At 40.6% G+C, this 230,686-nt stretch carries 198 protein-coding genes, 3 tRNA genes, 1 rRNA gene and 2 pseudogenes (2 of these 204 running past the window's edge); 60 read left to right on the forward strand and 144 right to left on the reverse strand.

All coding sequences use genetic code 11. From position 1 onward, the window contains the following. Positions 1-111, reverse strand: a 16S ribosomal RNA gene (locus KAN5_RS11835); it reaches 1,429 nt to the left of the window's first position. Between the two features lie 667 nt (positions 112-778). Here KAN5_RS11835 and KAN5_RS11840 point away from each other — a divergent pair. The 9 genes from KAN5_RS11840 to KAN5_RS11880 all read left to right on the forward strand — a co-directional run bounded on the left by KAN5_RS11840 (position 779) and on the right by KAN5_RS11880 (position 9,122). Next, positions 779-1,618, forward strand: a complete 840-nt coding sequence (locus KAN5_RS11840) for a metalloregulator ArsR/SmtB family transcription factor (protein ID WP_244389767.1) — start codon at positions 779-781, stop codon at positions 1,616-1,618. 14 nt (positions 1,619-1,632) lie between these two features. Further along, the gene (gene arsB, locus KAN5_RS11845; RefSeq protein ID WP_244389768.1) at positions 1,633-2,649 is read left to right on the forward strand and encodes an ACR3 family arsenite efflux transporter; all 1,017 of its coding nucleotides are present in this window, start codon (positions 1,633-1,635) and stop codon (positions 2,647-2,649) included. A gap of 20 nt (positions 2,650-2,669) precedes the next feature. After that, positions 2,670-3,161: a dual specificity protein phosphatase family protein gene (locus KAN5_RS11850; RefSeq protein ID WP_244389769.1), complete on the forward strand. Its 492-nt coding sequence runs from the start codon at positions 2,670-2,672 to the stop codon at positions 3,159-3,161. Positions 3,162-3,181: 20 nt separating this feature from the next. Then, on the forward strand, positions 3,182-4,192 hold the full coding sequence (locus tag KAN5_RS11855) for an ArsJ-associated glyceraldehyde-3-phosphate dehydrogenase (protein ID WP_244389770.1): 1,011 nt from the start codon (positions 3,182-3,184) through the stop codon (positions 4,190-4,192). A gap of 6 nt (positions 4,193-4,198) precedes the next feature. Further along, on the forward strand, positions 4,199-5,422 hold the full coding sequence (gene arsJ / locus KAN5_RS11860) for an organoarsenical effux MFS transporter ArsJ (protein ID WP_016710032.1): 1,224 nt from the start codon (positions 4,199-4,201) through the stop codon (positions 5,420-5,422). A 126-nt stretch (positions 5,423-5,548) separates the two neighbouring features. Then, positions 5,549-5,974 (forward strand): hypothetical protein, encoded by a 426-nt coding sequence (locus KAN5_RS11865; RefSeq protein ID WP_016710033.1) that lies wholly within the window; start codon positions 5,549-5,551, stop codon positions 5,972-5,974. A gap of 253 nt (positions 5,975-6,227) precedes the next feature. Beyond that, entirely contained in the window at positions 6,228-6,485 is a 258-nt protein-coding gene (locus KAN5_RS11870) for a type II toxin-antitoxin system ParD family antitoxin (protein WP_016710034.1), read from the forward strand. Between the two features lie 898 nt (positions 6,486-7,383). Next, positions 7,384-8,163, forward strand: a complete 780-nt coding sequence (locus tag KAN5_RS11875; protein ID WP_244389771.1) for a hypothetical protein — start codon at positions 7,384-7,386, stop codon at positions 8,161-8,163. A gap of 44 nt (positions 8,164-8,207) precedes the next feature. Continuing rightward, positions 8,208-9,122 (forward strand): DEAD/DEAH box helicase family protein, encoded by a 915-nt coding sequence (locus KAN5_RS11880; RefSeq protein ID WP_244390949.1) that lies wholly within the window; start codon positions 8,208-8,210, stop codon positions 9,120-9,122. Positions 9,123-9,324: 202 nt separating this feature from the next. Here KAN5_RS11880 and KAN5_RS11885 read toward each other — a convergent pair. Both KAN5_RS11885 and KAN5_RS11890 read right to left on the reverse strand, forming a co-directional pair. Further along, a tRNA-Ile gene (locus KAN5_RS11885) sits at positions 9,325-9,401 on the reverse strand. 260 nt (positions 9,402-9,661) lie between these two features. Next, positions 9,662-10,846 carry an NAD(P)/FAD-dependent oxidoreductase gene (locus tag KAN5_RS11890; protein ID WP_244389772.1) on the reverse strand — a complete coding sequence of 395 codons (1,185 nt, stop codon included), beginning with the start codon at positions 10,844-10,846 and terminating at the stop codon, positions 9,662-9,664. 326 nt (positions 10,847-11,172) lie between these two features. Here KAN5_RS11890 and KAN5_RS11895 point away from each other — a divergent pair, with 326 nt between their 5' ends. Continuing rightward, positions 11,173-13,296, forward strand: a complete 2,124-nt coding sequence (locus KAN5_RS11895; protein ID WP_244389773.1) for a S8 family peptidase — start codon at positions 11,173-11,175, stop codon at positions 13,294-13,296. A gap of 96 nt (positions 13,297-13,392) precedes the next feature. Here the strand turns inward: KAN5_RS11895 and KAN5_RS11900 are convergent, their stop codons facing one another. Further along, on the reverse strand, positions 13,393-13,866 hold the full coding sequence (locus tag KAN5_RS11900; protein WP_244389774.1) for a peroxiredoxin: 474 nt from the start codon (positions 13,864-13,866) through the stop codon (positions 13,393-13,395). Between the two features lie 96 nt (positions 13,867-13,962). Here KAN5_RS11900 and KAN5_RS11905 point away from each other — a divergent pair, with 96 nt between their 5' ends. Together KAN5_RS11905 and KAN5_RS11910 are read left to right on the forward strand one after the other, a co-directional pair. Continuing rightward, positions 13,963-14,613 carry a sigma factor gene (locus KAN5_RS11905; RefSeq protein WP_244389775.1) on the forward strand — a complete coding sequence of 217 codons (651 nt, stop codon included), beginning with the start codon at positions 13,963-13,965 and terminating at the stop codon, positions 14,611-14,613. After that, entirely contained in the window at positions 14,597-14,980 is a 384-nt protein-coding gene (locus KAN5_RS11910) for a VOC family protein (RefSeq protein ID WP_244389776.1), read from the forward strand. Before KAN5_RS11905 ends, KAN5_RS11910 begins: the two co-directional genes overlap by 17 nt. A gap of 82 nt (positions 14,981-15,062) precedes the next feature. Here the strand turns inward: KAN5_RS11910 and KAN5_RS11915 are convergent, their stop codons facing one another. The 4 genes from KAN5_RS11915 to prlC form a co-directional block, all read right to left on the reverse strand. Next, the gene (locus tag KAN5_RS11915; RefSeq protein ID WP_016710082.1) at positions 15,063-16,988 is read right to left on the reverse strand and encodes a methyl-accepting chemotaxis protein; all 1,926 of its coding nucleotides are present in this window, start codon (positions 16,986-16,988) and stop codon (positions 15,063-15,065) included. Positions 16,989-17,108: 120 nt separating this feature from the next. After that, the gene (locus KAN5_RS11920; RefSeq protein ID WP_244389777.1) at positions 17,109-17,864 is read right to left on the reverse strand and encodes a class I SAM-dependent methyltransferase; all 756 of its coding nucleotides are present in this window, start codon (positions 17,862-17,864) and stop codon (positions 17,109-17,111) included. Between the two features lie 57 nt (positions 17,865-17,921). Continuing rightward, positions 17,922-19,100 (reverse strand): response regulator, encoded by a 1,179-nt coding sequence (locus tag KAN5_RS11925; protein WP_138554985.1) that lies wholly within the window; start codon positions 19,098-19,100, stop codon positions 17,922-17,924. A 149-nt stretch (positions 19,101-19,249) separates the two neighbouring features. Then, positions 19,250-21,301: an oligopeptidase A gene (prlC, locus tag KAN5_RS11930; protein WP_244389778.1), complete on the reverse strand. Its 2,052-nt coding sequence runs from the start codon at positions 21,299-21,301 to the stop codon at positions 19,250-19,252. Positions 21,302-21,427: 126 nt separating this feature from the next. Here prlC and gorA point away from each other — a divergent pair, with 126 nt between their 5' ends. From gorA to KAN5_RS11950, 4 genes are all read left to right on the forward strand, one after another. After that, positions 21,428-22,789 (forward strand): glutathione-disulfide reductase, encoded by a 1,362-nt coding sequence (gene gorA / locus KAN5_RS11935; protein ID WP_016710086.1) that lies wholly within the window; start codon positions 21,428-21,430, stop codon positions 22,787-22,789. 779 nt (positions 22,790-23,568) lie between these two features. Beyond that, a complete protein-coding gene (locus tag KAN5_RS11940; protein WP_244389779.1) occupies positions 23,569-25,635 on the forward strand; it encodes a hypothetical protein in 2,067 nt (688 codons plus the stop codon). 455 nt (positions 25,636-26,090) lie between these two features. Next, a complete protein-coding gene (locus KAN5_RS11945; RefSeq protein ID WP_244389780.1) occupies positions 26,091-26,822 on the forward strand; it encodes a glutaredoxin family protein in 732 nt (243 codons plus the stop codon). A 115-nt stretch (positions 26,823-26,937) separates the two neighbouring features. After that, positions 26,938-27,786 carry a mechanosensitive ion channel domain-containing protein gene (locus KAN5_RS11950; RefSeq protein WP_016709496.1) on the forward strand — a complete coding sequence of 283 codons (849 nt, stop codon included), beginning with the start codon at positions 26,938-26,940 and terminating at the stop codon, positions 27,784-27,786. Between the two features lie 77 nt (positions 27,787-27,863). Here the strand turns inward: KAN5_RS11950 and KAN5_RS11955 are convergent, their stop codons facing one another. The 11 genes and pseudogenes from KAN5_RS11955 to KAN5_RS12005 form a co-directional block, all read right to left on the reverse strand. After that, positions 27,864-28,112, reverse strand: coding sequence for a hypothetical protein (locus tag KAN5_RS11955; protein WP_016709497.1), 249 nt, complete (start codon positions 28,110-28,112; stop codon positions 27,864-27,866). Positions 28,113-28,141: 29 nt separating this feature from the next. Then, on the reverse strand, positions 28,142-28,711 hold the full coding sequence (locus KAN5_RS11960) for a DUF2799 domain-containing protein (RefSeq protein WP_244389781.1): 570 nt from the start codon (positions 28,709-28,711) through the stop codon (positions 28,142-28,144). Between the two features lie 274 nt (positions 28,712-28,985). Further along, positions 28,986-30,425, reverse strand: coding sequence for a metalloprotease TldD (gene tldD, locus KAN5_RS11965; RefSeq protein ID WP_244389782.1), 1,440 nt, complete (start codon positions 30,423-30,425; stop codon positions 28,986-28,988). After that, positions 30,422-31,231 carry a carbon-nitrogen hydrolase family protein gene (locus tag KAN5_RS11970; protein WP_244389783.1) on the reverse strand — a complete coding sequence of 270 codons (810 nt, stop codon included), beginning with the start codon at positions 31,229-31,231 and terminating at the stop codon, positions 30,422-30,424. The genes tldD and KAN5_RS11970 overlap by 4 nt, the downstream gene beginning before the upstream one ends. Positions 31,232-31,241: 10 nt before the next feature. Next, positions 31,242-35,088: pseudogene (locus KAN5_RS11975) on the reverse strand (YhdP family protein). Then, entirely contained in the window at positions 35,088-36,560 is a 1,473-nt protein-coding gene (rng, locus tag KAN5_RS11980) for a ribonuclease G (protein ID WP_016709502.1), read from the reverse strand. Before rng ends, KAN5_RS11975 begins: the two are co-directional and overlap by 1 nt. Position 36,561: 1 nt before the next feature. Next, complete coding sequence (locus tag KAN5_RS11985) at positions 36,562-37,131, reverse strand: Maf family protein (protein WP_016709503.1); 570 nt, start codon at positions 37,129-37,131, stop codon at positions 36,562-36,564. After that, the gene (gene mreD / locus KAN5_RS11990; protein ID WP_016709504.1) at positions 37,131-37,610 is read right to left on the reverse strand and encodes a rod shape-determining protein MreD; all 480 of its coding nucleotides are present in this window, start codon (positions 37,608-37,610) and stop codon (positions 37,131-37,133) included. The genes KAN5_RS11985 and mreD overlap by 1 nt, the downstream gene beginning before the upstream one ends. Next, the gene (gene mreC / locus KAN5_RS11995) at positions 37,603-38,445 is read right to left on the reverse strand and encodes a rod shape-determining protein MreC (protein ID WP_016709505.1); all 843 of its coding nucleotides are present in this window, start codon (positions 38,443-38,445) and stop codon (positions 37,603-37,605) included. Before mreC ends, mreD begins: the two co-directional genes overlap by 8 nt. Then, positions 38,445-39,488, reverse strand: a complete 1,044-nt coding sequence (locus KAN5_RS12000) for a rod shape-determining protein (protein WP_016709506.1) — start codon at positions 39,486-39,488, stop codon at positions 38,445-38,447. The genes mreC and KAN5_RS12000 overlap by 1 nt, the downstream gene beginning before the upstream one ends. A gap of 139 nt (positions 39,489-39,627) precedes the next feature. Further along, positions 39,628-41,652, reverse strand: coding sequence for a formylglycine-generating enzyme family protein (locus KAN5_RS12005; RefSeq protein WP_244389784.1), 2,025 nt, complete (start codon positions 41,650-41,652; stop codon positions 39,628-39,630). 300 nt (positions 41,653-41,952) lie between these two features. On the opposite strand from KAN5_RS12005, the gene KAN5_RS12010 reads away from it, so the two are divergent. Beyond that, complete coding sequence (locus KAN5_RS12010) at positions 41,953-42,798, forward strand: pyridoxal-phosphate dependent enzyme (RefSeq protein ID WP_244389785.1); 846 nt, start codon at positions 41,953-41,955, stop codon at positions 42,796-42,798. Positions 42,799-42,802: 4 nt separating this feature from the next. Here the strand turns inward: KAN5_RS12010 and KAN5_RS12015 are convergent, their stop codons facing one another. From KAN5_RS12015 to KAN5_RS12035, 5 genes are all read right to left on the reverse strand, one after another. Continuing rightward, the gene (locus tag KAN5_RS12015; protein ID WP_016709509.1) at positions 42,803-44,605 is read right to left on the reverse strand and encodes an EAL domain-containing protein; all 1,803 of its coding nucleotides are present in this window, start codon (positions 44,603-44,605) and stop codon (positions 42,803-42,805) included. Between the two features lie 153 nt (positions 44,606-44,758). Beyond that, complete coding sequence (gene arsC, locus KAN5_RS12020) at positions 44,759-45,184, reverse strand: arsenate reductase (glutaredoxin) (protein ID WP_244389786.1); 426 nt, start codon at positions 45,182-45,184, stop codon at positions 44,759-44,761. Between the two features lie 29 nt (positions 45,185-45,213). Further along, positions 45,214-45,930: an arsenical resistance protein ArsH gene (arsH, locus tag KAN5_RS12025; RefSeq protein WP_138554298.1), complete on the reverse strand. Its 717-nt coding sequence runs from the start codon at positions 45,928-45,930 to the stop codon at positions 45,214-45,216. 201 nt (positions 45,931-46,131) lie between these two features. Then, positions 46,132-46,830, reverse strand: coding sequence for a single-stranded DNA-binding protein (gene ssb / locus KAN5_RS12030; RefSeq protein ID WP_016709517.1), 699 nt, complete (start codon positions 46,828-46,830; stop codon positions 46,132-46,134). Between the two features lie 20 nt (positions 46,831-46,850). Further along, positions 46,851-48,218 carry an MFS transporter gene (locus tag KAN5_RS12035; protein WP_244389787.1) on the reverse strand — a complete coding sequence of 456 codons (1,368 nt, stop codon included), beginning with the start codon at positions 48,216-48,218 and terminating at the stop codon, positions 46,851-46,853. Positions 48,219-48,383: 165 nt separating this feature from the next. On the opposite strand from KAN5_RS12035, the gene uvrA reads away from it, so the two are divergent. Together uvrA and KAN5_RS12045 are read left to right on the forward strand one after the other, a co-directional pair. Beyond that, positions 48,384-51,203, forward strand: a complete 2,820-nt coding sequence (gene uvrA, locus KAN5_RS12040) for an excinuclease ABC subunit UvrA (RefSeq protein ID WP_244389788.1) — start codon at positions 48,384-48,386, stop codon at positions 51,201-51,203. Positions 51,204-51,215: 12 nt separating this feature from the next. Then, the gene (locus KAN5_RS12045; protein WP_244389789.1) at positions 51,216-52,277 is read left to right on the forward strand and encodes a hypothetical protein; all 1,062 of its coding nucleotides are present in this window, start codon (positions 51,216-51,218) and stop codon (positions 52,275-52,277) included. A gap of 85 nt (positions 52,278-52,362) precedes the next feature. Here the strand turns inward: KAN5_RS12045 and KAN5_RS12050 are convergent, their stop codons facing one another. Continuing rightward, a complete protein-coding gene (locus tag KAN5_RS12050) occupies positions 52,363-54,558 on the reverse strand; it encodes a winged helix-turn-helix domain-containing protein (protein ID WP_244389790.1) in 2,196 nt (731 codons plus the stop codon). A gap of 287 nt (positions 54,559-54,845) precedes the next feature. On the opposite strand from KAN5_RS12050, the gene KAN5_RS12055 reads away from it, so the two are divergent. Beyond that, positions 54,846-55,118, forward strand: coding sequence for a hypothetical protein (locus KAN5_RS12055; RefSeq protein WP_016709522.1), 273 nt, complete (start codon positions 54,846-54,848; stop codon positions 55,116-55,118). Positions 55,119-55,395: 277 nt separating this feature from the next. Here the strand turns inward: KAN5_RS12055 and trpS are convergent, their stop codons facing one another. Genes trpS through rpe form a run of 3 tightly spaced genes read right to left on the reverse strand, consistent with a single transcriptional unit; the run spans position 55,396 to position 57,803 of the window. Continuing rightward, complete coding sequence (gene trpS / locus KAN5_RS12060; RefSeq protein WP_016709523.1) at positions 55,396-56,400, reverse strand: tryptophan--tRNA ligase; 1,005 nt, start codon at positions 56,398-56,400, stop codon at positions 55,396-55,398. Positions 56,401-56,454: 54 nt separating this feature from the next. Then, the gene (locus KAN5_RS12065; RefSeq protein WP_016709524.1) at positions 56,455-57,120 is read right to left on the reverse strand and encodes an HAD-IA family hydrolase; all 666 of its coding nucleotides are present in this window, start codon (positions 57,118-57,120) and stop codon (positions 56,455-56,457) included. After that, positions 57,120-57,803: a ribulose-phosphate 3-epimerase gene (rpe, locus tag KAN5_RS12070; protein WP_016709525.1), complete on the reverse strand. Its 684-nt coding sequence runs from the start codon at positions 57,801-57,803 to the stop codon at positions 57,120-57,122. Before rpe ends, KAN5_RS12065 begins: the two co-directional genes overlap by 1 nt. 332 nt (positions 57,804-58,135) lie before the next feature. Between rpe and KAN5_RS12075 the strand changes: the two genes are divergently transcribed. Beyond that, positions 58,136-58,429 (forward strand): hypothetical protein, encoded by a 294-nt coding sequence (locus KAN5_RS12075; RefSeq protein ID WP_016709526.1) that lies wholly within the window; start codon positions 58,136-58,138, stop codon positions 58,427-58,429. A 4-nt stretch (positions 58,430-58,433) separates the two neighbouring features. Then, on the forward strand, positions 58,434-58,619 hold the full coding sequence (locus KAN5_RS12080; protein WP_016709527.1) for a DUF2970 domain-containing protein: 186 nt from the start codon (positions 58,434-58,436) through the stop codon (positions 58,617-58,619). On the opposite strand, the gene KAN5_RS12085 is transcribed toward KAN5_RS12080, so the two are convergent. The 9 genes from KAN5_RS12085 to KAN5_RS12125 all read right to left on the reverse strand — a co-directional run bounded on the left by KAN5_RS12085 (position 58,582) and on the right by KAN5_RS12125 (position 67,531). After that, entirely contained in the window at positions 58,582-59,433 is an 852-nt protein-coding gene (locus tag KAN5_RS12085) for a Dam family site-specific DNA-(adenine-N6)-methyltransferase (protein ID WP_016709528.1), read from the reverse strand. The genes KAN5_RS12080 and KAN5_RS12085 overlap by 38 nt on opposite strands. Before the next feature lie 53 nt (positions 59,434-59,486). Continuing rightward, a complete protein-coding gene (locus KAN5_RS12090; RefSeq protein WP_138555578.1) occupies positions 59,487-60,878 on the reverse strand; it encodes an AAA family ATPase in 1,392 nt (463 codons plus the stop codon). After that, positions 60,878-61,948, reverse strand: a complete 1,071-nt coding sequence (aroB, locus tag KAN5_RS12095) for a 3-dehydroquinate synthase (RefSeq protein WP_138555579.1) — start codon at positions 61,946-61,948, stop codon at positions 60,878-60,880. Before aroB ends, KAN5_RS12090 begins: the two co-directional genes overlap by 1 nt. A 25-nt stretch (positions 61,949-61,973) precedes the next feature. Further along, complete coding sequence (gene aroK, locus KAN5_RS12100; RefSeq protein WP_016709531.1) at positions 61,974-62,492, reverse strand: shikimate kinase AroK; 519 nt, start codon at positions 62,490-62,492, stop codon at positions 61,974-61,976. 184 nt (positions 62,493-62,676) lie between these two features. Then, complete coding sequence (locus KAN5_RS12105; RefSeq protein ID WP_244389791.1) at positions 62,677-64,761, reverse strand: type IV pilus secretin PilQ family protein; 2,085 nt, start codon at positions 64,759-64,761, stop codon at positions 62,677-62,679. After that, entirely contained in the window at positions 64,748-65,284 is a 537-nt protein-coding gene (locus KAN5_RS12110) for a pilus assembly protein PilP (RefSeq protein ID WP_016709533.1), read from the reverse strand. The genes KAN5_RS12105 and KAN5_RS12110 overlap by 14 nt, the downstream gene beginning before the upstream one ends. Beyond that, the gene (locus KAN5_RS12115; protein ID WP_016709534.1) at positions 65,281-65,901 is read right to left on the reverse strand and encodes a type 4a pilus biogenesis protein PilO; all 621 of its coding nucleotides are present in this window, start codon (positions 65,899-65,901) and stop codon (positions 65,281-65,283) included. The genes KAN5_RS12110 and KAN5_RS12115 overlap by 4 nt, the downstream gene beginning before the upstream one ends. Beyond that, complete coding sequence (locus KAN5_RS12120) at positions 65,898-66,464, reverse strand: PilN domain-containing protein (protein ID WP_016709535.1); 567 nt, start codon at positions 66,462-66,464, stop codon at positions 65,898-65,900. Before KAN5_RS12120 ends, KAN5_RS12115 begins: the two co-directional genes overlap by 4 nt. Beyond that, positions 66,452-67,531, reverse strand: coding sequence for a pilus assembly protein PilM (locus tag KAN5_RS12125; RefSeq protein WP_016709536.1), 1,080 nt, complete (start codon positions 67,529-67,531; stop codon positions 66,452-66,454). The genes KAN5_RS12120 and KAN5_RS12125 overlap by 13 nt, the downstream gene beginning before the upstream one ends. 132 nt (positions 67,532-67,663) lie before the next feature. Between KAN5_RS12125 and KAN5_RS12130 the strand changes: the two genes are divergently transcribed. Beyond that, positions 67,664-70,165 (forward strand): PBP1A family penicillin-binding protein, encoded by a 2,502-nt coding sequence (locus KAN5_RS12130; RefSeq protein ID WP_244389792.1) that lies wholly within the window; start codon positions 67,664-67,666, stop codon positions 70,163-70,165. Between the two features lie 71 nt (positions 70,166-70,236). On the opposite strand, the gene metL is transcribed toward KAN5_RS12130, so the two are convergent. Both metL and metB read right to left on the reverse strand, forming a co-directional pair. After that, complete coding sequence (metL, locus tag KAN5_RS12135) at positions 70,237-72,582, reverse strand: bifunctional aspartate kinase/homoserine dehydrogenase II (protein ID WP_244389793.1); 2,346 nt, start codon at positions 72,580-72,582, stop codon at positions 70,237-70,239. A gap of 5 nt (positions 72,583-72,587) precedes the next feature. Further along, positions 72,588-73,850, reverse strand: coding sequence for a cystathionine gamma-synthase (metB, locus tag KAN5_RS12140; protein WP_244389794.1), 1,263 nt, complete (start codon positions 73,848-73,850; stop codon positions 72,588-72,590). Positions 73,851-74,084: 234 nt separating this feature from the next. Between metB and metJ the strand changes: the two genes are divergently transcribed. Beyond that, a complete protein-coding gene (gene metJ, locus KAN5_RS12145; RefSeq protein WP_016709540.1) occupies positions 74,085-74,405 on the forward strand; it encodes a met regulon transcriptional regulator MetJ in 321 nt (106 codons plus the stop codon). An 80-nt stretch (positions 74,406-74,485) separates the two neighbouring features. Here metJ and KAN5_RS12150 read toward each other — a convergent pair whose 3' ends face one another. Further along, positions 74,486-75,727, reverse strand: a complete 1,242-nt coding sequence (locus tag KAN5_RS12150) for a malic enzyme-like NAD(P)-binding protein (protein ID WP_138555584.1) — start codon at positions 75,725-75,727, stop codon at positions 74,486-74,488. Between the two features lie 574 nt (positions 75,728-76,301). Next, positions 76,302-76,514, reverse strand: coding sequence for a 50S ribosomal protein L31 (gene rpmE, locus KAN5_RS12155; protein WP_016709542.1), 213 nt, complete (start codon positions 76,512-76,514; stop codon positions 76,302-76,304). A gap of 233 nt (positions 76,515-76,747) precedes the next feature. On the opposite strand from rpmE, the gene priA reads away from it, so the two are divergent. From priA to KAN5_RS12180, 5 genes are all read left to right on the forward strand, one after another. Then, on the forward strand, positions 76,748-78,934 hold the full coding sequence (gene priA / locus KAN5_RS12160) for a primosomal protein N' (protein WP_244389795.1): 2,187 nt from the start codon (positions 76,748-76,750) through the stop codon (positions 78,932-78,934). A gap of 20 nt (positions 78,935-78,954) precedes the next feature. After that, the gene (locus KAN5_RS12165; protein ID WP_244389796.1) at positions 78,955-79,479 is read left to right on the forward strand and encodes an SPOR domain-containing protein; all 525 of its coding nucleotides are present in this window, start codon (positions 78,955-78,957) and stop codon (positions 79,477-79,479) included. Positions 79,480-79,559: 80 nt separating this feature from the next. Continuing rightward, positions 79,560-80,078 carry an ATP-dependent protease subunit HslV gene (gene hslV / locus KAN5_RS12170; protein ID WP_016709545.1) on the forward strand — a complete coding sequence of 173 codons (519 nt, stop codon included), beginning with the start codon at positions 79,560-79,562 and terminating at the stop codon, positions 80,076-80,078. Between the two features lie 11 nt (positions 80,079-80,089). Next, positions 80,090-81,418 carry an HslU--HslV peptidase ATPase subunit gene (gene hslU, locus KAN5_RS12175; protein WP_016709546.1) on the forward strand — a complete coding sequence of 443 codons (1,329 nt, stop codon included), beginning with the start codon at positions 80,090-80,092 and terminating at the stop codon, positions 81,416-81,418. 75 nt (positions 81,419-81,493) lie between these two features. Then, positions 81,494-81,868, forward strand: a complete 375-nt coding sequence (locus KAN5_RS12180) for a gamma-butyrobetaine hydroxylase-like domain-containing protein (protein WP_244389797.1) — start codon at positions 81,494-81,496, stop codon at positions 81,866-81,868. A 292-nt stretch (positions 81,869-82,160) separates the two neighbouring features. Here the strand turns inward: KAN5_RS12180 and KAN5_RS12185 are convergent, their stop codons facing one another. The 5 genes from KAN5_RS12185 to KAN5_RS12205 all read right to left on the reverse strand — a co-directional run bounded on the left by KAN5_RS12185 (position 82,161) and on the right by KAN5_RS12205 (position 89,033). Next, positions 82,161-82,646: a hypothetical protein gene (locus KAN5_RS12185; RefSeq protein ID WP_016709548.1), complete on the reverse strand. Its 486-nt coding sequence runs from the start codon at positions 82,644-82,646 to the stop codon at positions 82,161-82,163. An 849-nt stretch (positions 82,647-83,495) separates the two neighbouring features. Then, positions 83,496-83,774, reverse strand: coding sequence for a type II toxin-antitoxin system Phd/YefM family antitoxin (locus KAN5_RS12190; protein WP_244389798.1), 279 nt, complete (start codon positions 83,772-83,774; stop codon positions 83,496-83,498). 191 nt (positions 83,775-83,965) lie between these two features. After that, positions 83,966-85,039 (reverse strand): aminoglycoside phosphotransferase family protein, encoded by a 1,074-nt coding sequence (locus KAN5_RS12195; protein ID WP_029216254.1) that lies wholly within the window; start codon positions 85,037-85,039, stop codon positions 83,966-83,968. A 49-nt stretch (positions 85,040-85,088) separates the two neighbouring features. Then, a complete protein-coding gene (locus KAN5_RS12200) occupies positions 85,089-85,970 on the reverse strand; it encodes an NTP transferase domain-containing protein (protein ID WP_244389799.1) in 882 nt (293 codons plus the stop codon). Between the two features lie 990 nt (positions 85,971-86,960). Beyond that, positions 86,961-89,033, reverse strand: coding sequence for a M13-type metalloendopeptidase (locus KAN5_RS12205; protein WP_244389800.1), 2,073 nt, complete (start codon positions 89,031-89,033; stop codon positions 86,961-86,963). 227 nt (positions 89,034-89,260) lie between these two features. Here KAN5_RS12205 and KAN5_RS12210 point away from each other — a divergent pair, with 227 nt between their 5' ends. Continuing rightward, positions 89,261-90,637 carry an MBL fold metallo-hydrolase gene (locus KAN5_RS12210; RefSeq protein ID WP_244389801.1) on the forward strand — a complete coding sequence of 459 codons (1,377 nt, stop codon included), beginning with the start codon at positions 89,261-89,263 and terminating at the stop codon, positions 90,635-90,637. A 294-nt stretch (positions 90,638-90,931) separates the two neighbouring features. Here KAN5_RS12210 and KAN5_RS12215 read toward each other — a convergent pair whose 3' ends face one another. The 34 genes from KAN5_RS12215 to KAN5_RS12380 all read right to left on the reverse strand — a co-directional run bounded on the left by KAN5_RS12215 (position 90,932) and on the right by KAN5_RS12380 (position 130,917). Beyond that, positions 90,932-91,276 (reverse strand): four helix bundle protein, encoded by a 345-nt coding sequence (locus KAN5_RS12215; RefSeq protein ID WP_029216255.1) that lies wholly within the window; start codon positions 91,274-91,276, stop codon positions 90,932-90,934. Positions 91,277-91,428: 152 nt separating this feature from the next. Next, positions 91,429-92,340: a UTP--glucose-1-phosphate uridylyltransferase GalU gene (galU, locus tag KAN5_RS12220; RefSeq protein ID WP_016710104.1), complete on the reverse strand. Its 912-nt coding sequence runs from the start codon at positions 92,338-92,340 to the stop codon at positions 91,429-91,431. A 406-nt stretch (positions 92,341-92,746) separates the two neighbouring features. Beyond that, entirely contained in the window at positions 92,747-93,913 is a 1,167-nt protein-coding gene (locus KAN5_RS12225) for a nucleotide sugar dehydrogenase (RefSeq protein WP_244389802.1), read from the reverse strand. A 343-nt stretch (positions 93,914-94,256) separates the two neighbouring features. Beyond that, entirely contained in the window at positions 94,257-96,212 is a 1,956-nt protein-coding gene (locus tag KAN5_RS12230; RefSeq protein ID WP_244389803.1) for a nucleoside-diphosphate sugar epimerase/dehydratase, read from the reverse strand. A 258-nt stretch (positions 96,213-96,470) separates the two neighbouring features. Further along, positions 96,471-96,818 (reverse strand): four helix bundle protein, encoded by a 348-nt coding sequence (locus KAN5_RS12235; protein WP_244389804.1) that lies wholly within the window; start codon positions 96,816-96,818, stop codon positions 96,471-96,473. An 88-nt stretch (positions 96,819-96,906) separates the two neighbouring features. Then, positions 96,907-97,455: a sugar transferase gene (locus KAN5_RS12240; RefSeq protein WP_244389805.1), complete on the reverse strand. Its 549-nt coding sequence runs from the start codon at positions 97,453-97,455 to the stop codon at positions 96,907-96,909. Between the two features lie 25 nt (positions 97,456-97,480). Further along, a complete protein-coding gene (locus tag KAN5_RS12245; RefSeq protein WP_244389806.1) occupies positions 97,481-98,410 on the reverse strand; it encodes an SDR family oxidoreductase in 930 nt (309 codons plus the stop codon). Positions 98,411-98,433: 23 nt separating this feature from the next. Further along, positions 98,434-99,207, reverse strand: coding sequence for a glycosyltransferase family 2 protein (locus tag KAN5_RS12250; RefSeq protein ID WP_244389807.1), 774 nt, complete (start codon positions 99,205-99,207; stop codon positions 98,434-98,436). A 19-nt stretch (positions 99,208-99,226) separates the two neighbouring features. Then, positions 99,227-100,648, reverse strand: coding sequence for a phosphomannomutase (locus tag KAN5_RS12255; protein WP_244389808.1), 1,422 nt, complete (start codon positions 100,646-100,648; stop codon positions 99,227-99,229). 90 nt (positions 100,649-100,738) lie between these two features. After that, positions 100,739-102,145, reverse strand: a complete 1,407-nt coding sequence (locus KAN5_RS12260; protein WP_244389809.1) for a mannose-1-phosphate guanylyltransferase/mannose-6-phosphate isomerase — start codon at positions 102,143-102,145, stop codon at positions 100,739-100,741. 508 nt (positions 102,146-102,653) lie between these two features. After that, a complete protein-coding gene (locus KAN5_RS12265; RefSeq protein ID WP_244389810.1) occupies positions 102,654-103,484 on the reverse strand; it encodes a hypothetical protein in 831 nt (276 codons plus the stop codon). Positions 103,485-103,493: 9 nt separating this feature from the next. Further along, positions 103,494-104,456, reverse strand: a complete 963-nt coding sequence (locus KAN5_RS12270) for a polysaccharide pyruvyl transferase family protein (protein ID WP_244389811.1) — start codon at positions 104,454-104,456, stop codon at positions 103,494-103,496. Continuing rightward, positions 104,456-104,950, reverse strand: a complete 495-nt coding sequence (locus KAN5_RS12275; protein WP_244389812.1) for an acyltransferase — start codon at positions 104,948-104,950, stop codon at positions 104,456-104,458. The genes KAN5_RS12270 and KAN5_RS12275 overlap by 1 nt, the downstream gene beginning before the upstream one ends. An 8-nt stretch (positions 104,951-104,958) precedes the next feature. After that, positions 104,959-106,020: a hypothetical protein gene (locus KAN5_RS12280; protein ID WP_244389813.1), complete on the reverse strand. Its 1,062-nt coding sequence runs from the start codon at positions 106,018-106,020 to the stop codon at positions 104,959-104,961. Continuing rightward, positions 106,004-107,104: a hypothetical protein gene (locus KAN5_RS12285; RefSeq protein WP_244389814.1), complete on the reverse strand. Its 1,101-nt coding sequence runs from the start codon at positions 107,102-107,104 to the stop codon at positions 106,004-106,006. Before KAN5_RS12285 ends, KAN5_RS12280 begins: the two co-directional genes overlap by 17 nt. Before the next feature lie 43 nt (positions 107,105-107,147). Then, positions 107,148-109,388, reverse strand: a complete 2,241-nt coding sequence (locus KAN5_RS12290; RefSeq protein WP_244389815.1) for a polysaccharide biosynthesis tyrosine autokinase — start codon at positions 109,386-109,388, stop codon at positions 107,148-107,150. A gap of 14 nt (positions 109,389-109,402) precedes the next feature. Continuing rightward, positions 109,403-109,837 (reverse strand): low molecular weight protein-tyrosine-phosphatase, encoded by a 435-nt coding sequence (locus KAN5_RS12295; protein WP_244389816.1) that lies wholly within the window; start codon positions 109,835-109,837, stop codon positions 109,403-109,405. An 8-nt stretch (positions 109,838-109,845) separates the two neighbouring features. After that, complete coding sequence (locus KAN5_RS12300) at positions 109,846-110,964, reverse strand: polysaccharide export protein (RefSeq protein ID WP_244389817.1); 1,119 nt, start codon at positions 110,962-110,964, stop codon at positions 109,846-109,848. 2,006 nt (positions 110,965-112,970) lie between these two features. After that, positions 112,971-113,459 carry a transcription/translation regulatory transformer protein RfaH gene (gene rfaH, locus KAN5_RS12305; protein ID WP_138555912.1) on the reverse strand — a complete coding sequence of 163 codons (489 nt, stop codon included), beginning with the start codon at positions 113,457-113,459 and terminating at the stop codon, positions 112,971-112,973. Between the two features lie 245 nt (positions 113,460-113,704). After that, complete coding sequence (locus KAN5_RS12310) at positions 113,705-115,111, reverse strand: oligosaccharide flippase family protein (RefSeq protein ID WP_244389818.1); 1,407 nt, start codon at positions 115,109-115,111, stop codon at positions 113,705-113,707. A gap of 79 nt (positions 115,112-115,190) precedes the next feature. Beyond that, entirely contained in the window at positions 115,191-116,234 is a 1,044-nt protein-coding gene (locus tag KAN5_RS12315) for a TDP-N-acetylfucosamine:lipid II N-acetylfucosaminyltransferase (RefSeq protein ID WP_244389819.1), read from the reverse strand. Continuing rightward, on the reverse strand, positions 116,224-117,354 hold the full coding sequence (gene rffA, locus KAN5_RS12320) for a dTDP-4-amino-4,6-dideoxygalactose transaminase (RefSeq protein ID WP_244389820.1): 1,131 nt from the start codon (positions 117,352-117,354) through the stop codon (positions 116,224-116,226). Before rffA ends, KAN5_RS12315 begins: the two co-directional genes overlap by 11 nt. A 2-nt stretch (positions 117,355-117,356) precedes the next feature. Beyond that, positions 117,357-118,055, reverse strand: coding sequence for a GNAT family N-acetyltransferase (locus tag KAN5_RS12325; RefSeq protein WP_244389821.1), 699 nt, complete (start codon positions 118,053-118,055; stop codon positions 117,357-117,359). After that, positions 118,055-118,930, reverse strand: coding sequence for a glucose-1-phosphate thymidylyltransferase RfbA (rfbA, locus tag KAN5_RS12330; RefSeq protein ID WP_244389822.1), 876 nt, complete (start codon positions 118,928-118,930; stop codon positions 118,055-118,057). The genes KAN5_RS12325 and rfbA overlap by 1 nt, the downstream gene beginning before the upstream one ends. Position 118,931: 1 nt before the next feature. After that, positions 118,932-120,032 carry a dTDP-glucose 4,6-dehydratase gene (rfbB, locus tag KAN5_RS12335; protein ID WP_244389823.1) on the reverse strand — a complete coding sequence of 367 codons (1,101 nt, stop codon included), beginning with the start codon at positions 120,030-120,032 and terminating at the stop codon, positions 118,932-118,934. A gap of 274 nt (positions 120,033-120,306) precedes the next feature. Then, entirely contained in the window at positions 120,307-121,338 is a 1,032-nt protein-coding gene (locus tag KAN5_RS12340; protein WP_244389824.1) for a glycosyltransferase, read from the reverse strand. Next, the gene (locus KAN5_RS12345) at positions 121,335-122,444 is read right to left on the reverse strand and encodes a glycosyltransferase family 4 protein (protein ID WP_244389825.1); all 1,110 of its coding nucleotides are present in this window, start codon (positions 122,442-122,444) and stop codon (positions 121,335-121,337) included. The genes KAN5_RS12340 and KAN5_RS12345 overlap by 4 nt, the downstream gene beginning before the upstream one ends. Beyond that, complete coding sequence (locus tag KAN5_RS12350; protein ID WP_244389826.1) at positions 122,441-123,337, reverse strand: glycosyltransferase; 897 nt, start codon at positions 123,335-123,337, stop codon at positions 122,441-122,443. The genes KAN5_RS12345 and KAN5_RS12350 overlap by 4 nt, the downstream gene beginning before the upstream one ends. Further along, positions 123,330-124,496, reverse strand: a complete 1,167-nt coding sequence (locus KAN5_RS12355; protein ID WP_244389827.1) for an O-antigen ligase family protein — start codon at positions 124,494-124,496, stop codon at positions 123,330-123,332. The genes KAN5_RS12350 and KAN5_RS12355 overlap by 8 nt, the downstream gene beginning before the upstream one ends. 24 nt (positions 124,497-124,520) lie before the next feature. After that, entirely contained in the window at positions 124,521-125,510 is a 990-nt protein-coding gene (locus KAN5_RS12360) for a sugar transferase (protein WP_244389828.1), read from the reverse strand. Further along, entirely contained in the window at positions 125,507-126,475 is a 969-nt protein-coding gene (locus tag KAN5_RS12365) for a Wzz/FepE/Etk N-terminal domain-containing protein (RefSeq protein ID WP_244389829.1), read from the reverse strand. Before KAN5_RS12365 ends, KAN5_RS12360 begins: the two co-directional genes overlap by 4 nt. Positions 126,476-126,497: 22 nt before the next feature. Next, positions 126,498-129,173: an SLBB domain-containing protein gene (locus KAN5_RS12370; RefSeq protein WP_244390950.1), complete on the reverse strand. Its 2,676-nt coding sequence runs from the start codon at positions 129,171-129,173 to the stop codon at positions 126,498-126,500. A gap of 125 nt (positions 129,174-129,298) precedes the next feature. Further along, on the reverse strand, positions 129,299-130,069 hold the full coding sequence (locus KAN5_RS12375; RefSeq protein ID WP_016710647.1) for a DUF481 domain-containing protein: 771 nt from the start codon (positions 130,067-130,069) through the stop codon (positions 129,299-129,301). A gap of 29 nt (positions 130,070-130,098) precedes the next feature. Then, positions 130,099-130,917 (reverse strand): mechanosensitive ion channel domain-containing protein, encoded by an 819-nt coding sequence (locus tag KAN5_RS12380; protein WP_244389830.1) that lies wholly within the window; start codon positions 130,915-130,917, stop codon positions 130,099-130,101. A gap of 282 nt (positions 130,918-131,199) precedes the next feature. Between KAN5_RS12380 and KAN5_RS12385 the strand changes: the two genes are divergently transcribed. Both KAN5_RS12385 and KAN5_RS12390 read left to right on the forward strand, forming a co-directional pair. After that, positions 131,200-131,275, forward strand: a tRNA-His gene (locus KAN5_RS12385). 530 nt (positions 131,276-131,805) lie between these two features. After that, positions 131,806-132,258 (forward strand): transposase, encoded by a 453-nt coding sequence (locus KAN5_RS12390; protein ID WP_138556009.1) that lies wholly within the window; start codon positions 131,806-131,808, stop codon positions 132,256-132,258. 771 nt (positions 132,259-133,029) lie between these two features. Here the strand turns inward: KAN5_RS12390 and KAN5_RS12395 are convergent. Beyond that, a complete protein-coding gene (locus KAN5_RS12395; protein ID WP_244389831.1) occupies positions 133,030-134,325 on the reverse strand; it encodes a sugar MFS transporter in 1,296 nt (431 codons plus the stop codon). 256 nt (positions 134,326-134,581) lie between these two features. Further along, positions 134,582-137,230: a family 20 glycosylhydrolase gene (locus KAN5_RS12400; RefSeq protein WP_244389832.1), complete on the reverse strand. Its 2,649-nt coding sequence runs from the start codon at positions 137,228-137,230 to the stop codon at positions 134,582-134,584. Between the two features lie 97 nt (positions 137,231-137,327). Between KAN5_RS12400 and KAN5_RS12405 the strand changes: the two genes are divergently transcribed. After that, entirely contained in the window at positions 137,328-137,864 is a 537-nt protein-coding gene (locus KAN5_RS12405; RefSeq protein ID WP_244389833.1) for a hypothetical protein, read from the forward strand. Positions 137,865-137,930: 66 nt separating this feature from the next. Here KAN5_RS12405 and KAN5_RS12410 read toward each other — a convergent pair whose 3' ends face one another. Then, positions 137,931-139,358, reverse strand: a complete 1,428-nt coding sequence (locus tag KAN5_RS12410; RefSeq protein WP_244389834.1) for an NAD-dependent succinate-semialdehyde dehydrogenase — start codon at positions 139,356-139,358, stop codon at positions 137,931-137,933. Here KAN5_RS12410 and KAN5_RS12415 point away from each other — a divergent pair. Next, on the forward strand, positions 139,327-139,575 hold the full coding sequence (locus tag KAN5_RS12415; RefSeq protein WP_244389835.1) for a hypothetical protein: 249 nt from the start codon (positions 139,327-139,329) through the stop codon (positions 139,573-139,575). The genes KAN5_RS12410 and KAN5_RS12415 overlap by 32 nt on opposite strands. Before the next feature lie 45 nt (positions 139,576-139,620). Here the strand turns inward: KAN5_RS12415 and fdx are convergent, their stop codons facing one another. The 8 genes from fdx to trmJ all read right to left on the reverse strand — a co-directional run bounded on the left by fdx (position 139,621) and on the right by trmJ (position 145,976). After that, positions 139,621-139,959: an ISC system 2Fe-2S type ferredoxin gene (gene fdx, locus KAN5_RS12420; protein WP_016710654.1), complete on the reverse strand. Its 339-nt coding sequence runs from the start codon at positions 139,957-139,959 to the stop codon at positions 139,621-139,623. 11 nt (positions 139,960-139,970) lie between these two features. Further along, a complete protein-coding gene (hscA, locus tag KAN5_RS12425) occupies positions 139,971-141,833 on the reverse strand; it encodes a Fe-S protein assembly chaperone HscA (protein ID WP_016710655.1) in 1,863 nt (620 codons plus the stop codon). Between the two features lie 51 nt (positions 141,834-141,884). Continuing rightward, positions 141,885-142,412, reverse strand: a complete 528-nt coding sequence (hscB, locus tag KAN5_RS12430; RefSeq protein ID WP_029216299.1) for a co-chaperone HscB — start codon at positions 142,410-142,412, stop codon at positions 141,885-141,887. A gap of 95 nt (positions 142,413-142,507) precedes the next feature. Further along, entirely contained in the window at positions 142,508-142,831 is a 324-nt protein-coding gene (gene iscA, locus KAN5_RS12435; RefSeq protein WP_016710657.1) for an iron-sulfur cluster assembly protein IscA, read from the reverse strand. A 9-nt stretch (positions 142,832-142,840) separates the two neighbouring features. Next, a complete protein-coding gene (iscU, locus tag KAN5_RS12440) occupies positions 142,841-143,224 on the reverse strand; it encodes a Fe-S cluster assembly scaffold IscU (protein WP_016710658.1) in 384 nt (127 codons plus the stop codon). A gap of 41 nt (positions 143,225-143,265) precedes the next feature. Continuing rightward, positions 143,266-144,483, reverse strand: coding sequence for an IscS subfamily cysteine desulfurase (locus KAN5_RS12445; protein ID WP_016710659.1), 1,218 nt, complete (start codon positions 144,481-144,483; stop codon positions 143,266-143,268). Positions 144,484-144,506: 23 nt separating this feature from the next. Beyond that, complete coding sequence (gene iscR, locus KAN5_RS12450) at positions 144,507-144,998, reverse strand: Fe-S cluster assembly transcriptional regulator IscR (protein ID WP_016710660.1); 492 nt, start codon at positions 144,996-144,998, stop codon at positions 144,507-144,509. 255 nt (positions 144,999-145,253) lie between these two features. Beyond that, complete coding sequence (trmJ, locus tag KAN5_RS12455) at positions 145,254-145,976, reverse strand: tRNA (cytosine(32)/uridine(32)-2'-O)-methyltransferase TrmJ (RefSeq protein ID WP_016710661.1); 723 nt, start codon at positions 145,974-145,976, stop codon at positions 145,254-145,256. Positions 145,977-146,330: 354 nt separating this feature from the next. Here trmJ and suhB point away from each other — a divergent pair, with 354 nt between their 5' ends. After that, a complete protein-coding gene (gene suhB / locus KAN5_RS12460; protein ID WP_016709189.1) occupies positions 146,331-147,134 on the forward strand; it encodes an inositol-1-monophosphatase in 804 nt (267 codons plus the stop codon). Between the two features lie 162 nt (positions 147,135-147,296). Here the strand turns inward: suhB and KAN5_RS12465 are convergent, their stop codons facing one another. From KAN5_RS12465 to queA, 7 genes are all read right to left on the reverse strand, one after another. Beyond that, entirely contained in the window at positions 147,297-149,069 is a 1,773-nt protein-coding gene (locus KAN5_RS12465; protein ID WP_138555901.1) for a GGDEF domain-containing protein, read from the reverse strand. An 88-nt stretch (positions 149,070-149,157) separates the two neighbouring features. Continuing rightward, positions 149,158-149,688, reverse strand: coding sequence for a hypothetical protein (locus tag KAN5_RS12470; RefSeq protein WP_016709187.1), 531 nt, complete (start codon positions 149,686-149,688; stop codon positions 149,158-149,160). 551 nt (positions 149,689-150,239) lie between these two features. After that, the gene (secF, locus tag KAN5_RS12475) at positions 150,240-151,187 is read right to left on the reverse strand and encodes a protein translocase subunit SecF (RefSeq protein ID WP_016709186.1); all 948 of its coding nucleotides are present in this window, start codon (positions 151,185-151,187) and stop codon (positions 150,240-150,242) included. A 9-nt stretch (positions 151,188-151,196) separates the two neighbouring features. Next, complete coding sequence (gene secD / locus KAN5_RS12480) at positions 151,197-153,056, reverse strand: protein translocase subunit SecD (protein WP_016709185.1); 1,860 nt, start codon at positions 153,054-153,056, stop codon at positions 151,197-151,199. A 21-nt stretch (positions 153,057-153,077) separates the two neighbouring features. Beyond that, positions 153,078-153,416, reverse strand: coding sequence for a preprotein translocase subunit YajC (gene yajC, locus KAN5_RS12485; RefSeq protein WP_016709184.1), 339 nt, complete (start codon positions 153,414-153,416; stop codon positions 153,078-153,080). Between the two features lie 26 nt (positions 153,417-153,442). Further along, entirely contained in the window at positions 153,443-154,570 is a 1,128-nt protein-coding gene (gene tgt / locus KAN5_RS12490) for a tRNA guanosine(34) transglycosylase Tgt (protein WP_016709183.1), read from the reverse strand. A gap of 161 nt (positions 154,571-154,731) precedes the next feature. Further along, positions 154,732-155,763 (reverse strand): tRNA preQ1(34) S-adenosylmethionine ribosyltransferase-isomerase QueA, encoded by a 1,032-nt coding sequence (queA, locus tag KAN5_RS12495; protein WP_244389836.1) that lies wholly within the window; start codon positions 155,761-155,763, stop codon positions 154,732-154,734. 167 nt (positions 155,764-155,930) lie between these two features. On the opposite strand from queA, the gene KAN5_RS12500 reads away from it, so the two are divergent. Both KAN5_RS12500 and KAN5_RS12505 read left to right on the forward strand, forming a co-directional pair. Next, complete coding sequence (locus KAN5_RS12500; RefSeq protein WP_244389837.1) at positions 155,931-158,456, forward strand: EAL domain-containing protein; 2,526 nt, start codon at positions 155,931-155,933, stop codon at positions 158,454-158,456. Positions 158,457-158,659: 203 nt separating this feature from the next. Next, entirely contained in the window at positions 158,660-158,884 is a 225-nt protein-coding gene (locus KAN5_RS12505) for a hypothetical protein (RefSeq protein ID WP_016709180.1), read from the forward strand. Between the two features lie 40 nt (positions 158,885-158,924). On the opposite strand, the gene KAN5_RS12510 is transcribed toward KAN5_RS12505, so the two are convergent. From KAN5_RS12510 to KAN5_RS12555, 10 genes are all read right to left on the reverse strand, one after another. Beyond that, the gene (locus tag KAN5_RS12510; protein WP_244389838.1) at positions 158,925-159,836 is read right to left on the reverse strand and encodes a hypothetical protein; all 912 of its coding nucleotides are present in this window, start codon (positions 159,834-159,836) and stop codon (positions 158,925-158,927) included. 11 nt (positions 159,837-159,847) lie between these two features. After that, positions 159,848-160,438: a hypothetical protein gene (locus KAN5_RS12515; protein WP_016709178.1), complete on the reverse strand. Its 591-nt coding sequence runs from the start codon at positions 160,436-160,438 to the stop codon at positions 159,848-159,850. Beyond that, positions 160,431-160,973 carry an RNA polymerase sigma factor gene (locus KAN5_RS12520; RefSeq protein ID WP_016709177.1) on the reverse strand — a complete coding sequence of 181 codons (543 nt, stop codon included), beginning with the start codon at positions 160,971-160,973 and terminating at the stop codon, positions 160,431-160,433. Before KAN5_RS12520 ends, KAN5_RS12515 begins: the two co-directional genes overlap by 8 nt. A 108-nt stretch (positions 160,974-161,081) precedes the next feature. Beyond that, entirely contained in the window at positions 161,082-162,005 is a 924-nt protein-coding gene (locus tag KAN5_RS12525; RefSeq protein WP_016709176.1) for a hydrogen peroxide-inducible genes activator, read from the reverse strand. Positions 162,006-162,097: 92 nt separating this feature from the next. After that, positions 162,098-163,366 (reverse strand): inorganic phosphate transporter, encoded by a 1,269-nt coding sequence (locus tag KAN5_RS12530; RefSeq protein ID WP_016709175.1) that lies wholly within the window; start codon positions 163,364-163,366, stop codon positions 162,098-162,100. A gap of 39 nt (positions 163,367-163,405) precedes the next feature. Then, complete coding sequence (locus KAN5_RS12535; RefSeq protein ID WP_016709174.1) at positions 163,406-164,083, reverse strand: TIGR00153 family protein; 678 nt, start codon at positions 164,081-164,083, stop codon at positions 163,406-163,408. Between the two features lie 172 nt (positions 164,084-164,255). Beyond that, positions 164,256-164,957 (reverse strand): phosphate signaling complex protein PhoU, encoded by a 702-nt coding sequence (gene phoU / locus KAN5_RS12540; RefSeq protein WP_016709173.1) that lies wholly within the window; start codon positions 164,955-164,957, stop codon positions 164,256-164,258. A 56-nt stretch (positions 164,958-165,013) separates the two neighbouring features. Continuing rightward, positions 165,014-165,841, reverse strand: a complete 828-nt coding sequence (gene pstB, locus KAN5_RS12545; RefSeq protein WP_016709172.1) for a phosphate ABC transporter ATP-binding protein PstB — start codon at positions 165,839-165,841, stop codon at positions 165,014-165,016. Between the two features lie 27 nt (positions 165,842-165,868). Then, on the reverse strand, positions 165,869-167,518 hold the full coding sequence (gene pstA / locus KAN5_RS12550; protein WP_016709171.1) for a phosphate ABC transporter permease PstA: 1,650 nt from the start codon (positions 167,516-167,518) through the stop codon (positions 165,869-165,871). 14 nt (positions 167,519-167,532) lie between these two features. Beyond that, positions 167,533-169,770, reverse strand: a complete 2,238-nt coding sequence (locus tag KAN5_RS12555; protein ID WP_016709170.1) for an ABC transporter permease subunit — start codon at positions 169,768-169,770, stop codon at positions 167,533-167,535. Positions 169,771-170,146: 376 nt separating this feature from the next. Between KAN5_RS12555 and KAN5_RS12560 the strand changes: the two genes are divergently transcribed. The 3 genes from KAN5_RS12560 (at position 170,147) to KAN5_RS12570 (ending at position 174,339) form a co-directional block, all read left to right on the forward strand. Next, complete coding sequence (locus tag KAN5_RS12560) at positions 170,147-170,653, forward strand: ACT domain-containing protein (RefSeq protein ID WP_244389840.1); 507 nt, start codon at positions 170,147-170,149, stop codon at positions 170,651-170,653. A gap of 118 nt (positions 170,654-170,771) precedes the next feature. Next, the gene (gene ppk1, locus KAN5_RS12565; protein ID WP_138555895.1) at positions 170,772-172,859 is read left to right on the forward strand and encodes a polyphosphate kinase 1; all 2,088 of its coding nucleotides are present in this window, start codon (positions 170,772-170,774) and stop codon (positions 172,857-172,859) included. Next, positions 172,852-174,339, forward strand: a complete 1,488-nt coding sequence (locus KAN5_RS12570) for a hypothetical protein (RefSeq protein WP_016709167.1) — start codon at positions 172,852-172,854, stop codon at positions 174,337-174,339. The genes ppk1 and KAN5_RS12570 overlap by 8 nt, the downstream gene beginning before the upstream one ends. Before the next feature lie 64 nt (positions 174,340-174,403). Here KAN5_RS12570 and KAN5_RS12575 read toward each other — a convergent pair whose 3' ends face one another. The 8 genes from KAN5_RS12575 to KAN5_RS12610 form a co-directional block, all read right to left on the reverse strand. Then, positions 174,404-174,859, reverse strand: coding sequence for a hypothetical protein (locus tag KAN5_RS12575; protein WP_016709166.1), 456 nt, complete (start codon positions 174,857-174,859; stop codon positions 174,404-174,406). Between the two features lie 530 nt (positions 174,860-175,389). Then, on the reverse strand, positions 175,390-176,394 hold the full coding sequence (locus KAN5_RS12580; RefSeq protein ID WP_016709165.1) for an alpha-amylase family glycosyl hydrolase: 1,005 nt from the start codon (positions 176,392-176,394) through the stop codon (positions 175,390-175,392). Between the two features lie 191 nt (positions 176,395-176,585). Next, entirely contained in the window at positions 176,586-179,708 is a 3,123-nt protein-coding gene (locus tag KAN5_RS12585; RefSeq protein WP_244389841.1) for an efflux RND transporter permease subunit, read from the reverse strand. An 8-nt stretch (positions 179,709-179,716) separates the two neighbouring features. After that, entirely contained in the window at positions 179,717-181,438 is a 1,722-nt protein-coding gene (locus tag KAN5_RS12590) for an efflux RND transporter periplasmic adaptor subunit (protein ID WP_244390951.1), read from the reverse strand. After that, positions 181,428-182,753 (reverse strand): TolC family protein, encoded by a 1,326-nt coding sequence (locus tag KAN5_RS12595; RefSeq protein ID WP_244389842.1) that lies wholly within the window; start codon positions 182,751-182,753, stop codon positions 181,428-181,430. The genes KAN5_RS12590 and KAN5_RS12595 overlap by 11 nt, the downstream gene beginning before the upstream one ends. A gap of 87 nt (positions 182,754-182,840) precedes the next feature. After that, a complete protein-coding gene (locus KAN5_RS12600; RefSeq protein ID WP_138555893.1) occupies positions 182,841-183,209 on the reverse strand; it encodes a hypothetical protein in 369 nt (122 codons plus the stop codon). Between the two features lie 169 nt (positions 183,210-183,378). Further along, positions 183,379-183,987: a paraquat-inducible protein A gene (locus KAN5_RS12605; protein WP_016709160.1), complete on the reverse strand. Its 609-nt coding sequence runs from the start codon at positions 183,985-183,987 to the stop codon at positions 183,379-183,381. A gap of 49 nt (positions 183,988-184,036) precedes the next feature. Further along, positions 184,037-185,311, reverse strand: coding sequence for an EAL domain-containing protein (locus tag KAN5_RS12610; RefSeq protein ID WP_016709159.1), 1,275 nt, complete (start codon positions 185,309-185,311; stop codon positions 184,037-184,039). A 259-nt stretch (positions 185,312-185,570) separates the two neighbouring features. Between KAN5_RS12610 and KAN5_RS12615 the strand changes: the two genes are divergently transcribed. After that, entirely contained in the window at positions 185,571-186,137 is a 567-nt protein-coding gene (locus KAN5_RS12615) for an alkylphosphonate utilization protein (RefSeq protein WP_016709158.1), read from the forward strand. On the opposite strand, the gene KAN5_RS12620 is transcribed toward KAN5_RS12615, so the two are convergent. Together KAN5_RS12620 and KAN5_RS12625 are read right to left on the reverse strand one after the other, a co-directional pair. Then, on the reverse strand, positions 186,127-186,402 hold the full coding sequence (locus tag KAN5_RS12620; RefSeq protein WP_244390971.1) for a hypothetical protein: 276 nt from the start codon (positions 186,400-186,402) through the stop codon (positions 186,127-186,129). The two genes, KAN5_RS12615 and KAN5_RS12620, sit on opposite strands and share 11 nt — an antisense overlap. Then, positions 186,342-187,688, reverse strand: a complete 1,347-nt coding sequence (locus KAN5_RS12625; RefSeq protein ID WP_244389844.1) for an IS1182 family transposase — start codon at positions 187,686-187,688, stop codon at positions 186,342-186,344. Before KAN5_RS12625 ends, KAN5_RS12620 begins: the two co-directional genes overlap by 61 nt. Positions 187,689-187,880: 192 nt before the next feature. On the opposite strand from KAN5_RS12625, the gene KAN5_RS12630 reads away from it, so the two are divergent. Further along, a complete protein-coding gene (locus KAN5_RS12630; RefSeq protein ID WP_016709157.1) occupies positions 187,881-188,693 on the forward strand; it encodes an META domain-containing protein in 813 nt (270 codons plus the stop codon). A 47-nt stretch (positions 188,694-188,740) separates the two neighbouring features. Here the strand turns inward: KAN5_RS12630 and rlmJ are convergent, their stop codons facing one another. Then, the gene (gene rlmJ, locus KAN5_RS12635) at positions 188,741-189,580 is read right to left on the reverse strand and encodes a 23S rRNA (adenine(2030)-N(6))-methyltransferase RlmJ (RefSeq protein WP_016709156.1); all 840 of its coding nucleotides are present in this window, start codon (positions 189,578-189,580) and stop codon (positions 188,741-188,743) included. 260 nt (positions 189,581-189,840) lie between these two features. Here rlmJ and zapB point away from each other — a divergent pair, with 260 nt between their 5' ends. The 9 genes from zapB to KAN5_RS12680 all read left to right on the forward strand — a co-directional run bounded on the left by zapB (position 189,841) and on the right by KAN5_RS12680 (position 197,192). After that, positions 189,841-190,071: a cell division protein ZapB gene (gene zapB / locus KAN5_RS12640; protein ID WP_029216176.1), complete on the forward strand. Its 231-nt coding sequence runs from the start codon at positions 189,841-189,843 to the stop codon at positions 190,069-190,071. Continuing rightward, a complete protein-coding gene (locus tag KAN5_RS12645) occupies positions 190,071-190,370 on the forward strand; it encodes a cell division protein ZapA (RefSeq protein ID WP_016709154.1) in 300 nt (99 codons plus the stop codon). Before zapB ends, KAN5_RS12645 begins: the two co-directional genes overlap by 1 nt. A 103-nt stretch (positions 190,371-190,473) precedes the next feature. Continuing rightward, entirely contained in the window at positions 190,474-191,493 is a 1,020-nt protein-coding gene (locus KAN5_RS12650) for an MBL fold metallo-hydrolase (RefSeq protein ID WP_244389846.1), read from the forward strand. A 54-nt stretch (positions 191,494-191,547) separates the two neighbouring features. Then, entirely contained in the window at positions 191,548-193,035 is a 1,488-nt protein-coding gene (locus tag KAN5_RS12655) for a LysM peptidoglycan-binding domain-containing protein (protein ID WP_244389848.1), read from the forward strand. Positions 193,036-193,106: 71 nt separating this feature from the next. Next, positions 193,107-193,595, forward strand: a complete 489-nt coding sequence (locus KAN5_RS12660) for a peptidylprolyl isomerase (RefSeq protein WP_138555890.1) — start codon at positions 193,107-193,109, stop codon at positions 193,593-193,595. A gap of 9 nt (positions 193,596-193,604) precedes the next feature. Continuing rightward, entirely contained in the window at positions 193,605-194,333 is a 729-nt protein-coding gene (locus tag KAN5_RS12665) for an SDR family oxidoreductase (protein WP_016709150.1), read from the forward strand. Beyond that, positions 194,330-195,172, forward strand: a complete 843-nt coding sequence (locus tag KAN5_RS12670; protein ID WP_244389850.1) for an amidohydrolase family protein — start codon at positions 194,330-194,332, stop codon at positions 195,170-195,172. Before KAN5_RS12665 ends, KAN5_RS12670 begins: the two co-directional genes overlap by 4 nt. Before the next feature lie 49 nt (positions 195,173-195,221). Further along, positions 195,222-196,796 carry a S41 family peptidase gene (locus KAN5_RS12675; protein ID WP_244389851.1) on the forward strand — a complete coding sequence of 525 codons (1,575 nt, stop codon included), beginning with the start codon at positions 195,222-195,224 and terminating at the stop codon, positions 196,794-196,796. An 18-nt stretch (positions 196,797-196,814) separates the two neighbouring features. Then, positions 196,815-197,192 carry a hypothetical protein gene (locus KAN5_RS12680; protein ID WP_016709147.1) on the forward strand — a complete coding sequence of 126 codons (378 nt, stop codon included), beginning with the start codon at positions 196,815-196,817 and terminating at the stop codon, positions 197,190-197,192. Positions 197,193-197,395: 203 nt separating this feature from the next. Here the strand turns inward: KAN5_RS12680 and KAN5_RS12685 are convergent, their stop codons facing one another. The 4 genes from KAN5_RS12685 to KAN5_RS12700 form a co-directional block, all read right to left on the reverse strand. After that, complete coding sequence (locus tag KAN5_RS12685) at positions 197,396-198,571, reverse strand: mandelate racemase/muconate lactonizing enzyme family protein (RefSeq protein WP_016709146.1); 1,176 nt, start codon at positions 198,569-198,571, stop codon at positions 197,396-197,398. Positions 198,572-198,595: 24 nt separating this feature from the next. Then, positions 198,596-199,363, reverse strand: a complete 768-nt coding sequence (locus KAN5_RS12690; RefSeq protein ID WP_016709145.1) for a class II aldolase/adducin family protein — start codon at positions 199,361-199,363, stop codon at positions 198,596-198,598. A gap of 159 nt (positions 199,364-199,522) precedes the next feature. Then, on the reverse strand, positions 199,523-199,846 hold the full coding sequence (locus tag KAN5_RS12695) for a c-type cytochrome (RefSeq protein WP_016709144.1): 324 nt from the start codon (positions 199,844-199,846) through the stop codon (positions 199,523-199,525). 142 nt (positions 199,847-199,988) lie between these two features. Next, positions 199,989-200,528 carry a DUF2058 domain-containing protein gene (locus tag KAN5_RS12700; protein ID WP_016709143.1) on the reverse strand — a complete coding sequence of 180 codons (540 nt, stop codon included), beginning with the start codon at positions 200,526-200,528 and terminating at the stop codon, positions 199,989-199,991. A gap of 208 nt (positions 200,529-200,736) precedes the next feature. Between KAN5_RS12700 and KAN5_RS12705 the strand changes: the two genes are divergently transcribed. Beyond that, positions 200,737-201,879 (forward strand): MFS transporter, encoded by a 1,143-nt coding sequence (locus KAN5_RS12705; RefSeq protein WP_016709142.1) that lies wholly within the window; start codon positions 200,737-200,739, stop codon positions 201,877-201,879. On the opposite strand, the gene KAN5_RS12710 is transcribed toward KAN5_RS12705, so the two are convergent. Together KAN5_RS12710 and KAN5_RS12715 are read right to left on the reverse strand one after the other, a co-directional pair. After that, the gene (locus KAN5_RS12710; protein WP_016709141.1) at positions 201,846-202,346 is read right to left on the reverse strand and encodes a prolyl-tRNA synthetase associated domain-containing protein; all 501 of its coding nucleotides are present in this window, start codon (positions 202,344-202,346) and stop codon (positions 201,846-201,848) included. The two genes, KAN5_RS12705 and KAN5_RS12710, sit on opposite strands and share 34 nt — an antisense overlap. Next, positions 202,347-202,733 (reverse strand): hypothetical protein, encoded by a 387-nt coding sequence (locus tag KAN5_RS12715; protein WP_016709140.1) that lies wholly within the window; start codon positions 202,731-202,733, stop codon positions 202,347-202,349. Between the two features lie 174 nt (positions 202,734-202,907). Here KAN5_RS12715 and KAN5_RS12720 point away from each other — a divergent pair. Beyond that, positions 202,908-202,983, forward strand: a tRNA-Ala gene (locus KAN5_RS12720). A 372-nt stretch (positions 202,984-203,355) separates the two neighbouring features. Here the strand turns inward: KAN5_RS12720 and KAN5_RS12725 are convergent. Both KAN5_RS12725 and proB read right to left on the reverse strand, forming a co-directional pair. Continuing rightward, entirely contained in the window at positions 203,356-204,603 is a 1,248-nt protein-coding gene (locus tag KAN5_RS12725; RefSeq protein ID WP_016709136.1) for a glutamate-5-semialdehyde dehydrogenase, read from the reverse strand. Then, on the reverse strand, positions 204,600-205,706 hold the full coding sequence (gene proB / locus KAN5_RS12730) for a glutamate 5-kinase (RefSeq protein ID WP_016709135.1): 1,107 nt from the start codon (positions 205,704-205,706) through the stop codon (positions 204,600-204,602). Before proB ends, KAN5_RS12725 begins: the two co-directional genes overlap by 4 nt. A gap of 915 nt (positions 205,707-206,621) precedes the next feature. Here proB and KAN5_RS12735 point away from each other — a divergent pair. Continuing rightward, positions 206,622-208,493, forward strand: a complete 1,872-nt coding sequence (locus KAN5_RS12735) for a sodium:proton antiporter (RefSeq protein WP_138555426.1) — start codon at positions 206,622-206,624, stop codon at positions 208,491-208,493. 88 nt (positions 208,494-208,581) lie between these two features. Here KAN5_RS12735 and KAN5_RS12740 read toward each other — a convergent pair whose 3' ends face one another. From KAN5_RS12740 to cutA, 15 genes and pseudogenes are all read right to left on the reverse strand, one after another. After that, positions 208,582-209,205, reverse strand: a complete 624-nt coding sequence (locus tag KAN5_RS12740; protein ID WP_016709133.1) for an SEL1-like repeat protein — start codon at positions 209,203-209,205, stop codon at positions 208,582-208,584. 145 nt (positions 209,206-209,350) lie between these two features. Beyond that, a complete protein-coding gene (locus KAN5_RS12745) occupies positions 209,351-210,664 on the reverse strand; it encodes an adenylosuccinate synthase (protein ID WP_016709132.1) in 1,314 nt (437 codons plus the stop codon). Between the two features lie 216 nt (positions 210,665-210,880). After that, positions 210,881-211,759 carry a protease modulator HflC gene (gene hflC, locus KAN5_RS12750; RefSeq protein WP_016709131.1) on the reverse strand — a complete coding sequence of 293 codons (879 nt, stop codon included), beginning with the start codon at positions 211,757-211,759 and terminating at the stop codon, positions 210,881-210,883. A 5-nt stretch (positions 211,760-211,764) separates the two neighbouring features. Continuing rightward, complete coding sequence (gene hflK, locus KAN5_RS12755) at positions 211,765-212,931, reverse strand: FtsH protease activity modulator HflK (RefSeq protein ID WP_016709130.1); 1,167 nt, start codon at positions 212,929-212,931, stop codon at positions 211,765-211,767. Positions 212,932-213,037: 106 nt separating this feature from the next. Then, the gene (gene hflX / locus KAN5_RS12760) at positions 213,038-214,321 is read right to left on the reverse strand and encodes a ribosome rescue GTPase HflX (RefSeq protein ID WP_016709129.1); all 1,284 of its coding nucleotides are present in this window, start codon (positions 214,319-214,321) and stop codon (positions 213,038-213,040) included. A 16-nt stretch (positions 214,322-214,337) separates the two neighbouring features. Continuing rightward, positions 214,338-214,601 carry an RNA chaperone Hfq gene (hfq, locus tag KAN5_RS12765; protein WP_016709128.1) on the reverse strand — a complete coding sequence of 88 codons (264 nt, stop codon included), beginning with the start codon at positions 214,599-214,601 and terminating at the stop codon, positions 214,338-214,340. Between the two features lie 79 nt (positions 214,602-214,680). Further along, positions 214,681-215,571: a tRNA (adenosine(37)-N6)-dimethylallyltransferase MiaA gene (gene miaA, locus KAN5_RS12770; RefSeq protein WP_050901589.1), complete on the reverse strand. Its 891-nt coding sequence runs from the start codon at positions 215,569-215,571 to the stop codon at positions 214,681-214,683. A gap of 37 nt (positions 215,572-215,608) precedes the next feature. Next, positions 215,609-217,444 carry a DNA mismatch repair endonuclease MutL gene (gene mutL, locus KAN5_RS12775; RefSeq protein ID WP_244389852.1) on the reverse strand — a complete coding sequence of 612 codons (1,836 nt, stop codon included), beginning with the start codon at positions 217,442-217,444 and terminating at the stop codon, positions 215,609-215,611. Positions 217,445-217,460: 16 nt separating this feature from the next. Next, positions 217,461-218,804: an N-acetylmuramoyl-L-alanine amidase gene (locus KAN5_RS12780; protein WP_244389853.1), complete on the reverse strand. Its 1,344-nt coding sequence runs from the start codon at positions 218,802-218,804 to the stop codon at positions 217,461-217,463. Positions 218,805-218,838: 34 nt separating this feature from the next. Then, entirely contained in the window at positions 218,839-219,306 is a 468-nt protein-coding gene (gene tsaE / locus KAN5_RS12785; protein ID WP_029216173.1) for a tRNA (adenosine(37)-N6)-threonylcarbamoyltransferase complex ATPase subunit type 1 TsaE, read from the reverse strand. 128 nt (positions 219,307-219,434) lie between these two features. After that, positions 219,435-220,775 carry an acetyl-CoA carboxylase biotin carboxylase subunit gene (gene accC, locus KAN5_RS12790; RefSeq protein ID WP_016709124.1) on the reverse strand — a complete coding sequence of 447 codons (1,341 nt, stop codon included), beginning with the start codon at positions 220,773-220,775 and terminating at the stop codon, positions 219,435-219,437. Positions 220,776-220,802: 27 nt separating this feature from the next. Next, positions 220,803-221,270, reverse strand: a complete 468-nt coding sequence (gene accB, locus KAN5_RS12795) for an acetyl-CoA carboxylase biotin carboxyl carrier protein (RefSeq protein ID WP_016709123.1) — start codon at positions 221,268-221,270, stop codon at positions 220,803-220,805. A 33-nt stretch (positions 221,271-221,303) separates the two neighbouring features. Then, positions 221,304-221,756 carry a type II 3-dehydroquinate dehydratase gene (gene aroQ, locus KAN5_RS12800; RefSeq protein WP_138555424.1) on the reverse strand — a complete coding sequence of 151 codons (453 nt, stop codon included), beginning with the start codon at positions 221,754-221,756 and terminating at the stop codon, positions 221,304-221,306. A gap of 227 nt (positions 221,757-221,983) precedes the next feature. Then, positions 221,984-223,827 (reverse strand): annotated as a pseudogene (locus KAN5_RS12805) (protein-disulfide reductase DsbD). Further along, entirely contained in the window at positions 223,827-224,147 is a 321-nt protein-coding gene (cutA, locus tag KAN5_RS12810) for a divalent-cation tolerance protein CutA (protein WP_016709120.1), read from the reverse strand. The pseudogene KAN5_RS12805 and the gene cutA overlap by 1 nt, the downstream one beginning before the upstream one ends. A gap of 162 nt (positions 224,148-224,309) precedes the next feature. Here cutA and KAN5_RS12815 point away from each other — a divergent pair, with 162 nt between their 5' ends. The 4 genes from KAN5_RS12815 to rnk all read left to right on the forward strand — a co-directional run bounded on the left by KAN5_RS12815 (position 224,310) and on the right by rnk (position 227,511). Beyond that, a complete protein-coding gene (locus KAN5_RS12815; RefSeq protein WP_244389854.1) occupies positions 224,310-224,786 on the forward strand; it encodes an FxsA family protein in 477 nt (158 codons plus the stop codon). A gap of 152 nt (positions 224,787-224,938) precedes the next feature. Beyond that, positions 224,939-225,226, forward strand: a complete 288-nt coding sequence (locus KAN5_RS12820; protein WP_016709118.1) for a co-chaperone GroES — start codon at positions 224,939-224,941, stop codon at positions 225,224-225,226. A gap of 47 nt (positions 225,227-225,273) precedes the next feature. Further along, positions 225,274-226,920, forward strand: a complete 1,647-nt coding sequence (gene groL, locus KAN5_RS12825) for a chaperonin GroEL (protein ID WP_016709117.1) — start codon at positions 225,274-225,276, stop codon at positions 226,918-226,920. 177 nt (positions 226,921-227,097) lie between these two features. Then, positions 227,098-227,511, forward strand: coding sequence for a nucleoside diphosphate kinase regulator (rnk, locus tag KAN5_RS12830; protein ID WP_016709116.1), 414 nt, complete (start codon positions 227,098-227,100; stop codon positions 227,509-227,511). A 90-nt stretch (positions 227,512-227,601) separates the two neighbouring features. Here the strand turns inward: rnk and KAN5_RS12835 are convergent, their stop codons facing one another. Beyond that, positions 227,602-229,083: an NAD(P)H-hydrate dehydratase gene (locus tag KAN5_RS12835; RefSeq protein ID WP_244389856.1), complete on the reverse strand. Its 1,482-nt coding sequence runs from the start codon at positions 229,081-229,083 to the stop codon at positions 227,602-227,604. A gap of 187 nt (positions 229,084-229,270) precedes the next feature. On the opposite strand from KAN5_RS12835, the gene KAN5_RS12840 reads away from it, so the two are divergent. Together KAN5_RS12840 and KAN5_RS12845 are read left to right on the forward strand one after the other, a co-directional pair. Further along, complete coding sequence (locus tag KAN5_RS12840; RefSeq protein ID WP_016709114.1) at positions 229,271-229,678, forward strand: VOC family protein; 408 nt, start codon at positions 229,271-229,273, stop codon at positions 229,676-229,678. A gap of 34 nt (positions 229,679-229,712) precedes the next feature. Then, positions 229,713-229,880, forward strand: a complete 168-nt coding sequence (locus KAN5_RS12845) for a hypothetical protein (protein WP_016709113.1) — start codon at positions 229,713-229,715, stop codon at positions 229,878-229,880. A 21-nt stretch (positions 229,881-229,901) separates the two neighbouring features. Here KAN5_RS12845 and speD read toward each other — a convergent pair whose 3' ends face one another. After that, positions 229,902-230,686, reverse strand: partial view of an adenosylmethionine decarboxylase gene (gene speD, locus KAN5_RS12850; RefSeq protein ID WP_016709112.1) — the 3' portion only. Its footprint extends 28 nt past the window's final position; only the last 785 of its 813 coding nucleotides appear in the window; the start codon falls outside the window, past its right edge; the stop codon is at positions 229,902-229,904.

A 230,686-nucleotide genomic window follows, 5' to 3' on the forward strand; every position in this document is an offset into this window, starting at 1 on the left:
CCCGTCCGCCGCTCGTCATCTTCTAGCAAGCTAGAAATGTTACCGCTCGACTTGCATGTGTTAGGCCTGCCGCCAGCGTTCAATCTGAGCCATGATCAAACTCTTCAATTAAAAGTTTTTATGTTCCGTAGAACAGCTCAATGAATTCTGAATTTATTTAATATCTTTCGATATTGAATTGACTGTGCTGCAATAAATAAATTTATTGCTGTTGGTCACTCAGTTTCAATTGAGACTCTAAATTTGTTTGCGTCATCTAGTGAACTAGAATCTGCTGTTAGAACTCAATCTGTACGAGTGCCCACACAGATGATTGCTTTATATTGTTAAAGAACGTTGCGATTAAAGCACTTGGCTTTATCTCGCTAGGGCTGCGCATGTTACGCTTTCCTATTTTTTTTGTCAACACTTAATTTTAAACTTTATTAAAAATCTAAACTCAAGTTTTACTCGACTTACTAAGTGACTTACTTGGCTCGCTATGCGTTGCCTGCTCTGCCGTCTCAGTGGGGTCGCATTATAGGGCGCCGCGAATTTTACGCAAGCGTTTTTTAACGTTTTTTATGATTTATTGGTGTTTGGTTTAATTTTCAAACGAACAGCTTAAAAACAAACCTAAACTCATCTGTAAATAACGAATAAAAGTAATTTAACACTAACTTTGGATAAAAATACGTCATATAGAACTGCAGTAGTTAAAATTAAAATAGACATCGCACTTGAATATATACAAAAACGAATATACACTTTATTGTATATTCTATGTAAGGTGTGATTTATGAATAATCAAACTTCAACTAAGCGTTCAGTTTTATTTTTATGTACTGGTAATTCTGCCCGCTCACAAATGGCTGAGGCATTGCTACGCCATAAAGCAGGTGATCGATTTGAAATTTCGAGTGCAGGTACGTCACCTGAAGAAATAGATTCACGCACTTTAGACGCACTTAAAAAATTTGGTTTAACCATTGATGAATTAAAATCTCAAAGCATTGAGGAATTCTCAGGACAAGAGTTCGACTTTGTAATTACCCTGTGTGATAAAGCAAATCAAGAATGCCGAAACTTCCCCGGCGCTAAAGCACAACTTGCTTGGGATTTTCCAGATCCAAAAGAGCGCACCTGCAATAATCCATTTGCTACCACATTAAGTGAACTGAATAATCGTCTATCGATGTTTATACTTTTAGAGTCAAAAAACCAACCTAGCAATAAAACACAACCTACCCTACGTATTGATGAGCAAATATCAGCGCTTGATAATATATCGATTGATCCAATCTCATTTTATAAATGTCTCACCGATGACATTCGTTTAAAAACACTAATGCTAACTAATTATCATGGTGAGCTATGTGTTTGCGAAATCATGGAGGCCTTACAAGAAGACAGCCAACCAAAAGTCTCTCGTAACTTAGCTGTTCTAAAACGAGCTAATATTATTACTGACAGAAAACATGGCCAATGGGTGTTTTATAAAATAAATCCAGAATTACCTCTTTGGATAAAAAAAGTGATCAGCGAAACCACCGAAAATAACCTTCCGCTGATAGCTAAAAATTTAGAAAATCTTACTAACATGTGTAACCGCCCAAGCAAAACTGACTTTTGTCGGTAATAGAGGAGAATAAAATGGGAATTTTCGAACGTTATTTATCTCTATGGGTTGGCTTAGCCATTATTACCGGTGTTTTACTTGGTCAATGGCAACCTGATGTATTTCAAATGATTGCTGATTTTGAGATTGCTCATGTAAATATTGCCGTCGCTGTTTTTATTTGGGTGATGATCTTCCCTATGATGGCGCAAATCGATTTTTCATCGATTAAAGATGTCGGTAAAAACCCTAAAGGGCTAATACTGACACTAATAATAAACTGGTTAATTAAACCGTTCACTATGGCAGCGCTTGGTTGGTTATTCTTTAACTTTATATTTGCAGATTTAGTCGACCCGCAATCTGCACAAGAGTATATAGCCGGTATGATCTTACTAGGCGTTGCCCCTTGTACTGCGATGGTGTTTGTTTGGTCACAACTCACTAAAGGTGATGCTAATTACACACTAATCCAAGTATCTGTGAACGATGTGATCATGATTTTTGCCTTTGCCCCGATTTCAGCATTGTTATTAGGCGTAAGCGATATTCAAGTACCATGGGAAACATTACTGATCTCAGTAGTTTTATATGTATTACTACCTTTAACTGCAGGCGTATTAACCCGTAGAGCACTGAATAAAAGTAAAGATGAGCAAGCACTTGAACACTTTTTAGCAAAGCTAAAACCATGGTCTATGGTGGGTTTAATCGCAACGGTGGTTTTACTGTTTGGTTTTCAAGCTAATACAATTAGCTCTGAACCGCAGACTATTGTATTTATTGCTATTCCTCTGATCATTCAAACCTACGGCATTTTTATCATTGCTTACGCTGCCGCTATTTGGATGAAGCTACCACAAAAAATAGCAGCGCCGTCATGCCTAATCGGTACTTCAAACTTTTTTGAACTTGCTGTCGCGGTCGCTATTTCATTATTTGGTTTACATTCTGGCGCTGCACTTGCCACTGTTGTAGGTGTATTAGTAGAAGTCCCCGTGATGCTATCGTTAGTTGCCATCATTAATCGCACCCAACATTGGTTTAAATAATTATAGAAAAGGATTTAACAATGCCACTTCACCCATTTGATTCGTTAAATTTAGAAAATGGCGCAAAACTTATTTTTACGCCTTGCCCTGGAAGCAAAGAAGCATCTTTAGAAGAGTCTGTACTAACTCTAAAACAAGCCGGCACCAGCATGCTACTTACGCTTATGTATGATCATGAAATTGCTAAAAATGATATACAACGGTTACCAAACCTATGCGCAGAGCATGATATTACTTGGTTGCAGCTACCAATATTAGATGATGGGGCACCCTCTCAGGAGTTTGAAGCACAGTGGGCGTTACATAAAGATGCGATCATAAACGCTATCAATAACCAACAGACGATTGCCGTTCATTGTAAAGGTGGTACAGGCAGAACTGGCTTAGTGATTGCGCTTATTTTACTTACTCATGGTTGGCCTAGCGACAAAATCATGCAGCAAGTACAACACATAAGACCTAAAGCACTGAAGAATACACTTCAACTTAATTATTTTAATTCGCAGTTATAACGAGTATTAAGGAATAAACAATGACAATTAAAGTAGGTATTAATGGTTTTGGCCGTATGGGCCGCTTATCAATGCGTGCAGCATTTGATTGGGATGATGTAGAAATCGTTCATATTAATGACCCTGCAGGTAACGCTGAAACATTTGCCCATTTAATGACATTTGACTCAGTACACGGAAAATGGCATCACGAAGCAAGCCATACTGATAATGCAATTGTAATCAATGGTAAAGAAATCAGCTTTAGCCAAAACACAAAAACGCAAGAGACTGACTGGTCAAAATGTGACGTAGTAATTGAAGCCTCTGGTAAAATAAAAACCAAAGCATTGTTACAAGCTTACCTTGATCAAGGCGTAAAACGCGTTGTGGTAACAGCTCCGGTAAAAGAAGAGGGTATTTTAAATATTGTTATGGGTGTCAACGATCACCTTTATAATAAAGATGCTCACCCTATTGTTACTGCTGCTTCATGTACAACCAACTGCTTGGCACCTGTCGTTAAAGTGATTCATGAAAAAATCGGTATCAAACATGGTTCAATCACGACCATTCACGATATCACTAATACCCAAACAATTATTGATGCCCCCCATAAAGACTTACGTCGTGCCCGTTCATGTGGCACAAGTTTAATTCCAACCACCACAGGATCGGCGACCGCTATTACGCATATTTTCCCTGAATTAAAAGGGAAATTAAACGGCCACGCTATTCGTGTTCCTTTAACAAATGCCTCTATTACTGACTGTGTATTTGAGCTTGAACGCGGCACAACGATTGATGAAGTAAATAAACTGCTAAAAGACGCTGCTGCTAACGAACTTAAAGACATTATGGGTTATGAAGAACGACCGCTTGTATCTATCGATTACAAAACCGATCCTCGTTCAAGTGTTATTGATGCCCTTTCAACTATGGTGATCAACGACACTCAAGTAAAACTCTACGTGTGGTATGACAATGAGTGGGGCTATGCGAACCGAACTGCAGAGCTTATGCGCAAAGTTGGCCTAGCCGATAAAGGATAATTAACCGTGGATCGATTAAAAGCACTGCCGCCACAGATAAAACAATACTTAATAATTACCGGTAATTATTGGGCGTTTACCTTAACTGACGGTGCCCTGCGTATGCTTGTGGTACTGTATTTTCATCAACTTGGTTACAGCCCTTTAAGTATTGCCATGTTGTTTTTGTTTTATGAAATCTTTGGTGTGATCACTAACTTAGTGGGCGGATGGCTAGGTGCTCGATTCGGTCTCAATAAAACCATGAACATTGGCTTGGGCTTACAAATAGTTTCTTTAGCTATGCTCATGGTGCCTGTAGATGCACTCACTGTTATTTATGTTATGGCTGCACAAGCGTTATCGGGAATAGCCAAAGATCTCAATAAAATGAGTGCAAAAAGTGCCATTAAGCTTTTAGTACCAAAAGATGCACAAGGCCAACTCTATAAGTGGGTGGCTATATTAACCGGCTCTAAAAATGCACTCAAAGGGGTTGGCTTCTTTTTAGGTGGCTTATTACTCACCTTGCTAGACTTCCACGGTGCGATACTAAGCATGATTTGCATGCTAACAGCTGTATGGCTATTTAGTATCTTTGCTTTAAAACAAGACTTAGGTAAAGCCAAGCACAAAGCCAAATTTAGTGAGCTATTCTCAAAGAGTAAAGCCATTAATGTGCTCTCCGCCGCACGGATGTTTTTATTTGGTGCTAGAGATGTATGGTTTGTTGTTGCCTTACCCGTATTTTTAGCAGCAACCTTTGGCTGGGATCATTGGTGGGTTGGTGGCTTTATGGCAAGCTGGGTGATTGGCTATGGCATAGTGCAATCTTTTGCCCCCTCTTTTACCGGTAAAAAGTCAGGGCAAGTTCCAAGCGGCCGCAGCGCATTTTTATGGGCTAGTTACCTAACGGCAATACCAGTACTGATTGCTTTAGCACTACATTATGATTTTTATATTCAGGCATCGATTATTGGTGGCTTACTTATATTTGGCGCTGTATTTGCTATTAATTCGTCATTACATAGCTATTTAATCGTCAGCCTAGCCGACAGTGATGGCGTATCGTTAGATGTTGGCTTTTATTATATGGCTAACGCCATGGGCCGATTAATTGGCACCGTGTTATCTGGTTGGGTATATCAGCAATACGGACTTGAAGCATGCTTATGGATTTCAAGCGCATTTATAGCCTTCGCCGCCCTACTGTCATTGGCATTACCACAAAAAACCACCGTACCTGCGTAATCCCCCCTCCCCTGCATAGTACGCTAGCTATGCAGGGCTTATGCCTCTTGAGCCCAAATGTGGAACAATTAATGCATCGCTTTTGACAATAAAAGCATGTCAATTTTTAGTCGCACGGGACGCATAATGAACTTAACCAACATACCTACATCACTACTTACTGATCCAAATTTTTTAAAGCACACCCAAACAGGCACCCAACAAACAACGGGCCAAGCCGAAGAGACCGGCTCAAACACAAACAAAATTAAAAGTACTGATGAAAAATCCCGCCCAGATGAAGTGACCCCTGATGAAGCGGCAGACACCACTCAACAGCAGATGATAAAAAATATTAAAGAGCTACAACAGAAGTTGCGCGCACTTGAAGCAGACAACAGCCTCACAAAAGCAGATCAACAAACACAAATTTCTGAATTACAGCAAGAGTTAGATGAAGAACTAGTTGCAATACAATTAAGCGTTAAAAAGAATGTGTCAACGTTGATGGGAAGTTTATTTTCGTCAGCAGGGAATACTAACTCTGGTTTATTGTTTAAGTACAACGCTTAGACTTAATTAAATAGAGGGAAAGTTTGAAAAGTGGCACCCCTCGTAAACTTAAATTGGGGGTTCTAATGATTATGAAGCCCCAATAGCAAGCTTGTAACCCCTTTAATGTTACGGTCGTTTATCGATATTGTTACCATCTATAAATCGTATGATGTAACTCAAATTGATTTTTACCAGTTCTGAACTAAACTTCATTATGGTAGGATTAAGTAGGATTATATCCTTACAAAGTTTCTTTCATTGGAGGTAAATTATGGCAATGGTCAAGAAAAGTATCACAGTAACTGATCAGCAAGAACAATGGATGCAAGCTCAACTTGCAACTGGTCATTATGCTAGTGACAGCGAGTTATTGCGAGATTTAATTAGAAAAGAGCAAATGCGAACTAGCGAAGTTGAAGTTATTAGACAAGAACTTATCAAAGCAGAGAAAAGCGGTTTTAGCTCTCGTTCTCCTGAGGATATTGTTAATGCGGTGATTGCTAGAAAGCAAACTAATGACGAAATTTAGATTAAGTACAGCTGCCGTTCAGGACTTCGAGCAGCTATTTGATATGGTATAGACAGCTTTGGTTTAGTTCAGGCTGAATCATACATTGATGGGTTGATTATACAGTTTCAAAGCATTGCAGAAAACCCATTGCATTATCAGACAGTTGACCATATTCGTAAAGGATATAGACGCAGTGTCTACGGAACTCATGCTATTTACTACGTCGTTTCTAATGACTGTGTTGATATTATGCGAATACTAAGATCAGAAAACCTTAAAACTGCTTTTGAGTAATGACTGTGTCTAGCTCGTTATCTGATAGGCTTTTAGATATTGATAATCGACTTCAGCGACTCGCTGAAGAAAAGAGTCATTATTAAATGAACGTAATAATATTCTTGCACAGCAAGAAGTCGAGCTAGCCAAACACTTTAACCAACACGTTTCACCTGAAGCTAAAGTCAATTTATTCATCTCTTATTTTAAAGGTCGCAATGACGTTTACCCGTTTCGTTGGCAATCGAAAAATGGGCGAAGTGGTTATTCGCCTGCATGTTGGAATGAATGGAAACCTAAAATCTGTAATAAACCAAAGATTAGTTGCACTGAATGTTCAAATCAACACTTTAAGCATTATGATGGTCAGGCAATATTTGATCACCTTAAAGGCAATCAAACGATTGGGATTTACCCACTTCTAGAGAACAATAGAACTCACATTCTTGCCACTGATTTCGATAAAGAAGATTGGATTCACTGCGTTAAAGCTTTTGCTGAAGCCTGTGATTTTTATAAAGTACCACACATTATAGAACGCTCTAGAAGCGGTAACGGTGGACATGTATGGATTTTCTTTTCGCAAGCTGTTGAAGCGACCAAAGCTAGAAAGTTAGGTAATGGTTTATTAACCAAAGCCATGGAAATGTATCCAGCGCTCTCATTTACTTGTTTCGATCGCCTATTTCCGAATCAAGATGTAATGCCGGAAGGTGGTTTTGGTAATTTGATTGCATTACCACTTCAACTAGAACCAAGAAAGCAAGGTAATAGTGTATTTATAGATTCGTCAGGAGTACCTTTTAAAGACCAATGGGCCAAGCTTGCTTCTATTCAAAAAATTGATACTACGACACTTGATAGCTTACTTGGCAAAATAACACTAATAGATAACAAAACTAATGATGACTTGGCAAATACGCCTTGGAAGAAGCTATCCACTATTGAGAATGATGTGATAGCCCATTGCCCTGAAGAAGTAACCTTGGTTATTGCAGATCAAATTTATATTCCAATCGATAAGCTTCCTGGCAAATTAACATCAAGGCTTAAGCAATTAGCTGTGTTTTCTAACCCTGAGTTTTACAAAAGGCAAAGTCTTCGATTATCTACGATTGGAGTCCCTAGATACATTTGTGCCGCTCGTGTTGAGGGTAATTTCTTAATTATACCGCGTGGCTGCCTATCATCTGTAAAAGAAAAATTAACCGAGCAAAAAATTAAAGTGAATTTCGATGATAAGCGTTTTTCAGGTGACAAGCTTGCTAAGGTTAAATTTACAGGAAAATTGAAAAGTCAGCAGAATAAAGCGGTTAATGCATTATTAGATTCATCGGTTGGGATACTAGAAGCTTCTACTGGCTTTGGTAAAACAGTTACTGCATTAGCACTGATTGCTAAGCGCAAGGTGAACCACTGATATTAGTTCACAGTCGGCAACTTGCAGAGCAGTGGCTGGAACGTATTAATGTTTTTCTCAAAGACACCGAAGTTGGTTCATTACTTGGTGGTAAAGAAAAACTGTCGTATCAAGTTGATGTAGCAACATATCAAAGTTTAGTGGGCCGAAATGGCATGGATATTAAGCCATACATTGAAAAGTATGGCCAGGTTATTGTTGATGAATGCCACCATTTACCTGCTTCAAACTATGAAAGCCTGATTAAGTCCAGCCATGCCAAATTCATTCATGGATTTACCGCAACACCAAAACGCCAAGATGGTTTAGAAAAACTGATGATGCTACAACTAGGAGATATTGTTTATAAAGGCGTTAAATCAGGTTCACTGCTTAATCAGCAAGTTAAAGCACATGAAACCAATACAGCGTTTCCGAATGAGTGGTTAGATCCTGATACAAAGCCCCATATCGCACAAATTTATAAGCACCTAGTTAACAGTGATGACAGGAACCAAAAGATTGTCGATGATATTGTCTGTTGTATCGATGAAAAACGTGCAGTGATGGTGTTAACCGAGAGAAAAGAACACATCGAGCTTCTATCAGCTTTACTCACACAAAAAAACCTAATGGTTGTAGAACTGCATGGTGGAATATCAACGAAGCAGCGCCAAGAACGCATTGCTTTACTCGAAGAAAACAAAGATTTAAGTAACGCTAAACAGGTTATACTTGCAACGGGTAAATACGTTGGAGAAGGATTTGATTTACCTTATTTAGATACGTTGTTCATCACCTTACCTATAGCGTGGAAGGGCATATTAGCTCAATATGCAGGTCGAATCGGGCGAGAGTGGAGTAACAAAAACTCGGTGCTGATTTATGATTACATTGATACTTTCCCAACACTTAAGCGAATGTTTTCAAAACGAGAAAAGGGATACAGAGCGCTGGGTTATGAAATCACTTATCGCTAACCAATATACTTGAGTATTTTTCCCAATAGCTCGATTTCAGATATTTCATTACTATGGTCGTTCCCCAATCAAAAGCGCCTACTTTTTAAAATGAAATTTAGGGAAGTTATAGGTAGTCCAAGATAACCATGCTTGAGATTGGCGACTTATCTAGTAAAACAGGAAGTAGTGAGTTTCCATCTAGCCACATATTGAGTGGAGATGGTGGCCCCTCCCAGACTTGAACTGGGGACCTAACGATTATGAGTCGTGTGCTCTAACCAACTGAGCTAAGGGGCCATTTTGTATTAGCATGTGTTTTGAACAAGGCTAAATTTTTGAAGCGTTTAACCACCACAGCGATTAAAGCGGGTTGCAGTATAAAAAGTTTTTACTGGCTTGTCACTAGCAAAAACCTTTATTTTAACAATCAACAAGCTAACTGCTTAAATAGTAATCGTAAACGCTCTCTATTCATGGTTAAAGCCATTTCCTACGAACGCTTGTATCACGTAAGAAGGGGCTTTTATCGCGAAGCTTTTTACTGTAAATCGAGTAAATTAACAATACTGCCCCGCTGCGAAGCCGCAGCTCCACGCGTACTGAAAATTGTACCCTCCTAACCAACCTGTTACGTCGGTTACTTCACCAATAAAGTACAGGCCTTGGGATTTTTTTGCTTCAAATGTTTTTGAGCTGAGTTCGTCGGTGTCTACCCCGCCAAGTGTAACCTCGGCGGTGCGATAACCTTCTGTGCCATTTGGTTTAATTTGCCAGTTATGAATGTAATTAGCTAGCTCGTCAATTTGACTATGGGTAAGCTGGTTTACATTGCAGTCTGGGATGGCTTTGCTCTCGTGTAGTATTTCAATAAAGCGTTTAGGTAAAATAGTGGCAAGGCTATTTTTTAATGATTTTTGCGCTTGAGTTTCTCGCCATGTGGCTAATTGCGCTTTTAAATCAAGTTCTGGTAACAGGTTAATAGTCACCGCCTGCCCTGCTCGCCAAAATGAACTGATCTGTAAAATAGCGGGGCCTGATAAACCACGGTGAGTAAACAAGATATTTTCTTTAAAGCGGGTGCCGTCTTCACTGCTGACAATGCATGGAATACTAATACCTGATAGCCCTTCAAAGCGGTCTTTGTCATGTTGATGCAAAGTAAAAGGCACCAGTGCTGCCATGGTCGGTAATACTTTTAAGCCAAATTGCTCTGCAATTTTATAGCCTATTGGTGTTGCGCCGAGTTTTGGCATAGTTAAACCACCCGCTGCAACTACGAGGGATTCACAACAGAATGCCCCTTGCTCGGTGCTCACAAGGTAACCTGTATCCATTTTTTCAACACGCAACACCTCATTACGCAGCGCAATGTTAACGCCGGCCCATTCGCATTCAGTAAGTAAAATATCAACAATATCTTGCGCGCTGTTGTCGCAAAATAATTGCCCGAGGGTTTTATGGTGATATGCCAAACCGTGTCTGTCCACCAGCTCAATAAAATCATGCTGGGTATAACGGCTCAAACAAGATTTAACAAAATGTGGATTACCACATAAGTAGTTTTCTGGGCTGGCATTTTCGTTAGTAAAATTACAACGCCCGCCGCCACTAATAAGAATTTTACGACCTGGCTTTTTGCCCATATCAAGCACTGTAACACTGCGGCCACGGTAACCTGCTTGCGCTGCACACATTAAACCTGCGGCACCGGCACCGATCACTATTACATCTACTTGGGTCATTTGTTCGTCTCATTAGAAAATTTTTGCAATTGTAGCAAATTTAAAAGTACAAACTGAGCGGTATTTCACTATTTAATTATTAACAATAAAGTGTGGAAAAATAAATACACCTTCTATCACCTTACAAATAAATTAATACTTTATAACCAATAAACCTGCATTATAAAAACCATAAATGCGTATTTAGCCATATAAACATCCTGATATAACTAAAATAGAGACAGTAATAGTAAAACGTTATTTTAACTATTTTAACAGATCATTTACCTTTGTTCCCCTTCTCGATAATCAATCGCGAAGCAAACCATAACAATCTAGGGATCATTATGACAACAACAAAATTTAAAAAATGTGCGATAGCACTAACATTAGGCACGCTGTTTGGTGCCACTACGAGTATGGCAAATCCAAGCCAAGCGTTTATGCCATCAATGGCTGAAACGGCAGCAAAACTGCAAGGCCAAGACCCACTAGGTACTCGCTTTATTATCAAATATAAAAATAATAGCAGCGAAATGGCAACGCTTTCGGCAGCAGAGACTAGCCCACTAATGATGAACAAAAAAGCACAGGGCTTTGTGAAAAACTTTACCAGTAAAAAAGGTAAAGTGAAGGCACAATACGTTCGTGCCATGGCTTTAAGCAACCACCATGTAATGCGTGCAGATAAAAAATTAAGCCCAGATGAAGCGCAAGAATATATGCAGGAAGTCATTGCATCTGGCAATGTTGAATACATTGAAATTGACCAAATGTTAAAGCCATTCGCCACCCCAAATGATCCTATGTATGCGGATCAATGGCATTACTATGAGCAAGCTGGCGGTTTAAACCTGCCAACAGCATGGGATACTGCTACTGGTAGCGGTGTAACCGTTGCGGTGCTCGATACGGGTTACCGTCCACATATTGATCTTAACGCCAATATTTTACCAGGCTACGATATGATCTCTGACACCTTTGTTGCTAATGATGGTGGCGCACGCGATAGTGATGCTCGCGATCCAGGTGATGCGATCAGTGCTAACGAATGTGGTTATACTCATGGCGCACAAAGCTCTAGCTGGCACGGCACTCACGTGGCAGGTACAGTTGCTGCAGTAACAAATAATGGCGAAGGTGTTGCGGGTGTTGCTTACGATGCGAAAGTAGTACCAGTGCGGGTACTTGGTAAATGCGGTGGTTTAACATCAGATATTGCTGACGGGATTATTTGGGCATCAGGCGGCTCTGTATCTGGTGTACCTGCAAATGCGAACCCTGCTGATGTTATCAACATGAGTTTAGGCGGTAGCGGTTCGTGTAGCTCAACCACGCAATCTGCTATTAACCAAGCGCGTAATAACGGCACAGTGATTGTAATTGCCGCAGGTAACGATAACGACAACGCTAACAACTACAACCCTGGTAACTGTAGTGGCGTAGTCAATGTTGCTTCGGTTGGTCGTAATGGCGGTCGTGCTTATTATTCTAACTATGGAACATCTATCGATGTTGCAGCACCGGGTGGCGCACAAAGCTTTGCGAATGACTCGGAGGGTGTGCTTTCAACTCATAACTCAGGCTCATCAAGCCCTTCAAGTGATAGCTACCACTACTCACAAGGCACATCAATGGCAGCGCCGCACGTTGCAGGTGTTGCTGCATTAATTAAACAGGCTAAGCCAAATGCAACGCCTGACGAAATTGAGAGCATTTTAAAATCAACCACACGTTCGTTTGCCGCATCATGTAATAACTGTGGTACTGGTATTGTTGATGCCGCCGCCGCTGTTGCTGCTGCTGGAGGAACAACACCGCCACCACCAACAGGTAATGAATTAGTTGATGGCCAAGCACTAACCAACCTAAGTGGTAGTGCAAGCAGTACTACATTCTATACGATGACCGTACCAAGTGGCGCTGCAAATGTTACTTTCACTATGAGTGGCGGTAGTGGCGATGCAGATATGTATGTACGTGCAGGCAGCGCACCAACAACATCAACCTATGATTGTCGCCCATATAAAAATGGCAATAACGAAGAGTGCTCTATCGATAACCCAACAGCAGGAACATATCATGTCATGCTCAATGGTTACTCAGCTTACGCAAATGTGAGTTTAGTCGGTAATTTAACAACCTCTGGTGGTACAGGTAACCCACAAGCAGGTGGTGGCACGGTTGAAAACGTATCTGCAAGTGCCGGTCAGTGGAAACACTACACTTTAGATGTCCCAGCAGGTATGGCAAGCTTTACCGTTACGACCTCTGGTGGCTCGGGTGATGCTGATTTATTCGTTAAATTTGGCAGTCAACCAACCAGCTCTAGCTATGATTGCCGCCCATATAAAAATGGTAACGCTGAAACATGTACATTCAGTAATCCACAAGCGGGCACTTGGCATCTGAGTGTAAATGCATATAAAACCTTTGCCGGTTTAACGCTTGACGCGCAATACCAACCTTAAGAACTAAAAACGCGAGTGTCTGTATAACTGGCACTCGCGCTTTGGTAAACCAGTTTCCCCTGGTGATTTTTAGCCGAGCTTTGCTCGGCTTTTTTATTACAGCTTTTCTAACACGGCTTCTGCACGGCTGACTACAAATTCTTTGTCTTTTTCAACAAACAAACCAGTAACAGTTTGATCTTCAACAATCATCGCATAACGGGTTGAACGAACACCACCAAAACCAGCAGTGTCTTTGTCTAAACCAAGTGCTTTGGTAAAACTTGCATCACCATCTGCTAGCATTTGAATATGCTCGGCATTGTGTGCTTCACCCCACGCCTTCATAACAAATGCATCGTTCACTGATACGCAGTAAATAGCGTCGACACCTTTCGCTTTTATTTTATCTGCAAGCGTAATAAATTCAGGCAAATGTGCATTTGAACAGGTTGGTGTAAATGCCCCTGGAACGGCAAATAGCACCACTTTTTTAGCAGCGAATAAGTCGTCATTAGTCAGTGTTTGCATGCCGTCTTCGGCTAATTGTGTAAGACTAATTGCTGGTAATACTTGGCCTTGTGAAATCATAATAATTCTTCGAAAGTGAATATGAGTTAGCAGTATAATAGAGTAAGGTTAAAGTTAAAGGCGAAACAATAAAAATATCACTATCGGTACACTGCTATGAAAAAAAGTAATTACTACACAAACCTGCTTCACTATGCGTATAAAGTTACTTTGCATAAAGAAGAAGCTGAGGACTTACTACAAACTGCGCTCCTTGCAGCAATTGAAGCTAAGCGTTCAGATTTAAGCTGTGTTAATAACCGTCGATGGATAATTGGTGTACTTCGAAATCAGTCAGCTTTTAATGCTCGCTCTGCCGCAAGGCGAAAAACACGTGAAGCTTCTGTCGCCTATTTACGTAATATGCAAACACAGAGTGAAGTATCACCCCACCATTTTGTTGATACATTACCACCAAGCCTTAAAACAACTGCACTTTTAGCCTTAACTGGGCATACCAAAAAAGAAATATCTTGGCTACTGCGAGCATCAGACACGGCGCTACGACAACGCATTGTGCAAATCAAGCGCCGCTGGCGACTATATGATGGAAGAGATGTCTTTGAACTTAAAGGTTTAACTGATGAGCTGCCGTTTGGACAGATACGAAAAGCATTACTAAAAGCTCCTTGTCGTAATGATGACACTGTAGCCAGTCACGACCCAGATGGACATCTTTTTATGGTGACCTCACAAAACCCACTGTCACGGCAACATAGGGTGAAATCAATCAAAAAAGAGGAAAATGTTCATGTTAAGCAACAGTAAGATTGGCGCAATTTGTTATTACATCAGCGATCTTGATAAAACAGAGGCTTTTTACCGTGATACGCTTGGAATAGATATTCAAAGGATGGAAGACGAAGGTGAAGGTTGGCTACTAGCTAAAACAGTAAATGCGGTGGAATTGCTCTTTTTTAAGCAAGAGTCACGTCCCGGAAACTCACCGATTATTGTTTTCGAACTCGCTGATGGGGGGATCGACGATGTAATCGAGGCTCTTGCTGAAAAAGGTACGACCATTGTTACACCAGTCAGTCATGCTCCAGGTGGCTGGTCAGCCGAAATTGCTGACCCTGACAATCATCAAATTTCAATGTATCAATCCGATGAAGTTCCACGCAGCAGAAAGTGACTGCAGCAACACTAACTCTGTATAAGCCAAGTTAAATGTAAGCTAAAACACATTCGCCTATAACGTGTTTTAGCTTTATCCACTACAATCCCAAACTACTACGAATGGTGTGCATTTGCTGCTGTAAACGTTGGTGAATATCAGCCACTAGTAGGCTTGACTCACTCACTTGGCCTTTCATGCTTTGCATTGACTGGCTAAAATTATCCAACAATGCATTTTGTTGTTTTGCTAACTCCATTGCTTCAAACGCGACTTTATTAGCGTCTTGGGCGTTATCGGCGACCCCTTCTGAATTACGTTTTAGTTCTTGCGCATTCTTAGTCTGTAATTGAGCGTCATCGGCCAGTGCTGATATTTGCGTTGATACCATGGTTGAATTTTCACTCAAGAGGTTTAGCTGGCTATTAATATCACTCAGTGAACCTTGGGTTTGACGAGCCAACTTACGTACTTCATCCGCTACCACAGCAAAACCACGGCCATGCTCTCCAGCACGAGCAGATTCAATTGCCGCATTGAGCGCCAATAAATTGGTTTGATCAGCAATATTGCGGATCATCTCAATAACTTGTCCAACATCTTGTACGCCGCTGAGTAGTTCTTGTAGGCTATGTAAACCTTGATCGACACGTTGTTGCGTATTCGAACTAGCACTTAACATATTCTGTGCAAAGCCTAAGCTTTGCTCCATTGCTGAAAAGGTGTGCTTCGCGTTATCTGCTACTTTGCCGTTTATATCATTAACTTGTTCACCAATATGTTGAATATCCGTTAGTAACCCTTGGTTTTGCTCCACTTGATGGTGACTAGCATCAGTTTGCTCACTTATTGTTTGTAAGTGCTCGCTCATCTCTTGCATAAAGTCATTAATCACCTTTAGCATTTGTGCCCGCTCATCTGCCTCGAGGCGCTGGCGCTCAATTAACTGATTGAAGTAATGAGCAATTTCACCCACTTCCGTTTTTGGGTTTTTACTTTCTATATTTTTTAACTCATTACTTTCAATTAAAAATGCAAACCCATCCCGTAACTGGCGAAGTGGTGCTAATACTTGATTTCGCTGTACAAAATAAACCCCAATAGCTAATACCACTAACATGCTAATAGCAATACAAAACACCACTAGCACTTGCTGTTTTAACGTACCTTGTTGAATTTTAAGTTGTTGCTCGGCGTTAATAACCGTCTCAGAAAGCGTGCTAATTTGTTTGCGCATGGCTTGCATACCAATTTGACGTTGCTGAGCTTGTGCAATGGTATTTTCTAAATCACGTGGATAACGGTTTGGCCAACTGCTTAGTTCGGCTTTAATTTCGTCAGCTAAATCTTCGGCTTCTTCATCAAAAAATAAACTATCTTCTTCAACTTCACTCATCACGCCTAAGTTTTCAAGCTCATCTATCTGCTGCGCTAATCGATTTAAGTTAGTAATACTTTGCTGCAAATTAGCTTGCGTATCTTGATCAAAGCTCAGCAATAATTGATATGTAAATAACGACAAGTTAGTCACTTCACGATAGTAATCACTAGCAAGCTGATAATAATCAAGCGCATGTATATTTTGTTGCGCAGCTTTATTGGCATAACCAATTAAAGAAGACGCGGAGCCCGCCATTTGCCTAAGCGCGTTATCCAGTAATGCAGTTTCATTACCGGAAAGTTTACCCAACGCACGATATTTACCGTTTATTTCCGTATCTAGCTGGGTTAATTGCGTATCCAACTGCTGCTTTAAATCACTAGGTAAAATAGCCAGCTGAGTGCTTTTTACTTGGCTAATTAAATCTGACGCTTGCCCTAAATACAGACTATCGCCCTGAGCTAAATAATCTTCAAGTAAGCCTTTTAAATCGACGAGTATTTTATTTTTTAATTGATTATAAGAATGGTCTTGCTGTTCAAGTTTAACTAATGTTTGACTTGCCCAGAACAGAGTGCCGCCTAATAGCAGGCTGGCTAATGCCAACAATATAGCTAATAGCCGAGTAAATGATGACACGCGCATGAAATTCAATTCCTCTAAATAACTGCGCGTACACTATTAACTATTTATGACAATTTAATGAAAAGCCGCATTAAACACTGATGGTTAATGAGATTAAATTTAAAATATACGAATAAAGGACTACACCATTGCCGCTTTTACGTATACATCGAATCTGTTTTTCTTGGTTTTGATTTGCATGCTTGGAGTTTTATTATTTAAAAACGGTGCGTAGTCGGGGCGCTTAACAACAACTCGTTTACTGGCAAGTGGATAGGCAAATTCAAGTAAATCATCGGCATCGTTATCTGCGCCGACTAAATCCTGGAACACCCGCATTTCTTTTTTAACCAGTGCTGATTTTTCACGATGGGGGAACATAGGGTCAAGGTAAACCACATCTGGCATACTCTCACATTGTGCAAGTAAGGTATGACTAGAGCCAAATACTAAGCTCATGTTTTGCTTCATCCACGAGCCAATTTCAATATCGTTATAAGCACGTTGTAAGCCATCATAAAGCAATGCGGCAACAACAGGATGGCGTTCATGTAAAATCACCTTACAACCCAGTGATGCCAAAACAAAGCCATCACGGCCAAGGCCAGCTGTGGCATCGAGCACAACCGGCGTTGCGCCTTTATTTAAACCTACCGCTTTGGCGATAGATTGCCCTTTACCGCCCCCAAATTTACGACGATGAGCAACAGCCCCCGTCACAAAATCAACACTGATAGCGCCAAGCTTTGGTTCATCGGTTTTACGCAGGCTGAGCCCTTGATCATCATAATGTAATGAAAAGCCAGCCGTGTTTGCCGCCCATTCAGCCAGCCCAAAACGCTGCTCGATTTCATTGAGATAAGGACGTACTTCTTTAAAAGGACACTGTATAACCAAAATAAACTCCGACCGTAAATAGCCCGCGAAGTATATCAACTGCTCAGCGTCATAGCACTAAAATAGCTCAATATCGGTTTGTGATGTAACGTCTTGAGTGTGTTCGGGGCTAGCAATTTTACTTAAACTGTCGATCAACTCACTACGCGAATCAATAATATGATTAAGCTGATGTTCAATAAAAGTTAAATCATCATTCAAGGTAGCTAACTGTAACTGCGTTTGCTCTAACTGCGCTATGTGTGATGTTAATGCCTGATCATCGGCAGCGCAGCTTTGTTGCAACAGTATGCGTAACTCTGCCAGCTGGGTTGCCAATACTGCGACTGTGCTTTCACGCGCTTCACTGCTGCCAAACAGTTGCGAGGCAAGCTCATTAAAGGCATTACCCACAGTGTGCGCTTGGGCTAGCGCTTTTTCGTTTACTTCCATATCTTGAATTTTCGCGTTAGTGACTTCCAAAATATGCGGGAATAAATCTTTATAACGGCCATACAGTGCCACATCATCAAGGGGCATGTTTTTAATTAAAATAGACACTTTAGGGTAATTAATTATCGTGCGGCTGCTAAAGTCAACAAACCGGTTTGAATAACGGTGCTTTTCTAACAGCTCTTGCTCTAATGGGCAAACGCCGCCATCATCAGTACACACCACTCCCACATCTTGATACCAAAAAGCCACCACCACATCGAGGTTTAACGGCCGGAAAAACTCAAAAAAATAGCTCGATAATGATTGCAGATCATGCGCGTGATACGTTTGCCCAACATATCGCATGATACGGCCCATATCGCCTGAATCTGTCATAGCTATTTCAGCGGTGATCTGCGCTCGCTCAACATCATTTTTTAACTTTATTGAATGCTGGCGGTACTGGTATAACACCCTAATGCGTGCCATTAATTCTTCGGCATTAAAGGGTTTAACAATGTAATCTGCGGCCCCTGCGTTATAGCCTTTAACGCGCTCTGGTAACTCACTCTTGCCAGATAAAAACATTACGGGGATATCTTTAGTCTGCTCATTATTTTTTAGTTCAGTACATACTTGATAACCGCTTTTCCCGGGCATTTCTACATCCAGTAAAATAATGTCGGGATTATATTTTAGTGCTTGTCTGAGTCCATCATCACCATTTTTAGCATGTATTAGCTGACAAAAACCTGCTAATGATTCTTCAATTACATGGTGAACGTACTTATCGTCATCAATCGCCAGTACCAGTTTTGTCATGCCCCATTCCTTTTTATTAATTACTTAAAAAGCATAGTACGGAGCTATTATTTTGCGACAATTTATTAGAATTCATCACCACACAGGCTAAATTAAACAATAAAAAAGCGCCAAATGGCGCTTTTAAAACAACTTAATGTACATAGTGCTTATGCTGCTATACCACTGTGGCGCAGTAATGCCTCAACACTTGGCTCGCGGCCACGGAAGTTCTTAAATAATTCCATTGGCTCTTCACTGCCGCCTTTTTCTAAAATATGTTGCATAAAGGCTTGGCCCGTTTCTGGATTAAAAATGCCCTCTTCTTCAAATTTAGAAAACGCATCAGCAGAAAGCACTTCAGCCCATTTATACGAGTAATAACCAGCGCTATAGCCACCAGCAAAAATATGGCTAAAACCATGTTGAAAACGGTTAAATTCAGGTGGCTTAACAACAGAGGTGTGGCTACGCACTTCGTCTAAGCGCGCTTGAATTTGGCATTCTTCACCCGCTTGGTAATCATTATGAATTCTAAAATCAAACAATGAGAATTCAATTTGACGTAACATTTGCATGCCTGAATTATAGTTTTTAGCTGCTAATAGCTTATCCAATAACTCTTTAGGTAATGGCTCGCCCGTCTCAAAATGACCGGAAATAAAATTAAGTGCTTCTTCTTCATAACACCAGTTTTCTAAAAATTGACTTGGTAGCTCAACAGCATCCCAGGCAACACCATTAATACCAGCAACCGGTGCCGCTTCAACTTGCGTTAGCATGTGATGAATACCATGGCCAAACTCATGGAATAAGGTTGTTACTTCGTTATGCGTAAACAATGCAGGCTTATCGCCAACCGCTTTATTAAAGTTACACACTAAATAGGCTACAGGAGTTTGCAACTCGCCGTTCGCACGAACTTTGCGGCCCATACAATCATCCATCCACGCACCACCACGCTTGTGATCGCGTGCATATAAGTCGAGGTAAAAACGACCACGCAAGGTATTGCTGTTATCGTAGATTTCAAAGAAGCGTACATCTTTATGATAACTGTCAAAGTCTTTTACTTCTTTTACGGTAATACCAAATAAACGATTTACTGTTTCAAACAAGCCGCTTAGCACTTTATCTGCTGGGAAATACGGACGCAGTACTTCGTCTGATATTGAGTATTTCTCTTGCTTTAGCTTTTCGCCATAATAGCCATAGTCCCACGCAGCAAGCTCGTCAATACCATGCTTATCTTTAGCATAAGCTTGTAACTCAGCGAGTTCTTGCTCTGCTTGCGGCTTAGATTTAGCGGCTAAGTCTTCTAAGAATGAGAATACCTGCTCAGGTGTTTCAGCCATTTTAGTTGCCAGTGATTTTTCAGCGTAGCTGGCAAAACCTAACAATTGAGCTAACTCATGGCGTAGCGCCAGTTCTTCACTCATAATTGCTGAGTTATCAAATTCACCCGCGTTAGGACCTTGATCAGACGCACGGGTGACAAATGCCGTATACGTTTCTTCCCGTAACTCGCGGTTATCTGCATAAGTCATAATTGGCAAGTACGATGGGAAATCTAACGTGAACACCCAACCATCTAATTCTTTACTTGCAGCGGTATCTGCCGCCAGCGCTAATGCCGATTCAGGTAAACCCGCAAGTTCACTTTCATTGGTAATGTGTTTTTGCCAAGCCAAGGTGGCATCCATTACATTATTACCAAACTTTGCAGCCAGCTCAGATAAACGCGCACTAATTTCGCCATAACGTTTTTGCTGCTCTGGTGCCAAGGCAATACCTGAAAGCTCAAAATCGCGCAGTGCATTAGTTATCGTTTTTTGCTCTGCTGTGCTTAGCGTTTTAAATTCATCACTGTTATGCAGTGCGTTGTAAGCTTCATACAAACCTTGATGCTGACCAACATAAGTTGAATACTCAGAGATAAGCGGTAAACACTGTTCATAGGCTTCGCGTAGCTCATCAGAGTTTACCACTGAGTTCATGTGCGATACGGGTGAGAACATACGTGATAACTTATCATCCACTTCTTCAAGCGGTAACACTAAGTCTTGCCAAGTGAACGATTTATTAGCCAACACTTCATCTATTTTTGCACGGCACTCATTGATGCCCGCTTTAAGCGCTGGCACAACATGCTCAGGCTTGATTTTAGAAAATGGCGGTAAGCCTTCAAGGCCTATTAGTGGGTTATTTTGTAAATCGCTCATGTTAGCTCTCAAGTCGTTTCGAATATGATTTTTAAGTTGGGGCGTATCTGTTGAAATACAAGGGGCTTTTAACAGGTCTTGCTTATGCTATTATCAAACCAATTGATTTATTTTTGAGGAATAACTATGGCTCAGCATTTTGACTACATTGCAATTGGCGGCGGCAGCGGCGGTATAGGGTCGGCTAACCGAGCAGCAATGCGCGGCGCAAAAGTAGCGTTAATTGAAGCAAAACATATGGGCGGTACCTGTGTGAACGTAGGTTGTGTACCAAAAAAAGTAATGTGGCATGGCGCTCAAGTTGCTGAAGCAATTAACTTATATGCCCCTGATTACGGCTTTAATGTTGAAGTAAAAGACTTTAACTGGAGCAAATTAGTTGAAAGTCGTGAAGCATACATAGGTCGCATTCATAAAGGCTATGATAATGGTCTTGCCAAAAACGGCGTTACCGTTATTAAAGGCTTCGCTAAATTTGTTGACAGTAAAACCGTTGAAGTAGACGGTGAGCTATACACAGCTGATCATATTTTAATTGCCGTAGGCGGTCGTCCTAGCATTCCAAACATTCCAGGTGCTGAACACGGTATTGATTCAAATGGCTTTTTTGAGCTGAATGAGCAGCCAAAACGCGTAGCCGTTGTTGGTGCAGGTTATATCGCGGTAGAAATTGCTGGTGTACTACATAGCTTAGGCACAGAAACCCACTTATTTGTTCGTAAAAATAAGCCACTGCGCACCTTTGACCCATACATCATCGACACCCTAGTTGATATTATGGCTAAAGAAGGGCCTACGTTACATACAGAATGTTCACCAAAAGAAGTAGTGAAAGAAAGCGATGGTAGCTTAACCATTCACTTTGAAAACGGTTACAGCCAAAACGTTGACCAAGTAATTTGGGCAATTGGCCGCACGCCAACGACTGATAAAATTAACCTTGAAGCCGCAGGCGTAGAAGTTAACGAAAGCGGTTATGTGAAAGTTGATGAGTACCAAAATACCACTGCTAAAAATGTCTACGCTGTGGGCGACATCATCGAAGGCGGTATTGAACTTACCCCGGTAGCGGTAAAAGCCGGTCGTACTTTATCAGAGCGCTTGTTTAATAAAGAGCTGCCAGATGATTTAAAAATGGATTACAGCCTAGTACCAACAGTGGTATTTAGTCATCCGCCAATTGGTACTATTGGTTTAACTGAGCAAGAAGCGATTTCACAGTACGGCAACGAAAACGTAAAAGTGTATAAATCAACGTTTGCAGCTATGTACACCGCCGTTACTCAGCACCGTCAACCTTGTAACATGATGTTAGTGTGTGCAGGTGATGATGAAAAAGTAGTTGGCTTACACGGCTTAGGCTTTGCTGTTGATGAAATGATCCAAGGTTTTGCAGTAGCCATGAAAATGGGCGCCACCAAAGCAGACTTTGATGCCGTTGTAGCGATTCACCCAACTGGCTCAGAAGAGTTTGTTACTATGAGATAGCTTCGGGCTTCGGGCTTCGGGCTTCGGGCTTCGGGCTTCGGGCTTCGGGCTTCGGGCTTCGGGCTTCGGGCTTCGGGCTTCGGGCAAATATTTAAAAACCTTGCTGTTCATGCTGCAAGGTTTTTTATTCAAACTAGACCTTCCAACTGCCCTAATCAGCTTCTAACGCCGAATAGTTTCTTCAAGCTTATTGGTTAAACACAAACTGTACGCGTATAGCGAATTTTAAGCGTGATATAACAGTTATCGGCTACTGCACAACTTCCTATGTAGCTCATATAAAGTGCAAATTGTGTTAGCGAATGATTTTCGTAACGCGATTTACACTAAGCTGCTCACCTGTCTCATGTAAATCTACGTGTATCCAAGGACAAGCTCGCTGCCGCCACACTGACCATGTAAACATTTAATCAACATTAACAAGCGATCTGTCGCCATTAGTAGAGTAGGAAGGTTTAAAAAAGTGCCTTGCTAGCGCTAGCTTGTCCAACACCAACTTTAGCAAATTGTTAACAGTTGACACAATGAAAAAAGGTACTATATTGTATAGCCAAGGCCAATAATGAACCAGAATCACCTAGTTTGATTGATTAAGTTAACGAGTCTGTGCTCATAAATAATGACGACATGGATATTTTACTTCAGAACATCATTTAAACCTTTTTACTCAATGCCGATTGGTGCTGAGTGCTAAACGCTATATTTGATGTTGTTCTAACACAAAAAGATAAACACTACGTTTGAAATATTTTTAACAAAAATGGTAGGTTAATTTTATAATGATAAATAAATATAGTAAGAAATTGTCTCAACAAAAAGCAGCTGCAATAGTGTTGCTTGCAGCGAGTTCCAGTAGTTTTTATACGGCTCATGCTGCAGAAAATAAAGTTTTTGTTGACGTTAATTTAGACACTAAACACCGTATTGGTAATATTGAAAACTTTGACCGTCAAAAATTTATTTCATTGCATTCCGCTCCAACAGAAAATGAGTGGGGTCATGATAATAGAGGAAATAACGCCAATCCCGACTTAATTGCTAGCTTTATTAATGGCTATGATGTGTATTTTGGACGTGATACGGGATACATGAAAAATCAATTATTTGCTCAAAAGCAGGATAGTAATCGTTTAGGTTTCGTTGATGAATCTGTTGTAACGGCCAAGGGCAACGCTGCAATTAACTTATTTAAAAATAGCAATGCAGATCAATTCGTTAATGCCCGACGTTTTAAAAATAGATCTAAAGATATGATTGTTGGTGGACAAGTTCATCCTTACTACCCTGACGGAACCAATATAGGTAATAGTAACTGGTCATTTTCGCAAAAAAATACTCAACAAGAGCCAATTGGTACCGCAACGGGCCACTACATGGGACAATTTTTACAAAAATATTTTGCACAAACAAATACAGCCCCAGGAGCGCCAAAACCAGCTTATTTAGAAGTTGTTAATGAACCTCTGTATGATTTAAATATTGCGCCTAAAAACGGACGAGATAAAGCTCCGATAGCTGATATTTTCAAATATCATAAAAGTGTCGCAAAAGAAGTTCGCAAAACTAATAATCAAACATTAAACAAAAATGTCAAAGTTGCAGGCTATACCGTTGCCTTCCCTAATTATGATTGGAATAATTTCGAACGCTGGGAAAATAATGACAAGTTATTCATTGATACGGCTGGTGCCGATATGGACGTATTTTCTATTCACTTGTATGACTTCCCTACTCATCCTCGTGGAGAAGAATATCGGCGCGGTAGTAACGTTGAAGCAACATTAGATATGTTGGAGCAATACTCAAACATTAAGTTTGGTCGAACGAAACCATTGTTAATTTCAGAATACGGTGCGTCAGTACATGCTTTGCGAAACAAACCTTGGACACATGTCAGAGATGCCGAAAAGCTACGTGGTTATAACGCACTATTAACTCAGTTTTTAGAACGTCCGGATGTAATAGCGAAAGCAATTCCATTCATCCCAGTTAAAGCTGAGTGGGGTCGCCACACTGACACGGGCTACCCTTATGAAAATCGATTAATGAGACAAGAGTTTGAGAAATATGGGCAGACGGGAACCGACTGGGTTTACACTGATTTAGTAAAATTCTTCCAATTGTGGTCTGATGTAAAAGGTGTGCATGTTGATAGTTGGGCATCTGATCTTGATATTATGGTCGATGCGTATGTAAGCAATAATAAAGCACATATCATTATGACGAGCTTGGAATTTCAAGATACTGATGTCTCATTAAAAGCGCTGGGCGTCGACGAAAATTCGGTTAAATCCGTTAAAATAAAAACATTGCTTTATGACAATAATAACCATGCGCTATTAGATACTAAAACGCTTTCATCGGTACCTGGAACCGTATTTTTACCAAAAGAAAGCACCAAGGTCATGACGATTACCTATCACAATAAAATTAATATTGATAAATTTAATCAACAACATAAGTACTATGCCACATCTTATAAGCAGCCAATAAGGGCGAATGTTGATATGTTTTTTAATATTCAAGATGTAGAAGTAGGTGCACAAGGTGAAGCAGTCTTACGCTTAGGTATCGGTCGCGCTCACGGTAAATCGCTAACTCCGATAGTAAAAGTGAATAGCGTGCCAGTGCAAGTACCAACCGATTTTAGAGGATATGACCAAAAACAAGGTAAAACTCGCAACGGACGTGCTAGCTTCTTTGGTGTAATAGAGATCCCAGTACCCCACAACTTACTGCAAAAAAGCAATTGGATACGTATTAACTTTAATGATGCTGGTGGATTTGTAACAAGCGCAGCTTTGCAAGTGGTCAATAGTAGTGATGAAATTATACGCTCACTTTAAAAGCAAAGGGTCAACCTAAGGGTTTCCCATTGTTTTTAATAGCGTTATTTAAAGAGATCGTTTTGCTCAAGCGATCTCTAAACCTCTTTTATAATTACCACCTTGAGTGTACTTTTTCGATAAGTAGCGTCCCTTTTAAACTTTACCTGAAAACGAAGTTCCTCCTCTTCAGCGCTAAATGTACCAGCATCTAATTAGAATAGTATTGCCACGAGGTTTTTTACATCCATGATTACGAAATGATGGTGAGTTGCTAAACTCGGTCAAAAGAATAAAAACGTTAGCTACTTTGCAGGTGCGACCCGGTGATGAATGCAGTTTTAACAATAACTAAGTTATAAACAGTGCTGGCACAGACCTTGTAAGTATTCAGTTATCGCAACAATTTGCCCTTGCTTGCTGTGTAATTAAGCAATTATTACGCAGTAAACAAGGCATTTTTACAAGGAGGCACTGTGTCTAAGTCTGCAATTTTATATCGCATGGTAACCGATGAGCATATTTGCCCGTTCGGCTTAAAATCAAAAGATTTACTAGCGCGTAATGGTTACGATGTTGATGATCGCCACCTTACCAGCCGCGAGCAAACTAATGACTTCAAACAGCAGCATGATGTAAAAACTACGCCACAAACCTTTATTGATGATAAACGTATTGGCGGGTACGATGACTTGCGTGATTTTTTCAACCTTTCTGATGCGGGTCAACAGGGCACAAGTTACACGCCGGTGTTAGCCATTTTTGCAGTCACTCTATTACTCAGCTGCGGGTTTAGTTTTGCCAGCGGCGACGCTTTATTATCAATGCAAAATCTAATGTTGTTTGTTGCACTATCGATGGCTGTTTTAGCCATTCAAAAGCTGCAAGACTTATATAGTTTTTCAAACTCATTTATTACCTATGACTTACTTGCCATGCGCGTGGTGCCTTATGCGTATGTTTATCCTTTTATAGAAGCCTATGTTGCCATTGGTATGGTAGCCAAATTACCAGCCTTAGCTGTGGCGCCGTTCTCGTTATTTATTGGCGGTATTGGCGCAGTGTCAGTATTTAAAGCGGTGTATATTGATAAGCGAGATCTTAAATGTGCCTGTGTGGGGGGCGACAGTAATGTACCACTAGGTTTTATCTCATTAACCGAAAACCTATTTATGATAACCGCAGGTATTTGGATGCTAGCTAGTTGATAAAACATAAAATAGTTTTGCCACTTTATTGCAGCTCTATCATGGTTAAAGCAGCAAAATTTCGCTAGTATGGCGTGGTGTTATTTTTTATTAACGCTTCATCAATTAGGAATTTATGAACAAAGATCTACTGCTCCACCCGGTACTTATTTCATTAGTCGTGATCACCATTGCCTTTAGCCTTAAAGCACTGGTTGATAGGTTTGCACGACATAAAGCACAGAAAAAAGAAAAAGATATTCGCTATATTTCGCACAATATTAAGCACTTTATTAACTTAGTAACTGTGCTTTTACTGTTATTCGTTTGGTCTACTGAAATTCAGAACTTTGCGCTGTCGATCGCGGCATTTGCGGTGGCTATTGTATTTGCAACCCGAGAGTTTATTCAGTGTGTAATTGGCTTTATCTATTTAGTTACCACGCGCCCATTTCGGGTTGGCGATTGGGTGCAGGTTGGTGAATATTATGGTGAAATAGCAGAAACCGATTGGATCAAAACCACTATGCATGAAATTGATATGCATACCTATCAGTTTTCCCGTAAGACTATTTATATCCCTAATAATAAGCTGATCACTAGCCCAATTAAAAACCTAAACTTTGTAAAACGTTTTACCACACACCACTTTAGTATTGTGCGTAAGGAAAGCTTTAATCCTTACCCTATCTATACCACTTTAAGTGATAAGGCAAAGCAATGCTGTGAAGAGTTCCAAGATGTAGCAGGACGCTATAACTCGATTATTGAAAGAAAGTTAGATGCTAAAATTTCCGGTCCAGAGCCAGAGATACACTTTAGTACCACTGATTTAGGTGAGTTTAAAGCCAGCTTTACGTTATTCTGCCCAACTGAAAAAGCGCTTGAAATAGAACATAAGCTAACCGAGTATTTTATGCAGCTTTGGTACAGCGAAGCTGCAAAACAAGAAAGCAGTAACACCTCACATAACAAAACGACTTAAGCTAATAGTTTAAGCTTACCACTATACGGTACAGCTTGACTCACTTGATTAAAAGTAAGTGAGCCAAGCTGTTAATGTTAGCCACCTGTTCTAAGATCTCGTTCAAACTCAGTTTCAGTTTTCACTGGCTGACAATGGGTTTGCACTGTACTTTTATTTGCCTCATCTTTGTCGGTGCTAAAAATGGTGTAGTTATAATCTGTTTCGACTTCACCACCTAGGCACTCATGCTCTGCATACACCTCATTGCTATGGCCATCTTTTATTTCTTGTGATGCACACCCAGCTAAGAGTAAAAACACCGTTAAAACGGATAAAAATTTCATAACATCCCCTGTAAAGCTACTTTAGTAAATTATAGTTCATATTCAAAATGCACTGAGGGAAGCTTGTTAAGTAATGGCAACAGCGATCTTTCTCTTATTAAATCATCACGCTCATCATCTAACATTCCTCGCTCCCTGTGCAGCTCTTTACGTTTATTACTGCCAACTGTTTCGGCACTTAACTCATCCCTAATGGTATTAAGACGCCAATTTATTTCATCAAGCCGCTGCTCTATTTCAGTTTTTCTTTCCTCAAGTTGATAACGATCATTCCCCTCTTGCCATGCTTTTCTAAACTGCGAGCTGTTACAAACACCATTATATGATTCGCCGCGTATGCCCAATGTGAAGCCGTTCTCAGGCTCACAATACACCGCAAGGCCTTGCTGATAACTAGCTTGATACTCATTTAACTGTGCAGTTATACCAAATTCACGGCAAGCGGATATAATTTCCTTTCCCCGCTCATATGTGTAGCCTTGTTGTCCATGGCTATAACCAAGCTCTCGCCAATTAGCTTGTGCACACTCTTGTTGAGATAAAGAAGTACACCCTGATAGCAAAATAAACAACAACAAAAGTAAAAACCGATAAGGCATTTTATTTCCTAATATATCAGGGGGTTAATAGAGTACCCATTTTGTATTAGCATTTAGGTAAAGTGAACAATAAAAATGTAACTAGATATTTTATGGTTTCACCATCGCTCTTCACCTTTACAACTTAAAAGCCAACGTCTGGAAGTACAATAAATAGTCGCATTTATAGACTTCTCAGCAGCAAATTTAACTTTGAGGTAAATAGAGTTCAATAAAAAACCTTGAGAGTGTGCACTTTCAAGGTTTTATTTATCGCGTTTGGCCGTTATAAAAATTAAGCTGTGCCACCCACTGTTAGGTTATCTATTTTCAGGCTTGGCTGACCAACGCCTACAGGGACGCTTTGGCCATCTTTACCACATACGCCTACGCCTTTATCAAGCGTTAAATCATTACCTACCATAGAGATTTGCTGCATAACCTCAGGACCGTTACCAATTAAGGTGGCACCTTTGATTGGCTGCGTAATTTTGCCATTTTCGATTAAATAAGCTTCAGAGGCACTGAATACAAATTTACCTGAAGTGATATCCACTTGGCCGCCACCAAAGTTAGGCGCAAAAATACCTTTTTTAACGGTGCTGATAATATCGGCTTGGCTGTGCTCACCGCCTAACATATAAGTGTTGGTCATTCGCGGCATCGGTAAATGGGCGTATGATTCACGGCGTGCGTTACCTGTTGGGTTAACGCCCATCAAACGGGCATTCATTTTATCTTGCATGTAGCCTTTTAAAATACCGTTTTCGATTAGAACGTTATAGGCTGCTGGCGTGCCTTCATCATCAACATTTAATGAACCACGACGATCGGCAATAGTGCCATCATCAACCACTGTACATAGCTCAGATGCCACTTTTTCGCCCACCTTACCACTAAACGCAGAGGCACCTTTGCGGTTAAAGTCACCTTCAAGACCGTGGCCTACGGCCTCATGCAGTAATACCCCCGGCCAGCCTGCACCAAGTACGACTTCCATCGTCCCAGCCGGTGCATCAACCGCCTCAAGGTTTACTTTAGCTTGGCGTACCGCCTCTTCAGCGTATTCCATCCAACGTGGTTTGCCATCAACTAACTCTTTAAAATAACCATAATCTAAACGCGCGCCACCACCTGCACCACCGCGTTCGCGACGGCCATTTTTCTCTAGTAATACCGAGCAGTTTAAGCGAATTAACGGACGGATATCGGTGGCAAATGTACCATCACTGGCCGCTATTAATACTTCTTCATAGACCGCTGACATTGAACTGATCACTTGCTCTGCATCAGGGGCTAGTTCGCGAATATAGTTCTCAAGCTCGCGCAATAAACTTACTTTGTCGGTATCGCTCATACTTTGAATAGGTTGTAACGGGGCAAATTGTTGTTTTGCTGCTACATCACTAAATACTTGAATCGCTTTGCTTTCGCCTGCTTCGGCAATGCTACGTGCTGCGGTTGCCGCCTTATTTAGGGCTTCGAGGTTAATTGCGTCAGAGTATGAAAAACCGGTTTTTTCACCGCTAACGGCGCGTACTCCAACACCGCGCTCAACGTTGTAAGAGCCTTCTTTAACTAAACCGTCTTCAAGCACCCATGATTCGTGGTGACTTGATTGAAAATAAAGATCTGCGTAATCAACGTTATGTTGATGAATAAAACCGAGCGTTTTTTCGAGTTCTTCTCGATTTAGCTGGCTGTCGTGTAGTAAATGCTGTTCAACCGAATTCATAATAAATGCTCTCTAAATCGTTGGTGAGATTGCACTGGCATATCTCGACGAATGGCGTGCAAGCGGTTTAAATCTGGCTGACAGCCAATAAACCCTGTGCCATTTGCAAGCTCGCTGAGGACATCGCCCCAAGGAGAAATAATAATACTATGGCCATACGTTGCACGACCATTTTCATGCAGCCCCGCTTGGGCAGCGGCAATCACATAACTTTGGGTCTCTATTGCCCGCGCTGTGAGTAACGGCTGCCAATGAGCGGCGCCGGTTACCGTAGTAAAAGCGCTGGGCACTAAAATGATTTCAGCCCCTGCACGTTGCAAGGCACTAAATAGGCCACTAAAGCGCAGATCATAACATACTGTTAAGCCTATTTTACCAAACGGCGAATCCACTACAACGATATCATTGCCCGCTTGCGTATAGTTAGACTCACGATACGCCCCCGTACCGTCCGCCACATCTACATCAAATAAATGCATCTTGTTGTATTGGGCGACTACGTCACCTTGATTATTAAAAAGCAAAGAGGCAGCAAAATATTTGTCGTGCTCAGTGGCTATAGGTATAGTGCCTGCAGCAAGCCAAATATCGTACTGACGACATAAGTTACTTAATTGCTGAAGATACATATCAATTTGCTTAGCAATGGCAAGCGTTTGTTGACCACTTTTACTAAATACTAAAAAGCTTTCAGGTAAACAAACAAGTAATGGTCTGGTTGCTGGCAGTTGTTGTAGCTGCTGCGTAAACTGCTCGATATTGGCATCAGCAGACAACCCTGAGCACATTTGTAATGCAACTATCATGGCTTACTCCTTACTGCGTGGCTGTAACAGCGGCATCTTTGAGTGTTAACTCATCTGATGTAGATGCTTGAGGTTGATTTTGTGCAGCTTGTGGAATAGTCACTTCGCGACTTTTACGATCAACTTCTTGTACAACAGGATCGTTCATACTGCCCGTCACTTTAAAGTTTATTTCTGAAATAACCCGCGCGGAATGAATCACCTTATCAATCGCCAGCGCAGCTAACCCCGTCACAGGATTAACCATCCAAGCAACAATCACAGGAATACTTGAGGTCACTTGCGGCGCCACAGCTAAGTCGTAATCAATTTCCATAGTATTGAGGTTAGTGTGGCCTTTAATCGTTAAATCCGCCGGTACGCCATCCATTTTGGTGTCTTGCGTGTACGCTATCCCTTTATCTAACTGCATTGTTCCTTGTAGGCTGTTATAGAAAAAACCTTTTGAAAACACATCCCTAAAATCGAGTTTTAGTTTTCGCACTAGAGAGTCAAGGCTAAGTAACGAAAACACCCGTGCCCCACCGTCGCTGATCTCAGCTAAATGCCCTTCACCTAAACGCCAATCTAACTCCCCTGACAAGCTAGCTATATCAAATAAATAAGGCGCGTCTTGCCACGCAAGGTTAAATTTAATGTCAGCAGTCGAATCTTTTACAGTGGTGGTGATATCAAATTCATCAAATAGCTCGCCAATATCGTCGCTTTGCATATTGCCATTAAACTGGCTCGTGCCTTTTTGCCATTGCCCTCTTGCTCGCAATATATGCTCACCTTTATCAACCACTAATTCGGACACGGTGAGTTTATGGCCGTCACCATAAAGTGATGCACTCACTTTATCGAGTTGGTAAGTGGCAACTTTACAGTCAGCACATTCAAACTCAATGGCGGGTAAGTCACTTAGCCAGCTGTAATCTTGCTCTGTGTCTGATAGGGGTAATTCATCCGTGGTGGGCATAAAATTAACCCGTAAATAATCACTAGCAATATGAATTGGTCGACTTGATTTATCTAGTGGTATCAGCACTTGCGAGCGAAGCTCTTTAGCGTTAAGGCGCAAGCTTAAATCACTAGCAATAGGTGCTAAACGCATTTCAAAGTCATGAAAGGCAATATCGGCTACAGTTAATTGCTGTATCGTGCCCACAACCTCTTTCAGTGGTGGCAATACACCTTGTGTATCCGATTCTACTTGGCTAACTGTAATGATCTGCTGGATCAAGTCTAGCCAAGGTAATAAATCCGTTTGCTCTAAATCAATGGCTACACTAAGGTCTTGTTGGTTTAACCCTAAATCTTGTTCGCCTAAAATAAGGTGCGCATTACTAAATATGCCGCTGCTATTGACTAAAATACCGTTGAAATATAAATTTTCATTAATATTTGCAGTGATCAAATTAGAGATTTCATCGCCTTGAATAACCGCAGTTAGCGGCCAAGGTTCAGTAACCTTTTTACTATAAGGCGCAGGCAGTTCACTGCTCAACCCTTGTAGCTGCGAACTCACATTTGCGCGATAATTAAAACCATCTGTCAAAAAGTTAAGCGCAAGATTAATCGCCACTTCACTTTCGCCATGCAGGTAATCTTTTAATAAACCTTGGCCATGTGAAATTAAGGTATCGGCATCCAGCAGCGCTTTTATATCTATATCGGCACGGTAGTTTTGCGCAATACTTTTGCCCTGAAAGTTTACTTTTAGTGGCATGCCTAACCAATTGGCTTGCGCATTTTTTAAGGTGATCTGATCATCATTAAAATAGAGTTTACCGGTTACACCTTCCAGCTGAAGTCCTGGCTGTGCTAAATACACGGGCAGATTGTTTAAATTAACGGTGCCTTTGGCTTTTACATCAAGCTCATTCAAATCAACAAGTAGCTCAATATTAGCGCTGGCATTGCCCTTACCTTGGATCACCTCAAATACGTTCGCTAATGGATCGGCAATTGGCGTTGCTTTAAAAAACGGTAATAGCTTTTGCACATCTGCCTGCTTGTTAATTTTTACGCTTAGCACATCCGCATTCATCAAATCCGCAATACTCACATGCACAGCATCAGCAACAGCTAAATTGACCAATTGCCCCTGTTGAGAATAAATGTCCATACGCTGATTTTCAAAGTGCAATTTTGCACGACCCTTAGTTACTGCAGGCCAATCAGGAGTAAACTGGTAATGTGCGTTATCAACTTGGGCTAACACCTCAAACTGCCCTGAATTATCGGCAAACGGAAAGCCGGTTAATGGTCCTGAAAACAACACTTGCGCCAGAGTAAGCTCGCCACCTTTAATTGCCCCGGTTAAGTAATCAACTAGGCTTGCTGTCATTACTGGCCGCGGGAAATAATGACTGGCGATACTAGCGTCAGGTGCAAAGGCTTCAGCGTATAAATCAAGTCGCGGTTGTTCGCCTAAGCTGAGCTTCATTTCGCCAGCAAGGGTAACTTCGTCGTTATCAAGCCAAATATTATCACTGCTGATCTGCCAACCTTGTTCGCTATTGGCTAAATCAATTTGCATATTAAGCTGATTATACTTAATAGGGTGACTAAAGGTGTCACCGGTCAGTAGTTCGTTATTTTCACCAAACAGGTTTATCCGACCCCGATCTTGATTTATCAAGCCATCAACCAATACCCCTTGGACTGCGGGTACGCCTTGCTTAGCAAGCCAACCTATCTGCTGTGCTTCAAACCATAACTGCCACTGCTGCGCAGAGCTAAATTGCAAATATGCATGCTCAACTTGGCCGCTAGGCTGACGAGTTAATAGCGGCTCTAAAGCTGAAAAATCACTAAGTTGCGCCAGTTTTGTGACTAGCTCAAAGTCCAACTGCTGCAACCAAAATTGCTGCTGGTTGTTATCTAACTGCGCTTCAAATTGAAAATCTGGCCACTGTTGTTGATCATTGGAAATAGCAAGCCCAGAGCTCTTTAACCGCCAACCTTGTTGCCATGGGTAGAGCTCAAATCCCCCTTCACTTAAACTAAATTGGTGGCTCTTTGTATCTTGCTGCCAATGAATAAAACTCGGTAACCATTTAACCGTAACATCTTTGATCAAGCCATTCTCAATACTTAACCATGACTCTAAGTTGATATCTGAATTAAACTGCTCTTTCTCGGTATTTATGTATTGCGCTAACCATTTAGAGACATCAACATTACTGGCTTGCACATAAATATCGCCTAGCATGGTCTCAAGAGTTGAACCTGTCAGCGCCAAGCGCGCATCGAAGGTGCCGACTGAAATCCCCGGTACAGCGAGCGTGCCGCTGCCTAAGTGTTGCTCAGGCTGGTTTTGCCAAACGATGTTTTCTAGAATTAAACGGCGTTCTTTACCGTCGCCTAACATAAAATTAAGGCTACTATTTTCAACGGCAAAATGCCCTGTTTCACACCAAAAATAACCCTTCAATCAGCTCTTTTTGTTCAAACGATACATCACCACTTTTTGAATCCAACATAGTTGGCAGATCAACATTTGCATGAAAGCCGTTGATCACAAAGTAACTCGATTTTAATTGCCGAGTTTTAATGGTTTCCCATATGTTTAGCTCAAGGCTGGCTTTGGCAATAGTGAGTGCAATAGGCGAGGTTTTATTATCTTCAAAGCTTATCTCTTCCAATACTATGGCAGGCCCTTTGCCATGCCAACTGGCAGAAATAGCCCCAATCGATAAGTTAACGGCAAACTTATCAAATAGGTAGTCTTCAATGTCCCCTTTGTAGTCATTAGCATACGGTAGAGTATATTTAAGAACTGAAACAACAACGGCCAGCAATACCAGTGTTATGGCACATATTTGCCATAACTTGCGGATACAAAAAAAACAGACCGTCTTTGCTTTCATTACATCATAACCACATCAAACTGTTCTTGACTATACAGACTTTCGGTTTGGATACTGACTTGCTTGCCAATAAATAATTCAAGCTCAGCAAGGTTATGATACTCATCATTCAATAGCGCTTCACTAACCGCAGGCGCTGCATAAACCATAAATTTATCAGCAGCATAGGCGCGGTTTACGCGTACAATCTCACGCAGTATTTCATAACAAACCGTTTCCACTGTTTTTTGCGAACCACGCCCAGAACAAGCCGGACACACGTCACACAAAATATGCTCCAGACTTTCACGAGTACGCTTTCGGGTCATTTCCACTAACCCCAGTGCTGATAAGCCATTGATATTCGATTTAACGCGGTCTTTGGCTAACGCAGATTCCAATGAATGCAATACGCGACGTTTATGTTCTTCGCTTACCATATCAATAAAGTCGATAATGATAATCCCACCTAAATTGCGTAGCCTAAGTTGGCGAGCAATGGCTGAGGTGGCTTCTACGTTAGTGTTAAAAATGGTTTCTTCAAGATTGCGGTGACCTACAAATGCCCCCGTATTTACATCAACTGTGGTCATCGCCTCAGTTTGATCGATAATTAAATAGCCGCCAGATTTTAAGGTTACTTTGCGATGTAGCGCTTTTTGAATTTCGTTTTCAACATCAAACAAATCAAAAATAGGTCGCTCGCCTGGGTAGTACTCTAATGCCTCAGAAAGAATAGGCACAAACTCTGCTGTAAAGCTTTTCAACTCTTCATAGGTAAGTTTTGAGTCAACCCGAATGCGTTCCATGTCTTCACCTACGTAATCACGTAAAGTGCGAAATGCTAAGGTTAAATCTTCATGAAGAATACTTTCTTTACTGGTTTTTTTGCGCTTCGTGACTATTTTTTTCCAAAGTTTTTTTAAAAACTCAGCATCGTGGCGCAGCTCAGCTTCGCTGGCTCCTTCAGCAGCAGTACGAACGATAAAGCTGCCGTCTTCGTCGCCATATTCACCAACAATGCTTTTTAAGCGCGCACGCTCTTCTTCACTTTCAATACGCTGACTGACTCCAACATGGGTGGCATCAGGCATAAAGACTAAGTAACGAGATGGGATTGTGATATCTGTGGTTAAACGCGCACCTTTAGTGCCAAGTGGATCTTTAACCACTTGCACCATAATGTACTGACCTTGGCGAACTAATTCGCGAATATCTTGTACTTTTTTGATGGGTTGCTCGTCAACACCTTCAACAATCGAGGCGCTGTTAACGATATCAGAGGCATGTAAAAAAGCCGCTTTATCTAAACCTATATCAACAAATGCAGCTTGCATCCCCGGCAGCACGCGGCTTATTTTGCCAAGGTAAATATTACCGACGATACCTAAATTGCCAATACGTTCTAGTTGAATTTCTTGTAATACACCGTTTTCAATCAGGGCAACACGGCTTTCACTTGGTGTGACGTTGATCAGTAATTCTATACTCATGTTACCTACTTAAGAATTCGCTTAATAATTTTTCGCACTCATATAAAGGTAAGCCGACAACCGCAAAATAGCTACCCGAAATATGAGTAACAAAGCGCCCACCTAATCCTTGAATGCCATAACCTCCGGCTTTATCTTGTGGCTCACCACTTTGCCAGTAGGCTTCTAATTCTTGTTCTGAGAGTGTTTTAAAGCTCACTTGAGTTGTTACAACACAGCTCATTACTCGTTGTTCAGTTGCAAACGCAATGGCCGTTAATACTTCATGGCTGCGCCCTGACAAACGCTTTAGAGTTGCCATAAAGTCAGCTTTATCACGCGGTTTGCCAAGAGATTGGTTATCAATAACAACAACGGTATCACTACCGAGTACTGGGCGATCTGTGTATCCCATTGCAACCCCGGCTTGCGCTTTTAAACGCGCTAAACGCTCAACAAGTTCGAGCGGGGTTTCATTTGCTAGTGGGCTTTCATCAGCATCAACACTAAATTGTGAGAATGGGACGCCAAGCTGAGTTAGCAACTCTTTGCGCCTTGGGGAAGCTGACGCTAAATAAATGGCGGTTTGCATTATCTGATCCTGAAATGACGACGATACTTACGTAACAATAAGAAAATCCAAGGCCAACTTAACATGCCAGTTACGACAGGCCATAAATACTGCGGGTTAAAATAAACATCCATTAAAAAATGATTCAACCAAAACTGCATTAAATGATACAAGGTTAAAAACAAGCCAACGAGTATTGCTTGCTGCCAAATTGAAAAGTTACGAATTTTTTGAAAGTTACTGGCAGTGACAAAAATACAAATTGAATACGTCAGTGAGTTAACCCCAAGTGGTGAACCTGTAGCCAAGTCAATTAATAGCCCCACCACCCAAGCAGTACCAATATTTAGTCGATGTGGTACCGCTAACGACCAATACATTAATACTAATAACACCCAATCAGGACGAAAGGGCTCAAACGAAAAGGGTAATGGCACCAATGCCATGATCAAAGCGAAAAAGATGCTCACGGCAATTAACAAAAAGTAGCGGCTATTCATTACTAATAGTTTCCTGCTGATTACGCCATAAGATCACAAGTAAACGGATCCGATCTAACTGCGCAATTGGCTCTGCGTAAACTTGTGCAAATGGCTGGCCTTCATCACGATTAATTTCAGTTACCACAGCCACAGGGTAACCTTCAGGAAACGTACCACCTAGCCCCGATGTCACCAATACATCGCCAATGCGTACATCTAAGCTGTGTGGAACATGAGAGAGCTTCACTGCATTAATTTTACCAATGCCTTCAACCACAGTACGCACATCATTACGCAAAATACGCACAGGTGTGGCATGGGTTGTATCGGTCATCAGTAATACACGAGAGGTTGTTGAACCAACTTTAGTAAGCTGCCCGACAACACCCATTTCATCAATAACCGCTTGCCCTTCACTTATTCCATCAATAGTGCCACGGTTGATCACCACTTGATGGCTATAAGGATTAGAGTGCACTGAAAGCACTTGCGCGATTATCTTACGATTTGAGTGTTTAGCAGAAGACCCTAATAAAGCGCGAAGCTTTTGGTTTTCTTTGCTTAAAAATTGATATTGCTGAAGCTGCTCACTTTGCAGTAATTGTTTTTTCTTTAGTGCTTCGTTTTCTGTCAGTAGTTGATCGCGCGTGTGCAAGCTTTTAGCGCCAAGGCTAAATACTTCATAAGGCAAGTTAGCTAAATACAGTAACGGGCTCACTAAGGTATTTAAACTCGTGCGTACTGTAGTGCCACCTTGGGTATAGCGATCGCCGACGATCAACATAACACTCAATACCACTGCGACGAAAAGCCGCAGTTGTAAAGAAATGGCACGCCCAAACATTAATTTCATTAGTCGTAACTAAATACGTCACCACCGTGCATATCTATCATCTCAAGTGCTTTACCGCCACCACGTGCAACACAGGTTAATGGATCGTCAGCAACCACAACAGGTATACCAGTTTCTTCCATTAATAAACGGTCTAAATCTTTAAGTAATGCACCACCGCCGGTTAATACCATACCTTTAGCAGAAATATCTGATGCCAGCTCTGGCGGCGATTGCTCAAGTGCAACCATCACAGCGCTGACAATGCCCATTAATGGCTCTTGTAAGGCTTCTAGGATTTCATGCGAGTTTAGCGTGAATGAACGCGGCACACCTTCAGCAAGGTTACGACCACGTACTTCAATTTCAATCGGCTCATCTGTTTTAAATGCAGAACCAATTTGGTGCTTGATATTCTCAGCTGTTGCTTCACCAATTAAGCTACCGAAATTACGACGCACATAGTTAATGATTGCTTCGTCGAACTTATCACCACCGATACGCACCGATGATGAATACACTACGCCGTTAAGTGAAATAATAGCAACTTCAGTTGTACCACCACCGATATCAACAACCATTGAGCCGGTTGCTTCTGATACAGGTAAGCCAGCACCAATAGCTGCAGCCATTGGCTCTTCAATTAAGTAAACTTCGCGAGCACCCGCGCCCATTGCTGATTCACGAATAGCACGTTTTTCTACTTGCGTTGCACCACACGGTACACAAATAAGAACCCGTGGGCTTGGACGCATAAAGTTATTGTTATGCACTTGCTTGATAAAGTGTTGTAACATTTTTTCAGTTACATAAAAGTCAGCAATTACACCATCTTTCATCGGGCGAATAGCTTTAATATTACCAGGTGTTCGGCCAAGCATTTGCTTCGCCTCAGTGCCTACAGAGGCTACACTTTTAGGACCACCAGCGCGTTCTTGACGGATCGCAACGACAGATGGTTCATTAAGGACAATGCCTTCGTCTTTGACATAAATGAGGGTGTTGGCTGTACCCAAGTCGATCGATAGATCGTTTGAAAAAATACCACGGAGTTTTTTAAACATGAGGCTGGATGACCTTTGAAAAACGTTCTTATGTTAGCTAATGCACTTTAACATGCTGAACCAGTTCAGCAATAAAAAGCGTAGCTACCTTTGTTAATTAGTTAAAAAAGGAAGCATTGCTTCCTTTTTAAATTATTTTTTATCGTTCGCGTACTAGACGAAAACCGATATAGTTTGCACGAAAGTCCGGCGCCAAAATCAAACGCGTTGAGGCACGAGCTAAACTTGGCGCAAAATTCCACGCCCCACCACGAACAGTTACATCCGATTGTTCAGCTGACTTATGAGTCCATTCCCATACATTTCCTACCGTGTCATAGAGGCCAAATGCATTAGGTGCAAACGAGCCTGTTGGCGCTGCACTTTTATTTGACCATTCACTACCACACCAACCACAATTGGCTAAATTCTTACCTATTTCGTTACCCCATGGGTATTCAGTTTTCGTACCAGCGCGTGCTGCATACTCCCACTCAACTTCATTTGGTAAACGATATTGTTGACCTGTTTGACCAGACAACCACTCAGCGTACGCTTTGGCATCATTGTAAGTTAAGCACACTGCAGGAAAGTCACTGCTTTGCTCAAAACCTGGATTACGCCAATTTAAATTAACTTCCCAAACGGGTTCGCCATTTAGGTAATAAGCACAACCACGATTACGCTCAGCTTCGGTTTTATAATTCGTATTAGAAACAAACTGCTGATAAGCACCCACAGTCACTTCTTTATTTTGCATAGCGAATGAGTTTGCTATTACTTTCTCAACAACTGGGCGCTCATTAGCAAGCCCATTACCGTTGATATCACCCATCTCAAACTTACCAGCTGGAATTACAACCATCGCAGCAGCGGCATTATCACCTAATGCAGTACTGGCCACCGGTGTCGTATTACGTTGCTCGCTAGTGTATGTCGGTGCAGCAATCGACTCAGGCTTTTTTACCAGCTTAGCGTGAATTGTCTGCGGCTTTCGTAAATCAACTCGAACGCGATAAGGCTGATACCCTTGTTTACGCACTTCAACATCATGAATACCACTTGGTAAAGTCGTTACCAACCGTGTTGAACCAAAGCTCACGCCATCAATAAACACTTCATCGTCATAAACATTTGAACGCAGTGTAAATTCAATCATTTTATTGGCATCTGCCTGCGGCTTAACCGTTGGCATTGGCATAGGCTTAACTGAATAATCGCGTATCGGTTGCTCACTCATACGCGACACCGAAACATTCGCATTATCCTTGCTATCACTGAATGTTAACTGACTATCTGTAAAAGTCGTATCGTAACTTGTTTGATAACCAGTGCTAAGTGGTGTGCCGTACTCTGAACAGTAACGATTATCAACACTTAATAAACTGCATAAACGGCTGCTATTTACATCACCACGCATAGTAACACTTAAGTTTACGTTGTAATTACCTTGGCCACTAAAGGCACTATTAACTACATGACTACTTAACACTTGTACCTGAGCACCCGCCATATTGCGTTTAGGCTCTACTAAGCGCTCTTCTGTTAAGTTAGCAAATATTTGGTCAACAAAGCGTTTGGTTGCTTTTTGTAGGCCCATTTGCTGGCCGCGTTGCTCACACGCTGCTAACGTTTCGGTACGTTTACAGTTGATAGTATGGTTAACTTCCAATGTACCTTCACGAGTAAATTCGTTGCGTAAGCGCTCAACTCGAGCCGTTGTTAATTGCTCTTTTAAGCTTTCGAGTGTATTTAACTGGGTATGTTTTGCTACGCGAATTTGTTCAATGTCTTTGCGGTGGGATGCAATTGCCGCCAACTGCATCGCGATATCATCTTTATTTTGCTTATGATCAACCACAGCCTGCTGATAACGCGCTTGTGCAGCACTGATATCAATAGTGGGATCGTCAATTAAACGACGATACATTTCATTCATGGCATCAAGCGCTTGATTTTTTTCTTTATCTAACTCAGTTGAACGAGTTCGTAGTAAATCTAGTTGGCTTTGTAACTGACTTTCTTCTTTTAAGTGTTTTTCAAGTATCTGTGTAGCGTTATCGTATTCAGCTTGTTTAATACTAATCTCAGATTCAATTCCAGTAACCGTGGCTGTATCTTGTGCAAATGCACTTGATGCAATCAAGCTAGCTGAAATTAATAGAGATAAAGGAGCAATTCGCATATATTCCATTCCCAAAAAGCGGCAATTATTTGGTCATTATTTATTTTTTATAATTAAACTCTTATGCTATGTACTTGCAAGGCAAAACACAAGCTTTGTTCAAAAATTATCTGAGTTTACAACTATTCACACTAGTCTTGCCAGTAAATAACCGATTCATTGCCTGAAAACAGCTTATTTTCTGAATCATTTTCCTGTTCTTGCCTAATTTGTTAATCTTATCTTCCCATTTACTTTAAGTTACCACTGTGAATTTACTAGCTGAGTCTGCATTACAAAAAATCACTTGCCCATTGCTGAGTGAAAAAAAAAATATCATTATCAGTAAAACGAGACGATCAACTACACCCACTTATAAGTGGTAATAAATGGCGTAAACTTAAATACAACCTCATGGCTATGCAAGCGCAAGGAAAAACCGAGCTCGTTACTTTTGGTGGTGCTTTTTCAAATCATATCCATGCCTGTGCAGCAGCCGGAAAACACTTTAATATTAAAACCCATGGCATCATTCGTGGACCTGAACTTGACTGGCAAAACCCGACCTTACAATTTGCCAAACAATGCGGGATGCAATTACATCCAGTTACTCGACTAGAGTATCGTGAGCGCCAAAACCCTGATTATTTAGCGCAATTACAAGCACGCTTCCCCAATGCTTACATATTGCCAGAAGGCGGGACGAACAAAGCGGCACTGCAAGGATGCTGTGAACTTGCTAAGTCATTACCACAAGCTGACTTCGTAATATGCCCAACGGGTAGTGGCGGCACGCTGGCAGGGTTAACTGAAGGCTGCGATAACAGCACGCAGATTTTAGGAGTTGCGGTATTAAAGCAAGCTGAGTATTTAATTAATGAAATAAAATCGCTAAGTCCAATTGCAGCACAACAGCAGAACTGGCAATTACTCACCCAGTTTCATGATGGTGGCTATGGTAAATTTAGCTCTGAACTTTGGCAATTTTGTTTAATGATGCAAAGCCAACATCAATTACCTTTAGAGCCAATTTACTCAGGTAAAATGATGTACGCTTTATGGCAATTAATAGAACAAGATTATTTTCCTGAAGGTAGCCGGATCATTGCCATTCACACTGGAGGATTACAGGGATTAGATGGACTGCGCTATCGCCAGCTTATATAAAAAATCAATTTACCGTTACATTGGTAAACTCTTGCAAAGGCTCTGTAAAATAAAATCCTTGCGCGCCAACAACGCCGAGTTTTTTCAGCATATTGAGTTCTTGTTGAGTCTCAACACCAACCCCGTATACAGGTAAGTTGACTCGTTCCGCTTTGGTAACTATTTGGCGCACCTGCTTTTGCTGCGTTATATTTTTATCAATATTATGAATTAAGTCGTAGCTCAACTTTAAGCCTTTAATCACTTTATACTTATCTAATAAAGTGACTTTACTGCTCGATGAAACATTATCAATTAACACCGAGCTACCAACTAATTCGATCCTGCTAAAGGCAAACTTCAACAGCTGCAGGTGTTGATAAAAGTCCACTTCAGATATTTCAAACTGCAACTTGTTTGCAGCCTTGATATTACCCATTCGCTTACCAAACCAATGCCAGTAATCATCATCAAACCAATTTAAAGCATGCAGATTAATACTTACGGTTAAAGGGCTTGGTTCACTCTTTAATAACTTAATAACCTGATCTAATACTGTTTTATCTAACAAGGTAATTGCGTCATCACTTTTCAACTGTGGGATAAACTGCTTAGCCGACAACATACCAAGTGATTTATGACGTACACGAATTAAAGCTTCATGCTGTAATATATCACCACTGGCAAACTCAAACAGTGGTTGAAAAAACAACATAAACTTCTTTTTTCCAATGTAGTCAGCAAGGTTTTCAAAACTATTTGCTAATACTGTTGATCGCGTGTAGTTAAATGGCACACGATGAATATGTTGCCACGCACTTTGCTTTGCGAGTGTAAGTGCCGATTTTGTTAATTGATACACTATGGTTTGGTCAGCACCATCACGGTAATTACATACGCCTATTTTTATTTCTTTACGGGATAAATCACCACGATAAGGCAAAGATGCTTGGTAAATCGTTTGATGTAATCGCTTTGTGTAAGTATCAATTTCGGCTTGAGGTATATTTTCTAGGGTAATTGCCAAGCCTCCAGAAGACAATAACTTTACAGATACCCGAGATAGCTCTTTAAAACCTTTAACCATTATAAGTTTGAAATGACGTTCTAAATCAACGTTGTCAGGAAATGGTTGCGCGCAGTAAAGTAACGCAAAAAGATGCTGATGGTTACTTTGAATCCCATACATGCCCGTGATTGCTGGGTTTTCCCCTGTTGTCGCTTGTTGTTTAGGTATCAGTGCTTTTGTGCTACCAACTGCCATATCATGATGTGATACCTTAACGGTGGTTTGTTGAGTGCTTTTGGCACTTGTAAATTGCGTATTGCCGATTTGTGGCGAAACCTCATCAGCACTATCATGGCGCCTAAAAAGCACTCGCCACCAGCGGTAGCCCCAGATCGCCGCACCTATCATAACTAAGTTAAGTAAAATAAATAAGTGGCTTTCTACAACCCAAAAAGGCCAATGGTAAAGCTTTAAACTAACCGTTTTATAATTAAAAATCTCACTATCTTCCGCCATAAAAGCTGAAAAATGAAACGGCATACTCCCTGGTTCAAGCATGAAACCATGATCATCTGCAAGAGCTGCAATTATCTCCCTATCTGCGGTTTGCTCCAGCTTTAAATTATACACTTGCTTGGCTAATTGGCTGCCTTCGAGATGTACTTTTTGATGCAATATCTCTCCAAGTAAGAGATTAAATACGGTTAGTAAAAGCATAAAAGCAATCACATAAATACTTAGCATCCGTACTTGTGCATTGTTAAATTGAGTCACCATGGCTGTTACGCTGTTTGTACTAATAGCTAAAGTGTTGTTCAAGATCCTTATAAACACAAGGCTGAGAGCGGACTTAAAATGTTACCCAGCATTTAAAATAAAAAACTTTCGTAATTTTAATTACTAAGCCTTAGGGTAAATTTCATGCCTTGGCAACAATCAGCCTGTACTTATAATTAAGTGAAGGTGCTTTGCTTAACACCCAGAGATAAGTTTGCCGTATTGGTCAATAATCATTTCACCATCTTCTTTGTAAAATGCGCCCTGTGGCCAATTATCAAGTAAGCTTAATACCGCTTCGCTCGGGCGTGCTAATTTCACTCCTTTTGCAGTACAAACGATGGGGCGATTCACTAAAATCGGATGCACGAGCATTGCATCTAGAACTTGCTCATCAGACACGTTGTCATCTAATAAGCCTAATTCTTTAGCCGGTGATTTAGTGACTCTAAGCGCTGTTTTCGGGGTTAAATCTGCCGCAGCAAACAAAGCAAGGAGTTGCGGTTTAGTCCAGCCTGATTTTAAATATTCAATTACCACAGGTTCATAACCTGACGCCTTAATTAGCCTTAATACATTTCTTGATGTACCACAATCTGGATTATGATGAATTACAACCATAACAAGCTCCTCGACTATATATTTACTGATTAAATAGACCGTTGGTTTACACGTTCACTTAACTGCTCAGCTGATTCAACTCGCTCCGAGTATCTATCGACAAAGTAGTCTTTTTGATCGCGTAATAACAAAGTAAATTTAATGAGCTCTTCCATCACATCCACAATACGATTATAAAAAGCCGACGGTTTCATACGACCATCTTCGTCAAATTCTAAATAGGCTTTTGCTACAGATGATTGGTTAGGGATTGTAACCATGCGCATCCAGCGACCTAGAACACGTAACTGATTCACGACATTAAAAGATTGAGAGCCACCACAAACTTGCATCACAGCCAAGGTTTTACCTTGCGTAGGTCGCACGCCACCTAAACTCAATGGTACCCAATCAATTTGATTTTTAAATACACTGGTCATAGCGCCATGGCGTTCAGGCGAGCACCACACTTGCCCTTCTGACCACAGCATTAAATCTCGTAATTCTTGTACTTTAGGGTGTGACTCATCTTCACTGTCGGTTTGCGGTAAACCTTGCGGGTCAAAAACTTTCACTTCAGCGCCAAAATGCGTGAGTAGTCGCGCACTCTCTTCAATAACCAGCTTACTGTATGAACGCTCTCTTAAAGAGCCATATAACAATAAAATTTTTGGCTTATGCGCAGAGAAATTTAAATTAAAGGCGCCAGCAGCCGGAACATGACTATGTACTTGCTCTAGATTTGGTAACTCAACTTTATGTGCCATTTACTCTAACTCCTAATAAAATGCGCAGGCCAAACATATGAAATATCGAATATATGAAATTTCACATATAAATTAATTAAAGTCAAAGTTTATTCAGTATAAAATTGCTTATAGTCACAAAAACTGCCTAACAAAAATCAAAAAAGCCGCTTAACAGCGGCTTTTAAGGGTGTTTTTCAACATTTTTAAATTTGTCTTTGGTTAAAACGGGATATCGTCATCAAAGTCAATGGGTGGTTCCATTGGATTTGATGCGCCGCCTTGTGGGGCATTTTGTGGTTTAGGTGCAAAACCGCCTTGTGGTTGGCCGCCACCTTGTGGAGCATAGCCACCACTTTGGTATTGATTATTCTGTTGTGGAGCTGGCTGCTGGCGAGCGGCAGGAGCTTGTTGTGGAGCAGGCGCATAACCACCACCACTTTGTTGTGGTGCACTTTGTTGATAACCACCACCTTGTGGAGCGCTTTGCTGTTGGCCGTAACCACCTTGAGATTGGCCGCCTTGGCTTTGTTGTTGACCACCTTGGTAGCCACCACCTTGCTGATCGCCACCACGTGCGCCTAGCATTTGCATTTGCCCTGTAAAGCCGTCTACTACGATCTCAGTGGTGTATTTCTCTTGGCCTTGTTGGTCGGTCCATTTACGTGTTTGTAATTTACCTTCAACGTAAATTTGTGATCCCTTACGGCAATATTCGCCGACAATTTCAGCCAATTTGCCAAAAAATACCACACGGTGCCATTCTGTTTTATCAACCATTTGACCGGTGTTTTTATCTTTATAGCTATCAGACGTTGCTAAGGTAATATTCGCTACACCATTGCCATTAGGCATATAACGTACTTCTGGATCTTGACCTAAATTACCAACCAAGATTACTTTGTTCACACCGCGTGCCATGGACCTTTCTCCTATAAACGTTATATTAAACCAGCCACTTTACGGGCTTGGTCTAGGTCAAATTCTTTATCATTAATCTTTAAATAGCTACGATTTTCATCGCATACTACCGTTGCTTCAATTACACCTGGTAAAGCAACTAAACGAGAAGCAAGGGTTTGCGCTTGCTGCTCATTACTTAATTCAGTCATTAAGCTTATCATTTTACTTCTTGGCGGGACTTGCATATTCCACGCAAGGATAAGCCATATTAACCCAACAACTGCGGCTGCGGCAAACACTGCTTGTGCTGTTGTTGATTGCGCAACGTAACCTCCTAAAATACCACCTAAAAATGCCCCAAAAAATTGCCCAGATGAAAATACTCCCATCGCCGAACCTTTTTGGTTTGCTGGTGAAAAACGCGATACTAATGCAGGCATAGTCGCTTCTAGAAAATTAAACGCCACAAAATAGGCCAACATGCATAATGCCATACCTAAAATACTATCAACCCATAATGCCATTGCAGTCATACTCAGTGTTAACAAAGCAATTGATGCGATAAAGGCCTGCTTTTCTTTTTCTTTACGAATGGCGATGATCATCATCGGCGCCATTAACAAAAAGCCAAAAATCAACACTGGGATATATATTTGCCAATGTGCTGATGCAACAAGGCCATTAGCAATTAATTGACCAGGTAGCGCCACAAAAATAGTGGTTAGGGTTAAGTGCAGCAACATGATCCCCACATCTAAACGTGCTAACTGTGGGTGTTTAATTAGTTTTTTAATATCTGTAAAGCTGGCTAGGGTATCGCCTTTGGGCGCTTTATTAACCGCTTTGGGTACTAAGAATAATATAATAAAAATACCAAGAATAGCCAGCGCTGCCGTCAACCAAAAAATTCCAGCAATACCCCAAGCCGCAGCGACCATAGGGCCTAGTAACATAGCAACAGCAAAGCTCATGCCGATACTCATACCGATAACAGCCATCACTTTTGGTCGTTGCTCATCACGGCTAAGATCGGATGCAAACGCCAGCAATGAACTGGCAATCGCCCCCATTCCTTGCAAAGCTCGCCCAACGGTTACCATTTGTAAAGAATCTGCGGTTGCAGCAATCACTGACCCTAGCGCAAACACACACAAACCACCTACAATAACTTTTTTACGGCCAATTTTATCTGATAGCCAACCCATAGGGATTTGCAACACCGCTTGCGTTAAGCCATAAGCACCAATCGCAATACCAATCCATAACGGTGAAAATCCAGCTAAATCTTGTCCGTAAATTGCCAGCACAGGCATTAACATAAATAAGCCAAGCATACGAAATGCAAACACACTCGCGAGCGATACTGCGGCGCGTTTTTCTCGTGAATTAAGTGAAGATGCTGTCATGATTCGCGTGTTCTTGCTGTCTATTAAAATTCGAGCAGGGATTCTAGCACAAGCTTAACAAGAAATAATCGTTTCAAACTGATGATTTTTTCATTGATCAAGGATTAATCTTGCTGCGTATTATGAGATACTCAGTAAATCAATTTGGTAATGAAACGAGATAGCATGGAAAACATTGAAGTCCGAGGCGCCCGCACGCACAATTTAAAAGACATCAGCCTAACCATTCCCCGTGATAAATTAATTGTTATCACCGGCCTATCTGGTTCAGGTAAATCGTCTTTGGCATTTGATACCTTATATGCAGAAGGGCAACGTCGGTATGTAGAATCTTTATCGGCTTATGCCAGACAATTTTTATCTTTAATGGAAAAACCTGATGTTGATCATATTGAAGGGCTGTCACCGGCAATTTCAATTGAGCAAAAATCAACGTCACATAATCCTCGCTCCACCGTTGGTACCATTACCGAAATTTATGACTATTTACGTTTAATGTTTGCCCGGGTAGGTGAGCCACGTTGTCCTACTCACGATTTACCACTAGCAGCACAAACAATTAGCCAAATGGTCGATACTGTCTTGGCATTCCCTGAAGGTAGCAAACTGATGCTACTGGCTCCGGTAGTAAAAGAGCGTAAAGGTGAGCATGTTAAGTTATTAGAGCAGTTAGCCAGTCAAGGCTACATTCGCGCCCGTATTGATGGTGAAGTATGCGATCTTTCCGATCCTCCAACCTTAGAGTTACACAAAAAGCACACCATCGAAGTGGTTGTCGACCGCTTTAAAGTGAAAGATGGCTTACAACAGCGTTTAGCTGAATCGTTTGAAACCGCGCTGGAATTGTCTGCAGGTGTGGCTACCATAGCCTCAATGGATGATGCAAATGCTGAAGAATTATTACTGTCAGCAAACTTTGCCTGCCCTACCTGTGGCTACGCGATGACTGAGCTTGAGCCACGGTTATTCTCATTTAATAACCCTGCTGGCGCATGTCAAAGCTGTGATGGTTTAGGGGTAAGACAGTATTTCGATCCTAACCGCGTTATTCAAAACCCGGAACTCAGTTTATCTGGTGGGGCAATTAAAGGTTGGGATAAACGCAGCTTTTACTACTTTCAAATGCTGCAAGCGGTTGCTGAACATTATAAATTTGATTTGGAAGTGCCGTTCCAAGAGCTAAGTAAAGAGGCTAAAAAGATTATCTTAGAGGGCTCTGGCAGCACTAAAATTGCATTTAACTATCGCAACGATCGTGGTGATTTAATAACGCGTAACCATGAGTTTGAAGGCGTGCTCAATAATATGAACCGTCGCTATCGTGAGACTGAGTCAAACTCGGTACGCGAAGAACTCGCTAAATACCAAACCAGTCAAGCCTGCCCTAGCTGTAAAGGCTCTCGCCTTCGCCAAGAAGCACGTAGTGTATTTATAGGGCAAACCAACCTGCCAGCAATAACCACCATGAGTATTGGTGAAGCCATGGACTTTTTTGAAGGTTTAAGCTTAACCGGCCAAAAAGGTCAAATTGCTGAAAAAATACTCAAAGAGATCCGCGACCGTTTATCGTTTTTAATTAATGTTGGTTTAAATTATTTATCTCTTGAACGCAGTGCTGACACTTTATCCGGTGGTGAAGCACAGCGTATTCGCTTAGCAAGCCAAATTGGTGCAGGTCTTGTTGGTGTAATGTATGTACTTGATGAACCTTCTATTGGTTTGCATCAGCGCGACAACGACCGCCTGTTAAAAACGCTTATCCATTTGCGAGATCTCGGTAATACCGTAATTGTCGTTGAACATGATGAGGATGCGATACGCGCTGCCGATCACATTATTGATATTGGCCCTGGGGCTGGTGTGCATGGTGGCTATGTTATTGCTCAAGGTACGCGGGATGATATTTTAGCCAGTGAAAAATCAGTTACTGGGCAGTTCTTATCGGGTAAACGTAAAATTGAAGTGCCAAGCGTTCGACATAAAGTTAACGACAAATGGCTAGAGCTATTTGGCGCGACAGGTAATAACCTCAAGAATGTTGATTTAAAAATTCCTTTTGGTTTGATGACTTGTATTACCGGCGTATCTGGCTCTGGTAAATCAACCCTTATTAACGACACCTTGTTCAAGCTCGCGCATACCGAGTTAAATGGTGCAACCACCGCAGAAGCTGCGCCATATAAAGAAATTAAAGGCCTTGAGCACTTTGACAAAGTGATCGATATCGATCAAAGCCCAATTGGTCGTACACCGCGTTCAAACCCTGCAACGTATACGGGTATATTTACCGGTATTCGTGAGTTATTTGCCGGCACTCAAGAGTCACGTTCGCGTGGCTATAAAGTGGGTCGATTTAGTTTTAACGTTAAAGGTGGGCGCTGTGAAGCCTGCCAAGGTGATGGCGTAATTAAAGTAGAAATGCATTTTTTACCGGATGTTTATGTGCCGTGTGATGTCTGTAAAGGCCAACGCTATAACCGCGAGACGTTAGAAGTACAGTACAAAGGCAAAAACATTCATCAAGTGCTAGAGATGACCGTTGAAGACGCACACGACTACTTTGACAAAATCCCAGCGATTGCACGTAAGCTAAAAACCTTGATGGATGTAGGCTTGTCATATATTCGCCTCGGCCAAGCAGCTACCACACTCTCTGGTGGTGAAGCACAGCGAGTTAAACTTGCCCGCGAGCTATCCAAGCGTGACACTGGCAAAACCTTGTATATTTTGGATGAACCAACCACAGGCTTGCATTTTGCTGACATCGAGCAGTTGTTAGTTGTATTGCATCGCTTACGTGACCACGGTAATACCATTGTGGTGATTGAGCACAACCTTGATGTGATCAAAACCGCTGATTGGGTTGTTGATTTAGGCCCTGAAGGTGGCGCGGGTGGTGGTGAAATTCTCATTGCAGGCACGCCGGAAGAAGTGGCTGAATGTGAGCGCTCACATACTGGTCATTACTTAAAGCCGCTTTTATAAGTTAGGAAAAATGTGCAACGGTATCTAAAAATAATCAAATGGCGTGCTAATAAACAGCTCAAGCAACAACACGCGAGTTGGCAAGTGCAAGCAAAGCGTATTTTTAAGCGCGGCCAAGCTATTTGGTTTAATTTAAGTACCGCACAAAAACTGTATTTACTCGCATTGGCCAGCCTCGTTGTGTTGCAATCAGGTTGGCTTTGCACGGCCTTGAGTATTATTGCTTTAATCGTTGAGTTTTGGCCTAAGTTTAATCATCTCTGGCATTCACTTGCCGGTAAAGCACTGATACTAATTTTTTACGCAACGATAGCCAACTTTGTGCTCGCCAGCGCTAGCGGTATTGTTAACGAAGTCACTATGGTGTCGGCGAGCCAGTTAAATTACACTCATAATTTTGCAACCTTAATTTATTTACCGCCATGGGCACTGGGGATCACTCTTGCCACATTACTTGCCCTGCAATTACTTTTACCTCTGTATATTCTCGCCCTGTTGTTGATCAAACCTTTTGGTTCTGATCGCATCAAATTCATCACACAGAGTTATTCACCTTTATTAACAGCTCTACTGCGCTTCGTACTTGCAAGCGTGGTGATCCTAAATATATTTTCGTTTGTTGATGGTAAGCCCACAACCGAAGTTATTGATGATATAACAACCACCTTTTCTCAAAGTCAGCAATTATCTGCCAAGCCAAAAGCACAACAAGAGCAAGCGATAGAGCAAATATCAGAAAAAATACAACAACAAACTGAGTCTGAACAAGAAACTGACAAGCAGCCGCTAATCACTCTCGACGCGACTTCAGAAGGCGATACCGATATTTCTAATGCTGTCTATTCTTTCCTTGATACTAAAGGCTATTTTGAACGCAGTAAGCGCCTAATCGCGATCTTTGCTTACAGTTTTGAAGCAAATAGCTACTCACGCTGTAAAAAATCCACAAATACCAAAGTTGTCGAATTAAATGATTACGAAATTGTCGAAATAGCCTTAGATAACAGCAAACCCTATGGCTATAGCTTTACAGTAAAAGCCTGTGACTCCGCAGGAATAAAGGCACCGCAGTAGCTAGCTACCAACCCAAAAAGTAAAGCCGCGCTTGTTAAATCAAGCACGGCTTTAGTTATATCTATATGTGTCAGGCAGCTAAATCCTACCAACTGACTAGTTTTATTTGTGTATCTTTCACATCTCGGCGATTGAATAGCAGCTCATTATTATCGGTGACATTAAAGGCAAACGACTTGAAATCAACATGCGTTTCTTCAAGTGCGTGGCTGGTTAAATTAAAGCGAGCTACTCGCGAGATACCATCACTAATATATAAATACTCGGCATTAATTGCATGAAACGAGGTGCTACGGGCAGCATCAGGAAGCTGCCAACGTGTATCATCCGCAAGTCGGATCAGCTCATCGTTGGTGACAGCATAACTGCGCCCTTGGTTATCGTTAAGTAATGCATAAGGGGCAATATCATTACGCTTAGCCAATTCACGGGTTAACAAATTAAATTGCCATAATTGATAACGTTTATCCTGCTGTTCAATTAGCCATATTTGCTCGTTATTATCTGACCATGCGTAGCTTGCAACTTTTAATCCTTTTAACTCCGCTATGCTATGCAGCTTTTTCGCTTCAATATCAAAAAAGTTGAGCTGTTCATTAATTTTGAGTAATAAAAACTTGCCATTACTGGCCATTCTTACAAAACCAAAATCAGGCGTACCATGCTGTGCGGTGAAATTACTTATTTGCACTTGTTGGTCACCTTGCTCGAGCCAAATTTGACCATTGCCTGAGCGGCTAGAAATAAACAATGTGCTGGCTTGCTGTCCACTAAGCAGCGGCAATGCATTGTAGTTATTACCTTCTGATTGGTATAAATAATGCCCTTGCATCTGTAGCGAAAATAAATCAGTGACTTTAAATATCGACAGCTGCTGGGTTTGTGCTGGCGAAAAGTAAAAACTATTAGCGGATTGAGCCGCTATATAATAAGCCGACAGGTAAGGTGATATTTCACGAACCGTATGGCTACCATCAACAACATTAATAGTCGTTAGGCGGTCATACTCTGAAACAAACACACGGTCTTCATTAGGTAGCCAATCAAATGCAAAGCTAATTCCTTTTGACTGCCCCTGAAAAAAGCGCTTTATCTCTGTCGTCTGTAAGTTGTAAGTAAAAAAGGAAAATGGCTGACCTTGCAATGATTGAATATAGCCTATGTATTTACCTGATGATGAAATACGCGGCATCAATACCCCATACAATATGTCAGAGCTTGGAACTAAAGTGGTTTCTTTCTTAGTGTGAGTGTTATAGCGTAAAAGCCCAGCGCCACCTTGCTTGTCTTTAAATTCACTGAAATATAAGAATGTACCACTTTCATCCAGTTGCGCATAACCGGTATAACGTAAGTCGCACTCACGAATAACCCGCCCCGCGGTAGGATTTAAAAAGTCACTAATATCAACCAGTACCATTAAGCATTGCTGCTCAGATAATTTTGTTGCCTGCAACAATACACTATGCTGCTTAAGCTGCCATGACAAAATAGAGACATTGAAGTCTTGGTAATGCAACTCTATTTCTCGTTGATCGGCGATACGCTTAACAAAGGCATGGGGTTGCTGAGTAGTTAAATCAGTATTACTGTAGGCCAAATATTGCTTATCAAAAGAAAGAACTGGCACCGCTTCTGCGCCTACATTCCATGTGCTTGGGATAATTGTTGCGGTTGTTTTTATGATCTCACCTTGCTCAGGTGGATGCTGCTTTGTGTTGTTCATCACCAGCCAACTGACAATTACAGTAATCAGCACAAGTAACAACACGCCAGCAACTACGTAAAATTGTTTTGATTTAGTGTAACTTGTCGCTATTACTTGGCTACTAGTACTACTTTCTGCAAGCACCACATGGGCAATTTCTGAGTCGCTCTTTATATCACTTACATTTGTCGCATTAAGACTTACCTCACGAACATGATCAATAGAGGTCATAGCGTTCGGCTGATGCTGTGGTTCATTTACAGCTAGTGGCGTGGCAACCACAGTCAAGCTATAACCTTTGCGATAATGAGTTTTTAATAATGGGGCTTTTTCAATAGGGTGAGAAAGTTGCTTGCGTAGCTCTGAGATTGCACGATTAATCGCATTGTCATCAACAAAACTTTGCTGCCAAACCTGCTCTACTAATTCTTGACGGGCAATGATCTGCTGAGGCTTACTAATAAAGTGCATTAGTAATTTAACAAGTAACGGATCTAACTCTCGTTCTATATTACCTGCAACAACCACACAACGGTTTTTAATAAATTGCCAAGGTCCGATTTGATAATTCATAAGGCTTATTTCTTTTTTTGTATCTACTAACCCTAGCACAGGGACGATTATTTATGTAGTTAAACCTTATATTGCAATATAAGGTTTAACAATAAGACATTGATTTAAAATAACAATAAATAAAAAACTATTATCAATTAATTGCTCATAACTAGATAAGCGACTTTATTAAATTTCAGGGCTATTCTTATCACCGTCAACAGCAAACGGTTCACTGCTAATTTAATCGCAGCCAATATTTGCAGTTAATAGTTAACTTAAAGTTTAAAAATTAAAAGGGTTCAATCATGAAAAATTTAATCAAAAAAACATTACCAGTATTTTTAATCGCCGCTACTTTTGGTACTTCTTCAGCAATGGCAGCAGGTAACCCTGAGCTAGTTATGCAACAACTAGGTAGCTTACATATCTCAAAATCTGTAGTACAACAAGCGCAAGCGAAAGAGCAAGCATTCGAAAATGGATTAGATACAAAATTAGATGTGAACTTGGAAAAATCAATGGACGAGCTACAAAAACAAATTGATAAAAAGTTAGCTGATAAACTAGACAAAGCCTAGTGCGCTATAAAAACGCCGCATACATTGTCTATTATACCAATCGTGTTAAGTTACTGACCATTTATAGCGACAGATAAATGACGTGATAACAAGGCGTAAATTTTGACATGTAGTTGTTCTACATGAAAAATTTATAACGCAGTTAGCGCTTTATTTAGCTCGCTAGAATGGTTAAATATTTAAGTCGATTGGTATTAGTACAACAGCCACACTTTAAAAGTAAAAAAACCGCTTTAGAATATTATTCAAAAGCGGTTTTTTGCAAACTAAAGCTAAATTATGGGCGAGGTATGAAGCCTAATGCCTCGTAAACCGATTTTAAGGTCACCTCAGCGCGTGCACTGGCTTTTTCAGCGCCGGTTCTCATGATGGTATCAAGCATAGTTTGATCTTCACGAATTTCTTTAAAACGCGCTTGAATTGGTTCAATCATGCTCACCACTGCATCGGCCGTATCTTTTTTCAGATGACCATACATTTTATCTTCGTATTCAGGCACTAACTCTTCAATTGAACGTTTAGTGGCTACTGACATTAGCGTTAATAAATTTGATACACCTGGTTTTTCAGTACGATCAAAATAAATACGTGCCTGCTCGTCTGAATCAGTTACTGCTTTTTTCAGCTTTTTCTCAATCTTTTTCGGCTCATCTAACATCATGATAAAACCATTTGGGTTTTCATCTGATTTAGACATTTTCTTCAGCGGATCTTGCAAGCTCATTACGCGTGCACCAAACTCAGGAATGTAAGGTTCAGGAATAGTGAACACTTCGCCATAAACGTTATTAAAACGCGTTGCGATATCACGAGTAAGCTCTAAGTGTTGCTTTTGGTCATCCCCCACAGGCACTTGTGCCGCTTGATAAAGAAGAATATCTGCCGCTTGCAGTACTGGGTAAGCAAACAAGCCCACATTGACGTTATTAGTATTCTTGGCTGACTTGTCTTTAAATTGGGTCATGCGGTTCAGCTCACCCATTTGTGCATAACAGTTTAATACCCAACCTAATTGAGCATGTTCAGGCACTTGTGATTGCACAAATAGTGCAGCTTTTTCAGGGTTAATTCCACACGCTACATATAAAGCAATACCATCTAACACGCGCGCTCTTAACAATTCAGGGTCTTGGCGTACGGTAATGGCGTGTAAATCGGCTAACATAAAGTGACTATCATATTCTTCCTGTAGCTTTACCCACTGGTTAATAGCACCAACATAGTTGCCTATTGTCATCCCACCGGTTGGCTGCATGCCACTTAACACTACTGGTTTACTCATGATGTTCCTTTATATTACTAAAATAAAAAATACTAAAATTAAAAATGCAAGCGCTTACCTTTGGCTAAGCACAGGTATTATATCTAAGAATGTATCACAGAGGTACTGCGGATTATAATCACTGAGGTTTTCACCTTGGTTATAGCCATAACTTAACGCAATTACATCAATATTGGCAGCTTGAGCAGCTAAAATATCACTTTTTGAATCACCTATCATTATTGCCTGGCTAACAGCTACATTTAATTGCTGACAAGCAAATAAAAGCGGCTCAGGGGATGGCTTTTTAGCCATGTCGTCACCACAAACTATCACTTCAAAGTGACTTGTTAATGCGAGTTTATCTAATAGTTTTTCTGTGAAGCATCGCGCTTTATTAGTGATCAACGCTTTTGGTACTCCACGTAATGCCGCAAGGCCAGTTTCTACGTGTTGATACAACACACTGTATTCACCAACAATTTGTCCATAATGACCGTAAAACAACGTAATTGCTTTGTCAGCAAGTACAGCGTCTAAATGCTCACTCACTTGCATATCACCACTTAAACCCCGTTTTACCAAAGTTTCAATGCCATTGCCGACCCAGCTTTCCACCAAGCGCTGACTCACAATAGGAAAAGCCAAGTCAGATAAGGTCAGATTCATAGCGATATATAAGTCATAAACGCTATCAACTAAAGTGCCATCTAAATCAAATAAAGCAACCTCGTACTTCATTACTTAACACCTTTTAACTGTTCACGCATTTGCTCTATCACTGCTTTATAATTTGGCTGATTAAAGATTGCGGAACCTGCTACAAACATGTCCGCGCCAGCTTGAGCCGCAGCGGCTATATTGTCGACTTTAATCCCGCCGTCCACCTCCAAGCGTATTGCACGACCTGAGTCATCTATAATTTTTCGCGCTTGACGAAGTTTCTCCAAAGTATGGGGAATAAAGCTCTGACCACCAAACCCTGGGTTTACCGACATCAGTAAAATCACATCAAGTTTATCAATCACGTGTTCTAAATAGCTTAAGCTCGTTGCGGGATTAAATACTAAGCCAGCTTGGCAACCATGGTCTTTGATCAACTGTAAAGTACGATCAATATGTTCACTCGCTTCTGGGTGAAAGGTAATAATTGACGCACCAGCCTCTGCAAATTGCGGAATTAAACTATCAACAGGTTTAACCATTAAATGCACATCAATAGGCGCTGTGATGCCATAATCACGTAGCGCTTTGCAGACCATAGGGCCAATTGTTAGATTTGGTACATAGTGATTATCCATGACATCAAAATGCACTACATCTGCACCTGAGTCTAAGACACGCTCAACATCTTCGCCCAAGCGCGCAAAATCAGCAGATAAAATAGAGGGAGCAATCAGATACTTTTGTAGTGTTTCTAACATAAACAATCCTTAGAGTGTATTCATAAATGCAACTAAGCTGATTTATAAAGCCTTGATACGCCTAATGTAACAAATAACCTGAAGGCGGGAAAATAAATCTGCAATATATTGTACGACATTCAATAATGAGCGAAACAACCCATAAATTTAAGCTTTAACTCTATTCAATTAAATGCAACGGTTAAATTTCAAGCAACTAAATTTAAACATTATTTTTACCTTAAGCGTTTAATTTTATTAAAAATTTATATTTATTAAGGGTAAATTAAGTTTGTTATTTGAGCATTTTTTATGTATGCTCTAATGAGTTACATTATTATGGATTTAGTCAAATGCGTGCTTTTAAAATCGGGATCTTAACTGCGGCTGCTATAACTATCGCTTCTATAAGCTATTTTTCAAAAAGTGATGATGCCTTTATGGCAGCAAACGATTGCCAATGTAGCTCTGGACACCTCACTATTAATAATGCTACCCAATGCATGAAAGTCGAACAAGAATCAAGTTGGATGTCATGGCTCACCGGTGAAAGCCGTAGTGCACAGTTCCATTATTTAGATTTACTTGAGTTACTAACTAGCTCAGATGAACCAAAAAAAGCGCGTTCACTTAGTCCGCGGTTTTAATTAAATGCAACAGCTGCTGAGTGCTATGCAAAGCGTTATTGCAGCATTCTTCGGCGTGCAGTCTGAAAACAAACGCCGTTCTGACTTCAAACAACACTCGCCACTGAGTATTATCATCATCGCAGTTATATTATTTACTCTTTTTGTTGCCGCTATTTATGGCGTGGTGACTTGGGTGCTAAATACATAGCCATTAACTCATTTACTTTGTTACGCGAGCCACCTTTAGGGCTAATCGTGCGTTTAACTTGAATTTCTGCCAAGCTCGCTTGGCTATAAATTTTGCGAGTCCAGACCGTATCGTGGTTTGAGATCAATACAGGCGTTTTATTTTCAAATGCAGCCTGCTCTGCTAAATTTGCTAAGTTGGCCTGATCATCTAAATTAAAACCACCTTTAGCATACGAGGTAAACGAAGCCGTTTTGCTCAAAGGGACATACGGAGGATCACAATAGATCACCGCATTATCTGGAACTAATTTAAATACGTCATCATAGCCTAAACAAGTAAATGTGGCTTGTTGTGCTTTCTCGGCAAAAATATACATTTCATTTTCTGGAAAGTAAGGACGCTTATACTTACCAAATGGCACATTAAAAATGCCTTTCAAGTTATAACGACATAAGCCATTGTAACCATGGCGATTCATGTATAAAAATAAAATAGCTCGCTCATAAATATCATTACTTTGATTAAACTGTACGCGGTAATCGTAATACGCGTCAGCTTGATTATTTAAATCAACAAATAACTTTTTAGCGTCACTAATAAATTCATCAGGTGAGTTTTTTAGTTCGTTATAAAGATTGATTAGATCAGCATTAATATCATTGAGGATGTAATGTTTAAAATCGGTATTTAAAAATACCGAACCAGCGCCAACAAACGGTTCAACTAAGGTATCAGCATGCTTACTCGCTTCATTTAAGCGCGTGCTAATATCTTCAACTAAGCTGTATTTTCCGCCAGCCCATTTAAGGAAGGCTCTGGTCTTTTTCTGCATCGGCTCTTTACTTCAAACTGGTGTGCCGCGATTTTACACTAATCAAAGTAAGTTTACTGATCTAGTAACGCGATTTCTTGTTTTATTTTACTGATTTTTTTATAAAATGGCTTATTTTTACGCACTGTTTCAGATAAGTTCGATAACGCCTGTTGCGCACTTTTTAAATTATCATAGCTACCATAAGTGACTAGCCACCACACTTTGCCATTTCGCCTTGTCTGGTAAACTTTAGCAAGTGACTGCAAGCCTTGCTCAACCACATACTGCTCGGCAACGGCCTGTTGAGTTACCGCTAGTAGCTGGATCACAAGCTGCTCATCGGCCTGCTGTAAATACCAGCCATTATCAACTGGCAAATCTGCTGCGCGACTCGCTTTCGAGTCAACATCATCGGCTAGACTCGCAATAACATCAACTGGCTCTGCTGCAGGCGCTAAACTATCTAATATTGCCGCAACATTGTTCTCTTTATCTAAACTTTCTTTAGTTAAGCTGTCTTGGGCAGGTTTTTTCTGTTCAAGGTTGTCTTGAGAAGGATTTTCCTTCGACTGCTCTCCCTGTTCTGACTGAGTTTGTTGCTCGGCTAATTCAGCATCAGTAAGGTTTACTGCTGAAGAACTCGTTGCTAATGCAGGCTCTGCAACTGGTTGCTTTAAGGTGGCCACTGGAATCGCTGTCGACACCGAACTGTCTGGTTGTTGCTGATAAAAATCTTGCCACCAACGGGTCATATCCGATTGATATAAAAAACCAATGATCAACAGCATTATAATTACCAACAGCGCAATCAAGTGTAAACGCCAAGATACTTTATCTGCTACTGCTACTTTTGCAGTATGTTGCGTAGGCTGCCATGCTAATAATAGGCTCGGGTTACCATGCGCTTCTTGCAAAAAGGTTTGAAAAACAGGATCTTCATCATATGGTAAATCAGGAAAATAACACTGCATTAACTGCTTACTTTCAGCAATAGACAAGGGCTCTAAATGAAGTTCAACGGCTTTATTAAATTGCCCTACCGATTGCGATGCCAATAAAATATAAAGCGTTGTTGGGCTGTGCTGAGCAAGTATTGTTAGTTCTTGCACCATTTCTTCAGACAAATGCCGACCACCATCTAGCACCCACAAGCAAGAGCCACAGTCTTGCTGTTTTGCTAATTGGTAAAAGTTCTCTGACAAACTTAGATTTTGATCAATCAATGGCGAGCGAAAGCTTTGTTCAAGTAGCTCAGACATTAACTGGCTATCTGTCATGCGGGCATGTAACTGCACAAATGATTTATTAAAATCACTATATTTATCAGTGATAAAGGTTTCTAGAAGGTAACTTTTACCAAGCCCTGAAGGGCCTAATAAGACAATGAGATTTTGCCCATATTCAAACTGCAGGGCAATCCGATCAACCAAAGCCGCACGGCTAGGTAAGATTTGCGATTGCATTAGCGCCCTATTAAATCTCTAACCTGTTGATCAGAGACGTCATCAACCAGCGCACATTGGCCAAACTCAGTAGGAAGAATAAAACGAATTGTACCTTTTTTATTCTTTTTATCTTTACGCATGTGATGTAAAAAGTGTTCGCTGTTCATCACATCAGGAATATCACACGGTAGGTTGTACTGTGCAATTAATGTCACAATTCTTGATACTTGTTCCACAGTTAAATCACCACGAGTATGTGCAAGTTTTGCAGCTAATACCATGCCGGTTGCCACCGCTTCACCATGTAACCATTGCCCATAACCCATTTGCGCTTCAATAGCGTGTGCAAATGTATGCCCTAAATTCAGCAAAGCACGTAGGCCCGCTTCTTTTTCATCTTGAGCAACGATCAGAGCTTTAATTTCACAACAACGGAAGATCACGTGCTGGATAGTTTCTTCATCCAAAGCCTGTAACTGCGCGATGTTAGTTTCAAGAAAACTAAATAACTCAGTATCGTAAATTAAGCCATATTTAATAACTTCAGCCATACCAGCTGCAAACTCACGAGCAGGGAGTGTATGCAGTGATTGCGTATCGATAAAAACCGCTTGAGGCTGATAAAACGCCCCTATCATGTTTTTACCTAAAGGATGATTAACTGCCGTTTTTCCACCAACAGAAGAGTCAACTTGTGATAGCAATGTAGTAGGTACTTGAATAAATGGTACGCCGCGTTGATAGCAAGCCGCCACAAAACCGGTTAGATCACCAACAACACCGCCACCTAAGGCAATTAAACAGGTATCTCTACCGCAGTTGTTTTCAAGTAAAAATGCTGAAATTTTCTCAAACCATTCCAGTGATTTATATTGCTCACCATCAGGAATAATAAAACTTAGTGGATTTAAATCAGCTAACAACGCCATTGCATCACTTAGGTATAAAGGTGCAATGGTGTCATTAGTGATAATGATAGGCCGACAATCACCAATATGATGACGTAGCCTGTCAGTCTGTTGAAGTGCAGATTTTCCAATATAAATAGGATAACTTCGCTCGTCTAAATTAACTGTTAATTCAAGCATTGCTAGTATCCTTTCTTATTGGTATTTAAAAATCTAATTTCTCAATGATTTGATTAGCAACAACTTTAGCGCTTTGCTCATCAGTGCGTACAGTAAAATCAGCCACTTCTTTATACAGCGGTTCGCGTTCTTCAGCTAAGCGCTCTAAAACATCACGAGGTGCTTCTTCTGTTTGCAGTAATGGGCGACGCTTGTCGCGCTGCGTACGTGCAACTTGCTTTTCGATTGGTGTCTCAAGGTATACCACGATACCACGAGCCGAAAGCTTATTTCGTACTTCTTTACTCATCACTGAGCCACCACCTGTTGCAAGTACAATACCTTGCATTTCAGTTAGGTCGCCAATGACAGATTCTTCACGAAGTCGAAAGCCTTCTTCACCTTCAAGATCAAACACCCAGGCAATATCAGCACCAGTGCGGCGTTCGATTTCTTGATCAGAATCGACGAATTCAAGGTGCAATTGGTCTGCAATGTGACGACCAATTGTGCTTTTGCCAGCCCCCATAGGGCCAACTAGAAATATATTACGTTTTTCAGCCATATCTTTTAGTACAAACGAACTCTAAAATTTGAAATAAAACCCCGCCTAACGACCTGGCCCCAAAATTAAGGAGGGGATTATCTCAGTAATTGATTGGGTATTTCAAGTCAATTAGAACAAAAAGCCAATTAACGAGCAATTAAAGTCAATAATTGCCCGTTGTGTAAGAATAAATCAGTGAAAATTACTCTATTTGGATTTTCGGAGTAACGAAAATCAGCAATTCCTTCTTTTCATTAAACTCACTTGTGCTTCTAAACAGCACTCCTAGGTAAGGAACATCACCTAATAATGGTACTTTTTTAACTGAGTTAATGATTTGCTGCTGGAATATACCACCAAGTACCACTGTTTGACCATTCTCAACCAAAACTTGGGTTTGAATTTCTTGGGTATCAATTGCAACAGCAGGTCCTGTTCCTGTTTGCACTGTATCACCTCGGGTATCTTGAGTAATGATCAAGTCCAGAATCACTTTATTATCTGGGGTAATATGCGGTGTAACTTCAAGACTTAACACAGCCTTTTTAAAGCTTACCGTGGTTGCCCCACTTGAAGCAGATTCAACGTACGGGATCTCAGTACCTTGCTCAATACGTGCTTTTTTCTGATTAGCGGTAGTGATCCGCGGACTCGCAATAATCTCACCGCGGTTTTCCTCTTCCAACGCCGTTAACTCTAAATCAAGTAACGTACCATTAGCTAACTTAGCAACGTGCATCCCAATGCTGCCAGCAGCCCCGGTAATTGGCAAGTTAACATTAAGGCGATCAGAAATACTTGGAATAGTGCCGTTAGAAATCGTGTTCGCGCCTTCTAGTGTCCCCGAGATACCATCAGTGCCTTGTTGATCGCTAAAGCCCCAACGTACACCGAGATCCTCTTTCACGTTGTCGCGTACAGTCACCATTCGTGCTTCAATAACAACTTGTCGTACTGCTATGTCTAGGGTCTCAACCATACGGCGCACACTTTCAATACTTTTTGCAGTATCTTTAATCAGTAAGGTATTGGTACGTCTATCAACTGACACGCTACCACGTACGCTAATGATGCTGTTAGTATCTGTTTTTAGTAAATCAGCAAACTCTTCCGCTTTTGCATAATTCAAACGAATGTATTCACTGTAAAGCGGCTCTAAATCTTCAACTTGCTGCTTGGCTTTAAGCTCTTTAGCTTCACGAGCCGCCAGTTCCTCAGAAGGTGCCACCATTAAAATAGATCCATCCATGCGTTTATCAAGGCCTTTAACACGCAATACCACGTCAAGTGCTTGATCCCACGGCACACCGTCTAAACGCAAAGTGATGTTACCATTGACTGAGTCACTGGTTACTAAGTTAAAGTCGTTATAACCGGCAATGATCTGCAATACCGCACGAACAGAAATGTCTTGGAAGTTTAAGGTCATAGGGCGACCTTGGTACTCTTTGCCACCTTCTAGGTAAGAACGCTGTGAGTCATCTTTTTCAACTGTTAAAGTTAAAATATTTTCTATTTGCTGATAAGTAAATTTAAACGCGCTATTAGGGCTTATTACCACCCGACTCATATTCTCTTCTTTAAATGTCTCAATTGAACTCACTACTGTGCCAAAGTCGAGCACATCTAGTTCATACAATAAGTCATCTAAAATATCGGTATGGTGAAACTCAGCAATTATTTTCCCACCACTTTCATGCACATCAATCGCAGCTTGGGTATCTTGTAAAAATACTAATACTCGCGCTTCACCTTTTTCACCACGACGAAAATCAATCGACTGAATTGAATTTATATAATGACTCGCCTCAGCTTGAGTTGTGTTATTACCCGCTTGTGCTGTGAGTGGGTTATCAGATACATGTAATGAAACAAGGTTATTATTAACAGATGTTTGGTAAATTTTTAAACGCTCTAAGTGCACAGTAACGATTAAAGTACCATCCGTAGTCACACTACTCACATTTTCAATGCCAGCTTGATTAATTGCTACATCGGCCAAACCTTGCTCAACATCGGCTGCGTTAAAACGCATTTCAATGCGGGCAGGGTTATTGAAAACCTGAACCTTTGGCTCTGTCGTCAACTCTTCATCAAAGACTAGCTGTAACTGTGTTTCTCCAGCCATGAGTGGGTTATAACGAATGTCATACAGCAGCGGTGTCGCCATTGCTGATTGCGTGATAAAAAGGGCAATAACAACAAACAAAGCCTGTTGAATGCGATTACTCCACGATACTCCCTTATGCATTTTAATTTTACCTTTTTTATTTTCAACTAGTGCCATTGGAGCTCGCCTCTAACATTTCAAGCTTTGTCAGGCGCTCTTTCCAACAACCAGACCCGTCGGGAATTAATTCTAACAATTCTATATAATCACTTTTTACTTGCTGTACAACGCCATGGTACAAACCAACATGATTGCCCACAGTGACTCGGTGCAAGGTGTCATCCGCTGCTTTTATCAATGCCCACGTTTGTCCATCCGATCCTAAGGTGCCCTTCATCGCTAAATTATCCAATGGATACTTTTCTAATACCTCGCGTGGACGTTCAGGATCAGGGTGTAAGCAATTTTTTACTTGGATCATGTTATTTTGAATAATTTCGGGTTGTGGCGCAACAAAAGGACTACGTAATTGCTGTGCATTGTATTCAAAATGTTCAAATTTTGTCAGTTTCGGAATTTCCTCAACTTTAGGCGTTGTACTGGCTTTTACTTGGTCAATAAACTCTTTTTGCTCAGAGGTGTCATCGTTACATGCACTGAGCAAAGCACTGCTAAGTAAAACAAAAGCTAATTTTTTCATTTTTTAGCTCCTACTTTCTTCACGCCGCCTTCATAGCGGTAAGTTTTAGCGACCACACTAAATGTCAACTTACCGGAATCCGAACTATTAATTGAAAAATCATGCAAGCTGACAATACGTGGCAATTGCGCTACTTTACCAACAAAATCACCAAACTCATGATAACTGCCTATCACTTCAATTTTGATCGGTAATTCAGTATAAAACTCTTTTTCAACTTCAGGTAACCAGCCAATTTTAAGAAAAGTTAGACCACTGGTGGTACCTACGTACGATAAATCATCGAGTAAGCCCGGCGTCTCATTAGAAGTGGGTAAGCGTTTTAGTAGTAAAGAGAATTTCTCTTCCATCTCAACCATCTGTTGGCGATAGATCTCTAAATTACTGGCTACTGCATACTTTGCACGGTAGGTGCTGCGTAATTCAACTTCCTTACTAACCGCATTGTGGTAACTATCAATTTCATCTGAAACTAATAAGCTATAGCTAAAAAACAGCACTAATGCGGCAACAAAAGTACAGCAAATAACTTTAACTACAATTGGCCAATCACCAATATTCTCAAGCTCAATTTCGTTCCATTCAATCTCAGTTAATGCTTTGATATCAAGGTTCATTGCTTAACCTCGCCAATTTTATCAAACGCTTTTACATAAAATTCCATATTAAAATCACTTAATAAGCGTGACGATTTTTCCCCAGCAACAATACCTTGCATGGTGGGCTTTTCGAGCAAGTAAGAGTTTTGTACTTCACGAAGCATATTTGAAAGATGGTTGTTAGATTCACTTCGGCCGACCACATGTATCGCACTGCCACGGCGCTCTAACTTAGTTAAGTAAACACCAGTCGGTACTATTTTGGCTACTTCATCCATGATTTGGGTGCCCAAGTTACGGCTGCTTTGTAGTTCTTCAATTAAACGCATGCGTTGTTGTAGGTTTTCTTTCTTTTTATCTAATTCACGAATTTCGCTAATGCGGCGATCTAACTGGCTAATTTCAGCTGTAAGATAATTGTTTTTGATATTTTGCCCATCACGCAAGTTACCGTAATAAGTACTTAATAAATACATACTCATAAAACTACCAAGTACCACTAAAAACAAAATAGTGGCAAATTTAGTTTGTGATTGTTTTCGTTGCTGTTCACGCCACGGCAGTAGATTTATATGTGGCATGATGAAAAGCTCCTTAATGCCAAACCCGTCGCTATTGCAAATTGAGTACGGTGACGCTGTAACACATTGCGATCCACATGCGGGGAAATATCCATATTTGCAAACGGTTCTGCCACTATAGTGTGAATACCAAGCTCTTCAATTAGCAGCCTATCTAAGCCATCTATCATCGCAGTACCGCCAGTAAGTACAATATAATCAATTTGATCTTTGCCACTCGTAGTTAAAAACATCTGCACTGCACGGCGTACTTGTTGTAACAATGACGTTTGAAACGGCGCCAGTACTTCAAAAGTATAATTAGGGGGTAAATCACCCGTTGTTTTACCAATCTCAGCTTCATCAAAGCTTTTATTATAATAGGCCACAATACTGTTAGTGTATTGGTCGCCACCAAATACTTGATCTCGGGTATAAATTGTTTCACCACCGAGGACCACACTTACCAACATCAGCACTGCGCCAATATCAACGACCGCCACACATTTGTTAAATGCGTCACTCGGTAATTGTTGATAATAAACATCCATAGTGCGGCTCAAAGCATAGCTTTCCACATCAACCACTTTCGCAGTTAAACCGGCTGACTCTAACGCACCTACGCGGGCTTCCACACTTTCAGTACGCGCTGCTGATAACAACACATTCATTTTTGATGGATCAGCTTCATTAGTACTTAATTTTTCAAAGTCTAGGCTAACTTCGTCTAACGGATAAGGAATAAGACTGTCTGCCTCAATGGCTATTTGCGACTCTAGTTCTGCATCAGTGAGCGTAACATCCATAAAAATCACTTTTGTGATCACTGTTTGCCCAGACACAGCAACCGCAGCAGACTTAATTGACTTAGGCAATTTACGTTTTAGCTTAGTAATAATATTACCAATTGCCTCAATATCTTGAATACTGCGCTCAGCCATAGTGCCTTTTGGCATAGGCTCTATTGCTAACGCCTCAAGCCGGTAGCCACTGTCCGTTTCATTCAGTAACACTGCTTTTATAGCATGTGAACCGATATCTATCCCTACCATCATCGATGAAGACTTACTCAATAGTTGACTTAGCATGTTTGCAACTTGGCCTTTGTTTTAAGAATAAACAAGTTATAATTTTTATATGAAAAAATACTATTCATTTTTTAATCAATATATACTAGCAGTCTCCGATTCTAATTGGGAGTCCATTTAGGGAAAATATAAGTGATTTTATTAAAACGAACTTTACAATTTTTTATCATTTGCACGTTTTTGGGGCTCATTACTTTAGTAAGCCTTTATTATTACGTTAAATCTGATATCCCCAGTGTGCAAGTTTTAAAAGACGTGCAATTACAAACTCCTATGCAAGTATTTTCTAAAGATGGTTTATTAATCAACCAGTTCGGTGAAAAACGCCGTATTCCAGTGACCATCGATGAGATACCGCAACCGCTTATAGATGCTATATTAGCCACTGAAGACAATCGTTTTTATGACCATATAGGCATAGATCCTATAGGTATTTTGCGTTCAGCGCTCGTATTAATTTCAACGGGAGAGAAAAAACAAGGCGCAAGTACTATTACCATGCAGCTAGCCCGTAACTTTTTCTTAACACGAGAAAAAGCCTACATTCGTAAGGTCAAAGAAATTTTTATCGCACTGCATATTGAAAATTTACTCAGCAAAGATGAAATACTTGCTTTATACCTAAATAAAATAGAATTAGGTAATCGCGCTTTCGGCATCGGCGCCGCAGCACAAGTCTATTACGGGAAAAACCTAAACGAATTAAATTTAGCGCAAATGGCGATGATAGCAGGCTTACCTAAAGCGCCGTCGGCATTAAACCCAATTAGAAACCCAATCCGTGCCAAAGCGCGACGTAATGTAGTATTGGGTCGTATGCTAGATGAAAAATATATCTCTAGAGCCGAGTATGATGAAGCTACCAACGCTCCTATTACTGCTAAGTTTCATGGGGCTGAAATCGAGCTGTATGCACCTTATATCTCAGAAATGGTACGCGCTGAAATGGTGGCCCGATACGGCTACGAACGAGCTTATAATACCGGCTTTAAGGTTTTTACCAGTGTTGAATCTGACGTACAGGCAGCGGCACAAACTGCCCTCGTCAATAACTTGCATGCGTATGATATGCGCCATGGCTACCGCGGCCCTGAGCAACAGTTATGGGATTTTGAAACACAAACCGCTTTAAGCCATAGCGACATTTTAGAAAAGCTAAGGCCAGTAAAAGAAATCGGCCCATTATTAGCTGCCGCCGTGCTTGAAGTGAGCGAGCAAAGCGCAACTGTCTTATTAAAAAATGGCGAGCAAGCTACTCTTGATTGGAACAACCTGAAATGGGCGCGCAAATATATCACTCGCTATCGCCAAGGGTTTCCACCAAAAACTGCTGGCGACATACTCAATCCAGGCGAGCAAATACTGTTGCGTAAAAATGACGATGGCAGCTATCTACTTAGCCAATTGCCTGAAGCATCCAGTGCATTAGTTTCATTAGATCCTAACGATGGTCGTATTAAAGCAATTGTCGGCGGCTATAGTTTTGAGCAAAGTCAATATAACCGTGCCGTACAAGCGAAGCGTCAAGTGGGCTCTAATATTAAGCCATTTATTTACTCTGCGGCGCTAAACAATGGGTATACCTTAGCCTCTATTTTAAATGATGCACCAATCAATCAATGGGATAAAAGCTTAGGCGTGGCATGGCGTCCAAAAAATAGTCCAGCAGTTTACAATGGTCCGATCCGTATTCGTCGCGCATTGGCACAGTCGAAAAACGTTATTTCGGTGCGCTTATTGCGTGGCGTTGGCTTACACCGCACCGCTGATCACTTATTAAAGTTTGGCTTTCAAGATAGCGATATTAATCGAAGTGAATCATTAGCACTCGGTAGTGCGTCAATTACACCGCTTGAGCTTGCTCGTGGTATGAGTGCATTTGCCAATGGCGGCCACTTGATCACCCCGTATTTCATTAATGAAATTCAAGATTCAGCAGGTAATGTATTATTTAAAACAGCACCACTGTTAGCTTGTGATCCTGTAGCACCTCAGTTAACTAATGAACAATTTGAGTTAACAACTGAGCCTCAAAGCAGCCAAGAAGCATCGATGACTCATTGTGCACCTCGTATTATCTCGAAACAAAATGCATTTTTAATTGCTGATGCAATGCACAGCGCAATATGGGGTGGTGGTAGCTGGGCACATAAAACCGGCTGGAGTGGTACTGGCTGGCGTGCGCAAGCGCTGGATCGTCGTGACCTTTCAGGCAAAACAGGGACTACCAATGACTCTGTTGATACCTGGTTTAGTGGCTTTAACCGCAATGTGATGACCTCAGTTTGGGTAGGCTTTGATAACCCAGGTAACCCACTTGGCCGTTCAACCTATAATAACAACATGGATAAAAACCAAATATCCGGCGCGGAGTCTGGTGCCAAAACAGCGCAGCCAGCTTGGGTTGATTTTATGCGTGTTGCCCTCGACGGTAAACCTGAAGCGCCGATTGAGCCACCAGAAGGACTCGTGTCGGTAAGAATCGATTTAGCAACGGGTTTACTGAGTCAAAAAAATGATTACACCAGTCGCTTTGAATACTTTGAAAAAGGCACCTCGCCAACCAAGTATGTAATGCAACATGTGGAAAATGTCTTTGAAGAAGAAACTAAAACAGAAGAAGAGCTGTTTTAATCGTCGCAATATAAAATCGTAACTACGTAAAAAAGCGCCGACTGGCGCTTTTTTATCATTGATGATCTCGATTATTTTAGATTTTGTATTAACCAATATAAATCAGAATGTACGCCCGCGGCGGTCACTTCTTTACCAGCACCAGGGCCTTGGATCACCAAGGCATTATCACTATACCACTGGCTGTTGATCACAAAAATATTGTCGCCAGGAGTCAAGTTAGCTAAGGCATCCCCTTGAGTTGCGTATGCCAATCCCACTTTAGCGGTCACTTTACCATCTGCAATGGTTAACGCACCGGTATAACGCAGTACTTTATTTTCTTTGCCTGCCGCAGCGGCTTTTTCAGCAATAAAGTCATCTAACAACTGCTTATTATCAAGAAAAGACTGCCAGTCACCATGGGCTAATTGCTCAGGCATTAATGGCGTTAAAGCAATGTCGTCTAGCTCCAACGTTAAACCTAGCTCACGAGCTAAAATTAATAGCTTACGCTGCATATCTCGACCTGATAAGTCTTCACGAGGATCAGGCTCGGTGTATCCCATTTGCTGCGCTTGCAGTACTAAATCTGAAAACGGCACACTGCCATCATAACGACTGCACAACCACGAAAGCGTGCCCGAGAATACCCCTTCAATGTGGGTAATGCTATCACCACTGTTTTGTAGATCAGCTAATGCAAAGTTAATTGGTAAACCAGCACCAACGCTGGTGTTATAGCGCCATAACAAATTACGCTCAGCTAAATTACGGCGTAAGTTTTGATACCAATCATTATTTGCCGTGCCCGCGTATTTATTAGCGCTGATCAAGTGACAATCTAAATTTACAAACGCAGGATATAACTCACTAAATGCTTCACTGGCGGTAATATCAATCACCACTTTATGTTCGTAATCAAGTTCGCTAATACGCGTTAATAAGTCATCCTGTTGATAATCAATCGCTTCGTTTTGCCACTGTGATTGCCACTGCTCTAGCGCAATACCACTTGGGCTAAACAACATTGCCCGTGAACGTAACAAACCAACCAGTTTAACGCTAAAATGGTGTTGCAAACGATTCAGTTGCTGACTCAATTGCTCAATAAACACTTCGCCAACATTGCCTAACCCCGCCACAATAATAGCCAGCTCCTGACCTTTGTTGATCAATTTATCGTGCAATAAGGTTAATACGTCACTATCAATTGATTGATCGGTTAACAACAAAATATAGTCTGCATCTTGGTGGCTAAAACGTGGCGTTAAGCTTTGCTCAGTAAGCACTTGAGTTGCTTGTTCAAATAGTTGCGCCACATCATTACTTGGCGCGACAACGGCGCAACCATGTAAATTAGATTCAATAATATTAGCGCGGCCTTGCAAATGACTGACCACTTGATGAGTCGCGCTAGCTGGCACCAATAAATAGGTATCTCCATTTTCTATAAAGTGATGCAAACTATGTTGAATAAGTTGACTTAATTCACCAATTTCTCCACCACGTAACTGATCAATGCGCAGTAAATCAATATTTTCTAAGGTAGTAATAAAACGCTTCGCTTTACTGTAGCCTTCTTTAACAATTTCCGTGGCACTGGCTTCTGTTTCATAGCTGCTACGGACCACTAATTTAATATCAGTATTTTTTAATGGCGAAAGTGTTTTCGCATGTAATACAGGGTTGCCTAAACGGGCGAGCAGGTTAGCTTGGCCACGACATACCTTTGAGTACTTAATCGCTTTTTTAACTTTACGCGGATCAGTACTAAAAACCCCTTGGGTATCGGTCCAAATTGACACTTGTTGAGCATTACAATAACTCCCCAATAAAGTTGCACTGTAATCACTGCCATTACGCCCAAGTGTTACCGTATTTGCTTGGCAATCGGCGGCAATAAAGCCTGTAACCACATTAATGCTATTGGCCGAAATTAACTGCGCACACGCTTGTTGATTTTTTTGATGTAATAATTGCCCATCATTTAAGGTAAATAATTGCCGTGCATCCACATCATTTGCAGCAAGGCCAAGTTGCTGCAAATAGGTTGCTAATAGCCGTGCCGACCATACTTCACCATGAGCAAGTAATGCAGCTTCCTGTAAGCTTTGCTGTTGCGCTTGTTGTGCTATTAAGGCCAACTCTTGCTCAAGTATATTTAATGCAGCATATCGCGCTGTAGGGCTTAGTAATTGCTCAATCAATGTACGCTGGTGATTATCAAGTTGTAGTAAAATATCACTAACCGCTTGCTGATCACCTTGTTGGTAGCTTTGCCACAGTTTAACTAACGTATTGGTGGTTTTTCCTGCGGCAGAAACCACCACACAGTCACCCGCCTCAGTATGCGCTAAAATAATATTAGCAACGGCCTGATAACGCTCTGCCGAACTTAAACTAGAACCACCAAATTTATGAACTATATTTACCATTTCTATTACCACAAAGCCGTATGTGCTGGAGTCAGCTTAAATGAGCTTGATTGCTCTTGATCTTGTTGTTGAGAAACCGATGTTGCAGCAGCCGTTGTGTGCTGACCTTGCCCAGGTTTCACCTTATTAAATACGCGTTCTAAATCAGCAACCAAATCTTTGGCATCTTCAATACCAACCGAAATACGGATCAGCGTATCGCCTACGCCAGCGGCTAACCGTGCATTCGCTTCCATTCCTGCATGGGTCATGGTTGCAGGATGACAAATTAAACTCTCTACGCCACCGAGCGATTCCGCCAAACTGAACTCTTCTAGGCTAGTTAGAAATGCCGCTGCATCATTAATATCACCTTTAATATCAAAGCTTACCATACCACCAAAGCCACGTTGTTGCTGTTTTGCCAACTCATGTTGCGGGTGAGACTCAAGACCTGGGTAATAGACTTGGCTCACGTAAGGTGAGTTTTCTAAATACTCGGCAATAATAAAGGCATTCTCTTGGTGCTGGCGCAAACGAACATTTAAAGTGCGCAGGCCACGTAAAGTTAAGTAGCTATCAAACGGCGCCCCTGTAATACCAATATTATTTGCCCACCAAGCAAGCTCATCGCCAAGCTCTTGGGTTGCTGCAATCACAGCACCGCCTACAACATCAGAGTGACCATTGATATATTTAGTCGTCGAATGCACCACAATATCAACACCAAACTCAATTGGGTTTTGTAATGCTGGTGATAAAAAGGTGTTGTCTGCGCCAACTAATGCGCCACACTGCTTCGCAATTGTGGTGATCGCTTTAATATCTGTTAAGCGTAAAATTGGATTGCTTGGCGTTTCAATCCAAATAAGCTTTGGTTTTATCTCAAGAATTTTTTGATGGTTTTCAGATTTAGTTAAATCTAAAACTACTAACTTTAATAAGCCACGCTTTTCAAGTGAAGTAAATAAGCGATAACTGCCACCATAACAATCATGTGGGATCACTAGGGTATCATCGCTACTCAGTAGTTGTGTGGCCAAATGCACTGCAGCCATACCTGTTGCAGTGATTATACCCTTTGCACCGCCTTCAAGTTTTGCTAGGGTTTCAGCTAAAATGTCACGATTTGGATTACCGCTGCGGCCGTAATCATATTGACGCTTGGTATCAAAATCGGCAAATGAGTAGGTGGTCGATAAATGAATGGGAGGCACAACAGCACCGTGATGTTTATCTGCATCAATGCCATTACGCACTGCAATGGTCGCTTTATTCTTTTGACTCATAACGTCACCTACAATTAAATGGATGTTTAGACGTCCAAAAGGTTAGAGGATCGGATCTAAGAAGTCAAAGCATTTATGCTGTTTTAGGTGCAAGTACGGCAGTAAAAACATTTATGTTGCTAGATGGCTAAATAACTAGTATTTGACTATCTTATTTAAAACGATAGAATTTCGGCATCTTTGTGCGCAAAAGGCCGCGCAAACAATTAACAACCTGAGGCAACGACACATCCTATGGCTAAATGGAATGGTGAGTATATTCACCCATACGCAGAACACGGGAAAAAATCAGAACAAGTTAAAAAGATCACCGTTTCGATCCCGCTTAATGTATTAAAAGTTTTAACTGATGAGCGTACTCGCCGTCAAATTAATAACCTTCGTCACGCAACCAATAGCGAACTACTTTGTGAAGCGTTTTTACATGCGTTTACTGGCCAACCATTGCCAAACGATGAAGACTTACGTAAAGATAATCCAGAGAAAGTACCTGAAGAAGTGAAGAAAATCATGCTTGAAATGGGCTTAGAAGTGCCTGTACTCAACGAAGATTAAAAATAATATACTTCAGGAATTAAATACAAAAAAACCTCAGCGACTTAACGGTACTGAGGTTTTTTATTGTATGTTCCGACCTAAGCCATATAATTTTCAGGCATATCAATACGTGCGACACCAGAATCAATAGCCGCCTGCGCGACCGCTTTAGCGATACGCGGTAATAAACGCGGATCCATTGGTTTTGGAATGATGTACTCAGGGCCAAACTCAAGCTTATCAACACCTGCGGCTTTTAATACTTCTACAGGGACTGGCTCTTTAGCAATGCTACGAATAGCATCAACCGCCGCAATTTTCATTTCATCATTTATTTTGCTAGCGCGTACATCTAGTGCACCACGAAAAATAAATGGGAAACACAATACGTTGTTTACTTGATTTGGGTAATCAGAGCGACCCGTCGCCATAATTAAATCATTGCGAGCGCTGTGAGCAAGCTCAGGTGATATTTCTGGATCTGGGTTTGAGCAAGCAAATACCACAGGTTTATCAGCCATCAATTTAAGATCTTCTGGCGCTAATAGATTTGGCCCAGACACCCCAACAAACACGTCAGCATCTGCAATCACATCTTGCAAGGTACGTTTATCAGTATTGTTAGCAAATAGCTGCTTATATTCGTTTAAGTCATCACGACGAGTATGAATAACCCCTTTACGATCGAGCATATAAATATGTTCGCGCAATGCACCACACTTAATCAATAGCTCCATGCAGGCAACTGCTGCGGCCCCTGCACCTAAACACACGATAATCGCATCTTCAATATCTTTACCTTGCACTTCTAACGCATTAATCATACCTGCTGCGGTCACAATCGCGGTACCGTGTTGATCATCATGAAATACTGGGATGCTACAACGTTCAATTAATGCTTTTTCGATTTCAAAACACTCAGGCGCTTTGATATCTTCTAAGTTGATACCACCAAACGTATCGGCAATATTAGCAACGGTATTGATAAAGTCTTCTGTGGTGTTGTGCTTTACTTCAATATCAATCGAATCAAGGCCAGCAAAACGTTTAAATAATAACGCTTTCCCTTCCATAACGGGTTTCGACGCCAATGGCCCTAAGTTACCTAAACCTAAGATGGCAGTACCGTTAGTGATAACCGCAACCATATTGCCTTTACCCGTGTATTTATAGGCATTAGCAGGATCAGCAGCGATTTCACGTACAGGTTCAGCAACACCAGGGCTATATGCTAAAGCGAGATCTTGGACTGTTTCAGCCGGCTTAGTAAGCTCGATACTGATCTTTCCTGGAACGGGGTGCGAATGGTAATGTAAAGCTTGTTCACGAAAATCTGACATAACGCGATTTTATCCTGCAAGTAAATTAAGTTGAAAGTGAGAGTAAGCAGTTCTTATAGGGAACGACACCTATTAAGGAACGATACCTATATTATAATTTAATTCAAGCAATATCAGGTCTATCCTGTTATATGCTATATCCGTTAATTTTATGCGTTTTGTCGGCAAATTTTGCAAAATACCTGTTTTTTTTGCCTAAAAAATAATTATAAAGCATCAAAATACCTAGCTAAAAATGCTTATTAAGTGAGTATTGAAAGCAAAAATCAGCAATAACAGCTATAGCGCTAAAAACTTAGAAGTTAGCAACATTTAGCCGCATAAACTTTAATTTTATCGGCAAAAACATCCAAAGTTACGTTTTACCAGTAGATTCAATATAAAGAATTAATCACTATTTGTCTGTTATTTGCTCGCTATACTGGATATAAAAGTGGGAAATAGTCACAACATAATGAATCTGAGGAGGCGCCCTAAATGAGCAAAGCTTAAAGGCTAAGTGACTGCTGTTTTTATAAACCACAGGCATAAAAAAAAGCACCCTAAGGTGCTTTTTCCGACAAAACAACAATAATTACTTGCTGCTAAGTGAACCGAAACGCTTGTTGAAGCGATCAACACGGCCACCTGTGTCTAAAACTTTTTGCTTACCAGTGTAAAACGGGTGACACGCAGAACATACGTCTAAGTGAATGTCTTTACACAGTGTTGAACTAGTTTCGAATTTATTTCCGCATGAACAAGTTGCTGAAATTACTTCGTACTTAGGGTGAATACCTTCTTTCATAGAAACCTCTAGTTAAGGCCGCATCGCTCTCCAAACCCGAAGTCTGGTACCATACGTCGTTAAAACAAATTATTTAGGACGCGTATTCTATGCAACAACCCCGCTTGCTACAAGCTTTAAATAGCGTTTTTGCTAATAAAACAACCAAAAACTTTAAAGCAAAGATTAGCTGCTAGGTTTTTAGCTGTAATTTTAGTACATTAACTTCCTTGCTAGTTACTGTTTGGGTTGTTATGAATTTTGTTGAAGTTGCTATAAAAGTTCCGTTGCAGCGCACTTTTGATTATCGCATCCCAGCGCAGCTTAGCGGTTTATTAACACCGCCTCAGGTGGGCGCCCGTGTTATGGTACCGTTTGGCAATCAACGTAAAGTTGCGGTGGTATTGGCTTTAAAAAACCACAGTGACGTGCCCGCAGACAAACTCAAAGACATGTTTGAAGTCATTGACGATGAACCGATTCTTTCGCCACAACATCTCGAATTATTGCGTTTCACCGCCCGTTACTACTGCTACCCATTAGGCGAAACCATTCATATTGCTTTACCTAGTGCCCTACGCCAAGGGTTATGCCCAGATAAAAGCAGTATCAATATGGTGACACTGACCGATAAAGGCGCCAAGCTGCCGTCTTTAAAAGCTAAAAGCCAATTAAGCTTACTGAAACAATTAGCCGAATCAGGTAAATCGTCTTTAACAGAACTAAAAGCACTGGGATTTAATAAAAAAACCATCGACAGCTTACTTGCTAAAGAACTGATCAGCCAAACTATTGAGCACGATAATCAATGGCAACAACAAATACCCGCAGTGGGCATTAAGCCCACACTAAATAAAGAGCAAGCCGTCGCCTGCAGTACAATTAACCAAGCTAAAGGGTTTAATAGCTTTTTACTCGAAGGCGTAACCGGCAGTGGTAAAACCGAAGTTTATTTACAATGCCTTGAAGATGTTTTAAAACGTGGTGAACAAGCATTAGTACTGGTGCCTGAAATTGGTCTGACACCACAAACGGTGAATCGTTTTCGTCGTCGCTTTCCTGATACTCCTATTATGTTATGGCATTCAGCACTGACCGATAACGAGCGCTTACAAACGTGGCGTTTTTGTGAAAAAGCCAGCTGTGCCATAGTGATTGGTACCCGCTCGAGTATTTTTTTGCCGTTTTTAAAACTCGGTATGATCATCGTGGATGAGGAGCACGACAGCTCTTTTAAACAACAAGATACCCTGCGTTATCATGCTCGTGACCTTGCGGCCTATCGCGCTTTTCAACATAAGATCCCACTCATTTTAGGCTCAGCAACCCCAGCACTTGAAACCTTACATAAAGCGCTGAACAATAAATATCAGTTATTAAGCTTAACGCAACGCGCACAAACCAGTACCGATAACCAGTTTCAATTACTGGATATGAAAGGCCAACCTGATCAAGCAGGTATAGCACACGGAAGCCTGGCAATGATTCGCCAGCATTTAAAGCGCGGCAAACAAGTGATGGTATTTTTAAATCGCCGTGGTTTTTCGCCAACCTTGATCTGCCATGAATGTGGCTGGCTTAGTGAATGTACACGTTGTAGTACCAGTGCAACGTTCCATAAAGCGATTGGACAAATGATTTGCCACCATTGCGGTGAGCAAGAACGCGTGCCACACCAGTGCCCTGACTGCGGCAGTACGCAAATATTTCCAAATGGAAAAGGCACGGAGCAAATAGAAGAATTTTTAGCGAGTGAATTTCCTGACACGCCAATTAGCCGGATCGACCGTGATTCAACGCGCCGTAAAGGCAGCTTAGAAAAAGCCTTAGACGACATAAACCAAGGTGGCGCACGTATTTTGGTTGGCACCCAAATGCTGGCTAAAGGCCATCACTTTCCTGATGTTAGTCTTGTACTGATACTCGACGTAGATGGTGGCTTGTATTCCTGTGATTTTCGCGCCACTGAGCATTTAGCACAACTGGTTACGCAAGTTGCAGGACGTGCTGGTCGCAGTGGCGAACCTGGGCAGGTTTTATTACAAACGCATTTTCCTGAACATCCGCTATTACAAGACTTAGTCAACAATGGTTACCAAGATTTTGCCCGCTTTGCATTACAGGAGCGTGATGACGCACAATTACCTCCCATTACTAATATGGCAATTGTGCGCGCTGAAGGACACAACATAAAGCAAGTGGTCGATTTTTTAACGGATTTAGTTCCAGTTCAGAGTCTAACTGGTATACAATTGCTGGGGCCGATCCCTGCACCACTCGAGCGAATTGCAGGGAAATATCGTTTTCAATTACATATTCAAGCGCTCGAACGCCCTCTATTACACCAATATCTCGCGCAAATGGTCGACTATTTAAGTACCAGTAAATTAGCGCAAAAGGTGCGATGGAGCTTAGATGTAGATCCTATAGATATGATTTAAGGTTAGAAGTCCACATAACCATGGCACAACATGATTTTATAAATAAAAAACCAAATAACCGTAAAAAACAGCCGCCACCAAAAAAACCATTCCCGGTTTTATTGCTGCTTGTGGTTGTATTGTTAGTTGCGGGTTTTAGCTTTGGTTTATGGTATGTAAAAACCAATGCCGATCCAAAATTAGTTGAGCAACAAGCAAACCCAGTACCGGCAACAGTAAAAGAACAACTAGCAAAGCCGCGTCCGCCAGAATTTATTAAAGAAATCAAAGAACATGAAATTCAAGTTGAAGTAAGAGAAATTGAACAAAAAGGCCCCTATGTAATGCAGTGCGGCTCGTTCAGAACCCATGCCCAAGCCGAAACTCTCAAAGCAAAAATAGCATTTGCCGGACTCATCGCCGAAATTAGAGAAACAACGGGCACTAATGGGGTTTGGTATAAAGTACGCTTAGGCCCTTACAAAACCAAACGTTTAGCCGAAAGTGATAAAAATAAACTCAAGCGCAGCAAAATAACTGGCTGTGGAATTTGGAATTGGACTTGATTTTAACCCATTAACCCATATTAACTCATCATCAATCGTTTTTAACGAGCTGCCCCTGCGGCTCGATGATGAGGAATAACATGACCACTATTGTAAGTGTACGTCGCGGCGATAAAGTCGTTATTGGTGGCGATGGCCAAGTTTCGCTTGGTAACACCGTAATGAAGGGCAATGCCCGCAAAGTTCGACGCCTTTATAATGGCAAAGTGATCGCCGGTTTCGCTGGCGGCACTGCTGATGCCTTCACCCTATTCGAACGTTTTGAAAGCAAACTTGAAATGCATCAAGGCAACTTGACCAAAGCCGCTGTTGAAATGGCCAAAGATTGGCGCAGCGATCGCGCCTTACGAAAGTTAGAAGCCCTACTCGCAGTGGCCGATTCCACCGCATCTTTGATCATCACCGGTAACGGGGATGTTGTGCAACCTGAAAACGACCTAATTGCCATCGGTAGTGGTGGTAATTTTGCGCAATCAGCGGCAACAGCTCTACTTGAAAATACCGATCTAAGCGCCCGCGACATCGTTGAAAAAAGCCTCACCATCGCAGGCAATATTTGTGTCTTCACAAATAACTTCCAAACCATCGAAGAATTGTAATAGGAACTGCTATGTCTGATATGACTCCCAGAGAAATCGTTCATGAACTTGATCAACATATTATTGGTCAAGCAAAAGCTAAAAAAGCAGTGGCTATTGCACTTCGTAACCGCTGGCGCCGCATGCAACTTAATGAAGATCTTCGCACAGAAGTAACACCAAAGAACATATTGATGATCGGCCCAACGGGTGTAGGTAAAACTGAAATTGCTCGTCGCTTAGCAAAACTTGCTAACGCCCCTTTCATTAAAGTAGAAGCAACAAAGTTCACCGAAGTAGGCTATGTTGGTAAAGAAGTTGAAACCATCATTCGTGACTTAGTTGACGTGTCAATTAAAATGACTCGCGAACAGCAGACTAAGAAGTTCAAACATCGCGCTGAAGAAGCCGCAGAAGAACGCATTTTAGACGCCCTATTGCCACCAGCCAAAGATTCTTTTGGCGAAAGCAAACGCGAAGACGGCTCATCTACACGCCAAGTATTCCGTAAGAAACTACGTGAAGGGCAACTAGATGACAAAGAAATTGACATTGATTTAGCCCAAGCACAACCAAATGTTGAGATCATGGCACCACCGGGTATGGAAGAAATGACCAACCAGCTGCAAAGCATGTTCCAAAATATGTCTGGTGACAAACGCAGTAAGCGCAAAGTAAAAATCAAAGAAGCCTTCAAACTATTAGTTGAAGAAGAAGCTGCAAAATTAGTAAACCCTGAAGAGCTAAAAGAGCAAGCCATCTTCGCTGCTGAACAAAACGGCATTGTGTTTATCGATGAGATAGACAAAATCTGTAAGCGCGGTGAATCATCAGGCCCAGACGTAAGCCGTGAAGGCGTACAACGTGATTTACTCCCATTAATCGAAGGATCAACGGTTAGCACTAAACACGGTATGGTAAAAACCGACCATATGTTGTTTATTGCCTCTGGTGCATTCCAAATGGCAAAACCATCAGACATGATCCCAGAACTACAAGGCCGCCTACCTATTCGTGTAGAGCTTGAAGCGCTCACGGCTGATGACTTTAAACGCATCCTTACAGAGCCACATGCTTCATTAACTGAGCAACAACATGCGCTTCTTAAAACAGAGCAAGTCAGTGTTGAATTTAGCGACGATGCCATTGAACGCATTGCAAAAGCAGCATGGCAAGTAAATGAGAAAACCGAAAACATCGGTGCTCGCCGCCTGCATACTGTGATGGAAAAACTAATGGAAGAGATTTCATTTGACGCCTCAGAGCAAGCAGGTAGCAATATCGTAATTGATGCAAGTTATGTAGAGAAGCACCTAGGCGCATTAGTTGAAGATGAAGACCTAAGCCGCTTTATTCTTTAATTTTAAAACTAGGATCTAGGGCCTAGGTTCTAGGTTCTAGGTTCTAGGTTCTAGGTTAATCACAAAGGTATAACAATGAAGCAAGTGATCAAGGTACATCATCATACCGTTAGTAAAACCCTTGATGTTTATTTTGACGATGACAGCCATTGCACCTTTAGCTGTGAGTTCTTACGTGTTCATTCACCGTCCGCCGAAGTACAAGGCCACGGTAACGAACCGATGAAATTAGTCCTTAATAAGCAATCAGTAAATATTAAACACATTGAACCCGTCGGCCACTACGCACTGCGTTTAGACTTTAATGATGGCCACAACAGCGGCTTATTCAGCTGGGCATACTTCACCCACCTACAAGCCCAACATGATGAGCTATGGCAAACCTACCAACAACGCCTCGCAGAGCATAATGCTAATAAAGACAGCGTACCGATAAAGTTTGTGCCTTAAATTAGCGGTAAGCGGTAAGCTGTAAGTTTTAAGTCAGCTCGGCGTTAAAGTTGATTATGTGATTGTGGTTGAGTGTAGTGAAGATAATCAGAAGGCGCTAGGTAACTAGGTTTTAGGTTTTAATAAGCCCTAAATAGTCTGAATAAGTTTGATATTAATGAGCTTCAATCAAAGCTGACAGTCGAGTTTGTAATTTAATATCAATTAGTTAACGACAAAATAATCAAAGGTATCCGTTAACTAAAATAAGTGCCAAAGGAGCAAGAACCAACTGTTTTCTGTCCTTTTTTAATTACTTTGTTAGCTTTACGATTTTTATGATTTTGTTTTCTTTGCTTATTGGTAAGTAGCTAACTTCTAAACAACTACCATTTTTTACAACTTTACCAGGTAACTCTTTTTCATAGAAAAAAGGTGTTTTTGTGTAACTATTAAATGAAAACTCAACCCCATCAACTTCGAATGTAGCTCTTTGCCTCTTAACCTTGTCTAACCTATAGTTTTGAATACAGCCTGATACAACTGAAAAATCTCCCGCATCGATCTGCTTTTTAATCTCGCTGTCTCGCTTCAACTCTGAGTATGTTACAAACAATCCGATGATAAAAATGAACCCGATAATTGTTAAAAGCCAATTGCGAGAAATATTTACTAAACTCGTTGCAAGGTCAGAAACAGCCGAAAACCTGATCAAAATACTAAACAAAAATAAAACGGGGAACACCCACAAAAAGTAATCCACGCTGGGCTCTATATTAATTTCAAAATAAGGACTCAAAATTTACCTAGTACTATAAATAACGAGCCTGTAGATTAACTCGTTTTTAATTTATTGTTGATGGTTCACCATAGCCGAGTTGCTATTTTGATTCAATCGCTTAGTAACATTCGTGTTAGATTATCGATCATTTAAACATGCCAATACTAAGCGCTACGTTTCCCTCATTTACTTCTCATTCTCTTCCCTTTGTGCAAAAGATCTTTAATTGAATTATTCAACTAGACCCTGAGATTAGCGTAGGTCGTGCTTTAGCGCGTCAATTCCAATGGTTAATTGATTCTCGCCATAAATGACGACCTACAATGGTGCTAGGTGTATACTCGTTGCTCGAACCCTGCACAAAAGATCTTTAATTGAATTATCCACAAAGGAGTTAAGTAACTAGAGCCTGAGATTGGCGTAGGTTGTGCTTTAGCGCGTCAATTCCAATGGTTAATTGATTCTCGCCATAAATGACGACCTACAATGGTGCTAGGTGTATACCCGCTGCTCGTTGCCCGACCCCCGCGGCTTGTTATCCCCTTCCCTTTGTGCAAAAGATTTTTAACTGAGTTATTCAACTAGAGCCTGAGATTGGCGTAGGTTGTGCTTTAGCGCGTCAATTCCAATAGTTAATGATTCTCGCCATAAATGACGACCTACAATGGTGCTAGGTGTATACCCGCTGCTCGTTGCTCGAACCCCGCAGATTATTATCCCCTTCCCTTTGCGTAAAAGATCTTTAATTGAATTATTCACAAAGGAGTTTAAGAGGCGCTGCGCTTTAGAGGAATATAAACAAATACTGCGCTAATAACGTAAGGATTATTGCGTAGCGCTCCAATATGTATTTGCCGTGAGCATTCATTACTTAATGCGCCCTAGCACTTGTGCACGCGCATCTTCATTTGCAATACCTAGCCCTGAAGCTAATTGAGCTTCTGCAGTACGCATTTCTTCAAGTAGTTCGATCTTTTCTTGCATTGCTTCATACTCTGTAACATCGAGAACAACGGCTACGCCTTTACCATGTTGTGTGATTACCAATGGACGACGAGTCTCATTGATTTGTTTGATGTAAGATGCGACACCGGCACGAAATTCAGATAACGGTTGAATATCTTTATCGAAATGAATGCGACTCATATTGAACTCCAATCAGTACAAAATAACGTACAAATAATAGTTCAACTAATCGCTGTTAGTAAGGGGCTGATACTGTGCTAAAGCACTTCATAGTGCGTGCATACGGCTGCTTCGTCTCAGGCTTATTTAATTACCAAAACAAAAAAGCCATAACTATCAAACAATTCAGGACCTTTAACCTTTAACCTTTATTACACATCTCTTAAAATAGCTTTAAGTGTGCTTTTTTTGGCAAGAATATCACGATATAAAGCAAACTGATTCTGTGCTCGCTCTAAGTTATGGTTAGCATGCTTAATTGAAAAATAGTGATCGCCATCAATGTAATCAGTTAAAAAGCGCAGACCAATCATAAAGGTCATCACTTTAGTACCTAACCAAAAACTCTGTTTTTCTTGCTCGGTAATTAAATCTTTTAAAGGCTCAACATAACCTTTAACCACGGCTTCAAAAATTTCTTCGCGAACGCACACATTGTCTAAATTGGTTGAGTCTTCTTGCTCTGGCGAGCAAAAAGTTCGCACCATATCACCAAAATCATACAGCCAGTAACCTGGCATACATGTGTCTAAATCAATCACCGCCTTGGCATCATGTGACTTATTACAGAACAGCATATTATTAATTTTAGTATCATTATGGCAAGGTCTAACAGGTACATTACCTGCTAACGATTTTAGCTCATCAATTAACCCAAACTGCGCCATACAAAAATCAACTTCTGCTTGGCAACTAGCTAAACGATTAACAGGGTCATTGGCAACCACTGCTTTAAGTTTTTCGGCTCGCATCGCTAAGTTATGAAAATCAGGAATAACATGATGCAATTGCTTGGCATCAAAGTCTTCTAATGCAACAGCAAATTGACCAAATGCATTGGCCGCAGTTTGCGCTTGCGAAGTGTTTAGCACCACATCTTCACTGTAACTGCCGCCAATAAATTCGAGTGCACGCCAAACGCCATTATCACAATCAACTAAATACCCATCTTCAACAGTAGGAACATGACGAATAATGGCTAAATCATAATCACCCGACTGGCGCTTTTTAGTTAAATGCTGCTCGATTAAACGGGCATTTTTTACCAGCATGTCAGGCTCAGGAAAAACCTCTGTATTTAACTTTTGCACGACTAAAGATTTTTTAGGTGCAGTTAACAACATAGTGGTATTGATATGACCACTACCAATTGGTTTCATGCTGACTTTTTCATTGCCAAGGCCAAAACTTTCAGACAAGTAAACCGCAAGGGAATTTGACTTCATACTTACTTCGCTATTATTGTGCCCAGGAAAAGGCATGATCGGGGCTAACTCATCCGTGACGTAGTTCATATAATTTACCTGTAACATCCTGTAATTCTGATTTATAAGTTACTCCATACCAAGACTCTTGTGCAGTATAAATAGTAACTTTTTGTTGATTAGATGTGATCACATGCTGAATTTGATCTGGTAAATAATACTCGATCTTGACACCGTTGTCATATTTTTGCAGGAACTCCGTAAAGCCAATTTCAAGCGCATCAAAAAGTGCGGGGGTAATGCCCCAAAAACTCATTGATCCCAAAGCATCTAAAGCGATTTTCTCACGCTGTCCGTGTGGATTATCACCCATTATGTGCCCTTGCTCAATTTGTATATTTAAATACTCAACAACATCTCTTAATTGATTATTTTCAACTTGGCAAACGCCACGGTTTACACCACCTTGTGCTGATAACGTGTCAATAATTGGATACCCAACCATCGCCCAGCTATTGGAGTTTTTAAAATGTTCAGCAAGTAAAGTAAATGAAGACGCGCCATAATAATCATCAGCGGTAATGACAATAGCAGGGTTATGAATAAATTCTTTAGCGCACAATAACGCATGCCCCGTACCCCACGGTTTTTCTCGTTGTTGCACTAAATTTTGGTACTGCTCAGGTACTAAATCAATTCTCTGCTCCACCAAAACAACATCAACCCCCGCAGGTAAACGCGGTAGAATCACTTGCTCTATTTCGTTTCGCACAGCTTGGTTGATCACTAATACAACTTGAGTAACCCCAGCAGTAACCGCATCAGCAATACTAAGCTCCATAATAGTACAGCCAAGCCCTGCGATTTCTGCTATTTGCTTATTACCACCAAAACGAGAGCCCAACCCCCCCGCCAGAACCACTAAACTTAGGTGATGATTTTTAGTTTTCATTTTTGTACCGTTTAATCATTAATAGCCCGAGTCTACCAGTTTCAACCACCAGATCTAGCATAGGGATAGGTTTTAGGTTTTAGATGTAAGATGTAAGATGTAAGATGTAAGAGGTAAGAGGTTAGATTTTAGATTTTAGATTTTAGATGTTAGATGTTAGATTTTAGATTTTAGATTTTAGATTTTAGGTTAACACCGTAACGTAGGAAATGGCTTTAGCCATGAAACTTTACACCTTCGCGGCATAAAGCCACGGGCTGCGGGCTATGAAAACACTTAGCTCCTTTTAACCTTTTACCTTTCTCCTCTAAAGCGCAGCGTCTCTTAACCTCTTTGTAAATAATTCACTTAAACCTTTGCGCGGCATAAAGCCGCGCCTACAATAACCCAAACACCGGTGCAAACCCGTAGGCGCGAGTTTATCTCGCGCAGGTTTATATTCACCACTAGAAGAAAAGCCACTGGCTGCGGGTAACGAGTTTCGAGCTATGAAAACACTTAGCTCCTTTTAACCTTTTTACCTTTAACCTCTTCAGCGCAGCGCCTCTTACCCTCTTTGTGAATAATTCACTTAAATCTTTGCGCGGGATAAAGCCGCGCCTACAATAACCCAAACACCGGTGCAAACCCGTAGGCGCGAGTTTACCTCGCGCAGGTTTATGTTCACCACTAGAAGAAAAGCCACGGGCTGCGGGTAACGAGTTTCGAGCTATGAATCCTAGCTCCTAGTATTTAATGGTTGTAGGAGAGCGCTTTAGCGCCGATGAGCTTTAACACATAACCAAAAACAATCACGGCTAAAGCCTGTTCCCACAAGAGCCAAGACACCTAACCTCTAACCTCTAATCTCTAACCTCTAACCTCTAATCTCTAACCTCTAACCTCTAACCTCTAACCTCTAACCTCTAACCTCTAACCTCTAACCTCTAACCTCTAACCTCTAACAAAAACGGTGGCCTGAGCCACCGTTTTTTATACATTAAAAATTAATTACCAAATTTTTACACGCTCTTCTGGGGCGATATACATTTTGTCGCCTTCTTTTACATCAAACGCTTGGTAAAACTCCGGCATATTCGACAAAATCCCAATTACGCGGTAATGACTAGGTGAATGAGGGTCTGTCATTAAGCGGTTACGTAGCTCTTCATCACGATATTTACGGCGCCAAATTTGCGACCAGCCCATAAAAAAGCGCTGCTCGCCAGTGTAGCCATCAATCACTGGTGCTTTACCATCGCCGAGTGATAATTGGTATGCAGTATAAGCAACCGTTAAGCCACCTAAATCACCAATATTTTCACCTAACGTAAGTTGGCCATTAACGCTGGCATCTTCGAATGGTTTGTACTCGTTGTACTGCGCCACTAACTGCCCTGTACGCTCTTCAAACTGCTTAAGGTCTGACTCGCTCCACCAGTCACGTAAATTGCCGTCACCATCATACTTAGCACCTTGGTCATCAAAACCATGGCCCAATTCATGGCCAATTACTGCACCAATGGCACCGTAGTTAACCGCATCATCAGCTTCTAAATTAAAAAATGGCGGTTGTAAAATTGCCGCAGGGAATACTATTTCGTTATTCACCGGATTGTAGTAAGCATTTACTGTTTGTGGTGTCATGTGCCACTCAGAGCGATCAACTGGCTTACCTAACTTGTCGATCATATCCGCATAAGCCCACTCACTGTGGCGAATATAATTACCGACCAAATCATCGGCATTAATGCTTAACTGTGAGTAGTCTTTCCAGTTATCTGGGTAACCAATTTTTGGCGTAAACTTGTCGAGTTTTTCTTTCGCGGCAAGCTTAGTTTCAGGGCTCATCCATTCTAGGTTTTCAATTGCTACAGCGTAGCCTTTGATCACGTTATCAACTAACTCTTCCATGCGAGCTTTCGCTTCTGGTGGAAAGTTTTCTTTAACGTAAACTTTACCTAAAATCTCGCCTAATACTGCGTTAGAGGCATCAACAGCTTGCTTCCAAAGTGGCGCTTGCTCTTTTACACCACGTAATGTGGTGCTATAAAAATTAAAGTTTAAATCAACCAATTCTTTATCTAGCACACCGGCATAGTTGCTTACTAAGTGGAATTTTAAATACTGTTGCCACGTTGCCAAGTCTGTTGTTTTATAAATATCTGCAAATTTTTCAAAGTAGCTCGGTTGGCTAACAATAATATCGGCAGTATTCACGCCTGACGCTTTAAAGTATTCAACAAGGTCAAACTCACCGGTTAACTTGCTTGCATCAGCAACGCTCATTTTATTGTAAGACTTGGTTGCATCACGGCTTTCAACACGCGTCCACTGTGCTTCGGCAATGCTAGTCTCTAGGGCAATAATAGCTTTGGCAGCTTCGTCTGCATTTTTAACACCAGCGTGGGTTAAAATATCAGCCACGTAAACTTGATACTGCGCACGGATCTTTGTGAACTTTTCGTCATCTTTTAAGTAATAATCACGATCAGGTAAACCCAAACCTGATTGATAAGCATATAAGGCATTTTCGCTAGAATTTTTAGCATCGTTATTTACATACCAACCAAATGGCACGGCACCGCCTTGCATACGAATTTTAGCCATAAGCGCCACTAAATCTGACTTATTTTTTACGTCATCAATTGCAGCTAAAGGCGCATTTAACGGGGTAATGCCTAGCTCATTACGTTTTGCTTCATTCATGTAGCTTTTAAAGAATGCACCTAATTTATACTCATCCGTGCCCTCTTTAACTGCGGTATTTGCAGCCGCTTTTTCAAGCACAATTTTCATCGCTTGTTGCGAATCATCGTATAACTGTGAGAACGAACCATAATTAGACTTATCGCCTGGGATTTCGGTACTAGCTAACCATTGGCCATTTACGTGATAGTAAAAATCGTCTTGAGCACGGACCGACTTGTCCATATTTGCTAATTCAATACCTGAATTAAGCTGCGTTGTAGGTGCGCTAACTTGAGCGACTTCGATTTTTTTTGTGGTTTCTTGTTTATCGCCGCAGCCGACTAACCCCAAAGCAAGTGCAATACTTGCTGCAGTAAGCGTTACTTTTTTCATGATTGTCTCGTTTGTTAGTTATCGTTTGAATATTCAGCCACTAAAAAAGTATTGAACTAGAATATTCGGTAGCCCATCTTAAACCTGTTCAATACAACAATAAACCGATAAGCCAAAACAGACGGTTTAAATATGTAACAAAGTTTGTAAGCGCGAGCTTAGCTTTTAATTTTGCTCGTTTTACCCTAACCTTGTTTCTAATTTATATAATTAAAATAAGGACGACGATGAAAATTATCCACCATGGAGCGGTGAACGGAGTTACTGGCTCTTGCCACCAGCTAAATTACGAACAACACTCAGCGGTTTTGATTGACTGTGGGTTATTCCAAGGTGAAGATTCAGGGCCAAGTTTGGCTATCGACTTTGATATATCAACAATTACAGCGCTTATTGTTACACATTGCCATATTGATCATGTTGGCCGCATTCCTTATTTATTCGCTGCGGGTTTTGCAGGCCCTATTTTTACCTCACAAGCATCGGCCAGTTTATTACCCTTAGTAATTGAAGATGCACTTAAAGTTGGCGTAACGCGGGATCAAAAAATTATCAACGCCTGTTTAAGCCTACTCAATAAGCGCATAACCGCTGTCGCATTTAATAACTGGTTTTATTTACCCAGTAACCACAACGAGCCAACCGCAAAAGCCCGCTTACAACGCGCGGGGCATATTTTAGGCTCAGCTTATGTTGAGATTGATATAGGTAAAAAACCAAACACACATAGAGTTGTTTTCTCTGGAGATTTAGGCGCCCCACACACTCCATTGTTGCCGTCACCAAAAGCACCTTATAAAGCAGACACATTAGTGATCGAATCAACCTATGGTGATAAAAACCATCAAGGCCGAAAAGAACGTACACAAACTCTAAAAACAGTCATTGAAAAAGCCGTGGCCGACAACGGCGTTGTGTTAGTACCCGCTTTTAGCATTGGCCGTACCCAAGAGCTGCTATATGAACTAGAGCAAATAATTCATAGCGCTGCTAAAAACTCACCTTGGCGCAATTTAGAGGTGATAGTTGACTCTCCCATGGCGGCTAACTTTACTGTTGAATACCGTAATTTCAAAACATTATGGGATGATGAAGCCAAAAAACGCCTAGCCAAGGGGCGTCATCCATTAAACTTTGCACAACTACATACCATTGACAGCCATAAAGAGCATATCGCCATTATTAATTATTTAAGTAACCGCAAACAACCAGCCATTATTATTGCCGCCAGCGGCATGTGCACCGGCGGTCGAATCGTCAATTATTTAGAGCGCTTTTTGCCCGATAAAACCACCGATGTCATTTTTGTAGGTTACCAAGGCCGTGGTACGCTTGGCCACGACATTCAAACCTACGGCCCAAGTAATGGTTATGTTCATATAAACGATCGCAAGATCACCATTAACGCAGCAATACACACTATCAGCGGCTACAGCGCCCACGCAGATCAAAATGGTTTAATTAAATTCGTAACCGGCATGCGCAAAAAGCCAACATTAATAAAAATTGTTCACGGTGACGAAAATGCAAAACAAGCATTAGCACAGAAATATAAAAAGATCCTAGGAGAAGGGACTGAAATTGAAATAGCACAGTTAAGTTAAGGGCTTCGGGTTTCGGGTTACGAGCTTTGAGCTTCGGGTTGCGGGCTTCGGGTTACGGGCTTCGGATTTCGGGCTTCGGGTTACGGGCTTCGGGTTGCGGGCTTCGGGTTGCGGGCTTCGGGTTGCGGGCTTCGGGTTGCGGGCTTCGGGTTGCGGGCTTCGGGTTGCGGGCTTCGGGTTGCGGGCTTCGGGTTGCGGGTTGCGAGCTTCGGGTTGCGGGCTTCGGGTTGCGAGCAAACAACTTAGCCTAGCCTTTGGATTTTATTATAAGGTGTAGTGGAAGTTGTGAGGGTCTCATGAGCTTTTGATTACATAAATCAATTTACCAAGCATCTTTCCAATTACTTCGCACTCATTTAATGCAAACTCTGCTTGCTCATGATTAATATAACCGAGTTCAAAAGCAATCATAAGTTGTGTTTTTAATTCTCCTACAGAGCCTTTTGCCACAGAAAGAAAGTAGGTTCTTTCTTTATCGGAATAGCGTTCATATCCCTCTGCTATATTACTTGGTACAGAAACAGCACTGCGGCACATTTGATCTTTAAGGCCAAAATCTCGTAAATCATTAAAAACACGATATATCAATAAACTTAATGAAAAAGATTTCTTCCATACATCTAAACTTTCATATTTCATCACATACCCTAGTGTTGTTACTTCCTTGCAAAAACGACCAAATAATTATGCACCTATGATTTAATTGAAGAGTGTAGCATACAGCACCCGAGCCTAAGCTACGATTATATCGTAGCCGTAGCTCGAAGCACGAAACTCGTAGCCTGTTACACTTAAACTGCTTTTAGGTGGCTTGCTTTTTTAGGGTTAACTAATTCAGTTACAAAGCTTGTAAAGTCTGTTCCTAGGTTTTCGTCGCGCATGCTGTATTCCACAATCGCTTTTAAATAACCTAGTTTGTCGCCGCAATCATGGGCGCGGCCACTCATGTGAAATGCTTCAACTGTTTCAATTTTCATCAACATGTCTATCGCATCTGTTAATTGAATTTCGCCACCAGCACCCACAGGCGTTTTGCTGAGTAATTGCCAAATAGTTTTTGATAGTACATAACGGCCAACAACCGCCAAGTTTGATGGCGCATCTGCCACTTTTGGTTTTTCAACCATAGTTTTAATTTTCGCGCTTTCACCTGCACTAATCACCGCGCCATCAATATCCGCAATACCATATTTGCTAACATCTTGTTCAGGTACTGGCTCAAGCATAATTTGGCTTGCTTTAACGTCATTAAAACGTTTGATCATTGCAGCCAAGTTTTCAGTTTTTTGGTCTGCGGTATAAGCGTCTAATATTACGTCTGGCAGTAAAACTACAAAATCATCATCACCAATAATTGGCTTGGCACACAAAATAGCATGTCCTAGGCCTTTTGCTTCACCTTGGCGAACACTCATAATAGTTACATCAACAGGGCAAATTGAACGCACTTCATCAAGTAGCGTACGTTTTACACGTTTTTCGAGTGTTGCTTCAAGCTCAAAGCTGGTATCAAAATGATTCTCGATGGCATTTTTAGAGCTATGTGTAACAAGCACAATGTCTTTAATACCCGCGGCAACGCATTCATTAACAATATATTGAATGAGTGGTTTATCTACCAAAGGTAGCATTTCTTTTGGAATCGCTTTAGTCATTGGCAGCATACGCGTACCAAGGCCAGCAACAGGGATGACAGCTTTCATAGTTAGTCCTTTATTTAAAATATTTAATTCAATTTAAGTTAACAACGTGAAGCTTTATAGGAAGTGAATGACTTCGGGCTTCGGGCTTCGGGCTTCGGGCTTCGGGCTTCGGCAAAATTATAAACACTAGTTACACAAAGAGAAAAGCCACGGGTTGCGGGTAACGAGTTTCGAGCTATGAATCCTAGCTCCTAGTCTTTAATGGTTGTAGGAGAGCGCTTTAGCGCCGATGAGCTTTAACACATAACCAAAAACAATCACGGCTAAAGCCTGTTCCCACAAAAGCCAAGACACCTAGCCCCTAGTCTCTTCCCTTTTCCCTTTGCTCTTGCTATTTATCGCACCTCGTAACCCGTAACTCGCGGCTATTTCTCTAACCTTTAACCTTTTATCTTTGACCTTTATTTTAATCACTACCAAACAAGTCGCGGGTATATACTTTATCTGCAATATCACTTAGCTCTTCAACCATACGGTTTGATATCACAACATCTGCAAGCTGTTTAAACTCATTAAGATCTTTCATCACACGTGAATTAAAAAAGGCTTCTTCTTGTAATGCTGGTTCATAAACAACTACCTCAATGCCTTTCGCTTTAATACGCTTCATAATGCCTTGAATAGCTGAGGCTCTAAAGTTATCTGAACCTGTTTTCATTACTAAGCGATACACGCCAACCACTTTGGGGTTGCGTTTAATAATCGAATTGGCAATAAAGTCTTTACGGGTGGTGTTAGCATCAACAATGGCGCCAATCATATTATTTGGCACATCTTTATAGTTTGCTAATAATTGTTTAGTGTCTTTAGGTAAACAGTAACCACCATAACCAAATGACGGGTTATTATAATGATTACCAATACGAGGATCTAACCCTACCCCTTGAATAATCTGCTTTGCATTTAAGCCATGGCTTTCAGCATAGCTATCAAGCTCATTAAAGTAGGCAACACGCATAGCCAAGTAAGTATTAGAGAACAGCTTAATTGCCTCAGCTTCTGTTGAGTCAGTGAATAAAGTTTCAATATCTTGCTTTACTGCGCCTTGCGCTAGCAAACTAGCAAACGTTTTCGCACGTTCACTTTGCTCACCCACAATAATACGTGATGGGTGTAGGTTATCGTAAAGGGCTTTACCTTCACGCAAGAACTCTGGCGAGAATACAATATTGTCAGTCGCAAACTTTGCTTTAACAGATTCAGTATAGCCAACTGGTACAGTCGACTTTATCACCATAGTGGCTGCAGGGTTAATTTTTAATACATCTTTAATTACAGATTCAACACTGTTGGTATTAAAGTAATTTGTTTCTGGGTCATAATCCGTCGGCGTGGCGATAATAATAAATTCAGCACCAACAAGTGCAGATTCTTTATTAGTGGTAGCCGTGAAGTTGAGTTGTTTATTTAGTAAAAAATCACTAATTTCAACATCAACAATCGGTGATTGCTTATCTTTTAAAAGTGCAACTTTTTTTTCATCAATATCCAGTGCAACTACTTTATTATGTTGCGCAAGTAACATCGCATTAGACAAGCCCACATAGCCTGTACCAACAACTGCAATTTTCATTTTAAATTCCTTAAACATCTTAAATTTTGCTTCCAAGCTTAAGCTTATTCCGCTTAGCACTAAAGCTATTAAAATACGGGCTGCCGGAGACGGGCTGCGGGTAACGAGTTCCGAGCTATGAATCCTAGCCCCTAATCTTTAATGGTTGTAGGAGAGCGCTTTAGCGCCGATGAGCTTTAACACATAACCAAAAACAATCACGGCTAAAGCCTGTTCCCACAAAAGCCAAGACACCTAACTCCTTTAACCTTTCCCCTTTTACCTTTTCCCTTTAACCTTTTCCCTTTGCTCTTATTATGTCTCGCATCTCGTAACCCGTAACTCGCGGCTATTTCTTTTCCCTTTACCCCTTCAAATTAACCACGTTCGCTTGAGGGGCGCTTTCAAGTTGCGCGCTTTTTTTAGCATTCCATACTAAATCACAAATACCATCTGTAGGATTAAAGCCTGTTGGTGCATCTAACAATAGCTGGCGGATCATTTCGTGATCAAAGTTATGGCAAGCAATATCAAACGCTTCTAAAAATACTTTTAGCTCAGGTAGTGGCAGCATTGCTTCGCTGGCGGTCATAATACGTTCGTGCGGTGTTTCGCCTACGTTATCGCCAATTAATAGCTCTTCATATAACTTTTCACCTGGGCGTAAGCCTGTACATAAAATTTCAATATCACCATGTGGGTTGTTTTCGTCTTTCACTTCAAAGCCCGACAGGCGGATCATTTTGCTCGCCAAATCTTTAATTTTGACCGAGTCGCCCATATCGAGCACAAATACATCGCCTCCTTTCCCCATAGAGCCAGCCTGAATTACTAGCTGCGCAGCTTCAGGTATGGTCATAAAAAAGCGGGTGATATCTTGGTGGGTTAGCGTAATTGGGCCGCCTTCTTTAATTTGACGACGGAATAATGGTACAACAGAGCCAGACGAACCAAGTACATTACCAAAACGTACCATACAAAAACGAGTGCGATGCTCTTTACCTTTTGTTTGCGCCAAACCTTGTAGTACCAGCTCAGCCATGCGCTTGGTTGCTCCCATTACATTTGTAGGGCGTACTGCTTTATCAGTGGAAATTAAAACAAAGGTTTCAACCTTGGCATTTACTGCAGCTTTTGCAGCATAATAAGTGCCAAACACATTATTACGTACACCTTCAACCACATTATGTTCAACTAGTGGTACATGCTTGTACGCTGCAGCGTGGTAAACAGTTTGTACACCAAAGGTCACCATTGCCGTTTCAACACGGTTAATACGCTGTACAGAGCCCATTAAAGGAATTAGCTTAACATCGAGTTGATTATGCTGAATATATTCGCACAGCTCTTTTTCGATTGAATATAAACCAAACTCATTAACTTCAAATAATACTAATGCTTTTGGTTTTTGCTTAACTATCTGCCTACACAGCTCTGAGCCTATAGACCCACCAGCTCCAGTTACCATAACAACTTTATCAGCGATATTAGCTTGCATAAGATCAGGTTTTGGAGGGACAGGATCTCGGCCTAGTAAGTCTTCAATTTCGACTTCTCTAAATTCAGAAAGCTGCGCTTTACCTTCAACCACATCGGCCATGCCAGGGATAGATAAAACCTTAATAGTTAACGGCTCTAATTGGGCGAGTACTTCTTTACGACGTGCACGGCTAGCACTTGGTAATGCAAGTAACACTTTAGTCACTTTACCTTTATTTATAAGCTCGTAAATATCTTTAAAATTAATTACTGGAACACCTTGAATTATCGAGCCTTGCTTGGTTACATCGTCATCAATAAAAGCGCGTACATAATATTCAGGCCCAGCACCAAGTGCGGTTGCAAGCTGCCTACCAGCAGAGCCTGCACCATAAATAATAACAGACTCTTTATTTGCAGTGGCCATTTTACCTATCATCGCACGCACGACTATTCGCGCTCCGCCCACAGTCAATAAACATAGCCAAGCAAAAATAAACGGCATAGTGCGCGGAATAGTAATACCAACAAAAAACGACAGCAACACTAAGCTTACCGTAGTTATAACTGTACCCAGCACAATGGCCCATAATGCTTGAGCATTCATGTACCTCAATACAGCGCGGTATAAGCCTAAATTAATAAATGCAATTAACGCCGTGGGGATTAACATCGCTAAAAGTAACCAGTTATCAGCTTCACTAAAAGGTGCTAGGCTGTCTAAACGCACAATAAGCGCAAGCCAAAATGCAGCAGCAATAAAAAGTGAATCGATAAACAAGGTGATCGCACGCTTTTTAGCACGCGAGGCATTTAAAATAGATCGGATGAAACTATCCACAACAAGTTCCCTTTTCTTGTACACTATTAGTTAAAAAATTAAAGAGCTAATACTGTAGCCCTATAATTGTTAAAATTTCATTAATTATAACTCTAAACGATTAAGATCACCACAAACCAATACATAATCATTAGTTATTGATTTAAATAAAATTAGGAGAGGTCAAAGGTCAAAGGTCAAAGGTCAAAGGTCAAAGGTCAAAGGTCAAAGGTCAAAGGTCAAAGGTCAAAGGTCAAAGGTCAAAGGTAGCTTACTATCCTAATCCCATGACTCAATCGATTTCATTAAACCTGATAACATTTTGGAGAGCTGCTTTGTCTCTTCGATCCAAGCTTCAGATGTTTTTATGTCAATCTCGCCAATTTTAACTGCAATATAAATTTGTGAACGTAATTCACCACAACTACCTTTGGAGTATGAAAGAAAACGTAAGTAATCTTTAGGTGTCTTCCTCTCATACCCCTCTGCAATATTTGAAGAAATAGATAAAGCTGAGCGAGTAATTTGATCTTTCAGCCCAAACTCTTTACTTGATTTAAAGTGTTTATAAATATCACACGCCAAGTCAGCAGAGCGTTGCCATACGGCTAAATCTTCAAACTGCATAAAATCCCTTATAACTTGCTTTTCGCCTCTTAACTTTTCTGTTTAAGCTTTGACTTTCATCTTTTACCTTTATACTTTTACCTCGTATCTACTTTACCCTATCCCCGCTACCACTACCTGTTACTGTCATTAGTATATATTTAAAGTAGTTTCCTATAGTTAGGGTATCTATCATCTCGCGATCTGTCTTTGCGAGTAATTCAGGGGTCGACATGTCGATTTCGTTTACTTGGGCAAGGCCGGTGATTCCTGGTCGTACTGCAAATACATTTTTAGCCTCACGTGCTTGGGTTAGCTCTTCTTGGTTAAATAAACCTGGGCGTGGGCCTACTAGGCTCATTTCACCTTTTAAAACATTCCAAAGTTGTGGCAGTTCATCTAACTTTGTTTTACGTAAAAAACCACCAAATGGGGTTATTGATGCTGTGCTTGCTAAGTGGCTAGCAACCGATGCAGTATCTACAGTCATGGTTCTAAACTTAACAAGAGTGAATGGTTTTTTATTACGGCCAACACGCTGTTGCGTAAATATAGGTGAGCCGGTATCAAACAAACCAATAATGTATAAAATCACTAAAAATGGTAACGCAAATAACAAACCAAATAGTGAAAACAAAAAGTCGAGTAAGCGTATCATTTATAAATCCATTAATTATATAAAGTCATTTGAAGCAGCGACGAATACCTTCATCTAAAGTAATCGGGGGCTTCCAATTCAATGTTTTTTTAGTATGTTCAATATCAACAGTTAATGAACTTGAAAATCTCTCAACAGCTGCTTTTTTACCAAAAACTGAAGCTGCAAGCTTCAAAAGTGACACCGGAACGGGTAATAACCAAGGCTGTTTACCAGCAGCTAAAGTTAACTTCTTTAACAAATTAGATGTAGAGATTGTCTCATCATCACTGACTAAAAAAGTCTGATTAGCAGCATCAGGGTGATCAATACAAGTAACTATAAGATCAACTAAGTTATCAATAGCAACAAAACTACGTTGATTGTTAATTAAACCTAAAGGCAGTGGTAAGTTTTTTTCTGCAACTTGCAAAAGTGTACCAACATTACCTGGAGCACCTTTACCATATACAAGTGGAGGGCGAATTATAACGACCTCCATTCCTGTCTTTTTAGTTATTTTTTTTAAGCCTATTTCGGCTTCATATTTAGAAACAGCATAATCCTCTGTAGGGTTAGGGTCATCGGAGTAGATAAAAGGGGTTGAGTTTGATACACCATTAACCCCAATTGAGCTAATAAAAATAAATCGTTTCACACCGCTTTTAGCTGCTTGCTCAGCTAGTTTTAAAGTTGCAAAAACATTCGATTTTCTAAACTCATCTAACGCTGTCTCTGATTTTTTTCCTTGGATATGTGCCCTTGCCGCCAAGTGAATTACACAATCTATTTCATTCAAACATCTTGTAAAATCAGTCTCTGCCGAAAAGTCACTAACTTTATATTTTCTATTAGCACACTCAAAATATTCAGTTGAACTTCGAAATACCAGAGCAACATTAAAGTTATTATTTAGCGTTATAAATAAATTTTTTCCTACAAAGCCTGTAGCTCCGGTTAATAATATATTTTTCACAGAATGTCTAATTAATAAATAGTTTATGATAGAGAGCGGTATGCTTTTTTTTTCAAAAACACAATAAACAGATAACAAGATAAATTATATGAAGCAGAAAGGTAACCGCAATTACCTACATCACGTAATACACGCCAATAGTATTTAAATGCATCAGACTTGCTCCGAGAAAGTGAGCCTGTACGAATACGGTAAAAACCTAAATTATCTTGCAATCCATATGCATAATCAAATTGTTTCAATAATTCCAACCACAAAGCAAAGTCTTGCCGTTTTCTAACTAACGGCATGTAAATTTTACCAAATACTTGAGTATCATAAATTGCAGTTAAGCAGCCGATATAATTATGTTTTAATAACTTTTTAAAATTGACCTTTTCTGGCACGCTAAGTCGTTCTTGTAACATCCCTTGTTCATCTATCGTAGAGTACCCAGAAAACGAGAAACCAAAGTTGTTTTTTTGCATAAAATTAATTTGTTTTTCAAGCTTATCTGTCGTCCAGAGGTCATCAGAGTCTAAAAAAGCAACATATCTACCTTGGGCATGCTCAATAGCCACATTTCGAGAGCCTGCACCACCGAGGTTTGAGTTATTTTGAATTAACTTAATTCGCTTATCGACCAAAAAATTACGGATAACACTTACAGTCTGATCTGTAGAGCAATCGTCAACAATAATAAGTTCCCAGCTTTGCATTTTTTGCTTTATCACACTTTCTATTGATTCTGCTATAAAACCAGCTACATTATATGCAGGCATTATAATACTAACCAAATCAGATCCAATTTTATTCATTCTCTTTCCGTGTGTTTAACTAACTAATAGTTTTTGCCACTTGTAAAGCACTCAATACCAAATTTGCAGAAAGAGCTTCATCTTTCGATTCTGCATAACACCTCAACTCTGGCGCATTTCCTGACGGTCTTAAGTGAACAATGTCTCCTGATGATAAAGTAATTCGTAATCCATCAGTTGAATCCTGCTCATAACTTTCTTTATAACCGATTTTAAGTAAAAAAGCCTGCGCATCTCGCTTTAATAATTCAATCAATGACAAACTTTTCTCACTCGGAAAGTTCTGGATTCTATCACTGGCTGTAAACCGTTGTGGTAGCTTTAGAAGCAACTCAGATATATGTTCAGGTTGCGCTAGCAAAATCAAGGCTGGTAATAGAGCATCTCTTGTTGGCAGAGCTTTAAGTAACTTACCATTGTATGTTACATCTGAACCTAACAAGTAGCCACCATTAGCTTCAAAGCCTGCGACTGATGAGTATTGTTCAGCTAACTTTGCAAATTCAGCAATGACATACGGCGAGCCAATTTTGGTACGATTAACTTGCTTAAAACTTGCTGACTTCTCAATAGCGGTGTTGCAACTAACGGGCGTTGCGATAGCTTCGATATTTAGTAGCTGACTACAAAGTAACCCAAGTATATCACCACGTAGCCAACAGCCATTTTCGTCAGCAATTAACGGTCGATCACCATCGCCATCTGTTGAAAAAATTGCATCAAACCTGTATTCACTAGACCAGTCCAGTGCTCTTTGCTTATCTTCTTCCGATACAGCTTCAGTATCAATTGGTACAAATTCATCACTTCGACCTAGGCTGATAACCTCTGCACCTAGCCGTTCAAACAATGCCTTGTAGATATCACGCCCAGCACTTGAATGCTCATAAATACCAATTTTCTTACCTTTAAGTGTATCTGCACTAAAAAGTGAGATATAACGATGAATATAAGATTCGCTGGCAGTTGTATCTAAAGTCAGCTCTTCTAGGTTTTCAGGCAAAGCAGTGAATATTGCTTTGCTAGTTAGAATGGCCTGCTCATCGGCTTTTGTGATCTCACCATTAGGGCGGTAAAATTTTAAGCCGTTACGATCAAATGGAATGTGACTGCCAGTAACCATTATGCAAGGCATATTATCTTGCATTGCTTTGTAAGCTAGTGCAGGGGTGGGTACTACACCATAATACACAACATTTAATTTAAGTTGTTTTAGCGCCTCTGCACAAGCCTGCGCGACTGCGTAACTACTTGGGCGGTTATCTATCGCAATTGCGACTGTATCAAAAGTAAATTCATTTTCTATCGCAGAAATAAAGGCTAAAGCAAACGCCGCATTTACATTAATGGTAAAATCTTTTACAAGACCTCGTGCACCACTGGTACCAAACGCAATACTACTCTTTGCAATGATTTCAGAGCAAACTAACTGGCTATCCATAAAAAACCTATTTAATTAATTCTTTTATTAAGCATACAGCTAGTACAAAATGAACTGTACTAGCTGCTTTTCTAACATTTGTATCTCTGCTTATTTCACTCGACCATATCGGTCTTCAAAACGCACGATATCATCTTCACCTAAATACGAACCCGATTGTACTTCGATTAACTCTAAGTCAACTTTGCCTGGATTTTCTAAAGCATGAACCGCTGTGATTGGAATATACACAGACTGATTCTCTGTTACATACTGCTCTGTATCATCAATTTGCACTTTCGCCGTACCCGATACCACAATCCAGTGCTCTGCGCGGTGGTGATGCATTTGTACCGATAACTTAGCACCTGGTTTTACTGTAATACGTTTTACTTGGAAGCGTTCACCGTTATCGACTGAATCATATTTACCCCATGGGCGATACACTTCTCTGTGGAAAGTAACTTCAGAGCGTTCTTCAGCTTTTAGCTGGGCTACAATAGCCTTAACTTCTTGTGATTTATCTTTATGAGCAACTAAAACAGCGTCTTTTGTGTTTACAATCACCAGGTCTTCAACACCAACTGTTGCGACTAGTTTGTCTTCACCAAATACAAGCGTGTTTCTTGTATCTACCGCTTTTATATCACCTTTAAAGACATTGCCATTTTCATCTTGTGAAGATACTTCCCAAAGGGCAGCAAAACCACCGACATCACTCCAACCCGCGTTCATAGGCACAACAACAGCATCTTTAGTGTGTTCCATTACTGCATAGTCAATCGACTCATCAGGGCAGGCCTCAAAAGCAGTTTTATCTACGCGAATAAAGTCCATATCGCTGTTTTGTACTGCAATGGCTTTTTCGCATGCTTTGTAGATATCTGGACGAAATGCTTTTAACTCATCTAAATAGCGGCTTGCTTTAAATAAAAACATACCGCTATTCCAGTAGTAATCTCCGCTTTCAATATACTGCTTAGCTGTATTTAGGTTTGGCTTTTCGACAAAACTGTCAACAACATAACCATGCTCTACCGCTTCACCACGTTTGATATAACCATAACCTGTTTCAGGGCTGTTACCTACAATACCAAACGTAACTAATTTATCTTGGTTTGCTAATTCAGCTGCTTTATTTACACTTGCTTGGAATGCTGCCGAATCTTCAATCACATGGTCTGCGGCAAGTACAAGCAGTAATGAGTCTTGCTTATTTTCAATCGCTTTAAAAGCAGCTAAGGCAATGGCTGGTGCTGTATTACGACCAACAGGTTCTAAAAATATACCGCCATGCTCTGCACCTACCTGGCGCATTTGCTCTGCTGCAATAAAACGATGCTCTTCATTACAAATTAACATTGCAGGTGAATGCGACAAACCTGTTAAACGGCTTAGCGTATCTTGAAGCATAGTTTGTTCACCATTTAGTTTTAAAAACTGTTTTGGGTAGTTGCCACGTGACAATGGCCATAAGCGTGTACCTGAACCACCAGCCATAATAATTGGTAAAATCATATTAATTCCTTTCACTAACACTCATTTTTCTTCTGTACAGAAGAGAACACGTATAAAACAATTGGGAATAAAACTATAAGTTCTTGTCGAAAAAAGATATTCAAGTAAGCATACAAAATAACGATAATACTCAAACCTTTTTTTGACAGACTATAGAATCTATAAAAAACAAAATTATAAACAATCAGCCCCAACACTCCGAAGTAAAAAACAACATTATTTAAGAAAAAATGAAGCTTATAGTATTTATTCCCTATTATTTCCTCCGAAGAAAAAGCTCCTTCACTTATTATAGAGTCGGTATAAAACTCATTAAAATTAATATACCCAAAAAAACCATATCCAAATAGCGTATTAATGAAATTACTAGTCTCACCAAACAACAGATTAAAGAAGGTAAACAACCTAACTGAAGCTGAGTCTCCCAACTCAGCTCCATCTCTGAGTGATGAAAAGAAACTAACCTTGTGGCTAAAGTAATTACTAACACTTTCAGGAGAGAAGTTAATTAATAGAAAAAAGCTATAGGAAAGCAAAAAATGATAGCAAAATAACTTAGAACAACATTTCTACCGACATTTTTTAAATTTATTATCAACAGGATCAAAGATAGTACAAATAAAATAATCTCAGTTCTAGAGACGCTCAAATGAAGAAAGAGAATTGCAAACCAAAAAAATTTAGAAGATGGTAGCTTAGTTTTTATTCCACTTCCGTTTACAATCATAAAAACGGATATAAAAACACCAATAAAAGTATATACTCCAGGGTCTTTCACTGCATCACCGTATAAAAATGCCAAACGAAAAACCCCTCCTAAAATTACAGCTAAAAGTAACCCTTCTTGGATATAATTTATATTTTTGTTTTTTATTTCTTCATAGACCACAACTGCCAAGCAACAGAACAGAACGAATTTTAGAGGTGCTTTATTAAAAGTATATAGTGGCACGTTAATGATACTAAATACAAGCGTACCAAAAACAAGTGTCAATAACATGTAAAACACAAGAAAAATAGCTTTATCATTTATTAGAAGCCCACCTTTCCCTCTGGAAAGGAAGGAAGATGATAATCCACGGACAAAAAAAACAACAAGCCATAAATCAGGGATTAAAGCAACATCAAATAAGCTGTTAAAACTTAACTCTCGGTCGAAATATACGGTTTTCTCAAATCCTGATTGCACCAACAAAGCTGGTACAACAACCACCCAGAAAGCTCGGAAATTAATAGATAGAACAATCAATAATGCAGCACAAAAAGAGTACAAAGAAGTGATACCCAAAAAAGTTATCACAGAGATAAAAAATATCATGACTATCGGGATTGTAAGCATAATGAAATCTTAACTTCCAAATACATTTATAAAATCAGGATACCTTTTATGCCAATACTCTACACCGCTTGTTATACCACGCTTAATATTATTCATATATAAAGCATTTATGAGCTCATCATTTTCAATAAAAAGTCTATCACTACACCCAATGCTACCTAAAAACTCTTTTTGTTTTTCTTCATAACTAATCATCAAAAAAGGTGTACCGTAACTAGCAGCTACAACAGAAGGGTGTAAGCGGGTAGAGATAACAAAATCAGCTTGACAAATAGCTTTATTAGATTCTGTTATATCTAACCACCCTTTAATTACATTTAAATTAAATAATGAAGAGAGGCTCCTACAAATTTTTAAATCTTCGAAGCTAGATGCAAACAATGTTACATTTCTCTTTTTATCAGAAAGGATTGATTCTATTAACTCAATAAAAAAGTTCATTGATGAGTGCTTACCATGTGGACAAAGCAAATAACTTTCTTTTATACTATATTTTTGAGAAAAATTACTTTGAGGGTATAAAATAGAAGTGTAAACCCCTGGATCTACGTAACTTTTAGCGCTAACTCCCGATTTAACGCACATCTCAGCACTCTCTTTAGATCTAGTATAAACATTGGTAGCTTCCAGACAAGTAACCCATTCACTAGACATTTCACCAGGGATAACACCAGAACAAAAGGTAAGTTTAGGTTTAACTTTGAACTTGTTAATTGATTTTAAGTAGATTGGACCGTTAATTATAGTACCACCGCCGAGAACTAAATCATTCACTTTAATTTTCTTTTGAAAGGAGAATATATCAAGAACTGGTATATATTCACTATTATTTATCAATTGAAATATTTCAAAAAGTAAATCATCACCATAGTTCTTCCGGCCTACATACCCTATATAGTACTTTCTATCATTATTAAATAATGAACTTTTAAGAAAAGCCAATTTATTAATTAAAGCTTTTAAATACAACATCAATAAAATTCCCGTTTGAAATAATTTTCGCGTTTCTCAATGTTCAATGGCTCGATAGTAGCATATCCAGGTCTAACTAATGAATAAGGGGGTATTTGTCCGTGAACAATTGAACCAGCACCTATAATACAACCTTCACCAATTTCTGTACCTGGTAATATGATAGCCCCTAAACCAACCCATGCACCTTTTCCTATAACAACCTTTTTTAAGATATCATCACTACCGTATGGGATCATGTCGCTTTTGAAGTCATGATTATAACTCCAAATCTTAACATGAGGGGCTATTATAGAGTAGTCCTTTAACTCTATTCCTCCCTTCGCATCAAAATGACAGTTTGGACCAATGTATACTTTTTCACCAAAATCCAACCCATTGTGATTGTCACATGTAAAAGAGTAATGAAAATCCTGTCCTTTAAAACAACCGTTATACTTTTTGTTAAATATGAAAAATCTGTATAACTTTAATAAATTCTTTACAAAAACCATATGAAATCCTACTTTATAAAATCATCGAGCTCTATGTTTGAACTATGATTCCAATCATCTACCCAATCACTAACACTCTTTATACTCGGTACTTCATAACTTTGTACCTTAGCTTCAAAATCACTGTAATTATTTACCACACATGCCAAAGGGAAAGATTCATAAGATTTTAATGCTTCATGCTCGATCCATACTAAAGGAAGAGAAAACTCAGCTGAATCTGACACAGTACCTAATGCTGTATACTTATATGAATTAATAAGTGGAGATAGAAGAAGGAAGTCTACACCTTCCAAACACCGTTTTAGCCAATCATCCGTATAATGGCTCTTTACAACTTTACAACTTTCGGATAATTCAATTTCATCACTCTCCGGACCGAGTCTACCAAAAAAATTAGTATCAATTGATTTTAAATTACGTAATTTAATAGGTGTTTTAAGATCTTTAGTGTCACCTCTCAGTAAGCCAATTACAGCTAACTTATATATCGGCTCATCTTCATGAGCTTTCGTTATACTTTTAATTACAAAGTTTTTTTTAATACTAGGCATTGGATGTCTGACAACTTTTACACCGGCGTATGAGTCAGACACTTTTAGCATATTCATTTTTATATGCTCACTTAGCACTGCCGTTTTAATTAAATTACTCAACTTAAAGTTTTTTACTGCAAATCTAGCAAATAATTTATTTATACCTTTTTTGCTATCTAAAAACTCTAACTCACTATGATAAAAAAGCCTTAGTTTTTCTCTCTTAGCTTTAAATAATTTCATAATCAATGACAATAAAAACAGTTGAGTTCCAGTAGCTCCTAGTATGATTACTTTATCAAAACCACCACTTTTCAAAACTTCCTTAATAAAATAAAAATCTCTAATATACTTCCAAAACAGCCCTTTTTTGTATGCTCTCCCTGATATTGGTTTATCCAATTTTCCAGCGACTGCTCTCATGTGTTTACTTTCTGAAACATAATAGATTTCATCTTTTATAGATTTTAAAACACAACTATTAAAGCCAACATGAGATGAGTTGTAAGACAAAAAGTCAATACACTTTATCATGATTACCTTTCTCCTGATTATAAACAAATAAAACACCATAAATCCACATTAGCAATCTAGGAAGTAGGTAAGCTGAAAAAATAAAGAGTTCCATACTAATATCTCTCATCAAAAAATAACTCAAAAGCAGTATTATTAGAGGAAATACACCTACCAAAGAAAGTACTAGTAAAGGTTTGAAATTGCCAGAGTTTGCTTTAGAGCTAATAACTTCTCGAACGGGTATATTTAGACAAGAAAACAATATACTAAACCAAATCATTGTTTTACTTTCCATAGAATCTAGTATACTCACGTTATAATAATCTAAAATAAACACCATTACCGACGTATAGATAAAAGGAAACATAAAGCAAAAAACAATAAATTTACTTCCTTTTTTAACTGTTGTATTTCCTGTTATTAGCGCAGTATTTGAAAAGACTCTAACTATTATAGCTAACGGTAAGTAAAGAGCATTTAACTTAAATATTTCAGATGAAATTACTGCACCAAAGAATAAGACTGATAATTGCATATCTAATTTTTGAGTTAGCAGGCTAACAAACGATGATACCCCACAATAAAACTTATCTTGCGTACTTTTTGAAAACCGTGGCAACTTAAACTCAAGAAAAAAATATAAAAAAGCGAACACTATGGCTATAGCATAATTCGAATATAAACTAAAAAACGATACTATATAACTAAAAAAAATCACTGTAACGAGAAGTTTGTAATTCCTCCTGCGTAAGAAAAATGCAGATAATATATTAAGCCCACTTAGAGATATAGTCGTGACTATAATTGCTGGTAATAATTCTTGCTGCTGTTTAGTTGCACTAAAATAGAAAACAATTGATACTAAAGATAATAGAATAACTATATCAGTTAACTTGCTAAAGTATGTATGATCGTTGCCAGAAGATATTAAAGACTGCCTCCCCATTGAAGAAACAGTTGCTAGGACCTCTGATATGATAAATATTTCAAGAACAGTATTGCCTTCTGGAAATATTGGTATTAAAACAAAAGCAAATGCAAGCCTAAAAAAAGGTGTTAAAAGTTGAGCCAGCATCAGCTTCTTTGAATCTGAAAAATTCATCAATAGAAATCCATCGACTTTTTAGTTGAATCGATTATATTATTTAATTATCCGACTTATACTCATAATTATAATAACCGTAGTAACCATACGCGTTGCTGGCTTTTTTAACTACACCATTAAATACCACGCCTTTAACGTCGGTGCCGTTTTGCTCAAAGCGGTTACGGGTTAGCTCTATTTCTTTAATATGGTTCTGGCCAAAACGGGTTACTAATAATGTAGTGCCGGTATGGGCGCTGACAATTGCCGGATCAGTTACCGCTAAAATTGGTGGCGTATCAATTATCACTAAATCGTATTCAGCGCTTACCTCTGCTACCAGCTTGCTGAAGTTGCTGTGCATTAATAGCTCTGATGGGTTTGGCGGTATTTGCCCGCGGGTAATTACATTTAATCCTTCAACCTGAGTTGGCTTAGTAACCTCTGCAAGGTTTAAACGCCCTGATAAATAATCACTCAAGCCATCGTCCCACTTTAAGCCGAACTGGGTTTGAAGGTAACCTTTACGCATATCGGCATCGATGATAAGTACTTTTTTACCGCTTTGCGCCAATACTGCGGCTAAGTTAACTGATATAAACGATTTACCTACACCAGGACTTGGGCCTGATATTGCAATAAGGTTATTTTTAGCTTCCATCATCGCAAAATGTAGGCTGGTACGTAAGCTACGCAGTGCCTCAACCGATAAGTCTGCTGGGTTATCTAGCGCCAAGATTGATTTAGGCTTATTGGTTTTATTTTTTAGCGCTTTACTAAAACCTGTGAGTTTATCTTGATAGTCTGAATATGGCACACTGGCGTAAACAGGTAGGCCAATTGCTTCAATCTCATTAGGGTCTTCTACCCCTTTGTGCATGGCTTTTTGCACAAGCACTATTGCTACTGCCAGCATGCCGCCTAGCATAGTGGCCATCACTACAATCAGTGCTTTTTTAGGCTTAACTGGTTTTGAGGTATTTACTTCTGCGTGGTCAATCACTCGTACGTTACCCACAGTACCGGCACGTACAATATCAAGCTCTTGAGTTTTACTCAGTAAGAGTGTGTAAATTTGGTTACTTACTTCAACATCACGCTTTAAGCGCAGTAGCTCTTGTTGGGTCTCTGGTAGGTTGCCTACTTCGCCAACGAGTTCTTTTTTCTGATCGTTAACTGCGCTAATTTGTTCAACCAGGCCTTGGTAACTCGGGTGGTCTTTTTTAAACTTGCGGCTCATTTCAAGGCGCTTTAACTCAAGCTCTTGCAGTTTAGTTTCAAGCTTTACTACTTGCTCTAACACCCCTTGGGTTTCAAGGGAAATATTAATTGATTGGCGCTGTATTTGGTAATCGTTAAAACGCTGCTCAGCAAACTCAAGTTGCTTTTTAATTTCAGGTAGTTGTACTTCTAAAAATTCTAATGATTTTTGCGCTTCTGCTGAGTTGCGCTCAACATTACGGCGCACATAAATAGCGGCCACTTTATCGAGCACTTTTTCTGCATAGTGTGGTTTTGCGCTTTGTAAACTTAAATTAATAATGCCGGAATCTTTACCTTTTTCACCAGCACCAATCGCGGCTTGTAAATCCAAAATGGTGTTTAAGCGATCCTTACGTGTGAGTGTAAACTCAGTACCTGCGCGAGCATTTAAACTACGTACCGTTAAGTTAAACTTACCGTTTGTTAGCTCTTGCCCCACTTTACCCGCTAATATTTGCTCGCCCTCGCCGTTTAATAACGCAATGCTGTTGTTTTCTTGCGCTACTAATGTAAAGTCCAAACCAATCGCCGAACGGGGTACATCAAACCTAAATACACTGATGCTTTCACCGCCCCATGCATATGAACTTGCACCAACGCTTGGCTCTGCTAACTCACCCTCGTTCATTGGGGTAAATTTACGAAACGCCCGGCTACCTATAAATGGGAATAACTTAGGCTCTACGACTATATCTAGTTGCAACGTATCAACGGCTTCACCAATCACTGAGCGAGACTTGAGTAGTTCGATCTCTGTTACTGCGGCTGAGGTACTTTCAAACATGCCGGCCATATCGTCAAAACCTGGCACTGAGCCACCGCTTTCTTCCACTTGGATCATCGCGGTAGCTTGGTATATAGGGGTCGAAAACACCGCATAGACCACACCAATCATCATAAAGAGTGTGGTTAAAGCAATAATAAAATATTTGCGATCTATTAATGCGCCGAGTAGGGCCATTAAATCTATTTCTTGGCTTGCTTGTGTGTCTTGTCTGTTTTGTTTGTTTGCTGCAATAGCTGCGGGCTGAGCATTCATGTACTAGCCTATCCTTATAAATACTTTTGCCAAGCGCTACAGGCGCTGTCGATTAATGCATAAACGTGTTCAAACGCTTCTAAGCTTTGTCGGTATGGATCGGGGATTTCTTTATCACCTAACCATTTCCCTAGTAAAAACGTTTTACCTCGCGCCTCTGGGTAACGGCTGCACAAATCGGTTAAATGGCGGTGTTCCATAACTAAAATAACACTATTTTGTGCTACAAGGCTTGAGGTTAATTGCCGACCTTGGTGTTCGTCCATATTAATACCATGAGGGGCCGCTATTTGCTTTGCTGTAGCATCAGCAGGTTTACCTTCAAGTGCGGTTAACCCCGCTGAAGACACTTTAATGTTTTTACCTGCCAATTTACTTTTTAATACGTACTCTGCTGTTGGGCTGCGGCAAATGTTGCCTGCACACACCACTAAGATAGAATCAAACATCGTAATCCTTAGTTTGTTGCAGCTAGATCATCAATTGAATCAACCGTTGCGATAGACGGTAATAGTAAGCTTATTACACGGTTCCAACGAGCAAGTGGTGCTGAGGTTACATACACAATATCGTGCGGTTGTAATTCAAACTGCTCTGCCAATACTAAGGCAGCCACATTTTTTGCGTGCAATTGGTATACATCAGCAATCACACCGTCGGTTTCAAGGTTGCGCTTACGCAGTACAAATACCCCATTTGCATCGGCGGTATTTTCGTTTAAGCCACCCGAATTGCTTAATGCTTCGGCTAGGTTTAGGCCATAGCGGTTAATACCCACAGAGCCTGCACGTTTAACATCACCTAATACAAATACATTTTGTAGGTCATTACGATTTACATGCACTATGTCGCCGTGTTGTAGTAAACGGTTTTGCGAAATGTCACCGTGGGCATAAAAGTCATCAAGTTTAATCACTTCGGTTTTATCACCACGGGTAAAGGTAACTGTGCGCCAGTCGGCAGCTTCAGTTAAACCACCGGCTTGGTTTAAAGCGTCAATTAAAGTCAGTGGTACTTCGGTTACAGGGTAAACACCAGGGTTAGTTACTTCACCAGTTACGTAGGCTTTTTGGCTTCTAAAACCCACTACTTTGATATCGATTTGTGGGTCTTCAATCACTCGGCTTAGGCGTTTAACGAGTTCAGCATGTACTTGCTGTACAGTTTTACCTGCAGCTTGAATATTTGGTGCGTAGGCGTAAGTAATTGTGCCATCTGCTTGTACACGAAAACCATCAAATTCTGCGGTACGTTGTACTGCAGCGGGTATTGTTAGCTCTGGGTGATCCCATACGCCAATGGTGAGTACGTCACCTACTCCGAGTATATATTCGTAATTTTGGGTGTCTATGCCGTCAAGACTAGAAGGTGGCTTAACTTTTTTACGTGTTTGCTTTTGCTGATAAATTAAAGATGAATCAATAATTTGAATGTTTACTTTTTCAAGGTCTTGTTCAAGGTTTTTTGTTTGTTCACCCGATTCGATTCCTTCGAAATGGCTACCGGGGATGATTGTACAACCTGTCATTGTTAGCAACGTTAGTGATGCTACAAGTGTTTTACAGCTTAGCGCCATTGTTTATTCCCAAAATAATATTAAATTCTAAAACTTTCAGCTTATTTTAAATAAATTGCTGTTATTTTTTTGCTGGCTAATTAAAGCATGGCTACCCTTGCTTCGCAAGGTTGGCTGCACGTTTAGTGTGCAAGCGGTTAACTTTTTTGTAATCTTGGTTAAAGTTTCGGGCTTCGGGCTTCGGGCTTCGGGCTTCGGGCTTCGGGCTTCGGGCTTCGGGCTTCGGGCTTCGGGCTTCGGGCTTCGGGCTTCGGGCTTCGGGCTTCGGGCTTCGGGCTTATCAAGCATTCTTGATTGTTTTTATTTACTTGCCAAACATTTTCCCATTTAAGCGCGGCGCGTCTTAACCTTTTGTGAATAAGTCATTTAAGCTTTTTGCACAAAGAGAAGTGTATGAGAAAAGCCACGGGCTGCGGGTAACGAGTTTCTGGCTACGAATCCTAGCTCCTAACCTTTAATGGTTGTAGGAGAGCGCTTTAGCGCCGATGAGCTTTAACACATAACCAAAAACAATCACGGCTAAAGCCTGTTCCCACAAAAGCCAAAACACCTAGCCCCTAGTCACTTCCCTAGAACCTATCCCTTTAGGCACGCTTCCGCCCCTAGGTTGCAGTTCCTACGTACTGATAAATTAAGCTCAAATTTTTAGGTTCTAGGTTAATCAGTTTTAAAATTAAAGATGAAAGGTCAAACCTTTCGCGGCTAAAGCCGGCTCCTACGATAAATTTAAACCCTGTAGGAAATGGCTTTAGCCATGAATTTTATAAACAACGCGGCATTAAGCGCCATCTACACTTTAAAAACACAGGTGCTCGGTTTTAGGCTCTAGTTCCTAGTCACTTACCTAGAACCTATCCCTTTAGGCACGCTTCCGCCCCTAGGTTACAGTTCCTACGTTCTGATAAATTAAGCTCAAATTTTTAGGTTCTAGGTTAATCAGTTTTAAAATTAAAGATGAAAGGTCAAACCTTTCGCGGCTAAAGCCGGCTCCTACGATAAATTTAAACCCTGTAGGAAATGGCTTTAGCCATGAATTTTATAAAGCCCGAACTACAAAGTCATAAACCTAGGTTTTAGGCTCTAGATCCTAGTCACTTCCCTAGAACCTATCCCTTTAGGCACGCTTCCGCCCCTAGGTTGCAGTTCCTACGTACTGATAAATTAAGCTCAAATTTTTAGGTTCTAGGTTAATCAGTTTTAAAATTAAAGATGAAAGGTCAAACCTTTCGCGGCTAAAGCCGGCTCCTACGATAAATTTAAACCCTGTAGGAAATGGCTTTAGCCATGAATTTTATAAACAACACGGCATTAAGCGCCATCTACACTTTAAAACATAGGTGCTCGGTTTTAGGCTCTAGTTCCTAGTCACTTACCTAGCACCTATCCCTTTAGGCACGCTTCCGCCCCTAGGTTGCAGTTCCTACGTACTGATAAATTAAGCTCAAATTTTTAGGTTCTAGGTTAATCAGTTTTAAAATTAAAGATGAAAGGTCAAACCTTTCGCGGCTAAAGCCGGCTCCTACGATAAATTTAAACCCTGTAGGAAATGGCTTTAGCCATGAATTTTATAAACAACACGGCATTAAGCGCCATCTACACTTTAAAAACATAGGTGCTCGGTTTTAGGCTCTAGTTCCTAGTCACTTACCTAGCACCTATCCCTTTAGGCACGCTTCCGCCCCTAGGTTACAGTTCCTACGTACTGATAAATTAAGCTCAAATTTTTAGGTTCTAGGTTAATCAGTTTTAAAATTAAAGATGAAAGGTCAAACCTTTCGCGGCTAAAGCCAGCTCCTACGATAAATTTAAACCCTGTAGGAAATGGCTTTAGCCATGAATTTTATAAACAACGCGGCATTAAGCGCCATCTACACTTTAAAAACATAGGTGCTCGGTTTTAGGCTCTAGATCCTAGTCACTTACCTAGAACCTAGTACCTTTGTCTTCCTAGCACCTTTAACCTTTTACCTTTAAGCTTATAGCTTATAGCTTACAGCTTACAGCTATTATCCTACCTTCTTCACTTCGCGATTATCTACGCTCATTTCTATTTGTTGGTTAAGTAGATTTACTAACAAAATACTGCGCATATCGCCGTCTGGCTCTTTAAATATTGCCTGCACATCTTTGAACGAGCCATTATTTAGGTACACCAAATCACCAGACTGCGGTAAATTGCTGTCACATTGGTTTAGCTCAAAGTTCTTTAATTCGTTGATGAGTTGCTCAGGTACTATTTGGTAGGTCGCGCCATAAGTTACAAAACCGCTGATGCCACGAGTATTTTTTACCGCAGAAAAATTGCCAGTTGTTGCATTTAAGCGAACAAATAAGTAATTGGGAAATACTGCGGATTGCTTAAAAGTACGGCGACCTTTAATGAGTTGATGTTTTTCTAATTGCGGAAAAAACGCTTCAATCCCTTGGTTTTGCAAATTAATTTGAGCGCGAGCTTCTTGCTTTGATTTACAAAATAATAAGTACCAACTATCCATATCAATCCCTTTAATACTGACTTTACGCCTGCTAATTATTTTTATTCTGCCACAGACGGCGGGGATTATACGTGTTCAATTGCTATGGTGTCTATAAAAAACCCATTAAAAATTTTTCATGTTTAAAAGGGGGTTACTGAAGCTATTTAGGTAGTAGGAATGATAACTACGCAGCATAAAACTGTATCATTATTTATTTCGAACAAATACTGCTACTAACCAATTTAGCATGACTATAAAATGGATTACAACCTTGTCAATATTACACTCTTGATCTCTAAAATCTCTTGCTTAAAAGAAAAAAACACACTTATCATCATGCAAAGCCAAAAAACAAGTAATGAGGTAGTGTGGTCTTGGCCATAAATAGTGCTAATAGAAGCTCCAATTACAAGCAAGACCGTATAGCTATATAACTGCATTCTTGGAAAAGGCTTCCAAACATAAATAGAAAGCTCAGTCCTTAAAAACAAAAAGACCCAAAAAGAAATACATGTACTCACTGCCGCCCCTGAAGCACCCCAAATAGGAATAAACCACCAATTACCAAATAAATTTATAATAAAAGCAAATAAAGTGGCCAATAAAGAAAATTTTGTTCGACGAGTGACACCAATTCCTATAACTGTTGTTTCTGAAAGCGTATAAAGCAGTGGGAAGCCCAGACAAGAAATTAAAATCCACTGCACTGCTGAATAATTGCTTGGTAATATGAACGTTACTATCCACGAAAACAAACCCGCTAAGCAAAATAAAACAATAACAACCAATAATACATAGCGGTTAACTTTATATATTTTATCAAGATTCTCACCTGCAGCAGCCCATTTATATACCGTAGGCACCCAAACCGTTGAAAAAACACTCTGAATGATAGTTGCGGCAGTAGCAAAACTAACAGCAACTGAATACAACCCCAACTGTTCAAAATCAGATAGTTCTTTCAGTAATATTTTATCTGACGCCGTTAACCCCCAAAACGCCAGACCGCCAAAAATGAGCGGCGTGCCAAAGCTTAATAGACTTCTTAAGTAACTGTAATCAACTTTCTCTCTAAGCCCTGCAAGCCATTCTATTCTTGTATTCCATGCATATATAAAAAAAACAAGTAACGCCGCTGTTACATTCGCCAATACAAGGTTAGCGATGTTTTTACTCACGGAAAATAAGACATAACTCAAAATAATAATGATTAAAAGTAGCTTTGGAAGCAGCTGACTCATTGAATAAGCGATCCCCCGCTCATTCATTCGTAAAATGAGAGACAAAAATCGGGAAATAAAGGTTGATAAAACCATCAAAGCTACTAGCAGGCTAAGTAGCTGGCTGTCTACCTCAAACAACCAAAGTGAAATAATATTATTAAAACTAAGTAGTAAACATAAACTAACGATTAATAAAATTAAACCTGGTAACAATGCCGTTTTGAAAAGTGCAGGTCTGTTACTTACTTCATGAAATTCACGGACATACGATTGATCTAATCCTAAACTAAAAAATAGTGTACAAAACCCAACCACCACATTTAGCATAGCTATACGACCAATATCCTCTTGAGAAAAAAACCATGTGATAATTGGTAAGCTAATGAAACCTAAAAGTGCACCACCAACAGGCCCTAATGCAAATGATAATATTTTTTTAGGAGTCATAACTTTATATGTTTTATCATGTTTATATTAATTCCAAGCGAATGATCTAGGTGAATATCTGTAACGTTGATAGTTACACCTAATAATCAAATAACTGAGTGAGTTGCTTTTTATAATTTTCTAGAGAAAAATAAGCTTTTATGATTTCGACATTACCAGTTCCCTTTTGGTAATCTAAACTATTTAACGTCCCTATATCACCAACTTTAACATCTTTCTTCTCAAAAAATTGCCATTGTGTTGTGTCGCTGCGAATATATACAGTTTTATCAAGCCCTAATAAAGTAATTATATTCCCCATAGCTTGTTGGCGCTTGTGATTGAATAAAGCAATATCGATTGAACCTAAAAATAACAAGTAATCCTCAAATGACATAAACTCAGTAAAAGGCTTAAATTTATCACCAAACCACTTTTCACCTTGCGCTATTACCTGCTGAGCATATTCCTGCTGACCGTATGATAAAGGCGCAAAAATACATATATTTTCATTTTTAAACGGTAAGAGCTTTTCCAGAGCCTCGATATGGTTATTACTCGGATCGGCTGAGTTACCGAGCTGAATATTCACCGTCGATTTTGTACTTTCAGGTAATTCATATTCTTTATACAAATTACTCGTGTACATTAGACATTCATGATATGTACCTTTTGCTCCATACCACTTTCTTGCAAGAGCTATATCCCCATCTAGATACGTAACTAAATGCCCGAGGTTACTAATTACACGCCGTCTTAAAAACTCATTTACCTTTCCTTTAAGGGTTTTTGGAGCCGATTTATATGCATATAAATCGGCTCCCCATATCATCCAATAGCACTTTTTATGCAACCATGGCGTAAAAAATAAAACTTTCACAATGTTAAAATCGATTAAGCTATGTAGAATAACTTTATCAGCTCCATGCATTTTTATAATTAGTTCATAATGGTGTTTCAACTTCGAAAAAATTGACCCCCCTGACAAACGAACATTATCATTTTTTTTAAGCTTACTATCAGCCATACCAGATTTTAATAAAAAATCATGCTCTTCTGGATTAAAGTTATCATTAACAAAGTCAACAAATGGAGGTATAAATTTATCACATTCCGCTACATGTAATATCTTTTTATCCTTCAAGGAAAAACCCCTTCACTGACTCTATCACTTTCGCCTGCTCATCACTGCTCATTCCATAATATAGAGGTAAACGCACCAACTTGGTACTTTCAACCGATGTATGCAGGTCATAATCAATAAACTTACCAAACTGCTTACCAGCAGGGCTTGAGTGTAATGGTATGTAATGAAAAGGTGTAATAATATTACGGGCTTTCATAAAAGAGATAAACTTAGTTCTTTCCTCGTTCGACGCTAATTTTAAATAAAACATATGCGCATTATGCTCTAATTCATTTGGAATATATGGTAGCTGTTCTGGTTGCAGTACCTTACTAAACTCAGCGTAATAGTTATCCCATAATGACAAGCGAAAATCGTTGATTACGTTAGCTGACTCTAGTTGTGCATAAAGGTAAGCTGCCTGTAATTCACTAGGTAAAAAACTCGAGCCAATATCTTGCCATGTGTATTTATCAACTATACCGTGTAAAAATTGACTTCGATTGGTTCCTTTTTCACGAATAATTTCAGCTCGAGCAACTAATGCTGGATCATTTATTAATATTGCCCCACCCTCACCACCCGATGAGTAATTTTTAGTTTCATGAAAGCTATAGCAACCAATATGACCTATCGCACCTAACGCTTTTCCTTTATAAGTAGACATTACGCCTTGGGCTGCATCTTCTATTACCCAGAGCTCGTGTTTTTCAGCAATAGTTAATATAGTATCCATTTCACATGCCACCCCCGCGTAATGCACCGGAACTATAGCCCGAGTTTTAGCAGTTATTGCGGCTTCTATTAACGATTCGTCTATATTCATGGTATCCGGGCGAACATCAATAAAAATGATTTTTGCACCTCTTAGTACAAATGCATTAGCAGTAGATACAAATGTATATGAAGGCATGATCACCTCATCACCTTCTTTTATATCTATTAATATTGCCGCTAACTCCAATGCAGCCGTACATGAAGGAGTAAGCAATGCTTTAGATGTGTTAAAGTTTTCTTCTATCCACGCTTCGCATTTCTTTGAAAACTGGCCATCACCACATAACTTATCTGATTGGATAGCTTGCTCTATATATTTAAGCTCACTGCCAGTTTTAGGGGGAATATTAAAAGGGATCATTTTTAAACCTGTTTATAAAACCAATATGAAATATCAGCGATAGCAAAGCCAGCTTTGCTATATAAATTTGCGGCTGAAATATTACTTGTTTGTGTAGCAACCTTAATAGTCGTTGCTTTTTTGGCAGCACAATAGCCTTGAACTAATTCAAGTAACTTTTTACCAATTCCTTGACCTTGAAAGGGCTCTACAACACCTATCAGCCCAATAGTTGCTTCACCTTCCCGGATGCGGATAGTGACAAAACCGGAAATTGAGCCTTCACTTCTTAAAACTAAACAACAATCGTCAAATTTAGACAAAACGGCATTTTCCACCCACATTTGATAGAAATTATCTCTTTCTATTGAGGTAAACCATGGCTCTCTAAATCGGCTATTAACATATAAATCACTGACAATGAGTTTAAGCTCATCAATAGAGTCCTTTGTTGCTAAATAAGCCTCATAATCGGTTAATAAAGGAGACTTTGAAGTAACAAGTATTGCCTTTTTAAAAACCAGCTCTCCTTCTACAAAGCTAAACCCATGCCTATTTACCTTGTCTAAAAAGAGGGAATCCGCAGAGCCAACCTTTATAGTTGTCAGTGAATTTTTAGGCCAATCGTAGCTTGCAGTTTCAATAGCTGGTAACTCGAAGGAAAATATTCTCCGATTGAAAAACTGGCTATCCCATTCCCTAAGTGTGAAATTATTGTGCATTACTTTGATATTAAATCCATTAAATACTGGCCATAGCTATTTTTTAACATCGGCGTTGCTAACTCTTTTATGTGATGCTCTGTTAACCAGCCATTATTGAATCCGATTTCTTCTAAACAGGCTATTTTATAACCTTGGCGTTTTTCAATGGTTTCAACAAACTGTGCTGCTTCCAATAAGCTCTCGTGCGTACCGGTATCTAACCAAGCGAAACCACGACCCAGTATTTCGACATTTAGCTTATTTTGCTTTAAATACATTTCATTAAGGCAGGTAATTTCCAATTCATCACGATGAGAAGGTTCAACTTGTTTTGCCATAGCAACAACTGAGTTATCGTAAAAATAAAGCCCTGTTACAGCCAGGTTTGATTTTGGCTTAGTTGGTTTTTCTTCAATTGAAATTGCTTTTTGATTTTCATCAAATTCAACTACACCAAAACGTTCAGGATCTTTTACTTGATAGCCAAATACCGTGGCACCGTTGCCATTTTTGGCATTTTCAACTGCATGTTTCAATTTTGGTGTAAAGCCTTGGCCGTAAAATATATTATCACCGAGCACTAAGCAGACATCGTCATTACCAATAAACTCTTCGCCTAAAATAAAAGCTTGTGCTAAACCATCAGGGCTAGGCTGTGTGGTATAACTTAACTCAATACCAAATTGTGACCCATCACCCAATAAGCGTTTAAATGAGTCATTGTCTTCTGGTGTAGTAATAATTAATATTTCACGTATACCCGCTAGCATTAACACTGACAACGGATAATAGATCATCGGCTTATCATAAATTGGCAATAACTGTTTTGATACACCCATAGTGATAGGGTAAAGACGAGTACCAGAGCCTCCGGCTAGAATAATTCCTTTCATGTTACTTTCCTTGCGCTACTGAATCTATTTCGCCAAGACGTTCACGCTGATATGAACCATCTTGAACGTTCTGACACCAATCTTGATTATCTAAATACCATTGAACTGTTTTTCGAAGTCCTGTTTCAAAGGTTTCGACTGGCGTCCAACCTAAATCCTTTTGCATTTTACTAGAATCAATTGCATAACGGCGATCATGGCCTGGTCGATCAGCTACGAATGTAATTTGATCAGCATAATTAGTTTTTTTAGGTGCTAACTCATCTAAAATATTGCAAATTGTTTGCACTACTTCTATGTTCTGCTTTTCATTATGACCACCTATATTATAGGTTTCACCCACTTTACCTTCAGACACGACTTTATATAAAGCACGGGCGTGATCTTCAACATAAAGCCAATCGCGAATTTGATCACCTTTACCATAAACAGGTAATTCTTTACCTTCAAGCGCATTTAAAATCACTAATGGTATTAGCTTCTCAGGAAAGTGATAAGGGCCGTAGTTATTTGAGCAATTAGTAATGATCGTCGGAAAGCCGTAAGTACGCAGCCACGCACGCACTAAATGATCACTCGATGCTTTACTTGCTGAATATGGGCTACTTGGCGCATAAGGAGTTTGCTCGGTGAATAAAGGAAGATCTATAGTTTCATCCTTTTGTAGCTCATCTGGATGCGGTAAATCACCGTATACTTCATCTGTTGAAATATGATGAAATCTAAAAGACTCTTTTGCAGTGGCATCTAATGCGTTCCAGTACTCACGGGCAGCTTCTAATAAATTGTAGGTACCAACAATATTAGTTTGGATAAACTCCGCAGGCCCAGTTATTGATCGATCAACATGGCTCTCTGCCGCTAAATGCATAACAGCATCAGGTTTATGCTGTTTAAATACACGGTCGAGCTCTTTGCGATCGCAAATATCAACCTGCTCAAACGTATATCGTTCATCATCCGCAACAGGCTCAAGCGATTGAAGATTGCCTGCATAAGTCAATTTATCAAGATTAATAACAGAATCATTTGTACTGCTAATAACATAGCGAACAACAGCCGAGCCAATAAAACCAGCCCCACCTGTAACAAGAATTTTCACAATTAATCCTTTATTAATTTTAAAGTCAGAAATCAGGGTAGCATTTTTTAAATTATGCTACTGTGTCAAATAATATCTAGGTTCTTCAGTTTTCGGGTAAAAAGTTTAGCGGCTAAAGCCTGCTCCTACGTGCTTATATGGACTCCCCGTGTTTTGTCAACAACATAAATATACCCAAATAAGGTATAATTTCATCGTTCGAGCCAACCATAATCATATGAGTTTAATAAATGATGGAGCAAACCTTTGAAAAACGATTACAGACTACCTCGTATTAGCATAGCGAGCTAATGGCACTAACATACCTTTTAACGATTGGCTTTAAAGATAATTGGCTCACCATATCCTTTAAAATAAAAGCGTCAGCCTTTAAATATGCTTCAGATTCAATTGCTTTAATTAAAGAACAACTATCACCCACTGGATATATGATACACTGTTGATTTGTTATTCTTAAGATGTCCTCGTTGTAGCTCACACCTAAAATTTCTGCAGGTCCAGTTTGACAATTAGAAGTAATAACTGGGACTCCTAGCCCTAAAGCTTCTATTAGACAATTAGGATAACCTTCAAATTCGGAGGCTAAAAGTAAAGCCTTCGCATTTTTGATATAGGGGTACGGATTCGACAAGCGCCCCAAAAAGCAAACCCTTTCATCAACTCCCAGTTTTGAAGCTAATTTCTCTAGATTAACTTTTTCTTCACCATCACCTACAATTATTAATTTATGCTCCCCTTTTGCCGCTGAAATAGCATTTATTAATTGGTCAACCCTCTTTGAAGCAGTTAATCTCCCCACATATATAAAGTACTGACTGGTGGGTAACTCCACGTTTTCATTTGATAAACTTAAATATGCTTTAAAGTCATGAGGATTATGAATTAAACACACTTTAGGATTTTGAAATAACGCATTTGCCAAATCAAACATTTTAGATGAAATGCATATGATCATACCAGCTTTCCTATAAATATATTTTGCTATTTTAGAGGATCGATTAGTTGAGTTTATTTCTGAAATACTATGCACAACAACTTGGGTCTTGAAGGTAAAAAAGTAAGAAAAAAATATAGATAAGAAACTTGGAAAAAATAAGTGAGACTGCACAACTTGAGGCTTAAACTTAAATATTAAATATAACATCTTAAAAAATGCTATGAATCTCCAAAATACAGAGTCAGTATCCTTTAAATAAAAAGTATGAATACACAACTCTTGATATTTAGTTAACTCCATAGAAAGTGTATTAACAACAACTTCGGCTCCCCCACCAGACTTCGAGTTTGTAACAATTAATACTCTCATACACAATCAACTCTAGAGTAAATAGCTTGATATTTTTTCATCATAATACCAAAATCGAATCTCTGGCTAACTTGCTCAAACTGCTTAGTGGCAATGAGAACTCTCAACTCTGTATCTTCAAAAATATTTTCTAATAAAGTACATAGTTCTGGTTCATCACCGAAAAGAACATGGTTTTGAATTTCCTGAGATACAATTAGCCTATGCGCAGGAATATCTGAAATTAAAAACGGTAGTTGCAATGCATTAGCTTCTAAAACAGAAATAGGCAAACCTTCTTCTCTTGATAAAGATAAGAATAAATCAGCCTCCCTCAATACAGAGTTTACATCCTCAACCTTACCTAGAAAGTTTATTTTAAAATACATTCCAGATAAAGATTCAACTTGCAACTTTAAATGCTCACTTTCTATGGCACCAGCAATATTCAATTCAATCACTACGCCTTCTAAGATTATTGATTTTTCGATAGTTTCTTTCAATTTATTAAGTCTATCATAACCTTTTCTAAGCTTTACATTACCAACACAAGCTATTTTCAACCTGTTTTTTTCTAGACTAAAAACTTTTTTAGGTACTAAACCTTTAAAATCGATACCATTTTCTATCACATGATACTTTTTTCCAAATACATTCTCAAATTTATCAATATCTTGTCTTGAAACCCCAACAATTTCGTCGGCATATCTATTAATCAAAAACTGGTGGACTCGACCAATCAATTTATTCTTAACTCCCCCTCCATAATAAAAAGAATAACTATTATGTATAACAACAATATACTTCCCTTTCTTTTTAACTTTTCTGCATAAGAATAACAGACCGAGGATTATATCAGCTCCTTTAAGCTGAGACTGTATACAGTCTGAATTTGATTTTTTTATAGCTGCAGGCAATCTGAATAAAGCACATAATAGAGCATATAAGCCAAAGAATGAATTTGTTATATATTTAAAGTTACGTCCAGACCAAAAGCCCTCCTGACTATTATTATGTTTCCATAATAACATTACTTCACTCTCAAATTGACTTGAATCAATCATCCGACGTAATAATATTTCTGCACCACCAACACCATCTGAATTTAAAATATGTAAAATTTTCAAGACTGACCTCTAAAAGTATTTACTATCGAAGTAAAAAAATTTCTGCAGTTAATAATAAAATTGTAAAAACAAGAGTGCTTCAAACTCAAGTATAATCCTCGATAAAACATAGATGTACCGAGCAAAGATAAAAGTAACCAAAAAGGAATTGGCTGCCTCCTATTAGCAAGGTCATTAAAAAGCCATATGTGAAACTTTCCTTCATATATACTTGCATGCTTTTGTAAAAATTGAATAGCTCCCTTAGAAGCATTTGATCGAGTGGTAATACTCTCACGGTTTGGAGCTACATCAACAAAATAAAGCTTATCACTTAACTTTAGTGAGCTTTTGCACGTTGTTCTTAAAATTCTTAGCCAACAGTCATAATCCTGCCACGCATTTAAAGCTTCATCGAACATTACAGCTTTGAGCGTTTCTATTCGAGTGAAAACTTGATTACCAACATAGTTCATTTTTATAAGGTCATTCTCTGTAATAATAAAAGACTTACCAGCCAAATTATTTGCGACTTCACCAATATAATCATAACTACCGCATATAAAAGAAAAGTCATCTGACCAGTTTGCCATATAAACCTCTAGACAATCAGGCTTCATTACATCGTCATCGTCTAGGCCTGTAATAAAATCTCCTTTTGCGAGACTTATTGCTCGATTTCTGGCATTACAGGCACCTAAAGGTTTTTCATTAAAAGTGTAAATTAATCGACAATCTTCTTTTGACACAGACTCTAACAGGGAAATTGACTTTTCACATAAGCCATCAAGTACTACTATCACTTCAATGTTTATATAAGTTTGATCTAAAACCGAACTTAGGGATCTACTGAGATCATTAGGTCGATAATGGGAAGGTATATACACACTTACTAAAGGTCTATTGTTAGACACGCTTATCACCAATATTAAATACAAATGGAACAACAAAAAACAAAATCCAATAAGGGTACACCCACATCTCATTGGATATTGACAGAAAACAAAAAATTATTATCAAATACCTATCAGCTCTCTTTTGAGTGTTAATCAACATATAGCTGAAACCAAATATTATTATAAAAAATATTAGTACACCATGATCTACAAGTAACGCCAGCCAACCATTATGTGGTTGTACATAGCGCATGCTTAGATCAAGCACACTCCTTACACCAGTGATACCGTAGCCTAAAAATGGTTTTTCATAGAAGCCATCTAAAGCTAGGCGCCACATAACTAACCTTTGCGTAAAGGTTGCTAGTTGCTCAAAAAGTGAGAAAGCTACGGCTGCTCCGAATAAAAGAAGAAAAACAACCCCAACATTAAAGAGCACTCTCACTTTAAGCTTAATAAATAGCAGTCTAATTAATAGAAATGAGCTGATTAATAAAACAGTCTTAGAGCCAGAAGCAAAAAGAGTAATTAAACAAACTAACAATAAAACCCTGTTTAATATTGTTTTTTTTATATTCACAATAACGTAAATAGTAAAAACCATTAATAGTGAAGTATAATTTGGGTCATGTGCATAACCTGATGGCCTCACCCCCAATAATGATAATTCATCTTGAAAAGCTTCACCTGATGAACCTGCTGAAACAAATGGCAAATCTCCAGTAACCGCCTGATATAAACAGGAAAAAGACAAAAACAAACTAGAATATAAAACAGCGTATATTAAAACTTTGTTATTTAAATATTTTTTATTTAAAAAAAGATAAAATGCTATCATAAAATTATAGGAATATAAAATGACGACATTTTTATATACAGTAACATTTTTATCTAAATCAGAAAAAAACCAAGCAAGCTGATTCTGAGCTAATATCAAAGCAAAAAATAAAATTAATAAAATAGCACGACTAGGTATCATCCAATTATTAAATTTAGCCTTAACTAGAAAAGCAAGAATTAAACTCGAGAGAAAAATAGGAAAAACTATAAACCGGATATCAAAACCAAAGGAAAAGGTTCTATTATAGATAGAGAAAACTAATACGCTAATAAATATGGTGCTTAACAGTCTATTTAAGCCTGATTTATTTATTCTGTCGGTTTCATGAAGCTGCATTTATTGATTTATTCCTGCATGGGGCTAACGCCCCATACCAAAAAGTACAACCTTCACTGTTTTTAATAGAATCTTGAAATCAAGCAAAGTGCTATGGTGCTTTATGTAATGTATATCATAACGATGCTTCCACATTGCATCATCCAATGAAGCTCCATACGGGTAACTGACCTGTGCTAATCCTGTAATTCCTGGCTTGACAGCATGACGAAAGCGGTAATATGGAATTTGCTTTTCTAATTCACAAATAAAAACTTCTCGTTCAGGTCTAGGACCAATAATTGACATATCCCCCTGTAAAATATTAATAATTTGAGGTAATTCATCTATTCTTGTTTTTCTGATGAAACTTCCCACTTTGGTTACTCTATCATCATTTTCTTTTGCCCATTGAGCACCACCGGCTTCTGCATCGGTGTACATAGAGCGAAATTTAACCACATTAAATTCTTCGTTAAATAGCCCCACTCTCTTTTGCTTATAAAAAATAGGACCTTTGCTTTCTAGCTTAATAAAAATTGCAGCTAGCAGTGCTATAGGGAATGTCAAAATTATTAACAATATAGAAAAAGCAATATCAATAACTCTTTTAGCTATTTCAGTTCTTTTTGTTGAAAGTATAGAAAAAGCTTTTTGGTGCAAAAAATAACCACTTGATAATAAGTTAATTTCCGTATAACCAAGCCTTGCATCTAGGTAGCTCACAAGAGGCTCAACCCAAGCACCCGCTTCAGTTGCTGCAACAAGAAATTCTTTGCTTTCAGCACTTAGAACTCTGCTATCGTAATGGCAGATTACTGTACGTGTTAAATCTCTGATGGAATAATCATTAATAATCACCTCAAACGGGTAAGCCTTTGATAATTTATATATTTCTTCTTGCTTATCTGGAGGACAATAAATATAGATTACAGATTGTTTTAACACCTGATTACGGCTGCGAAACCGTTTTCTTATACGAAGTTCGTTTAAAGATAACAACTTTTCTTTATTTGAGTTGCTTTCAGTATTCATGATATTGCAACCTTTTCATTACCCTTAAATGCGTAAAAATGGACTAAAACCAAAGTAACAGACAATATTAAACCAACAAAAAACCCTAATACAGAAAAAACAGCTCTATTTGGAGAGTACTTTTTTTCAGGAACTATAGCTGGATCAACTGTTTTAAATATGTACTCATTTCTAACCTCTGCAAACATAATCGTTTTAGCTTGTTCTTCTATTAGCTTATAAAGGATTTTTTGTATATCTGTTACATTAGTCTGTTCAATTTGTTTTTTTAAAAAATCTGTACTTTGCATAGCTTCGTTCACATCTCGGGTTTTCATTTCTTTATTTATATCTTGCACAATTAAAGACACCCACTTTTGTGCGATATGTGGAGAAAGATGCTTCACTGAAATGATAAACATTCCCGCTTCTTTGGATTTTTCAATCGAAACTGATTTACTAAAAATACGATATGCTTCTTGTTGTGAAGGTTGCTTACTCAATTCGCCAGTACTGACCCACTTTTTATTCTCAGGATTAAATAAGCTTCTATCATATTCGAGAGTATTTGAAGGTTCATCCCATGCAGCAGCGGCCATAAGTTCAGGTAATATCTTATGCCTTTTAATGAAATTACGAGAAAACTGTTTTGACTTAATAACAGCAATTGCTAATTCAACCTTATTTACACCATTATTTGCTGCTAAGTTAATTCCTGCTAAGCTCGCCATTCCACCGAATTGACCAGCCAGAGCAGCCAGACCGCCACTCTGCTCGCTTTCAGCGGGAGCAAGCAGTGCTTCGGATTTATAAATATTAGGCAAATTGATAGAATATATCACTGCGGTAACTGAAAAGATAAATGTAATCAGAAGAATAAGCAGCTTTTTTTTCCAAAGAATAGTTAAAAGCTCACGCATATCTATATCATCATGCATAGTATTATTATGATTATTTTGCTCAGACAAGCCAGTATAATTATTCATAAGTATTACGTCTCAATTTATACTAAATACTACTTATCGCAGCGATTGCGACACCAAGTTGATAAACTATCTGCGTTGCGGTACTCCACAGAGTTAAATTATCCATATAACCTGAATCAAGAGGCACGACTATCGTGTCACCTGCTTCCAGTATTTGTGAATCATTCACCGCAAACCAACTACCTGAATCTGGGATTTTTACAGAGCCGTTAGCTTTTATAATGTAAATGCGTTCTTCATCAGCGCGGACCTTTAAGCCACCACTCAGTGCTATATAATCTTCAAAACTTATACCTGGTTTGTATAAGTGCGAAGTTGCGTAATTAACTTCGCCTATCACACTGATTGAATCGCGCTTACTCGGTACATAAAGAGTATCGCCATCTTGTAATACGAGTTTTTGCTTGTTTTCAACGATAAGTGGTAAATCTATAACAAGTCGCCCTACAGCTTCTACATCCGCCAAATCAATAAGTAGCTTATTCATTTCTTCATATGAAAGTGATGTACCGCCTACTGAGTTCTCAAAGCTTTTTTGTGCTATGTCGCGACGTAATTCTTCTGACAATTTAGATAGCTGCTGCTGCTCTTGTTTGCGAATTGATTCACGAGTAAAAATAGCTGCATTTTCCTCTGCAAACTCAGAAAAACCGCCGGCACGTTCTAATAAGTTAGTAAGTGTTTCACCACGACGGATAGTATAAACACCTGGAAACTTAACCTCACCTTTAAGCTCTACTTTTACATTTTCTTGCCAGTTTGGAATTGAGAAAATATTTAAGCTGTCTTTACTGCGTAGCGCACGGTTATCACTACTTTCGCCTAACATCGCTTTTTGCAGGTTAAACTTAATATGTTCAACTTTAGATGAATCTCCAGCAACGATGCGGGTAATTTCAGCTTGTTCTGTATAAGCTGATTCCAGCAAGCCACCGGCTGCGGCTATAAGTTCGTTTACCTCAGCGCCTGCTGTTAATGGGTAAACACCTGGGTAGGTGACATGACCGTTAATTTCAACAAGTTGCATAGCTTGTTTAACTGACGCTTGTTGTTTTAATTTTGCTTTTATCGGTCTTAATATGTTGTAACGACTAAAAACGGAGTAGTCTTCAGGGGCCAATTCTTCAGTTTCTTCTTCAGCTTTTCTTTGCTTAGCAAGCTGGGCTATTGTCAGATTCGCTTCTTCTTGCGCCTTTATGAATGGGTCTTCTTCTTCAACCACACCAATATATTTTTCAAACTCTTTCTGTTGATATTTGTGCCATTGTTTAGTTTTCAGCTGTAATGCTTGTTGTTCTTCGGTCAACGCCATATTTTCAAGAGCAAGTTCTTCTACTTCTTTTTCTTCAAAGCGACTAAAAACTAGTAGCTTATCATTTGCTTGCAACTCTAAATCATGACCTTCGGTCTTAACGATTGCTTGTGCTATATCAAACTGGTGAACTTCAATATCACCTGAAATATTGACTTCACGAACCAACAACGCATAACTAAGGTCAGCTTGCGGTAATAAATCTCCACGGACTGAGGTAAACACGTCTGATATACGTTTACCTTGATGCCACTGGTAATGTCCAGGGCGGGCAACAGCACCAATGACACTAATTGAGTTTTGGTACTGTAGGCTAACTGGGTTAAAACGGATGCGGTCGCCATCGCGTGGGGTGTAAGCAATTTGTTTGGCCGCAAAGTTGACCGATAATATTTCTTTAGCATTATGATTATTAAAGCGTTCAACAATTGCTTTTTGTGCGTAAGCTTGTGGTTTTAAGCCACCAGCCATTTTTAGCAAATCCTGTGCGCTTTCATTATCTTTTATCTCGAATATTGCAGGACGCTTAACCAAACCTTCTACAGCTACTTGTGAGCCTACTGGCGGGATAAATACCACATCGCCTGGTTTTAAGATGATATCGTTTCGGCTATCACCTTTAATAAGCAAATCATAAAGATCAAAATTTGTAACGACTTTACCTGCACGCTTTACTTGAATATTACGCAGCGATGCAATCTCTGATACACCACCACTAATAAACAGTGCATGCGATACTGTAGTTAAGGACGACACGCTATAGCTGCCTGGCTTATGTGCTTCACCTAGCACTAATATACGCATGCTGCGTAGCTGCCCTAGTGATACAAACGCTTTAACACCAATTACTTCTTGCTCTACTTTTGCTTTAATAAGTTGTTTTATTTCACCAAAAGTTAAACCTGCAACCTCTACGGGGCTTAAGTTTGGTATGTTGAGCCGACCTTCGCGATCAACATTCACTTCGTAACTTTCACTTTCTTTACCGTAGAAATTAATTTTTAATTGATCGCCACGGCCTATTAAATAAGTCTCTGGTACAGCAGCATTTTCACTAGGCATAAACGTAGTTGGCTCACCTGCAAACAGCTCATAACCAAACGGTTTTATTTCATCTAGCTTGGGTTTGAAGCGTTCTTCGTCAGTTAACTCCTCTTCTTCGACTTGATTGCGAGGCCTGATTGTTTGCTCTTGTTCAGTATTTTGTTGTGAGGGGGTTGTGCCTGTAATGGTTGATAGATCTACACCATACTGTTTTGCTAGGGCCTCTTGCTGTGCTTTTGGTAATTTTTTAAATTGTTCTATCTGAGCCGCGCTTGGGGTAAAAGCCCACGCAAAAGCGGTTGTAAAGAGTAACAAAGTTAATAAAAATCGTTTAAAAAACATCACAGGTAGGTTCATCCCTAGTTCTACGGCCAAAAGATTGGCTATTCTACATTATTTCACTATAAATAAAAAAGGGACTTACGTCCCTTTATTACACTTAAATGTCATTTAACTAGAGTAAACTGTTAAAAACTGTAAACCAGTGTCAATGAGGTTTCTGTATCAGTACTTTCTTTATCATCAGCAACATCTGAGTTGTTGGTGATGTTATAAGCAACTTTCATTTGCAATGAACCGTTGATTTTAGCTAGAAGTGCTGTTTCCGAACGCGTTTTAGTGTTGGTATCACCATATTCAACGGCAACTAACTGAGTAAACTTAGCGTTGTCAGAAATCTGCCAATTGTAATCTAATTTACCTAATGCGATTACTTCACCTTCACTCTCACCTGCATTTGAAATACCGTTATCATCAACGCTACCCTCAGGGAATTCAAAGTACTTATAACCAGGACCAATCTCTGCGTTTAACCACATGTCAGCACGGTCTAATAAACGTTGACCGTAACCTGCTGAAATTACAGACTCATTACGGTAAGCGCCAAAGTAATCAGATACATATGAACCATAAATATATAAATGAGAGTGCTCTTCATTTAACTTATAGTTACCTTGCGCTGATAATGAGTACTTTTCATTCGTGCGTTGCGTTTCTTTCACACCAGCAGCATTTTCGACTTCGTCCTCTTTATAAAGACCATCGATTTTGTATTCATTATTCCAGTTTTCTAGGTTATGTAACGCCTTGATACCACCCTTTAGAGTAGTTGTTTCAGTGTTACCGCTGGTGATAATAGCACCTAACTCACTGGTAATGTCCCATGTTTGAGTTTCTTCAGCGAATGCGTTAGTTGCAGCAGATGCTGCAACTAAAATTGATAAAAGCTTTAATTTCATTAAAAAATAACCTTAGCTACTTGGGTTGATTAGTTTTGCTTGTGCAAATGAACATCCATTTGTGGGAATGGAATAGTAATATCAGCATCATCTAGTGAAATTTTGATGTTTTCCATTAGATCAAAATAGGTTGGCCAGTAGTCTGTAGAGTTAACCCAAGGGCGTACCACAAAGTTAACGCTTGAATCAGCCAATTCTAACACTGCCACTGTATATGCTGGATCTTTTAAAATACGCGGCTCTTTATCCAATACAGATTTAAGAACTTCTTTGGCTTGGCGTAAATCTGCATCATAGCCAACACCGATAACTAAATCGATACGACGTGTTTTTTCACGTGAGAAGTTAACAATTGGGCCAGACATGATTGATGAGTTAGGCATGATGATAACTTTGTTATCTGGTGTACGTAATTCAGTTGAGAAGATTTCGATTTTATGAACACTACCCATTTTACCGCCAGCTTCAATGAAATCACCAGATTTGAATGGGCGTAATAAGATAATAAGTACACCTGATGCGAAATTAGATAGTGAGCCTTGCAACGCTAAACCAACAGCTAAACCTGCAGCACCTAAAATTGCAATGAATGAAGTTGTTTCAATGCCAATCTGAGAAAGTGCCATTAAGATAGTTGCCATAAATACAATGGCGTAAACAATGCTTGATACAAATGAACCAACAGCCTTGTCTACTTTTTTCTTCTCGAATGCTTTTTCTGTTAAGTTTGAACAAAATTTTGCAACCCGACCACCCAGTAAAAAGATCGCCAATGCAATTACAGCTTGAATGCCGTAATGTAAGATCAAACCTGAGTTTTCGTTTATCCAGTTAAGTATTGTATCCATTATCACTCCTGATATTCAGTATTAAGCAGTTTGCTGGTTAAATTATATCTGATTTCAATTTATTATTTCATTAATTTATGTATTTAAATATTAAACATAGCTTTTAGTATTGTTTTTATTTTACCTTACCAGATAAAAAAACGATTTAAAAACCCCCACAATGAGTGTTTTATAAACAAAAGTGAAAAAAATTAAATTTTTTTCACTTTTTTTGCCCTGAACCCTTCACAACATTTATTATTTTATGTATTATCCGCGCCACACCAAACGAGGTGTGTTGTGGCGGTTGTAGCTCAGTTGGTAGAGCCCCGGATTGTGATTCCGGTTGTCGCGGGTTCAAGCCCCGTCAATCGCCCCATTTTTCCCCTTTTTAGTAATTCAAAAATTTTCCTAAAACCCCTTCTAATTGTAAACTTTCATTTATCTAACTTATTCTTATCTGCTTGCTGAGTTATTAGCACCGATTAGCTTTAACAGAGAGCTCGAATCCATAACTTCATTCACGGCTAAAGCCTGTTCACACAAAGCAATACACACCTCCGCCCGTAGGAGAGCGCTTTAGCGCCGAATAGCTTTAACATAGAGCTCAGTTCCATAACATCATTCACGGCTAAAGCCTGTTCCCACAAAACAACAACACACCTCCGCCCGTAGGAGAGCGCTTTAGCGCCGAATAGCTTTAACATAGAGCTCAGTTCCATAACATCATTCACGGCTAAAGCCTGTTCCTACAAAGCAATACACACCTCCGCCCGTAGGAGAGCGCTTTAGCGCCGAATAGCTTTAGCATAGAGCTCAGTTCCATAACATTATTCACGGCTAAAGCCTTTTCCTACAAGTAACTTTAACTTCTGCTATCTTTAATATTTATATTTTAAGGATAGAAATATGTACGCTCATGCACAAGCGTTAAGAAAAGGACGCACTTCAGTTGTTAATCATTTTTATTCTGTCACAGTGATAACCTACCAACGCCATAAATACTTCCTAGACTTTGATAACGCAAGAAAAGTTATAGCTGCATTGAAAAATTCAGATGAGCTAGGGTTTACACAAACAATTAGCTTTATAGTCATGCCTGATCATTTTCACTGGTTGTTTCAATTAAAAAATAAAGAAAATTTATCTGAAGTTCTTAGACGAGTAAAAGGATGTAGCTCTTTCAATATAAAAAACAAACACACACCTCAAGTTTGGCAGCAAGGCTTTTACGATTCATTAATTCGTAATGAAGATCATTTAATTGCACAAGCGAGATATATTGTAGCAAACCCCTTGCGTGCGAGTTTGGTTAAATATATTGGCGATTATCCTTTCTGGGATTGCATATACCTCAAATAACCGAATCAACGAGGCTGTACTACACGGACCGGAATTTTTTCATTCATGGCTGAAGCCATTTCCTACGCGGACACCTCGTAGGAGCGACTTTAGTCGCGAAGTTTAGGTTATGAAGCACAGTGCAGAAAAATACATAGCTACAGTGCAAATCCATACCATTCATGGCTGAAGCCATTTCCTACGCGGACACCTCGTAGGAGCGACTTTAGTCGCGAAGTTTGGTTACGAAGCACAGTGCAAAAAAATACATAGCTACAGTGCAAATCCATACCATTCATGGCTGAAGCCATTTCCTACGCGGACACCTCGTAGGAGCGACTTTAGTCGCGAAGTTTGGTTACGAAGCACAGTGCAAAAAAATACATAGCTACAGTGCAAATCCATACCATTCATGGCTGAAGCCATTTCCTACGCGGACACCTCGTAGGAGCGACTTTAGTCGCGAAGTTTGGTTATGAAGCACAGTGCAGAAAAATACATAGCTACAGTGCAAATCCATACCATTCATGGCTGAAGCCATTTCCTACGCGGACACCTCGTAGGAGAGCGCTTTAGCGCCGAATAATTGACCCTCGCTAACTTTACGCTAGTCAGCTCGCAAACGGCTTCACTTTCTTCCAGACAAAAAAATGCCACCTTTCGGTGGCATTACACACGGGATTATTTCTACATTATAGAAATTCTTTTCAAAAATTAGGTTCTAGGTTCTACAAACAAAGTTTAACTTTAACCTTGCAACTTTATCCTTTCACCTTGTAGCTTATAGCTTGTCTATTTCCAGCTTTTCATTTTATGCCCTTTAACAGCATAGAAAAGAATGAATAAATAACAAGGTAACATAACGATATAAGCGCCTTGCTGAGCTTCTGCTGAGTCTACACCGCCACTTGCGAGGCCCCAGAATAATGGACCAAATGCGCCACCGGCTATACCCATTACGAGTAAGCCCGAGCCAACACTGGTTAATTTACCTAAACCAGATAACGCCAGTGGCCAAACTGCTGGCCATACGATTGCATTTGCAAATCCTAGCACAGCTATCATCAATAGTGTATCAGGTAATTGCACTTCTAAGCCTAGAGTCGTAGCTATAACCACTGAGCTTGTATCACTAAATACCACCGCAAGTGTTAAAATACAGCCCAAAATCGCAGATACACTTAAAGCCGCTTGCTGTGAAATTACACGTGGGATAAGTGCTATACCTAAAATATAACCAAGTACCATACATCCCATAGTATAGGAAGTCATTACACTGTACTTTTCAACACCTAGTGATAATGCAAACGTTCCGATGGTATCACCAGCGATGACTTCTACGGCCACGTACACAAACAATGCCACTACACCTAATGCAAGGCTCGGGTGTGCCAGAGCCGCTTTAACTTGGCCTTGCGCACCTTGCTCTTCATCATCGAGTAATTCTGGCAGTGGCATTTTAGTAACGGCAAAACCTAGTACACCAATAAATAAAGCCATGCCTAAATATGGGTAGATAAGACTGTTTGCCATTGAGTCAATTTCAGCTTGTGATAAGTCTTTACCCACAAGGCCTGTAAATTCACTTAAAATCAGAGCAGTAAACACGATTGGTGCAATTACGCCTGCACCTTTATTTAATATGCCCATAATGCTTACACGAGCAGCGGCTGATTCTTCAGGCCCAATGCGTACCACATAAGGATTAACAGCAGTTTGTAGTAATGTTTGACCGGCACCCATTACTAATTGCGCAAATAAAAATAGTGCAAATACTTGAGTTTTAGCTGCAGGAATAAACAGTAGGCCTGCAACCATCATGGTTGCCATACCTAATGCCATACCGTTTTTATAACCGACTTTACGGATGATCATCGCCGATGGTACTGCGGTGAATGTTACCGCAATATAAAATGAGAATAAAATGAGTGATGCTTGAAATGGGGTCAACTGCAATACTTGCTTTAAGTAAGGCATAAGTGAGCCATTCAACCAGGTTGCAAAACCTAGAATAAAGAATAACGTGGCAACTATGGCCATAGGTATAAAATTACTTTGTTTGTTAGTTTTTGACACAGTGACTTCCATAAAACTTCTTCTTGTTGCGAGCTATCGTTATAATTATTTGTTTCAATTAAGCCCTCCGGGACTTAAAACGACGATTAGCGTTGCTGCATTATGTAACACTTAAGCGAGAAATCAATAACACTCTCGCAACAAAAATGACAGCGCTGCCATAAAACTTTACGTTAATTGCCGCCATATTACTAGTAACTATTTACTTTACAATGGCACAAAAAAGGGCCAATTAGGCCCTTTCAAAACAAAAGTTCTTACTAATACATTAATTTATATGAGTAATTCGACTTTTCAGTTGGCTATTTAAACTGCTGCGCAATGCCACTGATTGCTGTTTAGAAACACTGATCGGAGCTGTATACTGCTGCCAAGTTGCACCATCATCCAAACTATATTCAGTATTTAAATAAGCAAATGGTGTATTTACTTCAAGCTTACCATTGTTGATCACGCCTCCTGGCACGGGTAAATGCAAGTTAACACCCGAGCTTGCCAATTTAGTAAGCTCTTTTAACCCGACCGCAGCTGAAAATTGCGCCCAATCTTTTGCACGACTATTACTATCAACTTGCTCGCCTTCCCATGGCGCTTTGTACCATGCTCGCTCTGCAACCGATAAAATACGCGGGAAGATCATTGCTAATACTTGCTCTTCTGTGCGGATCGTTTCTGACCAAACCTGTCCTTGCATACCAAGAATGTTTTCTGGTTTCTCCAACTTTGGTAATGGTCGACCAACTAACGCTTCTAGGTTGTCGATAGGTTCACGAGTCCGAGTGTAATCAGCATTTGCATAAACATCATCTGGCATGTAGTTAAATGCTTTTTGCGTATCGGTGTAGCGTGTAGCCCAATAATAACCACGCTCTTGCGGGTGCGCTTCATATGGGTGATCAAAGTATAAGTGTGTACCATGAGATAATATCACTTGGTATCCCGCGTTCGCTAAACGATAAGCTCGGTCTGCAACACCCCATTCCCAAATGTTATCCCAAACGTTTGCAGTAAAGGTTTTATTTGGAAATTCATCGCGCTTAAATGGATTTGTACGGTCATACATTAAACCATCTTCCCATGCGCCTGGTGAAATACCACGTTTTTCCAGCAACTTAGCAACACGCTGTGTAAAGTATGGCTTTAAATCTGCGGGTCCTGCTACACCGTTATTTGGATCAGCAAACATTGCTTGGCAGATTGGTGAGCCAACCCATGAGCCCGCGCCTACTTCATCACCACCAAAGTGTAAATTAGTTAACTGTACACCCGCCTCACGGTACATTTGTTGTAGTTCGTAGGTTACCTTGTCTAAAAAGGCATAAGTTGAGTCCATACACACATTCATTGAATTATCTTTGTAGTTTTGCACCGTCATATACACTGAGGTGTCTTTTGGATCATTCAATAAATATTGCGTTGCCGCACTGATATCAACCTGTTGAATTTCTTTATCTGTTTGCTTTGTATTTACTAAGTTATTTTTAGCGGCTTGTTTAGCTTCATCACTTAGCTTGTGATAGCGTGCTTCCATTGCTTTTATAGAGGCACGAGCATGACCTGGCCCTTCAATTTCAGGAATAATTTGAATATGACGGTCTTTCGCAAACTTTAATAGCTCAATAAACTCTGCACGGCTTAAATATCCGTTTCCTGAGCCAGACTTAAATGGCCCTGTACCTAACTGTGTCAATAGGCACTCTCTCTCTTCAAGATCAAAGCAACGATATCCACCAACTTCTGTTAGCTCTGGTAAATCAGGAATTTCTAAACGCCAACCTTCATCTTCCGAAAAATGCCAGTGTAGTTTGTTCATTTTATAGCGTGCCATTTGCTCAACAAGTTTGAACATAGCGTCTTTGCCGTGATAGTTGCGGCCATTATCGTAATGCATACCACGCCAACTATAACGCGGGCTATCTTCGATCTCTAACTGTGGAACTGTAACGGCCCCCTGGCTATTTGCAGGTAGTAAATTAAGCAAACTTTGCATGCCATAGAACACGCCAGCGTTATCACTACCTACAATTTCAATGCGTTTGTCATCAATCTCTAACGTGTAGCTCTCTGACTTTCCTGCAGCCAATTGTGGGTTTACTTTTAAGCTGATCAACTTTTCTTTATTGGTTTTAATGTGATCTGGCTGGGCTTTTAATGTAAGTCCGTAATCATCTTGTAAGTCTTGCATAAAGACGATTACTTCGTTTTTTAATTGACCTTGGAAACTAATTTGCCAATTATTATCTAGTGTTGCTGTGCCACGGTTAAACTCTACTTTTTGTGGTTGTGGAATAATCCGTTTCAATGCATCTTCTTTTGAAACTTTGCTACTACTAGCTTGATTGCGTTCAAAACGAATTTCAGGTGTGATCAACACAGTGCGATCTTGCGGTTGATTATAACGACGTAATTGATTTTCGCGCTCAAATGGGGCCACGAACTGACTCATATCTTCGCTGTCGGTATTTGCAAAAATAGCTGGCTTATGATCACCCGATACAAAAAATGCACGGGGCATAAAATCGGTATAAGCAACAATAAAGGCTTGTGCATCAAATTCAAATTCTAAGCTTTTGCCTGCTGCAAGCCCTTTGAATTTTTTTGTAGGTGTAATACGGTGTAAATCACCATTAACATGCTCAATATTTAAACCTGCAACAAGCTCAGTGCTTATTTTACGCACCGAGTGGATATACAGCTGCCAATCGCTCTCCCCTGCAGGAAGTGCTACATCAGATTGGTTGTTTAGTGTAATTTTCCCCAAAAAACCAGCATCTTTATTATGAAAATTATCGACGACGGCAAATGTTAGGGCGGTTTCTTTTGCAAAGTTATTCACTTCAGTTTGCGAAAACTGCGCCTGCGCCAATAACGGCATCATCGCGATCAAACTCGCTAAAGTTCGCTTTTTAAAATCCATTACTCTCTCCTCGTTGTATACCCTAAGATTACGCATTTCCCCCCGCGTAATCTCTTATTATTATTTATTTACTCCTCCCCATCATATAAAAGATAAAATGACAGCGCTATCATTAATTGAAAATAAAGCTATCAGCTATCAGCTATCAGCTATCAGCTATCAGCTATCAGCTATCAGCTATCAGCTATCAGCTATCAGCTATCAGCTATCAGCTATCAGCTATCAGCTATCAGCTATCAGCTATCAGCTATCAGCTATCAGCTATCAGCTATCAGCTATCAGCTATCAGCTATCAGCTATCAGCTATCAGCTATCAGCTATCAGCTATCAGCTATCAGCTATCAGCTATCAGCTATCAGCTATCAGCTATCAGCTATCAGCTATCAGCTATCAGCTATCAGCTATCAGCTATCAGCTATCAGCTATCAGCTATCAGCTATCAGCTATCAGCTATCAGCTATCAGCTATCAGCTATCAGCTATCAGCTATCAGCTATCAGCTATCAGCTATCAGCTATCAGCTATCAGCTATCAGCTATCAGCTATCAGCTATCAGCTATCAGCTATCAGCTATCAGCTATCAGCTATCAGCTATCAGCTATCAGCTATCAGCTACAAAATTTTGCTCATATTAACTTAGGTGTCAAGACGAATTTGTCTTAGGCTGACGGCTGACGGCTGACGGCTAAAAGCTTCTGGCTTTAAATTTTCATACACACATATTTTTCTTCGAGGTATTCGTCGAGTCCTTGGTGTCCGCCTTCACGTCCTAGGCCGGATTGTTTAACGCCACCAAACGGGGCGACGGGGTTGGAGATAAGTCCCTCATTAATACCAACCATGCCGTATTCTAACGCTTCACTTACACGATAGATTTGTTTGATGTCTTGGCTGTAAAAATACGCGGCGAGGCCATAAGGTACGTCGTTAGCCATAGCTAACACTTCAGCTTCCTCGTCAAAAGGAATAATACTAGCAACGGGACCAAATACTTCTTGATGATAAATATCCATTGCACTGGTAACGCCAGTTAAAATAAGCGGTGCCTGGAAGTTCCCTCCGAGATCTTTATCATCCCCGATTACTGATGCTCCCTTAGTGATTGCATCAGCCACTAACTCTTGCACTTTTTGCTTGGCTTTAGGGTAAATTAGTGGGCCAATATCCGTGTCTTCAGCAATGCCGCTACCCACTTTGAGTGCCGCTACTTTTACCGCTAGTTTTTTGAGTACTTTATCAAGTATGCTGCGCTGCACAAAAATACGGTTCGCTGCAACACACGTTTGCCCAGCATTTCTAAATTTTGCGCCCATTAAGCCAGTGACAGCCTCATCTAAATCAGCGTTATCAAAAATTATAAACGGCGCATTACCACCCAACTCCATTGAAGTGCGCTTGATTGTCGATGCACATTGCGTAAGCAACTGCTTACCAACACCGGTTGACCCTGTGAATGTAAACTTACGCACGGTGTTTGATTCGGTAAGGATTTCACCGACCATTTTTGCATTTTCAGAAAGTAATACGTTAAAAGCGCCTTTTTCAAAACCAGCTTGATCTGCCAAATATGCTAATGCTAAAGCGCATAAAGGCGTATGTTCTGATGGCTTTAATACAAAGCTACACCCTGCTGCATAAGCAGGGGCTACTTTTCGAGTGACCATAGCAATCGGGAAGTTCCAAGGCGTGATGCCAGCAACCACACCAATGGGTTGTTTAAAACTGGTTAAACGATGATTGTCATCCGTGGCAGGAATAACATCACCATAACTACGTTTTGCTTGCTCGGCATACCACTTTATAAAGCCGGCGCCATAGTCAACTTCACCCTGCGCTTCTTTTAGTGGTTTACCTTGTTCTTTAGTCATTAATTCCGCAAGTGCTTGCTTATGCTGCATTACTAGTTCATACCAACGCATTAAAACTTCACTGCGGGTAGTGGCATTGGTCGCTTTTAATTTTACAAATGCGCCGTGGGCAGCATTAATAGCTTTATTAACCCCATCATCATCTATATCACTTACCATGACGATGCTTTGCTGGGTGGCAGGATCATCAACACTGAAGTGTTTTTCAGTGTGGTAAAACTCACCGTTGATGAAAGAGTCGTTAAATATAAGATGTGGCATAGAAATCCCTCCGGTCTGTAACTATCAGCTATCAGCTATCAGCTATCAGCTATCAGCTATCAGCTATCAGCTATCAGCTATCAGCTATCAGCTATCAGCTATCAGCTATCAGCTATCAGCTATCAGCTATCAGCTATCAGCTATCAGCTATCAGCTTAAAATAAAAAAACCATGCTTGTTAAGTCAAGCATGGTTTTATCTCTATACTGACGGCTGACGGCTGACGGCTGACGGCTGACGGCTCAAAGCTTACTGCTTTAAATCAATGCTCTTCATTAACGATATTGAGATTGTACTTCGGTATTTCAACTATTAAGTCTTCATCACGGATAATTGCTTGACAACCTAAGCGTGATTCTGGTTCTAAGCCCCATGCTTTATCTAACATGTCGTCTTCAAGTTCGTCGCTTTCATCAAGTGAATCAAAACCTTCACGGATCACTAAGTGGCACGTAGTGCATGCGCATGATTTTTCGCATGCATGGGGAATGCTAATGCCGTTTTTAAGTGCTACATCCAGTACGGTTTCACCACTTGGTGCATCAATTGCAGCGCCGTCAGGACATAATTCCGGATGGGGAAGAAAAATAATTTGTGGCATTCTAACCTCTTTTAAACGTTGTCTACTGACTGCCCTTGCAGTGCTTTTTTAATCGATGCATCCATTCTTAGCTCAGCAAATTTACTACTGGCGTTATCAACTTTTTCAATGGCTGCTTTTATTTCATTTGGCTCTGTGGCTGTTTCACGAACTTTAACCAGTTTAGCAATTTCAGCGTTTAGGTCATTTAATTCGTTTTCATCAAGCAATGCACTATCTGTTGCCAGTGATGCATAAAGCGCTTCGATAACACGCAATGCCTCAACCTGTTGCTCTTTAAGCATACGCGCTTGCATGTCATCTTTAGCGTTAGTCATCGACTCTTTAAGCATATTAGCGACTTGGTCGTCTGACAAACCAAACGATGGTTTAACTTGAATTTCAGCTTGCACACCGGTGGATTTTTCCATTGCAGATACACTAAGGAGACCATCGGCATCGACTTTAAAAGTCACCCGAATATGCGCAGCTCCAGCTGCCATTGGTGGAATACCTTTTAAGCTAAATTTAGCTAATGAACGGCAATCATCTACCAGCTCTCGCTCACCTTGTAATACATGTAAAGACATCGCCGTTTGGCCATCTTTAAAGGTAGTGAATTCTTGTGCGCGCGCAACAGGAATAGTGGTATTACGTGGAATGATTTTTTCAACCAAGCCACCCATGGTCTCTAAACCCAGTGACAAAGGTAAAACATCAAGCAATAGCATATCTGAATCAGGCTTGTTACCTACCAATACATCAGCTTGTAATGCTGCGCCCAGCGCAACTACACGATCAGGGTCGATAGAAGTTAGCGGCTCTTTATTAAAAAACTCAGCAACCTGGCTACGTACAATTGGCATGCGGGTTGAACCGCCGACCATAACCACTTGCAGTACTTCGTCATTGCTAATGCCAGCATCTTTCACTGCGCGACGACACGATCTAAGTGTCTTTTTAACTAAAACCATAGCAAGTTCTTCAAACTTGTCACGGGTTACTTCAACCATGTGCTTTTCGTTATCAAACTCAAGACCAACATTCACTTTCGCATATTGGCTGAGTGCTTCTTTACAGGCTTTCGCTTTATTAATAAATAAACGCAAGTTCGAAGGTGATAAAGTCATTACCCCCGTTTCACGTTTAAAATGATCCACCAATAAAGAGTCAAAATCATCACCACCTAGGCTTGAGTCACCACCGGTTGCCAGTACTTCAAACACACCTTGGTTTAATCGTAAGATTGAAATATCAAACGTACCACCACCTAAATCATAAACCGCAATAATACCTTCTTGGCCTGAATCTAAGCCATAAGCAACGGCGGCGGCAGTGGGTTCATTTAATAAGCGCAGTACATTGATACCGGCAAGCTCTGCGGCATCTTTGGTGCTTTGGCGCTGCGCATCATCAAAGTAAGCTGGCACTGTGATCACGGCACCTAAAATATCTTGCCCTGCAAAACTTTCTGCTGCGCGTTGTTTTAACGCTTTTAAAATATCGCTTGATGCAGTGACTGGACTAATATTACCGGCAGCGGTAGTAATGGCAAGTGCACCATCATGCTGGCAAAAATCATAGGGTAGTTGACCGTAGCTATGCTCGATCTCAGCTTGGGTTTTACCTAAAAAACGTTTAACTGAAATCAGGGTATTGGCAGGATCTTGCGTGGCCGCTTGAGCTGCTTCTGCACCAACCGTAATACTGTCAGCTTGATAGCGAACAACTGAAGGGAGCATTGCTGCACCACTAATATCAGTAAGGGTACGGGCTTCGCCACTTTGCACTGTCGCAACTAATGAGTTGGTAGTACCCAGATCAATACCTATTGCTAACTTATGTTCATGTGGTGCCGCGCTCTGCCCCGGCTCAGCAATCTGCAATAATGCCATAATGCTCTTTAACTCTTGTTTGACTTACTTGTAGTTCAGTAAGTTAGATAATTAATCGTCGAATAAACTGTCTTCAATCCGCTCTAATTCATCACGTAGCTTATATACAAACTTTAATTTACGAATGTTATCAGCGGCGAGCTGCCATTGCTGCTCATCATCACTTGCCAGTTGCTCTGCAAGCTGTGCACTGTATTGGCTATCAAGTTGTTTTATTTGTTGTTCGAATTGGGCTATCGCTGCATCAGGATCTGCACTTGCAGTTAACTCTTCTAGCTCTTCACGTAATTCCATTTGCTGCATTAAAAAAAGCGGATCTTGCAGGGTTTGCTGCTCGGCACGAATATCAACACCCAACTCACTGAGCATATATTCAGCACGTTTTACGGGATGCTTTAAGGTTTGTAGGGCGTCGTTGATTTCTGCTGTATTTTGTACGGCTAGCAATTTATCTCGGCTACTAGCATTCGCATGACGATCAGGGTGAACTGCACGCTGAAGTTCGAGGTAATTTTTATTTACTGTTGCTAAATCTATATTGTAATCAACAGGTATCGCAAACAATTCAAAATAGCGCATAATTCCAACCATGCCAAATTAACATATTGGCTTAAAATTCAGATAGAACAAAGCCCTACAGATGCAGGGCTTAAGAATACAATAGCGTTACCTAGTTATACTGTGAAACTTTCGCCACAACCACACTCATCAGCTTGATTTGGGTTAATAAATTTAAACCCTTCATTCAAACCTTCTTTAGTGTAGTCAAGCTCAGTACCATCAATATAAACTAAGCTTTTAGCATCGACGATTACTTTAACCCCTTGAGATTCAAATACTTCATCGCCATCAGCTAACTCGTCAACAAACTCAAGAACATAAGCAAGACCTGAACAGCCCGTCGTTTTAATGCCAACGCGCAGGCCAAGGCCTTTACCGCGATTTGCTAAAAATGATTCTACGCGGTTTGCTGCCGCATCTGTCAATGTCACTGCCATGATTATCTCTTACTTCGCTTGTTTACTTTTGTAGTCTGCAATAGCTGCTTGGATTGCATCTTCAGCTAGAATTGAACAGTGAATTTTCACTGGTGGTAATTCAAGCTCAGCACTAATGTCAGTGTTTTTGATCATTGCAGCTTCATCTAAAGTTTTACCTTTTACCCACTCTGTTACCAAAGATGATGAAGCAATTGCGCTACCACAACCGTATGTTTTGAATTTAGCGTCTTCAATTACGCCTGCAGCTGATACTTTAATTTGCAGCTTCATTACGTCACCACATGCTGGTGCGCCAACCATACCTGTTGCTACTGATGGATCATTTTTGTCTAAAACACCTACGTTACGTGGGTTTTCAACATGATCGATTACTTTATCACTATACGCCATAATACTATCCTCATTACCTGCTAGCGGATGTACTCAATCAATTAATGATGAGCCCATTCAACTGAATCTAAATCAACACCTTCTTGATGCATTTCCCAAAGCGGTGACATCTCACGTAAGCGACCGATAGAGCTCTTCATTAAATTGACGGTATAATCAATCTCTTCTTCGGTAGTAAAACGACCAATACTAAAACGAATTGAGCTGTGTGCTAATTCGTCGTTACGGCCAAGCGCACGTAATACATAAGAAGGCTCTAAGCTTGCTGAAGTACAGGCAGAACCTGATGATACAGCAATATCTTTAACAGCCATCAATAACGACTCACCTTCAACAAAGTTGAAGCTGATGTTAACAATTCCTGGCACTGATTGGTCCTGTGCACCGTTAAAGTACACTTCTTCCATATCAGCCATAATGCCATCAATTAAACGCTTACGAAGCGCACTGATGTGGGCATGGTCTTTTTCAAAATCTTGTTTCGCAATTCTAAATGCAGCACCCATACCAACTAGCTGGTGTGTTGCTAAAGTACCTGAACGCATCCCACGCTCATGACCACCGCCGTGCATTTGCGCTTCTAAGCGTGCACGTGGCTTACGACGAACATAAAGTGCACCAATACCTTTAGGGCCATATATTTTGTGCGCAGAGAATGACATAAAATCAACTTTAAGCTGCTGCACGTCAATTAACACTTTACCTGCGCTTTGCGCTGCATCAACGTGGAACATGATTTTACGTTCACGACACATTTCGCCAATTGTTGCGATATCTTGAATCACACCTAGCTCGTTATTCACGTGCATAATGCTTACTAAAACGGTGTCGTCACGCATTGTTTGTTCAAGCTTTTTAAGATCCAGTAGGCCGTTTTCTTCAACGTCCATATAAGTAACTTCAAAACCTTGGCGCTCAAGTTCACGACACGTGTCGATCACGGCTTTATGCTCAGTTTTTGCGGTAATAACGTGTTTACCTTTCTTTTTGTAAAACTGTGCAGCACCTTTAATAGCAAGGTTGTTTGATTCTGTCGCACCCGAAGTGAAAACGATTTCACGTGGGTCTGCGTTAATTAGATCTGCGATATCAGTACGTGCCTGATCAATCGCCTCTTCAGCTTGCCAACCAAAACGGTGTGAACGTGATGCAGGGTTACCAAAGTTGCCATCCATTGTTAGGCATTGCATCATTTCTTTTGCAACACGCTCGTCAACTGGCGTGGTTGCTGCGTAATCTAAATAAATCGGTAACTTCATTTCTTTCTCCGCTGGACGCCAACCTATAGTTGGCAGCTTACTTGAATATTTTCCAATTGCTTAATTGCATTGCTAACGTTGCTATTTTGGCGAGATGCAACTTCTTGCACATCTGATTGTTCCACCAATTCCGCAAGAGTAATACCATTTAAAAAGTCTTCTATTCGGGCACTTAAATCTGACCACAACGTATGCGTTAAACAACGCATGCCGCTTTGGCAACCACCAGTTGCACCGTGGCAACGGGTTGCATCTATTGATTCATCAACAGCGTTGATCACATCACCGACCGAAATAGCATGCGTTTCACGACCTAGTAGATAACCACCACCGGGACCACGCACAGAGCTGACTAAACCATTTTTACGTAATCGGGCAAATAACTGCTCAAGATACGACAACGAAATTTCTTGTCGCTCTGAAATGTCGGCAAGGGGAACTGGCCCTATACTTGCGTGTAGCGCAACATCAAGCATCGCTGTAACGGCATATCTGCCTTTTGATGTTAACTTCATTGAGCCCCCGCACTACCAAAGAGTGCAAATTTTAATTACCAGAGTAAAATAGTCAAGTATTATATTAGTAGCTATCAGCTATCAGCTATCAGCTATCAGCTATCAGCTATCAGCTATCAGCTATCAGCTATCAGCTATCAGCTATCAGCTATCAGCTATCAGCCAGAACTTCAATACCCGACTGTTTTGGTCAAGTATTGTGTTCATTGTAATTACCTGAGTAATTTAGTCAAGTATTAGTCTTATAACTTTCGCTTATTTAGTAGACTTATTTATTGAGGTCAAAATACCGCGTAAGATATTCAGCTCAGCATCTTCTGGACGTGCGCGGTTAAACAAGCGACGTAGCTTGGTCATTACCATGCCTGGGTGCTGCTTGATGATAAAACCGGTGTCAAAGAGGGTTTTTTCTAAATGCTCGTAAAATAGCTCTGTTTGTTTTGAGCTTGGGTAAACGGCATCATCTTCTTGATTTGCTTTTGGCTGCTGAGTTAAAAATGCCATGCGTGTTTCATAACATAACGTTTGTACTGCCATCGCCAAATTCAATGAGCTATATTCAGGGTTGGCTGGAATGCATACATGATAATTGCACAATTGCAGCTCTTCGTTTGTCAAGCCACTGTTTTCACGGCCAAACACTAAGGCTACAGGGCCATTGGCGGCTTCAGTTACTAATTTTTCACCACATTCACGGGGCTCAACCATAGGCCATGATAAAGTGCGTGAACGTGCACTGGTACCAATCGTTAGCGCGCAATCGGCAATAGCATCCGCCACAGTATCGACTATCACTGCATTACCAAGCACATCAGTAGCACCTGCTGCTAATGCGCTTGCGTGGCTGTCTATTTCACACGCAGGATCAACTAAATAGAGTTTTGATAAACCCATGGTTTTCATCGCTCGCGCGGCAGAACCAATATTGCCTGAATGCGAGGTATTTACTAAAACAATACGGATGTCATCTAAGATCATTGCTGTGCTACTTTAACCCATACAAAAAATTGCGCGGATTATAACACAGCTATCAGCTATCAGCTATCAGCTATCAGATCAGGCTGACGGCTGACGGCTGACGGCTGACGGCTGACGGCTGACGGCTGACGGCTGACGGCTGACGGCTGACGGCTGACGGCTGACGGCTGACGGCTGACGGCTGACGGCTGACGGAAAAACTCTACAACTTTTACCTTACAACTCAAGTCAGTATAAAAAACACTCAAAACTATTTGGGGTTTATTGTTTACTTTGTGGCAAAAATCGCTAGAATACGCCGGCTGAAATATATAGAAATATATAAACGTTCTTTTACAACCCAAAGGTAACACCATGCATCCAATGTTAAACATTGCGGTTCGCGCTGCGCGTAACGCAGGCAAAATTTTACTTCGCGCTGGCGAAGATTTATCAAAAGTTGAAGTACAACAAAAAGGTACTAACGATTTAGTTACTAATATTGATAAAGAAGCTGAAGCCGTAATCCGTGACACTATTTTACAATCTTACCCAACTCACTCTATCGTGGGTGAAGAGTTAGGTGAGCACAAAGGCAAGGATGCAGATTACCAATGGATTGTAGATCCTATTGATGGCACAACCAACTTCATCAAAGGCATTCCTCATTATGCGATCTCTATCGCTCTTAAAGTTAAAGGTCGTTTAGACCAAGCAGTTATCTATGACCCAATTCGTGGTGAGCTTTTTACTGCTTCTCGTGGTCAAGGCGCTCAGTTAAACAGTAAACGTCTTCGTGTAAGTAAAACTACTGTGCTTTCTGGTACTGTACTTGCGACAGGTTTCCCATTCAAAAACAAACATCATATGGATGCGTATACTGAAGCATTCAAGGCATTGTTTGTTCATACAGCTGATATTCGCCGTGCAGGCAGCTCTGCATTAGACATGGCTTATGTTGCTGCAGGGCGCATTGATGGCTTCTTTGAGATTGGTTTAAAACCTTGGACTTCTGCTGCTGGTGAGCTAATGGTTAAAGAAGCGGGCGGTATGATTGTTGATTTCGCTGGCGGAAATAACTACAACCACAGCGGTAACATCATTTGTGGTTCACCTAAATTAACTCAAGCGATCATTCGTGAAATTCGCCCAGTGTTAACTGAAGCATTACTGCGCTAACGGATACTGCTATAAGTTCAAAAAGGAGCTAAGGCTCCTTTTTTTGTGGTTAATCACAATCGACTTATAATATATAACCACTCTAGTGAGCTAAATAAAACGCTAACAGTGCTGGTAGTTTACCAAAGAGAACAACTACATATCAGAATTCTTGCCTTGTAATCACGGATTAAAACTAACAACTGCCAATGCTGGACCACGGCGTTTGCATAAAAACAAGTAGCTGTGGCGGTAACGCTTTGCTTCTTTTTTGGCATCAGTTGCCAACGCTGCAATTTGATGACTGTTAGTACATTGCTCTAAATCTGGCTCGACAACGCCAATTGACAGAGTAAGCAAGGGCACAAATTGCTTTTCACCTTCACGGTTAGTCGCCCAATACCCCCCACTGGCAATATGCTCTGGTGTAAAAAATGCCCGAGACTTGAGCTCAAAGTCACTAATAATTTGATTACAAATCTGTTCGGCATTATCACTATCAAATACCACCATAAAATCATCACCACCAATATGCCCAACAAAGCTTGGAACATTACTGCATGCCTGCGTGGTTACATCCGCTAGTAACTTGATAACGCTGTCACCACTGGCGTAGCCATATAAGTCATTGAACTGTTTGAAATGATTCAAATCTATGTAAGCAAGTGCAAAGCCATGTTTAACTCTTAATCTGTGTTCTATCGCTTCATTTATTGCCACATTGCCCGGCAGCATTGTTAGAGGGTTAGCGTGTTGAGCATGACGTATTTTTTCTTCAGTGATGTGCTTTAAAATATCGCGAAGTGGCGCAAGACCTAAATATCGCCCGGCACGCGTAATGATAATATGCCGACGGATATCAAAGTCATTTTCTGTGATCTGCTGGCTCACGGTATCAAGCAGCTGGTTTTCATCAACCACTAAAGGCTGTTTATGCATCAATGCCGTCACTGGCTGCTTGTCATAGAGCGCATGCCCATACGGGGCTGCAAATACCTCTGTTAGTTGATCTTTGTGTAATAAGCCAATCGGTTGCGCATCTTGATTGACGACAGCGATACTAATGATTGCTTTATCTTTTTCAAAAATATTATGAGCGTCTTTGCAGCGAGTCTCGCTACCAATGGATAATTGCTCAACAGCCAGCCAACCAATGGCCATTGATTGCTCAAACTGATCTGTGATTGGGGTAAAATTTAACTGTTGTAACTGGGCTGAGTTAAACTCCGAGCTGGGTCGCAAACTTGGCCGCTCAAGCAAAAAGCCTTGGGCATGAACAATACCGAGTCCCTCTAAAAGGCTTAACTCTTCATGCCGCTCTATGCCCTCAGCGATCACCGCTGTTTTAGTTACTTTAGCGAGCTCAATAATGGATTTTAAAAACTCTTTTTTAACCACACTTTCATCACAATGATCAATAAAGTAGCGGTCAATTTTTACATAGTCAGGGCATAATTCAGACCACTGCTTTAAACCGGAGTAACCAGCTCCTAAGTCATCAATCGCGATTGAGAAACCTAGCTTGCGATAGTGGGCAATGGTTTTCAGTAATAAAAATCCATCATCCACTTTTTCTTGTTCGGTCACTTCAATCACCACTCGATTAGCGGCTAAGCCAAATTGCTCAACAAGGTGTAATGTTTCACCTTTAGGATGGCATGGATCTAGTAACGTTTTAGGACTTACGTTTAAAAACAATTTGCCTTGCAAATTGAGTTTAACAAAGTTTTCGATTGCTTTGGAACGGCACAGTAATTCAAGCTCTGAGACTTTATCGAAGTTTACCGCCGCGCTAAATAATGCATTGGGCATTTGCAGTGCGCAATTTTTAGGACCGCGGCTAAGTGCTTCATAACCTAATATTTGTTGCTCGCTAATATCAAAGATGGGTTGAAATAAAGTGGTAATCTCACTGTTTTTTAAGATATTTTCTAATATACCTAACTGAACACTCACTATTTCTAACCCATAACTTCATTAAGAGGCGGTTAAAGTAGCAAGACCGTATGACATTTTTATGGCAGTACTGTGTGGCTGTTAATAATTAATCAGCCAATGCTTGTTCTAGCTGTTCAAAATGGGCTAAGACTTCGATAACATCAAGCTCTGCATTTTGATAAGCGAGTTGATCATCTAACCCTAAGCGCGCATGTGCTTGTACCGTTGCTGGGTGAACAACTAAATCTTTAGCGTGATAACACACAGGATCATCAAATGGAGGTAACTTGCCATCACTATGATAACCATTTTCAATTTCAATCAATGGTAATGAAGCAATCGCAGTTGCCACTGTACTTAACGCATTCAAATACTCAGTACATTGTGGATACTTAACGATAACCTCTTTAATTAAGGCCAGCGATAAAATTACTAATTGTGCAGATTCAGCCTCTAAACTGGCTGCATCTTTTTTAGCACGGATGCTATTTAGTAAGTCACTGGCTTGCTGCGGATATTGCTCCAATGCACTTACTGGCGAAGGTTTAGTCGCATGCTCGTGCTGTTGAACTGTTACGTTGTTATCACATCCGCTAATCATAATTAAACTCGTAGCGACTACAAATGGCTTTAACATTAGTTTGTTACATCAGTTCTTGATCAATAAGAATTATTATAAGAAATATTGTGTTTCATAAATAGCAATAATTAACATCAGCGCCAATTCGAGCAAAAACAAGAAAAGTTGCGGGTTGCGGGTTGCGGGCTATGAATCCTAGAGCCTAGTCACTTCCCTAGAACCTAGCTGCACTTGGATGTTAGATGTTAGATGTTAGATGTTAGATGTTAGATGTTAGATGTTAGAGGTTAGGGTTTTTAGAACGTAGGAAATGGCTTTAGCCATGAGTCTTTAAACCGCGCGGCATAAAGCCGCGCCTACAATAAACGCAACCCCGTAGGCGCGAGTTTACCTCGCGCAGGTTTATGTTCACCACCAAGATGCTTAGCTAGCTGCGGGCTATGAACCCTAGAGCCTAGTCACTTCCCTAGCTCCTTTTACCTTACCCTCTTTGTGAGTAAATTTTTTAAATCTTTTGCAGGCTAAAACCCCACCTACGACATCAATCTCTGATAGCAAAAAACCGCTCAATGTGAGCGGTTTTTAAAAACGTAAACTTCGCTTTATGCTTATGGCATGGCGTCTAAGTCTGCGCCTTCTTTTTCGATGACTTCTGGGATCAAATCTTCTTTACTTACGCCCATTGCAATTGCAACAGCGCTAGCAACATAAATTGAAGAGTAAGTACCAATAAATACACCAAATAACAATGCCGTAGCAAAACCATGAATGGTTTGGCCACCCCAAGCAAACAAGGCAATCAATACTAAAATAGTGGTGATTGAAGTTACTAAGGTACGGTTGAGTGTTTGCGTTAATGAAATATCAATGATTTCAATGGTGTCATCAATACGCACTTTGCGGAAGTTCTCACGTATGCGGTCAGATACAACGATCGTATCGTTCAATGAGTAACCTATTACGGCCAGAATTGCAGCCAGTATTGTTAGGTCAAACTCTAAACCTAATACTGAGAACAAGCCAAGCGTAATAATAACATCATGCATCAAGGCCGATACTGCCCCCACTGCAAAACGCCACTCAAAGCGAAATGCAACGTAGATCAAGATACAGATAAGTGCAGTTAACATGGCAAGGCCACCCTGCTCTTTTAAGTCTTCACCAACACTTGGACCAACAAACTCGATTCGGCGCATTACCACGCTGTCGTCGGCTTTTTTCAGTGCATCAATCACTTGGTTACCGATAACTTCAGCTTTTACATCATCACCGCGAGGTGCCAAGCGTACTAAAATCTCTTGGCTTGAACCAAACAATTGTACCGATGCATCTGCAAAACCGTTTTCAGCAAGTACCGAGCGAACTTTCTTTAAATCTGCAGGTTGGGCAAAACCAACTTCAACCGCTGTACCGCCGGTAAAGTCTAAACCAAAGTTTAAACCTTTCACAAAGAACGATGCGAATGAGGCCAAAATAAGCAACGTAGAGATACTCATAGCAACTTTACGCAGTGACATGAAAGCTAACGTTCTGCCACCTAATTTTAAAATTTGCATACCTGCTCCTTAAATTGACAGCTTATCAATGCGCTTACCACCAATACATAAGTTGATCACCGCACGGGTACCAACAATGGCTGTAAACATTGACGTGATAATACCAATCGCAAGTGTTACTGCGAAACCAGCAATCGGACCTGTGCCCACTGCGAACAAGATAATTGCAGCGATTAAGGTGGTAATATTGGCATCAAAAATCGTACTAAAGGCACTGTCATAGCCATGATGCACAGCCTGTTGCGGGCTACGACCATCAGCGAGCTCTTCACGAATACGCTCAAAAATAAGTACGTTAGCATCAACAGCCATACCAACTGTAAGTACGATACCAGCAATACCTGGTAGCGTTAATGCGGCCCCCGGGATCAGTGACATTACACCTACAATTAGGACTAAATTAGCTGCTAAGGCAACATTAGCCACTAAACCAAAGCCTTTATAATAAACCAACATAAAGATCAGTACGAATAAGAAACCAAGGGCTACGGCTGTCATACCTGCTTCAATGTTTTCCTGACCTAAGCTTGGGCCTACGGTACGCTCTTCAACAATTTGAATTGGCGCAACTAACGCACCAGCACGCAGTAATAAACTTAGGTTATGTGCTTCTGCTGGGTTATCAATACCAGTAATACGGAATGAGCGATCGAGACGTGCTTGAATAGTTGCTACGTTGATTACTTCTTCCACTTTAATTGGTGGTAATGCTTTACCGTTTGCGTCTGTTTTACCTGAAGGCTTGTACTCAATAAATACCGTTGCCATACGCTTACCAATCGCGCGTTTCGTAAAGGCATTCATTTTTGCGCCGCCTTTGCTATCAAGGCTGATACTTACTTGCGGGCGTTGGTATTCATCGGCACCCGATTGCGCACCTGTAATGTGACTACCTTCAAGAATAATGCGTTTTTTCAATACCACAGGATACCCATCACGGCTCATGATCATTTCAGTGCCAGGTGGAATACGCCCTTGTGCGGCAGCTGAAGGATCTGCATTTTCGTCTACTTCACGAAACTCAAGCGTAGCTGTTGCACCTAAAATTTCTTTCGCACGGGCTGTATCTTGTACGCCTGGTAGTTGCACAATAATGCGTTCTGCACCTTGGCGTTGTACGTTTGGTTCAGCAACACCAATTTGATTGATACGGTTACGAATAATGGTTTCGTTTTGCTTAATAGCGTAGTCACGAATTTCTTTTAACTTTTGGTCGCTAAGGCTTGCGTAAAATGCATTATCGTTTGAGCTATCATCAATGAAAGTGTGTAGTGGGTAGCGTGATTGTAAAAAGCGTTCTGCGGCGTCTTTGTCTTCTTCACTACGCATTTCAACGCGAAGACGTTCAGTACCTGCTACACGACGAATAGTGCGATAACGCAGCTTTTCTTCACGAAGGTCACTTTTATAATCTTGATCCATTTGTTCCAGCGCGTTATCAACCGCTGTCACCATGTCGATTTCCATCGTAAAGTGAACACCACCACTTAAATCCAAGCCCAATTTCATTGGATTGCCACCAAGGGCTTTTAACCAATGAGGTTGCGCCGGGGCCATGTTAATGGCTGAGATGTAATCTTCGCTTAATGAATCACGCAATAAATCTTGCGCTTTAAGTTGTTCTTCAACGTTTTTAAAACGGATCAATACTTGGCCGTTTTCTAAAACTACTGATTTAACAGTAACGTTGTGCTCTTCGAGGGTCGCGTTTACTTTGTCTACAACACTGAGATCCGCATCAGTGCCTTTAGTGCCTGAAATTTGTATGGCCGGATCACGACCATACAAATTAGGAGAGGCATATAAAAGACCAATCGCGATCACAGCTAGAACAAGTAAATACTTCCAAACTGGAAACTTGTTTAACACGTGGGCGTCCTTATTTAATTATTATAGCGACTTCATAGTGCCTTTTGGTAACACAGCTGAAACAGCTGATTTTTGTACCGTTACTTCAGCTTGGTCGTTCAAAGAGATAACGATGAAATCTTTGTCTTCAGAAATTTTAGCAATTTTTCCTACTAAACCACCTTGGGTGAGCACTTCGTCACCTTTAGCCATCGCATTCATAAGCGCTTTATGCTCTTTAACACGCTTAGCCTGTGGGCGGTAAATTAAGAAATAAAACACTAAGCCAAAAATAGCTAACATGATCAACATTTCATAACCACCACCGGCTGGCGCCGCGCCTGCTGCACTTGCATGGGCATTTGAAATAAATAAACTCATAGTACTTCCTCTTTAATTTTTAAAATTTAATTTTCGGTATCAGCTAGCTCTGGCACATCTTGGCCACGGCGAGCATAAAAATCACTAACAAATTCGTCTAACTTGCCTTCGCTAATCGCATTGCGCAAACCTTCCATAACACGCTGATAATAACGTAAGTTATGTATTGTGTTTAGTCGTGCACCTAATATTTCGTTACATTTATCAAGATGATGTAGGTACGCACGTGAATAATTCTTACAGGTATGACAGTCACACTCAGGATCCAGTGGGCCGGTGTCTGTTTTATGCACTGCGTTACGAATTTTGACAATACCACCAGTAATAAATAAATGACCGTTACGGGCGTTACGGGTTGGCATTACACAGTCAAACATGTCGATACCACGACGCACAGCTTCAACTAAATCTTCTGGTTTGCCCACCCCCATTAAGTAACGCGGTTTGTTCTCTGGCATTTTATAGGCGCAGTGATCCAGAATATTGATCATCTCATTTTTTGGCTCACCCACTGATAAACCACCCAGTGCATAACCATCAAAACCAATTTCTTCAAGGCCCGCTTGTGATTGCGCACGTAACTCAGGGTACATACCGCCTTGAATAATACCAAACAATGCAGCAGGGTTATCACCATGGCCTTCTTTTGAGCGCTTAGCCCAGCGAAGTGATAACTCCATCGAGTCTTTCGCTTCTTTTTCAGTAGCAGGGTATGGCGTACACTCGTCAAAAATCATGACAATATCTGACCCCAAATCGCGCTGCACTTGCATTGCTTTTTCTGGCGAGAGCATGATTTTTTCACCGTTTACAGGTGAGCTAAACAATACACCTTCTTCGCTGATTTTACGCATTGCACCTAAGCTAAAAACTTGAAAACCGCCTGAATCGGTCAGAATAGGACGATCCCAATTCATAAAATCATGTAAATCACCATGCTGTTTAATGATCTCAGTACCTGGACGCAGCATTAAGTGAAAGGTATTACCTAAACAAATTTGGGCACCGGTATCTTTTACTTCATCAGGGGTCATCCCCTTTACAGTACCGTAAGTACCTACAGGCATAAATGCGGGTGTTTCTACTACACCTCGGTCAAAAATCAAGCGGCCGCGGCGCGCTTTGCCATCTGTACGGTCTAATTCAAATTTCATATCATCCTCAATGTCGGAAAAACAGTCCAACAAGCTATAATTTAACCGCTCGATTCTACCCTTTTTGTAAAACCATTACTATTAATTGGGCTCAAAGCTGAGATTAAAAGTGTAAAAAAGCCCAGCATTTTGCTGGGCTATCACATTCATTAAGGCACTATTTATTTACGAGTTAAAAACATTGCATCACCATAACTAAAAAAGCGATATTTTTGCTCTATTGCCGTTTTATACGCGCTCATAATATTGTCTTGTCCTGCAAACGCACTAACTAACATTATTAGCGTTGATTCCGATAAGTGGAAATTAGTGACCATGGCATCCACCACATTAAATTGATAACCCGGATAGATAAAGATATCGGTGTCACCAAAGTAGCTAGCAAGTTGGCCGCCATGTATTTTCGCCGCTGATTCTAACGAGCGCACTGACGTTGTCCCCACAGCAATCACCCGCCCGCCTCTCGCTTTTGTAGCTGCAACAGCCGCCACAACCTCGTCAGGCACTTCAATGTATTCGGAGTGCATTATATGCTCATCAACCGAGTCCACGCGCACCGGTTGAAAAGTCCCCGCTCCAACATGCAAAGTAACAAAAGCCATGTTTACGCCTTTTGCTTTTAATGCAGCCATTAGCGAGTCATCAAAATGCAGGCCTGCAGTTGGCGCTGCAACTGCACCTGGCTTTTCACCGTAAACGGTCTGATAACGTTTACGATCTTCGTCTGTATCGGGGCGATCAATATACGGCGGTAAAGGCATATGGCCGATATCGTTCAGAATTTCCAAAACATTTTGCTCAGCGGTGAATTCCAATTCGAACAATTCACCATGACGGCCAACCATCGTTGCCTCAGCTTTACCTTCGAGAATAATTGTTGTGCCTGGTTTTGGTGATTTACTAGCGCGCACATGGGCAAGTACACGGTGCTCATCAAGTACACGTTCTACCAGCACTTCAAGCTTGCCGCCAGAGGCTTTTTGGCCATACATTCGCGCGGGGATCACTTTAGTATTGTTAAATACCAACAAGTCATTTTCATTTACTAAATCAAGAATATCACTAAATATTTTATGTTCTACGGCGCCACTTGGGCCATCTAAAGTAAGTAAACGGCTGCTAGTTCGATCCTGTTTAGGAAAACGAGCAATTAATTCATCAGGTAAGTCAAAGCTAAAATCGGCCACGCGCATAGGATATATCCAGATCAAAAAAGTCGCGCCAAGTTTAACTGTATCGCGCTATGAGCTCAACCAACGCCTTTAATAAAAATACCCAGCAATGTTCTCTTGTGGTTCGGGACAAATGGCATTATTCTACTCAACTTAATTAAAGTTGGGTTTAAAAGAGGTATGACTACATGGCTAAGCAACTAAGTTTGCTGATCTTAAATGCCAGTGTCGCTGAGCGTCAGGCAGTTAAGTCAACCTTAAGTCGACTCAATGTATTTACTTTTCTTGAAGTAGCAGATAGCCAGCAAGCCCTCGAAATTCTCAAGTCTCAAGCTGTTGATGTCATTATTACCGGGCTCAATGTTGGTAAAATCGACGGTTGGCGATTTTCGCGTATGATCCGTTCAGGGCTATTAAAAACCCCAAAGAATACTCCCATTGTGCTCACTCCCCCCATCTACTGTGAACGCATAGCAGAAACAACCGCACGTAGTTATGGTATAGATGCCGTTATACCGTTCGAACGTCAAGATATGCTACCGCAAGTGTTGGCCAATGTGTTATCTACTCATTTAGAAAAAAGCAGTCGTTTAGACTTATTACTGCTTGAAGCTGACAGCACTAAAGCGGCTAAAATAGCCCAACAATTACAACTAAACTTTGCCTGCACCCATGTGGCTAATAACAAACAAGCATTATCTATCTATTTACAACAAAAATTTGCCATTGTGTTACTTGATGCAACCGCGGCACATGCCGGATCAGCAAACCAATTAGTTGAAGAAATTTTACAGCACAACCCCAAGCAAGCCATTGTAACCATTATTGATACTAAAGACGCTAACCATGCTGAGCAGCTGCTGCTTTCTGGCGTCACTGATTTTATTCGCGCCCCTTATGAGCACTCATTACTCACAAAAGTATGTGACCATGCAGCACGTCGCGAAGATTTTATGGTCAGTTATGCTGAATTTGCGCAGAAAGTGGAACAGCTAAGCCAAAGCCAAAATCGTTATAAAGAGCTATTTTCAGCTCATCAACGAATATTGTTGCACCTTAATACTGTGGTGCTTGAGTTTGATCAACAAGGACGAATTCGCTTTATCAACCCTGCATGGGAGGCGTTGAGCGGTTTTGGCATTAAAGAAACTTTGAGCAAAGCACTCTCTGATTTTTGTATTAATGACTGCAAAGAGAAACTGCTTGATACCATTAGCAGTATTTTGCAAGGCGGCGCTTTGCAACAACAGGTAGAAGTGCAAATTATTCATAAAGATGGCCGAGCTATCTGGGTTGAGTGCCGCCTGCAACTGATCAAAAACAGTAGTAACGCGGCAACAATTACTGCAACAATCGACAATATTCATGAGCGCAAGCAAGCAGAGTTACAACTGCGTCATTTAGCCTTACATGACACTTTAACCGGTTTGCATAATCGCTATTATTTTGATCAGCAACTGAACCGCATTTGCCAACCACAACGCACCTATGGCGACATTGAACACGCCTTAATTTATATAGATCTTGATCACTTTAAAATAATTAATGACAGTAAAGGCCATCAACAAGGTGATATTGTTCTAAAAGAAGTCGCGCAGCTATTTACTGCTAATATCAGTGATGAACATTTGGTATGCCGTATTGGTGGTGATGAATTTGCGGTGATCTTAAAAAATATGAATTTACTTGATGCGCACTTAATCGCAGAAAGCATTTGCATGGCAATTGAAGGTCATCAGTTTAAATCTGAAGAGCAAATATATTCTATTAGCTGCTCAATCGGCTTAACGCAAATAACCGCCGCTAACCACGATCCGAGTGAATGTTTAAAACAGGCCGACATTGCCTTGTATGTAGCGAAAAGTCTTGGCCGTAATTTAGTGCATTGTTATTCGAAAGAAGATGCCAACCATAACACCTTACAAGCAGGCTTAGAGTGGGGGCACAGTATTCGCCAAGCACTGCAGCAAAATCACATTGAACTGCATTACCAACCAATTTGGAACTTTAAGCAAGGTGGCGTGGCGTACTTTGAAGCGCTATTACGGTTAAAACTTGACGGAGAACTGGTTTATCCAAACCAATTTATTCCATCACTTGAATTATTAAATGATACTTACTTGATGGATCAATGTGTGATCAGTAATGCCATTGCAGCCATCGCTGCGAATCCTGAACTAAATCAAGTTGCCATTAATCTTTCGGCGCAATCGTTTTTAGATGAACGTTTATTACCGCATATCGAGTCCACCCTTGCAAAATATCAGGTCGTTCCCACTCGCGTTATTTTTGAAATCACCGAATCGGCCAGTATTAATAATTTAACCGCCACCCGCCTGATGATTGAAAAACTCAATCGCTTAGGCTGCCATTTCTCAATCGATGATTTTGGTACGGGCTTTAGTACCTTTAATTACCTTAAGCAATTGCCTGCTCAACACGTGAAAATAGATGGCTCGTTTGTTCGCGATATGCTCAATGATCCTATTGATCTTGCGCTCGTTAAAGCGATCAATGATATTAGCCGCTCCCTTGATAAACGATCAGTTGCGGAATATGTTGAAAGCAAAGAGATCTTTTTAGCACTGAAAGAAATTGGCGTAGATTATGGCCAAGGCTACTTTATTTCTCGCCCCGTACCCGTAGAAAAAATAAACCACCAGTTACAAAAAATTTCACAAAACAAAACTTTTTACGAACAATCACCTAGCTAAAACTGTTACATTTTTACACAATTCCAGCTATTTTTTTACTTCCATCTTAGAATAACTCATCTATACTTTGTCTATCGCTTAGTAAATGTCTTGTTATTATAGTGATTTTCAAAAAATAACATGACATCACTGAATGACCACAACATACTACTGAATAACTAACATATTGTTATGAGTACTATTGTCAATTTATGGAGTGAATTATGACGCAACTAATCGTGCTATTACTGGTGGTAAACTTAGGGATAACTTACCAATGCTACCGTTATGCTGAACGTAAAGGCTACCCTGTTACAACTTTCACCTGCTTAGGGCTAATACCTTATTTTAATTTAGTGGTGTGGGTGTATTTATTATTTTTGCCAGACATTACCCCCTTCAATAAGCAATTTGAATATGAAGGACATAATGAAAAGCAGCCTTTGTAACAAAGGCTGCTTTGTTGGTCAGGGATACGTTTTTATCAAATTAAAACTGATAGCTAATTGCCTTAAGGGCTAGATCGCTGGCTTTAATGTCGCCGACGACACATTTTTTAATATCTGCTTTATTAAATATTTTTATCAAACGTTTATTGTTATCTGCTAAACCTTTGATTATAAAACTAACATGCTCATCATTTGGTAAGCTACGCAAGCCACTACCGTAATCACATAGTGTTAAACTAATGCTGGTATTAACTTGTGTTTGCAGCTTTTGCTGTTCTGCTGCTTGCTGTTTTTCGCGCTCAGCTTGCTTTGCCTGTATATCTTGACGTAATTGCTGTTGCTGCTTAGTAAGCGTAGTCTGTTGCTTTTCAAGCTTAGCAATATCTTTTTCTAATGCTTTTTTACGTTGCTCAAGCTCTTTTTCTGCGGCGCTATTATCGTGGCGACTAGCAAATTCTAGGTCACGCTTTTCACGCTCTAACTCACGTAAATCACGGCTAACATCACGCTCTTGCTCAGCAATTTCACGTACTCGCTCCGCACCTTCGCGCATAACTTCCATCGCTTGCTGATAAGCTTCTCGTGATGATTCAACGGCCTGCTCACTGAATACTTCAACTTGCTCACTAATGAACTCAACATTCACATTTGAAAAGTCAATATCGGGTAAAGGAGGTAGCGGCGCATTTGGCACGCTACTAAAAATTGTCTGCCAGCGGCTTGTGCCTCGCACATCTAACTCAAATACTACCCCCTGCTCAACTAGATAATTAGCCGAAATGGCGCGGATCTTTTTATCAGTATCCTGTTGTAAAGCACTACTTAAAATGTTTTCCATAATGCCCACTTCACGCTGAATAGCAGCCAATTCTGCTGGGGTTTGCGCCTGTAGGTTACCGCTTGCAAACGCTATAACGGTGATTATAGCGCTACTGATTAGTTGTTTATTCATGCTCTTTACTCCTAATTTTTCGCAATGGCAGCCATTGGCTGCTCTTGTACTTGTTCGGCTAAGTCGTTTAGTTGCATCCGCAGATACGCTTGATCTTGAGCACGCTGGGTTTTGATATAGCTAATTAAATTATTAATATCTTCTTGGCGCTCAACTCGTCCGGTAGCAATAGCCTCCTTCGCTAGTTGATACATATGCTGCTGCTGCAATTCATTTTGCGCAGTGATAATTTTTTGCAGCTGGTCTATTTGTTTTTGCTGTGACTCTAATAACTGCGTTTGTTTTGCTACCTGCTCAAGTAGATCTGGCACCTGCTGCTTTGGCATAACTAAAAAAACGAGCGCACAAATCATCACTGATGCTGCAACAGCCCAGGCTCCAGCCATACCAAATACACCTGCAGAAGCAAGCTGTGGCATGGTTGATTGCCGATCCCAATGTGGAACTGGCGCCGCTTTATATTCGCGGCTATGTTGCTGCCAAACCAGTGCTTGACTCATCAAGGCACGATATTCAGGATCATTTTCAAGCTGCTGTAATTGTGCATCACTCAAAACGTTCCCTTCTAACCATTGCTCAAAAAGCGACTCTAAATTAGCCATCAACGGCCTCCAAATGAACTTTTAATTTACCTAATGCACTATATAACCGCGATTTGGCGGTATTGGTGGAAATATCGAGTTGCTGCGCAATTTCTTCAAAAGTGCAATGTTGAAAAAACTTTAGCTCTACCACCAAGCGCTGCTCCCACGGTAAGTTATTCAGCATTGTTGTTAATTGTTGATGTTGAACTTGCATTAATTGGTTATTTTCCAACTCACTGTGTTCACATGCCTGTTCAGGCACTTCATCAAGGCTTTGGTAGTACTTACGGCGACGATAATATTCAACACTACGACGATGCACGATTTGAAAAACCCAAGTATGAAAGCTCGACTCACCGCGAAAGCTGGGCAAACTTTTATACACAGAGATAAACACCTCTTGCATTAAATCCATCGCATCATCAGGGTTACTGAGCATTCGCAGGCAATGGTTATAAACTTGGCTTTCATGCTGCTTAACCAGCTTAAGCCAAGCGCGTTTATTCCCTTGCTGTGCTTTGGCGATTAATGTTTCTGTTGATTGAAAAAACACGGCTCTCAATGCTTAGTTATTTTACTTATTAGGTTAGTCGATAGAGCGAGGAAGATAGTTTGGAAAAGATGAAAATAAATTAAAAAATAAATAGCTCACCTTAATGAGCTATTCTTTTGTCGTTATTAAACGGCATTGGTGTTGTAAAAAACCCTCTAATGTTTGGCTAAATAAACGAAAATCGCGGATCCGCCCCGTTGTTTTACGCCATAAAATGCCAATATCACGGTACGCGTCACTTTGCGAAGGCGTGGCAAGCATGTTCTTATGCTCTAAAATACCGGCATTAATCGCCATTTGCGGCAAGAAGGTCACCCCTAACTGATGTTCAACCATACTTAATAAAGTATGCAAACTGGCCGCTTCAAATGGGTTAATACAACTTGAGCGGTTTAAGTGACAGGCACTGAGCGCATGCCCAGTCATACAGTGCTCCCTTTCTAATAAGAACACGCTAGCTTCCGGTAATAAATTAAAATCTTCAATGTTCTTAGCTGGCAAGTAGTCTTTATGATGCACTAGACTAAAATGGTCTTGCGCTAATATTTGAGTATGAAACTTATCGGTGTCGTAAGGTAATGCTAATAAGGCCATATCGATATGACCATGCTCTAACTTATCCAGTAAGCTATCACTGGTGTCTTCTACTAAAACCAGCTCTAAATTAGCAAATTGTTGCTGGCAAAGGTGATATAAAGGCGCCGCTATAAAGCTGGCAATCGTTGGGATCACCCCGAGAGTTAATTTACCACTAAGCGGGCTTAAATGGCTTTTAGTTAGTTCTTTAACACTCAGTGTATCATCAATTATTTTCCGTGCTCGCTCGACAACTTCTTCGCCGATCGCGGTAAACATCAAACTACGATTCTCACGTTCAATGAGTTGGCAGCCGAGTGTTTCTTCAAGAGTTTGAATCGCACTACTGAGTGTTGATTGCCCAATGAAGCATGCGCTCGCTGCGCGGCCAAAATGCTGATGCTGATGAACTGCCAATAAATACTGCAGCTGTTTAATACTTGGTAAGTTCGTCATACTTCCTTTACCCACAAATAAAAAGACCCCAACACCAAGGGCGTTGAGATCTTTTCAAGCTAAAAGTCTGTGCTACTTAAAAGCTGCTGGATTTAAACTCCAAAGGCAGTTCTTAGTATGTAGAAAATAACAATAGCAAGGGCAGCGCCAACTGGCAATGTAATTACCCAAGAAACTACAATGTTTCTGATCACACCCATGTTAAGAGCAGCAATACCACGTGCCATACCTACACCTAACACCGCGCCAACTAAAGTTTGCGTGGTAGAGATTGGTAAACCTGTACCTGATGCAATAACAACCGTAGATGCTGCCGCTAATTCAGCCGCAAAACCACGACTTGGTGTTAAATGCGTAATGCCTTCACCAATGGTTTTGATTACTTTCTTACCTAAAATAGCCAGACCTGCAACAATACCAAAACCACCTAGAGGTAAAATCCACCATGCGATTGATGCTTGCTTAGCAATTTCACCGTTGTTTTCAACAATGTTTACAACCGCAGCAAGTGGACCAATGGCGTTAGCAACGTCATTCGAACCATGCGCAAATGCCATACAACATGCAGTTAGTACCATTAAGATAGCAAATACTTTCTCAACGTTATTAAATTGCATTTTCTTATCGGCTTTTGGATCAATTTTTAAGCGAGAAATAACCACCTTACCAATAATAGCAACAACCAGTGCAATACTAACCGCTAAGACATAACCTTCAACTGCGCCGATATTAATACCAATGTGCTTTAAGCCTTTTTTGATAGTAACCAAAGACATAATAAAGCCCGCTAAACCCATGTAAATAGGCACATAACGTTTGGCATTTTTAAGTGGTGCGTCTGTATCAAAAATCAGTTTTTGCGCACTCATAAATATCAAATACGCGATAAAGCCTGAAATTGCAGGGGTAACAATCCAACTCCCAACAATACCTGCCACTTTATTCCACTGAATCGCTTCACTGCCAACAGCAACTAATGCAAAACCAATGATAGCACCAATGATTGAGTGTGTTGTTGATACCGGCCAACCTAAAAAGGATGCAATTAACAACCAACTACCTGCTGCAAATAATGCCGAGATCATACCCAACACCATCAGTTCGGGAAGCTCTAAAAATGGTGTTGAATCGATAATACCTTTACGAATTGTCGATGTTACTTCACCGCCAGCTAAGTAGGCGCCTGCAAACTCAAAAATCATCGCAATAAAAATTGCTTGTTTAATGGTTAATGCTTTTGAACCTACCGATGTGCCCATCGCATTAGCAACGTCGTTCGCGCCAATGCCATAAGCCATAAAAAAACCGACTGCTGCGGCAATTATAATTAATACCGTGCCATAAGATGCAATGATATCCATTGTGTAACCCTAATCTTTCGTTATTGAACTGAGTGTAAATTAACGAGCTAACATCAGCTCAAGACGTGAACCTACGCGCTCTGCAATATCTGCAAGTTCGCCGACCCATTCGATGATTTTGTATAAAAACATTACATCAATTGGATTGAGGCCACCTTCAACGGCGCGTAACTGGCGGCGTATTTTGATTTGCATGTCATCCGTGTCTTGTTCAATTGCATCCAATTCAACGAGCATTTTTTCGACTAAGGTCACTTCACGACCTTTAAAACCAGTCTCTAATAACTCATCTAACTCATTAATAGCATTTGACGCTTGTTTAGTCGCATCAACACAACGAGTTACATAAGCTAGGAAATCAGTTTGAATTTCTTTTGGTATGGTCATCTCACGACCAATTACACGACCAGCAATGTCTTTTGCTTTATTAGCAATTTTGTCTTGCTGGGTGACGAGTTCGAGCAGATCTGTACGCTCTACCGGCATAAATAAGCCACGCGGTAGTTGTAAACGTATATCTCTTTTCATATCGTCGGCTTCACGTTCTAAATTACGAATGTTCAAGCGAATCTCTTCTGCTTGTTGCCATTCTTCTTTAAATACATGATTGAAAAAAGGGATCAAAGCTTTACTTGCTTGATGTACCTTCTTGATGTGATCTTCCATTGGCTTTATAGGAGATTTTGCGAATACCCCTAGAAATGCGTTTGTAGGCATAACTGACCCTTAAATCAAATTAGTATGCTTTGCGGCGTGAATTTTACAGCATTCACCGCGATTGTGAATGCTTTTATTACATCCAAGTCGCTGTAACAGCATATTAATTATAGTGGTAACAGTAAAAGCGGCAATTAGCCGCTTTCATAAAAAAACAAAGATAACGAATAATCTATAACGATTTTTCGATATCCTCTTGAGATGTATGACGAATATCTTTGCCGTTTACAAAATAAATAATGTACTCAGAAATATTTTGACAACGATCACCAATGCGCTCTAATGAACGCACTGACCACACTAGATCCATGATTTTTGGAATTGAACGCGGATCTTCCATCATGTAAGTCATAATCTGACGAGTAATTGCTTCATATTCTCGGTCAACCTTGGCATCTTCTTTATGTACTTCAAACGCTTTTTGCACATCCATACGAGCAAAAGCATCAAGTACATCATGCAGCATTTTTGAAACTTGGCGACCCATATTTTCGATATTCACCAATAAATCTTGCTGATCTTTAGTAAACGAATCGAGGGCAACTTTAGCAATACGCTCCGCTTCATCACCAATACGCTCTAAATCTGCAATGGTTTTCGCTATGGCAATAACAAGGCGTAAATCACTAGCTGCTGGCTGACGACGAGCAATGATACGCGTGCACTCTTCATCAATGCTCACTTCCATGGCGTTTATTTTATAGTCGTTTTCACGGACCTTACGGGCCAACTCAGCATCACCATTACTTACCGCATCAAGTGCACTATTAAGTTGCTGCTCAACCAAGCCACCCATACTTAATACATGGTTGCGGACATTCTCTAGCTCTTGATTAAAGCGGCCAGAAATATGCTTATTAATATTGTGTTCCATTGTCTACCTTCTTATCAAAATTGGTTACGTCACCCGAAAATTATATGACTGATTTACTAACCGTAACGGCCGGTAATGTAGTCTTCAGTTTTCTTTTTCGCTGGGGTTGTAAACAAGGTATTGGTATTTGAATACTCAATTAACTCACCCATGTACATAAAGGCCGTTTGATCAGAAACCCGTGCAGCTTGTTGCATGTTGTGGGTAACAATAACAACGGTAAACTTATTTTTTAAATCGTTGATTAGCTCTTCAATTACCAGTGTTGAAATAGGATCCAACGCTGATGTTGGCTCATCAAGTAATAACACTTCAGGCTCAATAGCAATAGAGCGGGCAATGACTAAACGCTGCTGCTGACCACCGGATAAACCAAAAGCACTATCATGAAGTCGGTCTTTTACTTCATCCCATAATGCTGCACCACGTAATGACTGTTCAACAACTTCGTCTAATTTACGTTTTTCTTTAATACCCTGTAAGCGTAGGCCATAAACTACATTTTCGTAGATTGATTTAGGAAATGGGTTCGGGCGCTGAAACACCATACCTACATTACGACGTAGCGCCGCTACATCAACACTTTTGTCATAGATGTTCTGGCCATGAAGTAAGATTTCACCTTCAATACGACAGCTATCTACCAAGTCGTTCATACGATTAATACAACGTAACAATGTTGACTTACCGCAGCCCGATGGCCCGATAAATGCCGTTACTTGGCCTTTAGGAATGTTCATACTTACTGAGCTAAGCGCTTGTTTTTCACCATAGTAAAGATCTAAGTTTTTGATCTCGAGTGCTGTTTGCTCGGTGCTTAAATTGTCTAAATCCAATTTCAAACTACTGCTTGATTGGTTTACTTGTGGAGCGACTGTAATCATGTTTGTTACCTATAAAATCTTTACTAATTATTGATCAAGCGATCTAAACTTTTCACGTAAATGGTTACGTATGCCGATTGCGGTAATATTCAGGGTAATAATCACTGATACTAGCAAGAATGCGGTGGCATAGACTAACGGACGAGCCGCCTCAACATTCGGGCTTTGGAAACCAACATCGTATATATGAAAGCCTAAGTGCATGAACTTGCGATCTAAGTGAAAGTACGGGAAGTTGCCGTCAAGCGGTAATGTCGGTGCCATTTTTACAACACCAACTAACATTAACGGCGCAACTTCACCGGCAGCACGGGCAACCGCTAATATTAAACCTGTCATTATAGCCGGACTTGCCATTGGTACAATGATACGCCATAAGGTTTCCGCTTTCGTAGCACCTAATGCTAATGAACCATGACGTACCGTACTTGGAATACGTGATAAGCCCTCTTCCGTTGATACAATTACAACTGGTAAGGTTAAAATAGCCAAGGTTAGCGCTGACCACATTACCCCTGGTGTACCAAATACAGGGCTTGGTGATGCTTCAGGGTAGAATAGCTGATCTAAGCTGCCACCTAATACATAAACAAAAAACCCTAAGCCAAATACACCGTAAACAATAGAGGGGACACCTGCTAAGTTAATTACCGCGATGCGGATCATTTTAGTTACTGCATTTTTCGCAGCGTACTCATGTAAGTAAATAGCTGCCACAACCCCGAACGGCGTGACTATCACAGCCATCAGCATAACCATAAACACTGTACCAAAGATTGCCGGAAATACACCGCCTTCAGTATTCGCTTCACGGGGGTCATCTGCTACAAATTTACCTAGCTGTACAAAATAGTGACCTAATTTTGCAAAAAAGCCCATGTCATTTGGAAACCAAAAGTCCAGTACTTGGTATAGCGGTAAAGTAACGATTTCACCGCGCATATCTTTTACAGTTACTTGGTCACGTTTAGCTTGTTTACGCAGTGCAAACAATTGCTTTTCTAACACGCTATATTCAGCTCTTAATTCTGCGCGAGCTTGTGCAAGCTCTGCAACGCGCTCATCGGTTAAAGCATCATCAAGTAAATACGACTTCTCTTTTAAGCGTAGGCGCTCTAGTTCGTAGTTAATATGGCCAATATCACCGTTTTGTAAATCAAGGGCTTGCTCATTTAAATCAACGGCACGATCTACTAATTCTTCTAATACGGCGATTTTATTGCCGGTAACAACCTCACCGTCTTTAATAACTTGCTCAACATAGCCGTAAAAGTTACCGTTTTTACTACGCTCAAATACAGCGATAGCGGCAGGTTTAGTATTTGATTTAATGTCGGTCTCAAGTACCCAACGAAAATCTAAGTCTACGTACTCACGGTTACCGGTTTTAATCAAAAAGCGTTCTAACTGCTCTTTATCGAAACCAGATAAATCAATACCGGTAGCTTCAAGGCGCGATTTTGGCACCATTTCACGGTCATAGATTTCACCAATAACAGTCTGTTGTGCAACTGAACCTTGCAACTCGAGCTGTACAACTTGTGATGGCCAGAAAAAGCTTAATCCTTTCCAAGCAATCATGGCTAATAACCCTAATACAGAAATCAGACTGATACTAACCGCACCACCTGTCATCCATATCCAAGGAGAACCTGACTTAAACCACTGCTTTACCATGTCGTGTCTCCTACTTACATCGAGCTGTATTTATCACGCAACTGCTGACGAACAAACTCAGCAATTGTGTTAAAAATAAAGGTGAATATGAATAATACAAATGCGGCTAAGAATAGAATTCGATAGTGTGAACTACCCACTTCCGACTCTGGCATTTCTACTGCGATATTAGCTGCTAAAGTACGCATACCTTGGAAAATGCTCCAATCCATTATTGGCGTGTTACCTGTTGCCATCAGTACGATCATGGTTTCACCTACGGCGCGACCGAGGCCCATCATCACTGCTGAGAAAATACCTGGGCTGGCAGTTAATAGCACAACACTTACCAATGTTTGCCATTGCGTTGCTCCCAGCGCTAATGAACCATTTGATAAATGCTTTGGCACACTAAACACAGCATCTTCTGCAATTGAGAAAATAGTTGGAATAACCGCAAATCCCATTGCAATACCAACAACTAGAGAGTTACGTTGGTCAAATGTCATACCAAGTTCATTCGTTAAATATTGACGCACATTACCGTCAAACATCCAAAGTTCGATTGCGCCACTCATCGCAAATGCTAACCAGCCAATTAACAACAACACTGGAATAAGTAAAATTGAATGCGCCCCATCTGGTACACGGTGACGAATACTTTGTGGTAATTTGGTCCATGCAAATGCGGTTAATAGAATTCCCACTGGCAGCATAAACAATAAGCCTACAATGGCTGGCAAGTGCTCTTCAATAAGTGGAGCAAGCCACAAACCCGCTAAAAACCCTAAGATTACAGTTGGTAATGCTTCCATAATTTCTACGGTTGGTTTCACTACTTTGCGTAATGAGCCAGACATAAAGTAAGCAGTGTAAATTGCCGCAGAAAGTGCGATTGGCACGGCAAATAACATCGCATACATTGCAGCCTTGATAGTACCGAACGAAATTGGCACTAAAGAGAATTTTGATTCAAAATCATCCCCCGCCGAGGTTGATTGCCAGATATAACCTGGCTCTGGGTAACCTTCGTACCATACTTCTTGCCATAATGCCGACCAGGTTACTTCTGGGTGTTCATTGTGGATTTCAACCACAGTAAGTTTATTATCCGCTAAGATAAGCGCCGCATTTGAGCGCGGTGCAACAGCAAAGTTTTCAATCGGGCCGTCACTGATTTTGCCTTGCCATAATTTAGCTTCACTGGTGGTGTAATACACACCAAGCTCACCGTTACTACTCGTGGTGAAGAAAGTACGACGATAGAACTCAGTGAAGATATCTAACTTAGGTTGTTTTGACGTTTCAAAAGCACGTATTTTTTGATATTCACGCCCAGTATCCGTGTTAACTTCAAACCACTGTGATACTTCGCCATTATCATTAGCCAGCATCAATGAATTAGCGCCAGCTAATAACTGTGCCGCCACTAGGTTGGCATTTTCTTCATTTGCAGCCAGCATCTGAATCAGCTCAACTTCACCTGGATAACGCGTATCATAAACATAAATTTGATTGGCTGAACGAACAAAAGTACGGGTGGTATCTGGTGACATTAATAGTTGGTCAACACGCCCTTCAACATCAAGTTCGGTGCGCTCAATGAGCCACTCAACTTCACCGCTGAACATGTTTTCTTCAGCAACAAAGCTACTAAAAATAACGCGCTTGTCTTCAGTTTGTGCCACAACGGCGGTTTTATCTTCAAAATGACTGAAAGCAAACTGTTTAATTGCGGCACCTTCAGCGTCAACTTGTAAGGGTGAATCCTCACCAAGCGGATAACCTAAGCGCGGTGTTAATTGACGTTCATTATTAGGAAACGTGACTAAAAACTTAGGGGCAACTAAAACCACTGAGCCGTTTTCAAGTCCGTATGCATAGTGCCCTTGAAAAGGGGCGCTAACGGCAAAACTGCTCACATCGCTCTCTAGTGGAATCGCTAAGCTTTGAAGTTTCTTACCGAAACTTTGTTTCTCAACACTATAGAAATCAACGCTGCCTTGTTGGCTTAGTAAAAAGGCCACTTCGGTTTGTTCTTCTACACCTAAACCTACAATTTGCTCTGCATTACTTAGGGGAAAGCTATCACGTGTCTCTACTTTCGCTGATTCGAAAATAGGTTGCACAACGTACAACAAATAGAAAAATATCAATAGCAAAGCTATCAATACCATAATACCGCCAGCGGTAATGCTAAATTGGGCAAACCGATCTTTGAATAGACGGCTTCTATCCGTATTAAAAGACGGTTTATTCGGATTGGAAGTCATCGAAACACCTATAAATCTTAACGTTGGTTAGATTATATTTCACCAAGATGACAGTATTGTTACAAGCGTCATAATTGCTTAGGCTTTGTTGCTATAAAACGAAACCGCTTTTATATTCAACAAGTTAAGAAACAACAATAACGTGAGTAATTTTCAACTTGTCAATTTATTATTGATAAACAGATGGTTAGCTAAGTAATTTTATAAACTAACACTATATAACTACTTTTAGATTGAACTAATGGCAAAAAAATTGGACAAATTTAGGTACCGAGTCAATACTCAATTCGGTTAATACTTAAACATAATAATCATTCAACAATTTCATGCCTGGGCATTTATTATTTAATTACGGCAATTTTTAGGAATTCTCTTTATGAAGCAATTAGTTATAACTATTTTGGGGCAAGATCGCTCAGGACTTGTGGAAGACATTTCATCTGCAATTTTAAATCATCATGGTAATTGGCTAACAAGCAACTTAAGCCATTTGGCCGGTCACTTTGCTGGCATCATTGAAGTAGCAGTACCTGCCGAGCATCTACAAGAATTACAAGATTCATTACACAGCCTGCCACAGTTAGAAGTACGCATTGAAACAGGCACTGATGAACTGCCTGATACGCCAGCTGAAGAGCTTAATTTTGTGATCACCGGTAACGATCGCCCTGGTATAATCCAAGAACTTGCAGGTGTGTTACGTCACAAAGGTGCAAACATCACCCACTTAAACTCTAAACAGCAAAGCGCACCAAACTGGGGAGTGCCTATTTTTAGCGCAGTAGCTACAGTTGCGCTACCTACAGGGATGAATAAAGACGAAGTAGTCGCAGCATTAGAAGCCATTACCTCAGATCTAATTGTTGATATTGAAGACGCTTAAGCCACTGTAATACGCAGCCCTTAACACCTATTGGCGTGTCACAAAAGTGACACGTTTGTCATTTTTTTGTCATCTAAGTACTTTATATTTTGTTCAGTTACTATCCAAGGAATAGAAAATGAACGCCTGTGCTGATGTACCTCAAACGATTAATTATTTCGCCCCAGAGTTAAGTTGGCTGTCTTTTAACGATCGCGTATTACAAGAAGCGCGAGATAAAAGTAACCCAATTATTGAGCGCATTCGTTTTTTGGGGATTTTTTCAAATAACATGGATGAGTTTTTTAGAGTTCGTGTTGCCGATGTTAAACGTCGTATTTTATTAAACAAACTCCCTGATACCAACTTTGATGAAGACGAAATTTTACTGACGCAAATTCAACAAAAAGTACTGCAGTTAGGCAAAAAATTTAACCAGATCCACGAACAAATTTTAAAAGATCTGATTGCTCACAATATTCATGTTGACCGACCTGAGCAGCTGAGTGAGTTTCATACCAATTGGTTAAGAAAGTTTTTCTTCGATAACGTATTACAGCATATCTCACCTATTTTATTAGATGAAAACAAAGATTATTCAGATCAAATCAACGATACCATGACGTATATGTTTGTTGAGATGAGTAATGACAAAAGCCATTACGCCATGCTTGAAGTGCCAACCGATCGCGTGCCTCGATTTATTATTTTACCGCCTGAGAAAACTCGTCGTCATAAAACTATTGTGATGTTAGACGATATTATTACCTTCTTCTTAAGTGATATTTTTAGTAGTTTTTTTGACTTTGATAACATTCAGGGTTACGCCATAAAATTAACCCGTGATGCAGAATACAACCTCGATGATGAATTAGAAGAAGGCATTTTAGATAAAATGTCTAAGGGCCTTAAACAACGCATTTATGCCGAGCCGGTGCGATTAGTTTATGATCAAACAATGCCTGAATCGATGCTCAAAGTAATGAAGAAGCGTTTGGGCGTTACTCACCATGACGCCTTGATCCCCGGCGGCCGCTACCGTAATTTTAGAGACTTTATTGGTTTTCCCAATGTTGGCCGCCAATATTTAGAGAACAAACCACTGCCCGCTTTACAAAGTACAGCCTTTAACAACCATGCCAGTATATTTGCAGCGATTAGTCAACAAGATATCTTACTTTACTATCCGTATCATACATTTAACCATTTGCTAGAGTATGTTCGCCAAGCTGCATTTGATCCTAATGTGACACAAATTAAGGTCAACATTTATCGCGTAGCGAGCAAGTCACGGCTTATATCGTCACTTATTAATGCCGCAAAAAATGGTAAGAAAGTAACGGTAATGGTTGAGCTTAAAGCACGTTTTGATGAGCAAAATAATATTGAGTGGGCAAAAGTGCTCAGTAGTGCCGGTATTAAAGTTATTTTTGGCATTCCTGCACTCAAAGTACACAGTAAGTTATGTATTGTGCACCGCCGCGAGAAAGGCCAAATCGTTAAGTACGCCCATATCGGCACTGGCAATTTTCACGAAAAGACCGCAAAAATCTACACTGACTTTAGCTTATTCACTAAGCATCAAGGCATTTGTGATGAAAGCGATAGCGTATTTAAATTTATTGAAAGTAGCTATAAACCTTTTGTATTTGAACACTTAATGATTTCGCCAGTAAACGCAAGACAACTGCTAATTGGTTTAATTCATCAAGAAATTGCTCATGTCGAAAGTGGTAAACAAGGTAAAATAACATTAAAAATAAATAACTTAGTTGATAAAGAGCTAGTCGATTGTTTGTACTTAGCGGCGCGTAGTGGGGTTAAAATTAGGATTATAGTTCGTGGTATGTGCTCTTTAGTACCGGGCCTTACTAACTTTAGCGACAACATCCGCGTTATTAGTATTGTTGATCGCTTTTTAGAGCACCCACGCGTGATGGTGTTTGCTAATAACGGTGATGAAAAAGTGTATATTTCATCTGCAGATTGGATGACTCGTAACCTTGATCATCGGGTTGAAGTGGGTGTGCCTATTTATGATGAAAAGCTCAAACAACTGATCATCGATGTACTTGAGCTACAATTTAAAGATCGCACCAAAGCGCGTATTATTGATAGTGAGCAAAAGAACCATTATGTAAGACGCGGAAATCGTAAGAAAATTCGCTCGCAAATTGCAATTTACGATCACTTAAAAAAATGGGAAGGCAATTATAATAATGAATGATTATCCCTCAATAGCTGCGGTCGATTTAGGCTCCAACAGTTTTCATTTGGTCGTTGCCAGAGAAGTCGATGGCTCTTTGCAAATTCTTCACAAAGAAAAGCAACGGGTTTATTTAGCTGATGGCTTAGATGATAGAAACCAACTAAGCCAAACTGCGATAGACAGAGCATTGGCTGTATTGAAACAGTTTGCCAACACGCTGCAAGACTTTCCAGCAAGTAACGTAAAAATAGCCGCAACCTATACATTACGACGTGCTAAAAATATTAATTCATTTTTAACTCAAGCAAGTAACGTTTTCCCCTACCATATTGATGTGATCTCAGGTCAAGAGGAAGCCCGGTTAATTTATCAAGGTGTTGCTCATTATATTCATCATGATGAAAACCGTTTAGTGATTGATATTGGCGGCGGTAGTACCGAGCTCATTATTGGCAAGCATTTTAAACATAAGCTGCTCTCAAGTCGCAATATGGGCTGCGTAAGCTATACCAAGCAATTTTTTGCCGATGGTATTATTAACGACAAACGTTTTAACAAAGCACAAATAAAAGCCGAGCAAGAACTTGAAGTTATTTTTGCCAATTATATTAATACTGGCTGGCAATCTGTAGTGGGCACCTCCGGCACTATAAAATCAATACTTGCGATGATCAGTGCTAATGACCCTGAACAAAAAAATATCACCTTAGAGCGGTTACTTGAACTAAAAACCCAATTTATTGCTGCAAAAACCATTGATAACTTATTAATTGAAGGTTTAAGCCCTGAGCGCCAAGTAAGTATTTGTGGTGGCTTGGCTATTTTAATTGCTATTTTTCAGCTATTTAATATTACTGAAATGGATTATAGCGACTTTTCACTACGAGAAGGCCTGCTCCATGAAATGCAGCAAAAATTAGCGCTTAAAGATATACGTACCAACACTATTGCTAATTTAAGCGAAAGAAACACAATCGATAAGGTTCATGCTCAACGTGTTGCAAACACTGCTGACTGGTTATTCCTACAAGTACAAAAAGAATGGCAACTTGACTCGTTAGATAATCATCAACTCTTGCTATGGGCTGCACAGTTACATGAAGTAGGTTTAGGAATCAACTCATCGGGCTTACATAAGCATAGTGCGTATGTGGTTGAAAATAGCCAATTACCTGGATTTACGCAGCAGCAACAAACATTGCTTAGCTGCATGATACGCTTTTACCGTAAAAAAGTGCGTTTAGAGCAATTTCCAACGCTACTTTCAGTACCACACTTTCAAATATTGCAATTAATTGTCTTACTGCGATTAGCAGTATTACTTAACCAAAAGCGCTTGAATGACCAGCATCAGGAGTTAGCAGTTTCTGTAAAAGGGAACAGTATGTTATTGCAGTTTCCACTGGGCTGGCTCAGTGAGCAAACCTTGCTGCATGCAGATTTACAGCAAGAGCAAAAGTATTTGAAAAAAGTGGGATTTTTAATCGATTTTGTTTAGATACAAAACGGGATAAGTGCTATCCCGTAAGCTACTTTACTTATCAATTGAATATTAGTATCAGTTACATATCCATATGGCGATTAGCGCTTTGTATCATTTGCTTTAAGCCTTGCTGCTCAAGCTCTAGCAATTGCGCTAACTTCTCTTTACCTGCAGGGGTTTCTGCACGACTAAGTAAGTATTCATAAAGGTTGATTACTTTTTTATGCTGCTGAGATAAGTAACCCTGCATGACTTGCTCATCAACACGGGTATCACGATCTAAATCGGTGAAATTTATCAACTCTGGGTTTTCAGCAAAGTACTCGTAACAATAAGTATCTAATGTATTGATTTCGGTGATAGCTTTAAAACCAACCATATCTTCAGCTAACTTTTTTTCGTACTCAACAAAGTAATCGGCGAGCATTCGATTATGCTCCGCTAACCCCTCGCGAAGACTAAAAAAATTTGCCGCCATTTGCGTATGAAAAAGCACAGTCCAATCGTACACTTCTTGTATTGTTTTAACTTGCATGTGTGTTCCTTACTTAATTAAGCCTGCTAACAAGGCTATAGCAAAAACGTGTTATAAGAATATTGCTAAAAACATGCCATTAAAAAGTTAAGTAAAAACAAGTGGGTATTAAAATCCTGTTACTTAAACTCGTATAAGTTACAAGTAACAGGGTAATTTTTATAGGGTGGCGGTAAAAAGGGAGCAACAATCGTAAAAAGCCAGACTTGTTATTAAAAGAGTAATAAAAAAAGGAAATAAAAAGAGGACGGAAATGAAAAGAGGACAGGCATATATTTTTCAAAAAGTTGTGTACTTCACCTATCAAAGACAAATGTCCTTTTACTAATTAAAAGCCACTATTTACAAGTTAAGAAACACCTTAAAAATAAAAAAGGACAGGCATATATTTTTTAAAAATAAAAAAGGACAGGCATATATTTTGTCAGAAGATTTTGTACTTCCCCTATCGAAGGTAATCCTCGCATTCCTTTATTGCACGCTGTTAATTGCCAAACTTCGAGCTGAATAACTTAAAAAGGTTCAACTATTCAACCTGTACCTTTATACCATTTGACATCGTTGCTGGCGGCGTGCTGCTTTAATCGTTGTTTACTGCCTGCAAAATTTGAATATTGATGCCTAAATCGCTTTACGGATTCAAGCCATTGCGCTTCTTCTATATTCAAAGTAAGTAGCGCTTTAGGGACTGTGTGGTTTATATGCCCTTTTTTCTTTGGATCTATATGTCGGCCACTCCAATCTACTAATTCAATATAATCTAGCAAAGCAAAGGGAATTGTATGTTTGATGTCATTACCACCAAATGGTTTTAGCTGTGCAGGTTGGCTTTCATGTTGGATATTATCATTTTGTTTGAGGGGCTTATTCGCTTTCATTACGTCTGCGGTAAAAGCTTTGAAATGCGCTATACGCTCTTGAATTGAGGTAAAATCACTGTCTTCGAGGGTATCTGCTATATTTGCTCTGATAGGATTTAAATCGACATAGGCCATGCAACTAAGTACTGCTGTTTGATCTAATAACGCCTGTGACTTATAGCGCCCTTCCCAGTACTTTCCGGTGCAGTTATCCTCTTTATTGGCTTCGCGGGCTATATATTCATTGAGGTTTTTCATATACCAGCTAATGTCATACAACCTTTCTCGCCATTTAGCGATGATCTCATTGAAGAAAAGTAAACTAGGTTCATCTAACTGCTCACCATTTATGTAGCGATCAACCAACATGTGACCATTATAGAGTTGATACCAGCGCTTAATTACTTCTTCATCAGACCACTCAAGGGCTTGTTGCCTATTCACATTTACAACGAGGTGGTAATGGTTGCTCATAATCGCGTAGGCTGCGATTTCGATGGCAAACACGCTACTTAATAGCTTTATTCGCTCTACAAGCCACTCTCTTCGGTGATCAAAGTTTTTACCCGTGTGTTTATCATTTCCACACAAGTATGCTTGTCTAACACAACGAGCGATTAAATGGTAATAGGATGTGGATGCTAAATCAATCAGGTTTTTTCTTGCGCGAGTCATAAAGTATCAGCTCCAGTCAAACTGTATATAATAACAGTAGTTGATACTATGGTTTTTGCAAAAAATTTTGTGCCTGTCCTATTTTATTCATGCTGCCTACAAAAATTGGAGGTAGTCGCAGTAGCTGTTTTACGAGGCTCTGCGACTCTGATCAAACAAAGTTTGAGGGGCGCTGTATTTTTAATTCAACTTTATGAATTTATACTCCGCTTACGCCATAGCAAATACACTGCAGGTAGCACTAACAAGGTTAGAACGATGGCGCTGAACATGCCGCCGACCATGGGGGCGGCGATGCGGCTCATTACTTCGCTGCCGGTGCCTGTGCCGTAAAGTACGGGGAGTAAACCGATGATTATGGTTGCGACTGTCATCATCACTGGTCGTACTCGCAGGCCTGCGCCTTCGACTATGGCTTGCTTAAGCTCGACAAAGCTAAGCATTGTGCCGGCTTGTTGTGCTTGCACGCACTTTTCATTGTAGGCTTGGTTTAAGTACACCAACATGATCACTCCAATTTCCACCGCGACCCCGGCAAGGGCAATAAAGCCCACTCCCACGGCGACTGAGAAGTTAAAGCCTTCTAAGTACATAAGCCAGATTCCACCAATCATCGCCAGCGGTAAGGTGGCCATTATAATGGCTACTTCTACAAAGCTTCGAAAGTTGAGGTACAACAGCACGATAATAATCGCTAATGTCAGAGGTAATACATAAGCGAGCTTGTCTTTGGCGCGCTCCATGTACTCATATTGCCCCGCCCAAGTTATTGAGTAACCCGCTGGTAGCACTAGCTTTTCGTCAAGCACTTGGCGCGCATTATCTACATAACTGCCAATATCAATGCCATCAATATCAATAAAGCTCCAACCATTTAGGCGTGCGTTTTCGCTTTTGATCCCCGGTGGGCCGTCTTCAATAAATACATCCGCCACATCAGCAAGCGCTATCCGCTGACCTGATGGGGTTACGATTGGCAATAACATCAGCTCTTCAGGTGAATCGCGGTAATCTTGTGGGTAGCGTAAATTGACTGGATAACGCTCTTGCCCTTCGACCGTTTCGGTTACATTCATCCCCCCTATCGCTGTAGCGACCACTTGCTGCACATCGGCAATGTTTAAGCTATAACGAGCGGCTTTTTCGCGATTGATATCCACCTTGATATAACGGCCACCAGCAACACGCTCAGAATATACCGAGGCAGTGCCGGGTACATCTTTTAGTAAGACTTCAATCTGCTGGCCAATTTTTTGAATTTCATTCAAATTTGGCCCCGCGACTTTAATGCCTACTGGCGTTTTAATGCCCGTTGCCAGCATATCAATACGGGTTTTTATTGGCATAACCCAAGCATTTGTCAGGCCTGGGAATTTCACTAAACCGTCGAGCTCTTTTTTCAGTTTCTCTAAGGTCATGCCTTCGCGCCACTGCTCTTTTGGCTTAAGCTGAATAAAGGTTTCAATCATGGTCAGTGGTGCGGGATCGGTGGCAGTTTCTGCGCGGCCTACTTTACCAAACACGGTTAACACTTCAGGCACGCTGGCTATCAGTTTATCGGTTTGTTGTAAAATCTCCCGCGCTTTACCAATCGATAAACCTGGGTAAGTAGTTGGCATATACATTAAATCGCCTTCATCCAGCGGCGGTATAAACTCACTGCCAATTTTATTCACCGGATAAAAACCAATAATTGCTACCACCAGCGCTAACACTAAAGTCATTTTAGGAAAGCGTAAGACCGTATTAAGTAGTGGCTTGTAAGTATTGACCAGTAAGCGATTAACCGGATTTTTTTGCTCTGAAATGACTTTGCCACGTATAAAATACCCCATTAATACTGGCACTAAGGTAATTGCCAAGCCCGCAGACGCTGCCATTGCATAGGTTTTAGTGTACGCCAGTGGTGCAAACATGCGCCCTTCTTGCGCTTCTAAAATAAACACTGGCATAAAGCTGACGGTAATGATCATTAAACTAAAGAACAGCGCGGGGCCGACTTCACTGGCTGCATCGCTCACCACTTGCCAGCGGTTTTCATCCGTTAATGGGGTTTTTTCCATGTGCTTATGCATGTTTTCAATCATCACTATCGCGCCATCAGTCATTGCACCTATGGCAATGGCAATACCGCCGAGCGACATGATATTGGCGTTAATGCCTTGCCAATACATGATGATGAACGCCGTTAAAATCCCCAGCGGTAAAGTAATAATCGCCACTAAGGATGAACGCACATGGAACAAAAATACAATGCAGATAAGCGCCACCACCACTAACTCTTCGAACAACTTGCTGGTGAGGTTATCTACTGCATTTTTGATCAGGTTAGAGCGGTCATACACAGGCACAATTTCAACCCCAGCAGGCAAGCCTTTTTTGAGTGATTCGAGCTTTGCTTTTACCAGCTCTATGGTTTTTTGTGCGTTTTCGCCATAGCGCATTACCACCACGCCACCTGCAACCTCACCTTCACCGTTTAACTCAGCGATGCCTCGGCGCATTTGTGGACCAAGGCGAATATCGGCAACATCGCGTAACTGTAGCGGTGTGCCATTAGCATTAACGCCCAGTGGAATAGCCTCTAAATCAGCCACGCTTTTAATATAACCGGTACTGGTTACCATGTATTCGGCTTCGGCCATTTCTACCACTGAGGCACCCATTTCTTGGTTGCCTTGTTTGATGGCTGTTTGTATTAAACTCAGCGGAATACCGTAGGCACGTAATTTATCTGGCTCTACATTGACTTGATATTGTTTCACCATACCGCCCACTGAAGCCACCTCAGACACCCCAGGGACAGTTTGTAATTCAAATTTTAAAAACCAATCTTGTAAGCTACGTAATTGGCTAATATCGTGTTGATTGGTTTTATCCACCAGCGCATATAAATAGATCCAACCAACACCTGTGGCATCTGGGCCAAGCTCAGCGGTTGCGCTTTCTGGTAAACGACTGGCTACTTGGCTCAAATACTCCTGTACTCGGCTACGAGCCCAGTAAAGGTCGGTTTTTTCATCAAAGATGACATACACGTAAGAATCACCAAAAAATGAAAAGCCACGCACAGTTTGCGCCCCTGGCACTGAGAGCATAGCGGTGGTAAGTGGAAATGTAACTTGATCTTGCACCACTTGCGGCGCTTGCCCAGGGTATGAGGTTTTAACAATCACCTGCACATCAGATAAATCCGGCAAGGCATCAACCGGGGTATTTTTTACCGCAAATACACCGCCACCAATTAGTATTGCGGTTATAAGCAAAACAAAAAAGCGATTAGTCACAGACCAACGAATAACTGCTGCTATCATAACGCCCCCTAGTGTCCGCTGTGTGATTGCATTGAGGGTTCAACATCAATACGGCTAATAACAAATTCCCCCCCTTGCAAACTAAAGGTAAATGTTATTTGTTGTGCAGCTTCAAGCGTTGTTAAATCAACGCTATCAGCAAATACAAAGTCTAGTGTGGCGGGTGCTCGGTGCCATTTTTCGATTGCGCCGCGACTAATATTGGCTACTCGCGTGGTTTTATCAATACTGTTAATCGTGCCCTTTACGGTGGCAGTATTGGCCGCATCAACCATCATATGAGTTGAGTCCATAATATGAATACCGCTTACTACATAACTTCCTTCAACTTGTTTTGTTAGCTCAAAATGCAGAGTTTGACCTGCTTGTAACGCGCTAATATCAACACTTTCAGCAACCATAAAATCCATTGTCATGCTGGGCCAGTCAAGTTCATCCATTGGTTCGTGGCTAATATTCACCATGCGGTGATCTGCCATTACATGATTGATAACCCCTTTTCCCCACACGCTGGTGATAACTTGTGGCGCTTGCATCCGCTTAAAATCAGAGCTTTTACTTGATTCTGAATCTAATAAGAACTGCGCAGAAGTCACTACTTCATCGTCGGCTTTAATGCCCGCTAAAATTACAGCATCATTATTATCACTACGGCCAAGTTCCACCGCGACTGACTTAAAACGACCTTCACCTAAAGCAACAACAACGCGATCTTGAGAACCGGTGCGGATCACCGCTTGTTTTGGCACAATTAGCTGCTGATCGCTGGCTTTAGCATGAATGCTCACTTGTGCAAACATGTTCGGTTTTAGTTGGTGATCTTGATTGTTAAAACGTAAACGTACCCGCAGCGTACGGTTTTTGGCATCCAACGTTGGGTATATATAATCAACCTTACCGCGCCAGCTTTGCCCTGCGATGTAATCAAGGGTCATGGTTACGGGTAAGCCTACTTCAATCAATTGTGCTTGGCGTTCAAATACCTCAGCTTCAACCCATACTTCATCCAACTGAGCAATACTCATCATAGAAGTACCAGGCTTTACATAAAAGCCTTCGCGCACATTAAGCTCATCGACCACGCCACTTTGGCGTGCAAAAAAGGTAATATTTTGCATCACCTTTTTATTGGTTTGTAAGCGTTCAACAAAACCATCCGATACATTTAATGCCTTTAAACGTGCCTTTGCTGCACGAATAAGTACAGGGTTATTACGATTCACCGCCAGTACAAATTCTTCTTGAGCGTTAACCAATTGCGGTGAGTACAAGGTATACAGTGGCTCTCCTTGTTTAACTTGATCGCCTGCGGCTTTAACATATAAGGTTTCAAGCCAGCCTTCTACCCGAGGGTGGATATGCACTTGCTGATCTTGGTTATACTGTACGTAGCCCACCGTATTCACTTCGCTTTGCAGTGCTTTACGTTGTACTTTGGCAGTTCTAACACCTAGGTTATTGATCACGGCGGGCGAAATAGTCACCGCACCCGGGCCGTCTTGATCGTTCTCTTCGCCTTCGGCATACACAGGCACAAGATCCATGCCCATAGGCGAGAGTCCTGGTTCATCACGGCGATAATTGCTATCCATTGGCGCCACCCAGTACAAGGGTTTCTTTTCTGTGTTGGTACTGACTGTATGCGTGCTATCTGTCAATAAGGATAAACCCGTTGCCGCAATGGCTGCACCAACAAGTATGGCAATAAGCAATTTTAAATTAGTGTTCATCATGCTCTCCTGCTAACAGCTCGGCCATCACAGCAGCGTCTTTACTACTGGCGTAATAATTCAGGCGAGCAATAATAATTTGTTGATCTATCTGGATATTTAACGCGTCTATTTTGGCATTGAGTTCACTGATACGGGCACGCATTACTTCAGAGAAATCACCATCATCGCGGGTGTAGGCATTTAATGTCGCTTGTGCTTGCTCAGCCATTTGAGGCAGTAGTTTAGTTTGATAAAGGGCGTCACGCTTTGCCAACCGTGCTAATTGGCTAAACTCTTTAAAGTACATACCTTTGAGCTTTTGTAAGGCAATCAATTTTTCAGTTTTAACGGCTTCAGCCGTGGCGATCGCGGCATTGACTTGTTGGTCTTGGCGATTATCAGTAAACAACGGTAGATCGATACTAATACCGACAGAAAACAGATCGGCACGGGAGTCACCCATTGGCGTATCGTCACGATAACCATAACCCATATTCACGCCAAGCTGTGGTTTATAACCTTGCTTGGCAACATCGATTTCAGTTTGCTTTGCCGCGACAGTTTGCTCAATTGCAACGATTGCAGGGTGCGCCATTAACAATGGCATTAGCTGTGTAAACTCAAGCTGGTCAAAATCAACCAATGGTATTATGTCACTGCGATTAGCACTCACAGGTTGAGTTAACATATTGATTGGCAACCATTGTGACAAACGCTTTTTAGCACTTTCAAACTGTTGTTCGAGCATTACTAGCTTATCTTCAAGGCGAGTTAATTCTAACTGGGCGCGAATAATATCTTGCTGGCGAGTATTACCGACCGAGCTGGCATAACTTGATTCTGTAATATCAATCAGCTGCGAGAACAATGCCTTATCTTGCTCAATTAAAGCGATGCTTTGCTGTGCTCGATACGCATTGAGCCAAGATTCAATAACAATGGTTTTTACTTGGGCAAGTCTATCTGCGCGTAACCAAGGATATTGCTGCGCTGATTGTGCTAACGCATGTTGTTTCAGCGCAAGGCTATCACCACGACTAAACATTTGACTCACACCCACCTTAAGTTGAGTCATTCCTTCTTGATCAAAGGCAAAGCCATCTGTAGGAAGGTTCATTAGCCCAACAGTCAAAACGGGATCTGGCAACGTGCCCGCCGCTAAGCTTTGTGCTTGCACTGCTGCTTGCTGATACTTATTGGCTGTTAACCAAGGTTCATTATTAAGTGCATAGCTAAGCGCTTGTTCAAGACTTAACTCATTACTGTATGCTGGGTTTGCCGCTGCTAGCAAAATCGCTAAAAAAATGGCTTTAAATACTGCTAAGTGATTCATCACTTACTCCACTAAAATTAAAAAAAGGATTAAATTTAGAGGCAGAAAAGGTGATTTATATAAATTTTAGACGCACCTATCCTGCAATTAAGCAGACATAGGAGGGCGGTAAAGCGAGCTGGCTATACGGTGTTGATTTTGCGAGATGTGAAGTTGTACTTTTTCAGACGGCGATAATAATGTGGTAAATAAACCATCCATACTCAGCATTGAATGTGCAGAGCATGCACTAACAGGGCAACCACATTCTTGATTGGCTGTTGTGTCGTCATCACAACAATCCATATTCATCATGCCAGCAGACATATCATGATGCATATCATTATTATCCATCATGCTTGACTGTGAGTGACTCATGTGTGGCATTTCACAACTCATAGTTACAGACGCAACAGCTTGACCCACTAAAGTGAGTAACAAAACAATGGTCAATAAACTAAGGTAAATACGTTGCAAAAAAGTGCCTTTTAAAATTAGGTTCTAGGTTCTAGGTTCTAGGTTCTAGGTTCTAGGTTCTAGGTTCTAGGTTCTAGGTTCTAGGTTCTAGGTTCTAGGTTCTAGGTTCTAGGTTCTAGGTTCTAGGTTCTAGGGAATTTTATGTTAACTTATTCACTAACACAAACGTTTAACTGTTTTTTGGTTCAATCTTAATTAAATTACTGGCGGCGATGGCAAATAAACAATACCCGGTAAAATACCAAAAACCAGCGCCAAACTCTGCGTGCATATTGATAAGTTCGCCCATTTGGCCTTCTGCGTTACCGGCTAAATAGGATACGATTAACGCAATAACAAATACATCAACCATACTCCATTTACTTAAGCCTTGTATTACTTGACCGAGAAGCTGCTTAAATTTATTCACGGGTAAAAAAATATATAGCAATTGCATCAATAATTTTAAGGTTGGTATCACTATCGAAAAAAATGCCACCAGCACGGCGACTAAATAGTTTTTATTATTAGCCAGTTCGTTAACCGTGCCCCAAATACTGCGTGTTTTTTTATAGGCACTAATTTCGCCTTCGAGCTTGTCTAGACCCAACATGCTTGAAGCCATCATTAACATATTACGGGTATTACGGTCGCCCTCATCTGCCAACATTTCAATCCCGGTTTGTGCTAGCTTTGACTTATCTATTTTTCCCTCTAAGCTCAAAACAGGCTGAGTTACACCAGGAATAAGCAGTGCTAAAGCAATTAAAATCGTGGTAAATGGTAATAATAAACGCATGTAATATCTTCATAAGATAAGTTAGTTAATGCGCATAATACTCAAGTGCTTATTCTTGTTCAATAATTGATGCTAATACGTCGTCCCCGTACTGACGGGCGCTGAGCATCGCATTATAAACCACTTCTATTTCGGAGGCTGGGCGAATTGTTTCCAGCAGCTTTTCAGCCAAAGGCCAATTATCTTCTTCTACTGCCCGCGCTAGTTTAAGGGTCGCTCCCAACATACCATTAAAGTTGAGTAATGCGCTTGAAAGCTCATCACCTAAGCGAAACTCCTGCGCTATTACATCAAGCTCCATATTTAAGATCGCATCAAGTACCGACATCAGCCCAACCAAGTAGCCTTGCTCTGACATCTCTTGGCCACCCGGTTGTAACATCAACAACATAAAGTGCGCACGTGTTAATCCCAGTTTGGTTAATTCACTGGGTTTATCAACGCCAAGTTCACTCAGCGCTAATACCCTAACAAATTGGCGTATTGCATCTTCGCCTAAATAAATAACCGCCTGAGAAATTGAAGTAATAACTAAATTCTGACTTTTAGAACGGGCATTCACTAATTTCAATATACGAGCCGTTAAACCAACATCTTTAGCAACACGTTGATGCACCTCATCAAAGTTTAGATCTGAGCGTGATGTACAGCGCAATAAATCAAACACAGCCAGTTTCGAGGGTTCAACATTATGATAAGTAAGCATTTCAGGACGCGCGAAAAAGAAGCCCTGAAAATAATCACAGCCGGCACTTTTTAAAAGCGTAAATTGTTCATGGGTTTCTATACGCTCAACGATAATTTTCACATCAGGAAATCGGCGCTTGAGCTTTTTCAATAGCATATTGGTTTTAATTATAGGCTCTTCGACTTCGAGCTTAATATAATCGACTAAGCCTAAAAGTGGTTCCCATTTAACATCGCCATCGTAATCATCTAAGGCAAACCGATAGCCTTCTTGCTTTAAAGATTTAACACGTTTTGTCACTTTCGCTATATTATCTGCACGCTCCACTATCTCGATTACAGCGCTGTTTGGTTGCAACAGTTTAGGGAAGTCTTCTAATAAGGCATCTGTTGAAAGGTTAATAAATGCACGATGATTTGCGGTGAGCTTATCAATACCTATCAACATTAAGGCATTAAAAAACAACCGCCCAGTAGCTTGGCCGTCGGTTGTACCAACAGGAAAAGCGTTATTAATCGAATCTCGATAAAGTAACTCATATGCATAAAGGCCTGTGTCAGCATCAAAAATTGGTTGCCTTGCTATATATTGAGTAACAAGGTTTGGCATATCGGCTGTTATCTGCGTACTCAGCATATTATTTCCTGCTAATAATTCTAGCGACTTATGCCAGCTAAATTGTTGTTATTTTATCGATTCAGTATAGTTAATTTTTTTCAGCTTGCCTAAACTTAAACATCGGTAACCAGCCTAATCAACTCAATGCCAGCAAAATACTGTGCGCTTATAGTAATTTATATACCCACACATAAATAATGGATATGTTCTAATTTACTCTACAATTGAGTACAATAGCTACTTACCTTTAAGTTTACCTCCCTTACAAGAGCCCGATATGAGCATAGAACAGACCTTAGTTGAACGCAGCAATACCCAATGTGAGTTATGTGCTGCGAGTGAAAACCTTTCTGTATACGAAGTACCACCTGTTACAGAAGCTCATTCAGATAAATGCATTTATACCTGCCAAACGTGCAAAGACCAAATTGAAAACAACATTGAGCTCACCCCAACTCATTGGCATTGTTTAAACGACAGCATGTGGAGTCAAACACCAGCCGTTCAAGTGGTTGCTTATAGAATGCTTACCCGCTTAGCACCTGATAATGGTTGGGCGCAAGACGCACTAGATATGATTTACTTAGAAGAAGACACACTAGCCTGGGCAAAAGTTGCATTAGCAGAAGACGATGATATTAAGCATGTTGATAGCAATGGTGTAGTCTTACAAGCAGGCGATACAGTTACACTAATTAAAGACTTAGATGTTAAAGGAAGTAGCTTAACGGCTAAGCGCGGCACTGCGGTTCGCAATATCGGCTTGACGAGCAACCCTGAGCATATAGAAGGACGTGTAGACGGTCAGCGCATTGTTATTTTAACCAAGTTTGTTAAAAAATAAGCGCGTCTAGCGCTTCAGATTGACGATAAACCCTGCTTTTTTTGCGGGGTTTATTATTTTTGAGCAGCCGAAGGCTGCGATCGCGATATTTTTCTGTTGTTATTATTATTCTTTGCGTTTTAGTGCTGATGTGAATTTTCTTGAATTTACCGCCGTATGACGGGGTCTTAGAGGGATTTTGAGATTTATTACGCTCATATTGAGCTAGGCCGCCTTCATTAACGCCATTTTCTTCATATTCTGACAGGCTGCTGCCAATAAGCATTGCGCACTGACATTCTTTATTCCTCTGTATCTACAATAACGGTGCCCGTGATGTTGTTTTGCATCCGCGAAACTTCTTTCGACTGTTTCACCTCGTCGTTTGTATCGTTTTTTACCCCATTCGCTCAGCCGTATTTCATTTGCTGCCTCTACACTTGCTTGCCACACATGCCGTGTAATTACTTTGATATGGTTTTTACTGTTTGTGCATCGCGACCGCACTGGACAGTCTTTACATGTCTGCGGGGTTGAGTGGTATTGCCGATATCCTAGTCGGTTTGTGGTGTTATAAATCAGTATTTCGCCTTGTGGGCATGTGTATGTATCGGTGTCTACGTCGTAGCTGTATTCTCGCTTTGCGAAATAGCCTTTCTTTTTGTTTGGCCGTCGATAACCCAAGACACCAATGAGTTGTCGTTCTTCTAAATTATGGCACACTGCGGCTGTAAAGTACCCTGCATCTAACCCAACCGCGATGGGGTTGAGTTCAAACGTATCAAGTACGCGGTCTAAGCGTTGTATGATGGGTTGACTGTCATGCACATTACCTGCTGTGGCATGTGTATCAACGATAATTCCGTGTTTGCCATCCACAACCCTATGGTCTAAATAGAAAAATCCTTTTGGCTTTTCATCACGCACCATAAACCCACTGTCTGGGTCAGTTCGGCTTACTTTGGTTGGTTTTGTACAAGGCTCCTTTTCCTCATACTTCAGGCGCTTTTTTCCTTCGGCTTTCCTGTCTTTTATCACGGCTTCATTAAGCTGCTCAACATACACTGAGGGGCTGACTTTTAAGTCTTCAATGTCATAACGGCGTTTATTGGCATTGGCTTTTAAATGGGTGCTGTCTGCAAATAAACTATGCCCACCAATGAGCCCTTGCTTCATCGCTTGACGAACTATATTGTCGAAAATCGATTGATAAATACCGCTGTCTTTAAAGCGTTTTACACGGTTTTGGCTCAGTGTCGAATGATGGATAACGTCATCGGTGAGCCCTAAACCTAAGAACCAGCGGTATGCAACATTCACTTGCACTTCTTTAATAAGGCGGCGCTCACTTTGAATACCAAACAAGTAACCTAAGAATAGGTATTTAAAAAAGCGGACAGGGTCTACGGCTGGTCGGCCATTATTTTTGCAATATAAGTGGGCGACTTCATCACGTATGAATTCAAAGTCGATAGCTAAGTCTACGAGTCGTACTAAGTGGTCTTGTGGAACAAGTTGGTCAATTGCGACCATTTCTAATTCATGTTGTTGCGGGGTTTTATCTCTAAGCATAATGAACTCTCCAAATTCACTCTGCTTATTAGATCAAAGGGCTCGATCTGTGTCTAGCCCTTTTTCAACAATCTGAAGCGCGTCTAGCGCTTTTTCTTGTGTTCCAACAATTAAGCTATTATTAAGTAACTAAGTCGTACACTTATAGCTAATTAAGAATCCACCGATTTCATTCACCCCAAGGAATAAGCCATGCTATTACATAAACCAAATGCAATTTTAAAATCGATTGTTGGTATGAGTCTATTAGCCAGCAGTGCTGTTGTACTTTCAGGATGTCAAAGCCAACCTGAATCAACTGAACAAACTACTGAAGATGCAGCTATGGCCACGTTAACTACGCAAATTACCTACCTTGATCGCAGCATGCTGCGCCCGGGCGCGCAACTGACAGTAACCCTTGCTGACGTATCAAAAATGGATGCTAAAGCTGAAGTGATCAGCCAGCAAACTATTGATATTAATGGTGCACCACCTTACACGGTAGAGCTTAGTTATGATGCGAGTAAAATGGATCAACGTCACCGCTATAGCGTCATGGCACGGATCACTAATCAAGACCAACTATTATATGTAAGCACAACCCATAACAACCCGTTTGAGCAATCGCAACAAACCACTCCTTATGAGGTTGTGGTGTCTAAAGTAGCGCCGCAAAAACCTAATGTCGATTTAGTAAATACGTACTTTAAAGCGATTACTTTGAATGGCGAAAAAGTAATCGTAGAAACAAAAGAGCCCTTTATTCAATTTAGCGCTGATAACAAAAGCCATGGTTTTTTAGGTTGTAACAACTTTACTGGTAGCTACCAGGTAAATCAGCAAACACTTAAATTTAGCCCACAAGCCAGCACAAAGAAAATGTGTTTTAAAGGTATGGAACAAGAAGCGGCAATGTCAGCAGTATTACAAAATACCGCACAGTGGGAAATTAAAGGTGAATTACTTCGTTTGAAAGATCAGCAAGGAAACGAACTTGCAACTTTTAAAGCAACTTACTTTTAAATATAACGCATAGACATCAAACGCCCAGCTCTGCTGGGCGTTTTAGGTTATTCTTCAACTAACTGTTCGCTACGGTAAAAACCAGACGAGTCGCTTAGCAGACTTACCAGCTCTGGTAATATCTTATCCATCGTTTGTTTAAGCTTCCATGGCGGGTTAATTACGATCATTCCTGATGCCGTCATACCATGTACTTCAGTATCCGCTGTGGTAGCTAGTTCAAATAACTGAATATTACGCATACCTGAGGCAATTAAGCCCTCTTCCATACGCTCAATTCGCTCTCTATCAACCACTGGGTACCAAATCATATACGTGCCTGTAGCAAAACGCTGATAAGCCTTGGTTAGCGTTTTAACAACGGTATCGTAGTCGTCTTTAATTTCATAGGGTGGGTCAATTAATACGCACGCGCGACGCGACGCAGGAGGCAATAAACCAATTAAACCTGCAAAACCATTCTCACCACGAACACGGATCGAACGTTTGCCGCTCATGTTTTCTTGCAGTAGCGTTAAATCCCGCGGATGCAATTCAAAAAACCAGCCCTTGTCTTGGCGACGCAAAAAATGCTCGGCAATTTTTGGAGAGCCGGGGTAAAAAGCCAACTGCGCCGAGTTATTAAATGATTTTATCAATTCGATATAATCATTTAGCGCTTGGTGTTCGCTATTATGTTGGTAAAGCTTAGCGATACCATCAAGGTATTCTTGGGTCTTTTGCGCATCGGCACCTGCCAATTCAAAAAAACCAGCCCCTGAATGGGTATCGATATAGTCCAATGGCTTATCTTTAAGTGTTTGGTAGCTCAAGACTTGAGCAAGGACCAAATGTTTAACCACATCGGCTGGGTTTCCAGCATGAAATGAGTGTCTATAACTAAGCATAATGTTATTTCGCTATAAATGGTTTATTTAAATAAACCCATTGAAGTTGGTTATATTCTACAACATAAAATGCCGAGGGTCATAAATTGCTGGTGCTTGAATTCAAGATTAAGTGAATCACTTATGAACAAATCAGGCGCTAGCCTGAACAGCTCATTAACATTAAATAAAAATCAGCTAAAACGCACGTAAATGCTGGCATATAAAGCAACTTTGCTTTACATTTGCATGACAATAATCACAGTTTTATGAGCGCCTTAATGAATAACGATACCCTTTCTCAACTAGAACAATTGATCGACCAATTAATTGGTCAAAATTCACAGCTACAAGCTCAGGTTAGCGAGCTTAAAGAAAAAAACAGTAAGTTAATCGATGAAAATGAAATTCTTCAACTTGAAGTCCTCGAAAGTGAAGAAAAACAAAAAGACACCAGTACAACGTTAACTGGTTTACTTGAGAAGCTACAAAGCGTCCAACAGGCTAGCTAATGTCTGAGCTGCAAAACCAGCGAGTCACCGTTGAGTTGCTTGGTAAAGAGCAGCAATTTGCTTGCCCTGCAGGACAAGAAGATGCCCTCATTGCATCAGCCAAATATTTAAATGATTTGGTTGAACAAATGAAGCAACGCTCAACCGTGCGAAATGATCAAAAAGCCTTATTAATGGCAGCTTTGAACATGAGCCACGAGTTACTTGAAGCGAAAACGCAGCAAAGCGTTGAACAACAACAACAAGATCAGCTCATTGATAAACTAAGTGCTTACTTAGGACAATCATCAACCAAATAAAAAAGCGCCCTGCGCTTTTTTATTATCTCGCTATTTCCAGTATCAATTCCAAACAAAATCCGCTAACTTTGCTATTTTATTGTTGGTTGCTCAGGTTGTCACTATGACCCATTATTTTTATTCTCCCATGAAATTTATTACGTTTTTACTGCTAAGCTGCTTCTGTGTTGCAGCCAATACAACTGCTGCGCCAACGCAATGGCGCACTATCTCTGCAAATGTACAATTTTTAGAGCAGTCGAGTAATTTACGTTTTTATGATTCAAACCAAGTACTTATTCAGGGTGATAAATGTGCATTAATGTTTGATGCCAGTGGCGATTTTGCCGCTGTTGAAACGACCATTGAACACCTAAAAAATACCTTAACGACTCCTTTATGCTACTTGGTTGCTAGCCACTTTCACGATGACCATTTACTGGGGATGGCTATTTTGCAACACCACTACCCTGACGCCCAACTAATTGTTCATCAACAGCTTGCAACTGAGTTTCAGACTCTGCAAAAAGCCTACTCTGATAAATTGGACAGTTATGAAAAAAGCATTGAACTGAGCTTGCAACGCTTATCACAGCAACCAGAAGCCCAGCAGCAACAGTGGCGCGATAAGCTCAACTTAGCGAAACAACGATTGCTTCGTTGGCGCCAATACCAACTGCAAGCACCCAATATACCAGTCTCTCAGCCGCTCACGCTGGAGCTTGGTAACTATCCTGTCACTATTAACGCCTATCAAGCTCATACCAACGCTGATCTAACTCTCAGCGCCGAAAACCATCGTATTTTAGTTGGCGCAGATCTCGTTGACTGGCTACCCTATCCAGGTCACGGTAATTTTAATAGTTGGATAAAAGTACTGTCGCAATTACACAGTGATAAACGCATTAAACTAATTCTTCCTGGACACGGAGGAGTACTTAAAGTCGATGATTTACAACAACCTTTAAGCTTTTTACAGGCTATCGAAGCGCATGTATTAGCGCACCCACAACAAGACTTAACTCAATTAGAACACAGCTTTGATCAACAATTTGCTAAAGACTATCAAATCGACGAAATATCCAAGAAAGCTTATCCTCTGTTCCTACAGGCTGGACTTAAACGAGCGAAACAGTCAAAATAGCGACTGCACGCGGATGTGCTAGACTTTTAAAAGGATATTAATTTAGTGATTTTTATGCGCAGTTATCTCTTAGCCCCATTAATGTTGTTACTGTTGCTTACTGGTTGCCAGACAACAGAGCAACCTGTAGAGCCAAGTGATGCACCGCAAGCCCCAATTATTTTTAATCACTTTAAACCAACACATACCCCGCAGCCACTGGCTGACAGCGAACAGAAAAAACAAACAATAAAATTAAAAGCACCATCGCAACAAGCTACAAAAGAATCTCAAGCAAGCAATCGCAGTCAAGACTTATGGCAGCATATTGCTGATAAATTAACCATCAAAGTGTATCTAAACAAAGCTCTCAACAAACGTATTTCATGGTATACCAAGCAACCTAATTACTTACAGATAGTCAATGAACGTGCTGCTCCGTACCTTTATCATATTGTCAGTAAAATTGAGCAACGTAAGTTACCGATGGAGTTAGCCTTGTTACCTTTTGTTGAAAGCGACTTTAGGCCCACCATCAGCTCATCTGAGCAGGCGGTTGGAGTATGGCAATTAGTCGGTGCGACAGCCCATCACTTTGGGATCAAATCAGATCAATGGTATGACGGTCGCAAAGATGTCTTGGCCTCAACCGATGCAGCACTGGCGTATTTAGAGTATTTATATAAACAATTTGATGGCAATTGGTTGCATGCATTAGCGGCCTATAATAGTGGCGAAGGACGAGTAAAACGCGCAATTGCCGAAAATAAAAAGCGCGGTAAAAGCACTGATTACTGGACTTTAAAATTACCAAAAGAAACCTCCGAATACGTACCAAAACTACTTGCACTAAGCTACTTAGTAAAACACCCAAACCGCGGCTTGACTCGCCCTAAGCTGGCGAATAAAGCACTAACAACTGAACTAAATATTGGTCAACAATTTGACTTTTCAGTGATAGCCAACCTATCAGGCATCGGTCGTAACCAGTTACATAAACTGAATCCAGGTTATTTAAAAAATCAAAGTTCTCCCAACGGCCCACACACTTTATTACTCCCATTACAGCAACAAAGCTTACTAAGCAGTCAATTTTTTAAGAGTAATTTTGCTGGTGAATATACGGTGAAAAAAGATGACACCTTATATTCAATAGCTCGCCGCTTTGGATTATCGGTGGAAAAACTTAAAGCTATAAATAATAAACATTCCAACCTAATTGGTATTGGTGAAACCCTAATGATTGGACAACCTCGCACTATGCCCGATTCATTAACGATTGATTATAGAATTAGCCCTTACCTTGAGCAGAATGAAATGGCGATCCCAACGATTGCGATCCACTATCAAGTAAAACCAGGCGATACCATCTGGGGAATTAGCCAGCTATACGACGTGCCGCATAGTGATTTAGCGCAATGGAATCAACTCAATGCCTCCAGTATTTTAACACCGGGTACGCAACTGGTTTTACATTTACCACAAGCAACGAAAACGGCTCCTCAAATACACAATGAAGGTTTACTTTCTGAACTTGAAAAAACCTTAAAACAACCGCACTAACCAGCAGTTTCACATCACTCGTATTTAGCGTAAAATTAGTTTTTCATTTTAGTTAAATTAAAGAGATCTGCATGCAAATTAGCAAAAACTCGGCCGTGGAATTTCACTACACATTAAGTGAAGCAGGCGAGCAACTAGAAACAAGTACAGGCAATGAACCATTAAGTTATATCCACGGCCTTGAAGGCATGCTGCCAGGTCTTGAAAAAGCCCTTGAAGGTAAATCTGCGGGTGACACTTTAAGCGTGACTTTAGAACCAAGTGAATCATATGGCGAGCGTGTTGATGATCTTATTCAGCGCATTCCACTTAAGCATCTACAAGGTGACACTAAAGTGTGGAAACCAGGCATGACAGCGATGGTTCATTCAAACCAAGGTCGTCATCAAGTAACGATTGTAAAAGTAGGCCGCTTCAATGCTGATTGTGATTTAAATCACCCATTTGCAGGCAAAACACTGACTTTTGATGTGCAAATACTTAGCGTGCGTGAAGCAACCAACGAAGAATTATCTCATGGTCATGTGCATAGCGAAGGCGGCTGCGGCCACAACCACTAAGGAATTACTATGTCAAAGGTTGCTATCGTTACGGGCGGCAGTAAAGGCATAGGCCTAGCTGTGGTTGCACGCTTTTTAAAGAATGGTTATCAGGTACATAACCTAGATATTGAAAGTGGTGAGCTAGGTATTTGGCACCACTGTGATGTCAGTAATGTGAGTGCTGTAAAGCAAGTTATTACAGATATTGCCAATCAAGAACAACGCATCGATGTATTGGTATCGAATGCGGGCCGTCATTTAAGTGCAACGATTGAGAATACCGACGAAGCAACCTTTGATAGCTTATTTGCCTTAAATGTAAAAGGTGCATACGCAGCAATTCAGAGCGTTTTACCGAGCATGAAAGCACAGCAACATGGGGCGATTATTTTAATTGCCTCAGATCAAGCAATTATCGGCAAAACCAATTCATTTGCCTACAACTTAACAAAGCATGCCTTAGCATCAATAGCCAAAACCACAGCTCTAGATTACGCGCAATATAATATTCGCGCTAATGCTGTTTGCCCTGGCACCATAGAAACACCACTATTTCATAATGCGATTGATGCCTACTGCGCTCGCAGTGGCGCAGATAAAGCAAGCATCGTTGCCGAAGAAGGTGCCTTGCAGCCGCTAGGTAGACTCGGCCAAGCTGATGAAGTAGCGGCACTTGTTAACTTTTTAGCCAGTGATGATGCCAGCTTTATTACTGGAAGTTTGCAAACCATTGACGGTGGCTACACAACACAATGAGTGAACGTATTATCGATCCCCACGTGCACTTTTTTAATTTAGCACAGGGGCAGTACGATTGGTTGCAAGGTAACAATCCGGTCAGCTGGCCAAATTTAGCAAAAATTAAAGCACCTATAACCGCAGCGCAATTACAGCAACAAACCCAGTTTGAACTGGCAGGCCTGGTGCATATTGAGGCAGGTTATGATAACCAACAACCCATCAACGAATTACTTTGGTTAACTGAACATTTAGCAGATCAAAACTATAAAGCAGTTAGCTTTGCCAAAATTGATGGTCATCCTAGTAATTTTAATGCTGCTATTACTGCATTATCACACCCCTCCTTGATTGGTATTCGAGATATTACACAAGGCAGCGACGCCATACGTTTAAGCAATTCTAACTGCCTAGAAAACCTAGCTTTACTAAGCAATGAGCAGTTAATTTTCGAAGCACAATTTGCAATTGAAAACCTTGCAATAACACAACACATTGTAAATTATTGCCATCAACTACCGCAGTTACAGATCGTTATAAACCATGCAGGTTTGCCAAATGACTTATTAGACTGGCAGCAAGGGATCCGCCAATTAGCACAAATAGCCAATTGCAGGATCAAGTTTTCAGGATTTGAATTATTTCCTGCACTTTCACAAAACCTGCAACAACTGTGCTTCGAGTTTATTATTAAGCACTTTGGTTTACACCGAGTAATGTTTGCTAGTAACTTTCCAGTGTGCCAAATCAATGCAAGTTATCAACAATGTTGGCATAGCCATTATCAGCGCTGTACTAGTGACAATATGTGGTCACAACTTAGCTACAAAAACGCACAGTACTGCTATCAAGTTTAATTAAAACCCGCTATATTTAAGCTATGTTGTATTAAAATAAAGTATAAATATGGCTATTTCATCAACAAATAAATTCGCGTTAGGGCTTATTAATTGCTCTTTGCTAGTACTGCTCAGCGGCTGTGGTGGCGGTAGTACAATGACCGACAACAATAACAGCAATGGTGATGGCGACACTGGTAACAGTATCAATTGGACTCAAGGTGTATTCCAACCATCAAGTAACTTTGATCAACAATGCCAAGCACTAAACGAAAAGCATTGGCTGCGATCATGGAGCAACGAAACTTACCTTTGGTATGATGAAATAGTCGATCGTGATCCTGCCCTCACTCCCGCTGTGAGCGACTATTTTAACTTATTAAAAACCGAGCAGATTACTGACTCTGGCGCTAAAAAAGATAACTTTCATTCCAGTCTACCAACCGCACAATGGGAAGCACAAAGTCAATCTGGTGTAACGTTTGGCTATGGTTTTAAAGTGAAGTTAATAAGCCCATCAGCGCCGCGCCAAGGTGTGATTAGCTATACGGAGCCGAACTCACCTGCAAGTAATGCAAATCTTGCTCGTGGTTTTGAGATTTTAGAAGTTGACGGCGTTGACTTTGTTAATGCCAGCACGCAAGCAGAAGTAGACACCCTCAATGCAGGTTTATTTCCAACTCAAACAGGGAAAAATACGACCTTTTTATTTAAGGACTTAAACACTGACGAAACGCGTGAAGTCACTTTAACCTCGCAAACAATTAGCTCTAAACCTGTTACAAACGTAAAAACCTTAGCCGATGGCAGCGTAGGCTACTTTCAGTTTAATAGTCATAATGCGGTGGCTGAAAAACCACTTTATGATGCTTTTAATAATCTAAAAGCCAGTAATGTCACTGATTTAATTATTGATATTCGTTACAACGGCGGTGGTTTCTTACAAATGGCAAGCCAAGTTGCTTACATGATCGCAGGAGCTGAGAATACCAATGGTAAAATTTTCGAAAGAACGATTTTTAACGATCAGCACCCCACTTTTAACCCTGTCACTGGACAACGTTTAGAACCTGTGATGTTCACTGATGAATTTCTTGGCTTTGCTGATAACCCAGCATTAATACCTGGCACCCCGTTACCGACCCTTAATTTAGAACGCGTTTATTTATTAACGACCGCTAGCACCTGCTCAGCCAGTGAAGCGATTATGAATGGCTTACGCGGAGCTGATGTTGAAGTCATTCAAATTGGCGCTGGTACTTGCGGTAAGCCCTATGGCTTTTACGCAACCGATAACTGCGACATCACTTATTTTAGTATTCAATTTACCGGCGAGAACCACAAAGGCTTTGGGGAGTATGCTGACGGTTTTGCACCACAAAATACCACTGACAACGCCCGTTTACCTGTTCGTGTAGAAGGCTGCGCAGTGGCTGACGACTTTAGCCATCAATTAGGTGATCCTGAAGAAGCAATGCTTAAAGCAGCACTTAATTACCGTGCAAGCGGCAGTTGCCCTGTTGCAAGCTCAATAGCCAGTAAGCAGGGCTTTGCACCCGCTCGCTTTAGCGACACGCCAGCTGTACAAGACACCCGCGCCGCAACTTTGGCTGAGCAAAATAAAATATTGCCACGCCAGTAAGTTATTAAGGCCATAAGAATGCTAAACAAAAAACTCTATTTCATGATAACGGCAGTACTGCTCTACGGTTGTACAACAGCAGAAACTGCCACGCCCAAATTACAGCATGCATTACTAACAAAACCGCAAAGCGAGCTTATCGCCCAAGGTATTGCTCGTCTGATGCGCACTGATAATATTGCAATCGCTGATGATGTATTTATGCAGCGCAGTTTACTGGTGGTCGATAACGTTACTAAACTCGATGAGTTTGGTAACCCAATCATGGGCAAGCAACTCAACATGCCAGACCGCTATGAACTACTCATTAAAAATGATCTGTGCTTTGTAAGGCATTTAGACAGCAAAGCCACAGAGCCATTGCCGGATGTGAAATGTAAGGTGAATTATAACTAGGTTCGAGGTTCGAGGTTCGAGGTTCGAGGTTCGAGGTTCGAGGTTCGAGGTTCGAGGTTCGAGGTTCGAGGTTCGAGGTTCGAGGTTCGAGCAAAATTGTAGTGCAGTGAATGTGTAAGAAATAGTTTTAAAAGAAAAAGTGGATAAGCTTAATGAAAAGCGAGCTAAATTTAGCTCGCTATCCATAGCTCGCGACTCGTCGCTTATTTTATTTCTACACGTTGCGAGCGCATCACTATTTCATCGTTCAGCTCAATACCAATACCTGGCTCCTCTGATACTTCGAAGAAACCATTTTTAGGCTGTGGATCTTGTAAGCATAACTCTCTATTCCACTTTTTAATCGCATAAGTGTGGTGCTCATGAATTAAGAAGTTTGGAATCGCTGTTTCTAAGTGCAATGATGCCGCTGTGGCAACAGGGCCACCACAGACGTGAGCTTGAATTCGCACGTCAAAGATATCTGCGTAATCACACACTTTTTTGGTTTCAGTAAAACCACCACATAAACCAATATCCGGCTGTAGCACATCAATACTTTGATCTTCTAAATACGGACGCACACCCCAGCGGTTATATAAGCGCTCGCCACCAGCAATTGGCACCGACACTTTATCTGCGACCTTCGCATGTAAAGAGTGGTTTAGATAATTAACAGGTTCTTCATAGTACATGCAGTCAAATTCTTTGGCGATTTCACCTATTTGAATGGCAGAAGTTGCCCCAGGTAAACTGTGGCATTCAAAAATGATATCAACCTCATCGCCAACCGCTTCGCGAATTGCTTGCATGCGCGCGCGATAAAGCTTCATCTCAGCGCGTGAAATGATGTTAGTACGATCGTAATAGGTATTACCGTCCTTATCGTATTGGATCGGGTCAACTTTAACCGCATCGTAACCTTCGGCCACCGCTTTTAATGCTGCTTCAGCGTATTCTTGCGGATGTACAAGTGCTTTAAACTCGCTGTCCCAATCAAACTGTAATTGTGATGCATAAGTACGTAATTTGTCATTCACTTTACCGCCCAGTAATTGATACACAGGCAAACCTAATGCTTTACCTTTAATATCCCAAAGCGCAGTATCTATCGCGCTCATAGCGGCATACACTACAGGTCCGCCGCCTAAGCCCCAAAAGCTTTCACGAAGCATACGCGACCATAACTTTTCAGTTTGAAATGGGTCATGACCAATCAAGAATGCATCGGCCATTTCTTTGATCATGGCAGCTGCTGCACTGTGACCTAAGTCATAAGCAAGCCCAGCTTCACCAACCCCACTTATACCTTCATCGGTATGAATACGAACAAATACAGGTGTCCAAGCAGGTCTGTCTGGACAATGGATATCAAACACTTCAACGCGATTAACTTTCATAAAATTCCTTATTAACCAACTTGGTTATTTTGCAAAATTAGGATCAAGTCGATAAGCTTTACGTAACATCGCAGGCCAGGCTAATTGTCCGCCAGTACTACCACTGTGTACGACATTCGCTTGATTATAAATATTATCTATTATCGCTTGTGGCACTGGTGTAACCGCTTGACCACTGGCTTGTAGAGCGAGCTGAATTTCACAGGCGCGCTGTAAATCATAAAAACGCATAAATGCATCCCCTACTGTTGGCCCAACTGTTAAGCCACCATGATTTACTAATAGCATATGATTAGTATCTGCCAAATCATCTTGCAAGCGTTTTTTCTCATCATTATTGACCGCTAACCCTTCATAACCATGATAAGACAATGAAGGCAGTGAAAACATGGAATATTGACTCAGTGGTAATAAACCATTTTGCTGCGTAGCAACGGCGATGGTTTCTTTAGTATGCAAATGGATCACGCAGTGGGCATCTTCACGCACTTCGTGGATCGCGCTGTGGATAGTAAAACCAGCAGGGTTAATAGCAAATGGCGTGTCATCTAAAATATTGCCATTTAAATCCACTTTAACTAAATTGGAGGCGGTTACTTCATCAAATGTTAAGCCAAACGCATTCACTAAATAATGATCAGTACCCGGCAAACGCGCTGATAAATGCGTATAAATCAAATCACCCCAACGAAAATGCTCAACCAACCGGTAGCAGGCAGCTAAATCAATACGTAGCTGCCACTCTTGGGCAGAAACTTTATTTTTTAAATCAAGTTGTGGTAATTCAAACATTGCAGTGCCTTATAGAAACGTGCTCAACAATTAACACGAAATAGATGGATAGAAGTCTAAAGTAGTGAGCGAGGATGATCAATCTTTAAAATAAAACAGCCACACCATTTGGTGTGGCTGTTTACTGCCAGTTAAGTAGGTAACTAGCATTTAGAAAAGTTATTTTACGTTTGCTAAATAATCAGCAATTGCTGTCATTTCTTCTTCAGATACATTTGCGACCATTGCTTTCATCGCTGCAGCCATGCCGTTGTTACGCGCGCCCGATTTTATATCTTTCATTTGTGCGACTAAATACTCTTTATTCTGACCATTTAGTTTTGGGTACATAGCCATGATAGGTGCTTTACCTTCTGGGCCATGACATGTTTGACATAGTTTTGCAGTGTAAAGCGCAGCGCCATCGGCAGCCATGCTATTAAATGACACACTTGCAGCCATAGTGAGACTGGCACCTAAGAGTAATTTTGTTATCTTGCTCATTGTATTCTCTCTTCTTTTTGACGGTTTATAAAAATTATTGCTCTAATTGTAGACCATAATAACGGATCTTTGCACATAACTAATGTACGTTATTTATACACCAAGTAGATCACCAAACACACTGTTCAAATTAGCTGCTAGGCTACCAAACTAAATCATCTGGTACTTCAAAATCTGCATAAGGGTCGTCAGCATCTTTGCCTTTGTCTTCAGGCTCAACATGAAACACAATGTACTTTTCATCGACTTCTGCCACTTTTCGCGCAGGCTCATCTTCAAGTACAAAAAACTGCCCTTCTAAAACACAGATAGCGAGTCGCCCACCGGCTAATGCCTTTTGGGTTTTTTCGTTTACATCTAACTCTTTTACTTTATTTTCATAAGTAAAGTTAAAAGTTCGCTCCCCACGGATCGAATCTTGATTATGGTGCTCTAAAATTTGCTTAACACGGGCGATTTGTTCACGCTGCTTCAGCTCAGCTTGACGCGCCTGATTTAACTCTTCTGCTTTTTTCTGTTGCTCTAACTTTGTCTGCTGAATATGTTTTTGCAGATCACTGGGGTTACTTGTGGCCCCTTTTTTAGGCTTTTTTTGCTGCTTACGCTTTTCAGTCTTAGCGACTTTCGCTTTGTGTGACGTTGTTAGTCCTGCTTTTAGCAATTGGTCTTGTAATGAACCCATGGCTTTGTTCCATTAAAAACTGATATTAAGATTATTTTAATCGTCAATGCAGAAGAATCATAGTGCTGCGGCTATTAATCTAACAAACTGTTGCGGCTGATACCCTGATTTAGCGCAATAAATGATGATTTAAAAGAAAAAAGGTTTAACTTGATTGAATTAAATAGCAATCAGGTTATGCTGTGGTTTTTGTAGTAGGGGCAATATAATGCGCTTGAGTCATTTATTAGTGTGCTCAGTGTTTATCTTTTTTGTACTTTATGCGCCACAGCCATTGTTAGGCTTATTTGCCGAGCAGTTTTCAGTTAGTCCGGCCACCGCGGGCAGCTTGATGACGGCGACTATGATCCCATTAGCCGTCGCTCCTTTAATGTATGGTTTACTACTCGCTAAACGTAACCCTCTTACTATTCTTCGCTATACTATGCTGCTACTTGCTGTTAGTTGCATTGCTTTTGCGTACGCCCCCAGCTTTGAGTTATTACTGTTGCTACGGTTCTTACAAGGTTTAACGTTACCTGCCGCACTTACAGCAATGACCACCTATATTGGCAGTACTTATCAAGCGGAACACTTACAAAAGAACATGACTCTCTATATAGGGAGCACCATAGCAGGAGGTTATTTTGGCCGTGTATTTGCCGCTGTTTTTGCAGATCTTTGGACATGGCAAAGTTTTTATTTTGTTATCGCTGCTGGTTTAATTGGCTCAGCTTTATGTATACCACGCCATCAAGTCGCCATTGTTAGTAATGCGCTTTCACCACTAAACTATTTAAAGCAACTGGCTAATGCTGCCGTCTTAAAGTTGTATGGTGCTGTGTTTTGTATGTTTTTTTGCTTTGCTGCGTTATTAAATTATTTGCCATTCATTTTACGCGACACTTTTTTAATTACTAACACTCGCGATATTGGCTTAGTCTACAGTGGCTATTTAATCGGCGCACTCGCTTCTATAGCAACACCTTGGCTATTAAGAAAAAGTATTTCACCGTGGCATTTATTGTCAGCAATATTTATGTTTTATAGTACAACCATGGTCTTTTTAATGAGTTCACAGTTGTTGGTATTTTTACTGGCATTTACTGGCTTTTGTGGGGCAATGTTTATTATTCACTCAACAGCCGCACCACTGGTTAATAAAATCAGTAACGCGCCACCGAGTGTAACGAATGGCGCTTATGTGTCGTTTTATTACAGTGGCGGGGCATTAGGCTCTTTTTTACCTGGTTTGGTTTACCAGTACTATGGCCATGTTGCATTTATGGCAGCATTATTGTTTGTGTGCTTATGTGGTTTAGCATTAGTGGCTGCGGGTTATTTTGCAGGTAAAAAAACCACCTTAGGTTGATGACCTGTGCTTGCAAAAAAACGTTCTAAATCGGCTTTTTTTAACAACCATGTTTGCGTGTTCTCGAACGGATGGCAATGAAACAAATCGCCAAACCAAATATCTTGGTCTAACCAAAGTGTGACATTATTTTGCTTATCGTTCATTAACGCCAACATTGAGACACAGCCGGGAGCGACTTTTAGAAAACGCGCCAAGCGCTCATCTGAAGCAAACCCTAAACGCGACAAACCTTGATATTTAGCCAGCGCTTTTAAATCTAATTGTTTGTCGTGAGCTGTGATCACTAAAAAATGGTTTTTACCTTCGTTATCGCGCAGGAATAAATTTTTTAGTCGTGTGCCGGGGCGTTCTATCATTAATTCATCAGCAGTCAGACTGCCATGTAATGCTGGATGTTCAATTACATCGTAGCTAATTTCCAAATGCGCTAGCAGTGCTGCTAACTTAGTTTTATCCGCCACCATTTATAAACAATGCCCCCTTAATTGCACACTTAAGTCACGCCATACAACATTGTTTATTTCATACTTATCCTTACAGTATTGCGTTGTTTTTAACTCTTGTTGCAATAACTCTACGGCTTGGTCCTCTAACTCTAGCTTTAAGCTGTTCGATTCTTCAAAATATTCTTGCTCAGCAAAGCTTTTAAACTCACTGCGGGTAAGTGGTCGATCTAAGTTTAAACTTTTTCGGCTATTCGCTTTGACCGACACAACATAGGCAAAAATCTTCTTACCTTGCTCATCTAACTTGGTATGCAACTGCTTGTTATTAATTTCAAAAGGCGGCTCATCATTTTGACTTGCACATCCGCAGAGCAAAACGAGTAGGATCCATGCATATTTTTTCATCTTTAAAGTCTTTTTACTTTCTAGTGGCTACTAGTCTATCAAAAATACACTACTTGCGTGAAAATTCACAAAATATATAAAAAATACTTGACCAAGCCCAAAAATCTCATTAAAGTTCGTCCCGCTTGAAAGGGAACCTCAAGTAGGTTACGAAATTCGTAACTTTAGGAATGTGGGGCTATAGCTCAGCTGGGAGAGCGCCTGCCTTGCACGCAGGAGGTCAGCAGTTCGATCCTGCTTAGCTCCACCACTTTCCTGAATTTTTATACAACATATCCTCTATTATCTACTCTGATAAAATAACTTTAATATTTATTAATATCTTTTTTATTTCCAGCTTGTTTTTTAGTTATACCAATCGACTTAAATATTTAACCATTCTAGCGGGCTAAATAAAGCGCTAACTGCGTTATAAATTTTTCATGTAGAACAACTACATGTCAAAATTTATGCCTTGTTATCACTCCATTTATCTGTCGCTATAAATGGTCAGTAACTTAACACGATTGGTATTACTTAAGTTAAAGCTTATGCACTTACAGCCAGATATAAAAAATCGGCTCTAACATACGCTAGAACCGACTAATTTTATAAGTCGTATATTTCAACGATTCACAGAGTATTATTCGCGTACTTGGCCTTCACCATTCACTAAGTATTTTTCTGTGGTAAGTGACTCTAAGCCCATTGGGCCGTAAGCGTGCAATTTTGACGTTGCGATACCAATCTCTGCACCTAAACCTAACTGTGAGCCATCTGAGAAGCGTGACGACGCATTTACCATTACTACTGAAGCATCAACACTGCGTTGGAATAACTCAGCGGCAGCTTGATTTTTAGTACAAATCACTTCGGTATGGTTTGAACCAAATTGTGCAATATGGTCAATGGCACCGGCAAAGTCTGGTACAACGCGAATTGCGATTTCTAAATCTAGGTATTCTTCACCAAATTGCTCTGCTGTAAGTACGGTTGCATTATCAAAATACTGTGCAGCTTGGCTGTCTGCATTAATTTTTACCCCTTCTTGGCGTAATACAACAGCACATAGATTTAAAAATTCATCAGCAATATCTTGATGAACCACTAAGCCCTCTAATGCATTACATACACCGGTGCGCTGGGTTTTACCATTCAGTAGTAAGTTAATAGCCACTTCAAGATCGGCATCTTTATCGACGTATAAATGGCACACACCTTTAAAGTGTTGGATCACAGGGATCGTGCTGTTCTCTGTCACAAAATTAATAAGGCCTTCACCACCGCGTGGAATGATTAAATCAATGCTGTCGCGCTGCTGCATAAGCTCCATTAATAAACCGCGATCTGGATCTGGGATAACTGAAATTAATGCTGTAGGTAAATTATGCTGCTCAAGTACGCTGTGCATTACGCTGGCTATTGCTTGCGAGCTTTTAAGTGCCTCTTTACCACCACGTAAAATTACACCATTACCTGACTTAAAGCACAACGCACCTGCGTCGGCAGTTACATTTGGACGCGCTTCATAAATCATACAAACAACACCCAGCGGTACGCGCATCTTACGAATTTTAATACCATTTGGACGCTCTGTAATATCACGTAATTGACCCACAGGATCATCAAGACTTACTATCACTTCGATGCCTTCCGCCATCGCTTCGATACGTTCATCATTGAGCGTCAAACGGTCAACCATTGATGCTGCTAAATTATTATCGCGCGCAGCAGCTAAATCACTTTCATTTTCTTTAATGATAAAGGCTTTTTGCGCACGCAGTGCCGCAGCCATTTCTAGTAGCACCTGATTTTTGGTCTCGGTATCGAGTAAGGCTAACTGATGTGCCGCTTTTGCTGCTTGACGTGAAATATCCGTAATTAAACTCATGACTTCTCCAATAATGCGATATCTTTTTCTGAAATAACGGGACCGATCGAATCTTGCATTTTGTCGCTAAATTCGCTTTGTTCGTTATCAGCTATAAAATTCAATAAACAACTACTGTAATTGGCGGTCGCTTTAGCTAATCGAGTACCATCATTGCTGCGAACTAAAATGGTATCACCAACCGCAAACTCACCATGTACAGCAACAATTTCATCACCTCGAATACAGCCTGTTTCACCCTCTAGAGATTCATCAAATGAACCTTCAACAACAACTTCACCTTGCTCATTTGCTGTATGTGTCATCCAGTGCACAGCTTCTTGCATTGGTTTTTCATACGGCAAGAAAATAGTTCCTGGGTTTTCGCCTTCCAGTAGTTGTGTAAATGTTTTCTCTTTAAAACCGTTAATAATGTACGTAGTAATTCCGTGTGAAGTGGCTTTTTCTGCCGCTTCAATTTTAGTTTTCATCCCACCGGTACCAACCGCGCTGGTAGCACATCCTGCCATAGCATAAATTGAATCATCAATTGATTTAATTTCAGGCAATAACACCGCATCATCATGTAAGTTCGGGTTTTTATCATAAAGCCCATCTACATCTGAAAAAATCATTAATGCATCAGCATCTGCGGCCGCTGCCACCATCGCCGATAAATTGTCGTTATCACCCACCTTTAAATCATCTGTGGTCACCGTATCATTTTCATTCATGATAGGCAGCACACCATGCTCAAGTAAGGTAAACACGGTTTCTCGAATACTTTGATAGCGCTCACGGTCGCGTAAATCACCATGAGTTAATAAAATTTGTGCCGATGGGAAGTCAAAAAAGCGGTCCCACATTGCCATCATTTCTGTTTGGCCTGCCGCTGCCATGGCTTTTTTCATTACCACAGTACGCTCTTGCTGAGCAGGAAATAAATGCGCGCCAGCAGCAACTGAGCCTGACGAAACTAAAATCACTTCAATTCCTTGACTACGACAACGAACAATAAACTGAGCGATGGTTAATAAATAACGCGAGCGGCAGCCATCTTGATCCGGTGCAATTAATGCGCTACCTACTTTTAATACGATACGTCGCCAATTTAACTTTTGCATAAATGTTCAACTTTCCATTTTAACTGTGTTTTACCCTTTAGTAGGGTAAGTATGAAAACAATCACCTAGCACTACACTAGATTACGAGTTAACAATGTGTACGTTCCATTTCACTCACTTTCATTCTGCACTTTTAAATACTCAGCCAAAAACATTCACTCAGTATGTTTACTAAGCAATAGGTATAGCATAACTTTAGCTCAATCATTAAGACTGAACAGTTATAAAGTAAATAAAAAAGTGTTGTTTATGCATCGCTGTAAAAAGCTGTGTGAGGCTTTTTTATTAACAACATACATAGAGCCTCTAGAGTCTGGTACACCAACAGATAGGGTGATGACTCAAGGACCGAGATTTGCTCACCACGATGGGTGTCAAATATTGAGCAAGTAACAGTTCAACTCAAACTAAATAAATCACCAAAAGGTAATTTTTGTTCAAATTAACTAACTACTAAAAGTGAGTAAAATTATACAAATTGTGTTCCAAACAATTAAAAGTTAATTTTTAAGCATATAAATATAGTAACCTCAATCTAAGCCATTGAAATAAATAGCGACTTAAAAATAACTATATGTATTCGCTTAGTTCTAAAAAATAACTAATTAGATAACTAATTGTTTGAACACTAACTATAATACGCTAATCTTAGGGGAGAGATCAAGGCTACATTTCGTCCGGTTGGCTTATTATTCATCCTAAAAAATTTAAAAATATATATTTTTCAATCGGTTATGGTAACTTTACTTCATTTTGATTATTTTAAACGCAGTTAATTTTCATTTCTTCCACAAATAACTTCATAAACAGCTAAAATTCTATTAGGAAAAAATAACATACACGTGTATACCCCTGTATCATTAGTCTCTAAAATGTTACTCCACACTGCAGTAATAAATAAGGAATGCATCATCTATGTCAGCTATTTATATCGCAGGGATCGCGCTATGCTCGGTTCTCGCTCAATGGGTAGCATGGGGTTTTCGTGTCCCAGCTATTTTATTTTTGTTGCTTACAGGCCTGCTACTAGGGCCTGCTACGGGTCTATTAGATCCCGATGCACTACTTGGTGATTTACTATTTCCAGTGGTCTCTCTCAGTGTTGCAGTGATCTTATTTGAAGGTTCATTAACACTGCACTTTCGTGAACTCAAAGGTATTGGCAAGGTAGTGAGGAACCTCTGCTCAATAGGGATGATTGCCACTTGTATCGTCATCAGCCTAAGTGCATATTGGATTTTAGAACTAAACTGGCGTGTTGCCGCAGTACTTGGTGCTGTTTTAGTTGTAACAGGGCCTACTGTAATAGCCCCGCTATTAAATTCAATGCGGCCGACTCAAGATATAGATCGAATTTTGCGCTGGGAAGGCATTGTTATCGACCCAATCGGTGCTTTATTTGCGGTATTAGTATTTGAAGCTGTCATGCTTGTTGGTCAAGGTGAAGTGTTTTTACACACTATTATCGCCTTATTCAAAACCTTAGGGGTGGGCTTGTCAATTGGTGTAGTTGCTGGCTGGTTAACAACTTTATTGATCCGCCGTGAATGGCTACCATTTGAATTACATAAGTTTGGCATCTTAGCGCTGGTATTGATCAGCTTTACAATTTCAAATCATTTAAGCCATGAATCTGGCTTACTTGCGGTTACAGTATTTGGTATTTGGCTAGCAAATCAAGATGATTTAGAAATTGATTCTGTTTTAGAGTTTAAAGAAGATCTGTCTATGATCTTAATTTCGACCTTATTTATCTTGCTTGCAGCACGTTTAGAGCTCTCGGATTTAATGATGCTTGATGCTGATGTGTTTATCTTTTTAGCAATAGTGCTGTTTGTTGCACGTCCACTGTGTATTGCTGTTTCAACCTTTGGCACAGAGCTGCCAATAAAGTCTCGTCTAGTGCTGTCATGGATAGCACCTCGGGGGATTGTTGCCGCTGCAGTAGGCTCGGTATTTGCGCTAAGTATGATGGAAGCAGGCGTCGCCGACGCAGAAAAAATAGTCCCGCTAATTTTTACTGTGATCATTATTACTGTGGTTTTGCAAAGTTTAACGGCTATTCCAATCGCTAAACTATTGGGTGTACGCCAACCTTCACCTAATACTATCTTAATAATAGGTGCTAACCATGTTGCTCGCGCCATTGCTTGTGGCTTAAAAGAGCAAAATATTCCAGTGCATTTATCTGATCCTGCTTGGGAAAACTGCAAAATGGCACGTATGGACGGCCTTGCTTGTTACTATGGCAACCCGCAGTCAGAGCATGCTGAGCGCTACCTACCATTAACCACTATTCGTAGTGTTATGGCGCTATCGCCTAATCGCCACCACAACGCATTAGGTGTGCAGTATTTTTCACATTTATTGAATGAGAAAAACGTGTTTTCACTGCGTTCTTCAACCTCACATGCTAAGGCAAATAAAGACAGCGCCACATTTTTATCTCGCCAAATACTATTTGGTGATAGTGGTTCATATGCTCGTTTAAGTAGCCTTATAGCAAAAGGCGGTAAAGTGAGTGCCACACGCATTTCAGAAGAGTTTAGTTGGGAGAAATATCAGGAAATGAATCCTGATGCGATCCCATTATTTATTATTAATGGGGATAAAGATAGCGATGAAGATTCACCGTTAAAGCTGCGTCCATTTACGATAAATATGGAGAAACCGCCACAACAAGGTGAGCGTATTATTGCAATGCAGCCACCGAAAATGTCGGTGTTAAAAGACCCCAACAATGGTAAAAACAAAGAGCCTAAACAATCTAAAGAAATAAAAGAGTAAACAAAAAGGGCTAGGTATTACACCTAGCCCTTTTACTTTCAACTCGCTAACTGTATCCTTTCTAACTCGCTAGCTATTCAATTCACACCTACATAGGTAAACGTGCGCGTGCCACTACGCTGTCTGGCATTTTTTGCGCCAGTTGAGCAAGTGATCGTTCAATCTTTTGGTGAGTTGCCTTGTCTGCCACCATGGCATGGAAGAGCCAACGATACGCATCTTCATAATCGCGTGGACTACCAAAGCCTTGATTAAACAAATTTACTAAGCGTAATTGTGCCTTCAAGTTACCTTGTGCTGCTGCTTCGCGCAGGTAAGTTATAGCCAGTGCTTTGTCTTTTTGCACTAAACGGCCAGTATCATAGTAACGACCAAGTTGCTCTAATGCAGCCGCTAAGCCTTGCTGAGCTGCCTGACGCATATAATACACACCCAATTCCACATTACGATCAACACACACCGCATACGCTAACATGTCGCCATATAGGAATTGATAAGAAGGCAATGCCATTTTATTGGCTCGTGCTTCGATATCTTGCACTAACTGGCAATCATCTGCCTTTACCCGCGCTAAATGGGCATTTTTATTGATCAGTGCTAACAGCTCTGTTTCTGTGTATAAAGGTACGGCAGTCAGCGGTTCCTCCGCTTTAGCGAAGCTTGCCAACAACATAGAGAGCGGCACTATTGATAAACAAGTTAACAAACGCATTTAGGTCACTTTAATTAAAACCATCTTGTTAAAGTTTATACAAAGATCGTTCCAGAATGAAATTTATCTAGGCTTATTTGTAATAAAGCTGAAAAACAGCCACAAAAAAAGCTGCTCTAGGCAGCTTTTTTAGTGCAATTGCTTATTACGCAAATGGGCTGCGTAGTACCATAGTTTCTACGCGATCAGGACCTGTAGAAATAATATCAACAGGTACACCTGTGATTTCTTCAATACGCTTGATGTAATCAAGTGCAGCTTGTGGTAACTGCTCAACAGAAGTAGCACCTACTGTATTTTCAGACCAACCTGGCATTTCTTCATACACTGGAGTTACTTTCTCGTAACCTTCAGCAGCAAGTGGCGTTACGTTAGTAACAGTACCGTCTTCTAACTGATAACCAGTACAGATTTTAAGCGTCTCTAAACCATCTAATACGTCAAGCTTCGTTAAACAGAAGCCTGTAATTGAGTTGATTTGCACTGCACGGCGCATTGCTACTGCATCTAACCAACCAGTACGACGCAAACGACCTGTTGTCGCACCAAATTCATGGCCAACAGTACCTAAGTGCTTACCTACTGGGTCTTGCTTTTCAAGGCCATCGTAAAGCTCTGTTGGGAAAGGACCAGAACCAACACGCGTTGTGTAAGCTTTGATAATACCCAGAACGTAATCAAGGTTTAATGGACCAAAACCTGCGCCTGTCGCAACACCACCGGCAGTGGTATTTGAAGAGGTTACGTATGGGTAAGTACCGTGATCGATATCAAGTAATGTACCTTGTGCACCTTCAAATAAGATGTTGTCGCCAGCAAGGCGAGTTTGATCAAGTAATTCTGTAACATCAACAACCATTGCTTTAAGAATATCTGCAACAGCCATTGCATCATCAAATGTTTGTTGAAAATCAACAGCGTCTACTTTGTAGTAGTTAACTAAAGTGAAGTTATGATATTCCAATACTTCTTTAAGCTTCGCTGCGAATAGCTCAGGATTAAATAAATCACCGATACGTAAACCACGACGAGCTACTTTATCTTCATACGCTGGACCAATACCACGACCTGTAGTACCAATCGCTTTGTTACCACGTGCTTTTTCACGGGCAACATCTAATGCGATGTGGAAAGGCAAGATTAACGGACATGCTTCGCTTATTAATAAACGCTCGCGTACTGGTACGCCACGTTCTTCTAGCATGCCAATCTCTTTCATTAGCGCTTCTGGTGATACAACAACACCATTACCAATCACACATTTAACATTGTCACGTAATACACCCGATGGAATAAGGTGTAAAACCGTCTTTTCACCGCCGATAACTAAAGTGTGACCTGCGTTATGGCCACCTTGGTAACGAACTACTAAAGATGCTTTGTCTGTAAGGAGGTCAACTACCTTACCCTTACCTTCGTCACCCCATTGGGTGCCTAATACAACAACGTTTTTACCCATTGTAAATTCACTTAGAAAAAATTAGGACGAGATTTTACCAGATAATGAGGGCAAAGATCACCCCGTTTAGGTTATTTTTTCTGCGAGCGCGTAGAGCATCACTCACAATAAAAATTAACTGGTTGAATAACATTAAGTTATTCACAATAATCCGTCTTACTAAAAGAAAAACCCTGCATACACAGGGTTTGGATTTGTGTTAGATATAAGAAGTGATTACTGCGCAGCAGCACCTTTCATATATCTAAAGAAGTCACTGTCTGGTGATAACACCATCACGTCTTGCTTATCTTTAAAGGTCTTTTTATAAGCCTCTAATGAACGTACAAAACTAAAGAATTCAGCGTCTTTATTGTATGCATCTGCATAAATAGCAGCTGCTTTTGCATCACCAGCACCACGAACAGCACGGGCATTACGCTCTGCATCAGCAAGCATAACCGTTACACGACGGTCAACTTCAGCGCGGATAGTTTCTGCTTTTTCATTACCTTCAGAACGGTGTTCATTTGCAACCGCTTTACGTTCAGCACGCATACGTTTGTAAATAGAATCACTAACCTCTGATGGTAAATTGATCTGCTTAACACGTACATCAAGTACTTCAATACCTAACTCTTGAGCACTTTCAGAGGCTTGGACTAACGCTTCTTCCATTAGCTCGCTACGCTCACCAGATACAATCTCACGGATGGTACGTGAACCAAAATTAGTACGAAGACCGTTGTTTACTTTTTGCTTAAGTAGCGCTTCAGCGTATTGCTTATCACCACGGGCACGTAAATAAAATGCGCTAAAATCACTTACCCGCCACTTCACGAACGAGTCAACGATTAAGTCTTTTTTCTCACTGGTTACAAAGCGATCCGGTGCGCCATCTAAAGTTTGAATACGCGCATCAATACGACGTACTTGGCTAAAGAAAGGTACTTTGAATTGTAAGCCAGGGTTGTAAACAATTGCTTCACCACTGTCGTCTTTTTGTACTTTACTAAAGAGCATAACAATTGCTTTTTGCCCTTCAGGTACTACAAACACTGACGAAAATGACAACACAACGGCCGCTAATAATAGAACTAAACTAAAGTTTTTCATTGCGCTTATCTCCCGTCGTTAAAGCGATCTGCGCCAAAGCGGTCTGAACTTGAGTTCACAGTGCTATTGCGCGATGTATTAACTTTATTGCGTAGGTCGTTGATATCACTTGAACTAGGTAGTGCAACACGAGTTGCTGTACCTTGTTTTTCCATCATTTTATCAAGTGGTAAATACATCATGTTATTACCGCCTTTAACATCGACTAACACTTTCGAGCTGCTACCGAGCACTTCTTGCATGGCATCAATGTATAAGCGCTCACGAGTTACCTTTTTAGCAGCTTGATATTCAGGTAGTAGCTTTTCAAAACGGGCTACCTCACCCTCTGCTTCTAAAATAACACGCTCACCATAACCTTCAGCTTCTTGCGTCATACGCGTTACTTGACCACGAGCACGCGGTTCAATCTCACGGGCATAAGCTTCCGCTTCACGAATGAAACGCTCTTCATCTTCTTGTGCTGCAATCGCATCATCAAACGCATCTTTAACTTCAGCCGGTGGACGTGAATCTTTAAAGTTAACGTCCGTGACTATTAAACCTAAATTATACGGTTCGATAATTTTATTTAGTTCGTCCCAGGTATTTTGACGTACAACTTCACGGCCATTCGTTAATACTTGGTCCATTTTAGAATGGCCAACAACATAGCGCAGTGCACTTTCTAATGCTTCTTTTAAACTAGAATCAGCATTAGTAACACTAAACTTGTACAATACAGGGTCAATAACTCGGTACTGCACCTGAAATTCAACACTAACCACATTTTCGTCTTCGGTTAGCATAAAGCCAGATGTCGATAATGAACGAACTGCTTCAATATCAACTGGAACGACTGTTTCAATAAATGTCATTTTCCAACGCAAACCTGGATCTGCGATACGGTCAAACTGACCAAAATGTAATACGATGCCACGCTCTGCTTCTTTAACGGTATAAATACCGCTTAATGCCCATACAATTGCAGCAATAATTAGCACAAATGAAAGACCAGCTCCACCGAGTCCACCGCCACTTTTGCCGGGTTTATTACCGCCAAATATGCCGCCAAACTTACCGCTGAACTTGCGAAACACCTCGTCTAAATCAGGTGGGCCTTGATCACGTCCGCCTTTTTTGTTCCACGGATCTTTGTCATTGCCATTATTACCCGGTTCATTCCAGGCCATAGCTATACTCCATTGTTATCTAAATAATTTAGGTAATTACGTTAAATCTAACAAAAATACCGCTGTTCTCATACTAAAAATGACATTGTGCGGTAGTTTTTTCGAATTACAAAATAAAAGCGTCGATTTCAGGACCAAACTCTTTTCTCAATCGGTTCCATTCTACCATAGGCATACGCGTAGCTAACAACCATTGACCCTGCTCATCAAAGTCTTCTTGATGTACTGCGTTTAAATTAAACAACGCAGCACGTAAACGGCCAAATTGTGGTGCTAATTTAAGCGTATGTACAAACATTTTCTTTGCTAACAACTCACTGATAGCCTGTGATAATAATTCACATCCTTCACCACTGTGAGCCGATAACCAAACTCTGATCGGGGTGCCTTCATCATCCCGATCAATGCGCGCTTGAATATCTTCAAGTGCATCAATTTTGTTGTATACCAGCAATTGTGGTACTTCATCCGCTTCAATTTCTTTAAGAACCGATTGTACCTGTTCTATATTCTCTTTGCGACGATGATCAGCAACATCAACCACATGTAGCTGTAAATCTGCTTCACGAGTCTCTGTCAGTGTTGCTTTAAAAGCAGCAACTAAATCATGGGGTAAATGACGAATAAAGCCTACAGTATCCGCTAAAATAATCGACCCTACATCTTCAATTTCAAGTTTACGTAAGGTTGGATCTAACGTCGCAAATAGCTGATCAGCAGCATAAACATTAGAGTCAGTTATACGGTTAAATAACGTCGATTTACCCGCATTGGTATAGCCTACCAATGACACCGTTGGGATTTCATTGCGGTTGCGAGCACGACGACCCTGCTCACGTTGCACGGCAACTTTTTCTAAGCGTGCACGAATGCTTTGAATACGCACTCGCAGTAAGCGTCTATCTGTTTCTAGCTGGGTTTCACCTGGGCCACGTAAACCAATACCACCTTTTTGGCGCTCAAGGTGTGTCCAGCCGCGGATCAAGCGAGTTGACATATGACGCAGTTGTGCAAGTTCAACCTGCAACTTACCCTCATGAGTACGTGCGCGTTGCGCAAAAATATCAAGAATAAGCGTCGTTCTATCAAGCACTCGGCATTGGCAAACGCGCTCTAAATTGCGTTCTTGTGACGGTCTGAGTTGATGATTAAAAATGACGACATCTGCGTTGTGGATTTTGACAATCTCAGCGATCTCTTCAGCCTTTCCGGTACCGACGAATAGTTTCGGATGTGGTGATTGACGGCTGCCTTGCACAACCGCCAAACTGCTAACACCAGCAGAAGATACCAACATCTCTAATTCATGAAGATCTTCACGATCCCCTTCTTTAGGAAAGTCGATATGAACTAAGACTGCCTGTTCGCCGGCTTCATAACGGTCAAACAAACATTATGCTCCTAATTTAAAAATTTCCAACTTCTGGCTCTTCACCGTCTTCGCTTCCTTGAATACCTTGGAAGTTAACAGCACGAGCAGGAACTACAGTCGAAATTGCATGTTTATACACCATTTGGTTCACGGTGTTTTCGAGTAAAATAACAAATTGGTCAAATGACTGGATCTTACCTTGTAGTTTGATGCCATTAACCAAAAAGATTGATACTGGAATACGCTCACGACGTAACGCATTCAAAAATGGGTCTTGTAACGATTGGCCTTTTGCCATGTTATTTTCCTTCGTTCTAGGTGTTATTATAATTAAGTGGCTGAACTCATTTAACAAAGCTAAAAAATTTCAACTACTACTAGCTTAGCGAACTTACAACACGTTGCAAGTTTTCTTCATCACCCGTTGTTAACCACGTTACATCGGGCCAACCTCTTAACCACGTCAATTGACGTTTAGCAAGCTGTCGTGTTGCTGCAATACCGCGAAACACCATTTCATCGTAATCAGTTTCGCCAGCAATGTAATCCCACATTTGTCTATAACCCACGCAACGAATAGAAGGTAAGTTTGGGTGTAAATCCTTACGTTGATATAGGGATGAAACTTCATTTTCAAACCCCTGCTCAAGCATTATTTTAAATCTTTGTGCTATACGTTCGTGTAAGTCGGCACGATCATCCGGTGCAATAGCAAATTGATGGAACGTATACGGTAAACTTGGCTGCTTACTTTTTTGCAGCTCAGTCATGGTTTTACCCGTTAAGCGGTAAACCTCCAACGCACGATTAATACGCTGAGAGTCATTTTCACTCATTTTTTCTGCCGCTTGTGGATCAATACCAAGCAGTTCTTTATAAAGTGCTGGCCAACCATGCAATTTAGCTTGCTGCTCGAGTTCAGCCCTAATGACTGGACAGGCTTCTGGCAGTGGCGATAATCCATCTATTAATGATTTAAAATACATCATTGTACCACCAACTAATACTGGCACTTTACCTTGTTGGTGAAATTGGTCAATCTTTTCAATCGCATCACGACGAAAATCAGCAACAGAGTAACTTTCACTGGGATCTATTAAGTCAATTAGGTGATGCGGCGCAAGTGCAAGCTCTTGTGCATCCGGCTTTGCCGTCCCTATGTCCATATCTTTGTACACTAAGGCTGAATCGACGCTGATTATTTCTGTTTTTAAATGCTGACATAAATCAATAGCTAACGCAGTTTTCCCCGCAGCTGTTGGGCCCATTAAAAAAATGACAGGTAAATTACTCAACTCAACGACCTTAATCTAATTGCACTAAGAAATGATTTAAATCTATTTTAACCGCTTTTGCAGCTAAGCGCTGAATTGTTTGTGGATTATTTTGCAAACGCACAACATCCTCTGCAAATGCTTGGCTCGCATAAAAGCGTTGCGGTATTTGCCCTCGTTGCCAGTGTAACCAATCCTCAATGCTCTCAAGCTCAGCTTGCGTTGCTTTTATTAAGGCATCTATCGCTTGGCTTACATCAAGCAAATATAAACTCTGCGGCAGCTTTTTCACCATCACAAATTGCTTTTCAATCAATAACTCAAAGCCCAGTAAAGTAAACCAAGATTGTTGCTGCGTTAAGCGCGCACTATCTTCTTTACTGATATTGACTCGCACAGGTAACAACAACGCTTTGCCTTCTAGGTGACCGTGCTCTGCTATCAACTCTAACCAATCATCCACTAATAGATATTTAAAGTGTGAACAGTACAACTGTTGTTGTTGCTTAAACACGCAGCCACCATCACTTTGTATTATTAATGACTGTGCTGTTTGCTGCTGATTAGATGTCGGCAACTCGATTGGGGTACTCGTTGGTTTGTCAAAATGACTAGCATGCTGCTCATTGACACCTTGATAAAATGCACTGACATCATGATGATTCGCTTGGTTTGTTCTACCGTTTGTTCCTGCATACCCACCACCTCGAGAGGAAGAAGACGATGCCCCACTGTGGCTATTTTCAAATGATTGCAGGTTTGACTTAGGGTAATCCAATAACTCATTCGCTGCCTGACTCACGTACTGTGATGGCGCGCTACGGTAAGGGCTTTCTAACACCCCGTGTTGCGAGCTTTGATGATCAACAAACTCTTCTTGTAATGGTACTACAACCTGCTTAATCGCTTGTAAGATAAAGTCATGCACTAAACGCCCTTGATGAAAACGCACTTCGTGCTTTGCAGGGTGCACGTTTACATCAACTTGTCGTGGGTCTATATCTATATAAATAACAAAGCCGGGGAGTTCTTCTTGCCCTGCAACTTCCTCAAATGCTTGACGAATAGCATGTAAAATCAACTTATCGCGCATCATGCGATTATTTACATAGGTATATTGTGTGGTATTTGCAGAGCCTACGGGCAACACCCAACCATGTAATTGTAAACCCGCCTCTCCTGACTCAATATACAAGCCTTGTTCAGCGAAGGCTTTGCCAGCCACTTGGGCTACCCGCGTAATCGCCTGTGCGGGATCCATTTTAGCCCGATACTGACGTACCACTTTGTCGTTATGAGTGAGCGTAATAGATACATCAAAACGGCTCAAAGCAATGCGCTTTATTAATTCATCTATATGGGTAAACTCGGTTTTTTCAGTGCGTAAAAACTTACGTCTGGCTGGAGTATTAAAAAATAAGTCTTTAACTTCAATAGTCGTACCATCAGGGTGCGCTGTAGGCTTTACTTGCACTACCATATCACGCCCCTCAGCAAACGCTTGCCACGCGGCCTCTTGCTCTTTGGTTTTAGAGCTCAGTGTTAACCGTGATACCGAGCTAATTGATGCCAATGCTTCACCACGAAAACCCAGTGAGCAAATATTCTCTAAGTCATCAAGCGACTTTAATTTGCTGGTTGCATGGCGAGAAAGCGCAAGCGTTAGCTCGTCTTTATTTATACCCGAACCATTATCACGAATACGAATAAGCTTATGGCCGCCTCGCTCAATATCTATTTGAATCCGTGTTGCGCCTGCATCTAAGCTATTTTCAACCAGTTCTTTGACAACCGATGCGGGTCTTTCAACAACTTCGCCCGCTGCAATCTGGTTAGCTAATCGCGCGGGTAATATTTCAATGCTCATAGAGATCCTAACGATTTTAGCTTTGTGGAATATCTAACTCTTGACCAATAAACAAGGTATTAGATTGTAGTTTGTTGACTTGCTTAAGCTTACTAACTGATACGCCATAACGACTGGCAAGCAAGCTTAAAGACTCGCCGGGACGCACTTTGTGCTTAGTCGGGTATTGCGACTTCAACGACGCAAACAGTGAGTCATCGGGTGGATTTTTTAAGTAATAGCTTTTGATTGAGGTAAATATTGCTTTTGCTAAGCGCTCTTGGTGGTTAGCACTTTTTAGTAATTGCTCTTCACGTGGATTCGATATAAACCCCGTTTCCACCAATATTGACGGAATATCTGGCGATTTTAACACTGCGAGGCTTGCGGCTTGCGGCTCTTTTTTATGTAATTTAGCCACTTTTTTAAGCTCTTGCACCATCCCCTCTGCTACGCTAAAGCCGGTTTTCATTGAATGATCCATCGACATATCTAACAGAGCTTGGGCTAGGTACTTTTCACTGGCGGTGTCTTTAATAACCCCAGCAGCACCGCCTAGTAGCTCTGAGTGTTTTTCTTTATCTTCAATCCATTTACCTATTTCTGAATTAGCCCGACGCAGCGATAGCACCCAAACAGAAGCGCCATTTGGTTGTGGGCTCGTAAATGCATCAGCATGAATTGAAACTAAGAAATCAGCTTTTTTCTGCCTTGCTCGGCTGGTACGGGTATTGAGTTTTACAAAGTAATCGCCACTACGCACCATCCGTGAAATCATCCCGCGCTCAGCATCAATCATGCGCTCTAAGCGTTTAGCAATTTGTAATGTAATATCTTTTTCGTAAGTACCTGACGGACCAATTGAACCGGGGTCTTCGCCACCATGTCCTGCATCAATGGCAATAACAATATCACGCTGCTGATTTAGCTCACGCTTTTTAACTGCAACATTGCTACTAGATACAGTGGGTTCTGCTTGATTTTTGTCATATAAGTCCACCACTAATCGATTTTTATAAGGCCCAGTTGGGGCTAAAGCAAATATAACGGGCTTTACTGGCCCTGTAAGCTCAAATACAAACCTGACAGCTTTGCTATTTTTTGCTTTGGAATAACGTAACTTACTAACAATTTGATGTTTATTTGGGATCGCTGGTAAATCTTTTATTTGATTTGTGTTTTCTAAGTCAACCACTAAACGCAGTGGGTTTTTCAGCATAAAGTAACTAAAGTCTGGCTTATCCGTTAAGTCGAACACTACACGAGTACTGTCTGGCGATGGCCAAACCCGTACACTATTGATAGTATTTTGTGCATAGAGGCTAGTGCTGATTGCTAACAGCAAAAACCCGCACATCCACTTTATGACTGCTCGACACATAGGTAACACTACACCCTTTATTATTTGTTGTTATTCAATATGAACTGATTTTTTCTACAATACTATCGCCACGCGGACTAATACTTTTAATTTCAATTTCTCGTGCCTCGCCGACATAACGCAACGTAATATCTAGATCTGGCGTTGGGATAAACTCACCGCCTTTCTCCGGCCACTCCACCACACAAATAGCTGTGGGAGAGAAGTAATCGCGGATCCCCATGTATTCCAGCTCTTCTGGGTCGCCTAAGCGATATAAATCAAAATGATAAACGTTGGCCGTTGCCAATTCATAAGGTTCCACAAGCGTATAAGTTGGACTCTTAACCTTACCTTGATGACCGAAGCCTTGGATCACACCACGTGTTAAAGTAGTTTTACCCGCCCCTAAATCACCATGTAAATAAATAACTGCACCTTGCTCCATTAATTCTGCAAGTTGATTGCCCATTTTAACCGTTGCAGCTTCATCTGCGAGTTGAAAACCAACAGTGTGCGCCATTCTTACCTCATGGATAGTATTAAAAACGATAACCTGTTAATCATACCAGATTATTTTTTTAAGGCGAGTCGGCGATCATCTGACACAAAAAAACCGGCAAAGTTTGCCGGTTTTTTTCATAATTAGGGTTACAGCCCTAATTTTCTTTCAAGATAGTGGATGTTAGTACCACCATTTTGGAAGTTTTCATCTGCTAAGATGCGCTTATGTAATGGCGTATTAGTTTTAATACCATCGATCACAAGCTCATTCAATGCGTTACGAGCACGAGCAATCGCGACATCACGGTTTTCACCATAAGTGATCAATTTACCAATCATTGAATCGTAATGTGGTGGTACTGTGTAGTCAGCATAAATATGGCTGTCCCAACGAATACCTAATCCACCGGCTGGGTGAAAACGGGTAATCTTACCCGGTGACGGGATAAACGTTTCAGGATCTTCAGCATTAATTCGACATTCAACGGCATGACCACGAATAACAACGTCATCTTGCGTGAATGACAATGGTTGACCAGCAGCAATTTTTAGCTGCTCTTTGATTAAATCAACACCAGTGACCATTTCAGTTACAGGGTGTTCAACCTGAATACGGGTGTTCATTTCAATGAAATAGAACTCACCATTTTCGTATAAGAACTCAAACGTACCCGCACCGCGATAACCAATTTCGATACATGCTCGCGTACAGCGCTCACCAATGAACTTACGTACTTCGGCAGTAATACCTGGTGCCGGCGCTTCTTCAACCACTTTTTGGTGACGGCGCTGCATTGAACAATCACGCTCGCCTAAGTGAACTGCATTACCTTGACCATCAGCTAATACTTGAACTTCGATATGGCGTGGGTTTTCAAGGAATTTCTCCATGTAAACCATGCTATTACCAAAGAACTGCTTCGCTTCTTGTTGAGTAAGTGCAATTGAATTAATTAACTCAGCTTCGCTACGAACTACACGCATACCGCGACCACCACCGCCACCAGCGGCTTTGATGATCACAGGATAACCAATGCGCTTAGCGATTTGCATATTGCGCTCTTTATCATCCGATACAGGGCCGTCTGAGCCCGGTACGCATGGAACACCCGCTTTACGCATAGCTTCGATTGCTGATACTTTGTCGCCCATTAAGCGAATGGTATCGCCACGAGGACCAATAAACACGAAACCACTTTGTTCAACTTGGTCAGCAAAATCAGCGTTTTCAGCAAGGAAACCATAACCTGGGTGAATAGCAACAGCATCCGTTACTTCAGCAGCCGCGATAATTCGCGGAATATCTAAATAACTTTCTGTTGCAGCAGGTTTACCGATACAAATTGTTTCATCTGCAAGCAATACATGCTTAAGATCGCGATCCGCCGTTGAATGCACAGCAACCGTTTTGATCCCAAGCTCTTTGCAGGCGCGCAAGATACGAAGTGCAATTTCACCTCGGTTTGCAATGACTACTTTATCTAACATAAGAGTTGGCCTTATTAGGTTACGCTATTATTCAATGATGAATAACGGTTGATCAAATTCTACTGGCTCGCCATTTTCAACTAAAATAGCTTTTACTGTGCCCGCTTTATCTGACTCAATTTGGTTCATCATTTTCATCGCTTCGATGATACACAGCGTGTCACCCACTTTAACTTGTGAGCCTACTTCAACATATGCCGGTGCTTCTGGAGAAGCAGCTGCATAGAAAGAACCAACCATAGGTGATAATACTTGATGACCCGTTGGGCCTGCAGCTGGCGCTGCTGCTTCAGAGGCTGCAACTGGAGCTGCAGGTGCTGGCGCCGCTGCTGGAGCTGGTGCATACTGAGGAGCATATTGTGGAGCGTAAGCAGGACCTGCACTCATGTTATTACGGTTAATACGTACTGATTCTTCACCTTCAGTGATTTCTAATTCAGCAATACCTGATTCTTCTACTAGTTCAATTAGTTTTTTGATCTTGCGAATATCCATGAACAACCCGCCTATTAGTTTGTTAGTTTAAAATTAAATTGCGTTTTGCAATCGATTTACCGCCGCTTCAAGTGCTGCGCGATAACCCATTGCACCTAATCCACATATCACGCCCTGCGCCACATCAGAAAAATATGAATGATGACGAAACGCTTCCCGTGCGTGCACATTAGTTAAATGCACTTCATAAAACGGGATATCAACCGCCAGTAATGCATCACGTAAAGCCACGCTTGTATGCGTAAATGCCGCTGGGTTGATAATAATGTAATCAATAGCCTGCCAAGCGCTGTGTATACGCTCAATTAAAGCTTGCTCACTATTACTTTGAAAATGCGTTAATTCCACATCTAGACCATCAGCAAGCTCTGTTAGTTCGCTCATAATCTCACTAAGTGTGTGTGAACCGTATTTTTCTGGTTCACGCTTACCTAGCATGTTTAAGTTAGGGCCATTTATAACTAAAAGTTTAAATTTTGCAGCCATAATACGCGATAATCCTATAAATAATGAGTTAAGCCATTTTGATTAGAAACCCCCTTAAAATGTAAGGGGAGAAAACTAAAATAGCAACTATTTCTCACGTTAACCACCTATTATAGTCAGTTCGATGTAAATAGCAGCAAAATACTGGTCTAATCACTAGAAGTGACCACACAAACAAAAACGCCACTCATGTAAAGTGGCGTTTAAAACAGCTGTGTAAAAAATGTTTATTTAGCGCTATTTTTTACATCAACTAAATGCTCAGCAAAGTCCTTCGCGTTTAAAAAGCCCGTCACACGCTGCGCGGCAAGCTCTTCACCTTTTGTATCAAAAAACAAAATGCTTGGTAAACCGAATACAGTAAACTCTTCCATTACTGCAATTGTCGTGTCGTCACTTTCGGTCAGATCTATTTTTAGCAGTTCAAAATTTGCAAACTCCCCCTGCACTTTAGTGTCAGGAAAGGTGTATATTTTTCGAATTCTTTACACGCAACACACCAATCTGCATACAAATCAACCATCACAAGGCGACCATCACTGCTTGCATCCTCTATTGCTTGTTGCAGCTCAGCTAAGTCAGCAACTAATTTAAAGCCATGTTCCTTTTGCTCGCTATTTGCGGTACTAGCAACTAGTGTTGTTGGCCATAGATAGTTTTTCGTTAAGTTAGCCCCAGTAATTACTAGTAACGTAGCGGCAAACCACAATGCTGTTTTTAGCTTGCCTTGGCTTTGGCTACTTTGCCAATGATGTAAATACAACGCAGTAGCCAGCGCCAATAAACCCGCCATCAATAATATGATGTCAAAATCAACAATACGTTCAAGTAATATAAGTGGTACAACTAGCATGATAAAACCGAATAGGGTTTTAACTTGCTCCATCCAACCACCTGCTTTTGGTAATAATTTACCGCCAGATGTACCAAGTAGTAACAAGGGTATGCCCATACCTAAACTCAATACATATAAAGTTAAGCCGCCGACGAGGTAATCACCACTTTGTGCGACAAATAATAATGCTGCGGATAACGGCGCAGTAGTGCAAGGTGACGCGATTAAGCCAGACAACACGCCCATCAAGAATACACCAATATAATTGCCGCCTTTTTGATTGTTACTCACTTGAGTTAATTTGTTCATCATGCTGCTTGGTAGTTTTATTTCATACCAACCAAACATCGACATAGCCAACAAAACAAATAACAAACTAAAGCTGATCAGTACATAAGGGTGTTGCAAGTAACCTTGCACTTGGCCACCCAAAGAAGCAACAACCAAACCTAATGCGGCATACGTGACTGCCATCCCTTGGATATATACAAACGATAGTGCAAAAGCCTTTTTAGTCGAGAGGTTTTGTTGACCTGCAATTAGGCTAGACAAAATAGGAAACATTGGAAATACGCACGGCGTAAAAGCAAGCCCTATCCCCACTAAAAAGAAAATAACTAAATTAGCAAGCAGGCCTTGTGAAGCCAGTTTTTCGGTAAAGTTTAACTCTTTTTCAGGCACGTTATTTAATGCAGTGTCATTCGTTACTAAAGCTGGCGACTCTGCATTAAGTGCCGCCAATGCATTACTTGCAGTTGCCGTGTCTGCTGCCTGTTCAGATGTCGCTAGTTCACCAGCAATCACACTTAATGGGATGGTGATGATTTCAGGCGGGTAGCAAAGGCCTGCCTCCGCACAACCTTGATAACGAACTTTAACTACACCACCGCTCGCTACATTACTCAGTTTACTGACTACACTTAAGGAGTCAAAAAACACCTCTGTTTTGCCAAAAAACTCGTCTTCAATAACCACCCCTTTACCAAGCTCAGGAACTGTAATATCAGCCCCTTTTTCAATGATCTCTAACTTCTTTTTGTAAAGGTAATAACCTGGAGCAATATCCCAACCAATAAAGAGGGTGCTACCTTGTTGGTCAAAATCAAATGTAAACGCTTGGTCAACGGGTAAAAAAGTTTGCTCAGCGGGCTGCAATAAATCGCTCAATAAGTTTTTATTAGCAGCTTGTGTAGGAAACAACAAAAACGCACACAGCAAGAAAAGAAAACAACGCATTAATTAAGTACCTCATCCATCCAATTAAAGTAGGCTAAATTGCCCGTGGCCACGTCAATGACCTGTATTTCCGGAACGTCGTAACTATGTAACTGTTTAATAGTTTGGAACACTTCATTCATTTTTTCAGATTTCGTTTTTATTATTAATTTACTTTCGGTTGCATAGCTTACGTCTCCTTGCCACATATAAACAGACTCTATATTAGGAAGAATGTTTACACAGGCTGCGAGTTTCATTTTAACTAGCTGCTCAGCCATCGAACGTGCTTCACTTACATCTGCACAAGTTGTAAAAATAACTCGAAAATGCGTCGTCATATTGAACCTTTAGTTGATTGCTCTGCCCAACCCCATAGTAGCTGATAGCCAAAGCAAAGTGTAGTTAGCCAGAGTGGCTTTCTCACTAAGCTTGAAAATAGACCGAGTCACCCATATTAATATTTCATCACGACTTTACGTGAGCACAATTTAGAGAGCCTTATGTTTAGATTTTTATTTTTGTTATTTATTCTCGTGCCGATTGTTGAAATCGCTCTATTGATCCAAGTGGCCGATGTGATCGGCGGCTTTGCCACTGTTGCTTTAGTGGTTATCACTGCAATATTAGGTGCCAAATTAGTAAGACAGCAAGGCATGGGGGCACTACAAAATGTGCAAACGCAAATGGCCCAAGGGCAAATGCCAGCCAAAGAATTATTTACTGGATTATGTGTGATCATCGCCGGTGTTTTATTATTAACCCCAGGTATTATGACCGACGTATTTGGCTTTTTATTATTAACTCCAGCCATTCGCAATAAATTAGCTGCCGGCCTTGCCAGCCAAGCAACTGTGCGTATGAGTGCCGGTATGCAACACGGGCCATCCTCTTTTAGTCAACACAGTTATTCAGAATCAGAACCTCGTAAAATGAGTGAGCCAACCACCATTGACGGTGAGTATGAGAGAAAAGATTAAAAAATTTTACTTTTTTTCTCTTGGGTTTTTCTGCAACACCCCCATTACTGAGTACAACTAATCCTAGGCTATTAAACAAAACGATTTAATAGCTTTGGTACACACAAAACTTTTTTCTGTCCTGTTCAGAAACTGTTAGGAGAACTAAACAAATGAACATTCGTCCTTTACATGATCGCGTAATCGTTAAGCGTCTAGAAGAAGAAACCAAGTCTGCTGGCGGTATTGTATTAACTGGCTCTGCTGCTGAGAAATCAACACGCGGAGAAGTTGTCGCTGTTGGTAATGGCCGTACTCTAGATAACGGTGATGTGAGAGCATTAGAAGTTAAAGTCGGTGACACTGTGTTATTCGGCTCATATGTTGAAAAAGCTGAAAAGATCGAAGGTCAAGAGTACCTGATCATGCGTGAAGACAACATTTTAGGCATTGTAGGCTAAACCTACTTTTCGTTTAACAAACATTTAAGAATTTAGAGGAAACAATCATGGCAGCAAAAGAAGTACTTTTTGCAGGTGACGCACGCGCTAAAATGCTAGCTGGCGTAAACATCTTAGCAAATGCAGTTCGCGTAACGTTAGGTCCTAAAGGTCGTAACGTAGTATTAGACAAATCATTTGGCGCTCCAGTGATCACTAAAGATGGTGTATCTGTAGCAAAAGAAATCGAACTTGAAGACAAGTTTGAAAACATGGGCGCGCAAATGGTAAAAGAAGTTGCATCTAAAGCAAATGATGCAGCGGGTGACGGTACAACTACTGCCACAGTTTTAGCACAATCTATCGTTAACGAAGGCTTAAAAGCGGTTGCGGCGGGCATGAACCCAATGGACCTTAAGCGCGGTATCGATAAAGCAATCATCGCAGCAGTTGCTGAACTTAAAGAACTTTCTGTTCCATGTGCTGATGCAAAAGCAATCGCACAAGTAGGTACTATTTCAGCTAACTCTGACAAAGAAATTGGCGACATCATTGCAGAAGCAATGGAAAAAGTAGGCCGTAACAGCGGTGTGATCACTGTTGAAGAAGGTCAATCACTTGAGAACGAACTTGATGTTGTAGAAGGCATGCAGTTTGACCGTGGTTACCTATCGCCATATTTCATCAACAACGCAGAAAAAGGCGCTGTTGAATTAGACAACCCATTCATTCTACTTGTAGACAAGAAAGTATCTAACATTCGTGAGTTACTACCTACATTAGAAGCCGTTGCTAAAGCAAGCAAGCCACTATTGATCATCGCTGAAGACCTTGAAGGCGAAGCACTGGCAACACTAGTTGTTAACAACATGCGCGGTATCGTTAAAGTATCAGCAGTTAAAGCGCCTGGTTTTGGCGACCGTCGTAAAGCAATGCTACAAGATATCGCAGTATTAACTGGTGGTACGGTTATCTCTGAAGAAATTGGCCTTGAACTTGAAAAAGCAACGGTAGAAGACTTAGGTACTGCTAAACGCGTTGTGATCACTAAAGATGATACAACGATCATCGACGGTGCTGGCGAAGAAGACGGCATTAATGGTCGTGTTGCACAAATCAAAGCACAAATCGAAGAAGCAACGTCTGACTACGATAAAGAGAAACTACAAGAGCGCATGGCGAAACTTGCCGGCGGTGTTGCAGTGATCAAAGTAGGTGCTGCTACTGAAATCGAAATGAAAGAGAAAAAAGACCGCGTTGAAGATGCATTACATGCAACTCGCGCAGCGGTTGAAGAAGGCGTAGTACCGGGTGGTGGTGTTGCACTAGTACGTGCTGCTAGCAAGCTAGCTGCATTAACTGGCGACAACGAAGACCAAAGCCACGGTATTAAAGTAGCACTACGTGCGATGGAAGCACCACTTCGTCAAATCGTCACTAACGCAGGTGACGAAGCGTCTGTTGTTATTAACGCAGTTAAAGGCGGCACAGGTAACTACGGTTACAACGCAGCAACTGGCGAATACAACGACATGATTGAAATGGGTATCCTAGATCCAACTAAAGTAACGCGCTCTGCACTACAGTTTGCAGGCTCGATTGCAGGTCTTATGATCACCACAGAAGCCATGGTAGCTGAAATCCCAAAAGATGAAGCTGGCGCTCCTGATATGGGTGGCATGGGCGGTATGGGTGGCATGGGCGGCATGATGTGATCACCCCCCAAACCATCTAGCTCAAATAAAAACCCAGCTTAGGCTGGGTTTTTAGCTTTAAGGGCAACGATAAAGTAATAAATAAAATAACCTCTGTATATGTCGTGTTTACAAGCTGTAAGGCACTTCACAACTTAGGGGTAATTTTATTTATCAGACACAATTAAGGACATTACAATGAATAAAAGGCCTGAACTGATCATCTCATCACTTGATGCAGATAGATTGTATGATTTAATGGAATCATTGCCAGCAGGCAGCTTCGCTGGTGAAAAAGAGCTTGAAGCTGAACTTGGTCGCGCGACCATTGTCGAGCCAAAAGATATGCCTTCGACAGTGGTAACTATGAATTCAACTGTGAACTTTATCGTTGAATCAAGCCAAGAAGAGTTTACTAAGACCTTAGTGTATCCAAAAAATGCGGATGCCAATGCTGATAAGATATCAATTTTAGCCCCTGTTGGCAGCGCCTTACTTGGCCTATCTCAAGGTGATGAAATTGAATGGCCCAAGCCTGGCGGCGGGGTTATAACAGTAAAAATAAAAGAAGTAACCTATCAACCAGAGCGAGTTGGTGAGTTACACCGCTAATACCAGTTAGCAGTATTGAAAACCCAGTGAAAGCTGGGTAAAGCTTTCAGTTTTTAGCTGTCAGCTATCAGAAACTGACGGCTGACGGCTTTAGTTTACCAACTCTCTGACTATCGCAAACAGGTCGCTTGGTAGCAAACCTCGTTCGCCGTCGCGCTGTGCGGCTACGTCTCCAGCTTTTGCATGCAAGGTCACACCAAAACACGCAGCGTGCTCAGTTGTTAACCCTTGTGCGATAAGGCCAGCAATAATCCCAGTGAGTACATCACCGCTGCCGCCTACGGCTAACGCGGGGTTGCCATCAGTGCATACCCACGTTTTAATGCCATCAGCGATAATGCTGCCCGTCCCTTTGAGTACACAGGTCGTTGAATATGTTTCTGTCAACTTGTGTGCACTCTGGTAACGGTCTGACTCTATATCACTAATGGTGCAACCAAGTAGCCGTGCAGCTTCGCCTGAGTGCGGTGTGAATACCGTGTTTTTCAATGCAATAGGCGCGGATTGCTGAGCAATAAGGTTTAACGCATCGGCGTCGACAACCATTGCTTTATTGTGAGCAACACAGTGCTCAATAACCGTTCCAAAGGTGGATTGAGACCATGTATCTTGGCCGAGCCCTGGGCCAATCGCTATACACGTTGCCCAGTCTAATGCTGCGTCAAGATCGATTGTCGTCACCATCAGCTCAGGGCGGCCAATACTCACAGCAAGGACTGACTCAGGATGAGTGTATACTTTTACCATACCTGCCCCACTGCGCAGCGCGGCCTCACTTGTTAAGCGTATAGCCCCTGCCGTACCTTTATTGCCACCTACGCACAGTAATTTACCATGGCTGCCTTTATGGCTATTGTTATTTCTTTTCCCCAAGCCTTGCGATGTTTGATAACTTATCAACTTTGCAGTTGGCGTTGCCAATTGTGTAAATGCATCTGAAATAGATAAATCGTCAAACTCTCCAATACCTGCGCAGGCACGCCCCGCGCCCGTAACAAGCCCTTGCTTAATACCAACAAAAGTGACTGTAACATCAGCCTCAATTGCCACTCCCAGTACAGCTCCTGTGTCTGCGTTAATACCTGACGGCAAATCAATTGCTACAATTGGCGCAGCGCTGTTATTAGCTGCTTCAATCAGCTCAACAAAAGGAGCACGTACATCACTGTTTATTCCTGTGCCTAACAAGCCATCAATAATGACATCCGCGTTATCTATAATTTGCTGATGAAATGCCGTTATGTCACCACCAGCTGCTAACCATGCTTTTTGCGCTGTAAGCGCATCACCTGTTAATGGTTTATCTGGTACGGCCGCAATTACTGTTACTTGTTTTGCGGCCTGTTTAGCGAGGCTTGCAACGATATAGCCGTCACCTGCATTATTACCCACCCCAACCAACACCACATAATTTTGAGCTTGCGGAAAATGCTTAATTGTCTGATCAAACACCGCTTTACCAGCTCGCTCCATCAGCGTATACATAGCTACGCCAGATTGCGCTGCGGCGGCGGGCTCGTGAGTTCGCACTTGCTCGGCACAAAACACTCGTTGAGATAAATTAGCTGACATATTGATCCTTTAGGTGGGCTTTTAACCAGCATATAAGTGGTGAGAATAGCAGTCAAATAATTACCAAAACCCAAGCTTTTTGCATAATTCTTATGGTACACGACCTAATACAGCCTTTTGTCCTCTGATGAATTGTATTGTTCTGGTAAAACACCTAGACACAGTTATTAATTCGTAAGGTAGGTCAATGTCTAATATAAAACAACACATAGGAAGTATCGCGTTAGTCGTTGAAAGTTATAATGACGCCATTGCTTTTTACACTCAAAAACTGGGGTTTGATTTAATTGAAGATACCGACCTTGGTAATGGCAAACGCTGGGTATTAATCGCACCTCCTAATTCCAATGGCACCAACTTACTACTCGCACAAGCAAGTGCGCCACAGCAGTTAGAGGCTGTAGGTAATCAAACTGGCGGTCGCGTGTTTTTATTTTTACACACCAATGATTTTTGGCGTGATTATAAAGTGATGCAAAAAAATGGCATTCGATTCAATGAACAACCCCGTAAAGAAGCCTACGGCACCGTGGTGGTATTTGAAGATTTATACGGCAATAAATGGGATTTGTTACAGTTGAAACGAACTCGATAAGAGGTTATTTGTCGCGATAAATCACGACCTACCTGTGATAGCCACAATCACTGAAGGTAATGGTTTTTCAGGCTTCGTTATGTTCAACCCAAGCTACGATAATAAAATTAATACTGCGTTACTCGTAAGCTTTACTCACACTAACTATCGCAATAACCCACATACAAAAACGGCGCGTAATTTTCATTACACGCCGTTTTAAGAATCAACTAATTCTGCTAGTTTATTCTGTATCTGGTAAGTTACGACCGTAGAAGATCTCTTGCATCTCGCGGGTTAACTTAGAGCGAATTTCTTCTTCTTCCTCTTCAGATAAATCGCTGGTAGTGACACCGAATAAATACGTATTTAGATCGGTCTCTTTTAGCATCATCTTAGTGTGGAATAAGTTTTCTTGATACACATTCACGTCCATCATCTGGTACGCTTCTTTCGTATCTTCGGTCATGTAGTTTTGAATTGAGTTAATCGCATGATCAATATAATGCTTAACACCATCTACATCACGGGTAAAACCACGTACGCGGTAGTCAATTGTCACTACATCAGAGTCTAAACTGTGGATTAAGAAGTTCAATGCTTTTAATGGCGAAATAATACCACAGGTTGATACTTCGATATCAGCACGGAAAGTACAAATACCATCATCGGGATGCGCTTCAGGGTAAGTGTGCACACAAATGTGGCTCTTATCTAAGTGAGCAACCACAGTTTCTGGCAATGGGCCTGGCGCTTCATCTACATCATAGGTCTGCTGTTGTTCAATTGGCTCTTCTGAAATCAGAATTGTTACACTAGCACCTTGTGGATCATAATCTTGACGCGAAACATTTAAAATATTCGCACCAATAATATCCACTACTTCACCTAAAATATCGGTTAGTCGATCAGCACTGTACTGTTCGTCGATATATTCAATATATTCTTTACGTTGTTGCTCTGTCTTTGCATAGCAAATATCGTAAATACTAAAGCTTAAACTTTTGGTTAAGTTATTAAAGCCATGAA

Source organism: Pseudoalteromonas sp. KAN5 (assembly GCF_022846535.1).
Taxonomy (GTDB): Bacteria; Pseudomonadota; Gammaproteobacteria; order Enterobacterales; family Alteromonadaceae; genus Pseudoalteromonas; species Pseudoalteromonas haloplanktis.

Coding starts and splice junctions, on each gene's coding strand:
- KAN5_RS11840 (WP_244389767.1), top strand. CDS start 779: ATGAATAATCAAACTTCAACTAAGCGTTCAGTTTTATTTTTATGTACT.
- arsB (WP_244389768.1), top strand. CDS start 1,633: ATGGGAATTTTCGAACGTTATTTATCTCTATGGGTTGGCTTAGCCATT.
- KAN5_RS11850 (WP_244389769.1), top strand. CDS start 2,670: ATGCCACTTCACCCATTTGATTCGTTAAATTTAGAAAATGGCGCAAAA.
- KAN5_RS11855 (WP_244389770.1), top strand. CDS start 3,182: ATGACAATTAAAGTAGGTATTAATGGTTTTGGCCGTATGGGCCGCTTA.
- KAN5_RS11865 (WP_016710033.1), top strand. CDS start 5,549: ATGAACTTAACCAACATACCTACATCACTACTTACTGATCCAAATTTT.
- KAN5_RS11870 (WP_016710034.1), top strand. CDS start 6,228: ATGGCAATGGTCAAGAAAAGTATCACAGTAACTGATCAGCAAGAACAA.
- KAN5_RS11875 (WP_244389771.1), top strand. CDS start 7,384: ATGGAAATGTATCCAGCGCTCTCATTTACTTGTTTCGATCGCCTATTT.
- KAN5_RS11890 (WP_244389772.1), bottom strand. CDS start 10,846: ATGACCCAAGTAGATGTAATAGTGATCGGTGCCGGTGCCGCAGGTTTA.
- KAN5_RS11895 (WP_244389773.1), top strand. CDS start 11,173: ATGACAACAACAAAATTTAAAAAATGTGCGATAGCACTAACATTAGGC.
- KAN5_RS11900 (WP_244389774.1), bottom strand. CDS start 13,866: ATGATTTCACAAGGCCAAGTATTACCAGCAATTAGTCTTACACAATTA.
- KAN5_RS11905 (WP_244389775.1), top strand. CDS start 13,963: ATGAAAAAAAGTAATTACTACACAAACCTGCTTCACTATGCGTATAAA.
- KAN5_RS11910 (WP_244389776.1), top strand. CDS start 14,597: ATGTTAAGCAACAGTAAGATTGGCGCAATTTGTTATTACATCAGCGAT.
- KAN5_RS11915 (WP_016710082.1), bottom strand. CDS start 16,988: ATGCGCGTGTCATCATTTACTCGGCTATTAGCTATATTGTTGGCATTA.
- KAN5_RS11925 (WP_138554985.1), bottom strand. CDS start 19,100: ATGACAAAACTGGTACTGGCGATTGATGACGATAAGTACGTTCACCAT.
- prlC (WP_244389778.1), bottom strand. CDS start 21,301: ATGAGCGATTTACAAAATAACCCACTAATAGGCCTTGAAGGCTTACCG.
- gorA (WP_016710086.1), top strand. CDS start 21,428: ATGGCTCAGCATTTTGACTACATTGCAATTGGCGGCGGCAGCGGCGGT.
- KAN5_RS11940 (WP_244389779.1), top strand. CDS start 23,569: ATGATAAATAAATATAGTAAGAAATTGTCTCAACAAAAAGCAGCTGCA.
- KAN5_RS11950 (WP_016709496.1), top strand. CDS start 26,938: ATGAACAAAGATCTACTGCTCCACCCGGTACTTATTTCATTAGTCGTG.
- KAN5_RS11955 (WP_016709497.1), bottom strand. CDS start 28,112: ATGAAATTTTTATCCGTTTTAACGGTGTTTTTACTCTTAGCTGGGTGT.
- KAN5_RS11960 (WP_244389781.1), bottom strand. CDS start 28,711: ATGCCTTATCGGTTTTTACTTTTGTTGTTGTTTATTTTGCTATCAGGG.
- tldD (WP_244389782.1), bottom strand. CDS start 30,425: ATGAATTCGGTTGAACAGCATTTACTACACGACAGCCAGCTAAATCGA.
- KAN5_RS11970 (WP_244389783.1), bottom strand. CDS start 31,231: ATGATAGTTGCATTACAAATGTGCTCAGGGTTGTCTGCTGATGCCAAT.
- rng (WP_016709502.1), bottom strand. CDS start 36,560: ATGAGTATAGAATTACTGATCAACGTCACACCAAGTGAAAGCCGTGTT.
- KAN5_RS11985 (WP_016709503.1), bottom strand. CDS start 37,131: ATGCAAACCGCCATTTATTTAGCGTCAGCTTCCCCAAGGCGCAAAGAG.
- mreD (WP_016709504.1), bottom strand. CDS start 37,610: ATGAATAGCCGCTACTTTTTGTTAATTGCCGTGAGCATCTTTTTCGCT.
- mreC (WP_016709505.1), bottom strand. CDS start 38,445: ATGAAATTAATGTTTGGGCGTGCCATTTCTTTACAACTGCGGCTTTTC.
- KAN5_RS12000 (WP_016709506.1), bottom strand. CDS start 39,488: ATGTTTAAAAAACTCCGTGGTATTTTTTCAAACGATCTATCGATCGAC.
- KAN5_RS12005 (WP_244389784.1), bottom strand. CDS start 41,652: ATGCGAATTGCTCCTTTATCTCTATTAATTTCAGCTAGCTTGATTGCA.
- arsC (WP_244389786.1), bottom strand. CDS start 45,184: ATGGTTGTAATTCATCATAATCCAGATTGTGGTACATCAAGAAATGTA.
- arsH (WP_138554298.1), bottom strand. CDS start 45,930: ATGGCACATAAAGTTGAGTTACCAAATCTAGAGCAAGTACATAGTCAT.
- ssb (WP_016709517.1), bottom strand. CDS start 46,830: ATGGCACGCGGTGTGAACAAAGTAATCTTGGTTGGTAATTTAGGTCAA.
- KAN5_RS12035 (WP_244389787.1), bottom strand. CDS start 48,218: ATGACAGCATCTTCACTTAATTCACGAGAAAAACGCGCCGCAGTATCG.
- uvrA (WP_244389788.1), top strand. CDS start 48,384: ATGGAAAACATTGAAGTCCGAGGCGCCCGCACGCACAATTTAAAAGAC.
- KAN5_RS12050 (WP_244389790.1), bottom strand. CDS start 54,558: ATGAATTATCAAATCGGACCTTGGCAATTTATTAAAAACCGTTGTGTG.
- KAN5_RS12055 (WP_016709522.1), top strand. CDS start 54,846: ATGAAAAATTTAATCAAAAAAACATTACCAGTATTTTTAATCGCCGCT.
- trpS (WP_016709523.1), bottom strand. CDS start 56,400: ATGAGTAAACCAGTAGTGTTAAGTGGCATGCAGCCAACCGGTGGGATG.
- KAN5_RS12065 (WP_016709524.1), bottom strand. CDS start 57,120: ATGAAGTACGAGGTTGCTTTATTTGATTTAGATGGCACTTTAGTTGAT.
- rpe (WP_016709525.1), bottom strand. CDS start 57,803: ATGTTAGAAACACTACAAAAGTATCTGATTGCTCCCTCTATTTTATCT.
- KAN5_RS12075 (WP_016709526.1), top strand. CDS start 58,136: ATGCGTGCTTTTAAAATCGGGATCTTAACTGCGGCTGCTATAACTATC.
- KAN5_RS12080 (WP_016709527.1), top strand. CDS start 58,434: ATGCAACAGCTGCTGAGTGCTATGCAAAGCGTTATTGCAGCATTCTTC.
- KAN5_RS12085 (WP_016709528.1), bottom strand. CDS start 59,433: ATGCAGAAAAAGACCAGAGCCTTCCTTAAATGGGCTGGCGGAAAATAC.
- KAN5_RS12090 (WP_138555578.1), bottom strand. CDS start 60,878: ATGCAATCGCAAATCTTACCTAGCCGTGCGGCTTTGGTTGATCGGATT.
- aroB (WP_138555579.1), bottom strand. CDS start 61,948: ATGCTTGAATTAACAGTTAATTTAGACGAGCGAAGTTATCCTATTTAT.
- aroK (WP_016709531.1), bottom strand. CDS start 62,492: ATGGCTGAAAAACGTAATATATTTCTAGTTGGCCCTATGGGGGCTGGC.
- KAN5_RS12105 (WP_244389791.1), bottom strand. CDS start 64,761: ATGGCACTAGTTGAAAATAAAAAAGGTAAAATTAAAATGCATAAGGGA.
- KAN5_RS12110 (WP_016709533.1), bottom strand. CDS start 65,284: ATGAAAAAATTAGCTTTTGTTTTACTTAGCAGTGCTTTGCTCAGTGCA.
- KAN5_RS12115 (WP_016709534.1), bottom strand. CDS start 65,901: ATGAACCTTGATATCAAAGCATTAACTGAGATTGAATGGAACGAAATT.
- KAN5_RS12120 (WP_016709535.1), bottom strand. CDS start 66,464: ATGCCACATATAAATCTACTGCCGTGGCGTGAACAGCAACGAAAACAA.
- KAN5_RS12125 (WP_016709536.1), bottom strand. CDS start 67,531: ATGCTAAGTCAACTATTGAGTAAGTCTTCATCGATGATGGTAGGGATA.
- metL (WP_244389793.1), bottom strand. CDS start 72,582: ATGGTAAATATAGTTCATAAATTTGGTGGTTCTAGTTTAAGTTCGGCA.
- metB (WP_244389794.1), bottom strand. CDS start 73,850: ATGAGTCAAAAGAATAAAGCGACCATTGCAGTGCGTAATGGCATTGAT.
- metJ (WP_016709540.1), top strand. CDS start 74,085: ATGGCTAAATGGAATGGTGAGTATATTCACCCATACGCAGAACACGGG.
- KAN5_RS12150 (WP_138555584.1), bottom strand. CDS start 75,727: ATGTCAGATTTTCGTGAACAAGCTTTACATTACCATTCGCACCCCGTT.
- rpmE (WP_016709542.1), bottom strand. CDS start 76,514: ATGAAAGAAGGTATTCACCCTAAGTACGAAGTAATTTCAGCAACTTGT.
- priA (WP_244389795.1), top strand. CDS start 76,748: ATGAATTTTGTTGAAGTTGCTATAAAAGTTCCGTTGCAGCGCACTTTT.
- KAN5_RS12165 (WP_244389796.1), top strand. CDS start 78,955: ATGGCACAACATGATTTTATAAATAAAAAACCAAATAACCGTAAAAAA.
- hslV (WP_016709545.1), top strand. CDS start 79,560: ATGACCACTATTGTAAGTGTACGTCGCGGCGATAAAGTCGTTATTGGT.
- hslU (WP_016709546.1), top strand. CDS start 80,090: ATGTCTGATATGACTCCCAGAGAAATCGTTCATGAACTTGATCAACAT.
- KAN5_RS12180 (WP_244389797.1), top strand. CDS start 81,494: ATGAAGCAAGTGATCAAGGTACATCATCATACCGTTAGTAAAACCCTT.
- KAN5_RS12190 (WP_244389798.1), bottom strand. CDS start 83,774: ATGAGTCGCATTCATTTCGATAAAGATATTCAACCGTTATCTGAATTT.
- KAN5_RS12195 (WP_029216254.1), bottom strand. CDS start 85,039: ATGAAGTCAAATTCCCTTGCGGTTTACTTGTCTGAAAGTTTTGGCCTT.
- KAN5_RS12200 (WP_244389799.1), bottom strand. CDS start 85,970: ATGAAAACTAAAAATCATCACCTAAGTTTAGTGGTTCTGGCGGGGGGG.
- KAN5_RS12205 (WP_244389800.1), bottom strand. CDS start 89,033: ATGAAAAAAGTAACGCTTACTGCAGCAAGTATTGCACTTGCTTTGGGG.
- KAN5_RS12210 (WP_244389801.1), top strand. CDS start 89,261: ATGAAAATTATCCACCATGGAGCGGTGAACGGAGTTACTGGCTCTTGC.
- KAN5_RS12215 (WP_029216255.1), bottom strand. CDS start 91,276: ATGAAATATGAAAGTTTAGATGTATGGAAGAAATCTTTTTCATTAAGT.
- galU (WP_016710104.1), bottom strand. CDS start 92,340: ATGAAAGCTGTCATCCCTGTTGCTGGCCTTGGTACGCGTATGCTGCCA.
- KAN5_RS12225 (WP_244389802.1), bottom strand. CDS start 93,913: ATGAAAATTGCAGTTGTTGGTACAGGCTATGTGGGCTTGTCTAATGCG.
- KAN5_RS12235 (WP_244389804.1), bottom strand. CDS start 96,818: ATGCAGTTTGAAGATTTAGCCGTATGGCAACGCTCTGCTGACTTGGCG.
- KAN5_RS12240 (WP_244389805.1), bottom strand. CDS start 97,455: ATGATACGCTTACTCGACTTTTTGTTTTCACTATTTGGTTTGTTATTT.
- KAN5_RS12250 (WP_244389807.1), bottom strand. CDS start 99,207: ATGAATAAAATTGGATCTGATTTGGTTAGTATTATAATGCCTGCATAT.
- KAN5_RS12255 (WP_244389808.1), bottom strand. CDS start 100,648: ATGGATAGCCAGTTAGTTTGCTCTGAAATCATTGCAAAGAGTAGTATT.
- KAN5_RS12260 (WP_244389809.1), bottom strand. CDS start 102,145: ATGATTTTACCAATTATTATGGCTGGTGGTTCAGGTACACGCTTATGG.
- KAN5_RS12265 (WP_244389810.1), bottom strand. CDS start 103,484: ATGCTTACAATCCCGATAGTCATGATATTTTTTATCTCTGTGATAACT.
- KAN5_RS12270 (WP_244389811.1), bottom strand. CDS start 104,456: ATGTTGTATTTAAAAGCTTTAATTAATAAATTGGCTTTTCTTAAAAGT.
- KAN5_RS12275 (WP_244389812.1), bottom strand. CDS start 104,950: ATGGTTTTTGTAAAGAATTTATTAAAGTTATACAGATTTTTCATATTT.
- KAN5_RS12280 (WP_244389813.1), bottom strand. CDS start 106,020: ATGATAAAGTGTATTGACTTTTTGTCTTACAACTCATCTCATGTTGGC.
- KAN5_RS12285 (WP_244389814.1), bottom strand. CDS start 107,104: ATGAATTTTTCAGATTCAAAGAAGCTGATGCTGGCTCAACTTTTAACA.
- KAN5_RS12290 (WP_244389815.1), bottom strand. CDS start 109,388: ATGAATGCTCAGCCCGCAGCTATTGCAGCAAACAAACAAAACAGACAA.
- KAN5_RS12295 (WP_244389816.1), bottom strand. CDS start 109,837: ATGTTTGATTCTATCTTAGTGGTGTGTGCAGGCAACATTTGCCGCAGC.
- KAN5_RS12300 (WP_244389817.1), bottom strand. CDS start 110,964: ATGGCGCTAAGCTGTAAAACACTTGTAGCATCACTAACGTTGCTAACA.
- rfaH (WP_138555912.1), bottom strand. CDS start 113,459: ATGGATAGTTGGTACTTATTATTTTGTAAATCAAAGCAAGAAGCTCGC.
- KAN5_RS12310 (WP_244389818.1), bottom strand. CDS start 115,111: ATGACTCCTAAAAAAATATTATCATTTGCATTAGGGCCTGTTGGTGGT.
- rffA (WP_244389820.1), bottom strand. CDS start 117,354: ATGATCCCTTTTAATATTCCCCCTAAAACTGGCAGTGAGCTTAAATAT.
- KAN5_RS12325 (WP_244389821.1), bottom strand. CDS start 118,055: ATGCACAATAATTTCACACTTAGGGAATGGGATAGCCAGTTTTTCAAT.
- rfbA (WP_244389822.1), bottom strand. CDS start 118,930: ATGAAAGGAATTATTCTAGCCGGAGGCTCTGGTACTCGTCTTTACCCT.
- KAN5_RS12340 (WP_244389824.1), bottom strand. CDS start 121,338: ATGAGAGTATTAATTGTTACAAACTCGAAGTCTGGTGGGGGAGCCGAA.
- KAN5_RS12355 (WP_244389827.1), bottom strand. CDS start 124,496: ATGCAGCTTCATGAAACCGACAGAATAAATAAATCAGGCTTAAATAGA.
- KAN5_RS12360 (WP_244389828.1), bottom strand. CDS start 125,510: ATGAATACTGAAAGCAACTCAAATAAAGAAAAGTTGTTATCTTTAAAC.
- KAN5_RS12365 (WP_244389829.1), bottom strand. CDS start 126,475: ATGAATAATTATACTGGCTTGTCTGAGCAAAATAATCATAATAATACT.
- KAN5_RS12370 (WP_244390950.1), bottom strand. CDS start 129,173: ATGTTTTTTAAACGATTTTTATTAACTTTGTTACTCTTTACAACCGCT.
- KAN5_RS12375 (WP_016710647.1), bottom strand. CDS start 130,069: ATGAAATTAAAGCTTTTATCAATTTTAGTTGCAGCATCTGCTGCAACT.
- KAN5_RS12380 (WP_244389830.1), bottom strand. CDS start 130,917: ATGGATACAATACTTAACTGGATAAACGAAAACTCAGGTTTGATCTTA.
- KAN5_RS12390 (WP_138556009.1), top strand. CDS start 131,806: ATGTACGCTCATGCACAAGCGTTAAGAAAAGGACGCACTTCAGTTGTT.
- KAN5_RS12395 (WP_244389831.1), bottom strand. CDS start 134,325: ATGGAAGTCACTGTGTCAAAAACTAACAAACAAAGTAATTTTATACCT.
- KAN5_RS12400 (WP_244389832.1), bottom strand. CDS start 137,230: ATGGATTTTAAAAAGCGAACTTTAGCGAGTTTGATCGCGATGATGCCG.
- KAN5_RS12405 (WP_244389833.1), top strand. CDS start 137,328: ATGACAGCGCTATCATTAATTGAAAATAAAGCTATCAGCTATCAGCTA.
- KAN5_RS12415 (WP_244389835.1), top strand. CDS start 139,327: ATGAAAGAGTCGTTAAATATAAGATGTGGCATAGAAATCCCTCCGGTC.
- KAN5_RS12410 (WP_244389834.1), bottom strand. CDS start 139,358: ATGCCACATCTTATATTTAACGACTCTTTCATCAACGGTGAGTTTTAC.
- fdx (WP_016710654.1), bottom strand. CDS start 139,959: ATGCCACAAATTATTTTTCTTCCCCATCCGGAATTATGTCCTGACGGC.
- hscA (WP_016710655.1), bottom strand. CDS start 141,833: ATGGCATTATTGCAGATTGCTGAGCCGGGGCAGAGCGCGGCACCACAT.
- hscB (WP_029216299.1), bottom strand. CDS start 142,412: ATGCGCTATTTTGAATTGTTTGCGATACCTGTTGATTACAATATAGAT.
- iscA (WP_016710657.1), bottom strand. CDS start 142,831: ATGGCAGTGACATTGACAGATGCGGCAGCAAACCGCGTAGAATCATTT.
- iscU (WP_016710658.1), bottom strand. CDS start 143,224: ATGGCGTATAGTGATAAAGTAATCGATCATGTTGAAAACCCACGTAAC.
- KAN5_RS12445 (WP_016710659.1), bottom strand. CDS start 144,483: ATGAAGTTACCGATTTATTTAGATTACGCAGCAACCACGCCAGTTGAC.
- iscR (WP_016710660.1), bottom strand. CDS start 144,998: ATGAAGTTAACATCAAAAGGCAGATATGCCGTTACAGCGATGCTTGAT.
- trmJ (WP_016710661.1), bottom strand. CDS start 145,976: ATGATCTTAGATGACATCCGTATTGTTTTAGTAAATACCTCGCATTCA.
- suhB (WP_016709189.1), top strand. CDS start 146,331: ATGCATCCAATGTTAAACATTGCGGTTCGCGCTGCGCGTAACGCAGGC.
- KAN5_RS12470 (WP_016709187.1), bottom strand. CDS start 149,688: ATGTTAAAGCCATTTGTAGTCGCTACGAGTTTAATTATGATTAGCGGA.
- secF (WP_016709186.1), bottom strand. CDS start 151,187: ATGCAAATTTTAAAATTAGGTGGCAGAACGTTAGCTTTCATGTCACTG.
- yajC (WP_016709184.1), bottom strand. CDS start 153,416: ATGAGTTTATTTATTTCAAATGCCCATGCAAGTGCAGCAGGCGCGGCG.
- tgt (WP_016709183.1), bottom strand. CDS start 154,570: ATGAAATTTGAATTAGACCGTACAGATGGCAAAGCGCGCCGCGGCCGC.
- queA (WP_244389836.1), bottom strand. CDS start 155,763: ATGCGCGTGGCCGATTTTAGCTTTGACTTACCTGATGAATTAATTGCT.
- KAN5_RS12500 (WP_244389837.1), top strand. CDS start 155,931: ATGGCTAAGCAACTAAGTTTGCTGATCTTAAATGCCAGTGTCGCTGAG.
- KAN5_RS12505 (WP_016709180.1), top strand. CDS start 158,660: ATGACGCAACTAATCGTGCTATTACTGGTGGTAAACTTAGGGATAACT.
- KAN5_RS12510 (WP_244389838.1), bottom strand. CDS start 159,836: ATGAATAAACAACTAATCAGTAGCGCTATAATCACCGTTATAGCGTTT.
- KAN5_RS12515 (WP_016709178.1), bottom strand. CDS start 160,438: ATGGCTAATTTAGAGTCGCTTTTTGAGCAATGGTTAGAAGGGAACGTT.
- KAN5_RS12525 (WP_016709176.1), bottom strand. CDS start 162,005: ATGACGAACTTACCAAGTATTAAACAGCTGCAGTATTTATTGGCAGTT.
- KAN5_RS12530 (WP_016709175.1), bottom strand. CDS start 163,366: ATGGATATCATTGCATCTTATGGCACGGTATTAATTATAATTGCCGCA.
- KAN5_RS12535 (WP_016709174.1), bottom strand. CDS start 164,083: ATGCCTACAAACGCATTTCTAGGGGTATTCGCAAAATCTCCTATAAAG.
- phoU (WP_016709173.1), bottom strand. CDS start 164,957: ATGGAACACAATATTAATAAGCATATTTCTGGCCGCTTTAATCAAGAG.
- pstB (WP_016709172.1), bottom strand. CDS start 165,841: ATGATTACAGTCGCTCCACAAGTAAACCAATCAAGCAGTAGTTTGAAA.
- pstA (WP_016709171.1), bottom strand. CDS start 167,518: ATGGTAAAGCAGTGGTTTAAGTCAGGTTCTCCTTGGATATGGATGACA.
- KAN5_RS12555 (WP_016709170.1), bottom strand. CDS start 169,770: ATGACTTCCAATCCGAATAAACCGTCTTTTAATACGGATAGAAGCCGT.
- KAN5_RS12560 (WP_244389840.1), top strand. CDS start 170,147: ATGAAGCAATTAGTTATAACTATTTTGGGGCAAGATCGCTCAGGACTT.
- ppk1 (WP_138555895.1), top strand. CDS start 170,772: ATGAACGCCTGTGCTGATGTACCTCAAACGATTAATTATTTCGCCCCA.
- KAN5_RS12570 (WP_016709167.1), top strand. CDS start 172,852: ATGAATGATTATCCCTCAATAGCTGCGGTCGATTTAGGCTCCAACAGT.
- KAN5_RS12575 (WP_016709166.1), bottom strand. CDS start 174,859: ATGCAAGTTAAAACAATACAAGAAGTGTACGATTGGACTGTGCTTTTT.
- KAN5_RS12580 (WP_016709165.1), bottom strand. CDS start 176,394: ATGACTCGCGCAAGAAAAAACCTGATTGATTTAGCATCCACATCCTAT.
- KAN5_RS12585 (WP_244389841.1), bottom strand. CDS start 179,708: ATGATAGCAGCAGTTATTCGTTGGTCTGTGACTAATCGCTTTTTTGTT.
- KAN5_RS12590 (WP_244390951.1), bottom strand. CDS start 181,438: ATGAACACTAATTTAAAATTGCTTATTGCCATACTTGTTGGTGCAGCC.
- KAN5_RS12595 (WP_244389842.1), bottom strand. CDS start 182,753: ATGAATCACTTAGCAGTATTTAAAGCCATTTTTTTAGCGATTTTGCTA.
- KAN5_RS12605 (WP_016709160.1), bottom strand. CDS start 183,987: ATGCGTTTATTATTACCATTTACCACGATTTTAATTGCTTTAGCACTG.
- KAN5_RS12610 (WP_016709159.1), bottom strand. CDS start 185,311: ATGCTGAGTACGCAGATAACAGCCGATATGCCAAACCTTGTTACTCAA.
- KAN5_RS12615 (WP_016709158.1), top strand. CDS start 185,571: ATGAGCATAGAACAGACCTTAGTTGAACGCAGCAATACCCAATGTGAG.
- KAN5_RS12620 (WP_244390971.1), bottom strand. CDS start 186,402: ATGCTTATTGGCAGCAGCCTGTCAGAATATGAAGAAAATGGCGTTAAT.
- KAN5_RS12625 (WP_244389844.1), bottom strand. CDS start 187,688: ATGCTTAGAGATAAAACCCCGCAACAACATGAATTAGAAATGGTCGCA.
- KAN5_RS12630 (WP_016709157.1), top strand. CDS start 187,881: ATGCTATTACATAAACCAAATGCAATTTTAAAATCGATTGTTGGTATG.
- rlmJ (WP_016709156.1), bottom strand. CDS start 189,580: ATGCTTAGTTATAGACACTCATTTCATGCTGGAAACCCAGCCGATGTG.
- zapB (WP_029216176.1), top strand. CDS start 189,841: ATGAATAACGATACCCTTTCTCAACTAGAACAATTGATCGACCAATTA.
- KAN5_RS12645 (WP_016709154.1), top strand. CDS start 190,071: ATGTCTGAGCTGCAAAACCAGCGAGTCACCGTTGAGTTGCTTGGTAAA.
- KAN5_RS12650 (WP_244389846.1), top strand. CDS start 190,474: ATGACCCATTATTTTTATTCTCCCATGAAATTTATTACGTTTTTACTG.
- KAN5_RS12655 (WP_244389848.1), top strand. CDS start 191,548: ATGCGCAGTTATCTCTTAGCCCCATTAATGTTGTTACTGTTGCTTACT.
- KAN5_RS12660 (WP_138555890.1), top strand. CDS start 193,107: ATGCAAATTAGCAAAAACTCGGCCGTGGAATTTCACTACACATTAAGT.
- KAN5_RS12665 (WP_016709150.1), top strand. CDS start 193,605: ATGTCAAAGGTTGCTATCGTTACGGGCGGCAGTAAAGGCATAGGCCTA.
- KAN5_RS12670 (WP_244389850.1), top strand. CDS start 194,330: ATGAGTGAACGTATTATCGATCCCCACGTGCACTTTTTTAATTTAGCA.
- KAN5_RS12675 (WP_244389851.1), top strand. CDS start 195,222: ATGGCTATTTCATCAACAAATAAATTCGCGTTAGGGCTTATTAATTGC.
- KAN5_RS12680 (WP_016709147.1), top strand. CDS start 196,815: ATGCTAAACAAAAAACTCTATTTCATGATAACGGCAGTACTGCTCTAC.
- KAN5_RS12685 (WP_016709146.1), bottom strand. CDS start 198,571: ATGAAAGTTAATCGCGTTGAAGTGTTTGATATCCATTGTCCAGACAGA.
- KAN5_RS12690 (WP_016709145.1), bottom strand. CDS start 199,363: ATGTTTGAATTACCACAACTTGATTTAAAAAATAAAGTTTCTGCCCAA.
- KAN5_RS12695 (WP_016709144.1), bottom strand. CDS start 199,846: ATGAGCAAGATAACAAAATTACTCTTAGGTGCCAGTCTCACTATGGCT.
- KAN5_RS12700 (WP_016709143.1), bottom strand. CDS start 200,528: ATGGGTTCATTACAAGACCAATTGCTAAAAGCAGGACTAACAACGTCA.
- KAN5_RS12705 (WP_016709142.1), top strand. CDS start 200,737: ATGCGCTTGAGTCATTTATTAGTGTGCTCAGTGTTTATCTTTTTTGTA.
- KAN5_RS12710 (WP_016709141.1), bottom strand. CDS start 202,346: ATGGTGGCGGATAAAACTAAGTTAGCAGCACTGCTAGCGCATTTGGAA.
- KAN5_RS12715 (WP_016709140.1), bottom strand. CDS start 202,733: ATGAAAAAATATGCATGGATCCTACTCGTTTTGCTCTGCGGATGTGCA.
- KAN5_RS12725 (WP_016709136.1), bottom strand. CDS start 204,603: ATGAGTTTAATTACGGATATTTCACGTCAAGCAGCAAAAGCGGCACAT.
- proB (WP_016709135.1), bottom strand. CDS start 205,706: ATGCAAAAGTTAAATTGGCGACGTATCGTATTAAAAGTAGGTAGCGCA.
- KAN5_RS12735 (WP_138555426.1), top strand. CDS start 206,622: ATGTCAGCTATTTATATCGCAGGGATCGCGCTATGCTCGGTTCTCGCT.
- KAN5_RS12740 (WP_016709133.1), bottom strand. CDS start 209,205: ATGCGTTTGTTAACTTGTTTATCAATAGTGCCGCTCTCTATGTTGTTG.
- KAN5_RS12745 (WP_016709132.1), bottom strand. CDS start 210,664: ATGGGTAAAAACGTTGTTGTATTAGGCACCCAATGGGGTGACGAAGGT.
- hflC (WP_016709131.1), bottom strand. CDS start 211,759: ATGAAAAACTTTAGTTTAGTTCTATTATTAGCGGCCGTTGTGTTGTCA.
- hflK (WP_016709130.1), bottom strand. CDS start 212,931: ATGGCCTGGAATGAACCGGGTAATAATGGCAATGACAAAGATCCGTGG.
- hfq (WP_016709128.1), bottom strand. CDS start 214,601: ATGGCAAAAGGCCAATCGTTACAAGACCCATTTTTGAATGCGTTACGT.
- miaA (WP_050901589.1), bottom strand. CDS start 215,571: ATGGGCCCAACAGCTGCGGGGAAAACTGCGTTAGCTATTGATTTATGT.
- mutL (WP_244389852.1), bottom strand. CDS start 217,444: ATGAGCATTGAAATATTACCCGCGCGATTAGCTAACCAGATTGCAGCG.
- KAN5_RS12780 (WP_244389853.1), bottom strand. CDS start 218,804: ATGTGTCGAGCAGTCATAAAGTGGATGTGCGGGTTTTTGCTGTTAGCA.
- tsaE (WP_029216173.1), bottom strand. CDS start 219,306: ATGGCGCACACTGTTGGTTTTCAACTCGCAGATGAAGCTGCAACGGTT.
- accC (WP_016709124.1), bottom strand. CDS start 220,775: ATGTTAGATAAAGTAGTCATTGCAAACCGAGGTGAAATTGCACTTCGT.
- accB (WP_016709123.1), bottom strand. CDS start 221,270: ATGGATATTCGCAAGATCAAAAAACTAATTGAACTAGTAGAAGAATCA.
- aroQ (WP_138555424.1), bottom strand. CDS start 221,756: ATGGCTGCAAAATTTAAACTTTTAGTTATAAATGGCCCTAACTTAAAC.
- cutA (WP_016709120.1), bottom strand. CDS start 224,147: ATGACGACGCATTTTCGAGTTATTTTTACAACTTGTGCAGATGTAAGT.
- KAN5_RS12815 (WP_244389854.1), top strand. CDS start 224,310: ATGTTTAGATTTTTATTTTTGTTATTTATTCTCGTGCCGATTGTTGAA.
- KAN5_RS12820 (WP_016709118.1), top strand. CDS start 224,939: ATGAACATTCGTCCTTTACATGATCGCGTAATCGTTAAGCGTCTAGAA.
- groL (WP_016709117.1), top strand. CDS start 225,274: ATGGCAGCAAAAGAAGTACTTTTTGCAGGTGACGCACGCGCTAAAATG.
- rnk (WP_016709116.1), top strand. CDS start 227,098: ATGAATAAAAGGCCTGAACTGATCATCTCATCACTTGATGCAGATAGA.
- KAN5_RS12835 (WP_244389856.1), bottom strand. CDS start 229,083: ATGTCAGCTAATTTATCTCAACGAGTGTTTTGTGCCGAGCAAGTGCGA.
- KAN5_RS12840 (WP_016709114.1), top strand. CDS start 229,271: ATGTCTAATATAAAACAACACATAGGAAGTATCGCGTTAGTCGTTGAA.